234 protein-coding genes, 2 pseudogenes and 3 other annotated features are annotated in these 230,686 nt (G+C 35.0%); of the genes and pseudogenes, 49 read left to right on the forward strand and 187 right to left on the reverse strand.

Annotated features, from left to right (window positions below; translation table 11 throughout):
* Positions 1-75: 75 nt before the first annotated feature.
* The 21 genes from KDN24_RS13220 to ltaS form a co-directional block, all read right to left on the reverse strand.
* Positions 76-1,026, reverse strand: a complete 951-nt coding sequence (locus KDN24_RS13220; RefSeq protein ID WP_409973796.1) for an NAD(P)H-dependent flavin oxidoreductase — start codon at positions 1,024-1,026, stop codon at positions 76-78.
* Positions 1,027-1,043: 17 nt separating this feature from the next.
* Positions 1,044-1,919 (reverse strand): phenylacetic acid degradation operon negative regulatory protein PaaX, encoded by an 876-nt coding sequence (paaX, locus tag KDN24_RS13225; protein WP_409973795.1) that lies wholly within the window; start codon positions 1,917-1,919, stop codon positions 1,044-1,046.
* Between the two features lie 179 nt (positions 1,920-2,098).
* Positions 2,099-3,298 carry an acetyl-CoA C-acyltransferase gene (locus KDN24_RS13230; RefSeq protein ID WP_409973794.1) on the reverse strand — a complete coding sequence of 400 codons (1,200 nt, stop codon included), beginning with the start codon at positions 3,296-3,298 and terminating at the stop codon, positions 2,099-2,101.
* A 5-nt stretch (positions 3,299-3,303) separates the two neighbouring features.
* Positions 3,304-4,128, reverse strand: coding sequence for a 3-hydroxyacyl-CoA dehydrogenase (locus KDN24_RS13235; protein ID WP_491348484.1), 825 nt, complete (start codon positions 4,126-4,128; stop codon positions 3,304-3,306).
* Between the two features lie 133 nt (positions 4,129-4,261).
* Entirely contained in the window at positions 4,262-5,035 is a 774-nt protein-coding gene (locus KDN24_RS13240) for an enoyl-CoA hydratase-related protein (protein ID WP_409973793.1), read from the reverse strand.
* A gap of 18 nt (positions 5,036-5,053) precedes the next feature.
* Positions 5,054-5,833, reverse strand: a complete 780-nt coding sequence (locus tag KDN24_RS13245; protein WP_409973792.1) for an enoyl-CoA hydratase-related protein — start codon at positions 5,831-5,833, stop codon at positions 5,054-5,056.
* The gene (locus KDN24_RS13250) at positions 5,826-6,134 is read right to left on the reverse strand and encodes an EthD family reductase (RefSeq protein ID WP_409973791.1); all 309 of its coding nucleotides are present in this window, start codon (positions 6,132-6,134) and stop codon (positions 5,826-5,828) included. Before KDN24_RS13250 ends, KDN24_RS13245 begins: the two co-directional genes overlap by 8 nt.
* A 188-nt stretch (positions 6,135-6,322) precedes the next feature.
* Complete coding sequence (gene paaD, locus KDN24_RS13255) at positions 6,323-6,820, reverse strand: 1,2-phenylacetyl-CoA epoxidase subunit PaaD (RefSeq protein WP_409973790.1); 498 nt, start codon at positions 6,818-6,820, stop codon at positions 6,323-6,325.
* A gap of 73 nt (positions 6,821-6,893) precedes the next feature.
* A complete protein-coding gene (gene paaC, locus KDN24_RS13260) occupies positions 6,894-7,715 on the reverse strand; it encodes a 1,2-phenylacetyl-CoA epoxidase subunit PaaC (protein WP_409973789.1) in 822 nt (273 codons plus the stop codon).
* On the reverse strand, positions 7,696-8,052 hold the full coding sequence (paaB, locus tag KDN24_RS13265; RefSeq protein ID WP_409973788.1) for a 1,2-phenylacetyl-CoA epoxidase subunit PaaB: 357 nt from the start codon (positions 8,050-8,052) through the stop codon (positions 7,696-7,698). The genes paaC and paaB overlap by 20 nt, the downstream gene beginning before the upstream one ends.
* A 120-nt stretch (positions 8,053-8,172) precedes the next feature.
* Positions 8,173-9,132 carry a 1,2-phenylacetyl-CoA epoxidase subunit PaaA gene (gene paaA / locus KDN24_RS13270; RefSeq protein ID WP_409973787.1) on the reverse strand — a complete coding sequence of 320 codons (960 nt, stop codon included), beginning with the start codon at positions 9,130-9,132 and terminating at the stop codon, positions 8,173-8,175.
* A 262-nt stretch (positions 9,133-9,394) separates the two neighbouring features.
* Positions 9,395-10,639 carry an MFS transporter gene (locus tag KDN24_RS13275; protein ID WP_491348039.1) on the reverse strand — a complete coding sequence of 415 codons (1,245 nt, stop codon included), beginning with the start codon at positions 10,637-10,639 and terminating at the stop codon, positions 9,395-9,397.
* Between the two features lie 60 nt (positions 10,640-10,699).
* Positions 10,700-10,955: a binding site (T-box leader), on the reverse strand.
* Between the two features lie 69 nt (positions 10,956-11,024).
* Positions 11,025-14,453: an SCO7613 C-terminal domain-containing membrane protein gene (locus KDN24_RS13280; RefSeq protein WP_409973785.1), complete on the reverse strand. Its 3,429-nt coding sequence runs from the start codon at positions 14,451-14,453 to the stop codon at positions 11,025-11,027.
* Between the two features lie 251 nt (positions 14,454-14,704).
* Positions 14,705-15,046 carry a DUF378 domain-containing protein gene (locus KDN24_RS13285; RefSeq protein WP_409973784.1) on the reverse strand — a complete coding sequence of 114 codons (342 nt, stop codon included), beginning with the start codon at positions 15,044-15,046 and terminating at the stop codon, positions 14,705-14,707.
* A gap of 141 nt (positions 15,047-15,187) precedes the next feature.
* A complete protein-coding gene (locus KDN24_RS13290; RefSeq protein WP_409973783.1) occupies positions 15,188-16,423 on the reverse strand; it encodes an MFS transporter in 1,236 nt (411 codons plus the stop codon).
* A gap of 179 nt (positions 16,424-16,602) precedes the next feature.
* Entirely contained in the window at positions 16,603-16,971 is a 369-nt protein-coding gene (locus tag KDN24_RS13295; protein WP_409973782.1) for a hypothetical protein, read from the reverse strand.
* A 215-nt stretch (positions 16,972-17,186) separates the two neighbouring features.
* Entirely contained in the window at positions 17,187-18,074 is an 888-nt protein-coding gene (gene sdaAA / locus KDN24_RS13300) for an L-serine ammonia-lyase, iron-sulfur-dependent, subunit alpha (RefSeq protein ID WP_409973781.1), read from the reverse strand.
* Positions 18,075-18,103: 29 nt separating this feature from the next.
* Entirely contained in the window at positions 18,104-18,766 is a 663-nt protein-coding gene (gene sdaAB / locus KDN24_RS13305) for an L-serine ammonia-lyase, iron-sulfur-dependent subunit beta (RefSeq protein ID WP_409973780.1), read from the reverse strand.
* A 187-nt stretch (positions 18,767-18,953) separates the two neighbouring features.
* Positions 18,954-19,658, reverse strand: a complete 705-nt coding sequence (locus tag KDN24_RS13310) for a helix-turn-helix transcriptional regulator (RefSeq protein WP_409973779.1) — start codon at positions 19,656-19,658, stop codon at positions 18,954-18,956.
* A 177-nt stretch (positions 19,659-19,835) separates the two neighbouring features.
* Positions 19,836-20,069: a hypothetical protein gene (locus KDN24_RS13315; RefSeq protein WP_409973778.1), complete on the reverse strand. Its 234-nt coding sequence runs from the start codon at positions 20,067-20,069 to the stop codon at positions 19,836-19,838.
* A gap of 258 nt (positions 20,070-20,327) precedes the next feature.
* Positions 20,328-22,328, reverse strand: coding sequence for a lipoteichoic acid synthase (gene ltaS / locus KDN24_RS13320; RefSeq protein WP_491348040.1), 2,001 nt, complete (start codon positions 22,326-22,328; stop codon positions 20,328-20,330).
* Between the two features lie 370 nt (positions 22,329-22,698).
* Here ltaS and KDN24_RS13325 point away from each other — a divergent pair, with 370 nt between their 5' ends.
* Genes KDN24_RS13325 through KDN24_RS13335 form a run of 3 tightly spaced genes read left to right on the forward strand, consistent with a single transcriptional unit; the run spans position 22,699 to position 24,773 of the window.
* Complete coding sequence (locus KDN24_RS13325) at positions 22,699-23,319, forward strand: hypothetical protein (RefSeq protein WP_409973777.1); 621 nt, start codon at positions 22,699-22,701, stop codon at positions 23,317-23,319.
* 20 nt (positions 23,320-23,339) lie between these two features.
* A complete protein-coding gene (locus KDN24_RS13330) occupies positions 23,340-23,678 on the forward strand; it encodes a DnaJ family domain-containing protein (RefSeq protein WP_409973776.1) in 339 nt (112 codons plus the stop codon).
* 45 nt (positions 23,679-23,723) lie between these two features.
* Positions 23,724-24,773 (forward strand): M42 family metallopeptidase, encoded by a 1,050-nt coding sequence (locus KDN24_RS13335; protein ID WP_525931246.1) that lies wholly within the window; start codon positions 23,724-23,726, stop codon positions 24,771-24,773.
* 75 nt (positions 24,774-24,848) lie between these two features.
* Here KDN24_RS13335 and selB read toward each other — a convergent pair whose 3' ends face one another.
* The 9 genes from selB to KDN24_RS13380 all read right to left on the reverse strand — a co-directional run bounded on the left by selB (position 24,849) and on the right by KDN24_RS13380 (position 33,722).
* Positions 24,849-26,726, reverse strand: a complete 1,878-nt coding sequence (gene selB / locus KDN24_RS13340) for a selenocysteine-specific translation elongation factor (RefSeq protein WP_409973775.1) — start codon at positions 26,724-26,726, stop codon at positions 24,849-24,851.
* A gap of 12 nt (positions 26,727-26,738) precedes the next feature.
* Entirely contained in the window at positions 26,739-27,446 is a 708-nt protein-coding gene (locus tag KDN24_RS13345) for a YwaF family protein (RefSeq protein WP_409973774.1), read from the reverse strand.
* Positions 27,447-27,467: 21 nt separating this feature from the next.
* Positions 27,468-28,148, reverse strand: a complete 681-nt coding sequence (locus KDN24_RS13350) for a Dph6-related ATP pyrophosphatase (protein ID WP_409973773.1) — start codon at positions 28,146-28,148, stop codon at positions 27,468-27,470.
* A gap of 18 nt (positions 28,149-28,166) precedes the next feature.
* Complete coding sequence (locus KDN24_RS13355; protein ID WP_409973772.1) at positions 28,167-31,301, reverse strand: AAA family ATPase; 3,135 nt, start codon at positions 31,299-31,301, stop codon at positions 28,167-28,169.
* Positions 31,298-32,443, reverse strand: a complete 1,146-nt coding sequence (locus KDN24_RS13360; protein WP_409973771.1) for an exonuclease SbcCD subunit D — start codon at positions 32,441-32,443, stop codon at positions 31,298-31,300. Before KDN24_RS13360 ends, KDN24_RS13355 begins: the two co-directional genes overlap by 4 nt.
* Positions 32,444-32,632: 189 nt before the next feature.
* Entirely contained in the window at positions 32,633-32,833 is a 201-nt protein-coding gene (locus tag KDN24_RS13365; RefSeq protein WP_066288596.1) for a cold-shock protein, read from the reverse strand.
* 210 nt (positions 32,834-33,043) lie between these two features.
* Positions 33,044-33,181 carry a YvrJ family protein gene (locus KDN24_RS13370; RefSeq protein ID WP_409973770.1) on the reverse strand — a complete coding sequence of 46 codons (138 nt, stop codon included), beginning with the start codon at positions 33,179-33,181 and terminating at the stop codon, positions 33,044-33,046.
* Positions 33,182-33,250: 69 nt separating this feature from the next.
* On the reverse strand, positions 33,251-33,469 hold the full coding sequence (locus KDN24_RS13375) for a DUF2922 domain-containing protein (RefSeq protein WP_409973769.1): 219 nt from the start codon (positions 33,467-33,469) through the stop codon (positions 33,251-33,253).
* A 34-nt stretch (positions 33,470-33,503) separates the two neighbouring features.
* Positions 33,504-33,722, reverse strand: a complete 219-nt coding sequence (locus tag KDN24_RS13380; RefSeq protein ID WP_409973768.1) for a DUF1659 domain-containing protein — start codon at positions 33,720-33,722, stop codon at positions 33,504-33,506.
* 164 nt (positions 33,723-33,886) lie between these two features.
* Between KDN24_RS13380 and KDN24_RS13385 the strand changes: the two genes are divergently transcribed.
* The 4 genes from KDN24_RS13385 to KDN24_RS13400 all read left to right on the forward strand — a co-directional run bounded on the left by KDN24_RS13385 (position 33,887) and on the right by KDN24_RS13400 (position 38,043).
* Positions 33,887-34,165 (forward strand): phage holin family protein, encoded by a 279-nt coding sequence (locus tag KDN24_RS13385; protein ID WP_409973767.1) that lies wholly within the window; start codon positions 33,887-33,889, stop codon positions 34,163-34,165.
* Between the two features lie 350 nt (positions 34,166-34,515).
* A complete protein-coding gene (locus tag KDN24_RS13390; protein WP_491348485.1) occupies positions 34,516-36,195 on the forward strand; it encodes a SulP family inorganic anion transporter in 1,680 nt (559 codons plus the stop codon).
* Between the two features lie 52 nt (positions 36,196-36,247).
* On the forward strand, positions 36,248-36,592 hold the full coding sequence (locus KDN24_RS13395; protein WP_409973765.1) for an ArsR/SmtB family transcription factor: 345 nt from the start codon (positions 36,248-36,250) through the stop codon (positions 36,590-36,592).
* 251 nt (positions 36,593-36,843) lie between these two features.
* Positions 36,844-38,043: an MFS transporter gene (locus KDN24_RS13400; RefSeq protein WP_409973764.1), complete on the forward strand. Its 1,200-nt coding sequence runs from the start codon at positions 36,844-36,846 to the stop codon at positions 38,041-38,043.
* Positions 38,044-38,078: 35 nt separating this feature from the next.
* Here the strand turns inward: KDN24_RS13400 and KDN24_RS13405 are convergent, their stop codons facing one another.
* Entirely contained in the window at positions 38,079-38,462 is a 384-nt protein-coding gene (locus tag KDN24_RS13405) for a MerR family DNA-binding protein (protein ID WP_409973763.1), read from the reverse strand.
* Positions 38,463-38,554: 92 nt separating this feature from the next.
* On the opposite strand from KDN24_RS13405, the gene KDN24_RS13410 reads away from it, so the two are divergent.
* The gene (locus tag KDN24_RS13410) at positions 38,555-40,177 is read left to right on the forward strand and encodes an acyl-CoA dehydrogenase family protein (protein ID WP_491348041.1); all 1,623 of its coding nucleotides are present in this window, start codon (positions 38,555-38,557) and stop codon (positions 40,175-40,177) included.
* A 162-nt stretch (positions 40,178-40,339) separates the two neighbouring features.
* Here KDN24_RS13410 and KDN24_RS13415 read toward each other — a convergent pair whose 3' ends face one another.
* Positions 40,340-40,570 (reverse strand): hypothetical protein, encoded by a 231-nt coding sequence (locus tag KDN24_RS13415; protein WP_409973761.1) that lies wholly within the window; start codon positions 40,568-40,570, stop codon positions 40,340-40,342.
* Between the two features lie 210 nt (positions 40,571-40,780).
* Between KDN24_RS13415 and KDN24_RS13420 the strand changes: the two genes are divergently transcribed.
* Positions 40,781-41,758, forward strand: coding sequence for a ring-cleaving dioxygenase (locus tag KDN24_RS13420; RefSeq protein WP_409973760.1), 978 nt, complete (start codon positions 40,781-40,783; stop codon positions 41,756-41,758).
* 66 nt (positions 41,759-41,824) lie between these two features.
* Here the strand turns inward: KDN24_RS13420 and KDN24_RS13425 are convergent, their stop codons facing one another.
* From KDN24_RS13425 to KDN24_RS13470, 10 genes are all read right to left on the reverse strand, one after another.
* Positions 41,825-42,919, reverse strand: a complete 1,095-nt coding sequence (locus KDN24_RS13425; protein WP_409973759.1) for a CaiB/BaiF CoA transferase family protein — start codon at positions 42,917-42,919, stop codon at positions 41,825-41,827.
* Positions 42,920-42,934: 15 nt separating this feature from the next.
* Positions 42,935-44,524, reverse strand: a complete 1,590-nt coding sequence (locus tag KDN24_RS13430) for a fatty acid--CoA ligase (RefSeq protein WP_409973758.1) — start codon at positions 44,522-44,524, stop codon at positions 42,935-42,937.
* A gap of 22 nt (positions 44,525-44,546) precedes the next feature.
* Complete coding sequence (locus tag KDN24_RS13435) at positions 44,547-45,701, reverse strand: thiolase family protein (RefSeq protein ID WP_409973757.1); 1,155 nt, start codon at positions 45,699-45,701, stop codon at positions 44,547-44,549.
* Between the two features lie 20 nt (positions 45,702-45,721).
* Positions 45,722-46,867 (reverse strand): acyl-CoA dehydrogenase family protein, encoded by a 1,146-nt coding sequence (locus KDN24_RS13440; protein ID WP_409973756.1) that lies wholly within the window; start codon positions 46,865-46,867, stop codon positions 45,722-45,724.
* Positions 46,868-46,922: 55 nt separating this feature from the next.
* The gene (locus KDN24_RS13445) at positions 46,923-48,446 is read right to left on the reverse strand and encodes a long-chain-fatty-acid--CoA ligase (protein WP_409973755.1); all 1,524 of its coding nucleotides are present in this window, start codon (positions 48,444-48,446) and stop codon (positions 46,923-46,925) included.
* 187 nt (positions 48,447-48,633) lie between these two features.
* A complete protein-coding gene (locus KDN24_RS13450; protein WP_409973754.1) occupies positions 48,634-50,379 on the reverse strand; it encodes a sigma 54-interacting transcriptional regulator in 1,746 nt (581 codons plus the stop codon).
* Between the two features lie 128 nt (positions 50,380-50,507).
* The gene (locus KDN24_RS13455) at positions 50,508-51,275 is read right to left on the reverse strand and encodes a 3-hydroxyacyl-CoA dehydrogenase (protein WP_409973753.1); all 768 of its coding nucleotides are present in this window, start codon (positions 51,273-51,275) and stop codon (positions 50,508-50,510) included.
* A gap of 191 nt (positions 51,276-51,466) precedes the next feature.
* A complete protein-coding gene (locus tag KDN24_RS13460; RefSeq protein WP_409973752.1) occupies positions 51,467-52,186 on the reverse strand; it encodes a VOC family protein in 720 nt (239 codons plus the stop codon).
* Positions 52,187-52,329: 143 nt separating this feature from the next.
* On the reverse strand, positions 52,330-53,322 hold the full coding sequence (locus KDN24_RS13465; protein ID WP_409973751.1) for a P1 family peptidase: 993 nt from the start codon (positions 53,320-53,322) through the stop codon (positions 52,330-52,332).
* 60 nt (positions 53,323-53,382) lie between these two features.
* Positions 53,383-53,895 (reverse strand): DinB family protein, encoded by a 513-nt coding sequence (locus tag KDN24_RS13470; protein WP_409973903.1) that lies wholly within the window; start codon positions 53,893-53,895, stop codon positions 53,383-53,385.
* Between the two features lie 228 nt (positions 53,896-54,123).
* Here KDN24_RS13470 and KDN24_RS13475 point away from each other — a divergent pair, with 228 nt between their 5' ends.
* Positions 54,124-54,321: a hypothetical protein gene (locus tag KDN24_RS13475; RefSeq protein ID WP_409973750.1), complete on the forward strand. Its 198-nt coding sequence runs from the start codon at positions 54,124-54,126 to the stop codon at positions 54,319-54,321.
* Positions 54,322-54,378: 57 nt separating this feature from the next.
* Here the strand turns inward: KDN24_RS13475 and KDN24_RS13480 are convergent, their stop codons facing one another.
* From KDN24_RS13480 to KDN24_RS13515, 8 genes are all read right to left on the reverse strand, one after another.
* Entirely contained in the window at positions 54,379-55,380 is a 1,002-nt protein-coding gene (locus tag KDN24_RS13480) for an LLM class flavin-dependent oxidoreductase (protein ID WP_409973749.1), read from the reverse strand.
* A 192-nt stretch (positions 55,381-55,572) separates the two neighbouring features.
* Entirely contained in the window at positions 55,573-56,232 is a 660-nt protein-coding gene (locus tag KDN24_RS13485) for a DUF5613 domain-containing protein (RefSeq protein ID WP_409973748.1), read from the reverse strand.
* A gap of 193 nt (positions 56,233-56,425) precedes the next feature.
* Positions 56,426-56,935, reverse strand: a complete 510-nt coding sequence (locus KDN24_RS13490; protein WP_409973747.1) for a GrpB family protein — start codon at positions 56,933-56,935, stop codon at positions 56,426-56,428.
* A gap of 115 nt (positions 56,936-57,050) precedes the next feature.
* Entirely contained in the window at positions 57,051-57,365 is a 315-nt protein-coding gene (locus KDN24_RS13495) for a DUF4406 domain-containing protein (RefSeq protein WP_409973746.1), read from the reverse strand.
* A gap of 137 nt (positions 57,366-57,502) precedes the next feature.
* Positions 57,503-58,009: a GNAT family N-acetyltransferase gene (locus tag KDN24_RS13500; protein ID WP_409973745.1), complete on the reverse strand. Its 507-nt coding sequence runs from the start codon at positions 58,007-58,009 to the stop codon at positions 57,503-57,505.
* A gap of 62 nt (positions 58,010-58,071) precedes the next feature.
* Positions 58,072-58,953 carry a TIGR01777 family oxidoreductase gene (locus KDN24_RS13505; RefSeq protein WP_409973744.1) on the reverse strand — a complete coding sequence of 294 codons (882 nt, stop codon included), beginning with the start codon at positions 58,951-58,953 and terminating at the stop codon, positions 58,072-58,074.
* Between the two features lie 95 nt (positions 58,954-59,048).
* Positions 59,049-59,558, reverse strand: coding sequence for a DUF4275 family protein (locus KDN24_RS13510; protein ID WP_409973743.1), 510 nt, complete (start codon positions 59,556-59,558; stop codon positions 59,049-59,051).
* 1,005 nt (positions 59,559-60,563) lie between these two features.
* A complete protein-coding gene (locus KDN24_RS13515; protein WP_409973742.1) occupies positions 60,564-60,848 on the reverse strand; it encodes a hypothetical protein in 285 nt (94 codons plus the stop codon).
* A 684-nt stretch (positions 60,849-61,532) separates the two neighbouring features.
* Here KDN24_RS13515 and KDN24_RS13520 point away from each other — a divergent pair.
* Positions 61,533-62,789, forward strand: a complete 1,257-nt coding sequence (locus tag KDN24_RS13520; protein WP_409973741.1) for a CPBP family intramembrane glutamic endopeptidase — start codon at positions 61,533-61,535, stop codon at positions 62,787-62,789.
* 156 nt (positions 62,790-62,945) lie between these two features.
* Here the strand turns inward: KDN24_RS13520 and KDN24_RS13525 are convergent, their stop codons facing one another.
* A complete protein-coding gene (locus KDN24_RS13525) occupies positions 62,946-63,560 on the reverse strand; it encodes a netrin-like domain-containing protein (RefSeq protein WP_409973740.1) in 615 nt (204 codons plus the stop codon).
* Between the two features lie 309 nt (positions 63,561-63,869).
* Positions 63,870-64,403 carry a shikimate kinase gene (locus KDN24_RS13530; RefSeq protein ID WP_409973739.1) on the reverse strand — a complete coding sequence of 178 codons (534 nt, stop codon included), beginning with the start codon at positions 64,401-64,403 and terminating at the stop codon, positions 63,870-63,872.
* 272 nt (positions 64,404-64,675) lie between these two features.
* Between KDN24_RS13530 and KDN24_RS13535 the strand changes: the two genes are divergently transcribed.
* Genes KDN24_RS13535 through KDN24_RS13545 form a run of 3 tightly spaced genes read left to right on the forward strand, consistent with a single transcriptional unit; the run spans position 64,676 to position 65,740 of the window.
* Positions 64,676-65,236, forward strand: coding sequence for a TetR/AcrR family transcriptional regulator (locus tag KDN24_RS13535; protein WP_409973738.1), 561 nt, complete (start codon positions 64,676-64,678; stop codon positions 65,234-65,236).
* Between the two features lie 4 nt (positions 65,237-65,240).
* Positions 65,241-65,333 carry an SMR family transporter gene (locus tag KDN24_RS13540; protein ID WP_409973737.1) on the forward strand — a complete coding sequence of 31 codons (93 nt, stop codon included), beginning with the start codon at positions 65,241-65,243 and terminating at the stop codon, positions 65,331-65,333.
* Between the two features lie 23 nt (positions 65,334-65,356).
* The gene (locus KDN24_RS13545; protein ID WP_409973902.1) at positions 65,357-65,740 is read left to right on the forward strand and encodes a DUF5360 family protein; all 384 of its coding nucleotides are present in this window, start codon (positions 65,357-65,359) and stop codon (positions 65,738-65,740) included.
* 151 nt (positions 65,741-65,891) lie between these two features.
* Here KDN24_RS13545 and KDN24_RS13550 read toward each other — a convergent pair whose 3' ends face one another.
* The 14 genes from KDN24_RS13550 to KDN24_RS13615 all read right to left on the reverse strand — a co-directional run bounded on the left by KDN24_RS13550 (position 65,892) and on the right by KDN24_RS13615 (position 81,066).
* A complete protein-coding gene (locus tag KDN24_RS13550) occupies positions 65,892-66,137 on the reverse strand; it encodes a hypothetical protein (protein ID WP_409973736.1) in 246 nt (81 codons plus the stop codon).
* Between the two features lie 110 nt (positions 66,138-66,247).
* On the reverse strand, positions 66,248-66,778 hold the full coding sequence (locus KDN24_RS13555; protein ID WP_409973735.1) for a DUF5412 family protein: 531 nt from the start codon (positions 66,776-66,778) through the stop codon (positions 66,248-66,250).
* A gap of 39 nt (positions 66,779-66,817) precedes the next feature.
* Entirely contained in the window at positions 66,818-67,579 is a 762-nt protein-coding gene (locus KDN24_RS13560) for a GNAT family N-acetyltransferase (protein ID WP_409973901.1), read from the reverse strand.
* A gap of 103 nt (positions 67,580-67,682) precedes the next feature.
* On the reverse strand, positions 67,683-68,261 hold the full coding sequence (locus KDN24_RS13565) for a ribonuclease FAU-1 family protein (protein WP_409973734.1): 579 nt from the start codon (positions 68,259-68,261) through the stop codon (positions 67,683-67,685).
* A gap of 262 nt (positions 68,262-68,523) precedes the next feature.
* Positions 68,524-69,207 carry an AlkZ-related protein gene (locus KDN24_RS13570; RefSeq protein WP_409973733.1) on the reverse strand — a complete coding sequence of 228 codons (684 nt, stop codon included), beginning with the start codon at positions 69,205-69,207 and terminating at the stop codon, positions 68,524-68,526.
* A gap of 257 nt (positions 69,208-69,464) precedes the next feature.
* A complete protein-coding gene (locus KDN24_RS13575; protein WP_491348042.1) occupies positions 69,465-70,097 on the reverse strand; it encodes a hypothetical protein in 633 nt (210 codons plus the stop codon).
* A 40-nt stretch (positions 70,098-70,137) separates the two neighbouring features.
* On the reverse strand, positions 70,138-70,527 hold the full coding sequence (locus tag KDN24_RS13580) for an iron chaperone (protein ID WP_409973731.1): 390 nt from the start codon (positions 70,525-70,527) through the stop codon (positions 70,138-70,140).
* Between the two features lie 548 nt (positions 70,528-71,075).
* On the reverse strand, positions 71,076-71,894 hold the full coding sequence (gene rseP / locus KDN24_RS13585) for an RIP metalloprotease RseP (protein WP_409973730.1): 819 nt from the start codon (positions 71,892-71,894) through the stop codon (positions 71,076-71,078).
* Between the two features lie 299 nt (positions 71,895-72,193).
* Entirely contained in the window at positions 72,194-73,195 is a 1,002-nt protein-coding gene (locus tag KDN24_RS13590; RefSeq protein WP_491348043.1) for a type III PLP-dependent enzyme domain-containing protein, read from the reverse strand.
* A 192-nt stretch (positions 73,196-73,387) separates the two neighbouring features.
* Positions 73,388-74,125, reverse strand: a complete 738-nt coding sequence (locus KDN24_RS13595) for a hypothetical protein (protein WP_409973729.1) — start codon at positions 74,123-74,125, stop codon at positions 73,388-73,390.
* Positions 74,107-76,434, reverse strand: a complete 2,328-nt coding sequence (locus tag KDN24_RS13600) for a B12-binding domain-containing radical SAM protein (RefSeq protein WP_409973728.1) — start codon at positions 76,432-76,434, stop codon at positions 74,107-74,109. The genes KDN24_RS13595 and KDN24_RS13600 overlap by 19 nt, the downstream gene beginning before the upstream one ends.
* A gap of 144 nt (positions 76,435-76,578) precedes the next feature.
* Positions 76,579-77,898, reverse strand: coding sequence for a hypothetical protein (locus KDN24_RS13605; RefSeq protein ID WP_409973727.1), 1,320 nt, complete (start codon positions 77,896-77,898; stop codon positions 76,579-76,581).
* An 18-nt stretch (positions 77,899-77,916) separates the two neighbouring features.
* Positions 77,917-79,143 (reverse strand): aminotransferase class I/II-fold pyridoxal phosphate-dependent enzyme, encoded by a 1,227-nt coding sequence (locus KDN24_RS13610; RefSeq protein ID WP_409973726.1) that lies wholly within the window; start codon positions 79,141-79,143, stop codon positions 77,917-77,919.
* A 108-nt stretch (positions 79,144-79,251) separates the two neighbouring features.
* Positions 79,252-81,066 carry a MutS family DNA mismatch repair protein gene (locus KDN24_RS13615; protein WP_409973725.1) on the reverse strand — a complete coding sequence of 605 codons (1,815 nt, stop codon included), beginning with the start codon at positions 81,064-81,066 and terminating at the stop codon, positions 79,252-79,254.
* A gap of 331 nt (positions 81,067-81,397) precedes the next feature.
* Here KDN24_RS13615 and KDN24_RS13620 point away from each other — a divergent pair, with 331 nt between their 5' ends.
* The gene (locus KDN24_RS13620) at positions 81,398-81,838 is read left to right on the forward strand and encodes a hypothetical protein (RefSeq protein WP_409973724.1); all 441 of its coding nucleotides are present in this window, start codon (positions 81,398-81,400) and stop codon (positions 81,836-81,838) included.
* 117 nt (positions 81,839-81,955) lie between these two features.
* Here the strand turns inward: KDN24_RS13620 and KDN24_RS13625 are convergent, their stop codons facing one another.
* The 3 genes from KDN24_RS13625 to KDN24_RS13635 all read right to left on the reverse strand — a co-directional run bounded on the left by KDN24_RS13625 (position 81,956) and on the right by KDN24_RS13635 (position 84,210).
* A complete protein-coding gene (locus KDN24_RS13625; protein WP_409973723.1) occupies positions 81,956-82,333 on the reverse strand; it encodes a DUF4440 domain-containing protein in 378 nt (125 codons plus the stop codon).
* Between the two features lie 202 nt (positions 82,334-82,535).
* A complete protein-coding gene (locus KDN24_RS13630) occupies positions 82,536-83,006 on the reverse strand; it encodes a DinB family protein (protein WP_409973722.1) in 471 nt (156 codons plus the stop codon).
* Between the two features lie 37 nt (positions 83,007-83,043).
* Positions 83,044-84,210: a DUF4317 domain-containing protein gene (locus tag KDN24_RS13635; protein ID WP_409973721.1), complete on the reverse strand. Its 1,167-nt coding sequence runs from the start codon at positions 84,208-84,210 to the stop codon at positions 83,044-83,046.
* 175 nt (positions 84,211-84,385) lie between these two features.
* Here KDN24_RS13635 and KDN24_RS13640 point away from each other — a divergent pair, with 175 nt between their 5' ends.
* On the forward strand, positions 84,386-85,165 hold the full coding sequence (locus KDN24_RS13640; protein ID WP_409973720.1) for a S1C family serine protease: 780 nt from the start codon (positions 84,386-84,388) through the stop codon (positions 85,163-85,165).
* A 108-nt stretch (positions 85,166-85,273) separates the two neighbouring features.
* Here the strand turns inward: KDN24_RS13640 and KDN24_RS13645 are convergent, their stop codons facing one another.
* Complete coding sequence (locus KDN24_RS13645; protein WP_409973719.1) at positions 85,274-86,770, reverse strand: amidase; 1,497 nt, start codon at positions 86,768-86,770, stop codon at positions 85,274-85,276.
* A 193-nt stretch (positions 86,771-86,963) separates the two neighbouring features.
* On the opposite strand from KDN24_RS13645, the gene KDN24_RS13650 reads away from it, so the two are divergent.
* The gene (locus KDN24_RS13650; RefSeq protein ID WP_409973718.1) at positions 86,964-87,176 is read left to right on the forward strand and encodes a methionine aminopeptidase; all 213 of its coding nucleotides are present in this window, start codon (positions 86,964-86,966) and stop codon (positions 87,174-87,176) included.
* A 75-nt stretch (positions 87,177-87,251) separates the two neighbouring features.
* Here KDN24_RS13650 and KDN24_RS13655 read toward each other — a convergent pair whose 3' ends face one another.
* Positions 87,252-88,622 carry an MATE family efflux transporter gene (locus KDN24_RS13655; RefSeq protein WP_491348044.1) on the reverse strand — a complete coding sequence of 457 codons (1,371 nt, stop codon included), beginning with the start codon at positions 88,620-88,622 and terminating at the stop codon, positions 87,252-87,254.
* Positions 88,623-88,751: 129 nt separating this feature from the next.
* The gene (gene fakB / locus KDN24_RS13660) at positions 88,752-89,591 is read right to left on the reverse strand and encodes a fatty acid kinase binding subunit FakB (RefSeq protein WP_409973716.1); all 840 of its coding nucleotides are present in this window, start codon (positions 89,589-89,591) and stop codon (positions 88,752-88,754) included.
* A 303-nt stretch (positions 89,592-89,894) separates the two neighbouring features.
* Here fakB and KDN24_RS13665 point away from each other — a divergent pair, with 303 nt between their 5' ends.
* Positions 89,895-91,934, forward strand: coding sequence for a molybdopterin oxidoreductase family protein (locus tag KDN24_RS13665; RefSeq protein WP_409973715.1), 2,040 nt, complete (start codon positions 89,895-89,897; stop codon positions 91,932-91,934).
* A 95-nt stretch (positions 91,935-92,029) separates the two neighbouring features.
* Here KDN24_RS13665 and KDN24_RS13670 read toward each other — a convergent pair whose 3' ends face one another.
* The 12 genes from KDN24_RS13670 to KDN24_RS13725 all read right to left on the reverse strand — a co-directional run bounded on the left by KDN24_RS13670 (position 92,030) and on the right by KDN24_RS13725 (position 109,289).
* A complete protein-coding gene (locus KDN24_RS13670; RefSeq protein ID WP_409973714.1) occupies positions 92,030-92,803 on the reverse strand; it encodes a MeeY/MeeF family manganese export membrane protein in 774 nt (257 codons plus the stop codon).
* A 237-nt stretch (positions 92,804-93,040) separates the two neighbouring features.
* Positions 93,041-95,011 (reverse strand): methyl-accepting chemotaxis protein, encoded by a 1,971-nt coding sequence (locus KDN24_RS13675; RefSeq protein WP_409973713.1) that lies wholly within the window; start codon positions 95,009-95,011, stop codon positions 93,041-93,043.
* A gap of 126 nt (positions 95,012-95,137) precedes the next feature.
* Positions 95,138-97,312 carry a sensor domain-containing protein gene (locus tag KDN24_RS13680; protein ID WP_409973899.1) on the reverse strand — a complete coding sequence of 725 codons (2,175 nt, stop codon included), beginning with the start codon at positions 97,310-97,312 and terminating at the stop codon, positions 95,138-95,140.
* Positions 97,313-97,580: 268 nt separating this feature from the next.
* Complete coding sequence (gene pssA, locus KDN24_RS13685; protein ID WP_409973712.1) at positions 97,581-98,276, reverse strand: CDP-diacylglycerol--serine O-phosphatidyltransferase; 696 nt, start codon at positions 98,274-98,276, stop codon at positions 97,581-97,583.
* A 255-nt stretch (positions 98,277-98,531) separates the two neighbouring features.
* Complete coding sequence (locus KDN24_RS13690) at positions 98,532-99,059, reverse strand: RNA polymerase sigma factor (RefSeq protein WP_409973711.1); 528 nt, start codon at positions 99,057-99,059, stop codon at positions 98,532-98,534.
* A 39-nt stretch (positions 99,060-99,098) separates the two neighbouring features.
* Positions 99,099-101,039: a DUF6449 domain-containing protein gene (locus KDN24_RS13695; protein ID WP_491348045.1), complete on the reverse strand. Its 1,941-nt coding sequence runs from the start codon at positions 101,037-101,039 to the stop codon at positions 99,099-99,101.
* Complete coding sequence (locus KDN24_RS13700; RefSeq protein WP_409973708.1) at positions 101,014-101,919, reverse strand: ABC transporter ATP-binding protein; 906 nt, start codon at positions 101,917-101,919, stop codon at positions 101,014-101,016. The genes KDN24_RS13695 and KDN24_RS13700 overlap by 26 nt, the downstream gene beginning before the upstream one ends.
* Positions 101,912-102,301, reverse strand: coding sequence for a GntR family transcriptional regulator (locus KDN24_RS13705; protein ID WP_409973707.1), 390 nt, complete (start codon positions 102,299-102,301; stop codon positions 101,912-101,914). The genes KDN24_RS13700 and KDN24_RS13705 overlap by 8 nt, the downstream gene beginning before the upstream one ends.
* 212 nt (positions 102,302-102,513) lie before the next feature.
* Positions 102,514-104,586, reverse strand: a complete 2,073-nt coding sequence (gene fdhF / locus KDN24_RS13710; RefSeq protein ID WP_409973706.1) for a formate dehydrogenase subunit alpha — start codon at positions 104,584-104,586, stop codon at positions 102,514-102,516.
* 142 nt (positions 104,587-104,728) lie between these two features.
* Positions 104,729-105,505 carry an IclR family transcriptional regulator gene (locus tag KDN24_RS13715; RefSeq protein WP_409973705.1) on the reverse strand — a complete coding sequence of 259 codons (777 nt, stop codon included), beginning with the start codon at positions 105,503-105,505 and terminating at the stop codon, positions 104,729-104,731.
* 126 nt (positions 105,506-105,631) lie between these two features.
* The gene (locus KDN24_RS13720) at positions 105,632-107,809 is read right to left on the reverse strand and encodes a malate synthase G (protein ID WP_409973704.1); all 2,178 of its coding nucleotides are present in this window, start codon (positions 107,807-107,809) and stop codon (positions 105,632-105,634) included.
* Between the two features lie 205 nt (positions 107,810-108,014).
* The gene (locus KDN24_RS13725; RefSeq protein ID WP_409973703.1) at positions 108,015-109,289 is read right to left on the reverse strand and encodes a coiled-coil domain-containing protein; all 1,275 of its coding nucleotides are present in this window, start codon (positions 109,287-109,289) and stop codon (positions 108,015-108,017) included.
* A gap of 357 nt (positions 109,290-109,646) precedes the next feature.
* Here KDN24_RS13725 and KDN24_RS13730 point away from each other — a divergent pair, with 357 nt between their 5' ends.
* Positions 109,647-110,162: a hypothetical protein gene (locus KDN24_RS13730; protein ID WP_409973702.1), complete on the forward strand. Its 516-nt coding sequence runs from the start codon at positions 109,647-109,649 to the stop codon at positions 110,160-110,162.
* A 221-nt stretch (positions 110,163-110,383) separates the two neighbouring features.
* Here KDN24_RS13730 and KDN24_RS13735 read toward each other — a convergent pair whose 3' ends face one another.
* From KDN24_RS13735 to KDN24_RS13745, 3 genes are all read right to left on the reverse strand, one after another.
* Positions 110,384-111,244 carry a DUF421 domain-containing protein gene (locus tag KDN24_RS13735; RefSeq protein ID WP_491348046.1) on the reverse strand — a complete coding sequence of 287 codons (861 nt, stop codon included), beginning with the start codon at positions 111,242-111,244 and terminating at the stop codon, positions 110,384-110,386.
* Between the two features lie 9 nt (positions 111,245-111,253).
* Entirely contained in the window at positions 111,254-111,457 is a 204-nt protein-coding gene (locus tag KDN24_RS13740) for a DUF1657 domain-containing protein (RefSeq protein ID WP_491348047.1), read from the reverse strand.
* A 131-nt stretch (positions 111,458-111,588) separates the two neighbouring features.
* Positions 111,589-111,792 (reverse strand): DUF1657 domain-containing protein, encoded by a 204-nt coding sequence (locus tag KDN24_RS13745; protein WP_409973700.1) that lies wholly within the window; start codon positions 111,790-111,792, stop codon positions 111,589-111,591.
* A gap of 207 nt (positions 111,793-111,999) precedes the next feature.
* On the opposite strand from KDN24_RS13745, the gene KDN24_RS13750 reads away from it, so the two are divergent.
* Complete coding sequence (locus KDN24_RS13750) at positions 112,000-112,341, forward strand: cupin domain-containing protein (RefSeq protein ID WP_409973699.1); 342 nt, start codon at positions 112,000-112,002, stop codon at positions 112,339-112,341.
* Between the two features lie 46 nt (positions 112,342-112,387).
* Here KDN24_RS13750 and KDN24_RS13755 read toward each other — a convergent pair whose 3' ends face one another.
* The 4 genes from KDN24_RS13755 to KDN24_RS13770 all read right to left on the reverse strand — a co-directional run bounded on the left by KDN24_RS13755 (position 112,388) and on the right by KDN24_RS13770 (position 114,858).
* Complete coding sequence (locus KDN24_RS13755) at positions 112,388-112,816, reverse strand: threonine/serine exporter family protein (RefSeq protein WP_409973698.1); 429 nt, start codon at positions 112,814-112,816, stop codon at positions 112,388-112,390.
* A gap of 30 nt (positions 112,817-112,846) precedes the next feature.
* Positions 112,847-113,602 (reverse strand): threonine/serine exporter family protein, encoded by a 756-nt coding sequence (locus tag KDN24_RS13760; RefSeq protein WP_409973697.1) that lies wholly within the window; start codon positions 113,600-113,602, stop codon positions 112,847-112,849.
* Positions 113,603-113,920: 318 nt separating this feature from the next.
* A complete protein-coding gene (locus tag KDN24_RS13765) occupies positions 113,921-114,178 on the reverse strand; it encodes a hypothetical protein (RefSeq protein ID WP_409973696.1) in 258 nt (85 codons plus the stop codon).
* A 119-nt stretch (positions 114,179-114,297) separates the two neighbouring features.
* The gene (locus KDN24_RS13770) at positions 114,298-114,858 is read right to left on the reverse strand and encodes a hypothetical protein (protein WP_409973695.1); all 561 of its coding nucleotides are present in this window, start codon (positions 114,856-114,858) and stop codon (positions 114,298-114,300) included.
* Positions 114,859-115,295: 437 nt separating this feature from the next.
* Here KDN24_RS13770 and KDN24_RS13775 point away from each other — a divergent pair, with 437 nt between their 5' ends.
* Positions 115,296-115,472 carry a hypothetical protein gene (locus tag KDN24_RS13775; RefSeq protein WP_409973694.1) on the forward strand — a complete coding sequence of 59 codons (177 nt, stop codon included), beginning with the start codon at positions 115,296-115,298 and terminating at the stop codon, positions 115,470-115,472.
* 59 nt (positions 115,473-115,531) lie between these two features.
* Here the strand turns inward: KDN24_RS13775 and trpA are convergent, their stop codons facing one another.
* The 7 genes from trpA to KDN24_RS13810 form a co-directional block, all read right to left on the reverse strand.
* Complete coding sequence (gene trpA / locus KDN24_RS13780) at positions 115,532-116,320, reverse strand: tryptophan synthase subunit alpha (RefSeq protein WP_409973693.1); 789 nt, start codon at positions 116,318-116,320, stop codon at positions 115,532-115,534.
* Positions 116,317-117,519 carry a tryptophan synthase subunit beta gene (trpB, locus tag KDN24_RS13785; protein ID WP_409973692.1) on the reverse strand — a complete coding sequence of 401 codons (1,203 nt, stop codon included), beginning with the start codon at positions 117,517-117,519 and terminating at the stop codon, positions 116,317-116,319. The genes trpA and trpB overlap by 4 nt, the downstream gene beginning before the upstream one ends.
* Positions 117,513-118,139: a phosphoribosylanthranilate isomerase gene (locus KDN24_RS13790; RefSeq protein WP_409973691.1), complete on the reverse strand. Its 627-nt coding sequence runs from the start codon at positions 118,137-118,139 to the stop codon at positions 117,513-117,515. Before KDN24_RS13790 ends, trpB begins: the two co-directional genes overlap by 7 nt.
* Positions 118,136-118,927, reverse strand: coding sequence for an indole-3-glycerol phosphate synthase TrpC (gene trpC / locus KDN24_RS13795; RefSeq protein ID WP_409973690.1), 792 nt, complete (start codon positions 118,925-118,927; stop codon positions 118,136-118,138). The genes KDN24_RS13790 and trpC overlap by 4 nt, the downstream gene beginning before the upstream one ends.
* A complete protein-coding gene (gene trpD, locus KDN24_RS13800) occupies positions 118,928-119,953 on the reverse strand; it encodes an anthranilate phosphoribosyltransferase (RefSeq protein WP_409973689.1) in 1,026 nt (341 codons plus the stop codon).
* An 18-nt stretch (positions 119,954-119,971) separates the two neighbouring features.
* Entirely contained in the window at positions 119,972-121,375 is a 1,404-nt protein-coding gene (gene trpE / locus KDN24_RS13805; protein WP_409973688.1) for an anthranilate synthase component I, read from the reverse strand.
* A 67-nt stretch (positions 121,376-121,442) separates the two neighbouring features.
* Positions 121,443-121,721, reverse strand: a binding site (T-box leader).
* A 38-nt stretch (positions 121,722-121,759) separates the two neighbouring features.
* Positions 121,760-122,011: a binding site (T-box leader), on the reverse strand.
* A gap of 50 nt (positions 122,012-122,061) precedes the next feature.
* Positions 122,062-122,694, reverse strand: coding sequence for an MOSC domain-containing protein (locus KDN24_RS13810; RefSeq protein ID WP_409973687.1), 633 nt, complete (start codon positions 122,692-122,694; stop codon positions 122,062-122,064).
* 110 nt (positions 122,695-122,804) lie between these two features.
* On the opposite strand from KDN24_RS13810, the gene bcbE reads away from it, so the two are divergent.
* On the forward strand, positions 122,805-124,073 hold the full coding sequence (gene bcbE, locus KDN24_RS13815) for a bacillibactin exporter BcbE (RefSeq protein WP_409973686.1): 1,269 nt from the start codon (positions 122,805-122,807) through the stop codon (positions 124,071-124,073).
* 67 nt (positions 124,074-124,140) lie between these two features.
* On the opposite strand, the gene KDN24_RS13820 is transcribed toward bcbE, so the two are convergent.
* Positions 124,141-125,130 carry a polysaccharide deacetylase family protein gene (locus tag KDN24_RS13820; RefSeq protein ID WP_409973685.1) on the reverse strand — a complete coding sequence of 330 codons (990 nt, stop codon included), beginning with the start codon at positions 125,128-125,130 and terminating at the stop codon, positions 124,141-124,143.
* A 287-nt stretch (positions 125,131-125,417) separates the two neighbouring features.
* A pseudogene (locus KDN24_RS13825) lies at positions 125,418-127,529 on the reverse strand (thioredoxin domain-containing protein).
* 704 nt (positions 127,530-128,233) lie between these two features.
* On the opposite strand from KDN24_RS13825, the gene KDN24_RS13830 reads away from it, so the two are divergent.
* Positions 128,234-128,536: a hypothetical protein gene (locus tag KDN24_RS13830; RefSeq protein WP_491348048.1), complete on the forward strand. Its 303-nt coding sequence runs from the start codon at positions 128,234-128,236 to the stop codon at positions 128,534-128,536.
* Between the two features lie 1,115 nt (positions 128,537-129,651).
* Positions 129,652-129,783 (forward strand): hypothetical protein, encoded by a 132-nt coding sequence (locus KDN24_RS13835; RefSeq protein WP_409973684.1) that lies wholly within the window; start codon positions 129,652-129,654, stop codon positions 129,781-129,783.
* 209 nt (positions 129,784-129,992) lie between these two features.
* Here the strand turns inward: KDN24_RS13835 and KDN24_RS13840 are convergent, their stop codons facing one another.
* The 4 genes from KDN24_RS13840 to KDN24_RS13855 form a co-directional block, all read right to left on the reverse strand.
* Complete coding sequence (locus KDN24_RS13840) at positions 129,993-130,667, reverse strand: DUF421 domain-containing protein (RefSeq protein ID WP_409973898.1); 675 nt, start codon at positions 130,665-130,667, stop codon at positions 129,993-129,995.
* A 268-nt stretch (positions 130,668-130,935) separates the two neighbouring features.
* Positions 130,936-132,216: a S1 family peptidase gene (locus tag KDN24_RS13845; RefSeq protein ID WP_409973683.1), complete on the reverse strand. Its 1,281-nt coding sequence runs from the start codon at positions 132,214-132,216 to the stop codon at positions 130,936-130,938.
* A 138-nt stretch (positions 132,217-132,354) separates the two neighbouring features.
* Entirely contained in the window at positions 132,355-132,858 is a 504-nt protein-coding gene (locus KDN24_RS13850; protein ID WP_409973682.1) for a hypothetical protein, read from the reverse strand.
* A gap of 484 nt (positions 132,859-133,342) precedes the next feature.
* A complete protein-coding gene (locus KDN24_RS13855; protein ID WP_409973681.1) occupies positions 133,343-133,546 on the reverse strand; it encodes a hypothetical protein in 204 nt (67 codons plus the stop codon).
* Positions 133,547-133,756: 210 nt separating this feature from the next.
* Here KDN24_RS13855 and KDN24_RS13860 point away from each other — a divergent pair, with 210 nt between their 5' ends.
* Entirely contained in the window at positions 133,757-134,185 is a 429-nt protein-coding gene (locus KDN24_RS13860) for a YugN family protein (RefSeq protein WP_409973680.1), read from the forward strand.
* An 88-nt stretch (positions 134,186-134,273) separates the two neighbouring features.
* Here KDN24_RS13860 and KDN24_RS13865 read toward each other — a convergent pair whose 3' ends face one another.
* From KDN24_RS13865 to KDN24_RS13890, 6 genes are all read right to left on the reverse strand, one after another.
* Positions 134,274-134,696 (reverse strand): pyridoxamine 5'-phosphate oxidase family protein, encoded by a 423-nt coding sequence (locus KDN24_RS13865; protein ID WP_409973679.1) that lies wholly within the window; start codon positions 134,694-134,696, stop codon positions 134,274-134,276.
* A gap of 57 nt (positions 134,697-134,753) precedes the next feature.
* Positions 134,754-135,782, reverse strand: a complete 1,029-nt coding sequence (gene splB, locus KDN24_RS13870; RefSeq protein ID WP_409973678.1) for a spore photoproduct lyase — start codon at positions 135,780-135,782, stop codon at positions 134,754-134,756.
* A gap of 15 nt (positions 135,783-135,797) precedes the next feature.
* Positions 135,798-136,040, reverse strand: a complete 243-nt coding sequence (locus KDN24_RS13875) for a transcriptional regulator SplA domain-containing protein (RefSeq protein ID WP_409973677.1) — start codon at positions 136,038-136,040, stop codon at positions 135,798-135,800.
* 210 nt (positions 136,041-136,250) lie between these two features.
* The gene (locus KDN24_RS13880; protein WP_409973676.1) at positions 136,251-137,081 is read right to left on the reverse strand and encodes a phosphoenolpyruvate hydrolase family protein; all 831 of its coding nucleotides are present in this window, start codon (positions 137,079-137,081) and stop codon (positions 136,251-136,253) included.
* A 1-nt stretch (position 137,082) separates the two neighbouring features.
* Positions 137,083-138,306, reverse strand: a complete 1,224-nt coding sequence (locus KDN24_RS13885; protein WP_409973675.1) for a Tm-1-like ATP-binding domain-containing protein — start codon at positions 138,304-138,306, stop codon at positions 137,083-137,085.
* Positions 138,307-138,433: 127 nt separating this feature from the next.
* Positions 138,434-139,663 carry a phosphoenolpyruvate hydrolase family protein gene (locus tag KDN24_RS13890; protein WP_409973674.1) on the reverse strand — a complete coding sequence of 410 codons (1,230 nt, stop codon included), beginning with the start codon at positions 139,661-139,663 and terminating at the stop codon, positions 138,434-138,436.
* Between the two features lie 113 nt (positions 139,664-139,776).
* Between KDN24_RS13890 and KDN24_RS13895 the strand changes: the two genes are divergently transcribed.
* Positions 139,777-140,367 carry a VanZ family protein gene (locus KDN24_RS13895; protein ID WP_491348049.1) on the forward strand — a complete coding sequence of 197 codons (591 nt, stop codon included), beginning with the start codon at positions 139,777-139,779 and terminating at the stop codon, positions 140,365-140,367.
* Between the two features lie 68 nt (positions 140,368-140,435).
* On the opposite strand, the gene KDN24_RS13900 is transcribed toward KDN24_RS13895, so the two are convergent.
* Both KDN24_RS13900 and KDN24_RS13905 read right to left on the reverse strand, forming a co-directional pair.
* On the reverse strand, positions 140,436-141,776 hold the full coding sequence (locus KDN24_RS13900; protein ID WP_409973672.1) for a GntP family permease: 1,341 nt from the start codon (positions 141,774-141,776) through the stop codon (positions 140,436-140,438).
* Between the two features lie 58 nt (positions 141,777-141,834).
* Entirely contained in the window at positions 141,835-142,977 is a 1,143-nt protein-coding gene (locus tag KDN24_RS13905) for a glycerate kinase (protein ID WP_409973671.1), read from the reverse strand.
* Positions 142,978-143,230: 253 nt separating this feature from the next.
* Here KDN24_RS13905 and KDN24_RS13910 point away from each other — a divergent pair, with 253 nt between their 5' ends.
* Both KDN24_RS13910 and KDN24_RS13915 read left to right on the forward strand, forming a co-directional pair.
* Positions 143,231-144,322 carry a CdaR family transcriptional regulator gene (locus KDN24_RS13910; protein WP_409973670.1) on the forward strand — a complete coding sequence of 364 codons (1,092 nt, stop codon included), beginning with the start codon at positions 143,231-143,233 and terminating at the stop codon, positions 144,320-144,322.
* A 71-nt stretch (positions 144,323-144,393) separates the two neighbouring features.
* Positions 144,394-144,822 (forward strand): VOC family protein, encoded by a 429-nt coding sequence (locus KDN24_RS13915; RefSeq protein ID WP_409973669.1) that lies wholly within the window; start codon positions 144,394-144,396, stop codon positions 144,820-144,822.
* Between the two features lie 112 nt (positions 144,823-144,934).
* On the opposite strand, the gene KDN24_RS13920 is transcribed toward KDN24_RS13915, so the two are convergent.
* Positions 144,935-146,431 (reverse strand): nitrate/nitrite transporter, encoded by a 1,497-nt coding sequence (locus KDN24_RS13920; RefSeq protein WP_491348050.1) that lies wholly within the window; start codon positions 146,429-146,431, stop codon positions 144,935-144,937.
* Positions 146,432-146,663: 232 nt separating this feature from the next.
* On the opposite strand from KDN24_RS13920, the gene KDN24_RS13925 reads away from it, so the two are divergent.
* Positions 146,664-147,362 carry a Crp/Fnr family transcriptional regulator gene (locus KDN24_RS13925; RefSeq protein WP_409973668.1) on the forward strand — a complete coding sequence of 233 codons (699 nt, stop codon included), beginning with the start codon at positions 146,664-146,666 and terminating at the stop codon, positions 147,360-147,362.
* Positions 147,363-147,468: 106 nt separating this feature from the next.
* Here KDN24_RS13925 and KDN24_RS13930 read toward each other — a convergent pair.
* Together KDN24_RS13930 and KDN24_RS13935 are read right to left on the reverse strand one after the other, a co-directional pair.
* Positions 147,469-148,343, reverse strand: a pseudogene (locus KDN24_RS13930) (IS1182 family transposase); the annotation flags it as partial.
* Positions 148,344-148,529: 186 nt separating this feature from the next.
* Complete coding sequence (locus tag KDN24_RS13935; RefSeq protein WP_409973667.1) at positions 148,530-149,387, reverse strand: PhzF family protein; 858 nt, start codon at positions 149,385-149,387, stop codon at positions 148,530-148,532.
* Positions 149,388-149,743: 356 nt separating this feature from the next.
* Between KDN24_RS13935 and KDN24_RS13940 the strand changes: the two genes are divergently transcribed.
* Genes KDN24_RS13940 through narI form a run of 4 tightly spaced genes read left to right on the forward strand, consistent with a single transcriptional unit; the run spans position 149,744 to position 156,139 of the window.
* Positions 149,744-153,421 carry a nitrate reductase subunit alpha gene (locus KDN24_RS13940; RefSeq protein WP_525931247.1) on the forward strand — a complete coding sequence of 1,226 codons (3,678 nt, stop codon included), beginning with the start codon at positions 149,744-149,746 and terminating at the stop codon, positions 153,419-153,421.
* Positions 153,411-154,877, forward strand: coding sequence for a nitrate reductase subunit beta (gene narH, locus KDN24_RS13945; protein WP_409973666.1), 1,467 nt, complete (start codon positions 153,411-153,413; stop codon positions 154,875-154,877). Before KDN24_RS13940 ends, narH begins: the two co-directional genes overlap by 11 nt.
* A gap of 21 nt (positions 154,878-154,898) precedes the next feature.
* Positions 154,899-155,474 (forward strand): nitrate reductase molybdenum cofactor assembly chaperone, encoded by a 576-nt coding sequence (gene narJ / locus KDN24_RS13950; protein WP_409973665.1) that lies wholly within the window; start codon positions 154,899-154,901, stop codon positions 155,472-155,474.
* Positions 155,450-156,139 carry a respiratory nitrate reductase subunit gamma gene (gene narI, locus KDN24_RS13955; RefSeq protein WP_409973664.1) on the forward strand — a complete coding sequence of 230 codons (690 nt, stop codon included), beginning with the start codon at positions 155,450-155,452 and terminating at the stop codon, positions 156,137-156,139. Before narJ ends, narI begins: the two co-directional genes overlap by 25 nt.
* Before the next feature lie 83 nt (positions 156,140-156,222).
* Here narI and oppF read toward each other — a convergent pair whose 3' ends face one another.
* The 6 genes from oppF to KDN24_RS13985 form a co-directional block, all read right to left on the reverse strand.
* Positions 156,223-157,158 (reverse strand): oligopeptide ABC transporter ATP-binding protein OppF, encoded by a 936-nt coding sequence (gene oppF, locus KDN24_RS13960; RefSeq protein ID WP_409973663.1) that lies wholly within the window; start codon positions 157,156-157,158, stop codon positions 156,223-156,225.
* A gap of 1 nt (position 157,159) precedes the next feature.
* Positions 157,160-158,227 carry an ABC transporter ATP-binding protein gene (locus KDN24_RS13965; protein WP_409973662.1) on the reverse strand — a complete coding sequence of 356 codons (1,068 nt, stop codon included), beginning with the start codon at positions 158,225-158,227 and terminating at the stop codon, positions 157,160-157,162.
* 133 nt (positions 158,228-158,360) lie between these two features.
* Positions 158,361-159,275, reverse strand: coding sequence for an ABC transporter permease (locus KDN24_RS13970; RefSeq protein ID WP_409973661.1), 915 nt, complete (start codon positions 159,273-159,275; stop codon positions 158,361-158,363).
* A gap of 3 nt (positions 159,276-159,278) precedes the next feature.
* Positions 159,279-160,214 carry an ABC transporter permease gene (locus KDN24_RS13975; RefSeq protein ID WP_409973895.1) on the reverse strand — a complete coding sequence of 312 codons (936 nt, stop codon included), beginning with the start codon at positions 160,212-160,214 and terminating at the stop codon, positions 159,279-159,281.
* Between the two features lie 128 nt (positions 160,215-160,342).
* A complete protein-coding gene (locus KDN24_RS13980; protein ID WP_409973660.1) occupies positions 160,343-161,998 on the reverse strand; it encodes a peptide ABC transporter substrate-binding protein in 1,656 nt (551 codons plus the stop codon).
* 370 nt (positions 161,999-162,368) lie between these two features.
* The gene (locus KDN24_RS13985; RefSeq protein ID WP_409973659.1) at positions 162,369-162,593 is read right to left on the reverse strand and encodes a hypothetical protein; all 225 of its coding nucleotides are present in this window, start codon (positions 162,591-162,593) and stop codon (positions 162,369-162,371) included.
* A gap of 325 nt (positions 162,594-162,918) precedes the next feature.
* Between KDN24_RS13985 and KDN24_RS13990 the strand changes: the two genes are divergently transcribed.
* Complete coding sequence (locus KDN24_RS13990) at positions 162,919-163,410, forward strand: DoxX family membrane protein (RefSeq protein WP_409973658.1); 492 nt, start codon at positions 162,919-162,921, stop codon at positions 163,408-163,410.
* 52 nt (positions 163,411-163,462) lie between these two features.
* On the opposite strand, the gene KDN24_RS13995 is transcribed toward KDN24_RS13990, so the two are convergent.
* The 4 genes from KDN24_RS13995 to KDN24_RS14010 form a co-directional block, all read right to left on the reverse strand.
* Complete coding sequence (locus KDN24_RS13995) at positions 163,463-163,852, reverse strand: hypothetical protein (protein ID WP_409973657.1); 390 nt, start codon at positions 163,850-163,852, stop codon at positions 163,463-163,465.
* A 220-nt stretch (positions 163,853-164,072) separates the two neighbouring features.
* Positions 164,073-165,470 (reverse strand): sensor histidine kinase, encoded by a 1,398-nt coding sequence (locus KDN24_RS14000; RefSeq protein ID WP_409973656.1) that lies wholly within the window; start codon positions 165,468-165,470, stop codon positions 164,073-164,075.
* Positions 165,470-166,141 carry a response regulator transcription factor gene (locus tag KDN24_RS14005; RefSeq protein ID WP_409973655.1) on the reverse strand — a complete coding sequence of 224 codons (672 nt, stop codon included), beginning with the start codon at positions 166,139-166,141 and terminating at the stop codon, positions 165,470-165,472. Before KDN24_RS14005 ends, KDN24_RS14000 begins: the two co-directional genes overlap by 1 nt.
* A 195-nt stretch (positions 166,142-166,336) precedes the next feature.
* Positions 166,337-166,543: a cold-shock protein gene (locus KDN24_RS14010; RefSeq protein WP_409973894.1), complete on the reverse strand. Its 207-nt coding sequence runs from the start codon at positions 166,541-166,543 to the stop codon at positions 166,337-166,339.
* 310 nt (positions 166,544-166,853) lie between these two features.
* Between KDN24_RS14010 and KDN24_RS14015 the strand changes: the two genes are divergently transcribed.
* On the forward strand, positions 166,854-167,150 hold the full coding sequence (locus tag KDN24_RS14015; RefSeq protein WP_409973654.1) for a DUF6509 family protein: 297 nt from the start codon (positions 166,854-166,856) through the stop codon (positions 167,148-167,150).
* Between the two features lie 15 nt (positions 167,151-167,165).
* Here KDN24_RS14015 and KDN24_RS14020 read toward each other — a convergent pair whose 3' ends face one another.
* The 5 genes from KDN24_RS14020 to ku all read right to left on the reverse strand — a co-directional run bounded on the left by KDN24_RS14020 (position 167,166) and on the right by ku (position 170,892).
* Positions 167,166-167,570 carry a cytosolic protein gene (locus KDN24_RS14020; protein ID WP_409973653.1) on the reverse strand — a complete coding sequence of 135 codons (405 nt, stop codon included), beginning with the start codon at positions 167,568-167,570 and terminating at the stop codon, positions 167,166-167,168.
* 58 nt (positions 167,571-167,628) lie between these two features.
* Complete coding sequence (locus KDN24_RS14025; protein ID WP_409973652.1) at positions 167,629-167,829, reverse strand: cold-shock protein; 201 nt, start codon at positions 167,827-167,829, stop codon at positions 167,629-167,631.
* 104 nt (positions 167,830-167,933) lie between these two features.
* Positions 167,934-169,373 carry a degradosome RNA helicase CshA gene (gene cshA, locus KDN24_RS14030; protein WP_409973651.1) on the reverse strand — a complete coding sequence of 480 codons (1,440 nt, stop codon included), beginning with the start codon at positions 169,371-169,373 and terminating at the stop codon, positions 167,934-167,936.
* Positions 169,374-169,664: 291 nt separating this feature from the next.
* A complete protein-coding gene (locus KDN24_RS14035; protein WP_491348051.1) occupies positions 169,665-169,865 on the reverse strand; it encodes a cold-shock protein in 201 nt (66 codons plus the stop codon).
* Between the two features lie 187 nt (positions 169,866-170,052).
* Positions 170,053-170,892 (reverse strand): non-homologous end joining protein Ku, encoded by an 840-nt coding sequence (ku, locus tag KDN24_RS14040; protein ID WP_409973650.1) that lies wholly within the window; start codon positions 170,890-170,892, stop codon positions 170,053-170,055.
* Between the two features lie 114 nt (positions 170,893-171,006).
* Here ku and KDN24_RS14045 point away from each other — a divergent pair, with 114 nt between their 5' ends.
* Positions 171,007-172,845 (forward strand): DNA ligase D, encoded by a 1,839-nt coding sequence (locus KDN24_RS14045; RefSeq protein ID WP_491348486.1) that lies wholly within the window; start codon positions 171,007-171,009, stop codon positions 172,843-172,845.
* 85 nt (positions 172,846-172,930) lie between these two features.
* On the opposite strand, the gene KDN24_RS14050 is transcribed toward KDN24_RS14045, so the two are convergent.
* The 3 genes from KDN24_RS14050 to KDN24_RS14060 all read right to left on the reverse strand — a co-directional run bounded on the left by KDN24_RS14050 (position 172,931) and on the right by KDN24_RS14060 (position 175,777).
* The gene (locus KDN24_RS14050) at positions 172,931-174,178 is read right to left on the reverse strand and encodes an EAL and HDOD domain-containing protein (RefSeq protein WP_409973649.1); all 1,248 of its coding nucleotides are present in this window, start codon (positions 174,176-174,178) and stop codon (positions 172,931-172,933) included.
* A 139-nt stretch (positions 174,179-174,317) separates the two neighbouring features.
* Complete coding sequence (locus KDN24_RS14055) at positions 174,318-174,893, reverse strand: TlpA disulfide reductase family protein (protein WP_409973648.1); 576 nt, start codon at positions 174,891-174,893, stop codon at positions 174,318-174,320.
* 101 nt (positions 174,894-174,994) lie between these two features.
* A complete protein-coding gene (locus KDN24_RS14060) occupies positions 174,995-175,777 on the reverse strand; it encodes a hypothetical protein (protein WP_409973647.1) in 783 nt (260 codons plus the stop codon).
* Positions 175,778-175,870: 93 nt separating this feature from the next.
* On the opposite strand from KDN24_RS14060, the gene KDN24_RS14065 reads away from it, so the two are divergent.
* On the forward strand, positions 175,871-176,431 hold the full coding sequence (locus tag KDN24_RS14065) for a YdcF family protein (RefSeq protein ID WP_409973646.1): 561 nt from the start codon (positions 175,871-175,873) through the stop codon (positions 176,429-176,431).
* 71 nt (positions 176,432-176,502) lie between these two features.
* Here the strand turns inward: KDN24_RS14065 and KDN24_RS14070 are convergent, their stop codons facing one another.
* From KDN24_RS14070 to KDN24_RS14085, 4 genes are all read right to left on the reverse strand, one after another.
* Positions 176,503-177,279 carry an ABC transporter permease gene (locus tag KDN24_RS14070; RefSeq protein ID WP_409973645.1) on the reverse strand — a complete coding sequence of 259 codons (777 nt, stop codon included), beginning with the start codon at positions 177,277-177,279 and terminating at the stop codon, positions 176,503-176,505.
* Positions 177,276-178,184 (reverse strand): ABC transporter ATP-binding protein, encoded by a 909-nt coding sequence (locus KDN24_RS14075; RefSeq protein WP_409973644.1) that lies wholly within the window; start codon positions 178,182-178,184, stop codon positions 177,276-177,278. The genes KDN24_RS14070 and KDN24_RS14075 overlap by 4 nt, the downstream gene beginning before the upstream one ends.
* Positions 178,184-178,384 carry a PLD nuclease N-terminal domain-containing protein gene (locus KDN24_RS14080; RefSeq protein ID WP_409973643.1) on the reverse strand — a complete coding sequence of 67 codons (201 nt, stop codon included), beginning with the start codon at positions 178,382-178,384 and terminating at the stop codon, positions 178,184-178,186. The genes KDN24_RS14075 and KDN24_RS14080 overlap by 1 nt, the downstream gene beginning before the upstream one ends.
* A gap of 116 nt (positions 178,385-178,500) precedes the next feature.
* Complete coding sequence (locus KDN24_RS14085) at positions 178,501-178,824, reverse strand: DUF4870 domain-containing protein (RefSeq protein ID WP_409973893.1); 324 nt, start codon at positions 178,822-178,824, stop codon at positions 178,501-178,503.
* A gap of 287 nt (positions 178,825-179,111) precedes the next feature.
* Here KDN24_RS14085 and KDN24_RS14090 point away from each other — a divergent pair, with 287 nt between their 5' ends.
* From KDN24_RS14090 to KDN24_RS14100, 3 genes are all read left to right on the forward strand, one after another.
* The gene (locus KDN24_RS14090; protein ID WP_409973642.1) at positions 179,112-179,891 is read left to right on the forward strand and encodes an undecaprenyl-diphosphate phosphatase; all 780 of its coding nucleotides are present in this window, start codon (positions 179,112-179,114) and stop codon (positions 179,889-179,891) included.
* A 14-nt stretch (positions 179,892-179,905) separates the two neighbouring features.
* Entirely contained in the window at positions 179,906-180,499 is a 594-nt protein-coding gene (gene uptA / locus KDN24_RS14095) for an undecaprenyl phosphate transporter UptA (protein ID WP_409973641.1), read from the forward strand.
* A gap of 309 nt (positions 180,500-180,808) precedes the next feature.
* The gene (locus KDN24_RS14100) at positions 180,809-181,372 is read left to right on the forward strand and encodes a GNAT family N-acetyltransferase (RefSeq protein WP_409973640.1); all 564 of its coding nucleotides are present in this window, start codon (positions 180,809-180,811) and stop codon (positions 181,370-181,372) included.
* Between the two features lie 93 nt (positions 181,373-181,465).
* Here the strand turns inward: KDN24_RS14100 and KDN24_RS14105 are convergent, their stop codons facing one another.
* Both KDN24_RS14105 and KDN24_RS14110 read right to left on the reverse strand, forming a co-directional pair.
* Positions 181,466-181,624, reverse strand: coding sequence for a hypothetical protein (locus tag KDN24_RS14105; RefSeq protein ID WP_409973639.1), 159 nt, complete (start codon positions 181,622-181,624; stop codon positions 181,466-181,468).
* A 172-nt stretch (positions 181,625-181,796) separates the two neighbouring features.
* Positions 181,797-182,579 carry an SDR family oxidoreductase gene (locus tag KDN24_RS14110; protein ID WP_409973638.1) on the reverse strand — a complete coding sequence of 261 codons (783 nt, stop codon included), beginning with the start codon at positions 182,577-182,579 and terminating at the stop codon, positions 181,797-181,799.
* Positions 182,580-182,777: 198 nt separating this feature from the next.
* On the opposite strand from KDN24_RS14110, the gene KDN24_RS14115 reads away from it, so the two are divergent.
* Complete coding sequence (locus KDN24_RS14115; RefSeq protein ID WP_409973637.1) at positions 182,778-183,239, forward strand: Hsp20/alpha crystallin family protein; 462 nt, start codon at positions 182,778-182,780, stop codon at positions 183,237-183,239.
* 80 nt (positions 183,240-183,319) lie between these two features.
* On the opposite strand, the gene KDN24_RS14120 is transcribed toward KDN24_RS14115, so the two are convergent.
* From KDN24_RS14120 to KDN24_RS14140, 5 genes are all read right to left on the reverse strand, one after another.
* A complete protein-coding gene (locus KDN24_RS14120) occupies positions 183,320-184,066 on the reverse strand; it encodes a YkwD family sporulation-associated protein (RefSeq protein ID WP_409973636.1) in 747 nt (248 codons plus the stop codon).
* 391 nt (positions 184,067-184,457) lie between these two features.
* Complete coding sequence (locus KDN24_RS14125) at positions 184,458-184,916, reverse strand: FixH family protein (protein ID WP_409973635.1); 459 nt, start codon at positions 184,914-184,916, stop codon at positions 184,458-184,460.
* An 18-nt stretch (positions 184,917-184,934) separates the two neighbouring features.
* A complete protein-coding gene (locus KDN24_RS14130; RefSeq protein ID WP_409973634.1) occupies positions 184,935-186,338 on the reverse strand; it encodes a sensor histidine kinase in 1,404 nt (467 codons plus the stop codon).
* Positions 186,335-187,015 (reverse strand): response regulator transcription factor, encoded by a 681-nt coding sequence (locus KDN24_RS14135; RefSeq protein ID WP_409973633.1) that lies wholly within the window; start codon positions 187,013-187,015, stop codon positions 186,335-186,337. The genes KDN24_RS14130 and KDN24_RS14135 overlap by 4 nt, the downstream gene beginning before the upstream one ends.
* Positions 187,015-187,992, reverse strand: coding sequence for a YncE family protein (locus KDN24_RS14140; protein ID WP_409973632.1), 978 nt, complete (start codon positions 187,990-187,992; stop codon positions 187,015-187,017). Before KDN24_RS14140 ends, KDN24_RS14135 begins: the two co-directional genes overlap by 1 nt.
* A gap of 158 nt (positions 187,993-188,150) precedes the next feature.
* Here KDN24_RS14140 and KDN24_RS14145 point away from each other — a divergent pair, with 158 nt between their 5' ends.
* The gene (locus KDN24_RS14145; protein WP_409973631.1) at positions 188,151-188,396 is read left to right on the forward strand and encodes a DNA alkylation repair protein; all 246 of its coding nucleotides are present in this window, start codon (positions 188,151-188,153) and stop codon (positions 188,394-188,396) included.
* A gap of 25 nt (positions 188,397-188,421) precedes the next feature.
* Here KDN24_RS14145 and KDN24_RS14150 read toward each other — a convergent pair whose 3' ends face one another.
* The 5 genes from KDN24_RS14150 to KDN24_RS14170 form a co-directional block, all read right to left on the reverse strand.
* The gene (locus KDN24_RS14150) at positions 188,422-189,273 is read right to left on the reverse strand and encodes a hypothetical protein (RefSeq protein ID WP_409973630.1); all 852 of its coding nucleotides are present in this window, start codon (positions 189,271-189,273) and stop codon (positions 188,422-188,424) included.
* Positions 189,274-189,352: 79 nt separating this feature from the next.
* Positions 189,353-189,586 (reverse strand): CobW C-terminal domain-containing protein, encoded by a 234-nt coding sequence (locus KDN24_RS14155; protein ID WP_409973629.1) that lies wholly within the window; start codon positions 189,584-189,586, stop codon positions 189,353-189,355.
* 56 nt (positions 189,587-189,642) lie between these two features.
* Positions 189,643-190,275 carry a GTP-binding protein gene (locus tag KDN24_RS14160; RefSeq protein WP_409973628.1) on the reverse strand — a complete coding sequence of 211 codons (633 nt, stop codon included), beginning with the start codon at positions 190,273-190,275 and terminating at the stop codon, positions 189,643-189,645.
* A gap of 51 nt (positions 190,276-190,326) precedes the next feature.
* Entirely contained in the window at positions 190,327-191,790 is a 1,464-nt protein-coding gene (locus KDN24_RS14165) for a lmo1851 family serine protease (RefSeq protein WP_409973627.1), read from the reverse strand.
* Positions 191,791-191,995: 205 nt separating this feature from the next.
* Positions 191,996-192,853, reverse strand: coding sequence for a M15 family metallopeptidase (locus KDN24_RS14170; protein WP_409973626.1), 858 nt, complete (start codon positions 192,851-192,853; stop codon positions 191,996-191,998).
* Positions 192,854-193,216: 363 nt separating this feature from the next.
* Here KDN24_RS14170 and KDN24_RS14175 point away from each other — a divergent pair, with 363 nt between their 5' ends.
* Positions 193,217-193,507, forward strand: coding sequence for a hypothetical protein (locus KDN24_RS14175; RefSeq protein WP_409973625.1), 291 nt, complete (start codon positions 193,217-193,219; stop codon positions 193,505-193,507).
* A gap of 80 nt (positions 193,508-193,587) precedes the next feature.
* On the opposite strand, the gene deoD is transcribed toward KDN24_RS14175, so the two are convergent.
* A complete protein-coding gene (gene deoD / locus KDN24_RS14180; RefSeq protein ID WP_409973624.1) occupies positions 193,588-194,289 on the reverse strand; it encodes a purine-nucleoside phosphorylase in 702 nt (233 codons plus the stop codon).
* Between the two features lie 142 nt (positions 194,290-194,431).
* On the opposite strand from deoD, the gene KDN24_RS14185 reads away from it, so the two are divergent.
* Both KDN24_RS14185 and yoyE read left to right on the forward strand, forming a co-directional pair.
* Positions 194,432-194,560, forward strand: a complete 129-nt coding sequence (locus tag KDN24_RS14185; RefSeq protein ID WP_409973623.1) for a hypothetical protein — start codon at positions 194,432-194,434, stop codon at positions 194,558-194,560.
* 15 nt (positions 194,561-194,575) lie between these two features.
* Entirely contained in the window at positions 194,576-194,722 is a 147-nt protein-coding gene (gene yoyE, locus KDN24_RS14190; RefSeq protein WP_409973622.1) for a protein YoyE, read from the forward strand.
* A 150-nt stretch (positions 194,723-194,872) separates the two neighbouring features.
* Here yoyE and KDN24_RS14195 read toward each other — a convergent pair whose 3' ends face one another.
* On the reverse strand, positions 194,873-195,046 hold the full coding sequence (locus KDN24_RS14195) for a YozD family protein (protein ID WP_491348052.1): 174 nt from the start codon (positions 195,044-195,046) through the stop codon (positions 194,873-194,875).
* Between the two features lie 136 nt (positions 195,047-195,182).
* Between KDN24_RS14195 and KDN24_RS14200 the strand changes: the two genes are divergently transcribed.
* Positions 195,183-195,353, forward strand: coding sequence for a hypothetical protein (locus KDN24_RS14200; RefSeq protein ID WP_409973620.1), 171 nt, complete (start codon positions 195,183-195,185; stop codon positions 195,351-195,353).
* Here KDN24_RS14200 and yodN read toward each other — a convergent pair.
* The 16 genes from yodN to rsgA form a co-directional block, all read right to left on the reverse strand.
* Positions 195,350-196,048, reverse strand: a complete 699-nt coding sequence (gene yodN, locus KDN24_RS14205; RefSeq protein ID WP_491348053.1) for a germination protein YodN — start codon at positions 196,046-196,048, stop codon at positions 195,350-195,352. The two genes, KDN24_RS14200 and yodN, sit on opposite strands and share 4 nt — an antisense overlap.
* A gap of 131 nt (positions 196,049-196,179) precedes the next feature.
* Complete coding sequence (locus tag KDN24_RS14210) at positions 196,180-196,401, reverse strand: YozE family protein (RefSeq protein WP_409973618.1); 222 nt, start codon at positions 196,399-196,401, stop codon at positions 196,180-196,182.
* Positions 196,402-196,423: 22 nt separating this feature from the next.
* The gene (locus KDN24_RS14215) at positions 196,424-196,615 is read right to left on the reverse strand and encodes a hypothetical protein (RefSeq protein WP_409973617.1); all 192 of its coding nucleotides are present in this window, start codon (positions 196,613-196,615) and stop codon (positions 196,424-196,426) included.
* A 143-nt stretch (positions 196,616-196,758) separates the two neighbouring features.
* Entirely contained in the window at positions 196,759-197,058 is a 300-nt protein-coding gene (locus tag KDN24_RS14220; RefSeq protein WP_409973616.1) for a YokU family protein, read from the reverse strand.
* Entirely contained in the window at positions 197,051-198,481 is a 1,431-nt protein-coding gene (gene kamA, locus KDN24_RS14225) for a lysine 2,3-aminomutase (RefSeq protein ID WP_409973615.1), read from the reverse strand. Before kamA ends, KDN24_RS14220 begins: the two co-directional genes overlap by 8 nt.
* A gap of 309 nt (positions 198,482-198,790) precedes the next feature.
* Positions 198,791-200,200, reverse strand: a complete 1,410-nt coding sequence (locus KDN24_RS14230; RefSeq protein WP_409973892.1) for a sigma-54 interaction domain-containing protein — start codon at positions 200,198-200,200, stop codon at positions 198,791-198,793.
* 30 nt (positions 200,201-200,230) lie between these two features.
* Positions 200,231-201,088, reverse strand: coding sequence for a putative beta-lysine N-acetyltransferase (gene ablB / locus KDN24_RS14235; protein ID WP_409973614.1), 858 nt, complete (start codon positions 201,086-201,088; stop codon positions 200,231-200,233).
* Positions 201,085-202,362 carry a peptidase gene (locus KDN24_RS14240; protein ID WP_409973613.1) on the reverse strand — a complete coding sequence of 426 codons (1,278 nt, stop codon included), beginning with the start codon at positions 202,360-202,362 and terminating at the stop codon, positions 201,085-201,087. Before KDN24_RS14240 ends, ablB begins: the two co-directional genes overlap by 4 nt.
* 20 nt (positions 202,363-202,382) lie before the next feature.
* Positions 202,383-203,045, reverse strand: a complete 663-nt coding sequence (locus KDN24_RS14245; RefSeq protein ID WP_409973612.1) for a 3-oxoacid CoA-transferase subunit B — start codon at positions 203,043-203,045, stop codon at positions 202,383-202,385.
* Positions 203,030-203,722 carry a CoA transferase subunit A gene (locus tag KDN24_RS14250; protein ID WP_409973611.1) on the reverse strand — a complete coding sequence of 231 codons (693 nt, stop codon included), beginning with the start codon at positions 203,720-203,722 and terminating at the stop codon, positions 203,030-203,032. Before KDN24_RS14250 ends, KDN24_RS14245 begins: the two co-directional genes overlap by 16 nt.
* Positions 203,715-205,079, reverse strand: coding sequence for an aspartate aminotransferase family protein (locus KDN24_RS14255; protein WP_409973610.1), 1,365 nt, complete (start codon positions 205,077-205,079; stop codon positions 203,715-203,717). The genes KDN24_RS14250 and KDN24_RS14255 overlap by 8 nt, the downstream gene beginning before the upstream one ends.
* A gap of 202 nt (positions 205,080-205,281) precedes the next feature.
* On the reverse strand, positions 205,282-206,271 hold the full coding sequence (locus KDN24_RS14260; protein ID WP_409973609.1) for a S66 family peptidase: 990 nt from the start codon (positions 206,269-206,271) through the stop codon (positions 205,282-205,284).
* A gap of 169 nt (positions 206,272-206,440) precedes the next feature.
* The gene (locus KDN24_RS14265) at positions 206,441-206,662 is read right to left on the reverse strand and encodes a YjcZ family sporulation protein (protein WP_409973608.1); all 222 of its coding nucleotides are present in this window, start codon (positions 206,660-206,662) and stop codon (positions 206,441-206,443) included.
* 115 nt (positions 206,663-206,777) lie between these two features.
* Entirely contained in the window at positions 206,778-207,209 is a 432-nt protein-coding gene (gene msrB, locus KDN24_RS14270) for a peptide-methionine (R)-S-oxide reductase MsrB (protein ID WP_409973607.1), read from the reverse strand.
* On the reverse strand, positions 207,206-207,745 hold the full coding sequence (gene msrA, locus KDN24_RS14275; protein WP_409973606.1) for a peptide-methionine (S)-S-oxide reductase MsrA: 540 nt from the start codon (positions 207,743-207,745) through the stop codon (positions 207,206-207,208). Before msrA ends, msrB begins: the two co-directional genes overlap by 4 nt.
* A 129-nt stretch (positions 207,746-207,874) precedes the next feature.
* The gene (gene rsgA / locus KDN24_RS14280; RefSeq protein ID WP_409973605.1) at positions 207,875-208,936 is read right to left on the reverse strand and encodes a ribosome small subunit-dependent GTPase A; all 1,062 of its coding nucleotides are present in this window, start codon (positions 208,934-208,936) and stop codon (positions 207,875-207,877) included.
* Positions 208,937-209,520: 584 nt separating this feature from the next.
* On the opposite strand from rsgA, the gene KDN24_RS14285 reads away from it, so the two are divergent.
* Positions 209,521-210,276 (forward strand): DUF4397 domain-containing protein, encoded by a 756-nt coding sequence (locus tag KDN24_RS14285; RefSeq protein WP_409973604.1) that lies wholly within the window; start codon positions 209,521-209,523, stop codon positions 210,274-210,276.
* Positions 210,277-210,332: 56 nt separating this feature from the next.
* Here the strand turns inward: KDN24_RS14285 and KDN24_RS14290 are convergent, their stop codons facing one another.
* From KDN24_RS14290 to ilvA, 7 genes are all read right to left on the reverse strand, one after another.
* Complete coding sequence (locus KDN24_RS14290) at positions 210,333-210,914, reverse strand: YpmS family protein (RefSeq protein WP_491348054.1); 582 nt, start codon at positions 210,912-210,914, stop codon at positions 210,333-210,335.
* Positions 210,911-211,759: an SGNH/GDSL hydrolase family protein gene (locus KDN24_RS14295; protein WP_409973603.1), complete on the reverse strand. Its 849-nt coding sequence runs from the start codon at positions 211,757-211,759 to the stop codon at positions 210,911-210,913. The genes KDN24_RS14290 and KDN24_RS14295 overlap by 4 nt, the downstream gene beginning before the upstream one ends.
* A 166-nt stretch (positions 211,760-211,925) precedes the next feature.
* Positions 211,926-212,504, reverse strand: a complete 579-nt coding sequence (locus KDN24_RS14300) for an SCO family protein (RefSeq protein WP_409973602.1) — start codon at positions 212,502-212,504, stop codon at positions 211,926-211,928.
* Positions 212,505-212,613: 109 nt separating this feature from the next.
* Complete coding sequence (locus KDN24_RS14305; RefSeq protein ID WP_409973601.1) at positions 212,614-214,230, reverse strand: ATP-binding protein; 1,617 nt, start codon at positions 214,228-214,230, stop codon at positions 212,614-212,616.
* Positions 214,231-214,447: 217 nt separating this feature from the next.
* Positions 214,448-215,257 carry a twin-arginine translocase subunit TatC gene (gene tatC, locus KDN24_RS14310; RefSeq protein WP_491348055.1) on the reverse strand — a complete coding sequence of 270 codons (810 nt, stop codon included), beginning with the start codon at positions 215,255-215,257 and terminating at the stop codon, positions 214,448-214,450.
* Between the two features lie 120 nt (positions 215,258-215,377).
* Positions 215,378-215,578, reverse strand: a complete 201-nt coding sequence (locus KDN24_RS14315; protein ID WP_409973599.1) for a twin-arginine translocase TatA/TatE family subunit — start codon at positions 215,576-215,578, stop codon at positions 215,378-215,380.
* Positions 215,579-215,767: 189 nt separating this feature from the next.
* Positions 215,768-217,036 carry a threonine ammonia-lyase IlvA gene (gene ilvA / locus KDN24_RS14320; protein ID WP_409973598.1) on the reverse strand — a complete coding sequence of 423 codons (1,269 nt, stop codon included), beginning with the start codon at positions 217,034-217,036 and terminating at the stop codon, positions 215,768-215,770.
* A gap of 211 nt (positions 217,037-217,247) precedes the next feature.
* Here ilvA and KDN24_RS14325 point away from each other — a divergent pair, with 211 nt between their 5' ends.
* Positions 217,248-217,484: a hypothetical protein gene (locus tag KDN24_RS14325; protein WP_409973597.1), complete on the forward strand. Its 237-nt coding sequence runs from the start codon at positions 217,248-217,250 to the stop codon at positions 217,482-217,484.
* 52 nt (positions 217,485-217,536) lie between these two features.
* Here KDN24_RS14325 and KDN24_RS14330 read toward each other — a convergent pair whose 3' ends face one another.
* The 7 genes from KDN24_RS14330 to KDN24_RS14360 form a co-directional block, all read right to left on the reverse strand.
* Positions 217,537-218,247 carry a lysophospholipid acyltransferase family protein gene (locus tag KDN24_RS14330; RefSeq protein WP_409973596.1) on the reverse strand — a complete coding sequence of 237 codons (711 nt, stop codon included), beginning with the start codon at positions 218,245-218,247 and terminating at the stop codon, positions 217,537-217,539.
* A 69-nt stretch (positions 218,248-218,316) separates the two neighbouring features.
* Positions 218,317-218,802 (reverse strand): dihydrofolate reductase, encoded by a 486-nt coding sequence (locus tag KDN24_RS14335; RefSeq protein WP_409973595.1) that lies wholly within the window; start codon positions 218,800-218,802, stop codon positions 218,317-218,319.
* Positions 218,799-219,593: a thymidylate synthase gene (locus tag KDN24_RS14340; RefSeq protein WP_409973594.1), complete on the reverse strand. Its 795-nt coding sequence runs from the start codon at positions 219,591-219,593 to the stop codon at positions 218,799-218,801. The genes KDN24_RS14335 and KDN24_RS14340 overlap by 4 nt, the downstream gene beginning before the upstream one ends.
* A gap of 19 nt (positions 219,594-219,612) precedes the next feature.
* Entirely contained in the window at positions 219,613-220,314 is a 702-nt protein-coding gene (locus KDN24_RS14345) for an anthrax toxin lethal factor-related metalloendopeptidase (protein WP_409973593.1), read from the reverse strand.
* Between the two features lie 212 nt (positions 220,315-220,526).
* Positions 220,527-221,138, reverse strand: a complete 612-nt coding sequence (locus tag KDN24_RS14350) for a TerD family protein (RefSeq protein ID WP_409973592.1) — start codon at positions 221,136-221,138, stop codon at positions 220,527-220,529.
* Positions 221,139-221,186: 48 nt separating this feature from the next.
* Positions 221,187-222,293, reverse strand: coding sequence for a toxic anion resistance protein (locus tag KDN24_RS14355; protein ID WP_409973591.1), 1,107 nt, complete (start codon positions 222,291-222,293; stop codon positions 221,187-221,189).
* 4 nt (positions 222,294-222,297) lie between these two features.
* The gene (locus KDN24_RS14360) at positions 222,298-223,935 is read right to left on the reverse strand and encodes a YceG family protein (protein WP_409973590.1); all 1,638 of its coding nucleotides are present in this window, start codon (positions 223,933-223,935) and stop codon (positions 222,298-222,300) included.
* 422 nt (positions 223,936-224,357) lie between these two features.
* Between KDN24_RS14360 and KDN24_RS14365 the strand changes: the two genes are divergently transcribed.
* Complete coding sequence (locus KDN24_RS14365) at positions 224,358-224,597, forward strand: hypothetical protein (protein ID WP_409973589.1); 240 nt, start codon at positions 224,358-224,360, stop codon at positions 224,595-224,597.
* Here KDN24_RS14365 and KDN24_RS14370 read toward each other — a convergent pair.
* The 6 genes from KDN24_RS14370 to KDN24_RS14395 all read right to left on the reverse strand — a co-directional run bounded on the left by KDN24_RS14370 (position 224,594) and on the right by KDN24_RS14395 (position 230,635).
* Positions 224,594-225,397 carry an HAD family hydrolase gene (locus tag KDN24_RS14370; protein WP_409973891.1) on the reverse strand — a complete coding sequence of 268 codons (804 nt, stop codon included), beginning with the start codon at positions 225,395-225,397 and terminating at the stop codon, positions 224,594-224,596. The two genes, KDN24_RS14365 and KDN24_RS14370, sit on opposite strands and share 4 nt — an antisense overlap.
* Positions 225,398-225,399: 2 nt before the next feature.
* A complete protein-coding gene (locus KDN24_RS14375; RefSeq protein ID WP_409973588.1) occupies positions 225,400-226,518 on the reverse strand; it encodes a cysteine protease StiP family protein in 1,119 nt (372 codons plus the stop codon).
* Positions 226,519-226,522: 4 nt separating this feature from the next.
* Positions 226,523-227,893: a phosphoribosyltransferase family protein gene (locus KDN24_RS14380; RefSeq protein WP_409973587.1), complete on the reverse strand. Its 1,371-nt coding sequence runs from the start codon at positions 227,891-227,893 to the stop codon at positions 226,523-226,525.
* Positions 227,820-229,031 (reverse strand): HpcH/HpaI aldolase/citrate lyase family protein, encoded by a 1,212-nt coding sequence (locus KDN24_RS14385; RefSeq protein WP_409973586.1) that lies wholly within the window; start codon positions 229,029-229,031, stop codon positions 227,820-227,822. Before KDN24_RS14385 ends, KDN24_RS14380 begins: the two co-directional genes overlap by 74 nt.
* A 106-nt stretch (positions 229,032-229,137) precedes the next feature.
* A complete protein-coding gene (locus KDN24_RS14390; RefSeq protein WP_409973585.1) occupies positions 229,138-229,905 on the reverse strand; it encodes a MeeY/MeeF family manganese export membrane protein in 768 nt (255 codons plus the stop codon).
* A 133-nt stretch (positions 229,906-230,038) separates the two neighbouring features.
* Positions 230,039-230,635, reverse strand: coding sequence for a YpjP family protein (locus tag KDN24_RS14395; protein ID WP_409973584.1), 597 nt, complete (start codon positions 230,633-230,635; stop codon positions 230,039-230,041).
* Positions 230,636-230,686 lie beyond the last annotated feature (51 nt).

Here is a 230,686-nt window from a genome sequence, read left to right on the forward strand (position 1 = left end):
GGATCGCTTGCACCTGTTTTAAAATCAATGTTTACATTATTTTTGAATAGATGATTGCTCGCTCATATACTCTATCTATGAAAGAAGCTCATTAGCTTTGTTAAGTTGCACATGGGCTTCATTCATCATCCTATCTAATAACTGCTGAACAGAAGGTATATCGTGAACCAATCCTGCTATTTGGCCACTATTCATAAAGCCCTCTTCCCCTTTTCCTTGCAGTGCACCAATTAAATGGAAATCCTCAGATGTGAGCGCATTGAACTCCTCTAATGTGATGCCTCTTTTTTCAATGCTTAATAGTTTTTTCGTATACTCTGTTTCTAGTACTCTACGAATTCTTCCTACAGACCTTCCGATTATTACGGTATCAAGATCACTTGCTTCGAGCAGTTTATTCTTGTATTCCTCATGAAAAGGAGCTTCCTTCGTCGCAATTAGTCTCGTCCCCATTTGAACACCGCTGGCTCCGAGGGCAAGTGCGGCAGCAAGCCCGCTTCCATCACCAATTCCACCAGCTCCCACAACTGGTATGTTTACACGCTGTACAATTTGCGGAATAAGTGTGAGAGTGGTCGATTCATAAGAAGAATTTATCCCAGCAGCTTCATATCCTTCAGCGACAATAACATCTGCATGAGCGGCTTCTGCTTTTAATGCTTGTCTGACAGTGGCAACAACAGACATAATTTTAATATTATGTTCTTGAAGAGAGGGAATCAACGGTGCTGGGTTTCCAGCAGAGAGAGAAACTATCGGAATATTATACTTGATGACAAGTGCGAGAATCTCTTTCACGTATGGGGAAACACTTAGCGCAATATTAATGGCAAACGGATGTCTTGTTCTTTTCTTTGTGTCTATAATCATTTCTTCAATTTCTTCAGGAGTCATCGTACCGCACCCAATCGTTCCTAATCCGCCAGCTTCCGAAACAGCTGATGTTAATAATGCATTGCTAATATTCCCCATTCCACCTTGAATAATTGGATATTTTATTTTTAAAAGAAAAGTTAACGGATTCAATAGAACCTCCTTTAAAATTATTCTGTCATAAGCGGATGATCAAGTACGTTATAATCAACATCTTTAGCACTTAATTTATTTCCTTCTTGAAAGACACTTTCAAAAAAGCGGGACGATGGCTCAGCCAATTCTTTGTAATAATCACTAAATAAAACGGCGGCATGATTTCCAAGCCATTGGTCTGGAAGCAATTGTTCAGGCAGACCAGGATCAACGAACAGAAATTTTCGATATTCGTGAACAAGTTTTGTTCGTTCCACAAAACATTCTGCATCCGTTTTATTCCCTTTTTGAATTTTATTTTTATCAATTATATATTTTTGACTATATTCAGAAATAAATTGCTGATACTTTCCATTTATCTCCTCAAGATTCCAGCTTTTATTAACTAAACGTCCGTTTTCATGTGGGCCTGCATATTCTGCGATAAAAAAATCTACATAGTTTTCAATATCATATTTCTCGATTAAATCATACACTTGTTTTTCAAGATTATTTGCTGATATCCAACAGCTATTAGAAAGCATGCCAAATCCGCTCCAGACAAGCTCCTTTCTAAGCTCATCCCGAACGTTTCGTATTTCCTCAGGGATCGTATACATAAACATTCGCCATTGTCCATCCCATTTTTCTGGCGCCAGTTTAAAAATTCGCTTCGCTGCTTCATCAATTCGTTTTTGTCCGCGATCAGTAAGTGAATAGTAGCTTTTATTGCCTATTTTCTCAGACTGAACCCAACCCTGTTTATTCATTCTAGATATGGCAGCTCGAACAGATTGATCATTATGTCCAAATTCACTTAACAATCGAATTAGGCTCCCTATCCATATTTTACTACCATAATGGGAAATATAATCTCCATATAATGTAAAAATCATTGAGCGAGTATTCATATTTCTCATTCCCCATTTCATCATCTTCGTTGTTCGGTAATATTCCGTTATATCATGATTCTACTATATTTGGATAAGCTATCACAAATTCACAGTTGTACAACCCTCCAGTACGAAGAAATGGTAGAAAAATATCCTAAAGGGATTCAATGAAGCAACATGACGAATAGTTCATGTTTTTAAACCCTTTTAACGATCGTCGATATTCCCTGTCCCACTCCTACACACATTGTAGCCAGACCAAATGTTGCCTTCCTTCTTCTCATTTCATATAAAAGAGTCGTCAAAATTCGTGCGCCACTTGCTCCTAATGGGTGTCCAAAAGCTATAGCACCACCATTGACATTCACTTTTTTTTCATCCATTTTTAGTTGCTTTATACATGCTAGACTCTGTGCAGCAAATGCTTCATTTAGTTCAATTAAATCAATCTCTTCCATTAATAGGCCTGCCCGTTTTAATGCTTTTTCTGTAGAAAAAACAGGACCAACTCCCATTAAAGATGGATTTAATCCTGCTGTTGCGGAAACAACATATTTCGCTAATGGCTTTATTTGCAGCTGTCTTGCCTTTTCGGCCGACATTAATAACAGTGCAGACGCCCCATCATTAATCCCAGAAGCATTTCCAGCAGTTACAGTACCATTTGGGAATATTGGTTTAAGCTGAGATAGCTTTTCGAAAGTTGTTTCTGGCCGAGGATGTTCATCATGTGTCACGTAAATTTCTTCACCTTTTGGCCCCATATATGTTACGGGAATAATTTCTTCATTTAGCTTTCCTGATTTCATCGCCATTTCTGCTTTTAATTGACTTTCTAATGCAAAGCGATCTTGCTCTTCACGTGAAATATTGTACTTCTTCGCCACGTTTTCAGCGGTCTCAGGCATACTTTCCGTACCATACATCCTTTTTAATTTATCATTCGGAAAACGCCAGCCAATTGTCGTATCAACATACTCCATATTCCCTCTTGGAAAAGCAACCTCTGGTTTTGCCATGACAAATGGAGAACGAGTCATGCTCTCTACTCCTCCAGCAATAAATACCTCACCTTCATTCGCTAAAATCGCCCTCGCCGCATAATGTACCGCATCCAAACCTGATCCGCAAAGTCGATTAATGGTTGTACCTGTAACAAGTTCTGGCAATTCAGCTAATAAGGCAGACATGCGGGCAATATTTCGGTTATCCTCACCAGCTTGGTTCGCATTACCAAAAACAACTTCCTCAATTTCTAACGGGTCAACCTTTGGATTACGCTGTAGTAAAGCTTGAATGACAATTGCTCCTAAATCATCTGGTCGAACTTTTTTTAATGCTCCATTATAGCGACCAAATGGTGTTCGTACTCCATCTACAATAACTACCTCTCTCACCTTTATCACACCTCATTAATGGAATAATCATAAACACCTTTACCCGACTTTCTGCCAAGACGTCCAGCCCTTACATATTGTTCCAATAATGGAGCAGGTCGATATTTTTCCCCGAGCTTTTCATGTAAATACTTTAAATTATTTAAGCGCGTATCTAATCCTACAAGGTCCCCGAGCTCGAATGGTCCCATCGGAAAATTCAATCCGAGCTTTATCGCTTTATCAATTTCTTGCGCGGTTGCGACGCCCTCTTGGAGCATGAAAAATGCTTCATTACCAACAAGAGCACTAATTCGACTCGTCACAAATCCAGGGAATTCATTTATAACAACGGTCTCTTTTCCCATTATGCTTGCGACTGCTTTTACTGCTTCTATCGTTTCCTCGGACGTTTCAAGACCTTTAATAATTTCAACCAACGGCATTTTATGAACAGGGTTAAAAAAATGCATCGCAATGACTTTATCCGGTCTTTTCGTGAATGATCCAAGTTCAGTTGGACTCATTGTCGAAGTATTTGTAGAAAAAATACAATTGTGTGGTGCATGCTGGTCAATAATTTCAAATATATTTTTTTTGATATCTAATACTTCAGGCACGGCTTCTATTACGAAGTCAGCCTCCCTAACATGCTTTGAAAGGCTGATTGAGTATTCGAGTTTTCCCTTTGCTTTCTCCATTTCTCCTTGCGAAAGTTTTCCCCGAGATACTCCTTTAGCAAAAATCGATTCAATTTCTTGTCGTGCTTTCACTAATTGATTCTCATTAATATCAATTAAAGTTGTATGAAAACCACCTATAGCGCTGACGTAAGCAATTCCTCGCCCCATTACACCTGAACCAATCACCACAATATTTTTCAACAGTATCACCTCATTCCTAGCTATGTTTAGAAAAACCGCATCATTATAAGTTAGTTGGTTATTTGAAACGACTTTACTTGTTGACTAGCAACGATATTCATTATTTGCCTTGAAAAAATGGTTTTCTTTTTTCCAAAAATGCAGTTACTCCTTCAATATGATCACTTGTTAAACCAGCAACTCGCTGACTTTGTGCATCTCTTTCAAGACTTTCGGCAAGAGTTGAATTCCAGCTTTTTTTAATATTTTTCTTAATAAGCCCTATCGCTTTTGTTGGCATAGCTGCAAGCTTCTCTGCAAACATCGTAATCTCATCAGACCATTGCTCTTGCGGAATTACTTTTGTTGCTAGACCTATTTCCTTTGCCTCCTGTGCGGAAATTTTCTCACCTAAAATAGCAAGTTCAAGGGCTTTCGCTTGACCAATCAGTCTAGGCAAATAATAGAGATTCCCTGCATCTGGTACTAGGCCGACGTGAATAAAAGCTTGGATAAAGCTTGCTTTATCAGATAGCAAGCGAAAATCACATGCAAGTGCAAGACTTAATCCCGCACCTGCTGCGACTCCGTTAACCGCTGCGATTATCGGCTTTTCGCAATGATCAATAGCTTTTACCATCGGATTATAGTTTTTTCGTAAAACCTCGCCATGATCCATATTCTCTAGCACACCTTCCAAATCTTGACCAGAGGAGAATGCACGGCCTTTCCCAGTAATAACAAGACAACGGACATTTTCAGCTTTGCTTGCTTGTTTGACGGCTAGCTCCACATCTTTATTTAACTGTGCAGTAAAAGCATTCAATTTATCAGGGCGATTTAACGTGATCCAAGCAATATTATTGTGTGTTTCATACTCTACAAATTCAAACATTTTTTTATGTAGCCTCCTTTATTTTCCTTTAAAGTTCGGCTTTCGTTTCTCTTGAAATGCTTTCATCCCTTCCTTTTGATCCTCTGAAGCGAAAAGCAGGTAAAAGTTCTTACGCTCGAAATGCATCCCTTCATTTATAGGAGAGTCTATCGCTTTCAGGACAGATTCTTTAATAAGCCTAACTGCTAGTGGTGCCTTTTCGGCCATTTGCTTTGCTAGTTTTATTGTTTCTTCCATTAATACTTCTTGCTCGACTAAGCGATTAACAATTTCGAATTGATAAGCATCTTGAGCCGAGAATCGTTCCCCCGTAAGGAGCCATTCCATTGCTTTTGTTTTTCCAACTAACTTCGTTAATCGCTGCGTCCCCCCGGCACCAGGCATTACACCGAGATTTACTTCTGGGAAGCCAAACTCTGTATCTTCTGCAGCTAACAACAAGTCACAGCAAAGGGCGAGCTCGAACCCACCGCCAAGGACAAAGCCGTGTACAGCTGCAATTATCGGCTTTTTAATCATGGCAAGCCGATCCCAATCTTTAAATTGATTGCGAATCTCAAAATCTACAGCATGATCATTTGCCATTTCAGCAATATCGGCTCCTGCTGCGAAAGCTCTCCCTTTTCCACTTAAAATAATGACACGAATATGTTCGTCACGCTCAAAACATTCCATAGCAAATAGAATTTCAGAGACCATCTGACGATTAAGTGCGTTTAATACTTGTGGTCGGTTTAACGTGATGAATCCTAACTGCCCATCGATTGTAACTTCAATATGTTCATAGACTTTATCCATTCACTTCCTCACCAATCATTAATGTAATGAGATCGCCAGCGAACTTCATCGCATCTTTTCCAGACGCCTTTCCTTCATCCGTTCTCATGGCAGTCTGTAATGCTTCATGACTGTCATAAACCATTTCACACATTAAATAGTATTTTCCATCTCCTCCCATAGGACTGCCCACAATTTTCGTTACTTCCATTTTACGAAGGCCAGGAATTTTCGCAGTTAATGGACCGTGTACATTAAAATAATGCTCATCAAAAGCCTCTTTATTTTCTGGGTGTTTATATAAAGCAATTAACTTAACCATTCATCTCATCCTTTCTAATTTGGAAGATAGTTTTTTTAAATTTGATTTACGGAATATATGAGCGTTTTCCACATTTTATCAGCGACTTTCCGCATTTTATCAGCGACTTCCGCGATTTATCAGCGGCTTTCACGATTTTATCAGCGAATTCCGCAATTTATCAGCGACTCCCTGCTCCAATCGGCAGCTTACATCAATGTCGATACAGGTTTCATCGCTTCAAATGGATTTTTGCATGTTTTACAATAAAGAATACTGCGACAAGCAGTTGGACCAAAAATATTTTCAATTGTCGTGAAGGTTGACTCACAAAATGGACAATTCACATGCCATTCGCCTGTTTCACTTATGTGCTTTGGTGGTGGTGCAATTCCAAATTGCTTTAAAGCCTCTTTTCCTTTATCGGTAATTCGCTCTGAAGTCCATGGTGGGTCGTAAATAAACTGAACATCAATCTGAGCAAACGGATGCAATTTACTCACTTCTTGAATAACATTATTTCGAATAATCTCTAGTGCTGGGCAGCCCATGAAGGTTGGAAGAAGATCAATAATAACTGAAGACTCGCTCACCTTAATGTTTTCGACCATTCCTAGGTCAACGATAGAAATGGTTGCAATTTCAGGGTCTTTTACATGATGGAGCGAATGAAGAACCACATTTTTTAAATGCTTATTTGCTGACATGGTTTCAACTCCTTTATCAACATTAACGCCCCTCCCTAATACAAACTACTTCACTCACATTCTAGTTTTTTAACTACCAGTTTGCTGTAGGATTCATGTTATAAACTTCAGCAAGCACGGCTAATGCTGCTTCTAGATCTGCAGTGTGCTCTCCATTACGCCCATTTCCTTGCTTCATATAAAATAATTCAGGCATTGATAAATGAACCGAATCGAAAACTGGCTGCATCGTTTGCCTCCACCTTTTCTTTAAAAAGTCTTCACCATCGATCAGCTTCAGCTTTGTCATTTCACTACCTAATGGACCGAGTGTTAAAACTCCTTCGAAATCATCAAACACTTTCAATACTGCATCTTCCATCTTACGCCTTGCCTCACCCCCTGCACTCATTAATTGGATAAACCATGTTTTCCAATGGAGAAGGTGGTAATAAAGCTCCATATTTACGTTTATAGCTATATGTGCCAATGGTTTATAAGAAGAAGTTTTTAAGGAATCCATCCGGATTTTTTTTGTTTGTGTATAAAAATAATTTCTGACAACGGCAAATGCCCAGTCATATTTTGGCTTTAATAAATAGTGACCAGGACCATTAACTAATTCAAGCAAAACTGCATTTTTTCGTTCATTTACTGGTCTTGCATGTGCTAAATCATCGACATTCCCTTCGCCAAGCTCCTCTAATAGCTGGTAGAACATAGCTGCATGCCCCATTGTATCTTGACTTATTGACGAAAAGGCGACATCCTCCTCAATATGGGGGGCAAGGCCAAGCCATTCAGAACCTCTAAAGGCAAGAATGAAATCATCATCAGCAAGCTGATAAAGTAAGTCTGCTAATACGAGCTTTTCCTTTTCATCCCAACTCGTCTGTTCATTCATTTTCACGTACATTCATCCCTCCCCAAGAAAGAATTTCTTTTTCATCCAAAATATCTTGTTCATACTGACGCCACTTTTTTCTTAAATAACCGTATCCTTTCGTATTGCGGTAATCCTTATTATTTAATCGCACGAGAGATTGTTTTTCTGCAAGGGACATTTTTCGAATATGAGAGCGATTAACGACCCAAATATCTGCAACTGGTTCCCTTCTCATAAAGTTTTCTTGTGCCATGACAAGTGCAAGTTCTTCATTTGGAGCTAACAGCGAAAATTGATATTGCAATGGGGATGTATCCGTCCTTCTACTAAACACTTCAAATTCTTGATAAAAACCTCCATTTGACAATTATTTCCCTCCATTCTATTTGTGTTCTATTTTTTTAATTAAGTTTGTGATTGGAGAATGTAACTTTGTGTGATTCTGCTAAATGATTGGATGTTTTTTATTAAAAGGGGAAACAGTGCCTTAGTTTACGTAACTTAATGCTTCACGCACCCATTGATTTTCATAATAAGTGGTTTGACGAAGTTCTAATCGCTCCTTCGATTTCGGACCATTATTTTTAATAATTTCCTTGAAGCGATCCCAGTCTGGCTGTTTATAAATCCAAAGCTGTTGATCTTTATTAAAATGCAAGGTTTCGTCTGGAATCGTGAGCCCTAATGATAATACTCGTGGAATGTATTTTGAGAAAAAGATTTGTCTTAGCTCTTCATTTGTTTTTGAACGAATTTTGTATTTAATTGTCGTATCTTGCTTGGAAGTTCCTGTCGTTCTAGCATCAATCGGCCCAAAAAACATTAATAACGCTTCCCACCATCTATTTACTGCCTCCTGAACCATTTTCCTTTGCTCTGAAGTGCCTTCTGCCAATGCCATAATGATTGCCTCTCCATGTTGAGCATGAAAAACCTCCTCCGCACAAATTCTTTTCAATGCTCGCGCATATGGCCCATAAGAAGCATCAAGCATATTTGTTTGAGATATAATCGCTGCTCCATCAACTAGCCAACCGATAAGACCAGCATCTCCCCATGTCGGTGCCTCCATATGGAAAACATTATGAAACTTTAGCCTGCCACTAAATAAATCTTCCATTATCGTTTCTCTATTCTTGCCTATAGGCTTCATTAAATCCTCTACAACTCTTAGCAATAATTGTCCATGTCCCATCTCATCCTGTACCTTCGCCATGATTCCAAGCTTTCGCTTTAATGATGGTGCTTTTGGTACCCATTCCTTTTCAGGAAGTGCCCCCATAATTTCACTAATTCCATGCATGGAAATCAATTTAATTAACGCAACCCGGTAATCATCCGGCATCCAATCGTCTGCTTCAATTTTTTCACCAGCTTGAATCCGTATTAAAAATTGCTCATATTTCTCTTTCTCTGTTAAGGACTCATTAAAAATTGTTTCCGACAAAAGCTTCACCCCCAAAACGATTTAGTATCATAAATTTCAAACATTAAACTATACTTTATATGACGTTAAATTGTCGTTATGTTTTTTTAGTGTCATACATTTAACATAAAGATACAGTGTAAATATGGTAAAGTCAATAATATTCTGAAAATTGTATACATTTACTCATTTTCAAGTTCTGTACCAAATGAGTGATCAGCAAAAACACCTTTCATCTATTTAAAGATATCCAGGTGCTTCACATAAAGGTCTATTATTTTTTCTATCTTGTAATCTTCTCTGAAATATTGTCAAAATGATAATATTCCCTTTTAGAACGTTGAAACACAAACTTATTCAAAAATAATCCTAAAATGAATAAACCAAACGACCCTCCAATGATAACAAAACGAATCGATATTATTTCTGCGATAAAACCAAAAGCAATAGTAAAAATAATAATGAAAAGTGCCTCTATCATCCCAAACATGCTTGAAAAACGCCCCATAATCTCAACAGGTACATTGTTTTGATAAAAAGTTAAAAATCCCGTATTTGCAAAAGACAATGAAAACGTTAAGATAAAAAAACCAAGAGCAGCAGCAAAAAAACTATCTGAAAAAGCATATATTATATAGCCAATTGCTGTAAAAATCGTTCCAACACCAATTAACCTATTTAACATTAATTTCTTAGCAAACATTGTATTCAAAATCGATCCGACAATGATGCCCCCTCCTGCTATGCTGACAAGAAACCCATATGTGCTATCAGAAAGATAAAGAACCTCCTTTGCAAAAGCCGCTTCCAATGAATCTAGGGCGGTCATAAAAACGGTAACTCCACTAAAAAGTAAGTATACTGTTGCTACGTATATAGAACTCTTGCTAAAACTTATTACGTATTGCCAGTCTTTTTTTATCATCATCCAGGAAACTTTCGAGCTTTCAGCTTTTTTCTCTTTCTCCACATTTGGTAAAAGCATAATAATTAGTCCTGAGATAACTAATGCTATAGCATTTAGCTTAATGGCCAAAAATGGGGTACCAACTAGAAACAGTAGTCCAGCGATAGAAGGACCGAGGAGAAATCCACAGGAATTAATAAAATTTCTTAATGCATTAAAACGTTGACGGTCTTTTTTCGGAATAAGCTTTGTCATATAAACCATTGAGGTTGGAGCAAAAATCGAACCAGCTATATTAATAATAAATACTAAAACATAAATCAAAGTTAAAGATGTTATAGAAGGAAGCAAAAAAATACAACATGCTCTAAAAAAATCAAGAAAAATCATTAATGTACGTTTATTTATTCGATCAATAAAGCTTCCAGACCAAAAATTAGAACATAATGTTGCCATTGGAACTAAAACATACAGGGCTGCTACAGCAAGAGGAGAGTTTGTCTTTGCTAAAATAATTAAATTCAATGCAATTAAATAAATCCAAGCACCAATATTTGATATTCCAATTCCACATAATAGTAAAGCGGGATATTTCCACAATTTAAAGGGGATTTTATTCATTTCGATTCCACTCCATCTTCTAGTTAGAAAATAAAAAAATCTCACCTCCAAGACAGTTGTCTTGGGGACGAGATTTTGGAATCCATTCGCGGTGCCACCCCAGTTTGTCTCTATGTCACCACAGAAACCTTATTAAGTACTGCATCGATAAGAATGCACTACTCAATCTCAATAACGGGAGAATCCGGTACATAATCTACTAAGTTCCTATGTACAGCTCAGAGACTTGCTTCAATGAGTTAATTCACCCTCCTTCTCAGCTTCGGAGGTCTCTGTAGTGATTAAGTTCATTTACTCTTCTCATCATTGCTTATAAATTGCTAACTATATTACCAAAAATTTGCGCGATTTGTAAAGTCTTTTAGAGTAAAATCTATGTAATTGTTTACTTCCAATCTTTCATTCGCTTAATAAATTTATTTTTCCAGTTTGATAGTAATGTCTTCTCACCTTTAGCCACTTTTTGCTTATGCCACTCATTATAACTAGCTACCGCAATAAGAATGGAGCCCGCAAAAAGTAAATAAGCCCACCATGGTAAATGGCCCCAAAAAGGTTTTGTTTGCAGCAAAACATTTAATAATAAAACGCCAGAACCAACGAAGAAATACGATTTAACACGGAGAAACATACCTGCTAATAAAGAAATTAACGCTAAAATCCCTAAAATAATGGCATCAAATATCGTTGAACTTGCGTGAGCATCCACAATTAATACGAGGGATACAATAACTAAAATCCCCCACTGCAATGAACTAGTAAACTTTCTAAATTTATCCTTTAAGCTTAGACGAATAAAGATGATTAATGCAATGAAAGGAAGTACATTCATCTCCACTTCGATAAGCCTTGGTATGTGAAGCTTATTTATAACCGCATAATATGGCTGTAATAACTGAATTCCAGCTAATATGAACGGAAGCCACGAAAATCTAATTCCAACTCTGTCCCGCTGTAAAAAGAATAAAATACTGAGCAATAGTCCTGGAACTACTTGTGTCCATAACTCAGCCGTCTGCAAGACATACATCATACAGAAGAATGGAAATGCGAAAATGGAGTAACTATCAAATTTTACGTGCTTGTCTTCTTTGATAAATATTTTCTGATATAGTAATTGACCGCTAACCATTAAAGCAACTCCAAATAGCCCAGCAAGGATATATTTAGCTGAAATATCCAATCCTCCTACAAATAGAAACCAAACAGTCCCGATTAATATTTGAAATAATGGCAGCAAGACAAAAGTGTCTTTTTTTATGATATGCAAAAAGATCATAAGTCCAATAGCATATATGAGCATCGTGATAAATGAAAGCATGTCAAAAGGATAGCTTACAATAAACCTAAAAATCCCAATTAATGAAAAAGGAATAAAAAAATACATTAATCTTTGTTTATTCAGCTTATTGGTTGCAGCCCAATAGATGATCACCGCAATGCTCGTAAGTAAATAAGCATATTCCGTATATTTCCCTCCACCTAAATGCTCGATCCCTGTTGAAAACACGATAAACAATGATCCTAGAGCACAGTAAAGAAAGACCTTCATTTTCCATTCTTGAGTAGACACTCTAAAACTAAGCCAATAAGCAGCCATTGCTAAGATAAAAGTCCAAATTGAGTTTTCCCAATAGATGATAAGAGTTGTGAACAATGCAATTGGAAAGTAAACATGACCGATCCAAGCAAAACCCTTTGCAAGCTGAACATCCTTTTTATGAAGTAAATAACTAATTGCCAGTAGTAACATCCCACCGATGCCAAGTCGAGTCCAAATAAATAAGCTATTATCGAAACCTTTCAAATGGAGAGAAAACAAGATTGAAAAATAAGCTATTAATGATAAGCATGCAATTATAAATGGAACCCACTTATATTTTGTGAAAAAGTACAATGATAAATAAATTCCAACTCCTACTACTAAAATAAATGGACGCATCCAAACATCATTTACAGGTAAAAAGATAGCGTTTAAAATCGCCAAAGTATAAAACCCCTGCCCGATAAAATACACATTGCTCGTAAATGAAGCCATTTTTCTCATCTTCAAAAGATAGCTTAAGAGAAACAGGGAAACACTTCCTAGCACAGCATTCATGGCAAAACCAAAATGGATTTCATAATAATAAAATCTACTGCTCAATTCTTCGCCAAAAGCCATAAAAGCAAAGCCAATTGATAATGGAATCAGCCAAGGAAAAGCTAGCAAATAAACGCTGCGTTTTTCTACCCGATATGCAAAATATAAAGAAATGCCAGCAAGTAAAAACATAAACCCACTATGAAGCCAATATTGCAGCATTAAACTTAATAAAATCGAAAAAAACATAATAGCCAATCCAATATCTCGCGAACTTGCATGAATCATATTTATTAATGGGTGTTTTACAAAACATCCGACTACAATGAATAAGACAAAACCAATCATGAAAATAGGCAGCATGATATAAGAAATAACAAAAATTTTATGAATGATAAGGACAAGCTCAAATAAAGCTGTCGCAAGGAAGATCGGGCTTAAATAAACGAATAAACCATTTTTCATGACATTCGCTAAATAAGTATATTGGACAGCCATAATGAAATATGCAAGTACAAGGACAAAGGACGGCTCATTCATTTTCAATAGAATTCCTTCAATACTTATGAAAATAAAGGCAAGTGCTGACACAACCGCACTCGTAATCCGAAATATTTTTCCCCAATGATACTCACGATCTAACACCCTTGGAACAGCTAAAAAACCAACTCCAACTAACGCATAAATAACAGGAGCAAACCCATCTAGGATAGAGTGTTCTATGAGCTGATAAGCACCATAAACAACCATTACACTAAATACAAAATGGAATTCCTTCCTCCCAGCTACATACACCATCGATAAATAAACAGCAGCGGTTAAAAGAATGTTAACACTGTATAATATTGGACTATTAAAGAAGACAAGCATAAATAAAGTCGACAGAATTAAACTAATTTGAGCAAAATAGACGAGCTCCTTTGTAAAGAGCTTCATTTTCTCCCTCGTTTTTAGCCAATGAAAGCAAACAATAAGTAAGGCATTGTAAATCATCATTCCTAAGTAGAACCCGTCCTGTTCCAAATGTAATGCAGCGAGAAGAAATCCTACAAATGCGGTAAGTGCTATGTATGAAAACCAAACGAATAATCTCGATTTTAGTTGTTTTGCAAAAAGTGCATATACAGGGATAAGCATCAAGCTTCCCATTACACCAAGGATAAACCTCCCTTCTCCATAAAAAGAAAAGTAAGCTCCAAATAATTCAAACCAGCCGATCGAAAGAACAAAAATTGGAAGAAATAAACTGCCAAGAACGATAAAAGCAAATCCGGTTTTCTCAATTTTTATGAATTTTTTTGCAATAAAAGCCATCCCGTAAAATAGAACTGAAATGAATGCAATTGAACTAGTTTTCATGAAATTGGGCATAATTTCCCAATTGCTTGTTGCAACGTATAACCCACCAATAAGTAATAATATGACCCCTAAATTAAGCAGCCAAGAAATATTTCTTTCTCTCATCTGCTCTGGAGTTGCTTTATTTTTTATTACTTTTTTTACTGTTGGAGCAGTTTTGTTTAAAGCCTCGGGCTTTTTTATAAGTCTTTGCTCAACTGTTTCAGCCTTCTTAGGCACTTGAATTGCTTCTATTTCTACGTTTGCACAAAATTTTGTATAAGCTTTCATTGTCTTTACATAATCTTCCTCTGAAATATACTCTCCTTTTTTCATCTTAAATAATTCATTACGGAAAATTTCTCTCTTCATCTCATTCGAAGGGATGCTCACTGACAAACACCTACCATTTCACAGTAAAAACATGATCATGTTGGTGTAATTTTACACTATTTTCACTTAATATTTCAAGACTAATTTGCATTTTTCATATAGTCTAATTAATATTTCTTTTGAACTCATTTCAGCCATATACATTCATATCACTAAGTAATAATGTATAATTGACTTTTGCTTAAATAGTAAAAAGCTGTTCCATAATTTCGGCTTTCACCTATGAAACAGCTTGAATGATTAACGTTAAGTTATTCCTTATCTTCTGAAAAATCTTTGTTTTGATCATTAACTTGGCTTGATGATCTGTTTAAATCTGATAAGTCCGTTTCCTCTCCAAATTCAGTCCCATAGCTTGGTTTGTCAAACCTATGGTTTGATGTGACTTTATTGTCCTCCCTTATCGGCTCAAACAAGAGTGTTATACAGGCAAGTCCACTTAGACCTACTAAACCATAAATGACTCTCGATAAGAAGGAAGTTTGTCCACCAAATATGGCAGCCACTAAATCAAACTGAAAAAATCCAATGAGACCCCAATTTATTGCACCAATGATTGTAAGAGCTAGGACGATTCGACGTAATGTTGTCATTCCAATACACCTCCTTTCGCAAGCAAGAGTTGCCATCATTACTTTTTATCTTTTGGAGTAAACAATCTTTTCATACAAAAATAATGAAATATTTCTGAAGCGTTAGCTTACAGATAAAAAGACGAGAGGTTGACATAAAAGTCAACCTCTCGCCAAAAACCTTTTTTTCATAAACAAAAATAGGAAGAAAAAGAATATTGCACTAGAGCCTCGTATAAAGCTTGAAATGGTCATCGCAATATTCATACTAGTTTGCTCAAGAAGAAAGACACCAAATTGCGGAGCAATAAAGGCAATAAGGGCAAGCAATATATTATAATTCGAAATGCAGATAGTACGATTGTCTTCCTTCGTTACTTCTAAAAGTTGGTTAAATAGTAAAAGTACAGTTCCAGAAACGAACAGCCCTGATGAAAAATTCACAAAAACGAGATAAACCATATTTGTCGATAAAATCGTTAAAAACGGAGTACTTCCCATCCCAATAGAAACGAGAATTAACATTTTTGCATTACTATGTTTATCAGCCATTCTTCCCCACCAATTATAGCTTGCAATTTGAGCAAGCTGGTTAGCAACAGTAAATAAACTAATCCATAGAGCCGTAGCTCCTGCATATTTTATTTGATAAATATTGAATAATGACCAAGCCATTTGCCAGCCAAAATTAAAAAACAAACTACAAATTAAAAAGTAAACGAAAGGCTTATGCTTAAATACATGTAAGCCAAGGTCTAGCTTCTTACTCTGCTTCTTTTGTCTAACTGCTTTTTTCGGTTCCTTATGCTTCATTAAATAACGAAATTCAATAGTCCCAAAAATAAAAGCAACTAAAAATAAAAGTTGGAATGGCAATGCGTTATTTTGATTAAATAACTGAAGTAGAATCCCAACTGTGAAGGTAGAAATCATGCCAATGATGGTCATAATTTTATTTCTCTCACTAAAAAAGGCGCTTCTTCTTTCATCTGGAATAATATCACCAATAAAGGACTGCCAACTTAAGTTTGCAAAAGAACCTGGTAAATTCATAAGTCCAACTAGCAAAACAAATGCCCAGCTACGATAATCCGCAGGTATGTAGATAATCAAAAACATTATTAGTAAAAACATGCGGGTTGATAAGAAGGAAAACGCAGTAAATTTCTTTTTTTCTTCTAATCTATTAATAATGAGAGACCCAATAAGCATCGCAAACATCCCAATAAATTGTGGCAAGGAGCTAATTAATCCAACTTGATAATTGCTTGCGCCTAAAACGCTAATAGCAAAAAGGGGAAAATAATTATTACTAATATTTAAGATTATCGTTGTAGCAATTCCGTTCCGAATACTAAATTTTTCATTTAATTTTGTCAGGGTATGGGAATGATTCATTCGGTCAACTTCTTTCAGAAAGAAAATACATTATATATTTCGTGAACCTAAATAATTGATATCATAATCTGTCCCGACAAAAGATGCAATAGCTATTCGTCATTTATTTTCAAAAAACAAATAGGCTTTCCAAAAAGGAAAGCCATGACACTTATTCATACGATTTGATCATTTTATTTTCAGCTAACTTGATTATTTTTTCCTGTGATCATCATAAGTGCTTCTTCATTTCTTGCAATTTTTGTTAGATGGGCATCAAGACGCTGATTGATGACAAGCAACTCTTCACTAAAAACCTTGAGGGACGTTCCTTTTAAAAATTGAAAAAAATCATGGAATTCCTCTTTTTGATATATTTCCATGCGGTCCACAATTTCTTTAATATCTGATAAATCTATTTGATTTACTTCCACCCTATGCTCAATACTATCAAGCTTTTCAAGTTTTTCTAACCTATTTTCTATTCCTTTTATATTTTGGCCAATATCAACAAGATGGCTTTTTAAATCATTCATATCATCAAGTATTTTTTTTAATATCTCCTCCATTATTATCCGCTCCTTGTTTTTTTGTATCTCTATCATACAACGTTATGTAATTGGAATCTGTGGATATTTTTTTACAATTCACTATTTTCCCAAATACTTGTAAATTATTAAGTTGACTTTCAAAAAAACCTTGTTCTACTATATAGTTCTCCAAAAATGGAAATCATTCCTTGCCCACACAAAAAAACCTAGATGCGTTATCTAGGTTTTTTTAATCATTTATCATTCACTTTTTTTCCAAATATTTCAGCTTCTAATCTTCTTCCTGTCGGTGTTGCAGCAAGTCCACCTTCTGCTGTCTCCCTTAAAGCTGAAGGCATCGTTTGTCCAATTAAAAACATTGCATGAATGACCTCATCACATGGGATTCGACTTTTAATTCCAGCTAAAGCCATATCTGCAGCAGTCATGGCGTTTGACGCTCCCATAGCATTTCGTTTTACACATGGAACTTCAACTAATCCTGCTACAGGGTCACAAACTAAACCAAGCATGTTTTTTAGGGTAATGGCCATCGCTTCTGCCGCTTGAGCTGGAGTACCACCAGCCATTTCAACAATAGCTGCAGCAGCCATGCCACTAGCAGAACCAACCTCTGCTTGACATCCTCCGGCAGCACCTGAAATCGATGCATTATTCGCCACGACAAAACCAAATGCAGCTGATGTAAATAGGAACTCAATCATTTCAGTCCGTGAAGGCTTTAAAACTTCCTTTACTGCAAATAAAGTCCCAGGAACGACGCCAGCTGATCCAGCAGTCGGAGTTGCGCATATTGTACCCATTGCAGCATTGACTTCATTTGTCGCGACGGCTTTACTTACCGCATCTAGGAGGATATGACCTGATAAAGCTTTTCCACTTTTTATATAATTTTGTAGGAGAACGGCATCACCGCCTGTAAGTCCTGAAACAGACGTGACCCCATTAAGGCCTCGTTCAACAGCTTGTTCCATAACGGTTAAGTTAGTATCCATTTTTGCCATTATTTCTTCTCTGGATAACCCAGTGACTTCTATTTCCTGCTGAATCATAATTTCAGCCGTTTTTACTTGTTTGCTTTCAGCAAGCGCAACAAGCTCTGCTACATTACGAAATAACATTCTCTCACCCCTGATTCTCTGCTGTTTAATTAATCCACCATTCTAATAATTTGCGTGACATTAGGAATTTTTTCTATAACATTAAGAATTTGTCGATCAATTTTTTGATCTACCTCAATTATCATTAAAGCCATTTTTCCCTTTTCTTTTCGAGATACTTCCATATGTCCAATATTAATCTGATGAATGGCCAAGATTTGTGTAACGGCGGATATGACTCCGAATTGGTCATTATGAACAACTAAAATGGCCGGATGCTCCCCTGATAGCTTTAATTTGAATGAGTTGAGTTCAATAATTTCGATTGTTCCTCCACCAATGGAAATACCAACAACTTCTAAATCTCCATCATCATCATATAAATTAATGCGAACTGTATTAGGGTGCTCGGTTATTGTCTCTTCTATTGAGAAGACAACTTCTATCCCTGCTTCTTCAGCAAGCTTGAGTGAAGTTGGTATTCGTTCATCAAATGTATCAAAATCTAATAGCCCACCAACAATTGCCACATCAGTACCGTGACCTTTATATGTTTTGGCAAATGACCCATATAATGAAATCACAGCTTTTTTTGGCTGACGATTAAATAATGTTCTTGCAACTCTGCCAATACGGGCTGCGCCTGCTGTATGCGAGCTCGAAGGTCCAATCATCACTGGACCGATAATATCAAACGCGGATCTATATTTCATATTAATCGCCTCTCAATTGTCGTTATTTATAAATTTTCTGTCAGATGATAATGTAAAACCTTTATGGGCTAAAGCCGAAATAAAACACTTATGCACGTTTTACAACTAGATGTGGCAATTAGCCTGTGAACCCTGCCACTCGTCGTGCTCCCTAGCTTCAAGTGTCATCGGCTTAGGTCAGTCTAGTTTATACGTCGCTGACCAAGGTACTTGCGCTTTTCTTATGCTCCGCAAATTCCTCAGTCTGAAACTCGTTCATTGTTCGAATTTTTTGTAAGTAATTATAAATTGTAAACTTAGAAACACCAAGAACCGTTGCAACATAATCAGTCGCTCCTTTAATAAGGAATGTCCCCTTCACTTCTAATTGCCGAACACAATCAACTTTTTCATCCAAAGTCATTAAGGAAGGGGCTTTTTTAAATCCATGCAACACTTGTTCAACCATTTCATGTGTTACATCTTGAATAGATGTAAAAAAGCTTTCCGTTTTCTCCTGCTGATCCTCAAAATTAATAAATTGTTCAATTTCACCGCCAAACTGGATAAAAAGACTAATATCATAATTAATACATAAAGCTCCAATCACCTTATTTTCACGATCACGTAAAAAAATTGTCGCCGATTTTAATATATTTCCTTTTTTCGTTTGTGTTTTATAGCTTGGAATATCTTCAATTTCTTTATTATGTTTGGCAAGTTCATTGAGGACAAGATCTGTTATTGGAGAGCCTATTTCTCTACCGGTAACATCACCTGCAAGATGGATAAGAGATTTCTTTAAATCTTTGAAATCATGTACAGCTACTTCACATCTTGACCCAAACATTTTTACAAGCATATCGGCTGTTCGAATCGCTAAATCAAAAATCTGTTTATGCTCCTCCCTCACATTTGACACTTCCCTTCTAAAGAAAATAATATCACAACAAATAATTAATTAAAATAATATTTTAATAGCTACAAAAATATTGGAACACATTGTGCATATGCAATAGGGCAACGTCTCAAATAATTGTTTCTTAAATAACAAAAACCATAGCTTTAATGAACGGCTATGGTTTTTGTCTTATAGATTTTTTAATAATAAGTTTAGTTTATTTACTCTCTCTGCCTTTTCTTCTTCCGTTGATAAATCAAATTTTTTCAATAAATGAAATACCTCATTTAAAATAGACTGAGTATGCTCCTTTTGAAAAAAATCTTCAAATAAAGGAGCTAGGTCAGATGGAAGAAATTCTGCCTGCTGTTCAAACTTTAGCTTTACATCTTCGTATGAATGGTCTAGTTTACACTCACTCATTTGCTTCTCCCCCTTCTATTTATGATGTATATTATTTTACTATGAAGTTTGAAATTAATCTAATAAACATAAAAATCCTTAATCGATTACTGCAAAATGTCCTTTATAGGGACGATGAAAGACATTTTGCTGAAATTTCAGAACATGACTTATACTTTCAGTAAAAAATACAGTACAAGAAAAACAGGTGGAGACAAACGAATCGTTCGTCTCCACCTGTTTTATGATAACGACTTATTAAACAGTCTTTTCTACATATTATTGTGAAATAGGTTGGTTTTCTACTTCATTCAAAGGCGTTTCATCACTAGTTGCAGTGCTATTACTTGAATCAGTTTTCTTCACATATTGATAATCTTCACGATTAATTGGAACAAATCCTTCTGGCTTATAAAAACGGAGTAAATCTTTATAGACAATATTGTCAGACATTTGCAGCTCGAGCTTAGCTTTTTCAGCTAATGGTTCACAACCTGCTCCGTCAATAAGCTCACCTGTTTCAGTAGAATAGCATTTCTCATTAATTTGAGAAAATTCAGGTGCGATGAAATCACCATTTCGGAAAGGAATTACTTCCCGATGTTTTTTTGATAATAAATCAGAACCAATTTCTAAATAATCTTTCGTATCTATTCCTAATAAATGTAGTAAAGTTGGGCGAATATCTACTTGTCCACCAAGCTGATGTTGTACTCCACCTTCTACACCTGGTACGTGAATAAACACAGGAACTCTTTGTAGATTTCTCGCATATTCAAATGGTGTAATTTCTTTCCCGATAATATCTCCCATAGCTTCATTATGATTTTCAGAAATTCCATAATGATCCCCGTACATAACAATAACGGTATTATCGTACAGACCAGCTTTCTTAAGATCATTGAAAAATTGTTCTAAAGCTTGGTCCATATAATGGGCTGATTGGAAATATTGGTTTACAACTTTATCATCCGTTTCAGCTGCTGGGAAATCAGTATCTCCGTCATCCATTTTGAATGGGAAGTGATTAGACAATGTAATGAATTTTGTATAAAAAGGCTGTGGCAGGCTCTCTAACAATGGCATTGATTCAGTAAAGAATGGCTTATCCTTCATTCCATAGTTCTTCGTATTTTCTTCGGTCATATCATAATATTCTGCATCGAAAAACTTATCATACCCGATTGAGCGATACATCTCATTACGATTCCAGAATGTTTTATAATTCCCATGGAATGTCGCTGATGTATAGCCATGTGTTTTCAAAATAGCTGGAGCAGCCTGTAAAGTGTTCTGTGCCTTCGTTACAAAAACAGATCCTTGTGACATTGGATATAAAGAATTATCCATGATAAATTCTGCATCCGATGTTTTTCCTTGACCTGTTTGATTAATAATATTGTCAAAATAGAACGTTTTGCCGTCATGCGCTAATGAGTTAAGAAATGGAGTTACTTCCTGCCCATTTAATTGGTAATCAATCATAAACGTTTGCAATGACTCCAGCGAAATGTAGATGACATTCATCCCCTTCGCCTTTGCAAAATATTGCGGATTTGGATCAGCATAATTTGCCTTAATATAGTTTTCTACCTCTGTAATATCGTTTGAATCAGCCATTGCTCTTTGGCTTGCTGATTTCGCATTTTGAATTACATCATATACAGAGAAATTGTAAGTCCCTAAATATTTTACAAGGTAATTTCGATCAAATGAACGAGTTAATAATTCTGGTCTATCTGCTTCTGCTAACCCTAAGTTAAACAAGAAAGTTGCAACAGCAGCTAAAATAACATATTTTGCTGGCTTTCTACTCACAGTTTTTTCAACTTTAAACCATTTTTTCGCTACAAAAAGAATTAAAAGGATTGTGTCAGCAAAGTAAAAAATGTCAAATGGTGACATTAATGACAGTGCACTATCTCCCAACTGTCCTCCATTCGTTTTAGCCTGCATAACGACCGGTACGGTGATAAAGTCATTAAAGAATCGGTAATAAACAATATTCGCATATAAAACGAATGATAAAAGAAAATTCATTATGATGAGAACCGTTGATTGAACACGCCCTTTAAAAAACAACGCAATTCCAAAGAATAGCAATGCTGAACTTAACGGATTAATAAATAAGAGAAATTGTTGAAGTTTATTATCAATTCCAAGACTGAATTCAATTTGGTATGCAGCATACGTTTTTAACCAAAAAAGCAAGACAACTAAAAAGAAGATTCGAAGATTCCCCTTTGTGATTGCCTCTTTAAGATTAAGAAGTTTTTTCATAATTCACACCTCTCAAGTAAGATCAGAAAAACTTAGCATTCGCTAAGTTCACCATCTTTTTTATTTCTGCAAAATAATTATCTGCTCATTAATGTAAAATAATATAGCATAACTAAATACGAATGAAAACATAAATGATCCACAAAAATCTGCTGTATTTCGTGAAATTTCAACATTAATTTTTTCGACGTTGTAAATTATACAAGAAATTATTGTTTTAGTCTAGTCCTTTTCTTTTTAAAACGAAAGTTTAACTTTTCAGCTAATTAAACATTAAACTTTTTCTTTGAAGGATTTACCCAATTAGGTAGGAACGAAACTTTTTTATTTACTTTTCGTCTAAATATGATAAAGGAAGGCGTTGTGTTCTATGCAAAAAATAATCATTTTCCTACTTTGCTGCTTTTTTCTAGCAAGTTGTGCTGCGGGACAAAGTCAGCCTAAATCAAAGAAAAAAGCAGAAATACCTGCTGAATCAATAAGAATAAATGATTATTTTCCAATTGCTAATCGAATTAACTCCTATAAGGGAGAAGGAAATGAATTTGCTACATATGAAGAAGCTTTTTTTGAATATAAGGACAGTTATCTTTCATCTATAGTTGAAAATGGCGGGACACGCACTTTTAAAGTTTATCAAGTAACGAATGAAGGAATCTATCTTGTTTATGAGCAACATGAATATTATGAAGAAGCTCCTTTACCGATAGATGCGATAAAAAGTCAATTCAAGCCTGTTGCTCTTCTAACTGCGCCTCTAAAAGTCGGGAACAAATTTAACAATTGGGAAATTACTGATGTTCATGCGGAATTAAACCTCCCAATAGGCAAATTAAAAAATGTGATCATTACAGAGAAAAGAGACGAAAAATCTCAGACATGGACGAAAAATTATTGGGCACCTGAATATGGATTAGTCAAAACGGAATTTACATCAACAGCTGAGAAAGACCCATTTATCGTTACGTCTGAACTAGAAAAAATCAACTAATTATCTAAAAGGAGGTTCACATGGAGAGGAAATATAATGATTTAATTGGGGAAATTTTACAAGCAAGCGGTGAAAAAGATAATGTTAACTATAAGGGAAAAGGGAAACCGCTTTCTAAAGAATATTTAGAAATGGATACTCATCAACACTTTCAAAGAATTGCAAAGGAGGCGGGCTATCTTCCCCCTTGGCTCACATTACAAAAAGAAATTTCAAAGCTAGTTCATTCTTGTAAAACAGAAAAGGATATTGAAGTGATTAATGAAAAAATTCAAAAACATAATACTATTTGTCCTCCCTCAATGCAAAAATATAGGATAAGTTTAAATAATCTAGAAAACGCTAAAAAAATTTGGTAAAAGCAGTATAATGGGATTGACCAACTTTTAGAGGAGAGATTTTTTGTGAATTCTATTAATACAAAGGAAACGATTCAATTAATTGCAAAGCTCGTATCCATCCCAAGTCCCTCAGGAAATACATATGAGGTCATTTCTTATGTAGAAAATTATTTGAAAGAATTGAATGTAGAGACAATGAGGAATCGTAAAGGCGGATTAATTGCAACACTTCCTGGTAAAGATACGAACAAACATCGTATGCTAACAGCACATGTTGACACACTTGGAGCAATTGTAAAAGAAATTAAACCAAGTGGTAGACTAAAACTTGACTTAATCGGAGGGTTTAAATATAACTCGATCGAAGGCGAATACTGTGAAATTGAAACCTCATCAGGGAAAAAAATAACAGGTACGATTTTAATGCATCAAACTTCTGTTCACGTTTATAAAGATGCAGGTAAAGCCGAAAGAAATCAAGAAAATATGGAAGTACGGCTTGATGAAGTCGTCCATAATGCTGAGGAGGTACGTGCATTAGGAATTGAAGTAGGCGACTTTGTCTCTTTTGACCCACGAGTTCAAATCACTTCTTCAGGTTATATTAAATCACGACATCTTGATGATAAGGCAAGTGTTGCGATTCTCCTTCAATTGATTCAGCAACTGCGAGCAGAAAAAATCGAGCTACCTTATACAACCCATTTCCTTATTTCTAACAATGAAGAGATCGGCTACGGTGGAAATTCGAATATTACACCTGAAACTGTTGAGTATTTAGCAGTTGATATGGGAGCAATGGGTGATGGTCAAGCAACTGATGAATACACTGTATCCATTTGTGTCAAGGATGCGAGTGGACCATATCATTATGAATTAAGAAAAAAACTTGTTCAACTTGCAAAAGACAATGATATTCGTTATAAACTCGATATTTATCCTTTCTATGGTTCAGATGCTTCGGCAGCCATTCGGGCAGGACATGATATTGTTCACGGGCTGATTGGACCTGGTATCGATTCATCACATGCTTTTGAAAGAACACATGAATCATCAATCGAAAATACAGCAAAATTGCTATATCATTACGTTCAATCCAAAATGGTCCTTTAAGATTTCATCAATGTAAAAGGGGGTTCGCGAAGAGAAAAATGAAATTTTGACTCTTCAGAAGCCCCTTTGTCCAAGCTATTTCCACACTCGTTTATTCTCAATTCTAGTTGTAAAACCTTCCGCATCTAACCGTTCCAAAAATGGAATCATATATTTTCGTGAAAGATCAAGAATTTCTTTCGCAGCACCCACTTCAAACTCTGAACCAGTTCCAGATTTGAGATTTTTAACTGCCTCCTTGAAATGATCAGCATGCCAATAATATTGATCATCAAGTGGCATAATTTCACCTTGCTCTACTAAAAAACGTGTTAAATCAAACACTAAATCTTTCGGAATACCTGCAGTCGTTACATAATCATTGAAATAATTTACTTTATATCCATCCTTTCTCAAGCTATCTAGCATGCCTTCTGTCCTTTTTTGCCAGTTTTTTGGAATATGCGAATTGAATTCATACAGCCTCACAAATTGCTCCTTCATTTTAAATATCTTCGTCGCAATTCCTTCATCCAAAACATAATCAAGCAATCTTTTTGGATATATAAGTTGCATCGAGTGGAAAAGCTCTGCTTTATTCTTCCCTAGTTTCATTGGATTTGCATTGTGAAAGTCTTTCAAGCGGTCAAAGATCTCCTCTAATATCAATTCCTTCAAAGCAACAAGTGTATATTCTTTTCCATTGTATTGTAGAAATTCCACCTCTTTTAAACAGCTCAGCACTTCCTCTTCAATGAGAGATGTTCTCTTAATAAGTTCATTCAATGTTAAGCTTTTTGATTCAGATAAAGCTGCCATTATTCTTTCTTTTGGCGTCCCTTCTTTTTTCTTTTCAAGCTCCTCAACGGTTTTGTGGCCAAAACGATACTTTTCACCACGTGGATCAATTACCCAGCCTCCACCTATCGTTTCCTGTGGGCTCGGTCTACGCAAAATAAACTTATCACCACGCTTGACCACAACTTCAGATTCTAAACGGATCTGGCAAAGAATCTCTTCACTTTCTTCCTTTAATTCATTTCGGTCAAAAAATACAATTCGACCCATTACTTCTGACGTGCCAATATGACATTTAATTGGCATCCTTTGCTTCACAATATATTCTAAATCTGCAATAACTCGCAATGCGACATCAAGTGTACGAGTGACCGTAAAGTGCTCGGACGATACTAGAACATCTCCACGTTCTATTTCTTCCTTTGCTATTCCAGATAAATTAATGGCTGTTCGTTGTCCAGCAAATGCTATATGTGCCTGATTATGATGAACTTGTAATTGCCTTGCACGTGTTTCTAATCGTTTAGGCATAATCATCAACCCTTGACCTTCTTCAACAGATCCCTCATATACTGTTCCTCGAACGACCGTCCCTTGACCTTTTATTGTAAAGACTTGATCAATTGGAAGCCTAAACGCTCCACGTACATCTCTCGTCTTTTGATCTTTTAATGTGTGAGTAATTAATTCTTTCAGTTCATCTATTCCTTTTCGTGATAAGCTATCAACTAAAATGAACGGAGCTTGTTCAAAAACTGTGCCATTTAATTCTTCGAAAATATCATCTTTAACAAGATCGATAAACTCTTCATCAACGCGATCGATTTTTGTGATAGCGACAATACCGCTCTTAATACCTAACAGCCCTAATATATGTAAATGTTCTCTCGTCTGAGGCATAACCCCTTCATCTGCTGCAACGACGAGTACAACCAAATCTATACCAGCAACACCTGCGATCATCTGTCTAATAAAGCGTTCATGACCAGGAACGTCAATAACTGATATTTGCATTTCATCATCTTCATATAAAGGAGCAAAACCAAGTTCAATTGAAATTTGCCGTTCCTTTTCTTCTTTAAGTCTATCCGTATCAACATTTGTCAATGCTTTTGTTAAAGTTGTTTTTCCATGATCAATATGTCCAGCCATTCCAATTGTAAAAAATCTTTTCATCAATGCTGCCACCTACTTCTGGTTTTTAAATAAAAATGGAAGCAAAAGCAAACTGAACATAACAATCGCTGCCATTTCCAAAGTTAATATATAATAAGGATATGGTCCAAAATAATCTAATAATGAACCGTTTGTCGGTTTATATGCTAGAAACATATAATTTCCACCTAATAGGTTATTCATCAAAAATGCTACTCCTGCACAAACATTTAAAAACAAAAATGAAAAAAGTAAGCCTTTCCATGTTGGTTTATATTGATGAACAAATACAAAATATAAACAAATGAAAACGATAAGTATATGTGTAATAAAAAATTGAAAAAAGCGAAAATGTGGGAATCCTTCAAATAATTCCGGTGTAATGATAGCCATTGTTGCACCGATTACCCCAATAAAGTAGACAAGTTGAAAAATCATTCGTGACTTAGAAAGCAATAAAATTAGACATAAAATAAGACTAATGGAACAAAGCTGGAGTGGCAAAGTAAAGGATAGATCCCAATAACCATCCTTATATAACCATATATGATACATTCCTTCTAAACAAAATAAGAGAAGAAATAATATGATTCTTACTACTGTATCATGTTTACGAAAAAATGGTTGTTTATAATAAAGAATGAATAAAGCCACGATAAAAATGATGATCATAATCCAATGAGAATAGGAAAAAGGGACGAAAGAGAAATTATCATATTCATCGCCCCAAAATATGTTCATTCATCAACCACCCTTTTTTCATTAATCTTTCAACATGAGCTCATATTGATGAAACTCAAGTTTTTTTGTGGACTCAAGCTCAATAATTGTTGGTTGTTCAAGGACTATTTTACTTTTAAATAATGGTCCATCATATACGAATGTATGGTATTCTCCTGATTCCCCCATCGGACACATCTCTATCTTCCTGACATCATTCATGAAAGCCATATCGATAGTCTTCCCGAGCCATGTCTCGTCAAGAACATCTTCTCGAACTTTAATGACTTTTGCTTTATATCCAGAGTTTATAAAAACTTCTAATGCTTTCAAACTATTTTCTTGTTTTGTCCAAAGTGGATAAATTGCTTCAAGATCTACTTGTTTAGCAAGTTCCTCTCCCCATTTCCGATGCCCATCTAAATACAAATCACCAAAAGCGATGCCTTCTAACTTATAAATTTCTTTCAATTTAGTTAAAATGTTAATGAACATGCTCGTATAGCTTTCATATGTACATGAAATAAGCTCTATAGGGATGCCTAATGCGTCGCTTTGGAGTTTAACCATCTCGATTTTTTCGCTATGACCGAACGTTCTGCCTATTTCTTGTGGAACTGTTGTCACAAGACAAACGACATCTACCTCCTGATTCGTTAATACATCAAGAGCTAAGCAGCCATCCTTCCCACCGCTCCATGATAAGGCGACTCTTTTTCTCATCCTTTTCATCCTTCTTCATTATGATAAAAACAGAAATTCCGTTTTACTACCAGTCTGTGTTGCTGTGACTTCAAGTCTTGCCTCAATTCTCTCTTTAAGTTCAGGAACATGCGAAATAATTCCTACTAATCTGCCACTGCTTTGAATATCCATCAACGCCTCTATTGCTTGATCAAGTGATTCGGGATCTAATGTGCCAAATCCTTCATCAATGAACATTGTTTCTAATGAAACACCACCAGCATATTCTTGAACAACATCTGAAAGCCCTAGTGCAAGTGCCAATGCAGCTTTAAAGCTTTCACCACCGGATAGAGTTTTCACATGCCTCTCTTGTCCAGTATATTGATCATACACAAGCAGTTCTAGTCCACTTTGTACATTTCCTTTAGACCTTTCTGTCTTCCGTAATAATTCAAATCGACTACTCGTCATTTTTCGCAATCTAACATTGGCTTCTCTCAAAATATCATCAAGAAATGCAGCAAGAACAAATCGCTCATACGTAATTCTAAGTGGGTTTTGTCCCTTCGTAATATCATATAATTCACCAACAATTTTATAACGCTCTTCCATCACCTTTAACTTTTCATTTATCATCATTATTTTATTCTTAATTTCTTCGTTATCTCGCATTTTAATATATAGGTTTGTGTATTCATCCTGTAAACAATTAATATGATTGTCTATATCCTTAAACAAATTCATAAGTTTTTCAATATCAGGTTTTTCAACATTCATTAAAATCGTATTTAATTCTTCATAACGATCATTTACTGATCGGACTTCTTCTCGATAATTTCTTAATAATTTTTCCATTGAATGGATCTTTTCTTCTGTTCGCTTAGCCTCATTATATTGACTATATCCATCAAAACCTTGGTCATGCATTCTTTGTATAAAAGCTGATTTTTCTAACCGTAGCTTATCATTCAATTTTTCTACTTGCTTTTCAATTAGTTCACATTTTGCTGCTGAAGAAAGATAATTTCCTTTTGTGTCTTGGTAGTTTTTTTGGGCGATTTCTAATTTTTTTACTAATTGTTTATGATAGTTGATTGCTTGTTGCATTCGCGCCTCATAGGCAGATACCAATCGGAGCTCTTCTGGGATGTTTTCTATTATCCTCTTTAAATTCGTTTTCTTCTCAGTAAAAAGTATCGTCAACTCATTAATATCATCAACTATTTTCATGAGTAAATGTTCATTTTCAGTTTTCGCTTTTTCCGCCGCTTCTTGCTCCTGCATGAAAGTAAAGCGCTTTTCCTGTTTTATCACTAATTCTCTTTGTTTATCTGCAAGCTGAGTTCTTTCTAACATAATTGAATTTCTTATTAACGTTAAATTTTCATCATGAAAATGATCATATTCCTTTTGAAGCAATTGGAACTGTTCTTCTACTGCTTCATGAAGTGAACGAGCAGTTGACTGAGATTCGAAGTAAGCAGACTGTGCTGCAGTTTTGTCCTTTTCTATTTGAGCAAGTTGTTGTTTTGCTGCTCTTACATCTTCCTCATTAGGCATATGATCTATCGTAGAAGCCGGCATCGGGTGATGCTCTGAACCACAGACAGGGCAAGCCTCTCCATTACGAAGCTGATGAGCCAATATACTTGCCTGACCATGAAACCATTTTTGTTCTAGATGCTCGACTAAATTTTTTGTGTCTGCTAATCTTGCTGAAAACTGTTGTAGGATTTTTTGTCTTTCTTCCAGTTGAACCAATGCTTTTTCTTTACGGTCACGTTGATTAACATATTTATTTATTCGGTCAATATTTGTTTCTAGTTTCTCTAGTTTATGTGTATTCTCAATAATGTATAGCTGCTCTTCTTCTAATCTTTCCTTCTCTTTCATTAATTCCTTTAATTTAGCTTCTGTTCCTTGTATGAATTCCTCCAGCTGGCTTTTTTGCCTTTTTTTCATATGGATCCTTTTTTCAAGATCATCCACCTCATTCTGAACAATTGAAAGCGAGTGTATGTCTGTTTTCATATTTTGCAAACGACTTACTTCATCGCTGGCATTCCTTCTTTCATCTTCACAATTCATTTCATTTTCTAGGATAGCTTCATGTTCAGATAAAAGCTCAATAAGAGTTGACACCTTTATTCGTAATGAAACCAACTCTTCATTAGCTCCATCCAATTCTCGTTTTAAATGATGACAAAGCTCCTCTTGTTGTGCGAGCAAAGCTGCTTTTTGAGCAAGTTTTATTTGCTTTTCAGTTTGCAAAAAATCGTCTTTCTCTGTTTCAAGCTCTGTTTTTCGTTTTTCCAGCTCGTCCAAAAGCGTTAATTGCTTTACAATTGCCTCAGCTTCATATACCTTTTGCTGAAGTGTATCTCGCTCATCCTTTTTATCCTTCAATTTATTAGAAAGACTTGATAATTCCCCATTCATTGCAAGAACTTCTGCTTCTAAAAGCGATATAATAGTATTGTCATTTACATGACCAGCTTCCAAATTATTTTTTAACTCATCATTAAATAAAGCATGGATTCGTCTAATCTCATCATGACGTTTCTCTACCTGTTTTTCGACAGACTTCTTTAACTCACCTGAGTCTTCTTTAAGCTTTTCCTCAATTCGTTTAAAAATTTCAGTATGGAATAGACGTTGGAGAATAATTTCTTTGTCCTTGCTTTCTGATGTAAGTAGCTTCCTAAATTCACCTTGTGGAATCATTAAAATTTGTCTGAATTGATTGCTGTCAATGATCATAATCTCTTTAATTTTTTCATCAACATCTCGTACGTTTGCAGCAAGCAGCTGTTTATTTTCCATATCATCAATGATGTAAAGCTCCGCCTTCGCATGAATTGTACGAAAACCAGTTCCACGTTCCTTTCGCTTTTCCTGCTGCGGGGCTCTCGTAATAAAATATGTTTTATTTCTTATCGAGAATAGAAGAGATATTTCTGTAATCGTTTCATCTTTCGCAAACTGGCTTCTAAGATCAGAGCCCGTTCGGTCTTCACCGCTCGCTTTCCCATAAATGGCATAGCTGATTCCATCAAAGATTGTTGTTTTTCCTGAACCTGTTTTACCAGAAATGACAAACATAGTTCGATTCCCGAGTAAAGTAAAGTCGATTTCTTCTTTTTCAGCATATGGCCCGAATGCTTGCAGCGTTAATTTTAAAGGCCTCATTTCATTAGTTCCTCCTTCAGAGCTTTTTCGATCACCTCGGTCATCACCGTTTTTTTCTCAAACGTAAACTCTGACGATGTCATTTCCTCATAAAATTCTTTAAAAAGCTCAAGCTCAGACTTTTTATCAACTTTTGAAGATGAAAATGATTGCTTCTTTCTTGAATCAATCATTGTTTGCTTTCGTTCAAGATGCAGAACATTCGGATAGATTTGGCGAAGTTTATTAATAGGGTCAATTAATGCTCCCTCATCATGAAGAATAATTTTCAAATAATCATTTACAGCTTGTTTTTCATAAAAGCTTCTGTCCATTAGTTCATCCAGATAGCCTTCGATCTCTCGCATATCTTTTTTTGGCGTTATCATCCGATAGCGTAACTCAAATTGACCGTTATCCTTCATTTCAATTATCGAAATTGATTTTTTCTGTCTTGCTTCAGAGAATGAATATTTTAATAGAGAGCCTGAATAGCGCACTTTATTATGATTAATTGCGTCTGGACTATGCAAATGACCAAGAGCGGTATAAGAAAATGGTGCAAATAGTTCTGCATTTACACATTCTGAACCACCTACTGACAAAGTCCGCTCTGATTCACTCGTTTTTCCGCCAAGAACGAAGGCATGTCCAACAAGAACATTTGGCTCATTCGGATTTATATTTTGTTCAATTTTCCCAATAATTGCTTTCATTGCATCATTGTGAGTGATAATAGAGGCGTCATTTAATAATTGTCGAACAACTCCTGGCTCTGCATAGGGGACAAGGAAAAAATTCACGCCTTTTATATGTACAGGTTCACAGCTTGAACCCATTTTTCCTGATAAAAAAAATTGGCTATGCTTGTACCATGAGCTACCAAAGGACAAACGTTCCGCACTGTCATGATTGCCGCCAATGGCTATAATCGGTGTTTTTAACCCAATATTAATTTTGTAGAAAACTTCATTCAATAATTCAATGGCATCAGTTGGAGGGACTGAACGATCATATAAATCACCAGCAATCACTACTGCATCAGGCTTTTCCTCCGCAACAAGCTCAACAAATTCGTTTAAGAAATGACGTTGATCATCGGTCATATATATACCATGAACGAGTTTGCCTAAATGCCAGTCCGCCGTATGGATAAATTTCATCTAATTCTCCCTCTTTTCTTCTTACTCAATGATTTTTCGATATTATTATTATAGCAAATCTGAATCGTACAAGAGGTAAATAAGAAATAACTTCGTATTCGCAATCATCTTTCAATCGATTAGACTTCAAAATAGCAAAAAAACAGCCCGCCATTTGGCTGAGCTGTTTGAAGTTATATCTTATTCAAATTATAGTTTGTTTACGTTAGCTGCTTGAGGTCCACGAGCTCCTTCAACAACTTCGAAAGAAACTTCTTGACCTTCTTCTAAAGTTTTGAAACCTTCAGTTTGAATTGCGGAGTAATGTACGAATACATCGTTTCCGTCTTCTCCTTCAATAAATCCGAAGCCTTTTTCTGCGTTAAACCATTTAACTTTACCGTTTTTCATGAAAAAAAATCCTCCTATTGGCTAAAAATAAGCCCGTGTTAATTCACCATCAACATCGTTTATAACTTTACTTAACATTACTCATCCAAACAAAATATTCTTTGGAGAAAACAGCTTGCAAAAATATAATACGGTGCATAACGGCTTTATTAAATTTAGCATTTATAGGGATAAAAGTCAACAAATACAGCATTTAATGAGCATTTCGGGCTAGCGCTTTAAATGGTCAGGTAAGCTTTGAATAGAATTAACAACAACATCGAGCTTAGCCTCAATTCTGTGTAATAGAAACAGTGTAACAATAACAGGAAATCCGACTTCACTCATTAATGTCATGAATTCTTCCATTACAAAAACTCCTTCCATCATTATTTGTGAAAAGGGACGAGTCACGATTGTGAAACGTCCCTTCCTTTATTATAAAATTTCGTACTCTGTTACATTGCGTTCAATTGCTCTCACGCCTTTAACAGCAACAAGTGTACCATTGCTGCTTTGGAAAATATTCGCTGCAATGATTTGTTCCATAGCAAGCTTAACATCATTTGGTTCAATTGGTTCCTTTGGATTGTCAATAGAAATACGTGATTGCTTTCCTAAATCTGTTAAAAACGTCAATTCTAATAATTTCTCCATTTCATTCACCTCCTATCTGTTTGAATTGCTCCCATTAGCCGACAATATCAGAGCTGTCATTTCTTACGATAGCTGATAGAGGATCATGACAAAGACTCGCAACCGCTTGTGCAAACTGAAGAAGCTGTTCAGCTGTAGCTTCCTTCTTTATATTTCCGTAAGTTTTCGTTTTGTAAATTGGCTCGCCTTTTTCATTCATCCCCGTTTCAAAACGAAGGCGCAATTTCGTATCTAACAAAAGAACTTCTGCCATTTGTCCCACCTCCTCTCACCTTTTATATAGAAATGAATCGTGAATAAGGACATGGTTAAATAAACAAATTTTATTGCTAGAAAATTTTTTTTATTTTTTAGTTAATGAGAACAAGCATTTTTCCTTTAAAGCAAATAAACTATTAAAAATTGGAGGTGAATGATATGGATTTCATTGAATATTTAAACCAAAACTATTTGCTGCTCGTACCAGCGCTTTGGATACTTGGCTTTGCTATAAAACAAACACCTTTTATTCCTGACTGGCTTATTATTTGGATCATCTTACTTGTTTCCATCGTTTTTGGGACGATTGCATTCGGCTTTTCCTTTGAGGGACTCATTAACGGGGTTGTAGCAGCAGGTGTAGCCGTATTAGGTCATCAAATGCTTAAACAAACATTAAATGGAAACGACACAAAAAGTAAGATAAATAATCCTTAAAAGTACTAGCTCCTTGCTAGTACTTTTATTCATGTATAAAAAAATCGCTCATCGTATCATCACGATGAGCGACGCTGTGTAGTATACAAGACCTTAGGAGGAGATCTTCAATAATATCATATGTATCTATTTGAAATTCGACTGGACAACCTTCTCCGCCATTTCATTATTTTTATAAAAAACTTTGACTTGTTAATAAAAATAGAGTAAATTCATAATATGGTATATTCAAATAATCAAATATACAATTATACTAAATTAAAGAAGGGTTCAGTGTGCTGCAACATAATAAATGGTTTTTTACAGGAAGATATAAAGGCTATTCACTCCATCATTTTCACAAAGATCTTATGTCAGGAATTATTGTCGGAATTATCGCCATTCCATTAGGAATGGCATTTGCCATTGCCTCTGGCGTAAAACCAGAATATGGAATTTACACAACCATCATTGCCGGTATATTAATAGCTCTATTTGGAGGTTCAAAATACCAAATTGGCGGTCCAACTGGCGCATTTATCCCAATATTATTCGGGATTGTTATGACATACGGGTATGATAACCTCCTCATTGCAGGATTTTTGGCAGGATTCATACTATTATTGATGGGTGTATTCCGACTCGGCTTCCTCATTAAATTTATTCCAAGACCTGTTACAATTGGCTTCACATCTGGAATTGCCATCATTATCTTTACCGGTCAAATTGCGAATTTCTTTGGTTTACAAAATGTGAAAAACCAAGAATATTTTCATGAAAACATCATTGAAATTATTACTTATTTTCATACGATTAATTTGTACAGTGTTTTGACAGCTGTAATATGTTTAATCACAATTATTTTTACCCCTCGGCTTTTTCCAAAAATACCTGGTCCATTAATTGGGTTGCTCTTATCAACTTTAGTTGCGAGCTTTTTATATCCTAATCAAGTTGCGACAATCAGTTCCACATTCGGTGAAATTCCAAGCTCCTTGCCAAAGTTTGAAATTCCGCATATTACTTTTGAAAAAATCACTCAGCTTATTCATCCTGCATTTGTTATTGCCATTCTTGGGGCAATCGAATCTCTATTATCAGCTGTTGTTGCAGATGGAATGACAAATAAGCAACACCACAGTAATCGGGAGCTTGTCGGACAAGGGGTAGCCAACATGATCACACCGCTATTTGGCGGAATTCCAGCAACTGGTGCCATTGCAAGAACAGCTACAAATATTAAAAATGGGGCTGTTTCTCCACTCTCAGGTGTAATTCATGGTATCATTGTTTTATTAATACTCGTTTTGTTTGCACCCTTCGCTTCTAGTATTCCTTTAGCCAGCATGGCGCCAATCCTAATGATCGTAGCTTGGAATATGAGTGAACGACATGTTTTTTATCATGTATTAAAAACAAAAACAGGGGATTCTTTCGTTCTTATCATTACTTTTCTACTAACTGTATTTGTAAACTTAACTGTAGCTGTCGAAGTTGGGCTACTTTTGGCTGTTGCGTTATTTACGAAACGAATGAGCGATCAGATGGTGATTGAAAAAGCATTACCTATTCTGCAAGATAAACATGAAAAGATACAGTCACATATTGTTTCTGATACCCATGATTGTCCACAAATCAGCATATACAATGTTGAGGGGCCATTATTTTTTGGGGCGGCTCAAACGTTTGCTCAATCAGTCATGAATACGATTGAATATAAACCAAAGGTTTTAATCTTAAGAATGGGAAAAGTACCTTATATAGATACAACAGGTGAAGCCTCTTTATCAAGTATCATAAAAGATTTTCAAAAGCATGGAATTGTTCTAATATCAGGAATTAGACCACAACCTAGAATCATTTTACATAAAACTGGTTTATATGATCTGATTAAGAAAGAACACTTCTTTGAGCATACTGAGGAAGCAATCATATATGCACTTCCCTATCTAAACAGGGAAAAATGTATTCGGTGTAAGCATAATGCATTTAAAGAATGTTTAAATTTGTCACAGGCTAAGAACCCTCTCGAAGAAAAGCATTATATTTAAATATGAATGTTTATGAACAGCGTTAATTTGTAAGAAAAGAGGTTAGAAAAAAATGAACCTTGAAATGCAAAAATTTAAAGCAGATTTTTTTAAAGCACTTGCCCATCCTTTAAGAATAAAAATATTAGAATTACTTGCAGACGGTGAGAAAAATGTGAACGAGATTCAAAGTCTTGTCGGCAGTGAAGGTTCTGCTGTTTCCCAACAGTTAACGGTTTTACGGGCAAAAAATATAGTAACTGGCACTAAAGATGGGAATAGAGTTATCTATTCATTGAGGGATCCACTAATTATTGAATTACTCCAAGTTGCAAAACAGATCTTTAATAATCATCTTGTTGATACAATTACCATTCTCGATCGATTTAGTGAAAATGAAAATAGTGATAATGAATGAGGAAGCAATATAGCATAGCATTACACAATATGGTTATTGATAATCTCAAAATAGTGCTGGCATCTGATACGTAAGTATACGGTGCTAGCACTTTTTTTGCTTATTTACTTATTAGCAAGAATAATTCGACTTTGATTGCTTAACACTATCTACGAATCTTCCCGATAGAATTTTCCCCCAATTTCTTGTACAATAGAATTTATGTTTAGTGGCTCGAAATAAATATGCCATTTATGTGGGAGGAATTATGAATGAGTCAGCAATTAGCAAAGGAATCTATCCAGCAGAGCATTGGTGCTGAAAAAATTTGGACGAGAGATTTTATCTTAATTGTCATGTCCAATTTTTTTGTGTTTCTTGGATTTCAAATGACTTTACCGACAATTCCGCTATTTGTTGAAGAACTTGGTGGGAATGATCAATTAATTGGTATGGTTGTTGGGATATTTACATTTTCTGCCCTGCTTCTTCGTCCGTTTGCTGGTCATGCTCTAGAGTCAAAAGGCAGAGGATTTGTTTACTTAATTGGACTAGCCATATTTGTTGTATCAGTTGGTTCTTTCGGTTTTGTAAAAAGTTTAGCCATCCTTTTTTTAATTAGAATTATTCAAGGAGTTGGCTGGGGCTTTTCGACAACAGCTTCAGGAACTATTGCCACTGACCTAATCCCTGCAAAAAAGCGTGGAGAAGGAATGGGTTATTACGGTCTTTCAGGAAACTTAGCATTGGCATTAGGCCCTACATTAGGACTAGCTTTAGCTGGAGTCATCTCTTTTCATTATTTATTTCTAATATGTGGAGTACTCGGGTTAGTAGCCTTTTTATTATCTTCAAAAATTCGTTATAAAAAAGTGGAACCAAAAGCTGTGCCAGTTAAAAAATGGGATGTTTATGAAAAAAGTGCTTTGCCACCTTCGATGCTATTATTCTTTCTTACTGTTACGTTCGGTGGAATTGCATCCTTTCTACCACTTTATTCAGCTCAAAAAGGGATAACTGGCATACAATGGTATTTTCTGCTTTATGCACTTGCATTATTGCTATCACGCACCTTTGCAGGAAAAATTTATGACAGAAAAGGACATCAAGCAGTCTTTATTCCAGGCGCTTTGTTAATTTTGATCGCGATGGTCTTACTTGCTTGGTTACCAAATACACTCGTTTTGTTGGCAGCAGCCATTCTTTATGGACTTGGTTTCGGTACTGTTCAGCCTGCACTACAGGCATGGTCTGTTAAGGATTGTCCTCCACATAGACGTGGAATGGCCAATGCAACCTTTTTTTCCTTCTTTGACCTTGGTGTAGGAATTGGTGCTATGGCATTTGGGCAAATAGCCCATTTACTTGGCTATAGCAGCATATATTTCTGTTCTGCCATCTCAGTTCTTATCTCAATCATTCTCTATTTAGGAATTTTAACTAAAAACAGAGCAAAAAATAGCTTAACTTAAAAGGAATCTTTTATTGGTTCCTTTTTTTTGTTCGGTTAATCATTTTGATCAATAAATTTCTTCTTATGTGCTAAGATTTCTTCCTTTAGCAAATGTAGCTGTAATATTTGCTCTTCTATTTCCTCAAGTTTTCGATCAGCAAATTCGATAATTCGGATTTTTTCTACTTCTCCTTCTGGATTAGCTTCATATAAATCGACCATTTCTTTAATTTCTTGTAGACTAAAGCCTAATTTTTTTCCTCGAAGAATTAATTTTAATCTTCTACGCTCATGGTTCGTATAACAACGCTGCTTTGTTAGACTATCTCGATTCTCTGAAGCAAGCAAACCAACCTCTTCATAATAGCGAATTGTTCTTGAGCTAATATCAAACATTGAAGCTAATTCACTTATTGTAAACAGACGCTCTATAAACATAAAAATGCCCCCTAGTTGACGTTAACGTACACTTACAGTTATAATAATTCTGAATATTTGTATTTGTCAATTAAAAATAAAGGGGTGTAAAAATGGTACACGTTTCGCAAAACAATCTTAACATAGGAACAAATCATTATACTTTCAATGATTTTGTAGCAAAACGTGAAAGTTTAGACTGGTATAAGGACGATCCTTTTTTACAAAAAGTTGTGAAGCATTATACTGGGAGTGATTTTCCCAAAATACATGAAAATTTACTTGTTTTCTCCCCCACTGTTTCAACGAAATGGAATCGATTAGTTCAGAAAATTGCACGTCCTGAAGTTCAGCCATCCATGCTTCATTTCGATGCATTCAACAATCGGATTGATCGAATTGTTAGGCCGTATGAGGTGCATATGCTTGAGGAAGAAGTTTTTGGACTTGGGCTGTTTTCTAACAAAGTAAACTCGTGGGAAAGCTTTATTAAACGAATGCTCATACATCAATTAGGTGAAGCTGGTGTCACCTGCCCTCTTACTTGTACACATGGACTTATCGCGCTGCTAGAGCAATATCCTGACTCTTCAATTCCAGAACTTGAGGAAATATTAATACACACGAAGGAAGGATTAGGGGGCCAATTCGCTATTGGAGCCCAGTTTATGTCTGAGATTCAAGGAGGCTCTGATTTACCTGCGAATGTTTTAGAAGCCATTCCAGATGGTAAATATTTTCGGTTGTATGGGAATAAGTTCTTCTGTTCGGCTGCTCATGCAGATTACGCTGTCGTCACGGCCAAAATAGTTGGTTCAAATAAGGTCTCAACCTTTATCGTTCCAGCTTGGCTTCCAGGAAATAAAGAAAAAGAAATTCGTAATCAATATGAAATTAATCGAATCAAATGGAAAATGGGTACATCCGAGCTACCAACTGCAGAAATTAAATATGATGGAGCTGTTGCATATCCAATCGCACCTGCTAATAAAGGAGTAGCAGTCGCTGTCGGGATTGTCCTTACATTATCAAGATTAGAAATCGGTATCGCTTGTGCTGGGTTTATGCTTCGTGCTTCAAGAGAAGCGAATCTTTATGCAAATTTCCGGTCTGTTTTTGGAAAAAAAGTAAATGAATACCCTCTTTCAGCCTATAAACTAAAACAAATTGAGCATGCTTCACAGCGCACAACCGCTGCTGCATTTAAAATTTATCAATTATTTTTAAAGCTTGATCAACCATTAAATCCTGGCATACCATCTGAGCAGCCAATCGCAATGAGAAAACAATTATTCAATTTAAGGGAATTAATTTTATTGCAAAAAATTTGTACGACGAATGAAGGAGCCATCATACTTCGTGAAGCAATTTCCATATTTGGTGGTCATGGCGTGATGGAAGAGTTTTCATCCTTGCCACGAATTTTTCGAGATGTTGTCGTCAATGAACAATGGGAAGGACCACGAAACCTTCTTTTAACTCAGATCTATCGAGATCTTCAAAGAGTAACAGAATGGTATTCACCAGCTGAGTTTGTTGCAAATATTCTTGATCATTGTTCTGCAGACAAAATTAAACAATTTTCGTTACAGCTTGAAGAATTATTACAAAAACCCTTACTCGGAGAAGTAAATGACGCTTCCATGGATGCAGCACTTGAATGGGATACATTTTGCAGCGAGCTCTTTAAGGCATACCAAGATGTTGCGTTAGCAGAAATCAATAGGCAAATTTAACAAAGCCTTACTTTCAGAAAACTAGGCGTTCACCAAGTCCTTTCGGCGAACGCCCATTTATTTGAAATTAATTTTACTTATGTTAATATCCTTAAACTTTCCTTCAAACTAAAAAACCCTTTCACAAATGAAAGGATTCTCGTTTTGTTATTCATAAAAAAATTACATAATATTTTTCTTATCATTCGGATCCTCAAGCTGTAATTGCTGTTCAAGCTCAAGCCTTAATTTTTGAGTTTCGAGTAAATAGTTTTCATGTTTTAACTTTTCAAGCTCTAATTCTCCCTGAATCATTTTATGCTTCAGCTTTGTTTGCTTCTGAAAATGGTCTGTAATGATGGCAATGATTGGAATGGCAAAAACCAAAACTACAGCAATTGTGCCAGTTGACATAGCACCAACCTCCATTGTTTTATTGTAGCATATCCCTTTATAGTTAAATAATAACAAAATCGTTCATCATAAGTACAACATTTTGAGTAATAATCTAATTTTTATGACAAAGACTCTTATTTGACAAGATAAAATATTCATGGTATTTTTATCTCGAATTAAAGATATTTTTATTAAAGATAATTATCACAAATAACTGGAGGAATGAAAATGAACCATTTAAAAGGAATTCACCATGTAACAGCTATTACGAGCAGCGCCGAAAAAAATTATGATTTTTTCACTTATGTTTTAGGAATGCGGCTCGTTAAGAAAACCGTTAATCAAGATGACATTCGAACCTATCATTTATTTTTTGCAGATGATAAAGGAAATCCAGGAACAGATATGACTTTCTTCGACTTTCCTGGTATTCCGAAGGGGGTACATGGGACAAACGAAATTTCAAAAACATCTTTCCGCGTACCAACTGATGCTGCATTAAATTATTGGCTAAAACGTTTTGAACGATTAAATGTAAAACATACAGGAATTAAAGAGCAATTTGGCAAAGAGACACTATCATTCGTCGATTTCGATGACCAACAATACCAATTAATTTCTGACGAGAATAATCACGGTGTTGCTTCTGGTACCCCATGGCAAAAGGGGCCCATTCCTCTCGAATATGCCATTACTGGGTTAGGTCCTGTCTTCGTTCGTATTGCTAATTTTATTTCTTTCAAAGAAGTTATGGAAAAAGTATTGCTTTTTAAGGAAATTGAAACTGAAGGTGCTTTTCACTTATTCGAGGTTGGAGAAGGGGGAAATGGAGCACAAGTCATTGTTGAAGATAACCCAACCCTTCCACTAGCACAACAAGGTTATGGCACTGTACATCATGCGGCTTTCCGTGTAGAGGACCGCTCTGTTTTAGAAGAGTGGGATGAAAGAATTCGGGGCTTTAACATCCCGACTTCAGGATTTGTTGATCGTTTCTTTTTCGGTTCATTGTATTCACGAGTTGCTCCACAAATATTATTTGAATATGCTACAGATGGCCCTGGATTTATGGGAGATGAGCCATACGAAACACTCGGAGAAAAACTATCTCTTCCACCATTTTTAGAAGGTAAACGTGAACAAATAGAAAAGTTAGTAAGACCAATTGATACAGTGAGAAGCACGAAGGAATTAATAAAAGAATAGTAAATAACATATTGCCTGATCCCCACTTTTTCATTGATTACGAAGTTGGGCTCAGGCAGATGTTATTCAAGGATTTATCTCATTCACTATTGCTTTTGTATGCTCACCTATATTAGGAGGTGGTGTCATTTTGGATAAGTGAAGATCACTGTGCATTTTAACTTGATAGTCTCCCCAAGGTGAAAAAAATATTAACTCCTTCTCTTTAAAATAATGGTTTTCGCTAAGTTCCCCAACTTCCAGCACTGGTGTCAAACAACAATCAACATTTTGGGAAAATCTGATCCATTCATAAAAGTCTTTACTTTTAAAAAGTTGAGTTACCTCTTGAAAAACGATGTTCGTGATATCCGTTTTGGAAAAATGTGCTTCAAGCCAGTCTAAACGTCCATGAGCTCGACAAAAATTCTGCCAAAATTTTGGCTCCAACGCGCCTAAGCTCATATAACGCTGATCCTTTGTTTCATATAGGGCATATGAGATTATACTTCCATTTAATAACGAAATGCCGTTTCCATCACCCGTTTCTTTTTCAACCATAATATGATTTCCTAATAATGAAACCATTTGGTCTGTAATTGAAATCGAATGATAACTGCCCTTTCCAGTCAAAAGCTTACATACGAGTCCTGCTAGAATTCGCTCATTTGCTGCAAATCCACCTAAATAATCTGCTAATGTTATGGAAGGATGAGCAGGTTTCCCTTGATTGTCTTTAAATTGAGCGAGAACGCCACTTAAAGCCAAATAATTAATATCATGGCTTCCCAGCTTACTTAATGCCCCATATTGCCCATAGCCCGAAATTGAACAATATACGATTTCAGGCTTTACCTTCTTTACCGCACTATAATTTAAACCTAGTTTCTCCATAACGCCTGGTCGAAAGCTCTCAATGACAATATCAGCTTTTGAAATTAGTTTTACAGCCACTTTATGATCATTTTCGTCTTTTAAATTCAGAGACACACTTTTTTTCGTCCTATTATTAGCTAGAAACACGAGTCCTGAAGTACCATTTTGCTTATCCGCACGTCTTGAAGGGTCTCCTTCAGGAGGTTCAATTTTAATAATTTCTGCTCCCATTTCCGCTAAACGTAAAGTTGCAAATGGACCGGGAAGATAGTTTGTAAAATCAATAACTTTTACACCAGTTAGCATGTATTTATCCCTTTCTTACGAATGATCCCTTTTTGATGAAGATGTTTGCGCAAATATATCTTCTAATTGCTGACGAAGAACAAATTTCTGAATTTTTCCGCTTGCATTGCGTGGCAATGCTTCAAGGAATACATACTTTCGTGGTCGTTTGTAATTAGCGAGCTTTTTACTATTTTTACAATACTCGTCTAGCTCTTGTTCTGTTACTTTTGCATCCTTTTTTACGACAAATGCAGTGACCATTTCACCCCAATGATTATCAGGCTCACCAACAATTGCTACATCTAAGACATGTGGATGACCATGCAAAACATCTTCAATTTCCCTTGGATAAATGTTTTCTCCCCCACTAATGATCATGTCATCAACTCGATCATTTACCCATAGATAGCCATCCACATCTAAATAGCCAATATCTCCTGAATGATACCATCCTTTATACATGGCATTTTCTGTCGCAGCTTGACGTCCATAATACCCTTTCATCATACATGGTCCTTGAACAATAATTTCCCCTGTTTCACCTGCAGATACAACATCATCCGGATCAGATGGTCCATCCTCCCTTGTACGGACAATCCTAATATCATGGTTTAAACAAGGCTGTCCTACTGATCCAGCTTTTGTTAATTGATCCTCCTCATTTAAAAAGGTGATAGCTGGACCCATTTCCGTCATTCCATACGCTTGAACTAAGGAAATACCAAGGCGATCATGGCAAGTAATCACAAGTGATGGAGCCATTGGAGCCGCCCCATATAAACCAAGTTTTAAACTTGATAGATTGTACTTACTTAAATCTTCCTGAAGAAGCATATTCCACATCGTCGGGGCTGCGAAAAATTTTGTTATTTTTTCTTTTTCGATTAGTTCAAGCACCTTTTTTGGATTAAATTGATGAAGGATAATATTCGTGCCACCAATATGAACACGAGGAAGAAATGCACAATGAAGCTCAGCACAATGGAACATAGGTGCTGTGACGAGACCAATATCTGAAAACTCCAGCTTCGTAGCACTAATTACGATTAAGCTTTGCTCTATAATATTACGGTGTGTATGAAGCACCCCTTTAGGTCTTCCAGTTGTGCCACTCGTATACATGATTGCATAGAAATCATTTTCATTTAATTCAATCGCAATCTCTTTATTGCTCGCTCCTTCGACTAACAGCTTATAGCTTTTTGCATATGCTGGGGTTTCTGCATCAATAAACAGGAAAGTAATATGGTCAAAACGATTTTCAACAGCGGTTATGACTGGTTCTAATGCTTTTTCAAAAAGTACGACTTTCGGATTTGCATCTTGAAATATATAACTGACCTCTTCAGACATTAAGCGATAATTAATTGGATTAAAAACAGCTCCGATCTTTGCACAAGCAAAAAAAGCAGTTGCCAATTCTTCCGTATTATAAAGAAAAGTCGAAACACGATCTCCCTTTTTAACTCCTTCATTTAATAAGACATTTGCCAATCGATTTACTTGTAAGCTCCATTCTTTATAAGTAAATCGCATATCTTTCCTTGCATCATAAATGGCTGCTTTATTTGGATACTTATTCACTGTAAGATCGAAGATTTTTCCGATAGTCATACTGCTCATATTATCGCCCCCAATAGATAAGTTAATCTAACCGCTCAATGATTGTTGCATTTGCCATCCCATGTCCTTCGCACATCGTTTGCAGTCCGTAGCGCCCACCTGTCCGTTCTAACTCATGCATCATTGTCACCATTAAACGTGCACCACTACCACCTAATGGATGACCTATCGCAATTGCACCCCCGCTCGGATTTAGCTTCTTTGGGTCCGCTCCTGTTTCCTTCAGCCAGGCTAATGCTACTGGAGCAAACGCCTCATTCACTTCAAAAACATCTATCTCGTCAATTTTTAAATTTGCTTTTTCCAAAGCTTTTACTGTTGCAGGAATCGGTCCAGTTAACATTAATGTTGGATCAGAGCCAACAACAACCCTCGTATGGACGATGAAGCGCGGCTTTAAACCAAGCTCAATTGCTCTATTAGAAGACATTAGTAATAATGCTGCTGCACCATCACTAATTTGGCTTGAATTTCCAGCATGAATCATGCCATTCTCCTTAAAAACCGTTTTTAAACTCGCCAATGCCTCTAAAGAAGTTCCTTCACGTGGGCCAGAATCTTTATTGATAACACCCGATGTTCCGTCTGCTAATGTCACATGAATAGGAAAGATTTCTTTGTCAAAATATCCTTCTTTTTGTGCTTTCAAAGCTTTTACATGACTTTCTAATGAAAATTGATCAAGCTCTTCACGTGTGAATCCATATTTTTCAGCAATTCGCTCCGCTGATAGGCCTTGATGAATCATTTCATATTTATTTAATAAATTCGAGCTGTATGGCTGTGCATGATTATAATTTGAGCCCATTGGTACTCTAGACATGCTTTCGACACCACCGGCAATAACAACATCCATATCACCTGCTAGTATTGCCTGGGCAGCAAAATGAACAGCTTGTTGACTTGAGCCACATTGACGGTCTATCGTTACCCCTGGCACTTCAATGGGAAATCCAGCTGTTAGTGCTGCGACTCGTGCAACATCACCTGCCTGCTCCCCAGATTGAGTAACACATCCGAAAATCACATCCTCTATGATCGCCGCATTGATTCCCGCTCTTTTTACAAGCTCCTTAAGAGTTAATGCTGCTAGTTCATCAGGCCTTATATCTTTCAAGACACCATTTCTTCTTCCCACTGGTGTACGGACACCCTCAACAATGACCACTTTACGCATAGTAAACCTTCTTTCTAGCTTTATAGCTCTAAATTTTTTGCAATAATCGTTTTCATAATTTCATTTGTTCCGGCATAAATGCTAGCAACTGGAATATCCCGATAGCGTCTAGCAATCTCATATTCTTCCATATAGCCGTATCCACCATGAAGCTGCATGCACTCTGTCGCTATCTTTCGTGCATTTTCAGTGAGCTTCCACTTTGCCATCGAAACTTTCGTAACGATATTTTTACCACCTATATGTTCCGCAATTAGCTGGTCCAAAAACGCCCGGCCCATTTCAATATCGGTTGCCATCTCAGCGATTTTGAATTGAGTATTTTGAAAAGAGCTAATTTGTTTACCAAATGCTTTACGGCTTTTCACATAATCGATCGTCAGTTTAACCATAACCTCTGCTGCTGTTTGTGCTGCTATCGCAACAACAAGTCGCTCCTGCTGGAGCTTATCCATCATATAAAGGAAGCCTTTTCCTTCCTCTCCTAGAAGGTTAGATTTCGGGACACGACAATCTTCAAAAATTAATTCAGCCGTATCTTGAGAGTGTAGCCCGACTTTATTCAATTTTCTTCCTCTAGAAAATCCAGGCGTATCCCTTTCTATAACAAGAAGGCTGACACCTCTATGCTTCGGTATAGCCAATAAATCCGTTTTAACTGCCACTACAATTAGGTCTGCATGGATTCCATTCGTAATAAACGTTTTTTCGCCATTAACAATATAGGAGTCTCCATCAAGCCTGGCAGTCGTTTTTATGTTTGAAAGATCTGAACCAGCCCCAGGCTCGGTCATCGCAATAGCAGTTATTTTTTCACCGCGTACACAGCTAGGCAGCCACCGCTGTTTTTGCTCGTCTGTGCCAAATGCAGTCATGTAAGGAATGACAATATCATTATGCAGCCCAATTCCAACTAAACCTGAGCCCACTCGTTCCAGTTCTTCATTAATGACAACGGAATATCCCCAGTCTGCCCCACTCCCACCATATTTCTCTTCAACATCTGGACATAAGAAGCCCTGCTCTCCCATTTTCAACCACAAAGATCGAGGAATTATACGATCTTCTTCCCATTTGTTATAAAATGGATAGGCTTCTTTTTCGAGAAACTTTCTAATCGCCTGTCGGAAAATCTCATGTTCTTCATTTAAATATGGGTGCTTCATCCTTTAAACCTCTTTTCTTAAATGACATAATAACGAAATTTACGATTTGACAACTTTATGCTTTCATTTGATTCATTTTTTGTCGAAGTTGGTATTTTAATATTTTTCCAGACGCATTTCTTGGCAGCTGCTCCTCCATAAATATTCGTCTTGGAATTTTATAACCAGCTAGTTTTTCTCTGCAAAAGCTTTTCAGTTCTTGTTCATCAATGGATAATCCTTCTTTTGGAACAATTACTGCACATACCGCTTCTCCCCAAACCTCATCTGGTAAACCGATAATCGCAGCTTCAAGAACTGCAGGATGCTCATATAAAACGGATTCAACTTCGACCGAATACACATTTTCTCCACCTGAAATAATCATGTCTTTTTTACGATCCACGAGCGTAATATACCCTTCTTCATCAATCGTTGCTAAATCACCTGTATAAAGCCATCCATCCTTTAAAGTGTTCTTCGTTTCTTCTGGCTTCTTGTAATATTCCTTCATCACCATCGGACTGCTAATAATAAATTCTCCTACAACCCCTGGTAAAACATCTTTTCCTTCCTCATTCACAACTCTTGTTTCAGTTAGAAAAATAGGTTTTCCCCCTTTGCCTAAATGAAGCTTATGTCCCTCTGGATCAAGAAGAATTCCTCCAGGCCCACCTTCCGTTAATCCACAAAGATTATAGAATTGATCTGTTTTAAATAGCTGCATACTTTTTTTGACAAGCTCTGGAGCCATTGGGGCAGCACCATAGCCAATACGCCTAATGGATGATAAGTCGTAATCTTGAGCATTTGGAACTTGCAAAAGAAAATTATACATGGCTGGTACAGCAAATAAATGCGAAATTTTATGTTCTTGGATTGCTTGAAGTGTTTTAACTGGATGAAAATCGCGATGGATGATATGTGTAGCTCCTAACGCTACACCAGAAATAAGAAAAAGATTTAATTGTGCAGAGTGGAAAAGTGGAGCGAGATGAAGAATTCGTTCATGTTGTCTAATACCCATATTGATGACGACAGAAATTCCAACATTAAATATTTGGCGATGATCAAAAAGAGCACCTTTAGGACGTCCTGTCGTCCCAGATGTATACAAAATTTCTAAATCATCCTGCTCGTTTACTTCAACAAGCGGTTCTGTATAGTTATGCGATAACACGCTTTCATAGGAAACAAACTCAGTTATATCAGGAGTTCCAATTGTAATAACGCTACGTACGTCCGTTCCTTCCTTTGCCCTATACAGTAAGGCTTCAAATTCTTTGTCGCAAACAACATACATGGCATCCGATTGTTTCAAAATATAATGTACTTCTTGTGCTTGAAGTCTAAAGTTAACTGGCACATTAACAACACCGATTTTTGCGGCTGCAAAAAAGGTAAATACAAAGTAGTCTGTGTTTTTCATCATTAAAGCAAGTTTTTCTCCTTTTTTAACCCCTAGTTTTAATAGACCATGAGCTAGCCTGTTTACTTCCTCGTTAAATTGACGATATGTGTAGCCTCTTCCTTCACATTCGATTGCTAGCAGCTCAGGAAACTTTCGTGCATTTTGAGTTAATAAATTGCCAATAATCATAAAATGAGCCCCCCTAAAATAATTGAATTCTCTTTCTGTTAGCATGCAATTTGTATGCCAATTCTTATAGATTGTAGTTAGGTTACGCTCTTAATAAGCACATAGTGGGATTCTTTATCCTCATCTCCTTGCTTATCGCTTTTTTATACATACGAAACAAAAAGTGTCCAAAAAATGGACACCTTATTCACATTGTAAGCTTATATTTTTTAATCTTTTCATATAATCCTGAACGACTAATTCCTAATAGCTTTGCTGCTTTCACTTTGTTTCCTTTGACTTGTAGAAGAGCTCGTTTAATCGCTTCTAGCTCAGCATTCTCTACTAATGATACTGATAAATGAGGTTCTTTAGCCGCAACATTCTTTACTAAATAATCAGGAAGATCCTCATATTTAATTACTCCATTTTCAGCAAATGTCATCGCCCGTTCCATCACATTTCTTAGTTCTCGAATATTTCCTGGCCATTCGTATTTTGGAAGCACCTCCTTTGCTCGCTTATCTATTCCATTGATACTTGTACCTAAAATTTGATTAAATTCCACCATAAATCGATCGATTAATAACTGAATATCTAAAGGCCTCTCCCTTAGTGGAGGAACATGAAGAGAAATGACATTTAATCTATAATATAAATCCTCTCTAAATAGACCTTCTTTAACCATCCTTTCAAGATTTCGATTTGTCGCTGCAATTATTCGAACGTCAACATGAATTCTAATTGTCCCACCAACTCGGTAAAATTCCCTTTCTTGCAACACTCTTAAAAGCTTAGCTTGCAAAGGAAGCGACATATCACCTATCTCGTCTAAAAACAATGTTCCTCCATTAGCCAGATCAAACTTTCCAGGCTTTCCTTTCTTTCTTGCTCCAGTGAATGCTCCTTCCTCATACCCAAAAAACTCCGATTCTAATAAATCCTCTGGAATTGCAGCACAATTAACCACTACGAATCTTTCTTTGCTTCTTGCACTGCTATTATGAATCGAATGGGCAAATAGTTCTTTCCCAGTTCCACTTTCTCCTCGAATTAAGACGGTTGATCTTCCCTTCGCTGCTTTCATCCCGCTTTTCTTCAGTTTCTCCATAATCGGATCTATACTCAAAAGATGGTCCCAATTAAATTTTGCTATTTCTGATTTCTCATATTGTTGATGATAATAGCTTGCTTTACTTTCAGCGGTTTGCAGTTTTTTGAACAATTCACTCACTTCATTCAACTGGCGGAAAACGACTTTACCTATCGCCCCTATTATTTTTCCATTTTCCATTATCGGGATTTGGTGAACAATATACTTAATGCCGTTAATTTCTAGGAAGCCACTTACCTCTGCTGTTTCAGTCTTATATACATTTTCTAAACGAAGCTGTGGGAGAACTTTCTCAACTGGCTTATTCAATACATCTTCAAACTCCAAATTAAATAATTGCAAAAATGGTGGGCTAACCATTTGTATAATTTTCATTTCATCCGTCATGACAATTCCATCAAAAGCATGATCTATTGCTGTTTCTAACGTTCTTTTTAAGGTTTTTATCGTATGTAGTTCTTGAGAAGTGTGAAGCAGTGACATCACCATATCTGTTTTCGTAAGAATTCCGACTACTATATTGTTTTCATCGACAACAACACCTGTACCAACCTTGCTTTTTTTTACTATTTCCTCGATTTTTACATATGGAGTATCAATTCGGATTGTTTTGACTTGCTTATGTAAATAATTTTTAATCGGGGTAGTTAGGGGACATTCCTCCATAACCATTTTGTATAGGCTACTTCTTGTGAAAACACCAATCGGGTTTCTTTGTTTATTAATGACGGGCAGTAGGTTCCACTTTTGGCTATACATGAGTTCAATTGCCTCTTGCAATGTAAGATCCTCGGTTATGTGACAATCAATTTTCGTTATAATGTCTTCAAATTGGAGCATTTCATCACTCCTTATATATTTCATAGCAAACACAATCACTCACATTATATCAGATTAAAAGATTATTTAGAATTTTTAAATTTTAATAGAGTAAAAAAAGAGAAGGCTTAAAGCCTTCCTACTAAAACTCATTTCGGTTGCATTCGAATGGCTCCATCTAATCTAATTGTTTCTCCGTTCAGCATTGGATTTTCTAGTATACTTTGCACGAGTTTAGCATACTCATCTGGGAATCCTAGCCTTGATGGAAATGGAACCATTTTTCCTAGTGACTCCCTTGCTTCTTCAGGTAAGGAATCAAACATCGGTGTGTGGAAAAGACCGGGAGCAATTGTCATCACTCGAATCCCGTAGCGAGCAAGCTCTCGAGCAATTGGTAAAGTCATTCCGACTACTCCACTTTTGGAAGCACTGTAAGCCGCTTGCCCAATTTGTCCTTCAAAAGCAGCTACTGAGGCAGTATTAATGATTATTCCTTTTTCATTTTGCTCATTTGCTTCATTGTTTCTCATTTTCTCTGAAGCAAGTCGAATGACATTAAACGTTCCTACTAAATTAACATGAATGACTTTAGAAAATAATGAAAGATCATGAACTCCATTACGTCCAATCACTTTCTCAGCTATCGCAATTCCTGCACAATTAACTACTGTATTAATATGGCTCATAAAATCCACTGCTTGATTTAATGATGATTGTATCTCTTCTTCCTTCGTCACATCAGCCTGCACAAATAAAGCATTCTTTCCTAACTCTTCTTGCAATTGCTGACCTTTTTGAATTGATTGATCAATGATTACAGCTTTTCCTCCACCTGCAAGGATGTTCCTTACTGTTGCCTCACCTAATCCAGAAGCACCGCCCGTTACAATTGCTAAGCATTCATGTCTTTTCATTGCTCATTCCTCCTGTAATAATGATTCATTCATTATTTGCAAGAATTATGCCAATGAAAGAAGATGTAAAATGAATAAATAAAGCGTCAAAAAGTTGCCAGCTTTATCATAAAGTGGTGTTTATGATCTTATGTATAACTAATGGACAGTACAAACACATATATGACTAGTATTTGTACATCTGTAATAGCTTAACGACCTGATGAAATTCCAAAAATATTGCCATCAAGATCCTTGAATAGCGCAAATGTACCACCATTACGAATTTTCGTTTCCGGGATAAGAATTGTTCCACCTAATTCTTTTATTTTTTCTAAGTAATGTTGAATATTGTCTACTCTCACATAAATCGTTAAATAAGGTGGATCTTCTTTTGTCCAATTAAGAATATGCCCCTTTATCCCAGCATCTTCTTTCGAAATATTTATTTCCGCTCCAACATCTGTTAATTGCCAATTAAAAATTGTTTCATAGAATTGTTTAGCACGAGCTCCTTCTCTCGAAGCAATTTCAAAAAAGCCAATCTGTGTATCCTTAATATCATTACTCAAATAATGACTTTTTTGTTCGTTGTTTTGAAAAATTGCAACAATATTGCCATCAAGATCTGTAAATTGTGCGATGGAACCCCCACTCGGAACCTTCATTTCTTGTAGAATTACTTTTCCCCCCAGTTTTTCAACTTTAAATAAACATTCTGAAATATTTTCCACTCTTATATAAATAGTAAGATGAGTAGGTCCTTTATGAGGCCATTTGAGAATATGCCCTTTCAATCCTGCATCTGAACGATCAATCTTCATCATTGGGCCAATATCTGTAATTTTCCAATTAAATAATGACTCATAGAAATGTTTCGCCTTTTCTCCATCTCTTGCAGCAATTTCAAATAATTCAATTGTCTGTTTCATCATAACAGCTCCTTTTCCAATCACTTTTTATTTTCTTCCATTAACTTAAGTTTTCATCTTACAGTGATCTGATTCTGTTAAAAGCTATACTTTGAATAATCCTAGTTAACATAATAAATTTATGGTAAATATAATCGAATCGTTCATCTAGATTCTTTCGTTTCAAAGTTGAGATCATGAAATGCGGGAATTCCGTGAATACTTTCAGCAGAATAAACGGCATTTAAGATTGCTTCTTCCATTACTTTCGCAGCAATTGTTCCAAGAATGTCAACTGGCACCTTTAAGCCGCCAGTTGCTAGGGTAAAAATGGTATCACCATCATACATCGTATGAGCAGGATAAATCGTTCTTGCAAAACCATCGTGAGCCATTTGCGCTACTTTCTTTGCCTCAGCTTTTGTTAACTCTGCATTGACGGCAATGACACCAATTGTCGTATTTGTACCTTCTTTAATAACTGGTGAATAGTTGTTCCGTAAAATTTCAAGACTATCAAATATTTGTCGCTTATCACGATCAAAAGGTCCAAGGATAACTTTTCCACTTTGAGGGTCACGAACTTCACCCACTGCATTAACCGCGACTAAAGCACCAACGACGGTACCATCCTGCAAAGTATAAGAAGCACTTCCAAGACCTCCTTTCATACAAAAATCATTTCCCGCTAATTTTCCGATTGTGGCCCCACAGCCTGCACCAACATTGCCAACTTTAAATGGATGGCGAGCTGCCGTTTGTGCTGCCTCATACCCCATACGACGATCAGGTCTTACTTTCGATTTACCAACGGCAAGATCAAATAAAACAGCTGCTGGGACAATGGGAACAATCGCAACTCCAACATCCAGACCGATTTCATGTTCTTCTAGATAGTTCACAACGCCAGTTGCCGCATCTAGTCCAAAAACACTGCCCCCACTTAAACAAATTCCATGTACCTTTTCGACGAGATTAATCGGATCAAGTAAATCAGTCTCTCTTGTTCCTGGGGCAGAACCACGAACATCAACCCCTCCAATGGCCCCATCCTCCGCTAATATTACCGTACAACCCGTTAATGCGTTTAAATCTTCCTTATTGCCAACCTTTATTCCTGGAACATCTATTATCTGACCTTTTACTTGTTCAAGCATTTTATATCACCTCTATCCTTTATTATTCCCGAACAATAACAATTTAAATTTAAAGTGTTTTCACTTCCTCCTCACCATCTTCTTAATTAATCTTATTTGACCTCTATGATTTAGTTCATCTTCAAACACATGGAACCATTTAAATAAATTATTTGCTGGCTTTCCTTGTACAAATGGCGTTTGTTCAAACAACCATTCATCTGGAAGTGTTTTGAACATCTCGATTGTCCTGCTTCTCACATCAGAAAGTTCTTTCAAATAATAATCAATCGAATTTTCACGTATTTGTTCTTGACCTTGCTTCCCTAAAAGTAACCCAGGATTTAAACTTTGAATTACTTCATCAGTTAGTTTGCGATTTTCAAAGGTTACAAGCTGATATGCCTTTTCTCCTGCAGCAATATGTGCTAACAGCATTCCGATGGAATTAGCATTTTCATCATAAAGAAAATCCAACTCTTCAACCGACAGATCTTTCACTTCTTCAATGGTTGTGTACCTTGTATATTCCATCATAGATATTAATTTACTAAACTCAAAACTACAGCCTTCCTTCTGGTCGATTAAAAACATGGTTTGTTGATCGAAAGTCAATATCCTTCCCTCCAGTTATTGATCATTTTCATGGACTTTAATGGCTAATAATGAGAGTTATCATTCACATTCATTTGCAGTTCGTGTCGAATTTCGTTACACTACAAATATCTGGATAAATTATATCATATGTGGAAAAGGTAAAAGTAAATATTCAAATGTAAGGAAGTGATGAAAATTAACTCGTATATCAACATGGAATTTGCAATGGAAAGTAATTTTTCGCCTAATATTAACAAATCAGAGCGTCTAAAAGTCATCAATGTGACACCATCAAGTGTCATTATAGAAATGTACAATCCTAATTGCAAAGGTGTTTTTCCAACAGATAGCTTTGAATATTGGATTAAAAAAGGAGCCCTAATCCCTATTCAGGAAAATCTGAAAGAGCTAGTTAATGAATAATCATGTAAATATAAATGGAGTGAGGATATTAATTCCTCACTCCATTTATTTCAACTCTTATTGCCCATCTACAATTTCTTTAAAAATTTCATACGAGCGTTTTTGTTTTTCTTGGTCAAAAATATATGATACAACCATGATTTCATCTACATTATATTTTTCTTGGAACATGGCAAACTCTTGTCTGACCGAATTCTTACTTCCCATAAAAGTAAGACGACTCATCGATTCAGCTATTTCTTTCTCCACACGGTTCCATTGAGAATCTAAAGCTTTAGCAGGTGGCTGTAATGGGGATTGCGTCCTTCTGACAATATTTAGGAATAACTGTTGCATGCTGGATGCCAAAAATTCAGCTTCCTCATCTGTTTCGGCTGCTATAACATTTAAACAAACGATCATATAAGGCTTACCTAAATACTTAGAAGGTTTAAATCGAGCACGATAAATAGAGATCGCTTCTTCCATGTGCTGCGGAGCAAAATGAGAAGCAAAGACATATGGAAGACCTAAGTTTGCAGCTAAATATGCTGAATCTGTTGATGAACCAAGAATATATATCGGAATATGTGTGTCCATTCCTGGAAAAGCTTTCACAGATTCTTGTTCGTTTTCTGAACCAAAATACGTAAGTAAGCTTTGAACATCTTCTGGAAAGGAGAAAACAGAATCATGATTTGACCTTCTCAACGCACTTGCTGTTATCATATCAGTACCTGGTGCTCTCCCAAGACCTAAATCCACACGATCTGGATAAATTGTCGCCATTGTCCCAAATTGTTCTGCTACAACTAATGGAGCATGATTAGGCAGCATGATCCCACCAGCTCCCACACGGATATGCTCTGTATGTTCCAAAGTATGCTTTATCAAAATCGCAGTCGCAGAACTAACTAGTGAAGTAGTATTATGATGCTCAGCTATCCAATATCGTTTATATCCCATTTTCTCAGTAGCCTGGGCAAGTGCAACCATTGAATCTATCGCTTGTTTTGCATCCTGTCCCTTACGGATAGGGGCAAGATTTAATACAGAAACAGGAATTTGAAGGTTAGACATTCGAACGTCCCTTTCTTTACGAATTTTTATTATTTTATCAATTTAACGAAAGAAAAAAAACTATAATGCTTAAACAAACCCTTTTATTATTATCCTAATCTTCAAAGACTTTCTGAGCTTCATATGTAAATCCACGATATTGGTAGTTTTGTTTTTTATACATTTCTCTTGGCGTATCTTCGCCATCTGCAACTAAAATAACGAGCTTATCAGTGAAATGATCCATAATATACTTTTGTAGTCTTGTCCCAATCCCCTTTTTTGGAAAGAGTCGAGAACAGATAAACTATCAATTTCAACAGTTTCGTCCATTAAAATAACATCAACAGAACCTGCTGGTATGTCGTTATAGTAAGCTATGAGCTGACAAAAATTCTCATTTTTGAAATGATCTTCGTGCAGCTTTCTTTTTTGTTCTGCAAACTCAACCCCAAATTCTAAATCAAACTCATATTGAAGTTTCATAAATGCTTCCAGATTTTCAGATGACAACGATTGTATCGTAATATGAGAATTTTCATCTACCTTCGGAAATTGCTCTGGTTTGATGACATATAATTCTAGAAAACCTACCGCATAACAAGCATCATCCAAATTATTGAGCAAGTCCAAAGGAAGCTTCTCATTTTCAGGAAAAGTAAACTTCACATGTTTTTGGCCATTTTTTACATGATAGACTCTTAAATATTCAGCAGCTTTCATAAATTCTTTAACTGTTGGCATCCTTTTAAACTTAATGAGGTTATTGTCATACATGAGCAGCATTTTTGGAAAATGAATGTGTTCATATAAGTCAGTCTCATATACAACATGACCTGCTTGATAAATATGTTCAAAATTGATCTCTTTCATATGTACTCCTTATTATTTTTAGAAATAATACTTCAAAATTAATGAAAATGCTGTGCTAAATGTTAATAGTTTTTCGAAATAAAAAATGAATGTCGATACATCATCCATTAAATTTTTAAAATTTAATTTCCTTTGTTTCTTTCGTTTCTGAAAACCATTTTAAAACTGAATTAGGTTATTCTTTACTTCCTTATTATCTCTTCTCAAACCAAAGAAGTGCTTTTTGTTCCATGTCTTTCATGAAGCTTCTTTTCGCAGGACTATAATCTTTTGTATACTCGAATCGCTTGGCTAACTCGTCTTTGAATCTACTGTAATTTGCTACTTGTTGTGGATGGCAACGTAAATAATCTCGTAAGATTAAATGCCGCTCAATTTGAGGATTATCATGTTGGTAGAAATGAATATGGTGAGTACGGTTTTCTCCACCTTTTCGAAATAACCTTCTGCCAGCAATTCCCCATTCTCCTGCAACATCATAACCAAGAGACTCCATTTGAGCGTTAAATAAATCGATTTTCTCAATATCCTTTACGATACACATCATATCAATTACTGGCTTAGCCTTCATTCCATACACAGCCGTACTCCCAAAATGTTCAAACTTAATTACTTCTTCCCTAAAAACCGATTTCAGAAATTCAACTTCTTTTCGGTACACTTTAGACCAGTCTTCATTAAATTCGGTAAGTCGAACTTTCATGAATACACCTCAGCTTTGAGAGCACTTTTTTTATAAAATCAATCAGACTATAGCTTAATCTCAGTAAACAAGTGAAAGCCATTTACCCGTTCTTAAAAAGAATACATTGGCTTCTCTACTTATCATTTAAAGTACTTTGAGAATAATAACGAATTACCTTCCCATTTTGGTTTGCATAATCAATTTCTTTTCTTGTGCTTTTTCCTATATAGCCATTTACATCTATAACAAAGATCTCATCACACATATTAATTTTTTCAATATGTATTCTCTCGAATAGTTCTGCTTGTTCTTGAGTTATTTCAAAACCATCACTTTGTTCAAAAAAGCCAAGACTTATAACAATATTTCCTTGCAAGGTAAGGTGAGCATTTGCTTTCTCGAATTGTTCTTTAAACTTCGTAGACCCACATAAAGTAATAACCTTCATTGAAAGAACCTACTTTCCTTTATCTATCTACATAGTCTATTTTAATCGTTTTTGTCATTTCAAGAGCTATTGCAGCTTCTTGAAGAGCCATCTCTAAGAAATCTCTATCCTTCCTATTCCATTATTTCCTCCCCCATTTACTTTCTCCATCTATAGTTTACAAATTTCAAACTTTGACCATTCAGTTGAACCGTTTCATCTCTCGTATCCATTTCTTCGAATCCATTTTTCTCTAATACTTTTTGAGAGGCGATATTATTACTGGTTGTTTTCGCATTTAATTGTTGTATTTGCCCCTCTTCTACTATTGTGCCTATTAATAGCTTTAATGCTTTACTTGCAATCCCTTTTCCAGTATGTAATTGCCCCACTCTATAACCAAGCTCGCCTTGAGCTTCCTTTATATCAACTATATTCATTCTTCCTAAGATTGTATCATTATGGTCCTTTATTAAATAAAAATAAGATTTTCCTTGAGTTTGCTCATCTAATAATGCCTCAAGTCGACTTAGAAAAACTTCATATTGATAGTAATCTTCCCCCCGTGTTGGAACCATTTCTTCAAAAAAAGTTTTGTTATTAAGTTCAAAAGCAAACAATGCTTCAGCATCTTCCATACATAATTTCTTTAATGATAATCCCATATTTTCAACCGCCATTCATCATTTTTTAGAAAAACCTTGAAAAAATAGTTTGTTTTTCTTATTTATAGAATATCACGCAAAGCCTCATTAAGTGTGTTAAAAGTGAATGTATAACCTTCATGCTCCAAACGTTCTGGAATAACCCAACGACTTTTCAGCACTAACTCTGTTTCTGTTTTAACGATCATGGCTCCTAATTCAAGTAGCCATTTTGGCGTTGGTAAACCAAATGGCACATTCAATTCTGTGCGGATTAATTTCATAAACTCTTGATTATTAACAGGATTCGGCGCCGAACAATTGAAAACACCGCTAAGTTCTTCCCTTTGGTTCAGAAAAAGGACGATTTGAAATAAATCTTCAATATGAATCCAACTAAATTTTTGGTTTCCACTTCCTTGCACACCGCCAAGTCCAAACTTGGCTAAATTCAGATAAGGTTTCATTACTCCACCATCTTTACCTAAAACAATCGCTATACGTAGTGCAATTTGTCTTGTATTTGGCAAGTCAAAGCTAAAAAAAGTTTCCTCCCAATTTGTGGCAACATCTACTGAAAATCCTGAACCGATTTCCCCCTTTGCCTCTGTCATCGGGCGATCTTCTGCATGTCGATAAATCGTTGCAGTACTGGAATTCACCCATACCTTTGGAGGGTTTTTACATGCCAATATTGATCTTCCAAGGATTTCTGTCGTGCTTATTCTTGAAACCATAATTTCTCTTTTATTTTTTTCATTGTATCGACAATTGACTGATTTCCCAGCAAGATTGATTAGAAGCTCTGCATCTTCCAAGGCTTCACCAATTCCTTCAGAGCTATCCCAAGAAATATTATGTGACTGTCTTGAAATATTTTTCACCTCATAACCAAGGTCTTGAAATTTAGTCTCGAAATATTTACCGATAAACCCTGTACCTCCAGCTAAAACTACTTTATTCATCTTTATCCCCCATTTCAATGCTAGAATCTTTTTGGTAACTTGTATTTCGCGCATTCTCTAAACATTTAAAGATATTAAAGTAAGGATTTATTAACTCATTTCACAGAATAAAAATAAGGTCCACACATAGATTCATGAGTATGTACATATGTCCAAGTAAAATCTTTGTTGAATATGTAAATATCTTGCTCAGAATCAAAATCAGCTGCAACGACTTTTCTTGCTTTGCTATACTGCGTTATGTAAGGTAAATGTTGATACATGACAAAAAGCTCATCATCCTTAATCACTTCATCAAAAGCTTTTCTAGCCGCATCTTTCTGTAAACATTCTTGTTTTTCATAGCTGAAAATATGCCATTTAAATTGATTAAAATAAATCGTTTCCTTCATCTCTTCATCTATGTTTTTTGCAAATTTATAATCCCGTAAACGTTTAATCTCTTCCGCTTCTTCACCGAAAATTTCAGTAATAATAACACCTTTATCCAGTAAATTCTTCTTAAACAAGTAACTCTTTTGAATTAATTTAATTTGCCAATAAACATTTTCCAGCTCTTCATCTGGTAAATTATCTAAAAGTACATTAATTTTGTCTCTAATCATAGAAACCTCCAAAACTCTCCTAATTTGCATTCTGTATCAAGAAAAAAAACCATCTTACGTTTTATTTCTTTTAAGAATGGAGCACTCATTGCTTTTGCTTTATCTGTTCCTTCATTTAGATTATTATCTATTGTTTCTGATGAAGACATTCGATCAGTTGAACGGATCGTTTCCCGATCTTTTGGATGGTCCCACTTTTCGGGAATCTGTTGACCGCCACCTTTCCCGATCTACTGGGTGATCCTACTTTTCGGGAATCTGTTGACCGCCACGTTTCCCGATCTTTTGGATGGTCCCACTTTTCAGAAATCTGTTGACCGGAACCTTTCCCGATTTTTTGGGTGATCTCACTTTTCGGGAATCTGTTGACCAAACCCTTTCCCGATCTACCGGGTGATCCTACTTTTCGGGAATTTGTTGAACGAATCATTTCCCGATCTTTTGGGTGGTCTCACTTTTCGGGAATCTGTTGACCAGAACCTTTCCCGTTCTTTTGGATGATCCCACTTTTCGGGAATCTGTTGACCGAAACCTTTCCCGATCTTTTGGATGATCTCACTTTTCGGGAATCTGTTGACCGCCACCTTTCCCGTTCTTTTGGATGGTCCCACTTTTCGAGAATCTGTTGACCGAAACCTTTCCCGTTCTTTTGGATGATCCCACTTTTCGGGAATCTGTTGACCGGATCGTTTCCCGATCTTTTGGATGGTCTCACTTTTCGGGATCAGTTGACCAAACCCTTTCCCGTTCTTTTGGATGGTCTCACTTTTCGGGAATCTGTTGACCGGAACCTTTCCCGATCTACTGGGTTATCCTACTTTTCGGGAATCTGTTGACCGGTCCGTTTCCCGATCTTTTGGTTGGCCTCACTTCGGGTATATTTATTTATTATTCTGAAATTTCATTGTGGTATTTCCCAAATTCTAACTGATATGAATAAATTTATCGTCCCTTTCAAATTCGATATGGTCCGATTGAACTCATCAGTATGCCAACAAAACTTCGCTAATTAAAAACCATTGCACCTAGCCAACAAATGAGAAAAAAATTGGGGATAACAAACAAAATGGATAACCAAAGATTTTTCTTTACCAAAGACAGTGCTGCCCCTACATAAAATAACGGAAAAACAAACCCAAAATACTCGAAACGAGGGGTAGCTGCTAAATACATTGACATCGGCAATATTAATATTGCTGATATGATGAGTAGTTTGGGTCTTCTTAAACGAATCGATAAAATTGAGAGTATAACTGATACTATCATAAATGGCCAAAATAGTAACTGCATATCAAAAACCTCCATTTCTAAAAAAATTAAGATAAATCATACACACTTTACCAAATTCTATTAAATCTTTGCCTTATATTTTTATTTACACAGAACTGTAAGATAAGTATATATGCTTACATTAACAGATATTGGTATTACCTAAAATACTAAGCACTTTACATAGGAATTTAGTTTCTAGATTTATATCCTTAAATCCAGTATTGCATAAAATAAGACATTATGTTTAGTTACTTAATTCGCAGTATAATGAGTCAAATAAAAAATACACGATTAAGGTTGTTTTTGACGGGATCAGATGTATCACACGAATATGTTAATGTTCTCGTAAGAAACTGGTTAACTAGTTTTAATCCTCATTCTCTAGACTAAGGGGGAGTACGAAAGGAGCTAGTAAAGAAACACTGTAGTTGAGAGAGAACACTAAAGTTCCAAAAAAATTTAGGAGGATATATGTTTAAAAGAAATCAGAGATTATGTATTATCGCAGCTTTTTCATTGGTCGTATACATTCTAATGATGTTTTTAGGACCTTCTGAAATTGAATAACCATTACCAGATTATACAAAAACAGATATTTATCATCATATAGACACCGAAAGTGAAAAGTTAGGTCTTTCCCCTTTCTCTACTGCCGAAGTTTTATTTAGTGATGCGAAGGCAAATAATAGTCTTGGTCGATATATGGAAAAAAATAAATTTGATGAGGAGAAAATAGCTAAACTACAACAGGAGGTGCCGATTTATACGATTGAAGTTGATACAAGTAAGCAATCTTATCAAATTGATCCAAAAAATGGACAAATAACAAAAGCAACCGGAATTTCACTGCCGTACAACGAACAATATGACGTGGATCACTTCATTCTTACATATTTTGGTGAAGGCTATACATTGCAAGCGAAAGAAGATTCAGAAAGTAATATATTTGTTGATTGGGAATTGAAATATGTTTTTTCTGCACCAACTACATTTAATGACATTTCTAAGGTTGTTGAGATTTATACGAATGCTAATAAGATTGTCGAATTTCAACATTTTGGTGTGGCTAAAGGATTTTCATTAACAAATGCTGATGAATCAGTTGGACAAATAATCATTTCATTGTTCTCACTTCTGTTTCTTTTCGTGCTTTTTATTATTGTAACTGTACAACTTATTAAACGGTTAATCAAAAAACAAATTGAAGGTTTTATCGGGCCTTTTCTGCTATCACTAATTGCAGGTTTTGGTTGGTTTTTCTTAACAAGCTCAATGGGAGCAACCATTTCTGGTTTTGGAGCATTCGAGCCTGGTGTTATGACTTATCTTACCTTTGCGACATTGTTAATTCGTTGGAAAAAAACTTCTGAGAGTACTGAAAATAGACTTTTAAATTCGAAAAACTCAATATTTCAAGGCTTATTATTGACAATTGTCGGTTTAGCTTTGACAAATCTTTTCTTTTATATCGCCAGCTTCTTTGGAAGTTGGATTTCTCCAGTTCTGAATCATGGGCTTTTAATTAATGTTAATCCATGGATTTTACCAATATTCACCCTATTTGTCGGTATAAGTGCGGCGATTACGGAGGAAGCGATTTTTCGTCAATATATGATTCCATTTTTTGATCGTTTTAGCGTGATTATTTCAGTTATCTTAACATCGTTTTTATGGGGGATTCTTCACTTAGGCTATGATGTATACCCATGGTATTTACGGGTGATTGAATTTATGATTATAGGCGGGCCATTTTACTATATTGTTTATAAAAAATTTGGCTTTAAGACAGCTATTTTCTGTCACTATTTCAATAATAGTTTTATCACTATACTCTTTTTATGGAGGGTTGATTTAATGGTGGCAATTGTAGCTCTTTTCCTAAGCCTCAGTCCATTGCTGGTTCTGTTGTTAAAAACAAAATCCCATGAAGCTACTGTTGATCAGTATCAGGTACTATGATGTTAAATTTAATAGAAGAGAGAAAGTTTTCAAACCAATGCCTATAAGAAAAAACGGGAAACCTTTATAATTAAGGTTTCCCTAAATTTACCTAATAACACAACAAAAAATAGACTGAAAAGGATGAAAGTAAATTTAAATAACGCTTTTCTAAATCTATTTCTTAACTCTTCTAAATACATAGACGCCCAACAGAATTCCACCCAATATTAGTACAGTTATATAAATTGTATTTTTACTTGTTAAAGTTTTAAATGTATTACTAGCTTCTCCATTATTCTCATTCAATTCAATGGAACCATCCTTAATCGGCTTTTCTCCTTTCCCTAATTCTTGAAAATCTGAAGCTGCTGCGGACAGTAACTTTGTTCTTGAACAAAGGCTCACTTTTAATTGTCCGTCAACTTCCATTGCAAAAACTAAATACTCATTGTTTAAATCAAATTCATAACCACAGCTTGCCGAACTTCTTTCTGTGTAAACTAAAATTTGCTTTTGATTTAATCCCTTCCAAGTTTCCTTCACTTCAAATTGCACAGCAATCGGGTCTGCAGAAGACTGGAATAACTTATTCTTATTCTCATCTTCTATTTTCACCACTTTTCCTGAGAAAACCGCTGAACTACGATTCAATTCATCTTTCACAGGATAGGGTTCTACACAATCGCAAGCAAAACTAGTATTAGGTAAATAATTAAAGAGCGGGATAAATATGACGAAAACTAAAATGAACCTAATAAATTTTTGATCATTCCCCAATATTTTTTGCAAATAATCGTCCCCTTTTTTACTTTTAGACGATCGCAATAGATTACAAGTTACAATGTCAATTCACTTTTTCCAAAAGATTACAAAAACGGAAAATTCAGCAGTTACTTCTGAAAAAAAATCTACTTAGACGGTTTTCCGATGAAAACAACTTCACCCTTAATTTTACTTGCTATTTGTTCTTCATCATTATTTTGTAACATAAATAGAATGCCGATGATTACGATTACCAAAACAATTATTAGTCTAGCTTTTTTAGATTGTAAAATACTCAATTTTTTCCTCTTTCCGGTAAGAGTTGATACCGCATCATCATAGTGAACGGACCCTTTGATTTAAGTAATTCTCAATACATTTTTTATTTGTAACTACTAGTAACTTGTCACGATATACCCCAAACTTATTAAAAAAATTCGGTTTCCCAACATCTTCAAAATGTCTATTCCATTTAAACATCTTAAAAAAAATGTCTAATGTTGGGTTGTAATTTGACTTTTCTAATCTTAGTTTTTGTAAAAGGAACCGCTTTATTATTCGATATGTTCTTATTGAATAATTCGTATCTAAGAAAATAATCAATTCTGCCTCGCGAAAACTATTAGCAACCCAATCCTCATTATGAACTCCCTCAATTATCCATGTTTCAGTATGAGTAATTTCATTTAAATACTTTTCTCTTTCTTCCACTGTTCTTCTTATATCTCCATCTTTATGTCTTTTCCAAACGACATTATCAAGTTCGTAAAATGGCATACTAAACTTTACTGATAATTCTTTTGCTAATGTTGTCTTTCCACTACCAACAGAACCAATAATATGTATTCTTTTCGGAATCATCTTTTTCAAATCGACCACCTTCTTCCATAAGTACGTACTGAAATCTTTATTGAATTGCAAAAATTTCAGATTCATTTATCCGCTATAAAATTCTTCATCTCACTACTATTTCTTCTACACTTTACAAAAATTACCCTTCTTTATTGGACTTTACTAACATAAAGGTTTCAAACCATTTGTACATCATTCGACTTGACAATCTCATATTCAAACAATAGAATTCAATTAATGGTACCAAAAATATAAAAACGGTACCAAAACTTGTGTAAGGAGGTTGCTTCTTGAAGAAACGATTACAAGAAACAGTACTTGAATTAATTGTCCAAAAAGGATTGAAATTTACAATAAATGATATCGCTGCAAAACAAGGAATAAGTAAAAGAACATTTTACGAACATTTTAACTCGAAACAACATATCATCGAGAGAATAGTTGACGAAGCAATTGATGAAGTAAAACAACGTGAACAATTGATTTTTCAAGAGAAAGATTTGAGCTGCGAACAAAAGTTGACAGCTATCTTATTGATTGTTCCAAGTGGATTGCGCTTTGGAGATGCAAAGTTATTAGAGCAAATGAAACGTTTCGCCCCTAATGAATGGGTAAAAATTGATCACCTTCTACGTGATGAGTGGAAAACCGTCCAACAAATTATTGAACTTGGTATTCAAAATGGGGAGTTTCTCGCGCTTCATGTTCCAAGCATTATTCAACTATTGCGTGGAGCATCTAGGGCCATTTTTGATCCTGACTTTCTCACTCAATCAGCAAAGCCCTTACCAGAAGTCGTAGCAACGATGGTAGACGTCGTCATGCACGGAATGATAAATAAGAGGAGGTAAAGCTATGTCTTGGCTTTATTTAGCTGTAGCTATTTTATTTGAAATTGCAGGAACCGTTTCAATTAAACTATCAAGAAAAACTGGAGGTGTAATATGAAAGTCATTCATAAAGAGCCACCAATGCGGGTGTTGAAATGGTTTTTTCTCGTTATAGATTTTTCTTTTATTTTGTATTTCGGTGCAACAGCAATGGGATTAATTCCCGTTGAATACGTCTATTCAGATTATACAAATCCAATTTTAATTGCTTGGAACTGGTCTTTTTTTCCTCTTGATATGACAATCTCAATTACAGGTTTGAGTGCCATTTATTTACACAATAAGGGATACTTGCAATGGAAACCCATCGCATTTACTTCACTTGTTCTTACATTTTGTTCAGGATTAATGGCGATCTCATACTGGGCGATTCGCTTAGAGTTTGATCTCACTTGGTGGATTCCAAATTTAGCCTTGATGCTTTATCCTTTGTTTTTCATTCCACGATTTCTAAAAATGCGTTAAAGGATACTTAAAAGCAATGAATTTTGCAGTGGCTTGTAAAGGATTTTATTTTCCGGGGGCCACCTTTTTATTATCCTGAGCGAAATCCTCCATTTACTAAAATAGATAAGCTTCTATTAAACAGTGGCCCGAACGATATAACGAGAAAATGTTATAGGTAAGCCATTAATTGAAGAGTTTTCCGCGAAAATTCATGTCCACACCCAACATCTAATACTTTTTTATTCGTTATTATTTGATTTACTTCTTTATCAAAAATCAGCTCTCCATTACAATCTGTGATGGTGGAATTCCATGTATATTTGTATTTACCGTGAAAATTACTAAGTTGTTTGTACCATGCAATTGAATGTGGCCGTAACCAGTCCGAAAGGCTCGTCGGGTCAATTAAACTCATTTTTTCACTGCTCCCTAGAGCATACTAAAATCACAATAGACTTCCATGTATAAATTTCATTCAATTCTTTATTCTTCTTCAATTTATTCATGTGTTTTTTTTGCCATTAACTAATATCCGAATGTATCTCCTTTGTCTAAATTCAATTTATGGTTATTAATCATAACGGTATGATTGTTCTCCCAATTAATTTTAACTTGCTCTATTCTTTGCTCATAAAAAATTCGTTTTTTAAACCATAACGGGCCGTTTAATTCTCCTATTACGCCAAATGTACCAGCAGCTCCGGCATCCCAACGATAAAAATCAATCGAGTATTTATTATTAGGGGAATGAGTTGTTTTATAATATTCTTTCGCCCCCATGACAGATAAAAGCAACGATAAGGTAAAGGCTAAAAATAATACTATACATAATAATAAAGACAAAATTACCGTGAACCAACTTCTTAGTGTAATCCACCATTTCGCTTTATTATTAAAATCCTTTATTCCGAAGATTAATGCTATTAAACTTAACAGAAAAAGAATGTAATTTGGCGGTGCTATGATCCAAGAATTGCTCAAATGACTAATCAATGAATAAAAAGAAACGCATAAGCAAAACAATGTAAGATAAAAAGACCATTTATGAGCAGTCACTTTTTATAATGTCCCCCTACTAAAGTTCATTTCGAATATCTAAGAATTACTACATAAATTCAGTTCCTTTAACTTTTTTATCACAGTATGAACAGTTAATCTGTGAAATGTAATAAGTTTGCCTTTATAAATAACTGAATAAATACCATAAGGAGTTGGAGATAATTTCATCAATTCTTCTCTATTTTTCAAATCAATAATATTCGCTTCAATACCTAGTTTATTTGCGCCTTCAATTATATTTTCGGTAGCGATTTCTACATATGGACATTGGAAAGAACGTAAAATAGTTAAGTTATTAAATCTCTTTACTCTCTCATTCCAGTTAGTAGGGAAGTAGGGTAAAACACTGTTTTGATCAAATCGATAAGCGAGTAATTCAAAGTGATAAGGTGCTTGATCAACTAGTGAAAAATTATTTTTCAGAAAAATATCCTTACTTGGTGTCCAAGAAGTTTCAGAATTTGTTACAACTGCGACCCCTTGCTTTGATAACTCTTTTGCATCCTGCAAACAAGTGTTAATAAGCTTTGTCCCATATCCTTTTCCATTTTCACTCACCCATAGACAATGAATGACTAAGTAATTGTCAGCATGAACTACTCTTGAGGAATATTCAGCTTCTGTATATTCAATAAACCCCACTTGTCTGTCATGTTCAATTAATTGAATGTATTTCAATCCCTCTTCAAATCTATCGTTAAGCCACTTATTTTTGTTTATGTATCCTTCCGACTTCTTTTTACTTCTCAGGCAATAACTCCCCATTCCTTCCATGATTTTATGATTTAGCTCTACCATTTGAATAGTAGTCAATCCGTTTTCCTCCAATTCATTCTATTTATGTTAATTAATGATCAATCATACTAAAACATTTCTGATCTAAAAAGCATTCATCAAAGCACTATGATCTTGTAGGATCTTCGATAATTGATTCATTATTTTTCAATTTCTCTACTAAAATTTCTTTATGGAAATCTGCTAAGTTGATTAAATTGAAATCTTTACTTTTGACTAAAGATACAATTTTATTCGCTTCATCCCATGCTAACGTATATTGAGACTCATTTACGATTCCATTTAATAAAGCTTCGTCAAGCTCTTCTACATCTTTTAGAAATATTTCTCCTGAAGGCAGCAAAATAATATCTAAATATAAATCATCGAGCCAAGGAATATTATTAGTTATTCCATTCCGTAAACAGATATCCACATACCATTGTATAATTTCCCCATTCGGATTAAACATTGTAGTCATCGAATGGTTTGTGTTTTTGGGAAACTGTTGCAGCCACATATAACCATTATCAACTATACTTATTCTATTTTCCCCATAATGAACAATTAAAGGTTCTGTTACTTTATCTACCTTTATTAAAGTTATATATCCAATAAATTCATTTGTTTCGAGGAAGGTTTGTGCATACTTACTTTTTAATACACGCCCCCAACTTGAACGATCTGCGTGTTTTCTTTTTAACATTCACAACCTCCAAATTTGAGATTTACCTAATTATACCATGTAATTGTCATTATATGTCTGATTCCATATTTTTGGAGGATGGTTCCCTCATATTACTATATTAGCAATTTTCTAAATAGGTATTTTTGTTTATTGTCTTCATCACCCATGAAACCCTTCACATCATTGTAATAAACAAAAAAGGTGACAACGATATTTATTTACATACAAAAAGAGCGTTTCTGTTGAAATTACAAAAACGCTCTTTTATCATAAGTTAACTTTATCCTTTATAATTGAAAATTTTTTCAAGTTTTTTCATCGAATCAGAAGTACAGATACGTTGAAAATGATTGATAAGATATGTACTAGCTTCTTCCTTGTCCATATCAATAATTGCTATTTTATTTCTACTTGCCCAAGAATCATACGTCTCAAAAGCGGTACTACTCCAACCGTTCTTCTCCCCATCAATATTCTTTTTTTCATGAATTCCTGAAATCACTATATCCATGGACCCTTGTAATTCTAATAAAGCATTTTCGAACAACTTCTTTTTTTCTTTTTCCCTTAGTTCAGCTTTTGTTCTTAGTTCTCTAGTGTCTATTCCTTCCTCCTGCCTTATAATTCTGAATAAGTTTAATGCTTCCTTTGAAACTTTTCCATTAAAATATCGTTCCTCCATGGAACCTTCATGCCCTAAAACTTTTTTTACATATGGGAGAAGATAACGTGATACCAATATTGATTTTTTCTTAATAAACTTTCCATATCCGGCAATTCCATCAACTGAAAACTTTGTACGCCAAATCCAAGGATCAAATTCGGTATCAGAATGCCAATTTTCTTGTAAGGTCATGCTATTTAGAGAAGGAAACTCAGGTATTAATGGAGCAAGTGGAAGGATTCCAATTTCTTCAATAACTAAAACCGCATCTTCATATGTTTTTACATGATATTCTTTCAAATCTCATCACTCCTTTATAGAAAACGTAACAGAACTTATTATGTTTTCTATAAACATTCTACATTTCCTTCATAAAAACAAAGTGAATATCAACAAATTTCAAACCATTTACTAGATCATGTCATAGGAATTTATTTTATTTTTCTGTCGAGGGATAAGAGGTTACAATGAGATTTTCTCTTAAATACTAGAAAGGTTAAAACAATCAATTGTCTTAAATAATTGAATTCTTAATGGAGTAATCTTGATGGAGAAAATCAATGATTTTTCAACTTGTAAATTTGTCTGGAGTGCTCAGAGATCATTTGGTCATAATATTCAAGATCCTTTTTTGTTGCCATTCCATTTTTGATTTCTTTCAATTGTTCTGTAATAGCGTCTACTTTTGTTTCGACCGCAATTAATTGTTCATTTGTTTCAGTTATTTTTACATTTGTAGCTGCAACGGTTTGTATTAATTGGTGTACTAAATCGCCTTGTCTATTTAGTTCGGCCGTTAATCTCTCGTCAACAGTTGTTAACCTTTCATCTAATACTGTAATTCCTTGCTCTACTGATGTTAATCTTCCATCTAACGCTGTGATTCCTCGTTCGACTGATGTTAACCTTCCATCTAACGCTGTGATTCCTTGTTCGACTGATGTTAATCTTCCATCTAACGCTGTAATTCCTCGTTCGACTGATGTTAACCTTCCATCTAATGCTGTGATTCCTCGTTCGACTGATGTTAACCTTCCATCTAATGCTGTGATTCCTCGTTCGACTGATGTTAACCTTCCATCTAATGCTGTGATTCCTCGTTCGACTGATGTTAATCTTTGATCCATTCTATCAACCTTTTGATCCAATGAATTAAGCTTGTCCAAAATCAACTTAAGCATTGTTTCCATCCTACTCACCTCCTCGCTTACTTCTTAATTATATCAGAAACTATTTTTTCTTCTTCCCTTTTTCTTCAACTTTCTTTACATTCTCAGCTACTCTAAATTCAACAATTTTACTTATTAATTCATAAGGAAGCGGTTTGTCTAATGGAAATTGTACTGCCCCTTTCGAATTTTTATAATTTGATATTTCCTGTTTAAAAGCAGCAATTCCACTGGAAGTAGGATAAAATCCAATATGGTTTTTATAAGCGGCAAAATAGACTAAATTTCCATGCAAATAAAAGCTTGGCATTTGATAACTAATCTTTTCTTTTGCATCTGGGGCAGTCTCTTTTATAACTTTTCTTAAGGATTCTAAAATTTTCTGAATATCAGCTGGAAATTGTGCAATATAATCATCGACAGTATTAAACGTAATTTTATCTTCTTTCATAATATCTCCTATAAATAAATGTAAATTTCTCCTTTATTGAGCAGTAAATTTAATAATCAAAATCATTATTACTTATTCAGAACCATAAATAAAGCTTATCTTTCTTTTAATAATATCCGCTTCATTAATCTAATTTGACCGCAATGGTTTATTTCGTCTTCCATAACGTGAAACCAAAGATAATAATGATTGTAGGGTATTCCATTACCCCATTTGTTTTTTTTCAGTATTGTTTTACTTGTTCTTATTATTATAAATGGTAAAATTTTAATATTAAGGCTGCCAACAAAATCATTTTCCAGTGCTTTGGGCAGCCCTATAAAATCAACTATAATTTCATTTAGATTCCTCTTAATATCTTATCACAAACACTAGTTGTACTTTTCGGTATACGAACCTTTCTTAATTCTATGCTTTTAGAGATTCCTTTCTTTCAATTCTTTGCTACAGGTATATTATTTAACGTTGATAACATCATGCTTGAGCTAGACAATTAAAAAAGAACAATCGCAACTTTTATTGTTATTGTTCTTTTAAAGTTTACTATCTTATAGATAGAATATCTTAATATCGTTCCAAGTAACAACTAACATTAGTAGCATTAATAGTGGAAGCCCTATAAAATGAATGATGCTTTCTCTTTGTTGATCAAATGGCTTTCCTCTTAATGCTTCAACTGCAAAGAAAAATAATCTTCCACCATCTAATGCAGGAAGTGGAAGCAAGTTCATAATACCTAAGTTGATACTTAATATAGCTGCCCAATTCATTAAAGACAATATTCCTGACTTCGCTACTTCATCTGTTACTGTATAAATTCCAACTGGACCAGCCAAACTGTCAATTGATAATTTTCCAGTAATCAATTGGCCAACTCCAACTAATATTTGCTTTGTAAATTGATATGTTTGTGTAAAACCTGATGATACTGCACCTAATATGGCTTTTTCGGTAGGTTGAGATACACCAATTTTCCCAATATCTCCAGCTGCTGTTTTTTGCAAGTCTGGTATTACAGTTACCCTTTTCTTCTTACCATCACGCATAATTTCCAGTGAAAGCTCCCGTTCAGGATTTTTTTTAACGATTCCAACAACATCTTCCCAAGTACTTACAGATTGTTTTTCAATTGAAACAATTTTGTCTCCTTGTCTCAAACCTGCTTCATATGCAGCACCATTTGATATCAGTTTCCCAGCCTCAGCTTTATTAACAGGTATTCCTAGAATCATTCCAATACAAATCAGTAAAACAGCCGCTAGAATAAAGTTCATTAACGGTCCAGCCAAAATTGTTATTGTACGTTTTCCAAGTGATTTAGAACCGAACTGACGATCAAAAGGAGCAATTTTGAAAGTTTTGTCCATCTTCTACATACATTGCTTTCTCATACACTGAGAAAGTTCGAATTTCTTCACTATTCTCTTCATAACCTTGAATAATTAGTTGGTGATTTGGGTCGGCATTTTCGATTTCAATTACTTTTAAATCTTGATATCTTTCCAAATGATTTGTAATAATTTATATGCATTATGTACCTAATGTACATCCATTTGTTTGTACACAGTGTTTAAAGTAAATTCGAGACAGAGCTAGGTTCTAATTTAGAAAGCTGAATAGTTTCAAGGATTTTTGCACCATAGTCCGAAGTTTTTTAGATTTACATTTAAGATAATCTATTTTTATAATCTTTATATCCGAATTTTCTTACAAGCCTATATCCCTCCTTATTATTCCATATACCAATCGATGGCTGGGTAACACCATTGAACATGTTGTCCTTAACCATCGTATAGTGTGCGATATTTTTGAATACTACCACATCTCCAACTTTCAGAAAATCGTCAAATGACCACTCACCTATATAATCACCTGATAAACAGCTGTTTCCTCCAAGACGATATGTTGGTTTGCCCTTTTGAGGCTCAGTTGCTCCTAAAACAGACGGTTTTATATTCATTAAATGAAAGTCAAGCAAATGTGCGGAAAAAGAAATATCAAGAATCGCGGTATTAATATTATCTGTGGACACAATATCCAGTATACGTGTTACCAAATAACCCGTGTTCCATACAAAAGCAGTGCATGGTTCCATGATAATATCTAACCCCGTTTTCTTCTTAAACCTAGTTATAACTTTCACTAGGTGGTCAACATCATACTCAGGGGAGGTCAATAAATGACCACCTCCTATATTAATCCACTTTATATTTTTGAATACACCAGCAAATTTATTCTGAATTAATTCCAAAACTTTTTCTAAATCATAGGACATTGATTCACAAAGTGAGTGAAAATGCAAACCATCAATCCCCTCAACGTTAATTCCATTTAGATGACCAATTGTGACCCCAAATCTCGACCCTTGTATACAAGGATTATAAATATCATATTGAAGAGGTGAGCTTTCAGGATTAATTCGAATCGCTACTTGAACGTGAGGAGCGTTTTCTCTTATTCTAGGAAGAAATTTATTCAACTGCGCGAGGCTATTGAAAGAAATATGACTGCTCAAGCTTAGAACTTCATCGAATTCTTCTGTTGAATAGGCAGGTATATAAGTAAAAGCATTTGAACTCAGTTGTTCCACAATCAATGTTGCTTCGTTTAATGAACTAGCTGCTGCTTTAAATCCGTATTCTCGTAAGATATGAAAAACTCCCCACATGGCAAAACCTTTGAGAGAAATAATTATTTCACCTTCAATTTTTTTTTTATTTTATCAATAATCTCCAGATTTCTTCTAAAAGCATCTTCATCAAAAACATAGCTTGGTGTTGGTACAGATTCAAATTTTATTGACATAAACCTCACCTTTCCTCTATTAAAAATAGAATGAACTGAGTAATTTTTTTATTTTTTAGATTCTCGATGAAGTGAAATCATTAACAAATTTTACAGCATCCTCCTTTGTCCTCAAAATCAATTGATAGGTTGACATCATGGATTTACTTGCTCCCTTGTCCCTAACCTTAACAAATCCTGCTTTTTTCAATAGGTGTTCCCCCGGATCAGAATAAGCCATAGAACAGATTTTCAGCGGTAAAACCACCTTATTTGATGCAAACCATTTTTTTATCGTTCTGCTGAATAGATCGTATACAATACCACTATGACGATAGGAGTTTATAATTTGAATATTTGAAACATACCATGTTGAACAACGTCCCTGATTCTTGATGTTGGGGATGTCACTTAAACACACTTCCTCTTCAGCAATACTACCCTCTACAAGTTTTTTAAATATCCTTCCTTTTACTGGCCATATACTAAAGATACCGATAATTTCATTTTGATAGATTAGTATATTGATGCCTTTAGGATATCTCTTCCATAATGCCAGATATTTTTCAAACCCCATAGTGAGATCCTGATAAGATTCACTGTCCATTTCTACAATTTTTCTTAACTCCTTCTGATTTTCAACAACCTTTAAAATATATTCTGGATTATGAACTGGAATTTCATTAGATACTTCCAAGAGCATATTAATTGAGCGTCCGCTTCTCCTAAAACTCAAGAAAAAATAAACAGAAAGTAATGATAAAAACATTAAAATTAATAGGACTAGAATCCATTTTATAGCATTTTCATCCATCTATTTGTTTTCCCTTCCACAGGTTCATGTACATAATTAAATCTTCTAGCCATATATTCCGCACCACCTTGGGTTCCCATTTCGGTAATCACATGTGTAAAGCCCATACCTTTCAGACATTCATGTACAAGCTCCATAATTTTGTCACCAATCTTTATCCGATTTATGGGGGAGATGTGAGGGGAGGTAAAAAACCAACCCAAATCACAAATGAATTCTCCTTGTTTTCTGTTCTTCGGTATACAGAAAAGACCACCCAATATTTTACCATCCTCAGATTTTGCTAAAATATGATCATAGACCCGTCCGAATTTTCCAGTAGCCCCCAACAAGGAGTGTTCAGCCGGACGTGAAACTGTAAAACAATCTGTAAACTCACAATTTTCAAAAGCGGTCTGAAATGCCATTTCAATTTCTGGCCAATGATTTACAACGTATTCGTTATCCACAAATGTAATATTGAATTGCTTATACGGTTCAGCAATTTTTTCTTTTTCATTATCAAATTCATAATCAATAAAAGGATTGTATGTTTGAAAATGTTCTTTGAATAAAAGCTCCAGACAACTATCGGTAATAGCATTCCAAAGATTTAAGTATTTCTTATTCGGTGACAAGATTTTTGATATTTCTAGGATAGTATCGTTAATGCTTTCAAAATATTTTTTTCTTTCCGAATCGGTTTGATAATTTACCGAAAATTCAATATCCTCCATACAACACCTATCCTCAGAAGCATCATTTATCTTAATATTATACAATTCCGGTTTCTTCCAAACTTTCGAAAACGGAGTTAGTAGAAATACATTGAAGGAAATAAAACACGGAATTCTTTTTAATGATTCATATTCATCTTTAAAGAAATTCAGCGTAATTGCATGATCCTCTAGAGTTTCTCCTGGGAAGCCGAATAATAGACAAAAATGAAGACCAATACCTATTTCTGATGCCATTTGAATAATTCTTCTTAATTGATTAATATAGTCCACAGGATCTTTAGTTTTATTCATTAATGTCAATACTGCTGGACTTGGGCTTTCCAAACCCATCCACAATTCTCGGCATCCAGTGTCGTACATGAACTGCAGAGTTTTCCTATCCAACCCCTTGTCAATGCGCGTACGAAGTGACCAAGTAAAATCATAAGTACTTTTTCCGAAACATTCTGCAATTTCACTAGCCTGCTCAGGAGTAGCTGCTTCATCCAATAAGAATAGATGCTTAACTTCATATTTTTCATAATAAGTATTTATTCTTTGTAAAAATTCATCTTTTGTGAGAGATACATTACGACCTTTAAACGCATTGATTGAGCAATAAGCACACTGATACCAATAACATCTATTAGAATATCTCTCAATGATAACTCGGTGTGGAGAAAAATAACGATTAAATTCTATGTCCTCATAATCTGGAACAACCTTCTGTTTTGTATATTGTTCAAATAATGGTTTTTCGTTTATAATATTGTCCGTTGATTTGCAATTTACAGCTAGACTTGGGATAGTGTTAATTTCAATACCACTTAATATATTATTTACTAATGTCAAGAGGGCATGGTCATTTCTAACCATGAAAATACTGTCAAAACCTAAGAATGCAAGGGGATTGCTTTTTAAACTATGCTTGATCCGGGCAAAAACCAATTGGTCAAATCCAAATCCAGAAAAACAAATATGGCTATTTGGATATAGTTTTTTTAGCACTTTAGTTAAAGTAGCCAAATGTGGAAACTGCACTGCATACAATGCTTCAATCAAAATTACCGGTGGTACAGAATCTTTCAATTTAGCAGAAAGTATATCTTCAAAAATCCCAATAAAAGGATTCTTCTGATTATCGCACGAAAAATTATTCATCCCACTGAATGAAAAATGTAGTTCATCATAGAAAGAATAAGTGGTATATAGATTGTCCAGAAGAATTCCATTAGAATAATAGAAAAGATATTGAAATTCTCTAATACGTTCATTCGCCCATGCCAATGCGTAGGTATCGTAAAATATCTTCTTGTCTTGATAATAACTTTTGATAGTATCGATAGAACTCAATAAATATTTTTTTTTATCAGTGAATTCTTCGTAATTCATATTGGGTACATGTACCTTTTCACAGTATTTTGCGTACTCGGAATTATAAGTAAGCTCCTTAATCAGACTAGGACTCAATAAATAATCCCATACTTCAATATTCAGATCTAACTGTGTACATTTAATCCCATTTTTTTTCAGGAATGCTGTTATAAAAGGTGTATTTATAGGTGGTTGCGTGGGAAAATATTCAAACGAGTTTAATATTAAACACTCCATGTTCTACCTCCTGATCTATTAATGTTAAGAACTTAAGGGAACTTTCTCTTAAGCAAAAACATAATTTCCAGTATCTTTATTTTTTTTACTTGGCGTATTACTAATATGCTTAGATAAGCTTCTAACTTAAAGTAATTACTAATTTCAATATGACCGATTAATATTTACAAACGCAACACCCATATTTCCATCAGTCAATCTGCCTAAAAGCGGTGATCCAGTATCTTTTTCTACTCGTATTAGAAAATTAATAATATTAGAGTCGAAAAAATACGGACTAACGACGAAACGCCTAGCTAATTTATATAAATCATTTTGTACTGGGTTGTAATATTGGAAGTCATAATAGTCAGAATTAATAAATTGCTGTGCCACCCACATTTCAGTGTTAGAACTTACAATATGTTCTAGATAATTAATCCAGTCACGTTTACTTGTCCCAAAGCCAGGAATAACATCCTTTGCATAAAACGAATTGCTTTTTTTCAAAACAAACTGTTCCTGTTGCAAAGTTAACAATTCAATAAGATCATAGGCCTTATTTTTGAATATAACTTTTTTGTCTTCCCTTATAACAAAAGTCCAAGGTACATATTCATAGATTAATTTTTTTTCAACATCTGAAAAAACGGAATTAGCCGAATTTGCTACTTCATATAAATATGCTAGGGCAACTTTACAATCGACTATAATATCTTTAATATCAGAAAGAACGATAGTTTTTGAATTGCGTATATTTATCAAAAGTTCCTCGAGATGTTTGGTTTTACTTGGCGTGTCTTTCAATGTGGAATACATGTACAAAAGCTGAAACTCATTTTTTCCATCAGTAACAACACCGTTATTGTCCCAAAGGGTTTCATGAAGCCGTATAAAGCATTGAATGTCAGAATTTTGATTAATCCAGTTTGCTGTTTCCTGCGCAATGTCTTTATCATATCGATTCATATCAGCATATATCATAATTGCCATTTTTTTAGATACAGCACTAACTGGTACATATTTTTCAAAAATTTCTTTTACAAAATCCACAAAACCATTTTTCCCATCCATTAACTTATTGTCTGCATGTTTTTTTTCCTGCATTTGCAATATTAGTGTCTGTAAATAGTCTATTTCATAAAATCCTTCGATTGCGGAGGAGTCATAATTTAGTTCAATGATCTTAGGTTGACCGTTCACAATAATCATATCGGGTCTTGCAATAACAGGTAAACTAAGCGATTCCTTATATAACTTAAAAATTTCTTGGTGTGAATGTGGAATGTCTTTTCGTTCTCCTAAATTGGCAATGGACATTCTTCTGGCCATTTTCAATATCTGAGCAATATCCTTTTGCCATTTTTGAAAATCGGTAGTCTGCATATCAAAAAAATTAAGTGCAATATCGTCATCCAAGAAATATGATCCTAGACAATCCAGGCCATCCCTAAATTTCTTATATCTTGTTATCATATTGTTCATTGGTTTCCTCCCTCAATGCTACTTGCATATATTTAAAACGCTTGCAACTTTTTCGAATTTTTCCAATGAAAATTGAATTTGCTCTTCACTTAATGCAGAAGAAGCATTTATCCGCAACCGAGCTTTAGCCAGAGGAACTGCTGGGAAAATGATTGGATTTACATAAATACCTTCTTTATGAAGTAATTCTGCAAATTGAAAGGTCAAAGAACGGTCGCCAATCAATACTGGTATGATGGGAGAATTTGATCTCATTGTATTTAAACCAATTTTTCTCAAGCCTTCACGAAGCAAATGCTCATTTCTATGCAACTTTTCCATAATACCAGGTGAATTCTCAAGAATTTCAACCGCTTTCAAAAGACCTGCCACAATGGATGCAGGCAGAGATGCCGAAAAAATATAAGGATTGGATCCATATCGGAATAAATTCATCAGTTCTTTTGAGCCAGCTATATAACCACCTAAACCTGGAAGACCCTTACTTAAACTTCCTGTAATAACATCAGGCATTTTAGATAATTTAAAATGTGAGGCTGTCCCTCTTCCACATTTCCCAATTGCAGCAATGGAGTGTGCATCATCTACAATCACAATAGCATTGTATTTTTCAGCTAATGACATAATTTGATCTAGATAACAGATATCGCCGTCCATGCTGAAGACCCCATCAGTGATAATGAATTTTCTTTTATAGATGGGCTCCTTCTTCAACAGACTTTCCAATTGCTCCATATTGGAATGCATAAATTTTATCATCTTTGCCTGTGCCAGTTTAATCCCGTCCACAATCGACTGATGATTCAATTCGTCCGAAAAAATGATGTCCTCCTCATTGCATAATGCTGTTATGGCTGCAATATTAGCAACCAATCCACTACTGAAAGTTACAGCATCTTCAGTTCCGAGAAAAGAAGCAAGTTTTTTTTCAAACAGGCAATGTATGTTTAATGTGCCATTGAGTAATCGAACTCCGCTGGTAGATGTCCCATATGTATTTAAAGCTTTCTCTGCTTCTAGAATTATATCGGGATGACCATTCAGACCTGAGTAATTGTAAGAACCTAAATGAATCAGCTGATCATAATTTTCTTCCGTACCAAGTGAAGCTTTCACGGAATCTTTGGGTAGTCCAGTTGTTTTTCTCGGCAGCAATTTAACATTGCCAGTGGATGATAACCAATGATACATCATCCTTAATCTGGCTCTTGTGTGAGTGGAACTGTCAATAATTGAATTCTTCATAAATATTACTCCTTTCAAAAAATAAATTATTAGAATATTACCAAGAAACTTTTTTCAAGATTCATAGCAAATTGCCAGTTTTCTATCTTAGCATATTGGTTCCCACTACTAAAATTCATCAATACCAATCATCTTAATTAAGTAAATAGCATTAGTAGTTTTAGACACTCCAGGGTTCAATTTATAATCAAATATTATCTGGTTATTTAAATAACTCTCTGAAAAATGGTAATTATTCACATCTATATCCTTATCAAACTCTAACTCACCTAATTCAAGATCGTGTGTCGAGACAAGTCCCACCGCACTCATTTTACTAAGTTTTTTTATCACCGCCGTTGCCCCAATATGTCGGTCTTTAGAGTTTGTCCCTTTAAAAATTTCGTCTAATAAGAACAATATGGAGTTGCTCCTACGTGCTGCTTGAATAATGATTTTTATTCTTAATAGTTCAGCATAGAAGGATGAAATCTTTTTTTCTAAATTATCACTTACTCTCATAGATGTATAAATGTCCATTATGGAGCACTTAAAATCGCTTGCACAAACGGGGGCCCCTGTATATGCCAAAATCAAATTTAAGCCAACAGTCCTTAATAAAGTACTTTTTCCAGACATATTGGACCCTGTAATTAACAAAACATTGCCACTACCTTTTATGTTTAGATCATTACTGACACGGGCATTTGAAAACAAAAGTGGATGTCCCATATTTTTTGCAGAAAAATATTGCTTTAAATTTGTTAACTGTGGATTGCACCAATTAGGATTATCGTACCGTATTGTCGATAAACTAGATATTTCCTCTAACTTACCTATTACTGTGAGCCAAGTTCGTACGCTATAGCCTGATTTCTTCTTCCACTTTTCCAGTGCAATCATACAGTGGTAATCTAATAAGAAAATCACATTTAATAAAAAATAAATCAGTGGACTATATTTGAAACTCATCATATCAACAATAAAGGATAATTCATTAATTTGTTTAGAAGCATAATTACCATTTGAGTCAATTAGACTTGACTTAAGCTCAGATAGATACTCGGATTCGAAACTCTCTCTTTCAATTTTTGTCAATAATTTTTGGTAAGTGAGAATTGCATCATTATGCAAGTCTATCACCTTATTGATATTCAAATAGAATCGTATTCCAATAATAAATAAAATTAACTGAGTAAGTAAAAATATCACTGTTATAATAAGATAACCCTTATCAATTAGAAATGGTAAGAAGAGCGATACCACTGTTGCTAACGAAATGAAGCGTATACCCCATATCAACCATGGATTTCTGAACACATGGTTTTCATTTTCTGTCCATTTAAATAACGACTCAGGATTGTTCATTCCATTTTTAATGGAACTGCCTTCTGCCAGAAAACCTTGTCTCCAATCAAGTTTACCTGCAAGTTCGTTAATGGCAGCCTGTCTTTCCCTTATTTTTAAAATATCCTTCTCTGGCTCGATCAAAGAATTTCTTAAGAACTTTCTTCCCAGGAATGTAAAGGTATTATTAATCCACTGAAATACCGAAGCCTGTCCAAAAATATCTAAATCAACACTATACTGATGCTTTTGATCAATGTATTCCTCTCCTTTATCAGTAAACTCAACCCATTTCCCATTAATTCTGTCAATCGACTGCCGGTTAATGCTTGCAAGGGAAAAAGCTAGTTCTTTTTGTTTTCTCATTTTTTCATGTTGAATAATGAAAATGATAAATGCAACTAATGTGAATATTGAAAACAAACTTCCGAAAATACGATACTCAAAGTAAAAAAATATTACACCAAAAATAATGCCTAAAGCTGCAACTAGTCGCAAATTACTTAAGATATTGCACTTCAGACTTGCTTTTTTAAATTGTGCGAAGTATTCCTTTTCACGTATTTGATATTCATGTTCCGCATTATATCTATTCAAAAGATATCTCTTCCTCTCAAGAATTAGTTGTAAAAAATAATATCTTACATAAGCCAATGATAAATGTTTCAGTGCCTGACATAGCTGATCCTATATACCAAAATATTCTCTATTATTAACTGCAGTTTTTTTATATGACACTAGAGGCAAGTGTTTCTACACAAATTTCTGCTGTAAATTATTTGCGTAACATTTCATACGCAAATAAACAAAATGATAATACTTGCATTTTAAAATAATCCCACTTTTAACATTAGTCAGAAAAATGATAACATAAAACAAACACAACAAAATAGGGATAATATGACAATTATGTGAAATGTTCCTAATTATGTATTCTTTTAATGAAATCCTTAATGTATTAACTGCTTCAGTTGAAATTCCAGCACCTCAATCTAAAAAAGATGATTTTTCTTCTAGATTTGGCAAAGAAGGAAAGTTCATGCTTAGCCTTAATGAAACTGATAAGAAAAAAGTGGAAGGAAATAAAGGTTTCTATCAGGATAAGGCAACAGTAGATGATATGGGCGAGAAAAAAATGTTTGAAGAAAAAAGCGAAATTGGTAAGAGTGAGGTATTGGGGGAAGCTACCGTTAATTTGGAAGGTTATCTATTCACTGAATTTATACCAAACTCAGTTTATCTTTTAGATAAAGAGCATTCTGGGAAAATTTGGAGAACAAAACCATTTGAAGTTGAAATCGGACCAATGAGAGACCAAGAAGCAAAAGATCTATCAAAAGAGAAGAAGGTTACTTTTACTCTAAAATAATAGTGTACATTAAAAAAGCCTGTTTTGTCCTTGAACTTGACAAAGCAGGTGTTATTTTTTCCAAAACTCTTACATCTTTATGACCCATTTATTTGGACATGTTTGTTTAATAAGAAATTATCTCTCTAGTTCAATATACTCCCTTAAAAGTTTCCACTCATTTTCTTCTTTTCTCCATACAAACATACATTGTGCCCTATATGGATTCCCATCGATTAAATTCGTTTCTCTACCTAGTACTAAACATTCTTCTCCATTTTTTCGTAGAGTAATAGAAACAGCATCAAAACTTTTTTTCGCATTATCCATTTGTTTTAAGACACTATCAAGATCATAATCATAGTAATATGGATCAATTTTTTCAATGGTTGAATGTGCCCAATAACCGACAAATTGCTTTGACATATAATTCCTAATTCCATCACCATCTTTGCTAATAAAGCATTCATTCCACGTCTCAAAATAAGAATTCAAAACTTTTTGTATCGTATCCATCTTCATCCCCCAGTTTATTTAGTAGCTTCATTCTCAAGCAAATAAGCAATAAATTCACCTTACTATTTGTCATTGAGCCGATCGTAATCATTGCTTACACTCCTTTCTACTTTGATTAATTGCAAATTTCGCTTCATCATTCTCCATCCCCGTTTGTTTTACAAAAAAGCATTACCGTTTTCCAGTAATGCCAGGCATTATCTCAATAATAATGGACAGGTGTTAATTTTCTTCCAATAAAATTAGCTTGTATTGGGGCTAACTCTAGTTCTCTTGCCCAAATAGAAAGTTGACCAATATGGTGTATTTCATGAGCGATTACATGGTGGATGATTTCATTTCGACTATATTTTTCAACTTCCCAATGTACACTTACAAGCTCGTCATTAAATTCAGCTAGCTTAAGAAAGTTAGCGTTCTCTTTTTGATATGTATCTGAAAGAGCCTTAACCTTCTGTACAGTGTTATAATCAGCAAACTTAACAATAACATCTTCTTTACCTTGAATACTACGAAGCCAGCTATATTCCACATCAACAATATGGAATAACGTATATACTATACTTCCAACTCCACCAGTACGATCTTTATTTAACTCTTCCGCTGAAAGTTGATGACACCAGCTAAACCATTCGTCTCGAATTTGCCAATTATATTCAAAGAAATTAAGCACATTATCCACCTCCAACAACTAGTAAATGGGTATTCTCTCAGTTCAACAATGTTTCTGGAATTAATTTAAACCCATCAATTACAGTATCCTCGTCAACCTCGATTAATAAGCAACGCTTCCCATTAAAGTTAACTTGTCTAACATATTGTAAATCTTGTGGGCTAATCGAAATATTTGCTACTTTCGTATTTATTTTGATTGATTTCGTATTATAGTTTGGAATAATACTGCTGGCTTTCAGCTCATACTTCTCGTCATCTATAACCTTTTGAAAGGCCATCTCTACCTTATCGACATCAACATCTTCGACCCCACTCACTTTTAAAACTCGCTCTACATCTTTATAATCAAGTTTAGGGGTATCTTCCTCTTCTTCTACGATTATTCGATTAATTTCTTCATATACATTAGCCAAAGTGGAAGAATCCACTTGATCTCCAACCACTTCTTTAACGATTTCTTCAAAGACAGCTTTATCTTCTTGAGCAGTCATAACACCAGACCCATTCAAAACATTCTCGATAAAATGGAGATCAGGTTGATTTGCTTTCCCCGCTGAGTATAAAATATGATTTACATCTGCTGCATAATCTGTGAAACTTGGGAACAGAAATCCTCCTATTGGAGATGTAAGATTAATAATGGAATCTACCACAATATTTGATTTAAATTCTCTTTCAACGAAATCGAATAATAACGTTTTTTGAGGCTGTTCCGTTTTATTAATGCTACAAAGAATGAAGGAGTGTGCATACACTTCATCACGATTACTTTCCTCCGATTCCATATTGCTTCTTTTCGTCGGTTTAAAATATTGCCCACGTATAAAGGTGACCACTATATCCATCTCATATTGAATATCTTTAAACATTTTTTCAACGATTAACAGCATTTGTTCTTTCCATTCTTCGACATCATCTGTTTGCAATCCTTTATGAAGAATTAGCTGACTACTTTCTTCCGCTTCTTGTTGAAACTTTACTTCAAAGAGTTTAATATCGAGCTGACCTGTTAATACCTTTTTGAAGTTACTCATGAATAGCTCTTGCTGTTCCTGATCTAACATTGGGAAGGGTTGACATTCCTCATGATATATTTCACTGCTTTCCTTCCTTATATAAACATTAAAGATTTCATTGATTTTCATTAAATCATTATTAAGTTTGAATTGATTACGAATGCTTGATACGTCTTTTTTGTTCATTTAAAGTCCAACTCCTAAGATGTTTTCATATTCTATTAATTATAAGCAATCTTTTCATTTTAAGGAATATGAGAAAAAGTAATTCATCTATCGTTATCATCTGATCTGGTACATTTTTCTTAACAATAGTATAGTAAGTTTATAAAGTGAAGCTTTTTGAAGTGGAGGTTTTCATTTGTATCAGCATGAAGATAAGGAAAATGAAGATCATTTTGATGAACCATCTTTAGAAGATTTTTTGCCTAATGAAGATGATCGGATTTTACAAGAAAAACAAAGTGAGCGCAGAGCTTTTATAAGAAAAGTTATAGCGATTTGGCTTGTTTTTGCAATGTTTATTAGTATAATTCAAATTTGGCCGCAAATTTTCAATCTTTCTTCTATCAAATTTTTACAAAAGTCAGCTGAGCTTTCAGAGCAAGAGAATATCCTAAAATATAAAGAGGCAGTCGTTACCATTCAAGATCAATATTCGAAGGGAACTGGCTTCAATATATCAGAAAATGGTGTCATTATTACGAATAAGCATGTTGTCGAAAACATGCACCCGATTACAATTACCTTCCCTAATGGGAAAATCTATAAAGCTTCAATCATTCAGATGGATCCCGAAATTGATTTAGCGTTTTTAAAAATTCAAGGAGAAAAATTGCCATTTCTCCCTTTAAGCGCTCCAGATATTTGGCAGGTGGGAGATCATATAGTTGTCATTGGCAATCCGTTGTTACATAATCAAATTGCTAATGAAGGTGAGATTTTGGAAGGCTCTAAGAAAAATGGAGTTATTCGACTATCATCACCAATCTATAAAGGAAACAGCGGAAGTCCTATTATTAATCAAGCTGGGCAAGTAATAGGGGTTGTTTATGCCATTTCAACGAATGATCAGGCAGGAATAGCAATCCCGATTGAACAAGTCTTAGAAAAATTAGCGCAATATGAAAATAAACAATAGACTCAAAGGGAGCTGTTTTGTTCAGCTTTTTTTGTACAATGTACTAAGTCCTCACTGAATAAATTAGTTTTCAAATTCATTCAGTGGGGACTTATGTGTCAAAAATAATTAACTAAAAAAGAGTGGATTTCTTTTAATATTTAACCAATGATCTGTCTGTTCGAGCGATCCAGCTAACTGCAATAGGAGGTCTTCTCTTCCTTTTGCTGCATGAACTTGGACACCAATTGGCAGGCCATCATCCGTTTCGTGAAGTGGGAGTGTCATTGCTGGCTGGCCTGTTAAATTGGCAAGCTGAGTAAATGGCGTTCTCATTAAGTTTTTCTGCGCAATCTGGTCAACAATTCCTACTTTTTTTAACAATCCTCCAAGTCCTAGGCTCCCAACTAAACTGATTAGCCTTTTTTCAGAGGATGAAGGCTCAAGTTCCCCAATTTTTGCTGGTGGAAATGCGGTTGTTGGCGTTATATAGAAATCATAGCTTTCATGGAAAACTTCCATTTGATAGGCTGCTATATCCCATTCCCTTAAGCTGAGGACAAATTCTTCCGCAGACGTAGCTTTTCCTAGCAACCCCAACAGCCAAGTTGTTGCTTCAACATCATTCATCTTTGCTTTTCTACCAAGCACTTCTTCTAAAGAGGAGATGGCAGCAGCTGTCTCACCAAAATACATCGTTAAATAGCTTTTCGCTAATTTATATCCATTTACTGCAGGTTCTTTTTCTTCTACAATGTGCCCCATTGACTCGAGCAGGCTTGCAGTTTTCAACACTGCTGCCTTACATTGTTCATGAACTTCTGTCCCGATCGGTGATTGAAACGAAAAGGCAATTCGCTTTTTGTCAATTGGGCTATTGACTGCTTTCAAGTAACTACCATTAAACGAAGGAGTATGAAATGCAGCAGCTTTTTCATAACTAGAAAGAACATCTAACATTGCAGCACTATCCCTAACTGACCTGGTGATTACATGCTCCACAGAGGCTCCCTGCCAGCTTCTCCCATATTTTGGCCCAATTGAAGTTCTCCCTCTTGTTGGCTTTAAACCGAATAACCCACAATATGCGGCAGGAATTCTTATCGATCCTCCACCATCATTTGCTCCTGCAATCGGTACCATTCCTGAAGCAACTGCTGCCCCTGCTCCTCCACTTGAACCGCCGGGTGTATATTCTAAATTCCATGGATTTCGTGTTGCACCAAAATGGGCAGGCTCCGTTACTGCTAATAAGGCGAATTCTGGTACATTCGTCTGTCCAAGAAAAACAGCTCCAGCATTTCTTAACCTACTAACATATTCAGAATCTTTTTCTGCCCGATACTTTTTCAATGCATTTGATCCAGATGTAATGGGTTCTCCTTTAATTTCCTGTGACATATCCTTCAAAAGTATTGGTACTCCTGCAAATAAACCCGTTAGATCTCCCTCTGCCGCTTTTTTCGCTTTTTCATACATTTTATGTATCACAGCATTTATATTTGGGTTATGTAATTCGATTATTTTAATTGCCGCTTCTACTAATTCAAGTGGATGAACCTCTTTCGATTTCACCAATTGGGCAAGTCCTAGCCCATCAAAATCTTGATAATTGTAACCCGACAATACTCTCCCCCCCTACAAAGAATCGTCATTTGGCAATAATTTTTGCTTCATATACTTATATTCTGCCTATTCATGGATTCTTCCTTTATAAAAGTCAACTCAGAAAACTAAAGACCTTTTGATTTTTGAAAAATAGATGTATAAAAATTCATTATTTTTCAAATGATAAAGAAAAAAGCTAGAGGTGTACATTATGGGCTTATTAAACGCATTTAATGAATGGAGAACAACTCGTTATGAAAGCAAAGTTGCCAAAATGAGAGAAGAAAATAAGTGTCCTGATTGCTATGGACGGGGATTTTTAACTTATCCTGCAACTGAATATGCCTTTTACGGGAACCTCGATTGTCCCGGCTGTAATGGTAGCGGCCTTTTCACTGATTGGGATAACGAACAAGTAGAGTAATTAAAAATGACTGTCCACATGAAATAGACAGTTATTTTTAATCAAATTTAACTAAAATTTTTCATTTTTACTTTATCAAGCACTTTCCTCACTAACTAGATGAACGAACTTTTTCTTTTGAATATATAAAAGACGACCTGATAAACAAATCCCTGCCGCAAGTAATCCGATTGTTAAGCCAATCCAATAGCCTGTTGCACCCATCTTTGTAAAGTTCGCTAACCCATAACCGACTGGCAAACAAATAAGCCAATATGCTATAAGCGTCATGACAAATGAAATATTTACATCCTTATATCCTCTTAATGCCGCTTGTGCAGTTGCTTGTAGTGCATCAGCTAATTGGAAGAACAATGCATAAATTAAGAAATGAGCCGTTAAGTTAATAACCTCTACCTCATTAGAGTATATGCCAGCAACTTCATATCGGAATAATACAACTAATAGCCCCGTAATTAAGGCAATGAAAATGGACAAATAAATACCTAACCAACTGTAATCTCTCGCATCCCTGTAACGTTTCGCACCTACCTCATAGCCGACTAAAACCGTTTGAGCCATTGATATACTAATGGGGATCATATAAAGGAATGAAACGATATTTAATGCAGATTGATAGGAAGCTATCGTTGTTACATTAAACTTGCTGAGTAAAATAGTGACAACTGCAAACATACTCGTTTCAAAAAAGGTAGATAGTCCCATGGGAACACCAATTTTCAATATTTCTTTACACTTTTCAACTGAAAAATCAATAAAATTTTTAAATACTTCAAATTGGGCATATGGTTCTTGTTTTTTTACGATGAATGCCGTCATTCCAACAATTAACCAATAAGTGAGCGAGGTCGCGAACCCTGCACCTGCACCACCAAGCTCAGGAAAACCAAAATTCCCAAAAATAAGGACATAATTCAAAAAGAAGTTAAATGGCAAAGATGATAACAATATAACCATCACGACACGTGTTTTACCTAATGCATAAATAAAAGATCGGAGCACATTAAAAATGAATAATGGAATAATTCCAAGGCTAAGCCCTACTAAATAATCATGGGCTGTTTGCTGAACACTCGCTGGTAAATTCATCTTCTCTAATAATGGGTTTAAAAAGAAAAACCCTAATAGAATAACAATTAATCCAATTAATATGGCGAGTAGAATACCGTTTTTAACAATAGACGCAACTTCTTTATCCTTCTTTTCTCCAAATCTTTGTGCAGCAATCGGTGAAACGGCTAGGAGGATGCCGCTTAAGCCAGTAAAGATCGGACTCCAAACGGACGAACCTATCGCTACACCCGCTAGATCAGATGAATGATATTTACCTGACATAACCGTATTAAAAAATACCATTGAAAACATTCCAAGCTGGGTAATTAATATTGGAATTAATAATATGAAGGTTTGCTTTGTTTTCTCCTTTAGTGTAAAAGTTTGATACATAATGATAACTCCTTGTTGTAATATCCTACTATCATATCAAATATGTATTCATTATTGTAAAAAACATGGATGTTATCCGCAATTTTTACATATAAAAAAGAAGCCTGAAAACGATAAAAAGTTCCCAGACTAATCCTCTGTATAATACGTAAAACCAATAGCTCCAACACCAGTATGTGTACTGACGATTGGGGTCGTATACTCAATTTCAAAATCATGGTAAATATCGCTGATAGCAGCTTTTAATTGTGTAGCAAGTCCCATTCCACCTGCATGTGTCAAACCGACAGCTTTAATCGTTTTTCCCATTGTGTCTTCAGCAAACTGTTTTGCAAGAAATTTAACAGCTTGTGCATGACTCCTAACTTTAGCTACTGGTGTGTAAATTCCATCATCAAGTGATGCGATTGGCTTTATTTTTAATAATGAGCCAATTAATCCTGTCCCTCTTCCAATTCTGCCGCCTTTAATTAAGTTTTCTAGTGTATCCACTACAATGAATAATTTTGTCTGATTTCGAATTCCGTCCAACCTTGTTAAGATTTCCTGCATCGAATTGCCTTCTTGCGCCATTTTTGCGGCTTCTAAAACTTGAAAAGCGAGACCTTTTGAAATAAAACCCGAATCAACAACGGTAACATTCGAATTGGACATTTTCGCAGCGGATGTAGCAGTTTGGACAGTTCCACTCAATTCCTTTGTAAGATGAATCGACAATATTTCTGAGCCATCCTCACCTAGACGGTTAAATACTTCCAAAAAAACGCCTGCTGAAGGCTGCGAGCTCTTAGGCAATTCTTCTGACAAATTCATCATCTTGATAAATTCACTCGGTGTAATATCTACTCCATCCACATAAGATTTGCCACTAATTTGAATGGTTAACGGAACAATCTCGATATTATACTTCTCTAGCTCTTGTTTTGAAAGGTCAACGGTTGAATCGGTAACTATTTTTATTTTTTTCAAAATGTCACGTCCTTTTATGGCTTTACAAACTAATATTGTTCATATCATTAAAAACAGGGAAAGAGGTCCAATCGTAATAAAAAAAAGTTAATCATCATTTCCCCACATCCCCTATACACTTATTCTACAATAAACACTGAAAAATCGACATGATCTTCATAATTTTAACATATATTATCGAAAAGAGCTCCCCTTATTGCGCACCCACTCAAACTATCTTATTATAGTAATATCTTTCATTACGTTATTATCTTCGACTTATAACTTTACTGTTAATGTAAAGACAGCGAAAGGAGACTTTTTATGCACTCATATTTAAAAGAAAGAAATGGGATCTTCCCATCTGTATGCTCTCTTGATTGCCCTGATCAATGTGGTCTCCTTCTTCATAAAGAAAACGGAAAGATCGTTAAAGTTGAAGGTGATCCGAATCATCCTGTCACTCAAGGACATATTTGTAATAAAGTGAGAAATATGACAGAGCGTCTTTATGACCAAAATCGGCTTCAATATCCGATGAGAAGAATTGGACAAAAGGGTGAAGGAAAATTTGAACGTATTAGCTGGGAAGAAGCGATAAAAACCATTACTGACAATTGGAAAAAACTTATTGAGAGTGATGGACCTGAAAGTATTCTCCCATACCATTTTTATGGGAATATGGGCAATTTGAATGCAGCCGGCATGAATCAGCGCTTCTTTCATCGTCTGGGAGCCTCAAAGCTTGATGAAACAATCTGTCAGGCCGCTGGAACGACTGGATATAAATTTACAATGGGAGGCAATTTAGGAACCGATCCAGAAGATACAGTTCATGCAAAACTCATTATTCTATGGGGCATTAATGCCGCAAGTACAAATATGCATCAAATCGCATTCGCACAAAAGGCTAGAAAAAACGGGGCAAAAATTATTGTCATTGATGTTCATAAAAATCAAACTGGAAAACTAGCAGATTGGTTTATTCCCATTTTACCAGGAACTGATGGAGCGCTTGCTCTTGGATTGATGCATATATTATTTGCTGAAAATATGATTAACTCACAATTTTTACAACAATACACTGTAGGACATGAGGAATTACGTAAGCATGTCGTCCAATATGATCCAACCACCGTTTCTGAAATTACAGGAGTGCCAGTCGAACATATTTATAAACTTGCTCGTATGTATGGGGAAATAAGTCCTGCCTTTATTCGGATAGGAAATGGACTGCAGCACCACGACAATGGTGGCATGAATACTCGAGCTATTTCTTGTCTCCCTGCGCTAACTGGCCAATGGTTAATTAAAGGCGGCGGTGCCAATAAAGCAAATTCTAGCTTTCTCTCATTTAATGAAGAGAAACTTCAAAGACCAGATATATTAAATAACAAGGAAACACGCGTCATTAATATGAATTTGCTTGGTCAAGCATTACTTAATCTAGATGTTCCAGTGAAATCTTTATTTGTATTTAACAGCAATCCTGCTATCAGTGCGCCTGATGGGAATAAAGTTAGAGAAGGGCTTTTGAAAGAGGATTTATTTCTTGTCGTCCATGATTTATTTTTTACAGAAACGGCGAAATATGCTGATATTATTCTACCTGCCACTTCTTCTTATGAAAATACAGATTTTTATACATCTTACTGGCATCACTATATCCAAATTCAGCAGCCAGTTATTGAACCTTACGGTGAGTCGAAATCAAATGTTGATGTATTTCGTTTATTAGCTAAGGAGATGGGCTTTCATGAAGCTATCTTCGATGATTCTGAAGCTGAAATGATAGCTCAATGTCTTGATAACCCGTCTAACCCTTATATTGAAGGCATAACTTATGAAAAATTAGTGGAAAAACAGTTTATGAAAGCGAAATTGAAGCCGTTACTCCCTGGGAAACTACCAACTCCAAGCGGAAAAATCGAACTGTATTCTAAAAAAATGGAAGCGAATGGATATCCACCATTACCAACCTATCTTCCACTAAAGTCTGAAAGTGATTTACCTTTCATATTTATACCTGGACCAAATCATAACTTTTTAAACTCAACTTTTGCCAATATTGAAAAACATATGATGCTTGAAAAAGAGCCAAAATTATTTATGAATGAACAAGATGCAGCAAATCTTCAAATCGAAAATGGAGATAAAGTTAGAGTTTGGAATGAACGAGGGGAATGTGAGCTTACTGCTGTTATTGGGAATACAGTCTTACCAAGTGTTGTCGTTAGTCAAGGACTATGGTCAAATACGAAGCAAACGAAACAACTAGTAAATTCTCTAACACCAGACCGCCTCTCTGATATGGGGGGAGGAGCAACCTTCTTTTCGGGCCGTGTTCATGTAGAAAAAAGATAATTACACATTAAAAAGAGGTTGTTCATATTAAAATGGCCTTACAAAAGAATACTTTAATATGAATGAACCTCTTTTCTTCGTTTTTTAAATTCTTTTTATTTTCCTCGCTCTGGTGAAATATCATCTTGCTTATTTTTTCGCTTGTTCATAAAATGGATAATAAATGTACTAGCGAAAGCTAAAATAAGAATGGCAAAGAAAATCATATGATCTAATTCAAATCCAAACACACTGGCAAACATTTTTGCCGCAATAATGGCAATTAATATAAAGGCAGTATTTTCGAGCTCTGGTACTTTATCAATTAACACGAGGAATAATTTTGCAACGGTACGCATCATTAAAATTCCGAGCATACCACCAATTAATAATATCCACACTTTCTCAGATACCGCAAAAGCCGCTAATATACTATCAACTGAAAATGCCAAGTCCATTAACTCAACTGAAATGACCGTCCCCCAGAATACACCAAAAGTACGAATTAACCAGCCTTCTTTTTTTACACCTTCTGAATCATTTTCATCCTCACCAAGCCAAAAGTGTTTAATGACAATCCAGGCTAGATAAGCAGCACCTAAAACTTTAATCCACCAAAACTTTATTAAAATCATTCCAAGGCCGATAAAAACAAACCTAAAGAAATATGCACCGAACAAACCGTAGGTTAACGCCTTTTTCCTTTTGTCTTCTGGAAGATGTTTAACCATTACTGCCAATACGAGAGCATTATCAGCAGATAATAGTCCTTCCAATATAACTAATGTTCCTATAAATCCCCATGAGACAGGATCTGATAAAACCTCTACCCACATTTGCCAATCAAAAAACGAGGCATATGTGTCTAACAAATGATTAAGTAATTCCACAAAGAAGACTCCTTTTGCTATCGCACTTAATTGTATTTTTCATAAAAATAATTATACTGCGATATTTTCTATCTGGCTACTTAGAAAGTAGATGAAAGATAACCTTTTTATCATAATATTTATAACTTACCCTAGTTTAGAGGTGAATATACCTTGCTAAAAAAATAGCTTTCTTATAAAAAACCTCATCCTCTTATAATAATGAGGATGAGGCTACTACATTCACTTCATAGTCTATTAAATTTTAAATTTCATCATCATTTCTTGTAAGTTCTCACTTAACTTCGAAAGCTCAACAGCATCATTAGAGATTTGGACAGCACTAGCAGCTTGCTGTTCTGAAGCAGCACTTACTTCTTCTGCACTTGCTGAAGATTGTTCAGTGACCGCCGAAATACTCTCCATATTCTCTGATATACTTACGCTTATTTCTTCTAGATTTTGTATTAAGCTATTCGTTTTCTCAACTTGTTGCGAGGTTGTATTGACATTTTTTGAAATGTCTGTAAATGCTTCACCTGATTGAATCACTGCAGCCATACTATTTTCAGCTACATGTAAACCTTGTTCAATAGATTTCACGGCTCGATGACTTTCATCTTGAGTTTCAGAGATCATTTTCGAAATTTGTTCCGCTGATTTGCCAGTCTCATGAGCAAGTTTACGAACCTCCTCAGCAACAATAGCAAAACCTCTACCTGCATCACCTGCTCTTGCTGCTTCAATAGAAGCATTTAAGGCAAGTAAATTTGTCTGTTCCGTAATTCTACTAATCATTTCAACAACATTTCCAATATCAGTCGACCTTTTATCGACTAGCTTTATGATCTCAGCTGTTTCTTGAATTTGATTATTCGTCTCACGAATGGACGCAATCGCTTCATTAACGTAAATTTCGCCCTGCTCTGATAGTTCTTTGCTTTGCAATGAGCTATTATTCACTTCGTTAGCAAATTTACTTAATTCGCCAAGTGTTTGGCTCATATACTGGACTTTATCGGTTACACTTGAGACTGAGTTAACAATATCAGATGTCCCAGTTGCTAATTCGTTAATTGCTATTGCGACTTGTTCTGCTGATTGCTTTGTTTCCTCACTAGAATTCACAAGGGTCTCAGATGAATGTTTCACATGTTCTGAAACCGAATTAATTTGGGTTAAAATGCTCTGCATGCCCGAGATCATCGTATTGAAATTAAGTCCGAGAATACCGATTTCATCTTTTCCTTTATGAGAAACTGATAATGTTAAATCCCCTTTGGCCACTTCAGAAGTTAAACTGCTCATTCGTTGGAGCGGTTTAACAAGTCTTGAAGAAAAAATAATAATAATAATAATCGCAAATATTAAAACAATACCAGCTGTGACAAAGGAAAGCTTAGCCAAATAGGATAGCTCACTCGTCGCTTCAGCAATAGGAACAATAATAAACAAGTTCCAACCATTTGACTTCAACTGTTTATAAAACGTAAATCTTTCTTCGTTTTGATATTCATAACGAATCATGCCAACTTTTCCAGATTGCGCGTCTTCATGCGCCTTATTCAATTCCGGTATATTGACATCTTTAATAGTTGATTGTAATACTAGTTCATCATTCGGATGTTCGATAATCAAACCATCTTTTGCTGTCAAAATTGCATACCCTGTCTCTCCGACTTTCACTCCCGATACGAGCTGCTGTAAACTATCAATTGGGAATGTTCCCCCAAAAACACCTAACATCTCACCATTGGCGTTTTTTATTGGTACAGCAAAAACAACTGTTGTCGAATTATCGACTTTACTTACGACTGGATCTGAAATAGCAAAATCATTCCCAGCCTTAATCGATTGAAAATACTCTCGATCAGAAATATTTGTTTCTTTATTCACAGAAGTAATGGTTTTTCCATTAACATCAGAAATTAACAAAACGGAATATTCTGTAAACTGTTTCGAAATTCGATTTAAATATGCCTGCTGTTCATTTTCGTCCCCACTTATTACGTCTGAGCTTTGTGCAAACCCTTTTAATCTTTCAATATGAATTGAAAAAGAATCATCTAGCTTCTCTTGCGTTTTCTCTAAATTAGCTAAAGAATATCTTTCAAAGTTTGCCTCCAAAAACTCTTTCGCTTTACTTTGATTAATATACGCAACTAAAATTAAAGCAATACAAATGATCGGAACGATGACAACTAATAGTTTTGTTTTGAGACTATTCATTTTGCTTTTCCCCTTTTAAATAATTTCTATTTTAAAATAACACACACCATACCTATATCAAATAAAGAGAAGGGGATCATTAAGGAAACCAAATTCCCGGATTGGTTTCCTTTCATACGTTGAAATTTAATTACTGCCTAGTAAACGATGATAAACTAATTCAAATTCTTTTTTTGGCAAAGGTTTGCTCACATAATAACCTTGAATCTCATCACAACCAATGTCCTCTAATAATTGAATGACTTCCTTTGTTTCTATCCCTTCTGCAACTACCTTTAGATTAAGCTCATGTGCTAGAAAAGTAATCGCTTTTACAATTGCGATATCATCATTGTTTTTTGATACTTCATGAATAAAGCTGCGATCGATTTTCAATGCATTGATCGGAAATTTCCTTAAATAGTTTAAGGAGGAATAGCCTTTGCCAAAATCATCGATGGCCACAGAAACACCAATTTCTTGTAGTCGATTTAAACAATGAATGCATTCATCAGTTTGGTCAATAAAACTGTTTTCCGTAATTTCTATTTCCAATAATTCTGGCTTCAACCCAGTCTTCATCAATACTTGTTCTACTACATTTTCAAAATTAGGAAGACGAAAATGCAATGGAGAAATATTAACAGCTACCCTTAATGGTAAAACAAACGTAGTGTCATTCCATTCTTTATTTTGTCTACAAGCTTGTTCTAATACCCATCGATCAATTTTGATGATCAGTCCCGTTTCCTCAGCAATTGGTATAAATTTATCAGGAGGGACTTGTCCAAATACCGGGCTATTCCACCGGAGCAACGCTTCCATTCCATTTATTTCTTTCGACATTAAATTCAATTTAGGTTGAAAATATAATTCTAATTCATTATTTTCAATTGCATTGCGTAAGTGATGTTCAATCAGCATAATTTCTTCTTTCGAATCATTCATCTCATGCTGATAAATGCGATAATTATTACGACCGCATGTTTTGGCAACATACATGGCTGCGTCTGCATTTTTCAATAATGTTTCATAGTCCTTTCCATGATCTGGATACATACTAATTCCTATGCTACACGTCGAATAGATTTGTAGATTGGAAGGAAGTGCGATCGATTGGTCAAAAACTGCTAAAATTTGTTTCGCATATTTTATGACTATTTTTTCATTAATGTTTGGATATATTAGTACAAATTCATCTCCGGCAAATCGGTAAATTTGTGCTTTATCCCCAATAATTCTCTTAAGAATGATAGACACTTCTTTAATTAAATCATCTCCGATAGTATGTCCTAAAGAATCATTAATTTGCTTGAATCGATCTAAGTCAAGGAAAAAAACCGCAATATTTTGTTTTTTTGACGCGGAAATTTCAATAATGTGATTTAAATCGTAGCTAAACTGTCTTCTATTCGGTAAACTTGTTAATAAATCGTGAAAAGCCATAAATTCTATTTCATCTTGAGCTTTTTGTAATTCGGTAACGTCATTTGAATTTCCAATTACTTCAATTACCTTTCCATCACGATATATTGGAGATAAAAAGGTTAATAACTGAAATCCTTTATACGTATAATGATAGGAAACAGGCTCTCCACGAAAAGCTTCTTTAAAATTTTTTTCGATAATTGCAGCCATCTCAGGCGGGAATATCTCTTCAGGACTTTTATCATACATTTTTTCGTTATTTAAGCCTAGTTGATGAGCTAGTTTTCCGTCACTTAGTTTATAAATAAACTTTCCATCTTCATTTTTGATTATTTTAAAAATAAAATTATGCATGGAATTAACGACATGATGAAAGTCATTCTGGATTGCTGTTAGTAATTGTTCTTGAGCAAATTTTCCTTCCGAAATGTCTGTTCGAATAGCAAAATGCATAAGTGGCTTCCCTAATTGATCCTTTAGTGGAACAATCGTTGTCTTGACCCAATAGTATGATCCGTCCTTTGCTCTATTTTTCACCTCCCCATCCCATACCTCACCATTATTAATCGTTTCCCACATTTTTCTAAAAAACTGTTTATTATGAAAACCCGAATTGAGGATTCTATGATCCTTTCCTAATAGTTCCTTTCGACTAAATTTGGATAACTCACAAAACTTATCATTAGCATAAATAATTTTGCCTTTTACATCTGTTACAGCTACGATGGCTGATACATCTAACGCATATCTTAGATTAGAGAAGTCTTGTAAAAAGGTACTAATTTGCTGGATATCTTTTTCAAGCTTCAAGAAATTATTATATGTAGCACGCCCATCTCTAAATAATTCTTCTAATGAATCAATCCATGGCTGAACACGACTCTGTTCAAACATACCATCCAATTGTCATCACCCTTTTACTAGCTTCTAATTTCAAAAAAATGGACACTCAAGGATCTTTTAATTCAAAATAATAGATTTACAGTGACTTAGTATATTTTTATCATAATTTGTCATTTGATACAATAATTTGTCGATTTTTCCTTAATAACATACTGCTAAAGGGATTTACATTAAAAATAGATCAAAAAAAAGAAGAGGTGTTACCCTCCTTCACGAAAAGACTTTAGTTCTTTTTTACTATTAATCACCTGTCCAAATTTTACTCAGATTTTTTACTTTTCCCTTTTACAAATCGATAAGCTAAATAAGCTATATAAAGTGGTGTCGCAATATAAATCAAGTACGGAAATTGTCCACTTGTACCCTTTTGGTAAATAATGAAAAGCAGGCTTCCAAGAAAGATAGTCACAATTGTCCCGTATTTCGGGAGAGGGACTTTCTTTAAGCTCGGAATCCGAACTTTACTTACCATAAGAAAGCACATTCCTGTGAATACAACAGTCGTAACGATATGAGGAATTTTATCGCCAAATAAAGTGAGAATAGCTAAGATCCCCCCAGCCGCTGTAATGGGAACACCAACAAAATAATCTAATGAGGTTTTTGTAGAGCTAATATTAAATCTTGCTAAACGATAAGCTCCAAACAAAGGAAATAGTCCGGCAACAATTAAACCTAATAAGCCAAATTGAAAGAAATAAGTATAATAAACCAAAAATGAAGGCGCAACTCCAAATGTTACAATATCTGCCAAAGAATCAAGTTCTTTCCCTAATGTACTATCTACATTTAGCATTCTTGCCATTCTTCCGTCCATACTATCGAGCATCATTCCGATTAATATTAAAATAGCAGCATTTTTGAATTGTCCGTTTGCTGCAAATCCAATCGATAAAAAGCCACAATATAAATTACCTAAAGTTAATGCATTGGGAATCATTTTTTTAACTCGCATTCGATATCTGTCCACTCCTCTCATGTAATCATAGCATATGTAAATAAGATTATTTCACACAAATTTCAGCAAGTAAAAATGCGAAACAATAAGATTATATCATTTTATTACATTGCTTGGATAAAATTCACAAAAAAAATAATAAAAAGGCATCGGATTGTATTCCGATGCACAATCTTTTTTATTCTATATAAACGCCTTTAATTCTTTCATGAAGGTATTAGCTCTTTTTTGATTGCTTTGCCTTCTCCATCATCATGCTAATTCCTTATTTAACAACATTTCCCTTAGTTGCTTGCGAATTCGATATAATCTCGTTTTTACTGTATTCTGATTGATCATCAGAATATCAGCAATTTCTCTCTCCTTTAATCCGAAGTCATTCTTCAATTCGTATACTCTCTTTTGGTCAGAAGGAAGATCGTTAATATAATTCGTTATTTCATTTTGCACAAAATTCATTTCAACTTCTAGCTCAACGTTTTGACTCATTTTCACATTTGTCTTTTCTATGTCAATATAATTATCTAGCCGCTCATTAACTCTGCTTTCTTTCCGAATAAAATCAATCGCAGTTCTCGTTGCTATCGTTGATAACCATGCACCTAATTTTTCTTCGTCTTCAACCATTTCCAGCTTCTGATATGCCTTAATAAACGTTTCCTGGACGATGTCCTGAGCTAAATAATAATCTCTAGTAATACCGTATGCAACATGAAAAAGACGCTTCTGGTATTGTTCACAAATTTCCTTCATTCTTATATCTAATGAACTAGTCATCATTGTAACCCCTCCCTCCTCATTACCACTCAATATTTATGTTTATAAGCCTTGTTCAACGAACACAGGAACATGATTGCTGTTAAAACTTTTAATATCAACTGAGCCATCTACTTTATAATAAAAACCAATGATATATGGTCCATCTAAATGGCTTGTTGCATTCTCGAGACACATTTTTAACTTCGCTTTATCGGTAATTTTAATTGATGTTCCGTTTGTTTCCATTTGTTCGAATACATTTTCATTCCCTTTTGAGTAATCAAGATCTAAATCCTCTCTTTTAGCGATATAGGCATAAGTAATATCTTCGGCATTTATTCTTGCATCATCCAGTAAACCTTTTTTCGTAAGCCAGCTTTCAAATTTTTTGTAAGATACTCGCCAATCTAATGAGAAATTTTTTTTATTCTTCTGGACTATCACTATATTAGAATAGGAATCTCTTTCATCTTGTGTATCTTCGTAAGTGGCTGAATAAACTTCATCTTGTAAAATAGAAACGGCTTCTTGTAAATCATTCGGATCGATGATGACTGTTCTTTTATAGATCGGACCGTTTGGATGAATCGTCATTTTTTCAATCTGATCTGCTTTTACTTGTAGAACAGGGTTTGTTGTTTGTTTGAATTCATCTGATTCATGGATGAATTTATAAAAATGAGCATAATCCTTTTTATCAATTAAGTAATTGCGCACAATCTTCTTCCCATTTTTCAATTCATAAACGAAAAATGCATTTTCATTATTAGGGCTCCGTTTATTACTATTTTTATTCGCAATAATTTCCTTCTGAAGCCGTGAAATTAATTCGATATTTTCCACTTCTTTTAAGAAAAATGAATTTTCATTATCATTATAAAAATAGTAATTGCTACTAAGATGTACACGTTCAATTTCATTTAAAGGTGGTACTGTTTTTTCGTAATATGTAAAATCAACCTGAAAGAGAAATGCTAAAACAGCGATGATTCCTGAATAAACGAGTAAGCCTTTAATATGAATAATAATTCGCCATGATTTTTGCAAAACCATTTCTGCAATAAAATATCCAATTACGGCTCCAAATAGATAACCAACAATAACCCAAGCTGTATTACGTTCCATCTGGCCAAAATACATGCCACCTAATAGCATTGTACAGAACGTCGTCCCGTATTTAAAAAATGGCTTTAATACTGGAAATACAAGCGCCTGCGACACAGCTTCAAGCTTTCTATTTTTGTAAAGAAATAATGATAACCCATATAATGCTATCAACAAGAGGACATAAACGATTATTTCAACTAATTCTAAAGGCCGTTCTGCAATAAAATAAAATCTGACTAAAGGTGAAAATACTTCTACCTTTCGCTGCATGAAATATTGTTCTGGGAAGCCATATAAATAGTACGGGAGATTATAGATCAACAATACTAGCATGCCGCTCGGTAATAGCAAAGCTATATACGTCAACACACCTTGAGCAGCTGATATCCCACACAACATGCCAACAAATACTCCAGCAAAGAAAATCAGGATGTTAAACAAAATAGTAGTCATTAACCATTGGAAAATATCGCCAACTGTAAAAAAATCAGCTAAGTTTAACGGTTTATATAAAGCAATGATAATTAAAGCATTCGCGAGTATCGGAGTAATAAGCAACACAAGACCGATAAGTGTATATTGATGGAAAACACTTTCTCTTTTGACTGGAAGACTATGAATTAAATCACTGTAAGATTTCACATGTAAGAATCGAAATAGAAAGATTGCCATTAATACTGGAATACTAATCGATAAAATAAATTGAAAGTCAAAATTAAATTGAAATAAATTTTCTCTCCACATATATTCACGATGCTCTTCCGAAGTGGACCTGAGTATTTCTAACGGAAATACCAGAAACAAGCCAAGAAAATAAATGATCGAAATCCAACCAACTGATCGAAAAATTATTTTCCCTATTTCTTTATTAACCAAGGATATTTTCGAGTGCATAACCAACATCCCCCATTTCGTAAATAAAGATTTCTTCTAATGTAAGCGGTAGGATATCGAATATGACAGGATTATGTTCTTCTATATTTGCACATATGTCTGCTTCTTTTCCTCTAACAATTAGGATAGAAACACTCCCACGTTTTTCTTCGTGCAAAATTTTCGTATTCTCAAAAAGAGCCTTTGGAAGTGATGCCCCGTTTTTAAAGGCTACTTGAACTTTACGCGTGTCTGATTTAAGGTCATCTAAATCTTTCTCGATGACCATTCGTCCTTTATGCATGATTCCTACATAATCACAAATATCTTCAACCTCTTTAAGATTATGTGAAGCGATCAATACGGTCATTTCCCTTTCAGCAACATCTTCTATTAATAAGCTTTTGATTTTTTTTCTCATCACCGGATCCAGCCCATCCATTGGTTCATCAAGGATAAGCACTTCTGGCTTCGTTGAAAATGCCAATATAAACGCTGCTTGTCTTTGGATTCCCTTTGAAAATCGGTGTATCTTTTTATGTACATCCATGTCAAATATCGCAACTAATTCCAAATATCTTTCTTCATCCCAGCTTGGATATAAGCTTTCGTAAAATGCAGCCATTTGTTTAACCGTATATTGAGGGAGAAAATAGGGAGTATCTTGAATGAAAATAAGCTTTTTTTTCATAGCCATATTTTCATATATTGGCTGTTCATCAATCGTCACCATGCCTTCATCTTGAACATAGATGCCGGACAAAAGCTTCAATAAGGTTGTTTTTCCTGCACCATTCGAGCCGAGTAATCCGTAGATCGAGCCTTTATTAATTTGAATATTAATGTTTTCAATGGCTTCAAACTCTTCAAATGTTTTCCGGAGATTTCTAACTTTAATCACTATTCACCCCTCCTCCGACCTCTATTTCTATTTCTTTTACTAATGAATATAGCTCGTCAGCCGTCATCCCTAAATACAGTGCTTCAGATAGCAACTTTCTTAGATCGGTTTTTACTTTTGTTATTTTTTCAGTATTTTCTTCAATTATGACAGGGCTAACAAAACTTCCCTTCCCTTTGACAGAATATATGTATCCTTGTATTTCAAGTTCCCGATAGGCCTTTTGAATTGTATTCGGATTGATTGTCAGTTGTTGTGCAAGTGTTCGTACGGAAGGCAACTGTTCATCAGTTTTCAATATTTCTGCAATAATGAGTTCTTTTAACCGTTCAACTAATTGCTCATAAATCGGTTTTCGACTCCTAATATCGAGTTCAAACATATTTTGCCTCCCTTCAAACTGTATATAGTGTACTATGATACGTAATACAGTTAATACAGTTTGATTATAATACAATTATTTCAAATAGAGAATAGCAATTCGAGAAATTTATTATTTTTTTTTGTAATAAGCCCATATAAACATAAAAAAAGGAAAATGCCTTCGCAATTTCCTTTTTTATGTTTGCATATTAGTTGATAATACCCACTAGACTAGCTAGCTGAGTGCAATGCTTTAATGTTGACCGCACATGCTTTAAATTCTGCAGTCCCTGAAATCGGATCAAATTCATTTATTGTTAACACATTTGTAGGGACATCACTAAAATGGAAGCTCATAAAGACAAGCCCTGGGGCAACTTGCTCTGTTACCTTGGCCTTTACAGTTACACTCCCACGCCTAGAACTTACTTCAACCAAATCGCCTGACTCAATGCCTAACTGCTCAGCGTCTACTGGATGGATATCAGCCGTTTCTTCCGTTTGTTTTATTTTTACACCGTCAGCATAATATTTTGTTTGAGTATGTGTATTATAAGATTCGTATCGTCTTCCAGTCGTTAATGTAAATGGGTATTCCTTATCAGGCATCTCAACAGGCTCAGTATAGGTGACTGGGACAAATGATGATTTTTTACCAGTTAATTCACTTTCAGCATGATAGCGTTCGTGAAGAACAAAGGTTCCTGGGTGTGATTCATCAGGACATGGATAATGAAGACTATATTCTTTCTCAAGTCTTGAATATGGCATGCCACCATACATTTCCCAAGCAAGCTCTCTTACTTCTTCCCATATTTCTTCACTATTATGATAGTTCATCTCATAGCCAAGCATTATAGATAAATCACAAAGAATTTGCCAATCCTCTTTCGTATTTGGATGTGGTTCAACCGCTTTACGAACACGCTGAATTCTTCTATCCGTATTCGTATATGTCCCTTCTACTTCTCCCCATGACCGTGCAGGTAGGACAACATCTGCTAGTTTCGCTGTTTCCGTTAGGAAAATATCTTGTACGATTAATAAGTCGAGATTTTTTAGGAGCTCCCTTGTATGATTCATGTGAACATCTGCCACAAGAGGATTTTCGCCTATACAATAAAGCGCTTTCACAGCACCAACTTCCATTTTCTCAAATGCTCTCGTCTGCGTATCTCCAGCAACTGGATTGATTTTACACTCCCATGCTTTTTCGAAGCGAGCACGGTAATCATCATTTGTGATGCTAACCGCACCAGGCATCATATTTGGAAGGCAGCCCATATCTCCTGCTCCCTGAACATTATTTTGTCCTCTTAATGGCATAATGCCACTGCCAGCTTTTCCAATTTGCCCTGTCAGCAGAGCAAGATTCGCAACATCAAATACATTGTTCACTCCACAATGATGCTCAGTAATCCCTAGTGTATAAGCAATCATTGCTTTGTCTGCTTGCGCATATTCTCTTGCCGTAGCAATAATGTCTTCAGGCGCTAATCCTGTAATCTTAGCAGCGTATTCTGGTGTGTACATTTCTACTTGTTCTTTTAATGTGTCAAAATCAACGGTGAATGTCTGAATAAAGTTAGGATCGTATAACTCTTCTTTAATAATGACATGAATCATTGCATTCATAAGCGCAATATCTGAACCAACATTAATTTGTAAATGGCGATGGGAGAATTTAACCATGTCAATCTTTCTTGGATCGACAACAATAATTTTCAACCCTGACTTTACAGCTTTTTTCATTCGATTCGCAATAATGGGATGTGCTTCTGTCGTATTGGACCCCATTAGTAACAACACTTCAGCCTCATCAAAATCTTCTAATCGATTTGTTGGAAATCCACTTCCAAATACAGTTGCCAGACCGGCAACACTAGGTGCGTGTCAAGTTCGGTTACATCCGTCAATATTATTACTACCAATTACTGTCCGCATGAATTTTTGCGTTACATAGTTTACTTCATTCGTACTTCTTGCTGTTGCGAACATCGTGATCGCTTCAGGGCCAAATTGCTCTTTTACCCCTTTAAGCTTTTCAGCAATAAATTTATATGCTTCATCCCAAGTAGTTTCAACAAGTTCCCCTGCTTTGCGAATTAATGGGGATGTTAAGCGACTAGTTGCATGAACATATTCATATGCAAATGATCCTTTTACACAGGTTTGCCCTTTATTAACAGGCGCATCTTTATCTCCGCGAATTTTGACAATCTTATTATCCTCTACCTCAAGTACGAGTCCACACCCTGTTCCACAATAACCACAAACGGTTTTAACCTTTGCAGCCTCACTCATACCACAACCTCCTATTATGCTGTTACCAATATTATTGTAATCTTACTATTTATTATTATACAACATTATGATGAGTGAGATAATAGTTATTGTCCGAAAAATCTAATATTAACTATTATTATCGTTTTTATGTTCACTACTTTTAATCTTTTTTATGTGCATAGCCTAATCTCGCTGATAAACCTTTGCCGATTTTGATTATACTTGGTTGTAGTTTTATTAATCGCTCATTATTCATACGAATGGACGGTCCTGATACGCTAACAGCGGCAATGACCTTGCCAACATGATCAAAAATAGGTGCAGCTATACAAGTAATGCCATATTCATTTTCTTCTAAATCTAATGCGAAGCCTTTTTTTCTTATCTCAACAAGTTCTTGCAAAATCACATTTTTATCTGTAATTGTATTTGATGTATGGACCTGCATCCCTTTTCGTTCTAGAATCTCGAGTACTGTAGATGTTTGAAGATGAGCTAAAATGGCCTTGCCAACTGAAGTGCAGTGCATCGGTGCCCTCTTCCCTACTTTTGAATGCATTCTAAGAATTTCGTTTCCTTCTAATTTTTCAATATAAACAACTTCGCCCTCATCATATACAACAAGATGAATAACCTCATTCGTTTCATTTTCTAATTCCTTTAAAAATGGCCTTGCCTCTTCTCTTAAGTCAATAGACTCTAATAGTCTTGAGCTAATCTCTAAAAATGTGTAGCCTAACTTATATTTTCCTGAAAGCTTATCTTGCTCAACATAACCGTATTGAACTAAGGTAGACAAAATTCGAAAAACGGAGCTCTTATTTATATCCATCTGATTTGCAATTTCAGTAACACCAAGCCCCCCTTTTTTTAAGCTTATCAACATAATAATATCTAATGCCCTACTTACTGATTTCACCATATTCTCTCTTAACATTTTAACTTCACCTCAAACTCAAGCTTTCTTTTAAATAAGAAAATGAAATAGGGCTGTTTTATAGAAAAACGGTCTGATCTCAACTAATGTGAGTCAAACTTCTAAAAAACAGCCCCACAAAAAATATTATTGATTGATAGCAAATTTTTCTTTTGCTTCTAAACGGCGCTTATGAAGAATCGGTTCTGTATAACCGTTAGGCTGGTCAAACCCTTTAAAAATAAGATCACATGCAGCTTGAAAAGCAACCGAGTGTTCAAAGTTAGGCGCCATCGGTCGATATTTAGGATCATCTACATTTTGTTGATCCACGATTATCGCCATCCGCTTTAATGTTTCTTCTACCTGCTCTTTTTTGCAAATACCATGATGGATCCAGTTGGCAACATGCTGACTTGATATCCGTAATGTTGCGCGATCTTCCATCAAACCGACATGATGAATGTCAGGAACTTTTGAACAGCCAATTCCTTGCTCAACCCAACGAACGACATAGCCTAGAATTCCTTGTGCATTATTATCAAGCTCCTGCTGAATTTCTTCTTTCGTCCATGCTCTATTTTTTGCCAATGGTACTTGTAATATGTCATTTCGAAGATCTTGATATTCATTTAATAACCTCGTTTGGACATCTTTAACATTTACTTCATGATAATGAAGAGCATGCAATGTTGCTGCTGTCGGAGAAGGAACCCATGCAGTGTTTGCCCCGGCTTTTAGATGACCTATTTTGTTCTTCATCATATCGGCCATCATATCTGGCATTGCCCACATTCCTTTCCCAATTTGTGCTTTACCTTGAAATCCAGCCGATAAGCCATTATTCACATTTGACTTCTCATAGGCATGAAGCCAACATGCAGCCTTCATTTCATTTTTGCGTATCATGGGGCCAGCTTCCATAGATGTATGAATTTCATCACCTGTTCGATCAAGAAATCCAGTATTGATAAATGCAACCCTCTCCTTAACCTCGCGAATACAAGCCTTTAAATTTAATGAAGTCCTTCGCTCTTCGTCCATCACACCGATTTTTAACGTATTTCGATTCAAGCCTAACATGTCTTCTACACGATTAAATAATTCATTTGCGAAGGCAACTTCTTTAGAACCATGCATTTTTGGCTTAACAATATAAGCCGAACCTTTAGCAGAATTTTGATGTAAGCAGTTACCTATTAATGAATGTTTAGCAATTAAACTAGTGACAACAGCATCGATTATGCCTTCGAATACTTCCTCACCATCTTCAGTCAGAATCGCATTAATCTTCATTAAATGACCAACATTTCGAACGAGCATTAATGATCGACCTGAAAGAGAAAGTGACTTTCCATTAGGCGCAGTATAAGTACGATCAGAACTTAACGTTCGAATATGTTCTTTTCCTTCTTTTAAAAACGAAGCAGATAAATTTCCTTTCATTAAGCCTAGCCAATTGCGATATACTAGCACTTTATCTTCTGCATCAACAGCTGCTACCGAATCCTCACAATCCATAATCGTTGACAAAGCCGCTTCAAGAAGAATATCTTTCACTCCGGCTGCATCTCTTTTCCCAATTGGATGATTTCGGTCGATTTGGATTTCGAAATGAATCGCATTATTTTTTAGCAATACTGTGTTCAGACTAGTAGGTTCTCCCTGATAACCTGCAAACTTCTCTTCCTCTGCTAAAGTACTTTCTTCACCATTTATAAGTTCTACGATTAATTTATGATCACGAATACGATATTGAACGACATCCTTATGAGATCCAGACTTTAAAGGAACAATCTTATCAAGAAATTCCTTTGCAAATGATATGACATTTTCACCACGAATCGGATTATACTCTCGATTACGATGTGCATCATTTTCCTCACTTATTACATCAGTTCCATAAAGTGCATCATAAAGACTTCCCCAGCGTGCATTTGCTGCATTTAGAGCATAACGGCCATTATTTACTGGAACAACAAGCTGTGGACCTGCTTGATTTGCTATTTCTTCATCCACATTTGCTGTTGTAATCTTAAAATCTTCCCCTTCATCTTCAAGATAACCGATCTCTTCTAAAAATGCTCTATATGCTTTAAACTCGAATTGTTCATTGTTCCGGTGCCATGAATGAATTTTGTTTTGGATTTCATTTCTTTCGAGCAGTAACTGTTTATTTCTTGGAGTTAAGTCATAAATGAGTTTTTCAAACTCATTCCAAAACGATTCTTGCTGAACTCCGCTTTCAGGTAACACTTCATAATTAATGAACTCAAACAATTCCTTCGCGACTTGCAGTCTTCCAACATTCATATAATTGGTCATTTCTTAACCTCCTTCTTTTTCACAAAAATAATTGTGTTTCATTATCTGTTTGTTATGACGAAACACCGTTCCATTCTATCGATAAAAAAAGAATAGCACTTAACTTACATTATTTCAATAATATTCAAACTATTTCCTTCGACAAAAAAAACTAACCTCTTTCGTTAAAGTTGAGGTTAGTTTTTTTGCTTTCTAAACTATATGATTACATACGACGAACATGTCCTTTAAAATGGCTTTTCCAATAACCGCCGCTCATATCAGCAATTGCTACTCCAGTTGAACTTTGAGAGCCAATGAACTTGCCTCCACCGAGATAAATTCCAACATGGCCATCTTTCTTATATGTATCAAAGAATACTAAATCTCCAGGTCTAGCTTCACTATATGAAACTTTACTTCCTGTCGTTCTTAATCCTGAAGTACTCGTTGGAATATGCATTCCTCCTTGAGAGAATGCCCAAGAAACGAAACCTGAACAATCGAATCTACCATTAGCAATATCAGATTGTGTTCTACCAGCACCGAAAACATAAACAGAATTACCAAAGTATTTATAGCCTGCAGAAATAATCGTATTCATATTTCCACTTGGAGTAGAAACATGATTATTATGAGTCGGAGCTTTTTCGCTACTTACATTATTTGATGTGTTTGATGGTTTAGAGTCATTTGTTGTACTAGATACAGGTACAGAAGCATGTACTTCTGGTGCCCTTAAACTTATTTCAATTTTACTTTGAATTTCTCTTTCTTTTGCAGCAAGCGTACTATCCTTCATTTGAAGCTCTTCTTTTAAAGATGATGTTTCTTGTTGCTTCAATTGAAGTTGCTTCTTCAATTCATCATTATGCTGCTTTTGATCTTCCATCGTAGCCCGTATTCCTTCAAGCTCTTGTTGCATTTCTTGTAAATCCGCCAGTTTCTTTTCAACAGATGCTTTCTTCTCTTCCAACTCTTTTTTATCTGCATCATGTTGCTTAAGAATTTCACTATCCGCATTTACAATAGTTGAAACTGCACCCACTCTTTCAATAAAATCACTGAAGCTCGTTGCACCAAGTAAAACTTCTATGTATCCAATCGTGCTACTGCCATTCTCTTGATATGCTAAGGCACGTTGTTTTAAAATATCATTTCGTTTTTCAATTCTGTCTTGAATGACAACAATTTCTTCTTTTAATTGCGTAATCTCAGTATTTACAATTTTAATGTCTGCTTCGGTTTTAATAATTTGATTATTATTATCAATCATTGCTTGATCGACTTTTTTAATTTGTGCATTCAGTTTAGCAAGCTCTTCTAATACTGAATTTAACTGTTGTTCTGCTTTTGAGATATTTGATTGTAACGCTGACCGTTGATTTTGAATATCTATTTTCTGATTATGTAAGGATTTTGCATCTACTGATGGGATTGCGAATGCACTCCCTAGTCCAAGCATGAGTGTCGTATTAAAAATAACTAACTTTTTCTTCATTCAATTTACCTGCCTTCCAATCCGTTTAAACTCTAGCTGTCATCATCAAAAACAAAAGAACATGAAGACCTTTCATGACATTCATTTAAAATTTTGAGTTTTTCATTGTATATTCGACAAAATTCATTCTATCTTTCACTTATATTCTGGATTATAGCATCACATTTTAACAGGTTGATGTTAGTTATATTACAAAAAGATTTCAATCGCTTCCATCTGATCCCATAATTAAAAATGATTAGAAAATAAATAGGTTATTATATGTAGCCTAGATTGTAAGTTTCAAATTTTTATAGTAAAATATTGGATACAAATTCTAATTATTATTGCTTCAACTATTCGAAAAGGAGTTTTTAGATGACGAAAATTTCACTTGCTGATGCAGTCAAATTAAAAAGTGTATTGTCGAAAAGAATTTTTGAATTAGAAAACGAAATGGATAGAGTTGCTTATATCGATATTGAAAAAGGTAGTCAGCTTCCAATCCAAACGAGAACCTTAGAAACGGTTGAACAAGAAATCGATGAAATCCGAAAAGACTTTCGACTACTTGATCGATTAATGTATAAAGCGAATATTGAAAATGAAATTACGTTTCATAATGAAGAGTTAACTATTGTAGAAGCTATCGAGCTTGCGACACAGCTGCGTGCAAAGGCAAGAAAATATAAAGAATTCGGCTCTTCTTCTAAAGAAGATTTTCTTTATTCTCTCGGAGATGCAGGCTCCATGATTAGAATAGCACTGTTCGAACCTGAGCATTATCGCCTTCAAGCACTAGAAATCGAGCGCCAAGCAAATCGATTATCTAATTTAATCAATGCAAAAAATTATGCCGTCGAATTAGACTTCGACAGCGAGAAATATTTCTAATCCCTTGGAGTGGTGAGAGTCCGCTTCAAGGCGTAGAAGGAGAACACCAAAAGTACCTGTTAGTACTGTTATCATGGCTATTGGCAAACTAATTATCAATAACTAATGACACTGTTACAATTAACTAATGACTTACTTTGGCAATGGATGGTTGAAGACCAAACTTAGTAATTCCGAATTTTCTCCTTCTATGAACCCCTACCATTTTTGGTGGGGGTTTTTCAATGATTTAAATAAGGACTAAGCTTATTTATTGCCTCAGTAAGTTTATTAGCATTTTTCCGATACATTTTCTTTGCTTCCTCACATTCTGTTTGCAGTTCAAACATCTCCAAATCTGCCTGACATTTTTTTAGCATGCTCATTAATAACGGTCTTGTTTGTGGGGTCGGAACATTAATTTGGTCATCATACAAGTCAACAACTATCTCTCCATATGAATCAACTTGAGCATAAAAAACATTATCCAGCGTTACATTTAACTTATCCAATTCAATATCAAGCCATTTCCGTGTTTTGCCAGTTGCAGTTAGACCATCATAGACAATTTGACCGTCACGTATGATTGTTTGCGGAACAGTATCTTTGCCAACTTTAATATTAATGTCTTTCGGTGTAAGAGGCCGAAGCTCTTTTTTCAATAAAACACTTAAATCACCCGTTTGTTCTAAAACCGCAAATTCTACATCTGCAATACTAAATACATCCTTTTTGCGAAGCAAACTCCAAAGTTCATCGGTCGAATATTTTTCCTTTTTTAAATTATCCTCTAATATTTTTCCATCTTTAATAAAAATCGTTGCTTTCCCTTCGACAAAATCACGAAAACTATTGCTTTTCAAGGAGATATAACCAACGATAAATGTAATCAAACCAAATATAAGGATCGCAAGAATTCCATGACCAATATTATTATCTAAGCCCATAATCACTTCTCCAGCGATGCTTCCTATCGTTATTCCCGATACATATTCGAAAAAGGTAAATTCCATAATTTGCTTTTTCCCTAAAACCTTTGTCAAAATAAACAATACGAGAAGAAATATTAATGAACGAATAATGATAAGGCTCCATTCCGACATGCTATCACCTCACGGCTTATATTGGGGCTCTTCCAGAAGCATTTCGTTTACACGAACCTGTAGGTCTTTTTTTACTTCATTTATTAAAGTCATCATTTCATGAAAGGTTCGTTGTGCACCTTGATCTTCTGAATTCAATGCTAAGGTAGATAATTGAGCTTCAATGCCTTTAATCGTAGACAAACATTGTTTAACACTTGAAATGACTGTCACATAAACCAAACCTTTCATTTTTTTATTTAAGTTTTAAATTATGTGTTTAGACATTTTTATAAATAATGGAAAAGGTTGGCTTAAAGCCAACCATATAAAGTGAAACTCAATAAGTAATCTGCAATAAATTTTTACTGCTTATATTGAGGCTCTTCTTGCTGAATTTGATCCAAGCGAGGTTGAACCGTGTCAATAATCATTTGTGTTTGTTGTGCAGCATTTTGATATAGTTGCTTCGCTTGTTTATTATCAGTTGCTAAAGCAAATGTTTCAAAGCTCGCCTGTGCACTTTTTAAACCTGCTAATGTTTGCTTAATATCTGAACCTACAGTCATGTCAATTCCTTCTTTCCTATTTAATGTGTTACATGTGATATTATTGCTCTTTTCAAAACTTTTATGAGTGAAAAATTATCCGAATGAAACAGAAACTCGTAAAACAGATAATAATTCTAATAAACGTGATTCAGAACACTTCATCTGTAATTGATATTGATTATCATTAATATACAAATAAAATTATTTAAATGGAGGTTTATGTAAATGTTAAGAAAATCATTTATAGAAGCTCAAGAGTTCAGTGAAAAACAATTTACAAAAAGAATTCTTTTTCGCGAAGGTAAAAGTACTGTTTTCGTATTGAATTTCATGCCTGGACAGGAGCTTCCTGCTCATAAACACCCTGGTTCAGAAGTATATCTTATGGTAATCCAAGGTAATGGCACATTAATGATTGACGGCTGCGCATATGAAGTAAATGAAAAAGATGTCATTCATTCTGGTGGAGATGAAGAATTTGCTTTCATAAATAGCGGTTCTGAGCCTGTTAGTTTATATGTCATGTTAAATAAAATTCCAGACGAAAGATACGTGCAGAATATTTAATCGCAAAAAAAGAGAGGATTCTTGATTAACCTCTCTTTTTGGCGATTTATTTTAATTTCACTTTTACAATCAATTGATAAAAAACTTCAGAGATAACTAATCCCACCGCAATCGCTCCTGAAATCATAAAGGCTTTTGCAGCAAGCTGTATTGCAGTATTATAATCATTTTCTACGAAATGGCGCATCGCGTCATAAGCAAGACCTCCAGGAACGAGAGGTATGATGCCTGCAATACTAAAAATAATAACGGGTGTTTTATAAATTTTTGAAAAAAACAAGCTAATAACAGCGATTATAGATGAGGCAATGAGCGAAGCAACAACAGCATCAAATTGATGATTGACAAACGATATATAAACGAACCAACCTGCCATACCAACAAATCCACATTTGATAATCGATTTTTTGGGAGCATTAAATAATATCCCAAAACATGCTGTTGCGACAAAACTTGTCATTAAATGAATGAACATAGTACCCTTTACCTCCGATGATCCTTTTCCTTAAAAAAATGCTACAACGACAGCAATACCTGCCCCTATAGCAGAAGCAGTTAATAATGCTTCTGCCCCTTTAGATAAGCCAGAAACTAAATGCCCCGCCATTAAATCGCGCACTGCATTTGTAATCAATACCCCTGGTACAAGTGGCATAACCGAACCGATTATAATCTTGTTAAACTGAACGCCAAACCCTGTATAAACAAATAAAAAAGCGATAAGTCCGATTACAAGTGAAGCCAAAAATTCCGAGAAAAACTTTACTTTCACTAATCGATGAATGTAAATAAAACAAGTATAACCTAGACCACCAGCAATTAATGCCGGAATAAAATCCTTCATTTGCCCGAGAAACATAAGTAAGAAACATCCACTCGCAACAGAAGCAGCTAAAATTTGCTGATAAATTGGGAAAGTATAATTTGCCTTCTCAATTTCTAATAACTGTGTCATTGCCAATTCAAAATTTAATTCTCCTTCACTAATCTTACGAGATACACCATTCACCAATGTTACTTTATATAAGTCAGTTGTCCGATCGACGATGCGGATGAACTTTGAAGGCTCAGTTCCATCAATTGAAAAAAAGATTCCCGTTGGTGTAACATAACTATGTGTTTGTGGATAATGAAATGATGCCGCAATTCTAGACATCGTATCTTCCACACGATACGTTTCTGCACCACATTGGAGCATAATTTTTCCTGCAAGCAAGCATATTTCAATTACTTCAAAGTTTTTAGGATTTTTCTTTTCCACACTTTCCCCTCCTGCAATGAGAAATGCGCAGACGTTTTGTGCGTCTATCTTCTTCTAATGCATTCTTCATAATAAAGGATATTCACACTTTTTTAAAGAACAACCTTATGATTTTGATAAATTTCGTTAAAATATTTGTAATAAGCGCTATTTGTTAAATAATAGTTCCATTTCTAAAAATATGCTTTTTTTGAAACTTCTGCTTTTGCCATTCGTACTATCAATAAAATGCTTTTTAAAAAAGACAAAGGCGGTGTTCAATCTGAAAAAAAACATAATTGTTTTTGCCCTTACCATTATAGTTGAAGCTGGACTTACTTATCTCCTCTCTTCTTTCTTAAACATTCGCTTTATAGAAATAATGTTTTTTGCAGGTGTAGCATTTTCCGTTATCACTTTTTGGTTTTCAAGCAGTGGAGGATCTTTGACAAGATACCATGAAGCAAAGACAAGTGGGATTACAGGTATTGTAATGAAACCAGAACAGTTTACCTTTCGGCCAAATTCTATCTTGCTTGCCTCTAGCGTTTTTCTCATTATTGGACTTCTTCTTTTTATTTTATTACTAACAGGCATTATTCCTCCTATTTAACAAAATATAGCCTTTGACCTATCGTTTTCGTATGTATAACATGTTAAAATGCAAAAATAAAAGAACCATACTTCGAATAAGTGAAGTGATGGTTCTAGTTTTTTTATGAACCTGTCATCTGAGAATACAGTGTTTCTTGATATGAAAAATATGATTGCAAACTTCCTTGGTAAATTAAACGATTAGAAGAGGCTTCCTTTAAATCTTGAGGTGTGATCATGCTAAGATGCTTATTTGTTTCAAGTAGCCTTCCCTCTTGCAAAACGGTCGCGACAAAATGGGAACAAAAAAATGCATGTTTTCGATTAATTTGTTTGTTTAAGGCAAGAGCAAATAATCCTAACAAATTATAACGATACTTTTTCTGATTTTCATCAATCTCTCTTATAAGTTTCAGCATATTATTATATTGTGTTTCGGTTACAGTAAAAACATAAACCGCACAGTTTGCATTTTTAAATAGTTCTGATCGCACATCTTCTTTTACAAACCCACCGATAAAAGGATTTCTCGGCTTTTTTCTACCGAAACTATAAACCTCGTTTAAATGACAGTCAAAACTAATAGATGCGTGATTATGGCATTCTTTCGTGTATAATTTTATCATTCTCGTAAATAATGTGCCCGTATCGGTAAGCAGAAGATAAACTTCTCTGTTTCTCATAAAACACCTCCTGCAATAAACTTCTGTTTCAAATTAATAATCTAGTAGTGCCTCACTACATCCATTTAATCAAAATCTAATATTTATCATAACGCTCTCGAGAATTATCTTTTTCTAAGACTTGAGATGTAGCTAACTGCTTTAAGTGTTTATCAGTAGCATCCAAATAAATACTCGATCAGAATACGTATGTGAATCCTGTTATCACTTCAGACATACAAGCTTATTCAATTAACTGAAATGACTACATGGCCAAGCAAATTTATTCATATGATTCATTATACAAAATCTCATTCATTTTGGAAATAATTGATTCGCCTAGGAAAACATGGTCTATCTCCTGCTTTTTACCTTTGTCCAAATAGGAGCATGACATTATTTTTTTATCGAACAAAACATATAATGAAAAGAAAGCTACGAGTGAGAGGAGGCTTTATATGTGGTATTGGATAGTACTGATTCTCATCCCGATCATGGTTTTAGCCTTTCTTGAAGAAATGATTTATTTCTTTGTGAATCGAAGCATTTTCGGTCGTTCGAAGCTTGAACAAAAATGTAGAAATGGACTTAAATATATCTTTCATAAACGTGTACCGAATAACCAAAATAAATAAAAGAACTGACTAGTCACTTAATTGGAGTCAGTTCTTTATTGCTTTTTCTTGCTCTTTCATTAATTAATGATTCTTACATCATTTTTCGAAGCATTGATTAGCTCTTCTATTGCAGCATAATTCTTATCATTAAAAAGCTCAATGATTTTACTGCCTACAATGACTCCATCACAATACTTAGTTATTTCCTGTACTTGTGATGGAGTCGATATCCCAAAACCAGCCATTATAGGCAATTTACTCACAGTTTTAATAAGACTAAAATAATCAGCAAGCTTCTCGTTAAACTCATTTCTTACACCTGTAACACCTGTAACTGTTACGGCATAAAGAAAGCCATTCCCTCTCTTAGCAATTTGTTCAATACGTTTTAATGGGCTTGTTAACGTGACAAGTCTAATTATTTCAATTCCCTTTTGAGTAGCATGTGGTGCGATTATTTCTTCTTCTTCAATTGGCAAATCAGGGATTATTATTCCGTCTATACCAGCATGAACGCAATCATCAATGAATTTTTGGATTCCATAAGAGATGATTGGATTCATATAAGTCATCAAGATTAGTGGAATTTTCACGATTAGTCTAATTTTCTCAACTGTTTTTATTATTGCTTTTAATGAAGTTCTTTTTTCAAGCGCTCTTTTCCCTGCCTCCTGAATGACAGGGCCATCAGCGACTGGGTCGGAAAAAGGAATTCCGATCTCTATCGCAGTTGCTCCTGCCTTTTCTAAAAATAGGATCCGTTCAGGTAAAACTTCTAAGCCACCGTCTCCTGCCATAATATATGGAATAAATGCTTTCTCTCCTCTCTCTTGGAGACTCTCCATCGTCCTCTCAATTCGCTTCATGATACCTTACCTCCAATCCTTGCTTTTACTGTTTCAACATCTTTATCTCCTCTACCAGATAAACAAATGATAAGTCCCATATTACTTCCCATTGTCACAGCAAGCTTTTTGGCATATGCAACGGCATGTGCGCTTTCTATTGCTGGAATAATCCCCTCTAACTGACAAAGAAGCTGAAAGGCTTCAAGTGCTTCTTCATCTGTTATTGATTCGTATTGCACTCTCCCAAGATCCTTTAGATGGCTATGCTCAGGACCTATTCCAGGATAATCAAGGCCAGCTGAAATGGAATGTGCTTCCAGTACTTGACCATCCTCATCCTGAAGCAAATACATGAGTGCGCCATGAAGAATTCCCCTTTTCCCTGCAGATATAGAAGCAGCATGCTTTCCACTCTCAATGCCGAAACCAGCAGCTTCTACTCCATATAAATGAACCTTCTCATCCTTAATAAATGGGTAAAACATTCCCATCGCATTACTTCCCCCACCAACACATGCGACTATCGCATCAGGAAGTTTTCCATGCTTTTCAAAATATTGCTCTTTCGTCTCCTTTCCAATCACACTTTGGAAATCACGTACCATCATTGGAAAAGGGTGTGGTCCCATAACAGATCCTAAAATATAATGAGTATCCTCCACATTTGTAACCCAATAGCGAAGTGCTTCATTCACGGCATCCTTTAATGTTTTACTTCCTGATTCAACACTTATTACCTTTGCTCCTAATAGCTCCATCCGAAACACATTTAACGCTTGACGGCGAATATCTTCCGCACCCATGAAGATCATACATTCTAAGTTTAAGAGAGCACATGCTGTTGCAGTTGCAACGCCATGCTGACCAGCACCCGTCTCTGCGACAATCTTTCTTTTCCCTATTCTTTTGGCGAGAAGTGCTTGGCCCAATGAATTATTAATTTTATGTGCACCAGTATGATTTAAGTCTTCACGTTTTAAATATATCTTTGCCCCTTGCAAATACTTTGTTAAATTTTTTGCAAAGTATAATGGTGTTTCTCGACCGACATATTCCTTTAATAAAGTTTGAAACTCATTTTGAAATGATGGATCTAAAGAGGCTTTTACATATTCCTTTTCAAGCTCTAAAACCGCCTGCATTAATGTTTCGGGAACATATCTCCCCCCATAAACTCCAAAGTGTCCACGTTTATCTGGTAATGTATAAGTCAGCATTTGATATCCTCCCTCTTGTATTCCTTTACAGCCTTTATAAAGTTGTTTATTTTCTCCGGATCTTTTTTTCCGTCTGTTTCAACTCCGCTGCTAACATCAACCATGTAAGGATTAACCAATTTTATTCCGCTTACGACATTTTCTGAAGTTAACCCGCCTGCAAGAATAATGTTTCTCCCTCTTAGCTGACACTTTTTAAGAAGATCCCAATTAAAAACAATTCCATTCCCTCCGCGATATTTCCCTTTCGGACTATCAAGGAGAATATAATCACATTTGTACTCTTCTATTTCCGCAATATCCTTCTCCGTTTCTATACTGATTGCTTTAATGACAGGAACTGTAAAATAGCTGCAAAATTGTGGAGTTTCGTCACCATGAAGTTGAACAACATTAATTCCAGACTGCTCTATTATTTTCTCGATTTGTTCTTTCTCTTCATTAACAAACACGCCAACCTTTAAAATCCCTGCTGGTAATTGTTGTATAATCTCTTTCGCCTTCTTTACTGTAATTCTTCTTTTACTTTCCGCAAAAACAAAACCTATGGCATCAGCACCATATTGGATGGCAGTTAAAACTGTATGCAAGTCGGTCATCCCACAAACTTTTACTTTCATCTTGATAACTCTCCTTTTAAAGGCAATTTCATTTTTTGTATGAATGGTTGAAGATTATCTGCCTTCATAAAAGCCTCACCGACTAAAATACCATTTGCACCTACATTTTTAACTTTTTCAACATCAGCCTCTGTCTTTATTCCACTTTCACTTATAAGGAAGGCACCTGCATTTTTGATTATGGGTGCAAGTTTTTCAGTTATAGAAAGATCAACTTGAAATGTTTTTAAATCGCGATTATTAACACCAATTAGCTTTGTTCCAGTTTTTAATGCTTTTTGAATCTCGGCTTCATCGTGAACTTCAATTAACACTTCTAAATCGTTTTGACGTGCTTTCGTATAAAGCTCTAACAGATTCTTTTCCTCCAAAGCAGCTGCAATTAATAAAATTAAATTAGCTCCTGCCATTTTTGCTCTTATAATTTGTCTTTCATCAATTATAAAATCTTTGCAAAGGACAGGAACCTCAACACAATTACTTATCGTTTCCAGATCTGAATAACTGCCTTTAAAAAAAGTTGAATCTGTTAAGACAGATATGGCATCTGCCCCAAATTGCTGATATTTTAATCCTTGAGACTTTGGGTCTAATTCAATATTAATGTCTCCCTTTGATGGTGAGGCCCTTTTAAATTCAGCAATAACGACAAGCTGCTCACTGTTTTCAAGTTTTTCAAGGAAAGAATTTTTTTTTCTTTTCTGCACCATTCGTTGCGAATTCTCTTCTGCTTTAAGTATGGCAACCTCTTTTCGCTTTTCCGCTATGATTTTTTCTAGTATTGTCATTTAAATCACCAGCTTTCCGAGCGCTTTACTTTCTGAAATTAAGGTCTCTAATTTATTTAGGGCTGCACCTGAATCAATACTTTCTTTTGCAAAAGAAATTCCTTCTCGAATTGAATTTCCCTTACCTGCTGTAAAAATGCCAATACCGGCATTTAACAGGACAATGTCACGGAATGCCCCTTTTTTGCCCCTTAATACATCAAGCAAAATAGCCGCATTTTCTCTTGCATCACCGCCACAGATAGTTTCATTCGGATAAATCGGCAAATCAACTTCAGTTGGATGTAATTTTTGCTCCGTTAATTCACCATTTTCAAGGAGGATTAAGTGGTTCACTCCTTCGAGCGAAGCTTCATCCATGTAGCCAGCACCGTTAAGTACAATCGCCCGCTTTCTCCCTAATGCTTTCATGACTTCAGCAAAAAGCGGTAGTAAGTCACGTCGATAAATGCCCAAAACTTGATTCTCAAGTTCAATTGGGTTGATTAATGGTCCAATTAAATTGAAAATCGTCGGGATTCTTAATTCATTACGTATTTTCATCACTCTTTTCATTTGCGGATGTACATGTGGAGCAAATAAAAAGGCAATTCCAACCTTTTCAATCATTTCTTCAATCATTTCAGGCGAATGATGCAAATGTATCCCTAAATGCTCTAACACGTCAGCACTGCCTGTTTTACTTGAAATACTGCGATTTCCATGCTTCGCAACGGGAATATTTGCTCCAGCAATCACAAACGCAGAAGTCGTACTAATATTAAAACTTTTTGAACGATCACCACCTGTGCCACAATTATCAATTACGTTTGGAAACCTACGCCGAAATGACAAAGACTTAGTCTTTAATGCCGTAGCTAAACTTGCAATCTCACTAGCAGTCTCACCTTTTGTTTTTAGCCCGATTAAAAACGCCGCAATTTCACTATCTGTTATGTGATCCATAAACAACCGCTCAGCTGCAGCACTCATTTCTAAGTTAGTTAAAGATTTTCCTTCACAAATTTGCTCAAGAAATTCTCTCATTTTTTCCCCTCCCCTTCATCATAAAAATGACATTTCCTTCTGCGCAATTAGAAAAGCTCTTAATTTATGAAGTGTTTCCTCATATTCCTTTTCTGGTACTGAAGCTTTCACAATTCCAGCACCCGCTTGAATATATGCTTTATGCGCTTTAATGAGCATCGTTCGAATAGCAATGGCAATATCCATATTTCCATTTATTGAAAAATACCCAATGGCTCCTGCATAAACCCCTCTTTTCATCTCCTCAAGCTCATTAATTATTTCCATTGCTCGAACTTTAGGTGCGCCTGAAACAGTACCAGCTGGTAAACAAGAGATTAAGGCATCAACTGCCGTTAAATCGTCTTTCAGTTCTCCACCCACTTGTGAAACGAGATGAATCACATATTTATATATTTCAATTTGCATTTCTTTTTCAATTTTGATCGTTCCTTGTTTACAAATACGATTTAAATCTTCTTTCCCTAAATTCAATAGCATCACATGCTCACTTATTTCCTTCTCATCATTTATCAAATCTTGAGCAAGCTGTCTGTCATCCTCTTCTGTTAACCCTCTCGGTCTCGTCCCAGCAATCGGGTTTGTCGTCACTTTTCCACCATTTACTTTGATTAAGCTTTCTGGTGATGAACCAACAATTTGATAATCAGCAAAATCGATATAATACATATAAGGTGAAGGATTTTGTACTCTGAGTTTTCGATAAAAGATAAATGGGTCACCAGTAAAGCTTGCTTGAAGTCGTTGAGAGAGAACAACTTGCGAAGCTTCATTCTGATTAATAAATTCCTTCGCTGCCACAACCTTCTTTATAAAATCTTCTTTTTTGAGAGATGTCTTAAAGGTTTTTAATTGAGCTTCGGATGCTGCAGAATCTCCATAATTTTGTTTAATTTCAACATATCTTTTTTCCATTCGTTCTTTTAAAATTTCCATATCCGAATTCTCTGAAAAAGGAACAACAATTAAATAAACCTTTTGTTCGAGATGATCAAAAATGATAACCTCCTCGAAAAAAAGTAAGTGGACGTCTGGAAGCTTTAATTCATCTGGCTTGTCTCGACCAATCTCTTCATACTGTCTTATCGCATCATAGCCAATATACCCAATCGCACCACCCACAAAAGAAAATTGCTCGAGCTGCAGCATTCGTTTTTTGGGAAGTATTGTTTTTAAAACGTCTAGTGGTTTTTCATTCACTTGCCTTCTACGTTCAGGCATGACAATAATACTTTTATCTCCTTCTCCGATTAATTCCATCACAGGGTCTGCTCCAATAAATGAATATCGCCCAGACTTTTCATGCTTTAATGAGCTTTCTAATAGAAACTTCTTTTTTCCACTTATTCGTTGATAAATGAGAATGGGTGTTAATGTATCTCCTTCGAGCTCCTTTACTAAATAATCGTCAAAATCACTCATCAAACTTCCTCCTTTTGTTTTGCTTTAAAAAATAAAAAAATCCTCTATACACACAATAATTGTGTGTATAGAGGACGATTAACAGAACGTGGTGCCACCTCAGATTTAGAGCAAAGCTTGCTCCCTTTTTCAAGTACGGAAATGAAGACAGATCTCTTGAATTGAGATTTTGCCACAAATCGATACTCTATCCTTTTAACGGCGGAATCCCGTGCTTCCCTACTAATTTCATTCAAGAAGCCTCTCGTAAGTCCATTCCAATTGCTCTCTTCGTACCGGCTCTCACCTCCCCCCGGCTCTCTGCAACGATTCGAATCAATGTACTCTTCTTACTCAATGATTTTTATATGAGATTTTTAAAACACAAAAAGGGCTCCCCGTCATAAAAAGGACGAGAAACCCGTGGTGCCACCTTCATTAGCTAATAAATTAGCTCACTTAACAGATATCGAAATGTTTACATTTTAATATCGGTCTCTTGTAACGATGAGACTATTCGCCAAAGCCTACTTTCTGAAAAAATTTCGGTTTGGAAGCTCGGAAGTCCATTCACAAATACAAAAACACTGATTTTCACCAACCATCAGCTCTCTATAGGTTTCTGTATATGTTACTACTCTTCGTCAACACTATTGTATATTGTGTTTCATGATATTCTGAATTCCAAGAAAAGTCAAGTAAAATTTTTAAACGAGCTGATTCAATTTTATTTTCCATACGTCAGCAAGTTCTTTAATTTGTATAAACTCCTCAATTTCTTGTTTGTTTTTACGATCATGAAACAACAGTTTATTTCCTTTTAAAACCGAATACTTATTTTGCCGCCTCTCGACTAAGGTAATGCTAGAATTTTCAGGAACCATTCCCTCTTGGAGAACCCTAAACAAATAACCTGTGAAACCAGTTTCGACTACTCGATGAAGCAGTCGCGCCTCACGATTAAAATTTGAAATGGTTGCACACGGGATTCTCCCTTGCGATACTTGAATAATAGCATCTCCTAATGAGAAAATATCACCAATATAAATATCTTGCTCAAGCATATGTTCTACTGAAATATTCTCCCCGAATGCAGGTATTTGAAAAGCTTTATTAAATTCATTTTCCCATTGCTTATAATGTTCTAATGGGTATAAACAAACAGCTCGATCAGGTCCGCCATGAACAGCACGATTAGCAACCTTATCCCCTTGAAAACCATCCTTTGTTAACATCGCCTCCGTCACTTTTTTCTTCTGAATAGCAGAATTGTATGTCAGCCCATTCCATAAAAATAAATTCGATCGGCCAATCATTAAGCTTCTCATTTTCCCTTCCAACTTTGTCCAACCCCTTTTTATTTATTTTACCAAAAAAAGCACCTTCTACATTTAGGGTGAATGGTGAATATTAATAGTAGTTTGAATAAACATAAGGCAGGTAAGAATAAATGGAACATATTGACAAGCTACCGGTAAGTCGAAAAGCTGATATACAGAGATCAGGTGATAAAGACAAAAAACAAACATGGGCAATTTTTTCGTTAGCATCCATTCCGTTGGTCATGACACTTGGGAATTCAATGCTAATCCCTGTCCTTCCTACAATGGAAAAAAAACTAAACATTACCTCATTTCAAACGAGTATGATTTTAACTGTCTATTCAGTTGTAGCGATTATCTTAATTCCAATAGCAGGTGCTATATCAGATCATATCGGACGCAAAAAAGTGATCATTCCGAGTCTTATTATTGCAGGTATCGGTGGGATCGTTTCTGGTTGGGCTGCATGGAAAATGGATGATGCCTATTGGCTTATCTTATGTGGTAGAGCGCTGCAAGGAGTTGGTGCTGCAGGAGCCTCCCCGATCGTAATGCCTTTAATTGGCGATATGTTCCAAAATGATGATGATGTCAGTAGCTCACTCGGAACGATTGAAACAGCTAATACATTCGGGAAAGTTTTAAGTCCTATACTTGGTGCCTTTCTGGCAGGTTTTTTTTGGTTTCTGCCCTTTTTTGCTTTCCCAGCTTTTTGTATCGTTTCGATCATTCTTGTTTTTTTCTTCATAAAAGTACCAAAAGAACGAGATAAACCACTTCCAATGAAACAGTTTTTACAAAATATTAAAGAAACCTTTGCTCATAATGGGAAATGGTTATATGCCATTTTTATTATTGGTGTTATTTTGATGTTTGTTTTATTTGGAGTCCTTTTTTATTTATCAGACGTGCTAGAAAAAACGTATGAATTTAAAAATGTGAAAAAAGGTTTTATGCTCGCTGTTCCACTTGGCGCCCTATGTATCGCCTCATTTATTACAGGAAAAATAATTAAAGAAAATAAAATTTTGATGAAATGGATTATTTTTTCAGGCACAATATTAACGACCATTTCAGTAGCCATTCTTAGTTTTTCAGATGGCATTTGGTTCATGCTTATATTATTTGTTTTTGGCGGAATTGGGATTGGAGTCGCGTTGCCATGTTTAGATGCATTAATTACTTCTGGAATCGAAAAGGAAGAAAGAGGAACGATTACGTCCATTTATAGCTCGATGAGATTTATTGGTGTTGCAGCAGGTCCACCCATTATGGCTATTCTAATGAAACATGCCGAAAAATCATTATTTTACGTTTTAAGCGGAGTCACTGTGATTGCGATAATCGCAACATTTATGGCAATTAAACCAGATGGAGCAAAAACTAAACCAACATGACAAATAGTAAGAAGAAAAACTTGGCATGCAATTTCTGCAACAAAAAATGCCAAGTTTTTCTTTAGCTCTAAAAATGATAAGCAGCTAATTTTTCAGTAAGAATTTCTGTATGATACCCATTGGTTTGTAAATAGTCTAGAAGTGCAGGCAAATGTTCAGCAGTCGTTTTTCGATCATGAAGCAAAATGACAATTGGACTTTCTGGATATCGGTAATTCTCAAGCTGGTTGATTACATGAGTTACATATTCAGCATTTTGATATTTCCAGTCCTGACTATCGATTGTCCAGTCCCATAATTGAAATCCCGCAGCTTTTACAGCCTCTTTATACTCTGGCTTCATATAGGGGGCAGAGCCATAAGGAGTTCTAATTAAATGTGTTATTGTACCGGTAAGATTGAGCAGTGTTTGCTGACCCGTATACATTTCATCCACGACTGTTTTTTCGGAACGATAAATTTTTGAAATATTATGAGTAACACCATGTAATGCTGGTATATGTCCTTGATCAATAATTTGCTTTAATTGATCGGGATATGTTCTCATATTCGGTTCAAGCATGAAAAAAGTCGCTTTCATTTGATAGGATCTTAACGTATCTAATATGTTTGAAGTAAAAGCTGAGGGGCCATCATCAAATGTTAAATAAACTGTTTTCATATTATCCGTTTCAGTGACTGGCTCTTGCTCTATCGTTCCTTCTTTCACAGACTCGGAATCATCTTTTTGAGAAGAACTATCTTGATCCGACACTTGAGATTCCGGTGTTTCCCGCTCTGGTACTTTCTTTTCGTTTTTTTCGTCAACCTTTTCAGCAATTATTGAATGAAGATAATGATTAATTGGAGTATCCCTCATAAATAATTGTTCACCATGTGGAATCATCAAGAGTGAGTACATGATTTCAATCGGCTGATCTCTGTAAAAGATCGATAATGCTTCAGACTTCTGTCCAGGATAAAAATTGATCAATATTAATACCATACATACTGAAATAGCAATGAAAACTTTGTTGTTCCTTCTAAATGCCTTTCTTTTTAATCTTCTTCTTCTCACACGGGTTCACCTAACCATTCATTGTCATTCTTGTTGTTTTATTAATCTTTTAGTTCTCATTTATTAGACGATTTAGTAGGATAAAAAGTTGTCATGTTTTTACTTTTTTCTACAAATCTAGTATTTTTCCGCCATTAAACTACCTCTCTCCTAATGTTATCGAATTATTACAATTGTTTCAATTAGTTTTCGAAAATTTTACTTTTCCATAAACTATATGTCTGATTATGTTATTTATTTCAACAAAAAAAGTTCCTGCTCTTTTGGCAAGAACTTTTCATATATACTTAATGATAATCTTCAATAAACCTTAGAAATTCTTCTTCTGTCGTTACTGGCCTTTGACAGGTAAAATTTTCACATATATAAATCGTTAATTCATCATTTAATTTCTTATAGCCTCGATCCATTATTTTACACTCATCTTTAAAATCAATTGCAGCTATTTTTACAATGTTTGGAGCAAATTCAGTTTGAAGTTTTTTTAGTAGCGGTTTCACTTTTTCGCCAAGAAAGACGCATTCCTTCAGTGCCATTTCCTTCATGAGCAAACTTTGTAAAAGAAAAGTATATCCCGCTCCATACGCTTCTATATCGCTTTTATATAGCTGCAAAATCGCAATCGACACGTCCAACCATTTTGTCTCTCCTGTTATATGTCCAAGTTTCAACATCTGCACAGCCGCAACACTATTCCCAGATGGAATCGCATCATCATATATTTGTTTTTCCCTAACAAGAAGTGTCTCACCTTCTTTATTAGTAAAGAAAAAAGCCCCTTCTTCCTCATCCCAAAATAAATTCATCATTTTCTGTGCTATAGTGGAAGCTCTTTCTAAGTAAGAAAAGGAAAAAGTTGCTTCATACAACTCAAGATTTGCCCATTGCAAAAAAGCCCAATCATCAAAATAAGCATGATACTTCGCTTCGCCATCACGATATCTTGCCATTAATTTCTTATCAACTGTAAGCTTATCTTCAATAAATTTAATCGCTTTTTCCGCTTTATTGATGAAATCACAATTTTGGAAAGCTTGCCCAGCTTTAGCAAGCCCTGCAATCATTAAGGCGTTCCAGGAAGTTAGTATTTTATCATCTAAATGTGGGTAAACTCGATTACCTCTTGCTTCAAATAACTTTAGTCTACATATTTCCAGCTTCGCCTTTCCTTCTTCAATCCCCAGTTTAAATTCACGAAAGACTTCAACTAAGTTCGTATGAATTAAATTCAGAATGTTCCTTCCTTCGAAGTTGCCATCTGAAGAGATGTCGAATACTTTACAAAAAAACTCCCCATCATCTGCCCCTAATAGTTGAATCACTTCATTCCTCGTCCATACATAATACTTTCCCTCTTCTCCCTCACTGTCTGCATCGATAGCTGAATAAAACGCGCCATCATCATTCATCATTTCCCGCTCAACGAATGAAATGATTTGTTCCGCTATTCTTTTAAATTTCTCATTTTTCGTCAGCTGGTATGCTTCCGCATACACATATAGAAGTAATGCGTTGTCATAGAGCATTTTTTCAAAGTGAGGAACGAGCCAACTATTATCTGTAGAATAACGAGAAAATCCAAATCCAACTTGGTCATAAATTCCACCGTTTGCCATGCACTCAAGCGTTTTTTCAACCATATTCAATGCTGCTTCATTCCCACTCCATTTATAGTACCTCATTAAAAACATTAAATGATGAGGCAACGGGAATTTTGGTGCATCTGTAAAGCCTCCATAACTAGAATTAAATCCACTGGCAAGCTGATGGAAGGTCATATTCAATACTTTAGTCGATGGTAGTTCATTTTCTCTTCGTTTCACTAACTGATTTAATGCATTCTTAACATCATCTGCGATAATATCAATTTCCTTACGATTTTGTATATATTGATTATAAAGCTGGACAATCACCTCTTTAAAACTAGGTCTCCCATAAAGACTTTCCTTAGGAAAATATGTTCCAGCATAAAAAGGCTTTTGTTCAGATGTTAAAAATACATTTAACGGCCATCCACCATGCCCCATCATCATCTGACAAACATTCATATAAATAGAGTCAATATCTGGCCGTTCATCTCTATCAACCTTAATGGAAATAAATCTTTCGTTCAGTAACTTTGCTGTTTCTTCATCCTCAAACGACTCACGTCCCATGACATGACACCAATGGCAAGTAAATTTCTATCTTCTCATTTCATTTTATTAGCCCGAAGGCTAGGAATAACCAATGGACACAAACACTGGCTTACCTTCACGTTTTGCTTTTTGAAATGCCTCTGGACTCCATTCAAGCCAGTTTACAGGATTTGTTTCATGCTGTTTTAAATAAGGGCTTTTTGATTGGTATAACCAATTATACTTTGGGGAATAACGGTCTTCTGATAACCAAGATTGCATTGGATACACTCCTTTAACAATTTACTTCTACGATGATATCGTCTCCATTTCTTGTCCAATATATGTCATATATCATGTCTTGCAAATGTTCATTTACTACTTTGTTTAGATTATCATCCTCTATATTCCCAATTGTTTTTAGAAACTAGATTAGCCAATTCAACTGAATCTTTTTGCTGAATCTTCTTTAACCTTATTATTTGAATTCTCAATTAGTATGTTAAAAGATTTTATTTCACCTTGAAGTTTTATAATTTCTATCTTAAAATCTCTGAACAATACTTATATTTTGATAGTCCCCTGTGATTTTATAATAAAGTTGAAAGTTCACAATGTCATCTTCATTTAATTGTATATCTTCAATCCTCAAGAATTCTAATTCCTTATCTCCTTTTGTTAGAAAGTAAATAAAATCTTTAATATCACTTTCATATGCCTCTTTAGTTTTTTCACTACCACTTCTAATTAATTTCTTTTTCTAAAAACAACTGAATTTGATTAAAGATTTCATATTGGTTAATTCTAATAACCTTCTCAGCAACCCTCTCTAAATAAAAGAGATGTTTTACAGCAATTAGCACTCCTTTTTCGTTAATAAGTTTAAATTCGGTCTTTAAAAAGGCGAATGCACTCGGTGTAATGTCTATACTTATGACTTTGAAACTGAATAGATTAAAATTAAGTTACGTTAAGGAGGGAAATAGATGAGTGGTTCAAGCTTTAATAAACGCAGAAATCAAAGAAATAGGAATAGAAACACAGATGTAAATATTGATTTTGATACTGATTTTGAAACTGATATTCGAAACATAACAGATGTTGACTCTGAGGCCGAAGCGAACATCCGTAATACAGATAAAAATACAAATGTAGCGCGATCTACTATTTCAAATTCTGGTAACTCTAAAGTGGATATACGTTTAAACAGTAAAAGCAATGCACGTGTAAGAGCGGATCAAGATCAAGATAGTGATCAAGAGCAAAATAGTGATATAGATATTTTTTAAATGGTAAAGGTGGGGTCTTCATATCCCACCTTTATAAAAAGGATGAGTTTATGACAAAATGAATGAGATCTATGAGGAATGAAGCAAGGAATGAAACAGAGATAAGTTCAAATGTAAATGCTATGCCTGATGGAACTGTTTTAGATGGGGGTGTTATCGTGTCTGACAATGAAGGTTTGGAGAGATTTAAATCTAAGAGATCGCAACATGAGATAACTTTTTGTATAAAAGACTGGCTAAAAAATATTCATTATAAATCTTGAGCCTAAGATTAAAATGAATGTCAAATATAGAAATTTAACAAGTAAAGGATTGCTTCGAATACCATCTTTTGTGGAGTGGGTTTCATAAGCTACATATGTTGTCATTCTCTAATCACTTCACCCACACATTTATCTATAAAATCACTAAATTTATGATTTTTACCTACAACTTTTTTTAGATCTGTAAGTGCATATGCTCTTAAGGACTCAATAGACAATCTCCTTATTGACCATAATGCTATAGAGATTAAATCATGCACCCTTTCAGCTTATTCAACAAGCCAATCCATTTCCTCTATGGATACATTCATATAATTACTAATTCCTTTTGAATCCTTTCTGACACGACTTTTAATATCCGCAATTTTATTATCATAGTGATGATAGCAACGCTGGCAGTGAACAGTTTTAAGTGTTTCTTCTTCATTTAAAATATATATTTTTAATTGAACAATTGACTAAACACTTGAGCAAATAATCCTGCTGTTAAGAATATAAGCCAATATGTGTTTGTTGTTACTTGTTTATTAAATATCTCATCGATTCCATGTATTACAACTTCATCAAAATCTATGAGTCTGAGGATCCACATTGTAAATAAAAAGGTTATAAGTATCAATTTATTTCTCTTTTCTTACTAATGAATTATCTTTAATTTGATCTTATTTATCCTAGCTCAAGCTCTTCTTTTGCTTTCTTCTCAGATAATATAAGCTCAAACCATCTAGATTTATTTAAACAAAAGCAATGTATTTACATTTATAGGTAATAAAAACTGTTTTTTGAATCTCTTCAAAATATTATGTTAATTCACTTGTTTATATTATATAATTTTTCTGGGAGGTGATAATATTGAAAAAGAAAATAGCAATGCTATTATTTGTATTTTCAGTAATCACAGTATCATCTGTATCAGCAGCTCCTCCAGATAGAGAGCCTATTTGTATTAAAGTGCCTGGTGGACTACCTATGTGTGAGTGGTAAAATAGACAAAAATATAATATTTTAGACTATTAACCACTATTTTGTGGTTATTTTTTTGCACATCAAAGATATTTTAAATCCTCCTATCTTTATAAAAGATTCATTTTTTGTCATATGTATCTATCAATCTATTTTTATTATTCATCTTATTTACATTAGAAGAAGTGGTAATAAATCACCTCTTCAATAAATTAAATTGTAATATTCGCTTACTTAGGAGATATATGTAATCCATCATTTTCTTTCCATTCAGCATAAAAGATACTCTTAGGGTTATCAAATCCTTTAGTGTATAATTCATCCATCAACCATTTTTCATCCTTCCCACACTCTTTTAAATTATCCCATAGTATGTTTCCATCTAAAATTAGTGTTAATGGCAAATTCACTTTTCTTTCTTGAAGATTTAAATCTTCAATGTTTGGGGACTTGTATTTAGATTTCATCACAATGCTAATTTGTCCATTAGGCTCAAGTAACGCATATTCAACTTCTCTTACTGAAAACACACTCTTTTGTCTCAATAAACTTAATATTTGATTCAAGTCTAGTTTTGATTTTTTAACAACGGTTCGATTTATTATTCCGTTTCTGATAATAATTACAGGCTCTCCGTGCAATAATTTTCTAATTTTTTTGCTTTTTAACGTAATAAAATCAAGAATCAAAATTAATAAAGTCCAAAAGCCAATCCCATACAAAAATTTAACAATACCTATGTCATTTTCATATATGATATGTCCTAAAAAATCATCAAGTAGCAGTATAAAAATAAAATGAACTGGTGTTAATTGAGAAAACGATTTTCTTCCAGTCACAATTAGAACAAAATACAAACAAAAAAATCCAATCGTCAATTTCGTAATCATAAAACCAAAGCTCATTCCATCCAAAGTAGCTTCCTCCAGAATCTTTCCTGCTTCAGTATTATTATTCTAAAAATGAACAATTAATATACAAGGTGTTAGTCCATAATATTCCTTCTGTAATCAAATTAAATAAATGTTTTATCTACTTCTTATTCTCCAGTTCATCCCCAAGAACTCATCTAATAATTAACTAACTGTTCCTCTTAAGCTAAGAGGTTTAAAGAGCTTGTACTAATGTGAATATAAACAAGCTCTCCCTTACTAATGCAATAATCTATTTTTACTAATTTACAACTTTATAATTTGTATCCGAAGTATAGAGTGTAATTGAGTATAGAGCTTGAACATCTCTATATTGTGTAACATAGCCACCAACAATACTACCATTTGTTTCTCTCAGTCCAGAAACAATACCACTTAGATATAGATCACTACCTGATTGGAAGAATGCAGCTCCACCACTATCACCTTTTTTAATGTAGTCAGCCCCTTTAATCTCTGCAACATTAAATGTTGGATAGCCAGTATATTTAACAGTTGTATTTGCATTTATAACTGTACCACAAGTTGTGTTAGTGGTCTTTCCAGTTTTACATATTTGTATGCCATCGTACATTGTTGTCCAATTCTTAAAAGATCCATCGAATACATCAGTAGATGACCAACGCTTGATTTTATTAGTAGCATATCTACCACCTGTTAGATAAGACCCAGTAATTCTCACTAGTCCAACATCTAATGAACTTCCACTACCAATAGCATGTTGGCGTCCAACGTTAGTATTATATTGTCTAATTAAGTCTCCACCTGTTGAAGAAGTTACACCAGCAAAGCAGTGAGCAGCAGTCAGAATAAAGTAGTTACCATTTTTACTTGCAATACCTGCAGTTGAACAAGTGCCACCATTAATATTTTTTATTCCTAATCCAGCACCTAATTGATTCCAATCTTCTTCTCGACCTTTTGCCACTTCTGATGTTGTATTAGAAAGTTTTTCTTCAAAGACATTACCATATGTGCTTTTTAATTCATTTACTAGTTCTTTATCTAAGCTGTTATGCTCTAAAATAACTTTTTGGTTAGGAAAAGATGCAGCAAGGGTAAAAGAAAGTTCATTATATTCTTCAGGTTTATAAGAATTCTTAATATCACTTAATACTTTTTCTTTGATGTTATCCAATTCCCATGTTGAGTAATCAACAGTATTGTCTGTAATAACACTATCATTTACTAACTCTGTAATATTTTGAATAGCTTTTGAGTTTGTATCAGTTGTAAGTTTTGCAGAAGATTTAGAGAATCCTAAATGTACAAATCCATCTTCGTCAAAATAAAGACCGCCTATCTTTTCGAAATTTTCCAGAGACCCATAAACTTTTTCAATTTCACTAGTTATCTCTAAAACATAATCCGAAGCATCCACTTCAGCAGATACCGAGTCTTTCTCTTGAATCAAAGCATTTGAGTTGTTTTTACTATTATTCTCACTATCAGCAAAAACATTCAGTCCACTCAATCCTAAAATCAAAGTACTTACGAGTGACAAAACCCATAATTTCCTCAAATCGTTACCTCCTAATATAGTATTTTACAAGGTAACAATAACATGATGACCTAAAATTTTACATTATATTCTATTTATTTAACATAAATGTAATATTATGTATTTAATATTTATGTCAAACTTACCTTTGCTATTTGATTATTTTTCTATTATAGGCAACGCAATCTCTTGCTTACCTTGTACAAGTAATACCTCTTGTATATTATTAGAAGACGTTTTGTCTATAACCATTACAAAGCTACGAGGACTTTCGTCTGCAGTACATTTTCCTTCGATATCCGAAAAAATTATTTTCATTTTTGATTTTTCTACAGTATTTATTTCTTTAATTGAATAAGGACAACTACTTGATTCATATAGACCTAAAAAAATTACGTCCTTTTTTCCCAGATCAACTTCTTTTAAATCTTGTTCGAATTGAAATGTATCCCAAATTTCTTGGTAGTCTTCATTATCCTTAACTCTTATTACTATAAACTTACTATTGGACTTTTTATCAATTGTTGATATTTGATCAAACGAGATAGGGAGACTTTTTTCTGAAGCAATTAAACTAGAATTAATATCTAACCCCTCCTTACTTTCACAGCCAGAAACAAATAATAACCATGATGAAAAAACTATTAACATTAATTTATTCACAAATTCCTCCTCCTTACATATATTCAATGTGTAAAGTTTCGGTTTAGTGTTAAATTCGAACAGTTTTTTAATAAATCCTTTAATCTCAAATATTTTCAGACTATTATCCTATTACATAATTTTTTTAGAGTGCAATCAAACGGATATTTTATAAAGTCTTTATGAAGTCTGAGTTATTCTTTACATATTCGATAATTGCATTTTTATTTGTGTAACTTGTAGGAAATAGTGTTACCAAACTTATAAATATCATGTATTGGAGATGATAAAATGAAATATAAAATAACGAAAAGGAAGGCAATGAGGAAATTGTAGACTTTGATTACACTCTTAAAGACGAAGATAAACTGATGCGCATTTTATTGAAAAGAAGTATATGGATAATAACGGAGTCCCCTTTGAAATTATTCAGGAAATGTCTATAACAGATGTATCTTCTAATTAGAAATGCTTCGTGATTTAGCAAGAAGTATGAAAAAAAAAGTTAATTTTTATTATGAGTCTTAATAGGAAGTTTATAAATAATGTCACATGATAATCTTTGACCTCCCTTCTTTCGTCGCATTAAAAATCCTCCCTCAAGCAAATTTACAGGATTCGTTTCATGCTGCTTCAAATAAGGGCTTTTTGATTGATATAACCAATTGTACTTTGGTGAATAACGGTCTTCTGATAACCAAGATTGCATTGGATACACTCCTTTAACAAAAATTTTCTTTTGCAGTTATATCATCCCCATCAAGTGTCCAATAAATGTCATTCATTTATTTTTCAATACTTCATTTACAATCTATTTGAAAATTATAGATATATTGAATACAATCTAACATCCTTATTCGTATTTTTCTCGATTTAATGTAAATAATAGGAATAAAAAATGAATTAAGGATGTGTAAGAGTGATTAAACTACAGTCTCGGATTGAAGGTAAGAAAGGCCATTTTGGTACAGTTCGAAAAATGTTTCATACTTATGGATGTAGTTTCTGTAGTAATTTTGAATATGATCAAGGGAAATTTGATCGAATTTTATGGAGGGAAGATGGAGAAACGATTTATTTAAGAATCCCTTTTAATGTGTTGGCCGGAGAGTTAGATCATTCAAATGCTTATATTGAGTTTGGAACACCTTATGTTATTAAACATGTCGTAAATATTGGGCTAGACTATGATGAGCATTCATTAACCACAGCAACAACAGGACTTACACAATTTCAAGAACCTATCGATAAAGATGGTTATATTAGAGATAAAAGCCGTTGGCAGACTGTAGGCGAGGAAACAATCGATCAAGTATTAGCTTCAATGAATGGTTTATTAAGTTCATAACTAAACTTAAAACGCTTGAAAGGATTGCTATTCAAGCGTTTTTTATATAGCTTACTCATCTATTCTAATTATTCGGATACTCCTTACATTACATTTGCAGCTCCTGAGATGGTTCACCATCATTGTTTAAAATCCGGATTGTCTCAGGATCTATTTGTAAAAATACAAAGTTTGGATCTTCTGGGCCCTCAAACCATTTGTTGAAAGATTCATCCCAATATTTATCTCTTAACTGTTGTGAGTGATTAATTGTAGAAGTTCCTGTTATTTGTACATATGCATCATTTAATCCTTTTTCTTCATAGCCAATTAAAACAGAAACATTTGGATTGTTCTCTATCTCACTGATCTTCTCCGTATCTGCTTTTGTTGGTGTAAATAAGGTAAAATCGTTATGATAAAATGTCATATAACGTGAATGAGGCTTATTATTCTCTACAGATGAAAGAACACCTGTTTTATGTTTGGAGAGAATTTCATCCACTTGTTTCTTTAACTCGTTTTCGCTCATCATTGTTCATTCCTTTTCTCATAAACATTTTTTAATTTTTGGATTACTAATGAAAAGTTAAGTGAAATATTCTAATTTTGCATCGGGAAAAAACTTTTCCATATATGTGTATAGATGTTTCTTCATTTCTTCTTCTTCCTCTTTTTGATAAATATACTTTCCTATTCCGTATTTACCCCATTTATATCTTCTAGCTGTTTCATCTAATTCTAATTTTGTCATCGGATAGTTTTTTTCAATTATCCGCTTTGCTGGCTTTGTAAAACGGTGCTGAATAAATTCAAAGGTAATATCTTTTCTTGCCTCTGTTGGCAGCTCATCATTGAGTCTTTCAAATAGATGAAGATAGCCTTCCTTCCACCCTTCATGAAGGTAGATTGGCGCAACAATAAAACCAAGAGGATAGCCAGCTCTAGCTACTTTTCCAGCCGCTTCTATTCTTTTTGTTAATGGCGAAGTGCCTGGCTCGAAATTTTTTATGACATAATCAGCATTCACACTAAATCGAAATCTCGTTTTCCCGTTATGTTTTGCATCAAGTAAATGATCAACATGGTGAAATTTCGTAACAAAGCGTAACTTCCCTAATTCAGACTTGCCAAAATGTTCAATTGCTTTTTTTAATGTATGTGTCAAATGATCGATCCCAACAATATCTGAAGTACAGGAAGCCTCAAATCTTGTTATTTCTGGTGCGCGTTCTTCCATATATTCATCAGCGGCATGGAGAATTTCATCCACATTGACATAAGTACGAATGTATGGTTTGTTTCCCATCGTCGTTTGCAAATAACAATAATGACAATGTCCCATACAACCTGTTGCAAATGGAATTGCATATTCAGCAGAGGGCTTTGACGTATCGAATTTTAACGTTTTTCTTATCCCGACAACAAGCGTTGATTTAGCAATCCTGTATCTTTGGAAATCATTGTCACCTGGTAAATTTCTTACTTGATTATGTGAAGTCGTATATCTGATTTCAACATCCATCTTCTCAAATTTTTCCATTAGTTTTTTTCCTAACGGGTAGTCTAATGATTTTGGTTCGAAGTAAACGAGCTGAGGGGTAAACGGTTTATTCATTGCATGAGCCCCTTTTTATATAAAGCCAAAATATTGTTCATATGCACTATTTGCCTCTTCCTCTGTTAAGTAAATGGCCATATCATTTGTTAATGGGTAGTATGTTTCATATAAAAAGATTGCTAATTCATTATGATTATCAGGGTTATTCACAACTGCTGCTGCTTGAATATTTGCAACATCTTGCGTGTGTGGGTTTCTATAAAACACATAAACAATATCTCCTGCTTTGTACGGGCTATTTAAATCGTTCCACACGAAATCATCACCATCCTATAGGAATTATTATCATTTTTCCTATAAACGATAAAAATATGACTACTTGTTTTTGGAAACTAAGATTGGTGAAGGAACTGGCGAAGTTTGAGACAGATATACACGAATTGCAGATAAAATTGTAAGCTTTATAGCTATGCACGAGTAAGGGCGTCTGTCCTTTGAATTCTCATGAACAGACGCCCTTCCTTATTATTTCCCTATCTTTTTGAAAGCCGCTGATTGTTCTTTAATTCCTTTTTCAGCAGCAAATCTTTCAATACTCGATGCACCGAAGAAGCCGACAATGCCATCTACTTTTTCAATGACATATGCAGCATCTGCTGGTTCGGCGATAGGACCGCCATGGCAAATGACTAGAATATCTGGATTTACCGATTTCCCTGCTTTAATAATTCCTTGAATTTTATGAACACAGTCGTCTAATGTTAGGGCAGTTTGTGCACCAATTGTCCCTTTTGTTGTTAAACCCATATGGGCAACTAATATATCTGCTCCTGCTTCAGCCATTTTCTTTGCTTGTTCTTCATCAAAGACATATGGAGTTGTAAGCATATCTAATTCATGTGCTTTTCTTATCATGTCCACTTCTAAATCATAGCCCATTCCTGTTTCTTCTAAGTTTTGTCGAAACACTCCATCAATTAAACCGACAGTAGGAAAATTTTGCACTCCACTAAAGCCTTGAGCCTTTAATTGCTTTAAAAATACTTCCATTACTCTGAACGGATCAGTACCATTTACCCCTGCTAATACTGGCGTGTCTTTCACAACGGGCAATACTTCACTTCCCATTTCGACAACAATTTCGTTTGCGTCCCCATAGGACAGCAAGCCCGCCAATGAACCACGGCCTGCCATTCGATATCGGCCGGAATTATAAACAATAAGCATATCTGCTCCGCCAGCCTCACTGCTTTTCGCGGTTATACCCGTTCCCGCACCTACTCCTAATAAAATATTGCCTTTCGCAATTTCTTCTTTAAAACGATTTAAAATTTCCTGTCTAGATAAAGTTAACATGTTAATTTTCTCCTTTCTTATTGTTAATAAATTGCACTAACTTTTCTGCTGCTGCTTCTGCAAATGCTTTATTGTTAATATCTGTATTCATTTCTATAACCTCTACCTTTGCCTTATCAACATTTTCCTTCAATGTGTTAAATAACTTTTTGTCCTCTTCTGGACCATAAAATGGTTGCCCTTCAACATCAATGCCAGATAAGCCTTTTAGTGGTAAAAACAAGGCTGTATTTCCTTTAGCCATATTTAATTTTTCAGCAATGACTTTGCCTAATTGTTCATTCTCTTCCATTGTTGTCCGCATTAATGTGACAGTTGGATTATGTTTATAGAAATTACGGCCTTCATATCGTTGTGGAACGGAGTCAAATGGACCAAAGTTAACCATATCTAAAGCACCGACTGAAACAACCTGAGGCACTTTATTTTTTGCAGCGGCTTCTAAGCGATTTGGACCAGCATTTAACACCCCGCCCATCAATTCATCTGCCCATTCCGTCGTTGTTATATCAAGCACCCCATCAAAAAAACCATTTGAAATAAGGCTCTCCATTGTTTTTCCACCTACACCAGTCGCATGGAAAATTAACACTTCAAATCCTCGTTCCTCTAAATAATCCTTCGCATAATTAATGCATGGTGTTGTCAAACCAAACATAGTCGCAGCGATTAACGGCTTTTTCTCTATATTTGCCTTATGCTCAAATTTAACCATTCCTACGATGGCATTGACCGCATTTGTAAAAATTTTCGTTGATATGACATTCAACCCTGCAACATCGACTACAGACGGCATCATAATAATATCGCTTGTCCCGATATATGGCTCTGTATTGCCTGAAGCCACAGTTGAAACCATGATTTTTGGCACTCCAATCGGCAGAGATCTCATTCCAGACGTTACAATTGATGAGCCACCAGTTCCACCGAATGATAGGATCCCATCAAACTTTCCTTCATCAAATAATTTAGGCAATAATATTTCCATCCCTTTTGATAGAATGGCTGTCGCGTTTGCTCGATCTTTTTTTGCAGCAATTTCTTGAATATTTGCACCAGCCGCTGCGACAATTTCAGCATTGGAAATATCAGGTTCAAACAATGGCTCAAACACACCAGTATGAATCGTATACGTGTTTACACCTAAAGATTCAATTAGCTCCTTAACAAATAAGAATTCCTTACCTTTCGTATCAAAAGTACCAGCTAATGCGATTGTTTTCACAACATTTCCTCCTTTTTATCATTTACCTAATAACAAAAGAAAGCGATATCATTTCTTTTCTAATTAAATGATATCGCTTTCTTTATTAAATGTTAATGTGTTTATGTTCTTTCAATTTGTCTTTTTGTTATTTTTTGTTTCTATCCACTTCTTGAAGTGGGGTCTTACTGCCCGCTAATCTGCAATAATAGGTAGGTGAAAGCCCTTTATGCTTCTTAAACATCTTACTAAACTGTGAATAGTTTGGGTATCCAACCATTTCAGCAACAATTGTAAGGGGCAAACTTTCTTTTTGGATGATTTCAATAGCACGATTAAGCCTGAAATCTATGAGATATTGGGTAAATGAAAGCCCAACTTCTTTTTTAAATAATGTACTTAAATAGGAACGTGAAAGCCGTAGGATCTCAGCTATTTCATTTAGAGAAATCTCATTCATGTAATGCATCCAAACATACTTTTTTACAAACTCGATATAATCAGCTTGACTTCCAATCCCATCAATAATTTTCTCGATTAATTCATCATAATGAAAATCATTTGTTTTTTTAAATGATTTCGTCACTTCTAATATCGTTTGTTCTGTAGGGATTCTCTCAAATACTGAACCACCTATATATCCCATAATTTCTGTATCATCATACATAAATTGCACATCTTTCGGTTTATTGACAGGGCCACCATAAATCATTTTTATGATGTTTGGATTTATTTGATTGCATTGTTTGAAAATATTGATCGCCTTTTTTTTGGCTGACTGCAAGGATTGGATTTTTTTTGCACCTAATTTACCCCCCTCTGTCAAACCTAAATGAACACAAATAACATCAGCTCCAGCTTCAATCATTTCTAATGCTTGACTAACATTAAATACAAACGCAACCGTGAATAGACCTTTTTCATTAGCGATACGTATCGCTTCTACCTCTTTTTCAAATGTTAGTCCTTGCTCTTCAAGCGCCTCACGAAAGCGACCATCTATTAATCCAACACTTGGAAAATTATTAATTCCAGCAAAGCCTTTAGCTTTAATTAGATCAATAAATTGTGCTAAATGTATCGTAGGATCTGTTGCACAAATACCGAAAAAAACAGGAATCTTATGAATAGCTGGTACAAGCTCTTTAGAAGCAAATTCGAGAACTAATTTATTGCTATTCCCGAATGCTAGGAACCCCGCTAATGAACTGACACCCATTTGCCGATATCGACCTGAGCTTAAAGCTAATATAAAATCCGCTCCACCTTGTTCAGCATATTTTCCCGTCATCCCAGATCCAGCAGCTACACCAATTAAATGTTTATGTACTTTTAATTGATTCAATAAAAACGTTCTAATTTCATTTTTTTTCCACATATCTCCTTGCTCCTCATGGCAATAACAATTTCTACAAAATGATTGAACCTATTATATACTACTATTGAAACAAATTCCCTTTATAGTCGTCTATTTATTTTGAGGTGTATAGATTGAAAAAAACATTGCTATGGTCTATGATAATCGCTTTATTCTTATGTTTGTTGTCATTTCCGATTTTTTATAAATTAACTTCTTATCTTCATCCTATTGCGTTAGTTGTCGTATTTTTATGTATTTTTATACTTGTTTTTTTTATTATCCTTTTCATTCGAAAAGAAACAATCGAACTTCCATATTCATTCTTTCTAATCCTATATATCATTTACTCTATTTTTCTCTTTGTTCTATTATTTTTTCGACCTACAAATCAAACATATGAATCAATAAATCTTATTCCCTTTCTAACAATTCGTTTATTTCTTTCAGGGAAAGTAGATTGGCTCATTTCATTTTATAATCTTGCTGCGAACATCGTCTTATTTATTCCGTATGGCATTTTTTTCATGACTAGAAAATTCTCATTTGTAAAGCTTTTAATATTTCCTGTATTATGCATTTCTACAATTGAAATTGCACAATTTATTACACATCGAGGCAGCTTGGATATTGATGATCTTATTTTGAACTGCTTTGGATTTTTGCTAGGCTATTTCCTTTATCCTATTTTTGATCGAGTAATAAAAGTGTCGAAAGCAAAATAAATAAGAGGATGCCCTCATAAGTCTTAAACAATGACTTTTTGAGGACTGCCTCCTTTCATCTTAATCTATTAAACTAAAATTACCCAGAGAATCATCGTTACGATAATCGTTACAATCCCTTGCAAAAGGGTAGCCATCGTTTGTGCCTTATAAGCATCTTGTACTTTCATCCCACTGAATTCCGTAATAACCCAGAAGAAGCTATCATTTACATGACTTACTGTCATAGCACCGGCTCCGACTGCCATAACGACTAAAGCTAAAGGTACAGCACCTTCTATCCCAACTGTTGGGAGCAATGGAGCAATTAAAGAGGATGTAATGACGAGTGCTGCGGTGGAAGAACCTTGTGCTGACTTAAGCGCCGTAGCAATAAGGAAAGGAATAAGCAGAAATAACGCTCCTGAGAATGTATTCGCTAGATTCCATCCTTGAATGATGTCAGCTATGCCTGTATTTTTGATCACAGTGCCAAATGCTCCACCAGCACCTGTAATAAGCAGGATTGGTGCAGCATCTAATAAAGCTTGACCGATCCATTTTGATAAAGTTTCTTCATTATATTTAGGCAATAAAGTAAATACAGCAAGCATACCTGCCATAAGGGCAATGACTGGTTGACCTAGAAAGGACAAGAAAGCTGCTAGATTACCTTCCATCTTGAAAAATGAAACGACAGACCCAACTCCGATTAATACAATTGGTAAGACAATCGGTAAAAAGGATTTAAAAGTAGAAGGCATTTTCCCAAATGAGCGAATAATTTCATCATAATCTAATTCTTCTCCCGTTTCCTCTACTTCTATTTTTGTAACGACCTTGGTTGCCCAAAAATAACCAACAATGGTTGCTGGAATGGCGACAATTAAACCGATTAAAATGATTGTGCCTAAATAGCCTTCTGCCCCTATATTTCCAGCTGCAGCTATTGGTCCAGGAGTTGGTGGAACTAAAGTATGGGTTGCAAATAATCCAGTTGCTAGCGCTATAGACATTGATGCTGCCGCAACCTTTGCTCTTTTAGCTAACGCCTTTCTTAAACTATTCAAAATAACAAAACCAGAATCGCAAAACACAGGGATTGAAACAATATATCCAATAATACTCATCGCAAGCTGCGGTCTTTTTGGACCTACTACGCGAAGGACAACTTCTGCCATTCGTAAAGCTGCACCTGTTTTTTCTAATATTGTACCAATAATGGTCCCGAATACAATGACGAGACCTATTCCTCCCATTAAACTACCAAAACCTGTATTAATATTCTCAACTAAACTCGTAAGTGGCATCCCGGAAGCAAACCCAACAAATAAAGTTCCTAATAAAAGCGATAGGAATGGATGTAGTTTAAATTTTGAAGTAGCAACAATAATCAATAAAACTCCAATGATTAATACAGCAAATAACACGATATTTTCCTCCTGTTAACTAGTTTTCTTATTCAGCAGAGATGTCATGTGAGAATGATTATTTACTTATAAATGAAGCGATATATGTTCGCATAACCTGTTCAGCTGTTCGTTCAAGCAATTCTTCTGCTCTTGTTATCGCTTCCTGGAGAGACATTGGAGTATTGATAATACTATGAACACTCGTAATCCCATGCTCGTATAAAATATCGATTCCTTGGCCAATCGATCCAGTGAGGGCAAAAACAGGAATTCCCTTTTTCATAGCAGCTTCAGCTACTCCCATCGGTGTTTTTCCAGAAGCTGTTTGAAAGTCAATTTGTCCTTCACCAGTTATAACGATATTTGCATTTTCTAATTGTTCCACGAGCTTTGAATATGTAATAACGATGTCAACTCCTCTATTTGTTTTAGAAGGAAAAAAAGCTTGAAAAGCTCCACCAATGCCACCCGCTGCACCTGCACCTGGCCGATCATGCAAATGAATACCTATTTGTTTCTCTACCAAATCAGCCCAATGAGATAAATTTTTATCAAGTACTTTAACCATTTCAGGTGTTGCTCCTTTTTGGGGTCCAAATATATATGTTGCTCCGTTCTCACCGATTAATGGATTTTGGACGTCAGAGGCTATAATAAATTCACTGTTTGCTATTCGCCCATCAAAATCACAAGTATCGATCGAAGCAATTCGGGCAAGCTTGGCACCACCATAACGTACAGATAATCCGTCACTATCTAACAGCCTCATTCCTAACGCTTGGAGCATTCCAATTCCACCATCATTAGTAGCACTCCCACCAATTGCAAGAATGAATTTTCTGAAACCATCATCTAGTGCTTTTTTAATTAATTGACCTGTACCGAATGTCGTAGCTTTCATTGGATTAAGATTTTCCGAATTAACGAGACATATTCCTGACGCCATCGCCATTTCAATTACACATGTTTCGCTGTCTCCTAGAACTCCATAAGCTGCTTGAACAGGATTTTGCATTGGCCCTTTTACGGTCCATTCAACTTTATGACCATTCGTTGCTTTTACTAAGCTTTCCATCGTTCCTTCCCCACCATCTGCAACAGGAACAATGACTGTTTCTCCACTAGGTAATGCTTTTTTCACCCCTCTTTCAATTGCTTGTGCAGCTTCAATAGCCGTTAAACTACCTTTGAATGAATCTGGTGCAATAACAATTTTCATATCATGTTCCACCTTAAAAAAATAATCGAAAACTTTGAAAGTCCTTCATTTTTCAAGTAAGCTGGCTAGAATTGTATACTTATGTATAACTGTTATTTCAAAAAAACATTGTTGTATAACACAAACTAGCTTAATATTTATTATAAAGTCACACACAAAGTTATTCATCGTTTCCAATAAACAAAAAACGAGCTGTTTTTATACTTATTTTTATCTATCCTATACAAAAATAAATGTTATGAGGTTGCATATTATGCTAACGAAAAAGGTTGCAAAAGAAATTGTAGAACAAACAATGAATCGGCTAAATCGAAATATTAATATTATGGATGAAAATGGAACGATCATTGCTTCAGGCGATTTACAACGTGTGAACAAAGCACATTACGGTGCGATCGAAGTACTACGTTCAGGAATGCCGCTTATTATTCGGGAAAATGAGCAAAAACATTGGGAAGGAGCTCGTCCTGGAATTAACCTTCCAATCCAATTTCAAAACGATATGATCGGGGTAATGGGAATTACTGGAAATTCTGATGAAATTATGGAATTCGGAGAGCTTGTAAAAATGATCACAGAAATGATCATTCAACAATCGTTTCTGATGAAACAATTGGAATGGAAACAGCATATGAAAGAGCTCATTTTTGAGGAAGTCATAAGCTTTCCGCTAAATATGGACTCTATTATGAATCGTCTTCAATTAATTGAAGTCCAATTATGTCCACCTTATCAAGTAGCGATGATTAATTTGGAGCTATTTCACGTAAAAAAAAGTGAGCTATTCCAGCTTTTAGAGCATTTTTTTAATCCGAAACATACTTTAATTGGTTTTTTAAATGCGAACCTATTATTTATAGTAAATTCGAAAATGAAAGAAGCAGATTTTATAGCAAAATTATGTAAAAGTTTAAAAATAATAAATGCGAAAGGGATAGAAGCAAAGATTGGAATGGGTTTACAAGTGATGGAGCTAGCACATATTAAACATTACGAGGAAGCTTTAAGTTCTTTAAAAGCGAGCACATTAGAAATGCCTATTATCGCATATGCTGATATTGAAATACAGGCTCTTTTAGAGCAAATTAATAAGCGGTCTAGGCAACAATTTTCCACTAGAATATTAAATAATTTATCTGAAAAACTAATCCAAACGGTAGAACAATTTATTGCTCACAACTTAAATATTAGTGATTGTGCTAAAAGTATGTTTATTCATCGTAATTCACTTATTTATCGAATTAAGCAAATTAAAGAAAAAACGGGCTATGATCCACAGCATTTTCAAGACGCACTTACACTTCAGCTAGCAATCTGGATATGGAAGATGAAAGAAAAGAAATAAAATTTTGAAATTAAAAAAGTAGAATGGTACAATAAGTTTCGAAAGTATTTCAAATGAAGGAGTGATTGCAAATGGCTGTTAATGTTTATTTAAATTTTAATGGTAATTGTCGTGAAGCTGTTGAATTTTATGCAGAAGTTTTTGGAACAGACAAGCCCCATATTATGACTTTTGGAGATACACCACCAAACCCTGAGTATCCCTTACCAGAAGAAGCAAAAAATCTAGTCATGCATGCACGCCTTACTATTAATGGAAGCATGGTTATGTTCTCCGATACGTTTCCTGGTTCTCCTTTCGTCCTAGGAAACAATATTAGTTTATCTGTAGTCAGTCATAATGAAGATGAAATAAAGTCAATCTTCCATAAACTAAAAGAAGATGGTACCGTAAATATGGAGCTTCAAGAAACTTTCTGGAGCAAATGCTATGGCCAAATCACCGACAAATTCGGAATAGAATGGCAGTTAAATTATGAAAATGAAGAAATAAAAAACTAATTAAATAATAGCAAAGGTGTTTCCTAATGAAAGCTCCTTTGCTTTTTTTATGTCTAATTGAGCCACAAAAAAGGCTGTTCGTTCATTTATTGAACTAACAGCCTAATAGGTATTATGATATTTGTTTGATTTCACTAAACATTGCAACGTAATTTTTGATTTCTTCAGTGTCATTCTTAATCGCACTAATTGAGAGCCATTCTAAATATACTTGTCCATTTTTCTTTCTATTCCATATTTCCCCTTGCCAATGGCCATCTTCTTTAATCGTTTGCCACATTTCTTCATAAAAAGCTGTTCCATGTTTTCCTGAGTTCAAAATACGGGGATTCTTCCCGATTACTTCGTCTTCATCATATCCAGTTACAATTGTAAAGGCTGGATTTACTTGTTCGATATTCCCATTTACATCTGTCACCATTACTCCTTCAACAGTGTGATTAAGAATAAGCGAAGCCATATTTAATTTATCTTGATAATACATCCAGATAACAATGATTAAGCTTGCCATGGCAACTTGAGATAATGCCATAAATCCGATGGCATAATGACCTGTTAAGTTAAATAAGAATGAAAGAATTAATGGTGGAAAGAAACCTCCCAACCCTCCCATAGCTGAAACGATTCCATTAACAATTCCACCTTGCTTTGAAAAGTACATTGGTACAAGTTTAAAAATCGTGCCATTTCCAAGTCCTGCACAAATGGCGATGGTTATACAACCGATTGAATAAACTAGCAATGATGGAGTAAATGCGAGAATTATTCCTGATAAGGTTAATCCTCCAAAAACAATCATTAATATTTTAAAGGAATTAAATTTATCACCAAGCCAACCGCCAACAGGACGCAAGAAAGTCGCTATTGCAATAAACCCTGCTGTTCTTAAACCTGCATCAACTTTTTCAAGTTCAAAATGTGAGACTAGAAAGTTAGGTAAATAAATCGTAAATGCTACAAATGCTCCAAATGTTAAAAAGTAAAATAAGCTTAAAAACCATAGCTTCTCATTTTTATAAACACCTTTTATTTGCACACTTAACGGTGTCATTACTTTTGCTTCGTTTTTATCACCTAAGAAAAAGTTCAAAACAGCAATTACAAGTACTAAAATTAAATATAGTTTAATCGTAGCTTGCCATCCAATTGAAATGGCGATCACAGGTGCAGCAAACGTTGTAATGGCAGTACCAATATTACCAGCACCATAAATTCCGTTAACAAATCCATGCTTTTCTTTCGGGTAGTATTTTGGCAATGAAGTAACACCAACTGAAAAAACAGCCCCACTTATCCCAAGAAAAAGCCCACCTATTAGCAAATCATTGAAGGTATTTGCATTGCTAATATAAAATATCGGGAACAATAAAAGCAAAAAGCTAATTGAAAATAACTTCCGTGCCCCAAAGCGATTTGTCCAATAGCCTATTGGAATTCTTAATATGGATCCTAACACGACAGGGATTGCCGTAATTAATGATAATTGAGTTGCAGATAATTGAATATCCTCTTTAATAAACGGCATAAGAGCAGATAGAATGACCCATACCATGAATCCAGCAATTAAACTTATTGTTTGAAGAGGTAATTGTAATGCCTTTGGTTTCATAATGACATTCCCCTTTCATCCTTTAACTAAATTAATTCAGGTTAACAATACATGTATTTTCCCCTTGCTTATTTACAGCGTAAAAAAATCTTTAACTTTAAGATGTGAAGATGTTCACACATTTTTCGAGTTCATAAAATCTTCACAGGTTATTTTTAAAGAATGATGAGTTAAATTATGTTAAAATGAGAGTAACAGCGTTCGTCGGATTAATATACAAGGGGGTAATTATATGCCTCATCAAATGAGACCAACTCAATCAATTGAAATCAAGGAACTACTTCGATTAGCCGATCGAACAATAAGCACTGAAAAAGGTCAATATTTATTTCGAGAAGGAACAGATGCAGAACAACTATACATCATTGTTTCAGGAAAAGTGCAAATAAGTAAAGTGACTGCTGACGGACGTGAACTAACATTACGAATTGCTGGAGAAAATGATATTTGTGGTGAATTAACTTTGTTCACTAATTCCCCTAAGTATCTCCTAAGTGCATTAGTAGTTGAAGAAGGCGAAGTCGCTGTCCTCAAAAAAGCTGTGATTGAGAAAGAAATATTTAATAATAGTGCATTAGCTTTTGAATTTATGAAATGGATGAGTGATCATTTTCGAAAAACACAAACGAAATTTCGTGATCTCGTTCTTCATGGAAAAAAAGGTGCATTGTATTCCACTCTCATTCGAATGACAAATAGTTATGGTGTTATGAAAAAAAATGGAGTATTGATTGATCTTCCTTTAACAAACCAAGAGCTAGGAAACTTTTGCGGAACATCGAGAGAAAGTACGAACAAGTTTCTTAATGAGTTAAAACGTGAAGGTGTTATTTCAATAAATAAGGGTAAAATCACCATTCATAATCTTCAATATTTAAGAGATGAAATTGCTTGTGAAAATTGTCCTATCACATATTGTAGCATTGAATAAGGAGAATTTCTTTACAGACTGACTAATGTCAGTCTCAGATTGAAGACAAACACATTGTTCAATTAAATAATGTGTTTGTTTTTTTATCTATTTCTCTATTTTTGAATTAAAACATAGAAATAGGAAAAAAAATAGAGTCCTTTTGGTCTCTTAATTTCAGGATTTTTGCTATTTTTTTTATATTTAGACAAGCAAAAGTAAGCCCCATTTTCATGTGCATTTTTTCTTTACCAATCATATTCGTATAGCGAAGACCATGAAATTCTTTAGCTGTTCCAAATAATCGTTCTATTGTTTGCTTTCTAATTCCATAAAGTTGTTTCATTCCAAGGGAATGACGGATATCCTCACATCGTTCCATTTCATCTTCCCATAAATGTCTCATAATTAACTTAGTTTTATTCTTTGATTCTGTACATGAGGTAATGAATGGACAAGACGAACAATCATTGGGATTACTTTTATATTCTTTATAACCTTCTCTATTAGTTGTTGTATAATTTAAAGTTTTCATATAGGACAAATGTAACGATCAAAATATTCATCATAAACATAATCATATTTTTTGAAAAATCCTTTTTTAGTCATAGGTCGTTTGTAGGGGAAAACAGGAATTAAATCATCTTCAAATAATTTATGTGCTATTCCAGGCGTTTTATATTCAGCATCCATTATTAGTTTATCTAAAGTAAAATGGCTTTTTAATTTATTATAAAGAAAAATAAAAGTTCTACTGTCATGTTGATTTCCAGGATGTGTTGTATAGCCTAATACCCATCCATTTTTATCACATGCCACTTGTGTGGCATAGGCAAATACTTGTTTATGTTCTCCCTTATGAAACCAACCACTTTCATTATCTGTCGTACTTACTTTTTTCTTTTTTACTTTTAAATCACTTCCTATTTTTCTTTTTAAGGGCTTTTTTAATCGTTTTTCTCTATCCTTCTCAACTTCTTCTTGTAAGCTTTTAATATAAAATCATCTAAAGAATAAAAACCAATTTGATCTCGTTTACTCATATCTTGTTTTTTCAACATCTAAATCAGCTCCTTTTCTCCATTTTACCAAGAAAAAAAGACAAAGTATCGAATAATCAGATACTTTGTCTACAGTCTGAGGTTGAGAAATTATTTTCTCAACCTTTTTTTCGGTGTTTTTTTATTTTCACTCAATATTTTCTACATTTAAACACTTAGTTTCACAGTAATAGCCTTTGCCGCCAACATAAACTTTTTCTATTTCATTCTTGCTATTGGTTGCTAATTTAACTAATATTTCGGAAGGCGAGTGTAAAGAATAACCTTGTTCAAATACATAGACTTCTTTTTGCAAGTAGTGCTGTTCATAAAGGTAGCAAGCTAATGCACCGTTTGAAGTTCCAGTCGCTGCTTCTTCATTGATGTCGTATAGTGGAGCAAAATTTCTGCATATAATTCGATTGTCATTAAAAGTATATAGATGCATCCCGACAACATTATAATACTTGCTGATTTCTTTAATTTTTTCAAAATTAGGTTGCAGTGCATGTAATCGTGTTTCGCTTTTTATAGGAATTAAAATATCTTTTAAGCCCGTGGAGACAATTTGAATTGGGTATTTATTGTCTATAGCTTTAATGTCAAAACAGTCGATGAACTCGTTTGGAGATACAACATCATAGAATATCGGTTTGTTTTGTTCCATGAATATGATGTCATCTTTTATGGTAATAGTAAGAACACCGCTGTTCGTTTCAATCGTATAGCGATTCCTGAAAAGTTTATTTAAATGCATCAGTATCGCGAAAGAGCCAATTGTGGCATGACCACATAAATCAACTTCTTCTTTTGGTGTAAAATACTCAAATTTATAATCAGCAATTTCAGATTCTGATATAAATGCGGTTTCCGCATAGCCCAGTTGTTTGGCTATTGCCATTTTTTGAGTAGTGGACAATGTATTCTCAATAAATACCACTCCTGCTTTATTTCCGCCTTTATGATCCTTGCTAAATGCACTTGCAACATAAACGGATATTTTCATAAGACACCTTCCTTCCTCACTTATAGTAAATTGTAGCATAGAAAACACTAGTTAAATGTTGTTGGATAAATTTGCTATAAAGAAAGAGACAAACTATTTTTTAGCATCTGAACTCTCCAAAAATAGTTTGTCTACAGTCTGAGACTGACTAATGTCAGTCTTTTTTTATGTCCAAACTTTCAATGCACACGAAGCTAATTCCTATTAAAAAAGCAACAAACCATTTATTTTGTCTAAAATATGACAAAAGTGTACGGTGTGAAGTACTTCACAGTTTCCACTATCTCGATATTGTTACAGTGAAGCTAAGCTAATAATTCAAATAAATTATTAAGATTTGAAAGGGAGAGATTTTTATGAAGAAGCGTTCACCTTTACAAAATCGTCTCAAATATTTAAAACCAATAGAAAAACAAGCCAATAATCATAGCCAAACAACTTATGAAAATCGAAATTGGGAACAAGCATATCGCCAAAGATGGCAGCATGATAAAGTTATTCGTTCCACACATGGAGTAAACTGTACCGGATCATGCAGCTGGGATGTTTATGTAAAGGATGGCATTGTCACATGGGAGGGTCAAGCATTAGATTATCCTTCAACTGGACCTGATATGCCTGACTTTGAGCCGCGCGGTTGCCCTCGTGGAGCAAGCTTTTCGTGGTATATTTACAGTCCATTACGTGTGAAATATCCATATGTTCGTGGTGCTCTTTTAAATATGTGGCGTGAAGCCTTAAAAGTGAATGAAAGTCCGTTAGAAGCTTGGAAGAGCATTGTCGAAAACCCTGAAAAAGCTAAGGCATACAAGCAAACACGGGGAAAAGGTGGACTAGTTCGGGCTGAATGGGATGAAGTATTGAAGCTAATCTCAGCATCTATGCTTTATACAATCATTAAATACGGTCCAGATCGAAACGTCGGCTTTACACCGATTCCGGCAATGTCGATGGTAAGCTATGCTTCTGGTTCACGGTTTATGCAATTAATGGGTGGTCCAATGCTTAGTTTCTATGATTGGTATGCTGACCTCCCTCCTGCTTCACCACAAATTTGGGGAGATCAGACAGATGTACCTGAGAGCAGTGACTGGTACAATTCTGGTTATATTATGACTTGGGGCTCAAACGTTCCGCAAACAAGAACACCTGATGCTCATTTCCTTGCAGAAGTACGATATCGTGGAACTAAAGTTGTCTCTGTTAGCCCAGACTATGCTGAATCGACCAAATTTTCTGATGACTGGATGAAAGTAAAGCAAGGTACTGATGGTGCGTTAGCAATGGCAATGGGACATGTTATTTTAAAAGAGTTTTATGTCGAAAACCAGCATGACTATTTTATTAATTATTCAAAACAATATACTGATTTCCCTTTCGTCGTCACATTGAAAAAAGACGGAGACCATTTCATCCCTGACCGTTTCCTCAATGCTGTTGATCTTGGGAAAAATACTGGAAATGGAGAGTTTAAACCTGTCCTTTTTAACGAATTAAATGGAAAATTTGTCATCCCACATGGAACAATGGGGGCAAGATGGGAAGATAAAGCAAAATGGAATTTAAAAATGCTGGATGAAGAAACTGGAGAGAACATTGATCCAAGACTATCCTTCCAAGGTATTGAAGAAGAAATTGCAACCGTTAAAATTCCATATTTTTCACATGATGGAAATCGAGTGCTCTATCGCAATGTGCCAGTGAGAAAAGTAGAAAGCAATGGAAATATTTTTTATACAACGACCGTTTATGATTTAACGTTAGCTAACTATGCGGTTGATAGAGGTCTTGGTGGTGAGACTGCCAAATCACTTGACGATGATATTCCCTTTACTCCAGCATGGCAAGAAAAGATTACAGGAGTGAAAAAGGAACTTGTTGTAAAAATTGCTCGTGAATTTGCGCAAAACTCCCTTGATACAGATGGGCGCTCCATGATTATCGTTGGCGCTGGAATTAACCATTGGTTCAACTCAGATACCATTTATCGGGCAGTATTAAACCTTGTCCTTTTTGTTGGTGCTGAAGGTGTTAATGGCGGCGGCTGGGCTCACTATGTTGGTCAAGAGAAGCTAAGACCTGTTGAGGGCTGGCAAACGATTGCGACTGCAAAAGACTGGTCAGGTCCGCCAAAACTACAAAATGGAACATCATTTTTCTATTTTTCAACAGATCAATGGCGTTATGAAGAACAGCCGGTTAGCGAACATATTTCACCTATTTATGATAAAGCACGCTATGACCATTATGCTGATTACAACGTGATGGCTGCTAGACTTGGCTGGCTTCCTTCTTATCCAACATTTAATCAAAATGGGATTGATATTTATAATGAAGCCGTTAAAACAGGCGCCCAAACACCTGAAGAAATTGGTCGTTTCGTAGCTAACCAACTGAAAGAACGCAAATTACAGTTTGCTATTGAGGATCCGGACAATCCTGTTAACTTCCCAAGAAACTTATTTGTTTGGCGATCAAACTTAATTTCAAGCTCAGGTAAAGGCCATGAATATTTTCTAAAGCATTTACTAGGAACAACGAGTGGAGTATTGAATGATGATGAAGACAGCTTAAAACCAGAAGAAGTGAAATGGCATGACGAAGCAGCTGAAGGAAAACTTGATTTATTAATCAATTTAGATTTCCGTATGGCTGGAACTGCCCTTTATTCTGATATCATCCTTCCTGCTGCAACATGGTATGAGAAGCATGATTTAAGCAGCACAGATATGCACCCGTTCATTCATCCGTTTAACCCTGCAATATCAGCACCTTGGGAAGCACGCTCAGACTGGGAAATCTTTAAATCGATTGCAAAATCAGTTTCCAATTTGGCTGCCGAGCTCGATTTGGAGCCAATTAAAGAAGTTGTTGCTACTCCACTTCTACATGATACTCCACAAGAAATGGCTCAGCCATTCGGAGTAATTAAAGATTGGAGCAAAGGCGAATGTGAGCCGATTCCTGGTAAAACCATGCCACAAATTCATGTAGTCGAGCGAGATTTCAAGCTTATATATGAGAAAATGACTTCCTTAGGACCTGGCGTTAAAAATACCCCATATGGAATTAAGGGAATCAATTGGTCTGCTGAAGAGGAATACAACAAGCTGAAAAACGTCCTAGGAACTGTTCGTAGCGGCATTGGTGAAGGTTGTCCAAGTCTTGACACAGCGAAAAATGCTTGTGAGGCTGTATTAACATTATCCTCCACTTCAAATGGCAGAATGGCGGTTAAAGCTTGGGAAGCTCTTGAAAAGAAAACAGATCTAAAGCTTACAGATTTAGCAGCAGAACGCGAGGAAGAATGCTTTACTTTTGCCCAAATCACATCACAACCAAAAACAGTTATTACCTCTCCTGCCTTCAGTGGTTCTGAAAAAGGTGGGCGCCGTTACTCACCTTTCACAACAAATGTCGAGCGGCTTATACCTTGGCGAACAATTACGGGCAGACAATCATTTTATATTGACCATGAAATGATGCAGGAATTTGGTGAAGCAATGGCAACATTTAAACCTATTTTGCAGCAACAGCCATTTAAGAAAAATCGACCAAATGCAGAAGGAAAAGAAATTGTCTTAAACTATTTAACTCCACATAATAAATGGTCTATTCATAGTATGTATTTCGATTCCCAGCCGATGCTAACACTGTTTCGCGGAGGACCAACTGTTTGGATGAATAAAGAAGATGCCAATGAAGTTGGTGTGGAAGATAACGATTGGATCGAATGTTTTAATCGCAATGGTGTAGTCGTGGCAAGAGCCGTTGTATCTCACAGAATTCCTAGAGGAATGGCTTTTATGCACCATGCTCAAGACCGACATATTAATGTTCCTGGAACGAAATTAACGAGCAATCGTGGAGGCACCCATAACAGTCCTACACGAATCTTTGTAAAACCAACTCATATGATTGGCGGATATGCTCAATTAAGCTATGGCTTTAACTATTACGGACCAACCGGAAATCAGCGTGACGTAAATGTCATTATCCGCAAACTTAAGGAGGTTGATTGGCTTGAAGATTAAAGCGCAAATTGGAATGGTCATGAATTTAGATAAATGTATTGGCTGTCATACTTGCAGTGTTACATGCAAAAACACCTGGACAAATCGTCCAGGTGCAGAATATATGTACTTTAACAACGTTGAAACGAAGCCTGGCATTGGCTATCCTAAACGATGGGAAGATCAAGACTTATACCGTGGAGGCTGGGAAGTAAAAAACGGAAAACTACAATTAAAGTCTGGTTCAAAAACGAATCGTTTACTTAATTTATTTTATAACCCTAATCTTCCGACAATCGATGATTATTATGAGCCTTGGAACTATGATTACGAAACATTAACAAATAGCCCAGAGCGGAAAACTCAACCTGTGGCCCGTCCGAAATCTGCCTTAACTGGTGAATTTATGGAGGTTCTTTGGGGACCAAACTGGGAAGATGATTTAGCTGGCGGTCATATAACTGGTCTACAAGATCCGAATGTCGAAAAAATGGAAAATCAAATTCGGACTGAATTTGAAGAAGTATTTATGATGTATTTACCAAGAATATGCGAACATTGTATTAACCCATCATGTGTGAGTGCTTGTCCATCAGGAGCAATGTATAAACGTGATGAGGATGGAATCGTTTTAGTTGACCAAAATGCATGCCGTGCATGGAGACACTGTGTCTCTTCATGTCCATACAAAAAAGTTTATTTTAACTGGCAAACAAATAAAGCCGAAAAATGCACATTATGTTTTCCAAGAATTGAAGCTGGACTACCAACGATTTGTTCAGAAACTTGTGTTGGTCGGATTCGTTATCTCGGTGTCATGCTTTATGATGCAGATAAAGTTGAACAAGCAGCTTTGGCAAATGAAAAAGATTTGTATCATGCTCAATTAGACATTTTTCTAGATCCAAATGATCCCGAAGTCGTAGCAGCTGCAAAGAAAGAAGGCATTCCAATGGCATTTATCGAAGCAGCACAAAAATCACCCATTTATAAAATGATTATTGATTGGAAAATTGCCCTCCCACTCCATCCAGAGTATCGGACAATGCCAATGGTATGGTATATCCCGCCATTAAGTCCAATCATGAATATGTTCGAGGGAGTAGGAAGCCATTCAAGCGAAGATGACATTTTCCCTGCTATCGATCAAATGCGAATTCCAATTGAGTACTTAGCTAATTTTCTCACAGCAGGTGATGAAACACATATTCGTAACGTTTTAAAGAAAATGGCAGTGATGAGAACATTTATGAGAAGCGTCCAAACGAAAAAACAACCTAATCTTTCAGTCGTTGAACAATTAGGATTAACCGAACAAGATATGCATGATATGTACCGTCTGCTTGCCATCGCTAAATTTGAGGACCGTTTTGTTATTCCTCCTTCACATCGTGAGGAAGTCGCTAACCTTTATGAAGAACAAGGAAGCTGTGGCCTAGCATTTGCTGGTGGTCCAGGTGCTTGTGGGACACTTTAAAATGAAAGTGGGTGTTTGTAAATGAATTATCAGCAACTCCAAGAAACTTTTCAGCTTTGCTCCTATTTATTAAGCTATCCTGATCAGGAGTATATCGATTCAGTTGAGGAAATGGAATCTGAACTTGAATCGATGACAATTCCGCATATTAAAGAGGAAATCGGCTATTTTTTTCAGAAGGCTAAAAATATGGCACAAGCTGAATTAGTTTCAATATATGTGAACACATTCGATTTCGGGAAAAAATCGAATCTCTATGTGACATATATGTCAAACGGTGAACAGCGTGAACGTGGGATGGATCTCCTTTTTTTGAAGAATTATTATAAGCTACACGGATTTTCGGTAACTGACAAAGAATTACCAGATTACTTACCAATTATGCTCGAATTTGCTAGCCTTGTTGATGAAGAGATAATGAAGCCTGTTTTTGAACGATATCTCGTGAACATGAAAGAAATTGCAGGAAATGTTAACCCAAATGATAATTTATATGGCCATCTGTTGAGAGCCATTATGTTAGCTCTTCAAGAAGCAGGCATAACAAAGTCTGTAAGAAGGAGTGAAGAATTATGTTTGAACAATTTTTATGGGTAGTTCTCCCATATATTGTGTTAACCATCTTTATCGGAGGACATATATATCGTTATCAGCATGATCAATTTGGCTGGACTTCTAAATCAAGTGAATTATTAGAAAAAAAATTATTAAGAATTGGCAGCAATTTATTCCACTGGGGTATCATCTTTGTTTTCGGAGGTCACGTAATGGGCTTATTAATCCCAATAGGTGTATATGAAGCAATGGGAGTATCTGAGCATCAATACCATACTATAGCATTAATAGGCGGTATACCAGCTGGGATTGCGGCAACAGTCGGGATATTGATTCTTCTTTATCGCCGCATGACTGTTCGCAGACTCATTGCGACAAGTACGAAAGGTGATTGGGTTTCACTTATATTTCTTTTAATTGTTATCCTATCTGGAATGTCTGCAACATTTTTGAATATTGATTCTAATGGATTTGACTACCGGGCAACGATTGGTCCTTGGCTCAGAGGTGTACTGCTCTTCCATCCAGATGTCAGCTATTTAGAAACCGTCCCAACTTGGTTCAAAATCCATATGCTAGCTGCATTCGGGCTTTTTGCTTCATGGCCGTTTACTCGTCTGGTTCATGTGTTTAGTGTGCCATTCCGTTACTTATCTCGAAGCCACGTTATATACCGTAAACGTGGACCAAAGCAAGAAAGTGTTTAAGCAAATATTAAAGTAAAATTCATTAAATAATTAAAGCCACGTGTAAAGACGATAATTGTCTTTTCGCGTGGCTTTTTAACTCCCTATTTCTTATATTGAGCCTTATATTGTTCTTCTTCCTTCTTTGAACAATAAACAAAATGTCCAGGAGTAATTTCTCTCATCTCTAGTTCATCATTGTCACTATAATTATGAACTTTAAGATCATACGTTTTTCGAATGCGAATCCGTTCAATTTCAGGATCAGGACGCGGAATCGCCGATAGAAGTGATTGAGTATAAGGATGCATTGGGTTTTTATATAATTCTTCGGAACTTGCAAGCTCTACTAGCTTGCCGAAATACATGACCCCTATTCGATCACTAATATATTTAACCATTGAAAGATCATGAGCAATAAATAAATAGGTTAACCCTTTTTCTCGTTGAAGCTTTCTCATTAAATTAACAACTTGCGCTTGAATCGAAACGTCCAAAGCAGAGATCGGTTCGTCAGCAATAATGAAATCGGGATCAACAGCAAGTGCACGGGCGATGCCTATTCGTTGTCTTTGACCGCCGGAAAATTCATGTGGATAACGATTCGCATGCTCCTTATTCAATCCTACTGTTTCAAGAAGTTCATAAACTTTTTCCATTCGCTCTTTCTTAGTTTTTGCCAGTCCGTGAATATCAATCCCTTCTGCGATAATATCAGCCACTGTCATACGTGGATTAAGAGAAGCATACGGATCTTGGAAAATCATTTGCATTTTCCTATTAAATTTCTTAAGTTCTCTTGCTGATTTTTTACTATGGACATCTTCACCATTAAATAGAACTTGGCCACTAGTAGCTTCATAGAGTCTAATAATCGTTCTACCTGTTGTCGATTTCCCACATCCCGACTCCCCAACTAATCCAAGTGTTTCCCCTTTATAAATATCGAACGTAATTCCATCAACAGCCTTAACCATATTTGATTTACTACTATTAAAATATTGCTTCAAATTTTTTATTTCAACTAATTTCTCAGCCACTTTATTTGCCCTCCTCCACTAAAATTGGCTTAACAAATTGGGAGGTTAATTTACGCTGCCTTTTTAAAACAGCTTCTGGCGGTACTACTTTAGGTGCATCAGGATGAAGGAGCCAAGTTTTGGCAAAATGCGTTTCTGAAATTTGATAAAATGGAGGCTCTTCCTCAAAATCAATCGCTAAAGCGTAATTGTTCCTTGGTGCAAATGCACAGCCTTTCGGTGGGTTCGTTAAATCCGGCGGTGTACCCGGAATTGCAGCAAGTTCTGCTTTATCATCATTATCTAAACTCGGCATTGATGCTAACAATCCCCATGTGTATGGATGTCTTGGATCGTAGAAAATTTCATCAACCGTTCCCATTTCAACAATTTGTCCAGCATACATAACTGCTACACGATCTGCCACATTTGCGACAACACCAAGATCATGTGTAATAAAAATAATGGATGTATCCATTTTACTTTGCAAATTTTTCATTAATTCGAGAATTTGTGCTTGAATCGTTACATCTAAAGCTGTTGTAGGTTCATCCGCTATTAACAGCTTCGGATTTGCGGCTAAAGCAATTGCAATCATTGCACGTTGCCTCATCCCACCTGAAAACTCATGTGGATATTGATTTACTCGTTTTTCAGCCATAGGAATTCCAACTAGCCTAAGCAACTCAATTGCCCGAGCTTTCGCAGTACTTTTTGTCATTTTTTGGTGCTTAATTAATACTTCCATAATTTGATAGCCAATTCTCAATGTAGGATTTAAAGAAGTCATCGGATCTTGGAAAATCATACTTATTTCCTTGCCGCGAATTTTCTCCATTTGCTTTTCTGTTTTCGGAACGATATCTTCTCCATTGAAAAGAATTTCACCACCTGTAATTTTTCCGGGAGGCATCGGAATTAGTTTCATAATTGTCTGTGAAGTAACACTTTTACCTGAGCCTGATTCACCTACAATAGCAAGAGTCTCCCCTTTATGAAGGTCAAAGCTAACTCCTCGAACTGCTTGAACTTGTCCTCCATAAGTCTGGAATGAGACAGCTAAATCTTTCACTTCTAATATTTTTTCCATATTCTCACTCCCTGTCTAGCTCCGGCGTCTAGGGTCTCGAGGTCTTAAGTCAATCTGCCAAGAAGACTAAAGGACAGTCTTCATGCCAGCTCGCCTTAAGCTTGTCGCCCCTGGCAAGCCGCCTCGGCTTTTCCTATTTACGAAGTCTTGGATCAAGAGCATCACGCAAACCGTCACCAACAACATTAAAGGCAAAAATGGTTAAACAAATAAAAGTCGCCGGGAAAAATAACCGCCACGGATAATACTTTAATGCTGGTAACCCATCATTTGCCATCGTTCCCCAGCTAGCTAGAGGCGGAGTCAATCCCAGTCCTAAATAACTTAAAAAGGCCTCTGTAAAAATAGCATTTGGAATTGTTAATGTCATTGTGACTAGAATTGGCCCCATTGAATTAGGAATTAAATGACGGAACATGATTCGATTCGTATTGGCCCCAAGTGTTTTCGCAGCAAGTATATATTCTTGTGTTTTTAAAGAAAGAACTTGCCCGCGGACAATTCTTGCCATATTAATCCAACCAATGATGGACATTGCGATAATCATCGTCCAAAGATCTTGTCCAAGAACGACCATTAATAAAATGACGAGCAATAAATATGGAATTCCGTAAAGTACATCAGCAATCCGCATCATTATTTCATCTGTTCGTCCGCCTTTATAGCCCGAAAGTCCACCCCATATAACTCCGATAAAGAGATCGATCAATGCAGCAGCTACACCAATAAAGATGGAAATTCTTGCCCCTTCCCATGTACGTGTGAAAACATCCCGTCCGAGATCATCTGTACCAAACCAATGCTCTGCTGATGGGGGTTTATTTTTATTCGTTAAATTATTTGTTGCATAATCATAGTCTGTTAAATGCGGTCCGATAATAGCCATGAGAATAAGGAGAAATAACAAAAACAATCCAAATAACGCTAGTTTGTTTTTTCTAAAGCGAATGAAAACATCTTTCCAAAACGATAGACTTGGTTTTGAGATTTTTTCAGCTTCTGAAATCCTTGTTCCAACAAGTTGAAATTTATCCTTTGAATGCTGCATCAGTTACTCCCCCTTCTTCCCACCGGCAAGTTTAATTCGTGGGTCGATGATTCCATATGCAATATCAACAAGGAGAATGGATAAGAGTAATAGAATACTATAGAATACCGTAACCCCCATAATGACAGTATAATCGCGGTTCCCAATACTTGTAACAAAGTGAGCTCCTAGTCCTGGTATTCCGAAAATCCGCTCAATTATAAAGCTTCCAGTTAAAATTCCCGCAGTCAATGGTCCCATATAGGTTACCACTGGAAGCAATGCGTTGCGGATCGCATGCCTTACTGTTATTACCCCTTGGCTTAATCCCTTTGCCTTTGCCGTTCGAATATAATCATTGTTTAAAACTTCAAGCATGCTTGAACGAGTCAATCTTGCAATGAATGCCATTGGTGTAGAAGCTAGGGCAACAGCTGGAAGAACAGTATGCATAAAAGATTCCCAGCGGGCAACGGGAAAAATTCCTAGTTTTATTGCAAAGATATATTGCAAAACAGAAGCCATGATAAAGGACGGAACTGAAATTCCTAAAACTGCAAAAATCATAGCTGAGTAATCTTGCCATTTATTATGCTTTAATGCAGCAATAATACCTAAAAGCACTCCAATTGAAACAGCTAAAAAGATCGCTTCCATCCCAAGAACGAATGATACTGGAAAACCCTCATTAATCAAATCATTGACAGTTTGGGCTTTATATTTAAATGACGGTCCAAAATCCCAATTTACGATCCTTACTAAATATTCCCCATATTGGACATACCAAGGCTGATCGAGCCCAAAATGAGCATTTAGGTTCGCCTCAATTTCTGGCGGCATTTTCTTTTCAGAGGTAAATGGGTTTCCGGGAGCAATGCGCATAAAGAAAAATGTCGCTGTAATAATTAGCCATAATGTTATTAACATAAAAAGTAAGCGCTTACCAATATATTTAGCCATCATTTAACACCTCCAATTCTTTTCATGAACATGAATAAATTTGGCCTTTATAGTAATTAGGCAAAAAAAGGTATACGAGGGGGAAATCTTCCCTGCCCCATATACCTTCAGGTCAAGTTAACTGTTATTTATTCAAAGTAAGCCCACTTGTACTGGACATCTCCAAGTCCAGATACAGCAACATCTTTTAAATTATCAACTTGCACCCATGTATTTGTATAGAAATAAATTGGTGCAGCCGGCATATCCTCCATAAAGACCGCTTCTGCATCCTTCAGCATTTGCTGACGCTTATCAGCATCCCCTTCATTAGCAGAGTTATTAAGTAACTCTTTAAATTTAGGATTTTCCCAACCAGTATTATTGTTACCACCATCAGCATCACGGTACATTTCTAGGAAGTTAATCGCATCGTTAAAGTCTCCTAGCCATCCCATTCGACCAACTTGGTAATCTAGCGCCGTCATCTTATCAAGGAAAACAGCCCATTCCTGATTATCAAGCTCTACCTCAACTCCAAGATTATTTTTCCACATATCTTGAATCGCTTGAGCAATCTTTTGATGATTTTCACTTGTATTATAAGAAAGTGTAACAGCAGGAAACTCTGAAACATCCTTATATCCTAGCTCTTCCAATCCCTTTTGCAAAAATTCTTTTGCTTTTTCTACATCATTATCTGCGAAATAGCCTTTTTCATTTTCAGGGAACATTGATGGCGGTACGATTGCCATTGCTGGAAGTTGTTCACCTTGTGTAACATTCTCAATTAATTCTTGACGGTTAATTGCATAAGTAAATGCTTTACGAATGTTCACATTATTAAATGGCTCTTTCGTTACGTTAAACTTATAATTATAAACCCCAGCAATTGCTTCAACATTGAGACGTCCTTCATCTCTCAAGTGCTGCATCGCATCTGTTGGAAGATTTCCTGTTGGCATCCCAGCCCAATCAAGCTCGCCATTATCAAACATTGACAGCTCTGTGTTTGGATCATTAATCATAATCATCTCAATTGAGTTAAGCTTTACAGAATCTGCATCCCAATACTGTTCGTTTTTCTTTAAAAGAATTTTGTCGCTATGAGACCATTGTGTCATAACGAAAGGTCCGTTCGTTGTGTAATTGTCGCCAGCATCATTTGCCCAATTTGGATTTGCTTCAGCAATTTTACTGTTGATAGGTAAGTAAGTATAGAAAGCTGTTAACTCCAAGAAATAAGGAGTTGGGTTCTCGAGTGTAACTTCAAGTGTTTTCTCGTCTAATGCTTTAACACCAACATCATCTAAAGAGCCGCCAGCTGTATTTGCTGCCTCACCACCCTTAACATAATACAATTGGTAAGCATATTCAGATTGATTTTTTGGGTCTAAGGCCCATTTCCAAGCATATTCAAAGTCTTTTGCAGTAACAGGATCACCGTTTGACCAGACCATATCACGTAATTTAAATGTATAAACTGTTTGGTCATCTGAAACTTTAATATCTTCTGCAGCCGCATTCTCTGCAACACCGTCTTGATTAATTCGTGTTAATCCTTCAAAAGTTTGGCGCAATACAGTTCCTGAAGTCGTATCCTTTGCTAAACCTGGGTGCAAGGAAGGTGGTTCTGTATTAATATTAATTCGTAAATCTTGTGCAACCTCCTCGGCAGCCGGCTCTTTATTTCCTTCATCTTTTGGCTTTTCTTCACCTGTACTTGCTTTATTCCCATTACAAGCAGCAAGGAACATGCTAAGAACAAGCAACAAGCTAAATAAGATTGATAATCTCTTTTTCAAAGTATTTCCCCCTTCTCTATTTTCCAAACGATCTTTACTATTTTAATATTTTAAAATGTTATAAAAGCTTCTGGATATATTATGTAATTTAAATAGTTTGCCAAATAAAGGAAGATTACAAACTATAAAAGAATTCTAGTTGTAAAATTAAAAATTATTTTAAAGTAGCAAAGTTTTCGTTTGTTATGATAATTATAAATAGTTAGATAACTTTATGCAAGCAACTTTTTCTACTTTCATCCTCATTTGGAATATGATCACGTAATTTCTTGAAACTACCTAAAAATGGTATATACTTGGGAGTAATTATTTCCCTTAAAACAAAAAAAAGTGCTTAAAAAGCACCTGACAAGCCACATTATTCTTCCTATTATTCTGGAGAAGCTCCTTCTCTAGCAGCCTCACGTTCATCATGCCAAAACTTAATATGTGTTAAGATCGTGAGCAAGAGAAAAAAGTTCATCGCCCATACATTAACAAACGGCCTTATTCCTCCAAATTCAATCGTATGATAGCCTTTGAAGTAGAGGACAATATAAGACTCAATAAATACTAATATAAAGCCACCAATTCCGGCCGCTAAAATTCGAATCATCCCTTACCCCTCCATTACATAGCGTCTTAAAAAAAGTATAATTCATTTCCAATATTTTAACAAGGAATAGTTCATAAAATTGACAAATTTAACGCACATTTTTTATTGACAAATTCATTTTATGTTTTTTCAATTGATTTCCACACTTTATTTTTCATACAATTGAGTATATTCGATAAGATCCTGCAAACTGGAAATATTTCATGATATTGTCAAATTACTTTTACTAATTTGTGACTTAGATCACAATTCGCAGTTTTGTTTTTATTTCCATGATATTCTATAAATGTAATAATAATTATATTTTTGAAAGGAAGAGATGGGGATGTTTGTAAAATGGTTGAGAGAAAGCCAAATTGCTGCTGGCTTGTTAACTATTATTAGACTGTATCTTGGTTATTCTTGGCTTACTGCCGGGTATAAAAAAGTTTTTGGTGAATTTGATGCCGCAGGTTTTCTTCAAGGGGCGGTAGCTAAAGCATCTGGTGACCATCCAGCAGTTCAAGCTTGGTGGGCAAGCTTCTTAGATAGTGTGGCTGTTCCAAATGCTGGATTATTTACTTTTCTTGTTGCATGGGGAGAGCTTTTAGTAGGGCTTGGTTTAATTCTCGGATGTCTAACAACTGCAGCTGCTTTTTTCGGTATTGTCATGAACTTTGCATTTCTTTTCTCTGGAACAGTAAGTACAAATGCACAGATGGTCGTATTAACAATATTTATTTTAGTTGCTGGTTATAATGCTGGAAAATTTGGTTTAGACCGTTTTGTCATTCCACTCATTCGAAAGCCATTCAATAAGAATACTGTGCAAGCTTAAGTCGAATTGTTAGAATGAAAAAGCACTTGGAATTCCAAGTGCTTTTTCATTGTTATTTTTCTTCTTTTGCAAATGTTAAAAAAAGGAAAAACAGAAAGCTTAGTAATAAAATGGAGCCACCGACAATATATAAAACCGTATTTACCACACTTGGGAGAAATGCTGGTTTAAAGATAAACAGTGCCATTCCACCTGTTAAACCAATCGACCCGATAATCGCAGTATTAACATGGAGTTTTGCTAATAGACCGATTTTCGGAGTAAAAACTTTATAAAAGATAGCCCAAGCGAACAATGTTAACCAACCAACAACTAGTAGGTGTGCATGAATGGGTCGAAATGCATAATCCCCTGCTCCTGCCATATGAGATCCTAAGAATGCCCCAATAAAGGCAAAGATGGCAGATAATCTAAGCAATCGTTTACTGTAAGTTTGATTCATTATTTCTAGCCTCCATTAAAAGTAAAAAATACCAGTACTATCATTGTAAACATGAATATGGTGTTAAAGATATTAATATGCTTTAAGACTTATCTTTAAAATATTGATGTTGGAACTTAGCAGCCTCAGCCTTCCTACTTTAATTTAGCCTACGAATATGAACGGAATATGAACAACACTTTACAAACTAAAAAAGTGCAGAACATAAGAGTAGCTACTCTTATTCAGCACTTTTTTCATTTCTTTTTTTTGGTAATCTTACCGTAAAGATCGTTCCTGCTCCTTTATTACTTGTAGCTTCAATTCTACCGTTATGAATGGCAATAATCGATTCGACTATGGACAAGCCAAGTCCGGTTCCTTCGATAATGCGTGTTCTTGAAGTATCTTCTCGATAAAAACGGTCATAAATTCGTTCAAGTACATCTTTATCCATCCCTATCCCTGTATCTTTAAAAGTGATGATAAATTCAAGTTCTGTTTCATTTATCGTTATTTCAATTTCCCCATTTTCAATATTATATTTAATCGCATTCGTCAAAAGATTGTCCCAAACCGAATGAAGTAAAGATGGGTCTCCTTCGATAAAAGCTTCAGGCAGTGAGTAGCTCATCATAATTCCTTTCTCACTTAGGCTCCATTGATATTGCCTTACTAAGCTTTTGATTTGTTCACTAATATTAAAGCTTTTTGTTTCCATCATGCCTTTCTTACTATCAATTGAAGACAAGAGCAATAACTGCTTCGTCAAATTCGACAAACGATTTACTTCTGCATCTACAACTCCAATGTATTGTCTATCTTCATCTGTTAAATGACTGTTTTTTAACAGTCTCATATACCCTTTAATATTAGACAGTGGGGACTGAATATCATGAGAAATATTTGAGATAAACTCTTTTCTCATATCATCTACATTTTCTAATTTTCGAGCCATCGTATTAAAGCTTGACGTTAACTCACCTATTTCATCATGTCGATTTGTTTTAAGTTTGATCCCAAAATCTCCGTCTGCAATCAGTGCTGTCGCTTTCTTTAAACGACTGATTGGTTGAACAAGATACTTCGTGCTAATGAGGACAAATACAATACTAAAAGCAATAATCCCAACGACTAACCAACCAAATAAAACATGCATTTCACTAAACAGCAGTTTAATATCTGGCCGAATAAATAGCGCATAGGGCTCTCCTTGAATCTTGAAAGGAACCCCAACTGTATTACGTAGCTCATTAGCAAAAAAACCGGTCACAAAAGTTTTGTGTGGAAATTCACCAATTCCATGATAAATTTCCCCTTTGAGTACTTTATGAACAGATTCTTTCGGAAGATTATGTTTGCGATATTCTGCTCCATAATATTGTTTAAATCCATATTCATTTTCAACATAAATTTGATAACCAATGGAACCTATATGTTCAAAGTATTCATTAAAGTTTATCTCATCATGTGCATGAATAAAATCTGCGACTTCTAAAGCCATGTTAACAATCTTCTTATCATTTTCTTTTTTTAATGTGTTCTGGTAGTAATAATTTGAAAGCAGAAAGGAAATAAGTCCACTCACTAACATAATGAGTATGGTTGAAACAGCAAACTTAGCGTATAGAGATCGCATTATTGAACCTCCATGGAATACCCAACACCTCTAATTGTTTTAATAGAAAAATCATGAGCAGTATTTGAAAAACGTTCCCTTAATCGTTTAATATGGACATCAACTGTTCTTTCGTCTCCATCATAATCCATCCCCCAAACATGCTCAATTAATTGACTTCGACTAAAAACTCGATTTGGGTGGGAGGCTAAATAAGATATTAGTTCAAATTCTTTGAGCGGCAAAATATATGTTTTTCCACTTAATTCGACTTCATAGCTTTTTTTATTAATATACATAGAACCGATTCGAATATTCGACTCCAATGCTCTCCCATATCTTCTTAATAATGCATTTACTCGAAATAGCAATTCTTTCGGTTCAAACGGCTTTACAACATAATCATCTGTTCCTGAAAGATAGCCTTTTTCCTTATCTCCAATTTCACTTTTGGCAGTTAATAATAGCACTGGAATATCATAATTTTTGCGAATTTCTTCTGTTAATTCATAACCATTCATATATGGCATCATAATATCTACTATGGCAAGTATACATGTATCTTTTTCGAGCAATTTCAATGCCTCTGTTCCATTTGAAGCCTCAATCACTCGGAAGCCTTCTTTCATTAATAAGTTCTTTACGATATATCTAACATGTTTATCATCGTCTGTAACTAGTACTGTTTTCATCATCTCACCTTTTCTTTTCTGCCCCTTCATTCAATTGTATAAGACTCAAATGATTAATACCAAGTATAATTCGAAAAGAACCACGCAAGATAGCGTGGTCCTCTACATCTATATGATTAAAGTTCATCAAACCAAATATTAATTATTTTTCTTTTAAAAAATAAAAAGGACGAATATATCGCCCTTACATGTATGTTAACTTTTAGAAAAAATGCTATTATTATTGACAACTTGTAGTTCTCTTGTAGTAGATGACATTTCACTTTTACAAATTGGACAGGTTGGCTTTTCACTGCTTTTAAAATTATCTCTTACCCAGCAGTTACATGTTTCCGATGTACACTCCCAGATCTTTACTTCTTCTGTTTTGATTTCTTCTGTATTTTTCCTTCCGAATCCCATTGCCATAAGAAGGCACCTCCTACAAAGTAGACCCCATAAAAAAAATAAAAATCACTTGTTAAATAAAGGGAAAAAAATTACCGACTCTAAATAACAAGTGATATATGGGCAACTTATTTAACAACTTAATTGTTAGTATAACATAAATTTCCTTCCACGTCAAAAATGAAATGGAGAGGCTATATCATAAGCCATCCCTCACTATTTAAAGAAAACTTACATTTTTTATTTTGAAATGATCATACGATCCTATCTTGAAAGGTGTATAATATTTTAAGTTAAGATGTTAAAGTTGAAAGGATGAAAAATAATGAAGGTCATTAGTTACACTGTTGAGCATATACAAGATCCGACTGGCATTTTATCAGGGGAACGCTATGAATTTTATTTAGATCTTGAAGTGGATGAGGAAGATGAGCTATCTTCAGAAGACGGTTTACAATTACGAGTTCTCTTTTATAAAAATGATGATGATAAGAAAATATTGAATTATCATTTTTTAAATAGTGATGGTCTTCTGGAATTTGCATTGGATGAGGAAGAAGAAAAAATGATGACACAATTTTGTATCGACCATTATTTAGAAGTTGACAGTGAAAAGGAGTAGGTTTGCCCTACTCCTTTACAATTCAATCTTTTTCCCTTCTTCAACGATATGGAACATTAAATGTGCCAAATGATGGATTGGGCTATATTCTTCCTCTTCCCCGTCTTCTTCCATTTGTTCATCTTGAAACTCAAGATCATTCAAATGAAGTGCAGCAAACTGATAAAAGTCCTTCAATTCAAAAGCATAGCATGCGCTCGGATCTTCATTTTCCTCTTCATATTGCAGAACTAAATATGTTTCTTTTCCATTACTATCTTCTGCATCGAAATAAATAAAGAAGCCAATATTTGTATCTAATTCGAATAAATGTCTTGTGCCACCTTCTGTAACACGTTCAAAGTCCTCTTCACTCAATTTTTGAACCTTCATTTCATCCACTTGATCTTCCTTATGGAAACTAACTGTAAATTCTTTCATATTACTCTCCCTTCTCTTTTTCATAATAAAAGAGCCAATTTTGGCTCTTTTATTTCACTTATATTTTTGTAACATTAACCGCTTGAGGCCCGCGCTGGCCCTCCTCTATGTCAAAGTTAACTTCTTGACCTTCTTCTAACGTTTTAAAGCCCTCGCCTTGAATTGCAGAGAAGTGTACGAAAACATCATCGCCACCTTCAACCTCGATAAATCCAAAGCCTTTTTCTGCATTAAACCATTTCACTTTTCCTGTTGCCATTCTAAATCCTCCTAAATATCAAAAACTCATAAAATTTTTACCTTGCAGTTATTATTATAGGTAACTATTTAGGATTTTATCCATAATTTTGGCAACTATACATATTATTTATTTCTTGTTCTATTTCTTCTTCTATCTCTACCATCTCTTCCAGACTGATTCGTACTTCTTCCACGATCATTATATCTTTTTCGATCTCCAGAACGATCTGTTCTTGGCTTTCTAACTCTAATTGGCTCGACAGCCGTTAATTTAACAGGCGTAACGTCTGGATCTTTCGTTAATAATTTTAAGGCAGCGGCTAATAACGTAACAGAGTCTGTATCCTCTAATAATGATTCAGCAGCTCTTTTATAATCATTGTGCTCATTTTTTTCGATAATTCCCATTAAACGAGTAATGGTTGCTTGCTGATTTCCAATAAGCACATCATTAAAAGTCGGTACAGGTTTTTTTGTAATTTTACTTTTTGTCACATTTTCAATAATTTTCAAATGATCAATTTCCCTTGGAGAAACAAACGTTACTGCTAATCCTTTATTACCTGCACGCCCTGTTCTTCCGATACGGTGAACATAGCTTTCAGGATCCTGTGGGATATCGAAATTATAAACATGTGATACACCACTAATATCAAGACCTCGAGCTGCGACATCCGTTGCGACCATAATATCAATCGTTTGTTCTTTAAAACGACGAATTACTTGATCACGTTTCGTCTGAGGGATATCACCGTGAATCCCTTCTGCTGAATAGCCACGTTTAATTAAACCTTCAACTACTTCATCTACTCGTTTTTTCGTACGTCCGAAAACAATTGCAAGCTCAGGGGATTGAATATCTAATAAACTGCACAATACGTCGAATTTTTGTTTCTCATGAACTTCCATATAGTGCTGCTCTATATTTTTGACTGTCATTTCTTTTGCTTTAATTTTTACAAGCTCAGGATCTTTCATAAACTTTTCTGCTAAAGATTGAATTCTCTTCGGCATAGTTGCGGAGAAGAGCATCGTTTGACGCTCACCTTTAATTTCACTAAGGATTCTTTCGATATCCTCAATGAAACCCATATTTAACATTTCATCCGCTTCATCTAAAACGACCATTTTGATGTTGCCTAAACGTATTGTTCTTCTTTCAATATGATCAATAAGTCGACCAGGTGTTGCCGCAATAATTTGCGGTCTATTCTTTAACCCACGAATTTGGCGATTAATATCTTGACCACCGTAGATCGGCAATGTCTTAATTCCTTTCACCTGTCCGATACGATTTAATTCCTCTGCTACTTGAACAGCCAACTCTCTAGTTGGGGCAAGGACAAGTCCTTGAACACCTTCATTAATATTAATTTGTTCTAATAAAGGAACACCAAAGGCTGTTGTCTTTCCTGTTCCTGTCTGTGCCTGTCCGATCATATCTTTTCCCTTTAATCCAATTGGGATTGATTGTGCCTGGATAGGTGTCGGTTCTTCAAACCCCATATTTGATAATGCTTTTACAAGTTCATTACTAAGACCAAAATCCGAAAAAGTTGTCAAAGTAGTTGTTCCTCCTTAAATAAAACCTTGATTTCAAAATATTTTCCAATTATCACATTCATCTAAAATCAGTCAATACGTTAATAGGATTTCCAGTTTGTATCTCTTTTCTACATTTCACTTCAGGTAATTTTAACCTTAATTGAGAAGAAAAAACGAATAAATAATTCAAACAAAATAGGTAACAATAGATGGATTCTCTATTGAGGAATGAATGAAGAATACAAAGTGGAGAAAATAACGTAAAAAAGTGATGCATGAATGACATGCATCACCACTTTTTAGCAAAAATTATGCTTTGTTAACGTTAGCAGCTTGAGGTCCACGGTTACCTTCAACGATTTCGAAAGTTACTTCTTGACCTTCTTCTAAAGTTTTGAAACCTTCAGATTGGATAGCTGAAAAGTGTACGAATACATCTTGGCCTTCTGAAGACTCGATGAATCCGAATCCTTTTTCTGCGTTAAACCATTTAACTTTACCTGAGTTCATGTTTGTTACCTCCAAAAATATGTTCACCATAAGTCTTTCATATATAAACTTAAACAAAAAAGGTCGTTAATATCGCCTACATCTCATTGCAGCTACGACCACTTATCCTAAAAATATATATAACGAACATTACAGCGTTATTTAAATAATATCTGATCGTATTGGATAAGTCAAATCTTTCTTGTGATTACAATGCTTCCTTTTTTCCCTTCGTTTTTGCTGAAGTACGCTTCTTTTTTGCAGCTTGTTTTGGTTGTTTTGTTTGATCAATTGAAGCTTGGAGTGCAGCCATTAAATCGGTTACATTTGTGGCTGCTTCTTTCTTGGCAGAAGTAACATACTCTTTCCCGTCACGTTTTAATTCGATAAGCTCTAACAATGCACTTCGATATTCGTCCGTATATTTTTCTGGTTCAAAATTAGCAGTCAATTGGTCAATTAACAGAATGGCCGTATCGATTTCTTTTTTTGTCACCTTGTCCTCTGATGGAATATTCGGCACATCAAGGGCATTTCTAACCTCATCTGGGTAATGTATGGTTTCCATTACAAGCGTATTTTCAAACACTCGGAGAACGGCCATCTGTTCTTTTGAACGGATAATGAGCTTCGCTATTCCAACTTTTTCGGATTCAACTAATGCTTTTCGCAATAATGAATAAGCTTTGCTTCCTCCATCACCAGGTGACATATAGTAACTGCGGTCGAAATAGATCGGGTCTATTTGCTCCATTTTTACAAAATCGACGATTTCAACCGCTTTATCTTCATTTTCTTTTTTCAATTTTTCTAAGTCTTCCTCTTCAAGAACAACAAACTTCCCCTTCACATATTCATAAGCTTTTACGATCTCCTCTTGGTTTACTTCAACATCACAGACTGGGCATTTTTTTTCATATTTAATTGGGGAATGACATTCTTTATGAAGCTGTCTTAATTTTATATCCTTATCTTCTGTAGCAGCATGAAGTTTAATTGGAATATTAACAAGTCCGAAACTAATGCTTCCTTTCCACATTGTGTGCATAATCTATCTCCAATCTTTTTTCTTAATTTATGTGAAAGAGTCGGAATCATACATGTAAATTTGGTAAATCTAATTCGTAAATACAATTAATTAAGTAAGAGTGGTGAATATATGATGAAACCGATGCTCCCTAGTCTTTCCTTCGAAATACCTGAGGGTAAAGATTGGTTGTATGAGGTTAAATATGACGGTTATAGAGCAATCCTTCATTGGGATAAAGAGATTTCATTAATAAGTCGGAATGGCAAACATTTATTAAAGCTATTTCCAGAAATTCAAGCTTTTCTTGAAAAAAACAAGGAAAAGTTCACCCCATTTTTACCATTAGTGCTTGATGGAGAATTAGTCTCACTTGAAAACCAATTCAAAGCGAACTTTAAGTCGATTCAAGTAAGAGGGAGAATGAGGTCTGACAATAGGATTGCTGAACAAGCTCAGTTATCCCCGTGCCATCTTCTCCTATTTGATTGTTTAATGATTAACGGAAACTCGCTTCTCAACAAAACATACGAATTAAGAAAGGAAGAATTAACAGAGTTATGTTCAAAATGTACTCTCCCACTTCAACCAAATGAGCAAAACAAAAAATTACTTCAACTTATCCCTTCTTATCATGATTTTCAGAAATTATGGGAGAATATAGTGCTCTATAATGGTGAGGGAATAGTGGCGAAGCAAATAAAAAGTAAGTGGGAAGAAGGAAAAAGAACGAATTTATGGGTTAAATACAAAAATTGGAAATACGTTTCGTGTTTCATCACAGCTTATGAAAAATCAAACGGTTACTTCCATGCAGGTGTATTTGAACATAAGAAAATCTATTCTATTGGCCAATTTCTATTTGGACTTAAACCAGACGAGAAAAAGGCCCTTTTACAAATTATTAAAAACAATAAAATGAAAGAAGATAAAAACTTCATCTATGTAGAGCCGGCTATTTGTATAGAGTTAAAATATTTAGAAATGTATCAAGAGCAAATGCGAGAGCCACATTTTCATCAATTTCTATTAAATATAAAACCTGAACAATGCACGCTTGATCATTTCATTACACAACAGAATAATATTACTAATCAAATTGAAATCACACATCCTGACAAACAGTTATGGGAGCGTCCAGCTGTTCGGAAAATTGATTATATTCATTACCTACAAGAAATCTCTCCTTACATGCTTCCTTTTTTGAAGGAGCGATTATTAACTGTTATTCGTTACCCACATGGAATATTTGGTGAACCATTTTATCAAAAAAACTGTCCAGATTATGCACCAAAATTTGTTGAAACTTATGTCAAAGATGGCATTAATTATATCGTTTGCAATCATTTAAATACGCTATTATGGCTTGGTAATCAGTTAGCTTTCGAATATCATATTCCTTTTCAAACGATAACGAGTACTAGACCGAGTGAAATTGTATTTGATTTAGATCCACCCTCAAGAGATGAATTTCAACTAGCAATTAAAGCTGCCCTTCTCATTAAAGAAGTAATTGATGACCTAAATTTAATAAGCTTTATAAAAACTTCTGGCAATAAAGGATTGCAAATTTATTTACCTTTACAGGAAAATGAATATACGTATGAGGAAACAAGATTATTTACAACTTTTATAGCTGAATATTTAATATCAAAAGAACCAAGATTTTTTACAATTGAAAGAATGAAAAAAAATCGCAAAGGCCGTCTTTATGTCGATTATTTACAGCATGCTGAAGGAAAAACAATCATAGCCCCCTATTCAGCTCGAGGTACGAAAGAGGCTACCATTGCAACACCTTTATATTGGGATGAAGTAAATGAAAGATTAAAAATAGAGGATTTTCATATTCAAAGTGTATTAAAAAGGATAAATAATAATGGAGATCCATTTCACCATTATGAAGAGGCTAAAAAAAAGCAACATTTCTCACCTGTTATATCGTTTTTACAAAATGATTATCATAAAAACTAACATAATCTCCTGTGGGGCGTAATTCTTGACAGAACTTTAAAAGTTGCCCTACAGGGAGATTTGTTTAATATCGATATTTTTGTTATTAATAAACTTCTTTTTCATTTAATACATGGTCAGTCGCCCAATTCAGACATTCAGCATACACTTTAAATAAGTCTTTTTCTTCAATACATAAATCTCTGCATTTCTCACTTATAACCACCCACTCTGCTTTTTCGACAGCGAGCGCTAAATCAAGAACATCTTTTATTTGATTTTGACCACCTAATAACGCTTCACATATATCATCAGCAAGAGGTAAATCTTTCAGAATCGTTTTCATCGGCAAACTTAAGATCGTATCCATCATTGAAAACATACCGGTCATAAAGAAACTTGAAGAAGGCGCAGTTTTACATCTAAGCCGCTCAAGTTCTTCACACATTTTTGCCCTTGTTAAGCTTAATGAGATTATTTCTTGTGAGATATTTCGTTTTTCAATTGTTGACTCACGGACAGCAAGTACATAAATCCACTTTTGCAATTCAATAAGTCCGAGTAAGATAACTGCCTGTCTGATCGAGTTAATTTTTTGTTTTGGTCGGTAAGCTGGAGAATTTATGAGCTTAAGCAATTTATAAGATAAGGAAATATCCTTCTCAATCAATTCCGTAATTCGTTCAATACAAGGATCATCCATTGATAAATTTTGAATCATTTCATAATATGAATGGAAATAGGTTGGCACATCACGAGTTGAAAGGATCGTTGGCTTCGAAAAAAAGTATCCTTGAAAAAAATGATAACCCCGTTTTTTCGCCTCTTCAAATACCTCTCTCGTCTCGACCTTTTCAGCAACCATTTTTATATTTAGTAATTTTGCTAGCTTTTCAATTTTCTCTCGCATCTTCTTCGGAGTATGAATAAAATCAATTTTAACAAAGTCAATATATTTTAATAACTCATTCGAATGTGGATTCTTTTCATCAATGACAAAGTCATCTAGTGCTATTGAATACCCCTGTCCTTTTAACTCTTTACAGATTTCAATCATCTCTTCACTCGGTTCAACTGACTCAAGAATTTCAACAACAATTTCTAGAGGCCTAAAATAGGTTGGAAGCCTAAGTTTTAGCAAATTCTCTGTGAAATTAATAAAGCAAGGTTTACCATTTGAGAGTCTATCTATCCCAATATTTAAAAAACTGTTGATAATTAATTCAGCAGTTGCCTGATCTCCATCAATATTTGGAAATGCATTTACTTTTTGGCTGCTTCGATAAAGAAGCTCATAACCAAAAACATCTTCATTAACATTAAAGATTGGCTGCCTTGCAACAAAAACCTCCATTTTTCTACCCTCCGAAAGATTTCTTCCAACTTTCACACAACTCTTATTATAAACAATAGATTTTTGACAATGTTGTCGAAATGTGTAGTTAAGCGAAAATAAAAAGCCGCAACACTATTCACTAATGTTGCAGCTTTCACTATGGCAATCGCTTTATCCGCTGTTTCATTTCTTCTTCATTTAACGGACCTAGTGCTTTACTCCTAATTACTCCATCAGAATCAATAAAAAAACTTGTTGGATAGCCAATAATTTCATATTGATGTGCTACACTCCCTTTTTCATCGAGTGGGATTGGAAATGTTAATCCGTAATCTGCAACGAATTTTTCGACATGGCTAATATTTTTTTCCGATGTTGTAACATTTACAGCAAGAATCTCAAAGTCACCGTCCTTTTTCTCCGCATATAGTTTTTCCATATGAGGCATTTCTGCCTTACATGGGCCACACCAGCTTGCCCAAAAATTTAGAAAGACAGGCGTTCCTTTAAAATCGCTAAGCTTGATTGGATTTCCATCTAAATCAATCAGTTCAAAATCAGGAGACCGATCCCCTTCCTTTAAACCGATTGGCAGCTCATTCGGATTTTGAATTTTTTCAAACTTCTCTGCCTGCTCAAGCTGTTTAACTATCCCTTTGTCTTTTAGAATTACTTTATCAATCATAAATAATACAAGAACAATAACTGCTGCTATCAATAAAAATTTCTTCACTTTTACACCTCTTAAAAAGACTTATATAAAATTATCATACAATATTCATTTTACTGATTCTATAAATCTGCATAAAACCATTCGAACCTAATAAATACAAGTTAATGATTTGAATAACGAAATCGTTCTGAAATAATTGCTAGTAGAACTAATCTTTCCTCATCAGTAAGCTCTTTCTCAAATGAAAGTATTGGCGTATTAGGATCTTTAAATCTCTTCCCCCACTCTACAGGCAGCCACCCTTTTCTAACGCGGCTAATCATCTGCAACTCACGAAAAATTTGATAGTCCATAAATAGAGCTGATTGTTTAACCGTCAATATACTCTGGTCATACGTAAAAACCGTTTCAGCATGATGATTGCGATAAATATCAATATTTATAATCTGTTTACAATCTAGCCTCATGACTTCAATCCGATTTTTTTTAAATGTATAAATAGCAATTAAACGATTTGTTTCATCATAAACGCCATAATTTCTCTTTAATAAATTGTCTAAAAAATATGGAAGGTACCACCGGATCGTCCAATTTTTTAAATCTTTCACTTCTCCAACCTGCTTGCCGTCCTTTTCAAAAATAATCATTCTTAATGATGGGGCTGGTAGAAATGCAATCATTACATCATCTATTTGTAGTAGCTTTCTTGTCTGCTCGCCATTTCTAATTTGCTCTGTAATTTCTTTCGAACGACTTTCATTTATTAAATAACAGTGATAGCAAACAATACTATAAGCGAGAAAAGGAATGATAGTTAAGATTAACAAACGATTATGCATGATAATGATTCCGTAAATGGCGAGAATAAATGGGGGAATAAGAGCAATAAGGCTTGCATTTAATGCAATGACTGCCGATTTTTGATAATATTGCTGAATGTTCATTTTCAAATCTCCCTATTGATATGATATAACTTAATAGAGTCTCTTCTATTCTATTAAGCTACATAAACAAAGATGATTTATAGGGGGAAAAATATGAAAAAATGGTTTCTTTTCGTTATGATTATTGTCCCAATCATAGTTATTTCTATCTTACATATACAAATATTAAAAACAGCACAACAATCTCCTCCTCAAGGAATTCCATACTTGATCGTCCTCGGGGCTAAAGTAAATGGTGAAGAAATGTCACTGAGCTTTTTATATCGTGCACAAAAGGCACTACAGTATTTAAATGACAATCCTGAGACGATAGTAATCGCGACGGGAGGACAAGGGGATGGAGAAAATATAACAGAAGCGGAAGCACTTGCACGCTATTTTCTTGAAAATGGAATAGACGAAGAGCGAATTTTAAAAGAAGAGCGTTCAACATCGACATATGAAAATGTAAAATTCACGAAAGAACTTTTTCAAATTGAGCAAGCTGTTATTGTCAGCAATGATTTTCACCTCTATCGCGCCATTTCTCTTGCAAACAAAGTAGACATTCATGGATATCCTTTGGCTGCTGAAACACCTTCCGTTGTAAAAACCCAACTTTTTATTCGAGAATATGCAGCTATTATGAAAATGAAGCTATTTGGACCAAAATGATGAACAGACCTAAAAATATGCCAACCTAGTTAAACCCCTCAAATAATGAGGGGTTCCCGGAAATCTTTTTATTAAACAAGCTCCCTTTTGCGAAGAATGGAGATACTTCCTACAAGCAAAATCAAGATTGCTGCTAACGAAACAATAACAGCAGGGAATGTCTCAGTTGGCAGCTGCTTGTTCATGAGAAATAGACTTGTATAGGATGACATCAAAGATGGGCTCCATTTTAGCCACTGGGAAAACGTGCTACTAATAAGACTTAAAATAATCACAACAGCAATTGAAATAAAACCAACAGCACCTGGTGATTTAAAGATTGAATTAAAAAATATTGAAATCGTCAAGACGAATGAAAGCCATAGGCCATTTAAAATAAATGACTGGAAAAAATCCGCAAATGGGACCATCTCAAAAAGAATGACAACATAATACCAGGAAGCAATATAGCCAATAAAATAAGAAACCCATAACAAAACCATTGCCCCTGCCCATTTTGAAGTAACGTAAGAGGTATAAGAAATAGGTTTAACCAAAATAAGGCCAGCTACACCACTCTTCCGTTCAGCTGCAATTAATCCCATCGAACCAAGCACAATAACTAAAATACCTAAAGTGTTAAATTGTCCTAATATCGCTACTAACACTTCACTAGCTGCTGGGACTGGCATTTCAATGACAGCACCTTCAGGCAATCCGCCAAAAGACTCGATGATTTGAGGCAAATAATACAGAGTTAACGGCTCTTGTATAGCAATTAAAATAAATACGATTGGCACCCAAATCCATTTAAAGTTTCTTGACATTTCAAGCATTTCCTTATTGAACAGTGTAATCCATTGATTCATTTTTGCACCACCTTCATAAAAACATCTTCTAAACTTGTACTACTAATCTCAAATTTAATGATCGGCCAATTCTTTTCAGCTAGCTCTTGAAGACATATTTTTCTCGCATGCTCAATATTGTCTACGAAAATACTTGCTTTATTGCCATCATAAGTGACGGACTGAATGTTAAAAAGTGAAGACATTTGCTCTACATAGCCTTCTGTTTTTCCCCGAAAGATAAGATCGATCTTTGCTTGTTGATGTTTATCTCGTAGTTCATCCATCGTACCTGATTCAACTATTTTGCCTTTATGAAGAAAAAGAATTTCATCACAGACTTCTTCTGCATCATTTAATATATGAGTAGAAAAGAGAATCGTTGTTTCTTTCTTAAGTTGTTCCAAAAGCTCAAGCACTTCTCTTCTTCCAAAAGGATCAAGTGCGGAAACTGGCTCGTCAAGCATGACTAATAATGGCCGATGAATAATTCCTTGTGCAATTCCTAGCCGCTGCTTCATCCCTCCAGAATATTTACCAATACGACGATTTTTTGCTTCTGAAAGGCCAACAAGTTCAAGCAGTTCAGTCGTCCGTTCCTTTGCCTCTTTTTTTTGTAAACCTGCCAGCTTTCCTGCATATTCGAGAAATTCACGACCTGTCATCCAATCGTAAAAAACAGGATGCTGTGGTAAATAACCAATCAATTTTCGAAAATCCTCCCCTGATTTCATGCTTGAAAACTCAATGCTTCCTGATGTTGGTTTCATCATTCCAGATAACATTTGCAGTGTTGTCGTTTTACCAGCACCATTCGCTCCTAGTAAAGCAACACATCTTCCTTTCTTCAATATAAAGTCTAAACCCTTTATTACTTCAAGATCAGAAAATTGCTTTTTAAGATTTTTTACCTTTACTACCTCCATTAATGACTTCTCCTTCCAACAATAAAATACAAAACTGGACCAATAATGCTAATAAATAAAATAGCAAATACCCATAATAATTTTGGACCGTTTGTTTTTTCATTACGAATTAAATCAATGAGAGCAACAACCATAAGAATAAACTGGATAACGATGAATGGTGCAAAAAGCAGCCAATTGATTTCTTGTAAAATCTCCATTTTCATGTTCCTTTCTATTGTTTAATGATGATTCCTTCTATAAGACGACTAAGAAAGGAAATCGTTCATTTTTTCATAGAAAAAAGCTTAGGAGCGTTCTCCTAAGCTTTTGAACCTTAACGAATTATTCTAAAAACGAATGGAATTCTGTATTCTTGTCCATCGAAGGCTTTGATTGCTGCAATAATGGTAAAAACAAATGCAAACACGCCTAAAAGCCATAATAGGACAAATCCGATTAGAACAAATGCTAATATAAAGCCAATAATGCCATAAACAAAATAAGAAATAAGAAAATTAAAATACTCCCTCCCATGATAGTCAACGAGCGGAGATTCGTCCTTCTTAATTAACCAAATGACTAGTGGGCCAATAAATATTGTAAAAAAGCTTGAAACGTAAATAGCTGCTGCTAAAAGTCTATCATCCCTTGAAGCCATTTTATCATATTCCTCCAATCTTCATTACCTCCTTCATTTGTGAATAATGAAAATAAAAATAATTTCTCATTACGATATTATGTACGCTTGAAGAGGCATAATGTTTCATATTATTATTGTAATCTTAAAAAAATATTATACAAGCTGATATATTTAATAAATATTTTAAACTTATCCCTAGATTCTCATGATTTAAGTTCTTGTTTGTAGCCAATTGAATACACTTTTTATAGACAAGCTTCCTTTTAAGGTTATTAGATTACATAATGAAAGGTTGATGCTATTTGATGTCTAAATTTGAAGCTTTCATCCTTGGAATTATTCAAGGATTAACTGAATTTCTTCCAATCTCAAGTACTGGACATTTATATTTAGGCCGGCATTTATTTGGACTTGATGAGGCTGGGCTTTTTTTAGATACAATGCTGCACATTGGGACTTTACTTGCTGTTCTTGTCGTTTATAAAAATGAACTGGTACAAATAATAAAAAATCCGTTTGGAAAGCTTTCCATCCTACTCATTGTAGGTACAATTCCAGCAGTACTTGTCGGATTTTTGTTCAGCAATCTTTTTGAATCGATCTCTAAAACAGGCGTTACGATAGGATGGGAATTTATCTTTACTGGCTTCATACTTTGGATGGCTGATCATTTTAAGCATGGAGCCAAAAAAATGGACAATCTTACGTATAAAGATGCCTTATTTATTGGAAGTTTTCAAGCTGCCGCCATTTTCCCAGCCGTTTCTCGCTCTGGGCTTACCATTGCAGCTGGATTATTTAGAAAGCTTGATCGAGAAACAGCTGCTTATTTTTCATTTCTGCTATCAATTCCAGTCATTGCAGGAGGCATAATTCTTCAGTTCAAAGAAATGGCTGTTGGTCAAATTGAATTCATATCATTTACAAGCCTTTTTGTCGCGACACTATCCTCCGCAATATTCGGCTATATCGCTGTAGTATGGATGATTAATTTTCTAAAAAGAAAATCTCTAAAAATATTTGCTATTTATGTTTGGACTGTAGGAATATTAGTCCTCATTTTGCAAATGACTCATGTTTTTTGAAAAGGGGTTTCATCATGCAGGATTTCATTCAAACCATTTTTGAATTTTTAGCTGAATTGGGCTATATCGGGATTGCATTTGGATTAATGATTGAAGTTATCCCGAGTGAGATTGTCTTAAGCTATGGAGGCTATTTAGTAAGCATCGGCAAAATAAATTTTTGGGGTGCCTTTTTAGCTGGCGTCATTGGTGGAACCTTCGCACAAATTTTCCTTTATTGGCTTGGACTTTATGGTGGCAGGCCAGTACTAGATAAATACGGAAAATTCCTTTTAATCAAGAAATCTCATATAGATGCGTCTGAGCAATGGTTTAAAAAATACGGTACAGGTGTTATTTTTACAGCTAGGTTTATTCCAGTCATTCGACATGCCATTTCAATCCCTGCTGGCATAGCGAAAATGTCTCTTTCTACGTTTATCTATTACACAATTGCGGCCATGGTTCCTTGGACCGTTTTGTTTTTGCTGCTTGGCATTCAGCTTGGCAATCATTGGGGTGAAATTAAAGAATATGCAAGACCGGTTTTAATGCCCATTATTTTATTAGCTTTCCTCTCAATTCTCATCTACTTTTTCTATAAAAAACGGAAAGAAAAGCAAGGATAGCTCAACTTTATCAAAAATGACATGTGTGTAAATTTATTGTTGAAAATTGACACAAAAACGCAAAAAATATTTATAAAAAAGCTATTTCATTTTCTCTTATTTTTTAGTATTATACTTTCAGTAAAATATTTTTTATTTACATCGACGATAAATATAGGGAAGGCAAATGGTGCGCCACCAGTATTATACTGGTTCTAGTGGGTTCGATTCCCACCCCGAAATTTTTTAGGCATTTTCAAAAAATTTCGAGGGTGGACCGAATACTCTAATGGCATAGAGTAGGACTGTCCTCATTTGGAGGGATAACCTATGCTCAAGAAACGTGACTTTTTCGAATGCCATGCTTTATATGATTTAATGGTACATCCAGATGTCTTTCCTTTCGTGCGCCAAAAAGCATATTCCTATGATGAGTTTGTCTTTACAACAAAACAAACGATCGAGGCAGAGGAACGTGGTGAAATCATTTCACGTACAATTCTTGATGAATGGGGCACTCCGGTTGGAACAATTAATTTATATGATATTCAAGATCATGCTGGTTTTTTAGGCACATGGCTTGGAAAACCTTACCACGGAAAAGGATATAATAAATTAGCGAAAGATGCGTTTTTTAATGAACTTTTTTATGAGGCTGGGATCGAAACGATTTTTATGCGGATTAGAAAAGAGAATATTCGCTCATATAAAGCCGCAATCAAGCTTCCATATGTTATTTTAGCTAATGAAACAAGAAAATCCATTTACGAACAATTAAATGCCAACGGACCCATTTACAATCTATTTGAAATTCCGAAAGACTTATATTCACTTTATGTTATGCGTGAAGGTGCTGCCATTACTCAAGAGTCTACTCAATTAATGGAAGCGTAATGTTGAGCCTAAAAAGGATATTTTAGACCACTCTTGCGGTCTAAAGTTATACGTTCAAATAAAGAAATCGGCATTTTTGCCGGTTTCTTTTTTCTAATTCGTCATATGATAATCTTGTTCATCAATAATTGGATTCATTCCCATCTGAACCATTAGCTCATCTAGTTCCTCATTCGTGAGTGTTTCAAAACGTCCATCATGAAAATGCACTTGAGTTTGATTCGGATTAATTCTATTTAATTGAAAGCTCATTTTCCTCACTCCTTATACAAATACATAGGTATAGAGCCAATTGTCGTTATATTTATAGTGAACAAAATTATTTATTTTCATTCGTTCATTTTCAAAGTTCACAAGATCACCATAATATCCAAAACAATATAATAAAAAAAGGGAAAGAATATGACTCTTTCCCTCCTTACTTTTAATGTTCTTCATTTCTAAAGACTTTTCCTAATACATCCTTGCTACCGGTTACTGGAATCACACTACCTGTAATAAAACTAGACTTTTCGTCAATTAGAAAAGAAATAACTCTTGCGATATCTTCACCAGTCCCTGGTCGTCCAACTGGAGAATTTTTGTCTCTTGCATAGATGGCATCTGCAATATTCCTTTCTTTCCAATCCCCTGTAATATCACCTGGACATACCATATTTGCCGTAATTCCATGTTTTGCTTCTTCAATAGCGATTGTTTTTGTTAATGAGGCCACTCCACTTTTTGCGGCAGCAAAAGCAGAACGATAAATCCAGCCAGGAGCTGTCTCTACTCGGTCAAATCCAACTGTCACGATTCGCCCCCATTTATTTTTACGCATTTCTGGAATGATTAATTTCGATAAATAAAAGACAGCATTTAAATTTCCATTTATTACATAATTCCATTCTTCCGTTGAATAATCTGTCATTGCCTTCCTTTCATGTATATAAGGGCCGGCATTATGAATGAATATGTCAATCGAAGAAAAAGCTGACATTGCTTTAGAAACGATTATCTTACAGTCAGTTGATTTTGTTATATCCCCTTCTACAACCATATTTTCCGTACCAAATGTATTTGATAATTCGTGTGCAAGAGACTCTGCTCGTTCTTTGCTCTTGCGATAATTCATAATTACATTAATGCCACTAGCAGCTAGTTGAAAAGCAGTTCTTCTTCCTATCCCTGTTGCTCCCCCCGTTATTAAAGCCGTTTTTTCTCTCACATACATACCCCTCATTGTAAAATGTAATATTAACAATATACTATTAATTACAGCTAATATATGCAAATGAAAAGAATCATCATGAGTTTTTTTTGGAAATTTCCTTTAACAGATAGGCAAAAATTCGCATAGGATACAAATAAATGAAGCTTTACTTTCCATTTGTTTAGCTTTCATTTTTCGAAAGGATGATTGCTAATGTTTCCTTGGAGCCGATTCCCTTTTAATAAAGATATGAAAAAAATGATGGAGCAAATAAAACCTGAAGAAATTAATCACTATATCCAAAATATGATGGGCCAAATGTTACCTGAGCAAATGCAAAAGATCATGAACAATCAAAACTTTAACGGAAAAGCTGAACAATTTTCACCTCCACCTTCTGCTTTCCCGGCATCTGTGTTTGAGACGCATGAAAATGTGTATGTAAGATTAGAAATTAAGGACGAAGAGTGGTTAAAAAACATGAGACTATTTCACACTTCAAATCAGATGATTATTGAACATATTCCTAAATTTGAAGACAAACATACGATTACGCTCCCAGCACTAGTGAAAAGGAAAGGAACAACTGCCCATGTTAAAGATGGAATACTCGAAATTAGAATTCCTAAAAATATTGATATGCAATACTCTGAAATTGATATCACTGAAACATAATGAAGAGCAGCCCCAATAATTGGAACTGCTCTTCACGCTAGAATAACTTCATTTAACAACCTATTGAAATTAGATTCTATTTATTTTCCGATAAACATTTGAGTCCAGTAGTTTCCATCCGCTACATAGCCAACACCAATATGTGTAAAGCTAGCATTTAAAATATTCTTACGGTGGCCTTCACTGTTCATCCAAGCATTTACAACTTCTTCTGGAGAACGTTGACCCATTGCAATGTTTTCACCGGCACTACTATATGAAATACCAAATTGCTTCATCATGTCGAATGGTGAACCATAAGTTGGGCTTGTATGGTCAAAATAACCTTTCGCTTTCATATCACTAGATTTTGTACGAGCAACTTTACTTAAATTCTCATCAAGCTTTAAAGCTGGTACACCATATTTTGCACGCTCAGCATTTGTTAATTCAACTACCTTTTGTTCATATGCACTAACTGATGAAGAAACAGGTGTTGATGGTTTTTGAGTATTTTGAGTTGGCTGCTGTTGGACAGGCTTTTGTTGAACTGGCTTTTGAGCTGGTTGTTGTTGTACAGGCTTTTGCTGAATTGGCTTTTGAGTTGGCTGCTGTTGGACAGGCTGCTTATTATTTTGATTAAAGTTCCATTGAATATTATAGTTTTTTAAATATTTTTGAAGCATATTATTTATTTGGTCATAATTAATATTTGAATATTGAGAATAATTCACTTTAACCGGTTGAGGTGTTGGACAATTTGAAGCTGCGTCCGCTTTATTTACCCCTGGATTTGAAACTAGTAATGCTGCTGCAGCTGCTACTGTAAATAACATTTTTTTGTTCATATAATAACATCCTCCCTGTTGTTTTAATAGTTTAGTTGATGTTGTTTAACTTGCATAATCATCATAACATAGGATTTTTGTAATATTTATGGAGGAAAATAACATTTTACTAGAATACTGACTATCATATATAAAAATACATTTATATAAAAATAGATAAATCCTTCTCACATAAGAGTTTGATAAAAATTATAGTTCTTAGAATGGCTACAGATATAATTTCCATCCATGGAAGATTCATATGGAAGGTTCCATTTTAATACTAATAAATCAATATTGACAGGATTTTTTAAAGCCATCAAATTTTACTTTTATTACGGTCATATTACATTATTAATGTTTCTTTTCACTAAAAAAACAGCCAATTGGCTGCTTTTTTTACTTGCCTCACTTATTCATTATGATCATCATGCTCATTATTTTCGTTCATTTCTGCAGAGGAGGTATCACCTTCAGGCTCACTTGGCTGTCCGATTACGAATTCCTTCTTCGGCATATTATGCATATTGCGTGCAGTTACATGGGAGTATACATAATATGTTCCTTCCTCCGTAAAAGTTTTCTCTAATCGATAAATTCCATTTTCAGTATGTTCGACAACAATTTTCTCATGTTCTTCATCATTCGCACGCCAAATTTCAAACTTCACTTCATCCGCATCTGTCACTTTTTCTTCCCCATATGTAACTTTTGCCTCAAATAAAACAGGCTCGTTCACTTCAGCTTTCTCAGGATTAATCGTCAAGTTAACATCAAGAAATTGCGGCTCCTCATCAATGCTTCCTTGTGAACAAGCAACTGTAAGTAATGACATTAATAAAAATACAAACACCAATAGTAGTTTCTTCATAACGAAAGACATACTCCTTTAATCAATATTAATGGTAGGAAGTTTAATTTGTACAGTTGTGCCTTTTCCAACTTTACTTGTAATTGATATGGTGCCACTATGAAGATTAATAAGCTGGTCAGCAATCGCAAGTCCTAAACCACTTCCCCCATCATTCCTAGTTCTTCCTTTATTTACACGGTAAAATCGCTGTTTTATTTTCTGCAAATCATCCTCAGGAATACCTCTTCCAGTATCTGTAATTGTGATGCAGCACCCTTCATCCACTTTATAAAGTAAAATGTTGATTTCTCCTTTTTCTGTATATCGCAGTGAATTATCTACAATATTTTGGAGTACCTGTTCAATTCTCCCTTCATCCCCATCAATTATTATATCAGGATCAAGATCACAATGCAGTTTCAAGTTCTTCTCTTGAAATGTTTCGATGTATTTTTGAAGGGAATCTTCAATTAGTTGTGCAAGCGGGAGAGGCATTTTCTCCAGGCGATATTCATCTGTATCAAGTTTCGAAAGATCGAGTAGATCTCCAACTAGCCTTTCCATTCTTCCTGCTTCACGATGAATTAAGTTTAAATATTTTTTACTATCCTCCTCCGTTTTTACTAAACCTGACACTAATGCCTCACTGTATCCTTTCACATAACTAATAGGGGTTCTTAATTCATGCGAAACATTCGCAAGAAATTCCTTTTTTCGTTCATCTTCTTTACGAATCGAATCAGACATTTGATTGAAAGCATTAGCAAGCTGTCCAATTTCATCTTTTGAATTATTTTCAATGGTGACAGAATAATCCCCTTTCGAAACTTGACCGGCAGCATGTTTCATCGCTACTAATGGCTTTGTCAACCTACGTACAATAATTGTTCCTAAAAAAATCGCAACAACTGAGAATAATAGTGCTGCAATCAGCCATAAATAAGAAAAATCGGTGGTTACCTCTGATATTTTTGCTAGTGGGATATACAAATAAATAATACCTTCAAGCCGATTCTCATCTAGTAATGGAACAATAACAGCCATAATTTTTCGATCAAATCTTTCCTCATACCCTGTTTTCTTAATCGAATTGCCTTTTAGAAGCTCTTCTCTTTCAGTTCCACTAATCAATGTTTCATAATCTATTTCAAAAGGAAGACAGGCGCTTAATTCACGTGGATTGTTAACGACAAATATTTCTGAATTTGTTTTTGTGCTATACCACTCTATTTTATCTTTTAATTCATCTGTTAACGGACCACCCGCATATTCAGCGGCTAATCGATTTCCCTCTTCGAGCAAGGATACTTCTACATTATTCACATATAATTTTTCGTAAAAGAGATATGATAACAAATAGGAATAAAGAATGGTGACGACGATCGTTAAAGTAATGATTAACCAGAGTTTTTTAGCGAGACTATCCGTAATCAACCTCATTCTGCAGGAGCCTCGAATTTATAGCCGATTCCCCATACAGTTTGTATATAATCTCCTACACCAAGCTTCATTCTTAATGTTTTAATATGAGTATCGACTGTCCTCAAACTTCCATAGTAATCCATCCCCCATATATGCTCAAGCAGCTGCTCGCGGCTTAAAGCTTGGGAATAATGGTCGGCTAAAAAAATCAATAATTCAAATTCCTTTAAAGTTAATGAAATCGTGTCATGATCGACGAACACACTTCTAGCCATGCGATCAATCACAATTTTCCCAATTTTAATCATTTGAGCGTCATTTTTTGTGTTTTTCGTTCTTCTTAAGACTGCGTGAATTCTGGCAATCATTTCCCCTGGACTGAATGGCTTAACAATATAATCATCCCCGCCAAGCTGAAGTGCTTTTACTTTATCCCATTCTTCACCTTTAGCTGATAAAAAAATGATGGGAATTTCATGTTTCGTTCTTATTTTTGAACAAACTCGATATCCATCCTCACCAGGCATCATAATATCAAGAAGAATTAAATCTATTGACTCGTTTTCCAAAATGGCTAATGCTTCCGGCCCACCACTAGCCAGTTGGCAACAAAAACCTGAATTTTCAAGATACATCTCAACGAGATGCCTCATATCGGCTTCATCATCTATGATTAAAATGTTTGTCTTTCCCATCACTTTCTCTCCCTTAACACGATTTGAAAAGGTCCTTTGCCAACTGGAATAGTTTTAATAATTTTTAAACTGTCAGGATTAACAATATGTAGATCATTACTATCATAGCCAGCAATCACGACATATTCACCGAAAAAAACGATTTCAAACGGATTTGAACCAATAATGACAGAATCAATAATATTTCCTTCATAGTCCAGTTTATATAATTTGCTGGAACCATGACTTAGTACAAATACTTGATTATTTTTTCCGAGAAAATTAATCGGCATAAATGGCGCAGGAATTTTTAATTTTAAAGTGCCTGTATCTAAATCATATACATGAATATTTTGTTCGATTTCTGCACCTTGACCATGTCCACCAATCCAAATTTCATTTGCATTCTCATTAATCCATGCTCCAGCGGCAGAAGGGTGAATTTGAAAACCTGTCAATTTTTCTTTATTTTTTAAATCAATAACTGTTAACTGTGCTTTATTAAAACTAAGAACATAAAGCTTCTGACTTTTTTTGGCTTCTAATATTGTAAGTGGATTTTGCTCAGTGCTGACATTTCCTGTTTCTTCTCCATGAAGATTAAAAAAGCGAATTTTATTTAGTTTTTGGTCAACTAAGGCAATTTCCTCATCCGATCGGAGTAATTTTCCGTTCACAATTCCTTTTCCTGTTTTCCAACTACCAATTGATTTTCCTTCTTTAAGGGAGTAGAGATCAACCGTATCAACTTGTTTGCCGAACATGATGATTGTATTCCCATCAGGAAGAATAAGAGCACCTGTATAAGGTTTATCCATTTTCCAATCAGCAATCTTTTCTTCTTTATCTAGATCTATAAATGAAATAGTCATTTCTTTAATATTAATAGTCGCTGCAATAGAAATTTCCTCTGAAATAGTAGGAAATTTTTTATCCGAACATGATGTAAGTAATAGAGCAGCGAGTATAAACAATAAAATTCGAACAAATACCCGCATATTTTTCTCCTTCAATTACCATTTACTTTACTATATCTTATCTTTACAATGTGTTAAAACTGTGAAGTAAGATTAATTTATGTATAAACTCATTTTCACATAAATTACACCCGTCATGCAAAATATATTTGTAATCATATAAAAGGTGGGATTTGTTTTTGAGTATGCCATACTGTTGTCCAAATTGTAAAACGAATAGAAGTCGATTCAATATCATTATGCAAGTACCAAAGTCGATAAAAATGGATCCATTTTCAGGAGCCATTCTTGAGGAATTTAGTAATGAAAGCTTAAGTCCATTTCATATCTCTTACAAAGGTCCTGAATATAAAGTTCAATGTGGGGCATGTGGATTAATTGAAGATGAGCGAAGCTTTATAAAATTTGGAGAGCAAAAAAGGTAACAAACTTGAAAAGACCAACAAAGAATTATTTTTTGTTGGTCTTGATTTTTTTATTTAATGAAAGTTTATTGAAACCTTGCAAAAAATGAAAGCTATCTATTTTCCATCCATCCAGATGAGAAAAACGTACTAAATGAAGGTTCCCTTTATATAATTGCTTTCCTGAATTCTTATTAATGAATTCAATTTCAACAGGGATATTGACACTTAACTCCTGAATGAAATCTTCGGCTGGAAAGACCGGCATCCTCACTAAATTCATATTCTCTACTTTAGCAAAGTGTTTTCTCCAGTTCATCGATTGTAAAGAGACAGAAGATATAATAAATCCATCTTGCTGCTTAATTCCAGCTACATAAATCCGAATTATCTCATAAGGGTCTGCATTTGCAATATACTCATGAAGCTTTCCAGCCGACTTTAATATCATAAGCTTATGAGATAAATCCATGAAATTAGTCCGATGTGTAGTACTTCCATAAAAATGAATACAAAAATGTCCGGGAAAGTTGTTTTTTATAGCCCCTGCTCCATGAGGCATTCCATGCATTGATGCTGCTATCCATCTTCCCCGATGGATAACAATGATAGCTCTCCTTTTCCAGCTCCATTTTCCATTATATATTTCTTTCATTATTTTTGTTTCTTTTGAAGTTAGCGGTTGAACATCTGCATGATGACTTCCTGCACGCCTTTGAACTTTAAACTTTTTTCCTGTTTCAATATCTAAAACAGTAAATTTACTATATTTCGGAATAAATTCGTTCACTTTCTCCCACGGGAGCATTTCAATTGTTAATTCCCCCATACTTTCACTAACAATTTGACTATTTAGAACGAAAGAAATCGCTATAATACATACACTTAAAAACTTCATAAGCTCACTCAATTTCGTGTTAGTTTAATCAACCTTCACAAAAAGTTTGTGTAAAAGTGAATAATTGTATTCACTATACTTACTCATTATCCTTTTTCTCCAGCTTCCGCAAGTCCCTTTCTACTTCTACCCAATCGATATTTTCACCAATAAAAACGAGATTTAACGGTAAATTCATGTTCTCTTTCAAATATAATGGCATTCCATAAGAAAATTGAAAAAGAATGGCGTGCTTATAGGATGGAAACTTTACGTATCCTTTAATTCGATATATAGTGTCAGGGAGCTTTCTAAGAAAATCTTCAAATTCCATCTGCTCAATCGCATGTTCAAAAGTATAAACATATGTACTTAACTTTAAATCTGCAGTTACAGCAACTGAATATGTTTATTTTTTTTACTTGACGTTAATTGCTTTATTTTCCCCATAGGGACTTTTGCAAACGTCGTCAATAGTGCAAATGCATGAGAATTTAAAGATTGAATCTCCATTAGTAACTTTGACTGCTCTTCTTCTGTCAACTCATCCGTTTTATTTATAACGAGAAAATCAGCATGCCTTACTTGTTCTAAAATGAGCTGTTGTACTTGAGGAGTTAATGAAGAACGATGTAACCAACGTTTTCCATCAACAATTGTGATAATCCCTTTTACGACCATTTTATCAGCGAATAATGGTGATAATATCGCATCCAACACCTCTACGGGATGAGCAGCTCCTGTCGTTTCAATATAAATAACTTCTGGCTTGTCTACTAATAACAGCTCTTGTAGCTGTGATTCTAGTTTATCTTGAATCGTGCAACAAATACAGCCATCAAGCAGCTCCTTCAGCGAAACCTCATCTCCAACTGCATCAGAATCAATTGAAACTTTGCCAAGCTCATTCATCATGACTGCTACTTTTCGATCTTGCTTTTTCTCTTCAGCAAGCAATTGTTTTAATAAAGTTGTCTTACCACTTCCAAGAAAACCGGATAATATAAAAATTTCTGTTTGCATATATATCACCTTTAAAATAAGGCACTCCCAATTTGGAAAGTGCCTCATCGATTATTTTTCAATTTCCTTTTTTAAAATCTCGATTGCTTTTTGAAGCTGGGGATCATTCTCTCTTAGCTTATCTCTTAATTTTTCCATTAAAGCAATTGTTGATTGACCAGTTAATGTCCCATTCACTTTAAGCTTTTCATCTCTTTGGAAAGACTCAACAGCATTTTTTGTTTTTTCGTCAAAGAAACCGTCTTCTCTACCTGGATCATAACCGACTGCCTTCAACATTTGCTGTGCAGCCTTCACTTGACTAGATGAAGAAGAAAGTGATAGTTCCTCATCTGGATTAATAAATGGCAAAGAAGCATATTCAGGAAGTTTAACTTCGTAATCTGGTTTAATCCCCTTTTGATGAATCCAATTTCCATCAGGTGTAAGCCATTTTTCAGTTGTAAACTTCATGTTTGATCCATCAGTAAATTCTTCGGCGCGCTGAACAGTCCCTTTTCCAAATGATTTTTCACCAATGAGCGGAACATTCGCTGATTCCTTTACAGCGCCAGCAAGAATTTCCGAAGCACTTGCACTTCCTTTGTCGATCACGACAACGAGTGCAACATCTGGATTATTTTTGCCTTTTGATGGCACTTTTTTCCGATTTCCATTTCGATCTTCAATTTGGAAAATCGTTTTCCCACCTGGGACGAACATGCTAGAAATATCAATCGCTTGATTTAATAAACCACCTGGATTTTGTCTTAAATCAAGGATTAAGCCTTTCATCCCTTTTGCTTTTAACTCTGTTAGTGTCTCAATTAATTCATTTGAAGTATTTTCAGAAAAAGAGGTAATTTGTACTTTTGCAATGTGATCATCTACCATTTCACCATAGACAGTTTCAATTGGAATCGTATCACGTATAATTGGCACACTCATTGCTTCTTCTACTCCAGGTCGTTGAATAGAAAGTGTTACTTTCGTCCCTTTTTCTCCTCTAATCATAGTAACAGCTTCAGATGAACTTATCCCTTGTAAGCTTTTGCCGTCTACAGCCAATACTTTGTCATTTGGCTTTAAGCCAGCCTCTTCAGCAGGTGAGCCTTTTATTGGTGTAACAATAACGATAAATCCATCCTTTTCCTGAATTTCAGCCCCAATTCCTTCAAAAGATGAAGAAATACTTTGATGGAAACTTTTCGCTTCTTCAACACTCATGTAGTCAGAGTAGGGATCATTTAAAGAATCCACCATCCCATTAATGGCTCCATTAATTAATTTTTCATCATCAATATCTTGGAAATAGGAGTTCTTCAACGTATCGTAAGCTGCATAAAGCTTAGAAAATTGTTGGCGCTCATCACTGACAGAAATAGCCTTTCCGTCCCCAAAAGTTAGTGCAAAGCTTGTTACTCCAATAGATAGGATAATAGCAAAGGCTAAAAGCAAAATGAAATTCATTTTTCTCATACGAATAAAACCTGATTTAGTTTCAGATGATTCTTGTTTTACATTCTCTTCTTCCAAACTGCTCACCAACTTTCATAAAGTGACACTTAATGGGATTTCCAACGTACAAGACGTAAAAATGCATTAAATATACGATGTGAAATGTAATTTGATGTCATTTTCGATTAACCGACATACTCTAGAAAAATCCTTAAGGTTTAGAATACCATTTTTATCATATTAATGACAATCATGAACATCTGCAAACTTTTAGAGATACGATCTATATTTTTTGAACGATATTAAAATATTCCTCAAGTGTGAGTTTTTTTTCAAAAATCACTTCGGCGGCTTTTTTGCCAACATAACGAAAATGCCATGGCTCATACTTATAGCCAGTAATATTTTCTTTCCCTTTTGGATAGCGGAGAATAAAGCCAAAACGATGGGCATTATCAGCAATCCATTTTCCTTCTGCTGTTTCACCAAATTGTTCTGAGAGCTCAAAACTGGCACTTTGACTCGATAAATCCATCGCTAAGCCTGTCTGATGTTCACTACTGCCTGGAAATGCAACTGCTTGGATTGCTTTTTCTTCTCCATATTTACTAACTTCTGCGTTAAATACAGCAACTTGTCTTTCGTAGGAACGATAACCAGAAACAGCAAATAAGTTGATCCCTACCTTTTTTCCTTCCGCAAACAATAACTCTAAGCTGTCCGCAGCCTCTTTACGCATATAGCTTTTTTCGATATCTTGGTCACCGAATGAGAAAGGTACATTAGGACGGACTAAATCTTCTGGGGCATACCCATCTGGTAAGCTATACTGTTTATTCACTAAAACCATAATATTCGTCGGATTTTGAATATAATTTTTACCGTCAACTATTTTTAAATCATTGAAAAATGCAGCATCAAGTGTCAAATCATTCTGATTTTGTTCAGACATTTCTGTTTTCTGCTCTTCGTCTTGATGATCTCCTTCATCACTATGTGGTGATTTCTCAATAGCATTCGGGTCAACTTGTGATTCCTCTTCTTTCTGCAGAAAAGGAATTTTTTTAAAATAAGGGTCAAGCTTACTACAACCTATTAATAAGAGGCTCGTTAATGCACAGACGATCATAACTTTTTTCATTTCTTCCACCTATCTTAACCAAACTTTTAGCATTTTCATTTTACCATAAACAGTCAAATGTTTCAGAAACAAAGAAAATGAAGAACTAGTCCTTTTTTGAACCAGTTCTTCTTTCATTCATTTATTCATCCTTTATAACCGTTTCCAAAGCCCAAAGCCACTATCAGTTCAATGCTGTTTCAACGAATGTTATTTATGGTAAAAACATTGATTTAATAATCTTTATTATCCAGCAATGTAACATCGTTGTCAAAAATATTTATCATTATAGTTTTAAAAAAGTGACATATGCTAATGTATATATAATCGAATCGATCTAAAAACATATTTATTACATGTTAATAATAAGGAGTTAACGAAAACATGGATTTTCCAACTATACATACAAACTTTTGGGATGCAGTCATTGCGATTCCAGTAATAATCGTCATAACACAATTCATAAAAGTTTTTCTTAAAGTTCCTAAACTTTATATTCCCATGATTGCCCTAACCATTGGTTTGATTATCTCTATATTTATAAGTCACCGTCATCATCTAGTTGCCGGACTTTTTATGGGATGGTTTTATGGTTATGCGGCCATCGGTTCCTATGCTTCATTAAAGACAACAATTATCACATTTAGGGAAAGTAAAAAGCGAGAGACAGATTGAGCACCATTATGGTCACTTTTTAGTCACTCGCTCTCATATTAGAAATATTATCGCTCCTATAGAGCTCGATATATCAATACTTACTTTATTGCTGTTTCCAAAGCCACTTCAATCATCTCATTAAATGTTGTTTGTCTTTCTTCTGACGTTGTTTCTTCACCAGTTAAAATATGATCACTTACAGTGAGAATTGATAAAGCTTTTCTACCAAATTTCGCTGCTAAAGTGTATAGCGCTGCCGTTTCCATTTCAATTGCTAAAATTTGATATTTTGCCCATTTTTCTAATTCAGCATTATCATTATAAAACATATCTGCTGTTAGGACATTTCCAACTTTTAAATTCAATCCTTTTTCTGTTCCGAGATCATACGCATTTTTTAATAAATCAAAATTAGCTGCTGGAGCATAATCAAGTCCACCAAATGTTAAACGGTTCATTTGCGAATCCGTTGAAGCAGTCATTGCAAGAATAACATCACGAACTTTAACATCTTTTTGAATCGCACCACATGTTCCTACGCGTATCAAGTTTTGGACATTATAGCTGCTCATTAATTCGTTAATATATATTGATATTGATGGAACGCCCATTCCAGTCCCTTGAACAGAAACCGAATGCCCTTTGTATGTACCAGTAAACCCGAACATATTTCGCACTTCATTATAACATTTTACATTTTCTAAAAAAGTTTCCGCAATATATTTTGCTCTTAGTGGATCACCTGGAAGAAGAACTGTTTCTGCAATTTCGTTTTCTTTAGCACCAATATGGATACTCATCAATTAAAACCTCCATTATGTGTTAACTTCTACCTTACATTACTATACCACATTAATCGAAAGTAGATGGAACATCAAGTACAAGTATGGAATAAATTCTGCAGGGTAAGCTATCATTAGATTGCCATAAGGGGGTATTCTCTTGTCACATGAAAAGATGAGCAAAAAATTAAAGCAAGCCGTCCAGCATGCCAATGAAACCAATCCATCGTCTAGATCCGGAACTGCGCCAAACACTACAAAAACAGTTAAAACAAAAAGCAATCGTTAACAAGGAGGAAGTCTAATGGGTAAAAAACATCGAAATAGAATTAATTCACCGAAAAAAAATAATCATATTCCTCCAGAAGCTATTATTGCGGAAGAAGAAGCACATGGAAAAGACTTCACCGCACAAAAAAGAAAAAACAGTCCCGGGTCAAACAAAGATTAAAGGGAGTTGTTTTTTTCGACTAGCGTATGTATGATGTCGTCTGCTTCAATTTACAAAGCTGGTAACACCTTTGAAGATCAACAATTGTTCATTGAAGCCGACGACAGTTAAATTTATAAAAATCACCTTGATTTTCACTTTTTTTCTCTATTATTCTTCATTGATTTCTTCATCAATAATACACTTATTTAATAAATACTCGAACATAATATCAGCAAGATCTCCTAACTCTTCCTCACCAGGAACATATCCTCTCCTCATAAGTTCATGAAAGAAAAATTCTGCTATTTCTTCAGTATCAATATAGACTTCAATTTCTCTCACAGCAATGCCCCCTTTGTAGAGAATGTATGTTGATGATCATCATTTCATTCAAATAGAAATTGATTGTCATTTTTAATTTGGACAAGCATATATTTAATTAAAACTACTCAACACTATTTTCATTTGGAGGTACAAAATGAACTCTATTTCAAGATTAGCTGCAGCTTTTAAAGAGGATGTAAATAATGAAGAGAGTATGTTCGTTCAATATATTTACAAAATGTTAAATAATATGTTTAAGTTGATCATCTTATTTGGGATTCCTTTTGTCATTTATCTCCTTTTTCAACTCAGTAAAAGCATTTAATCTTTGCTTCCTTCATCATTATTCGTGATGTGTATTAAGTTACGAATAACGACTCTCATAATTTGTTTATATTCATCATCATGAAACATCATATAAAGCGTATGGTAGTCATTATAAATATCTAATAAACCATCAATTAACTGCTTTTTTTTCTTTATGTTCATTAATATTTCCTTTTCTGCCTTGCGGAACAAATGCCCTTTCTCTTTTAATGAATGATGAATGATTTCTTTTTTGTTAATTAAATAGAGCATTCCAAGTTTTTGGATAAAAGCTTCAGCGCTTTCCGCATCGGCTACAAGTGTGATTTCCTCTTCCCCTGCTTCTAGCCATTCTCCATCATTCACTCTTGCAAGTTCATAAATGACATCCTCCCAAGCATTTTCCTTATAACGCCAAATCTCTGTACGAAAACCAACAACTTTAAAAAGATCTGAACCAAATCCCTTCACCTTCACTAAATCTCCGAAAAAATATTTATATTCAATATTAATATGTTCACTTTCTATTATTTCCCTATCGAAATCGGATAACATTTGGAGGCTGGATTCCATATATAGACCTTCACTTTTATTGACCTCGTAAACATACATATTATCTAACCACTTTACATTTGTAACTTTTCCAACGGTTCCATAAATTGTGATCACGACTGTATCACCAATATTGTATTTTGGTTTTTTGCGCTCGTTCATTTCTTCCATCCTCTCAATGAATGAGTCGTGAGTAAGTTATTAATACGATAGTATATGCATGAGTCGGAAAAACCGCTCACAAAAAAAGACACTCCTAGTGGTTCGAGTGTCTTTAAGAATATACCCATTTTTTAGCTTTCTGAAAGTAAATATAATTCCCATGCTTCATCAAATATGACCATATTTTCTAAATAAAAGCCGTTTAACTCTAAATATGAGCTTATTTCATGATAATTAGCTGAATGCTTTGGAAAATTATGATCAAGATAAGCATGATTTGCAAATTGACTTATGAAATCATTTGGTGCAGGATGTCGATATTTCATAAGAAAATGGTAAAAAGATTTTGCCATAATCGTAACCTTTCTGTCTCATCTACTGAAAACGATCTGATTTAATAAGTTGAGTAAGTATCCAAATAATATTGAACATCAAGACTGCCACAGTAATTGGAACAGCCTGCAGCCAATTTTTCCCATATTTTTCTTTAATCACCCCTGAATAAAATCCACAAAAGTATAGCATAAACATTGCTACAGAAATCATAATCATCAATGCTATTTCCATATTTCTTTTCCTCCCAATATAAAGAAAGGTAAAACCACTTTCTTTCAATAGAATATCTCCCTGAAATCTATTATAGAGATAGTGGAAAAGAAATTTGTGAAAAATCCGTGAATAAAATGTGAATAATATCCTTGTTTTCTAAATCAGCTTGTGAAATCAAAATAATTTCGTTTCAACAGTTTTGGCTGTTTCATTAAGCTAGTATAGCTTATTTCACTGTCAATTATGTTTGTGTTAATGATAAATAATTGATTTTCAATTTCTTTTACTAATTCTTCTGATTGATAGGTCATGTTACAGTCTTTACATGTGACAGATGGAACATCACTGATTTTGATCGCTTTCGTTCCATCAGGAAGCTCCCAAAATACATCCTCAGTCACATGGATAATATTTCTGCTTTCACACCAAATGCATTGAATATTCATTGTACTCTTATTCATTAGCCACCGCTTTTTCTTTTTCTTCTCGTTCAGGGCTGTTTTGCTTCAATTGTTGAGCTTTGAATTTTTTCTCCTTTAATTCATCTCGTTTTTCACGTTTATCTTTTAATGAAGCATGGCCAGGATCAAGATTATATTGTTCTCGGCGACTTAACCTAGCAAGCCCATCTGGTACAAGATTAAACTTCTCATCGTTCATCAGTCCAGCAATTCCTATATTTGATTTCTTCTCATCCATATTTGGGAAGACTTCTTTAAAATATCCTTCCGCTCTTCCAGGAATATAGTTTTCTGGTTCAGGATATGTCGTAATGACCCCTTCAAAGTTACGAAGCACTACTTTATTAGCACTTTGGGAAATTAAATAATTTGGCTGTAAGGCAATTTTTCCACCACCACCAGGTGCATCAACAACAAAGGTTGGGACAGCATATCCAGACGTGTGTCCTCGCAATCCTTCAATAATTTCAAGCCCTTTTGAAACAGGTGCACGAAAATGCCCAATTCCCTCTGATAAATCACATTGGTAAATATAATAAGGACGCACTCTTATTTTTACTAGATCATGCATAAGCCTTTTCATTACTGGTACACTATCATTTATTCCCGCAAGAATGACAGACTGATTCCCTACCGGCACTCCAGCATTTGCAAGCATTTCACAAGCTCTTTTTGATTCTTCCGTAATTTCGATAGAAGTATTAAAATGTGTGTTCAACCAGATTGGATGGTATTTTTTTAAGATATTGCAAAGATTTTCAGTAATTCTTTGTGGGAAAACAACTGGGGCTCTCGTTCCAATTCTAATAATTTCTACGTGGTCAATTTCACGAAGTTTTTTTAAGATATATTCCAATATATTATCATTAATTAAGAGACCATCTCCTCCAGAAATAAGCACATCTCTTACCATTGGTGTATTTCTAATATAATCAATTGCAGCATCAAGTTGTTTTTTCGGGACTCCCATCCCGATTTGTCCAGAGAATCTTCTCCTTGTGCAATAGCGGCAATACATTGAGCATTGATTTGTAACTAGGAAAAGAACTCGATCAGGGTAGCGATGAGTAAGTCCTGGTACTGGTGAATCCTCATCTTCATAAAGAGGGTCCTCAAGATCGTATTTCGTTTTATAAATTTCCTGTGAAATCGGCACTGACTGCATCCGAATTGGACAACGTGGGTCATCTTGGTTCATAAGCGAAGCATAGTAGGGAGTTATATTTAAAGGAATTGTCTTCGTAGAAATGCGCACACCCTCTTCCTCTTCAGGGGTTAGGTTGATCACTTTTTTCAAATCATCCAATGTTCGAATTGTATTTGTGAGCTGCCAGAGCCAATCATTCCACTGTTCTTCTGACACATCTTTCCATAGCTCAATCTCTTTCCAATGCCGGCTTGGTTTATACAAAAATGACTTCATCCAAATTCCTCCTTATTATTCTCTATGAAATATACATGCAAATTTTGTGCCAAAATCTAAGTTTTCTGTATTTTATGCGTATGTATGGTTCAATGTCTTGATTTACTTGCCTTTTCAGACATATTTTTTTGAAAAGAGGCGAAGGAATATGGAATTGAACAATAATATATAAACCATTATGCTGATTTTTGGGCACCTGAATTCAACTCATATTATAGTTTGCCTGTTTTAATGATTAAAATAGTGCCAAAAAATAAGCAATTTTGTGCCAAGTAATTGGCATTATACGCTTTGTCAGGTAATCCAGTATTATTTTTGCTCCGCAACTTCTAGCTTCTGGAGTTTATATTGTAATGTTTGTCGTGGAATGTCGAGCAATTTAGCTGCTTGCATAATATTTCCATCCGTTTGCTGCATAGCATCCTCAATAAGCTCAGTCTCAAGCTGCTGCAGTCTCCATCTAAGAGAGAAACCTTTCCCATGATTTTTTCCTAATGGTCGCTGAAAGTGCTGCTTTAGCATGACAGGAAGTACCTTTGCTGTGAGAAGCTCGCCCTCGCAAACATTCATCATATACTCAATCGTATGTTTTAATTCCCTAACATTTCCTGGCCATTTATAGTCATTAAAGAATGCCCTTACATCATCTGTCACACCCTGTACATTCATATTAAAGGCTTTGTTAAAAGTTTCAATATAATACTTAGTCAAAAAGTGAATATCTTCTTTTCTTTCTCTTAACGGTAAAAGTCGAACGGCTAAGACATTTAAACGATAAAATAAATCTGTTCTTATCTGTTGCTTCTCCAACGCTTTTTGAGGATGAATGTTCATCGCTGCAATAATCCGCACATTTACAAATATACTCTCTGTGCTCCCAACTCTCCTTACATGGCCATCTTCTAGCACCCGAAGCAGCTTAGCTTGAAGCTCGATCGGCATCGTATGAATTTCATCTAGGAAGAGCGTTCCTCCATCAGCAAGCTCAAATAAACCAGCCCTGTCAACGGCTCCTGTATAGCTTCCCTTCGAAGTTCCAAACAAAATGCTCTCTAATAGGGACTCCGGAATTGCAGCACAGTTTTGAGCAATGAAAGGACCATTTGTTCTTGAAGATGCTTTGTGAATGCCTTGAACAAATAACTCTTTTCCACAGCCACTCTCACCAAAAACGATTATTGGTGAATCAGATGTTGCAAGTTTTCGCGCTTCTTTTTTAATTGCAATCATTTCTGGATTAATCGTTTTTAAACTGTCAAGTGTATATTGAATTGTACTTCTAGGTTTCAATTGGCCCTTCGTTTGCTTTTTCATTTTTCCTTGTAAATCTAGTAATCTTTCTGATAATAGTTTTAGCCTTGTATAATCTTTAGCAATCTCAACAGCGCCGACAATGTTACCATTGACTATAATTGGCAATGTTGTATTTATCGTTTCAATTCGATCTCCATGCATATTTACATATGATTGTGTGCGATTATAAATCGCTTTATTCGTTTTCATGACTTTAAATAATGTACTTGTTTGTGCATTTAGAGATGGGAAAACCGTTAATAACGGTTTTCCCAAAACTTCTTCCATGCTCATGCCATCATGCTTTGCTGCAATTTCATTGTAATAAATCGTTTTTCCATAAATATCAACTACATGGATTCCTTCGTCGATCCCTTGTAAAATAGCTGAAAGAACTTCACTTGAATTTTGATGTACTTCTGTGATTGTTTTCACCCCATTTTAGTTAAATTATCATTACCTATTAACTGAAAGATCCTTTACCCACACATTCATATTCTCTAGCTTATCAAAAATATAGCAGTTATTCATAAGCCTTCCACGATATTTATAGTCTAGCTGATGTAGAGCAGCATTCATTCCGAATGACAGAGCTCTCGCAATCGAGTATACACAAAAAATCCCGTTAGCCTTTAGCTCATTTTCAAGCTCTTTCAATAATATTTTCATTAATCCGTGCTTTCTATGCTCTTGTAATGTAGCACAGTCTGTTAATTCAGCATTTTTGTAAAAAGAATTCACTTCAGCTGAAGCCGCACTTACGATTTCACCATCAAAATAGAATCCATAATAAATTGTTCCTTCAGTCATCGTCTTTACGATATAATTCATGTCATTTAACGGAGTTGGATAAATTTGAAACACTTTCTCATAAAGAGATGCTAATTTTTTTGCATCTTTAGGTTGAAGTTGTTTTAATTTATATTCAGTTGGTGGATGTATCATTTTAAGATTTTGCTCGAGAAGGCAAACATTTTTGACGATTTCATCTTCTTTCATCCATTGATTACTATTCTTTCTATTTATATTGTAATATTTACTAAAAAAATATAAATTTGAGCCTAAAAAATACCGATCTATCATTGCTTCACATTGATAGCCTTTTTCCATAAATAATGCATAGTTTTCTTTTCTTGTTTTAAAAATTAATTTCTCTACACCTTTTTCCTTCGCGGTATTTTCAGCTTTTACAATCGCTTTTACAATATCTCCGGTCACATCATCTACTCGAATCCGATTATTGAATAGATCCATACACATGATTAAAGAGAAGTTATGGTGTCTTATCGTTTCAGTATTAGCGATTACATTCATTTCAGGTCCTCCTCATGAATTCCGCACCACTCCATTATCGTAAGTGCAATAATTTCAGCTGCTGCAAACACCTCGTTTATTGAAATAAACTCATTCGCATCATGAGCAACCTCTGTTACACCTGGACCAAAAACAACGACTGGAATATTTCCTACTGTCGAGAGAATTCCGCCATCTGTCCCCCATGGAGAAGCTTCAATTACAGGTTTTGAGCCTTGAACCTCTTCAAAGCTTTGTATTAGCGTTTTTATCAATGGATGATCGACCATTAAATTCCCTGGAAGCCATCTTCCACCAAACCATTCTACCTTTGGAGGATGTTGCCTTAACCATTCATCATGTATCCTTAGTTCATGGAGACATGCTTCCAATTCCTTTCTGGCCTCCTCCATTTTTTCATCAGGTGCCACACCGATCCTTCCTTCTATAACTGCAACATCTGGTACAGAGGAGGGCCATTCCCCACTATGTAGTTTTCCGATATTAATTGGAATTGGGATCGGGATATGTTCATATAGTGGATCGCTAATCTTTTTATTTCTTTCATTTTCCAAATCTTGTAGTTTTCGAATGACTTGCATCGCCTTTTCAATTGCATTTACCCCTTCATATCTTGTTCCACCATGTGCAGATTTTCCTTTAACGGTAATTCGAAACCACATCGACCCTTGTTGCTTCGGAAACAGCTTCATATTTGTCGGTTCTGGGATAAGCGCCGCGTCGGCTTTATATCCTCTAATCACAGCAGCGAGTGTTCCAGCACCACCACTTTCTTCTTCGATCACACTTTGAAAGATAACATCACCTTTTAATATTACTTCTGATTTCATAATTGCTTCAATTGCAAGGATTAAGGATACTGAGCCTCCTTTCATATCTGTCGTTCCACGTCCATACATTTTTCCGTCCTTAATGAAACCACTGAATGGATCATTCTCCCAATCACTTCGGTCACCTTCTGGGACAACGTCAATATGACCATTTAATATAATTGACCGTCCTCCACCTCGCCCTTTCAGTACAGCAACGACATTTGGATTACCAGTAAAATCTTTTCGATCAGAATTAAAAACTGGATGTTTTAACAACTTCTCTTCACCAATTTCCCAAATATCCATATGTAATCCAAGATCTCGGCATTTATCGATCACAATTTCTTGTGCTCCACTTTCGTTTCCTCTTACACTTCCCTCTTGGACAAGCTGTTGAAGAAAATGAACCCCACTCATTCGATTTGCATGTAACCATTGTTTGATCCTTTTTTCAGCCTGCATGTTTTCACCCCTTTTCGGAATTAATCGATGACGTAGAGATCATCGCTAATTAAAACTTCACAGCCAGTATTTAATAACACATCATTTAATTCGTAAGGTAAGAACAATTCAGTCAGCAATAAACCAGCCTCAGTTACTTGAAATACTGCCATTTCTGTTATAATAAGGTTAACACATTTTGCTGATGTTAGCGGGAGAGTGCATTTTTTGACAATCTTCGGATTTCCTCGCTTATCCACATGATTCATAAGCACAATTACATTATTTGCTTTTTGGGCAAGTTCCATTGCTCCCCCCATACCAGGAATTTTTTTACCTGGCACAATCCAATTAGCAAGATCACCTAGTTCACTAACTTGCAATGAACCAAGAATAGTCATATCTACTTTTCCCCGTCTAATCATGCCAAATGAAATCGCACTATCACAATAAGAAGCTCCATCAACAACTGTCACTGGAAACCCACCTGCATTACAAAGGTTCTCATCCTCTTCTCCTAATTTAGGGCTCGGCCCCATCCCGGTAATCCCATTTTCAGCATGAAAGAATACATTTATATCGTTAGGCAGATGATTTGGTACGAGAGATGGAATGCCAATCCCGAGATTTACAACCATCCCATTTTTTATTTCTTTTGCTGCCCGTTTTGCAATTCGATTTCGACTTTCTATTCCCAAGCCCATTTCCAATTCACTCCCTTCGATGGAACGATGTAATCTACAAACACGCCAGGTGTGATGATTTCAGCGGGATTTAAAGAGCTGAGAGGGACAATTTCTTCGACCTCTGCTATTGTAATATCCCCTGCCATTGCCACAAGCGGATTCGTATTGCGTGCACTTTTGTCATAAATTAAATTCCCATATGGATCTGCTTTTTTAGCAAACACGATCGCAATATCTCCAGTAAGTGCTGTCTCTACTAAATATTCCTTGCTTAGAACAGATACTTTCTGCTTATTGCTTGAAACAATTTCATTGTCAATGCCAATATCGGACAAAATCCCTGGGAGGCCAACTCCCCCTGCTCGAATCCTTTCAGCAAGAATTCCTTGTGGAGAAAACTCTACTTCGAGCAGCCCATCCGTCATTAACTGACCAGCGACAGGGTTTGATCCTATATGAGAAGCAATAACTTTTCTAGCTCTCCCCATGCTTACAAGCTTACCAATGCCAATATGTGGGAAAGCTGTATCATTACCAATTAATGTTAGTCCTTTTATCTCTTTTTCAATTATTCCATCAATAAGTGTTGGAGGTGAACCAATTCCGCCAAATCCACCAAATAAAATGGTCATTCCATCATCGAAATATTCCATCGCTTTATTAATCGAAATAATTTTTCGGAAGGAATTATCCAATTTCGGTCACCTCATTATTTTCAAAAAAGTATTTTGAAATAAACAATTCCAATGTTCTTTCAAATCGAGTAATTAATTCATCTAATTCTTCAAATGTGATTGTAAGAGGTGGGGCAATTAAGATCGCATCTCCATTGACACCATCGATTCCGGCGCCAGCTGGGTAAATAATGAGACCATTTTCCTGTGCGAGCTGAATTAACTTTTGTGTAAAAAGAAGAGTCCGTGGAAAAGGGGTTTTATTTGCTTTGTTCTCAACAAATTCAATCCCTACCATAAGACCTTTACCTCTGATGTCACCAATCATCGGAAATTTCTCTTGGAGCTTTGACAAATGTTGAAATAGATACGTACTTTTTTCTTGTACTTCTGTAATAATTTTATTTTTATCTAAATATTCAACTACGGCTAGCGAAACAGCACATGATTGTGGATTGGCGCTTAACGTATGTCCACTCATCACAATTTTCGAACCCGATAAAATAGGCTCCATAACTTTTTCACTGACGAGAGCTGCAGCAATTGATGCATACCCTGCACCCATTCCTTTTCCTAGTGCAACAATATCTGGTTCAATTTCCCAGTGCTCACAGGCTAGCATTGTTCCTGTTCGTCCAAATCCTGTCATCACCTCATCGGCAATAAACAAAATTTGATTTCGCTCGCATATTTCTTTAATTACTTTGTAATAGTCTTTCGGTGGGGTGATAGCTCCCCCCGCTGCACCAATTACTGGTTCCGCAATAAAAGCAGCAATTTGTTCAGCACCGATTCTTTTTATGACTGTATCAAGCTCATGTGCACATACATAATCACAATTAGGAACTTCCCTGTTATATGGACAGCGGTAGCAATATGGAGGATGTATTACAGGAAAATCTTCTAGAAGAGGAATAAATCGTGCTCTTCTTCCAATATGACCAGACATCGATAGAGCACCTAAAGTTATTCCATGATAGCTCATCCAACGGGATAAAACTTTTGATTTTGTATAAATTCCTTTTTCTTGCCAATATTGAATCGCAATTTTCATTGCTGTTTCAGTTGCTTCTGACCCACTATTGACGAAAAAACACCAATTTAAATCTCCAATTGTTAAATCAGCAATTTTTTTTGCTAGCTTTTCCGCAGCGTCACTCGTAAATTGAGAGCGATAAACAAAAGAGACTCTTTTTGCCTGCTCATGCATAGCATCGATAATCTCTTTTACTCCATGACCGATATTTGCAGTTATTGCACCTGATGAAGCATCTAAATATTCCTTTCCATCTTTATCATACAAATAAACCCCCTTTCCGTAGTCAATGACTGGGTAATGCGAGTCTAAAATCGGTTTTATTAAATTAGTCTGAACCATATTCTCCCTCCATCCAAATTAAGGATAATCTTCAAAAAATAAAAAAAACTCTATTTTACAAAAATTATATGAAATGGTTTTTTCTAGATGACAAGAAAATTATAACATTTTTCAGATAATTTAGATAGTATACAAATCTTCTTTAATTTACTAGGCGATCAAAAAAAACAGCCACGAACGACTGTTTTTGACGAAAGAACGATTAATAGGAAACCCTATTTTGTTCAATTGAAATTTCAATTTTATGATCTTTTGCCATCACAAACGCATGAGCACCAAGAGGGATTGTTGCAAACGGATGAACATGACCAAAATTGACATTTACTATAATTGGAATACCTCTTAATTCTCTCTTACTGGCAATTATTTTTTTTAAAGCTTCTTCCGTCATATGTGAATTTTTTTGAAATCTTCCTATTAATATTGCTTTCACATCAACAGCATCAGGAAGATGTAGGAGCGATTGCAAATCACGATCAAAAGTAAGGGGATGTGATTCCTCATCATCTTCAATAAAAAGAATGGCATCTTTTAATGAAGGCATGAATTCGGTTCCTTGGAGTAAATTTAATGTACATAAATTTCCACCTATTAATACTCCCTCAGCTTCTCCTTCCTGCACCACTAAATATCCAGCTTGTTCAATATATGTCCGTTCTTCTTGATCAAGATACCAGGCATCATCACTCCAAAAGGTCGATGGTTCAATGTCGTATGGCGCATCATTTGTAACTGCAGCAATAAACGAGTTTAATGTGTATTCAAAACCGTATTTTACGCCAAAACTAGAAAAATGTGGACCCGAGTAAGTGATCAAACCTGTCTTTTGATAAATTGCAGCACTTAATGCTGTAATATCACTATATCCGCAAAAAATCTTTGGATTTGCCTTGATTAAGTCAAAATCTATGTATTTTAATAATTGATTTGCATTATATCCCCCAAGAACTGTTAAAACGCATTTTACATTAGGATCTCGAAAAGCTTCATGCAAATCTTCGATTCTATCTTCTATAGAAGAACTAAAAAATTCATCGTGAGCTGAAGTATTTTTTCCGAACGTCACTGTAAAACCTAACTGATTCAAACGTTCAATCGCTATATCAATTTGCTTTTCTTTTACAATTTGCAAACTTCTTGATGGTGCAATAACCCTAATTTGATCACCTGGCTTCAATCGCTCTGCAAGCATACATACTCTCTCCTTTTCAAATCCATTTGGCTAGACCATTATAACTTATTTCTTACAATTATGAAGTTAAATAACATTATTTTACCAAATATTTTGACTAAGTGGCAGAAATAGCAATAAAAATAGACTGCCTTAACTTAAAAGACAGTCCAATTTTTATCTCGTCATCTTAACAAAATCCGATACAGCTAGCTCCGATAATGACTAACAAGATAAACAGCACAACGATTAACGCAAACCCTCCTGAAAATCCGCAGCCGCCACCAAAAGCACCTGCTACAGGATAGCCAAATCCTGGACCAACTCCTGCGCCAAACCCTGGGCCAAACCCTGCGCCGACTCCTGGATAGCCAACTCCTGGATAACACGGGTCACATCCGTATCCATACATATTCATTCACTCCTCATTATTTTTGGGGCGTTTTCGTTATTAATTTATGTTATAGGTGCTTGGCCTGTACGGGTATTTGCCTATTTTTCTGTAAAACGTCTTTTCATTGGCGAAATTAGTTGTCAAACAACGGAAGTAATTCCTCATAGCCTTCTTCGATTAACTTATCTTTTGGTATGAATCGGAGTGCAGCTGAATTAATACAATATCGTAACCCTGCTGGGTCAGGACCATCATTAAAAACATGACCTAAATGAGAATCTGCTGTTTTGCTCCTAACTTCTGTTCGAATCATAAAATGGCTAGTGTCTTTTTTCTCAATTATTTCACTTTCGATAATTGGTTTCGTGAAACTTGGCCAACCACAACCTGCATCAAATTTATCTTTTGAGCTAAATAATGGCTTTCCCGATATAATATCTACATAAATACCTGGATTAAATTTATCCCAATATTCATTTTGGAAAGGCGGTTCGGTTCCATTATTTTGTGTCACATGATATTGCATGTCGTTAAGACGCTGTTTCAAATTTTCATTATTATTCATTTACGATCACCCCAATGTTTTTTGATAAAAGCTGCTCTCCCTGAGCCCTTCTGGTAAGCTTCATACCTAACTGGATTCTTTTTATAATATTGTTGGTGATATTCTTCAGCTGGATAAAAAGGCGCTGCAGGCAATATTTTTGTTGCTATCACTATATTAAATGGACCATTCTCTTGCAATTCATTTTTTGATTGTAAAGCAAGCTGTTTTTGTTCTTCATTATGATAAAAAATTGCTGTTTCATAAGATTGACCACGATCGTAAAACTGTCCACCAGCATCAGTAGGATCGATTTGTTGCCAATATATAGATAAGATCTTTTCATATGGGAAAATTTTTGGATCAAATGTAATTTGGACAGCTTCATAATGTCCTGTGGCTTCCGTACAAACCTCTTCATAAGTTGGATTTTCTTTCGTACCACCCGTATATCCTGAAATAACACTTTTAATTCCTGGCAGTTCATCAAAGGGCTTCACCATACACCAGAAGCAACCTCCTGCGAAAGTAGCTAAATCATATTTCGTCTCTTCCATACATTTCACCTCACAAGTATATTTCGTGTTACCACCTTATTTATAAGAATAATGTTAAACTTCGATACATGCAAAAATAACCTCTTCGAAAAACATACAAAAAGGTCATTTATTGTTAAGACTCAGTTCTTACATTTTCTTTGCTTTTTTCACACTAGCCGTTATATTTTTCCAACGCTTTTTCTCCTCAGTTTGTGCTCGTTTATCTTGTTTTCTATCTAAATAGGCTAATTCTCGAAGAAGTTTTTTGTAACTTATTAAACGATTTATATCAAGGAGGCCACTTTCAACACCTGCAATTACTGCACAACCAGGCTCATTTTCATGGCTGCAATCCCTAAATTTACAATCATTTGCCAATGTTTCGATATCAGTAAAGCTTCCAGCTAAGCCATTTTCACTTTCCCATAGCTGAAGCTCTCTCATTCCAGGTGTATCAATGAGCGCAGCTCCTCCTGAGAGTAGAACAAGTTCACGATGTGTAGTCGTGTGTCTTCCTTTATCATCATTTTGCCGAATATCTTGCACCTTTTGTTTTTCCTCGCCTAAAAGATAATTAGTTAAGGTAGATTTCCCAACACCTGAAGATCCTAGAAGGGCAACCGTTTTACCTGGCAAGAGATAAGGCTGGATAGCTTCAAGTCCTTTTTCTTCAATCACGCTAATTGTCACAATCGGCACTCCCATTGCGACTCCATCGACTTCTGCTAATTTCTCTGACAAATTATTGCATAAATCTGCTTTTGTTAAAACAATTACTGGATTTGCTCCACTTTCCCACGATAAAAGTAAATATCTTTCAATTCTCCGTAAATTTAAATCTTCGTTTAATGAATTGACAAGAAAAATTGTATCTACATTTGCAGCAACAATTTGTTCTTCCGTGCTTGTTCCAGCAACCTTTCGAGAAAATTTACTTTTCCTAGGAAGAACGGCATGAATTGTACCACGATTTTCTTCTTTTCTTGTTTTTAAGACAACCCAATCTCCAACAGCAGGATAATCCTCTCTTGCAAGGGCAATAAAGGCAAACTTTCCTGAAACCTCGCACAAAAGCTCTCCATCTTCTGTCCAAACTCGATACATTCTTTTATGCTCAAGCAAAACTCGACCAACAGAATAACCTTCTGCTTTATATAATTCAAACTTATCTGCAAAATATTCATTAAAACCAAGTGTTTGTAAATTCAATATAAAATCCTCCATGCTTATTAGAATTGTAATAACACATTAGCGCTAGATTCATATCTAACATCTAAAGTATCTTTTTTTACAAAAGACTTTGTTAAAGGATAATGTTGATTTTTGCACCTGTTGATTTGAGCGGAAGATGGCGAGACTCCTGCGGGAGGAAAGGACAAGGGAGACCCCACAGGTGCGGTAGCACCGAGGAGGCTCCCAGACCGCCCGCGGAAAGCGAGCTACCTGGAGCGGAAATCAACAGCCATGTTTAACAAAGTCTTAAAAAAATAGTAAAAAAACCACAGGCACACAGCCCGTGGTTTAATAAGCATAGAAAATAGATCGTTTTCTACATAATTAAACAGATTTCAATTGGGCTGTGTAATAAATGTCTACAATTAATGAACGAGAAATTAATAATTTTGTCATTACACTTCACCCACTTTCAGATTATTATTTATTTATTATATGAAAAGGTGAGCCAAAAGTAAAGCATCTTTCTTAAATTATCTTTTATTAAAAATACCCGTGACACCAACCTATACAAATGCGCATAGTTTATTAGCATATACCATCTAGAAGGAGCGAGAGGTATGTCCCATAATCAACAGGACTTTTTTCGAATAGCTGAAATGTACGACCTTTTAGCAAATTACAATAAATATGTAAATCCTACTAAATATATCGCCTATTACCAACAGCATTTACATTACATGAATTTGGCCTCACAAGCAATGCGTTCATTAGAAATATTTGAACAACAAAGATTTGCCGCTCAGCAAGCGAGAGTTCGTTTTGTACATGGATCATTCAATACTTCAAACGTCGATATTTATATTAATGGAATTAGAGTATTAAAAGACTTTTCAATTAAAGATCATAGCAGCTATTTAGCACTTTCTGCTGGAAAACACCAAGTAGATATTTATCCTGCTGGGAATATGGTTTCAACAATACTTAGCAGAAAAATAATAATTGAACAAGGGAAAGGGTATACATTTATTTTTAGTGGAGATACCAAAAAGTTAAAATGGTTGGCGGTAGAAGATGATTTATTTGTATCTAATGTGGAAACAAAGGTAAGAGTTATTCATCTCGCCCATGACACTCCTACATTAGACATCGCTGTAAAAGACAGAGATATTCTTTTCCCTCACCTTTCATACCGTCAACATACAAGCTATTTAAGACTTTCTCCCATGACCGTTAATTTAGAAGCAAGAATAGCTGGTTCGAATGAGATTGTTTTATTATTGCCACAAACTCAGCTTAATCCAAACAAAAATTATTCTATCATAATAATTGGTTCTATTAAAGACGAACCAAAACTTGAAGCACTAATTATATGAATATAAAAAAGCATGACATTTATATGTTCGTCATGCTTTTTTCATTAGTTTTTGATTTATCGAACAGGAACCATTAGTGTAAAACGAATGTCATCTTCTTTTAAATTCATTTCATCAACTTTTACTTTAAAATTACTTTTTAATTTCATATTTTGCAATGACACATAAATTTTTTCTTCATTTGGTTGGATATGCACCCATTTTGGAAGCTTTGAGTATTCACTAATAAATTTAAGTACGTATGATACAGGCAATTGCAGCTGACCAACAGAGACCGATTTTTGTTGTAGGACGATATCTCCGTTTTCTAATGCTTTTGGTTCAAAAGTAAGTTTTATTTGGATATTTTGGCTAAACACAGGAACTGAACCTGATAGAATAACCGCATCATTTAAAATTACTTTATAATCATTAGCCAATGCCAAACCTTCTTCATTTAAGTAATGATTGATTAGATCGTTTAAATCCTGCTTATTTGTTTGAACAGTAAAGGGAACATATCCATCTGTTTTCAGCTTAGCTGATAAATATTGTTCGTCTTTTGCTGGAATACTAATAAACACTAACAATGTAATAAAAATAATTAAGTTTATTCCTAACAAAAGCAAAAACAATAATTTCCATCTTTTTCCGTTCAATTCACATTCTCCTCATTTTCCTCATTTTCTACTTTCAATGATTGCTCAAAAGGCTGATTTAACACGTCCGTACTGATAGTGGCATGAACTCGCTCAGCCATCAATTCATATCCTTTATCATTTGGATGAAAATAATCAGTATAAAGAAGGGCAACTCCCCCTCTTTGGAAAATATCATCGACCTTGACAAAATACGCATCAGAATATTCAGCTAAAATTTTCTCGCTTGATTGATTCCAATCATTAATAATTTCGTTTAATTCATGTACATTGGCAAACCAAGTAGTGAATGGATTGTATAGTCCTACTAAAACAATACTACAATTTTCATTTTCTTGCCTAATTCGTTGGATAACATCTGCTAAATTGCGTTTATAAATCGTATTTTGTTTTTCGAAAGCCTTTAAGTTTAAATTTGAAAAATTTTCCCGAACTACTTTCATTACATCATTGCCACCAATTGTTACAATCACTATATCAGCTTCGTTTACAGCTTTTTTTACCTTTTTAGTTCCTAGTTTATTTAGAAGTTGATCAGAACGATTACCCTTCACTCCGAAATTATAAAAAGTAGCTGCTGATATTCCTTTATCCATTTCAAGCATTTCCTTAAGATAAGGAACATACCCGCCTCGTTTTGTACTATCCCCAACGCCTTCAGTAAGTGAATCCCCTACTGAAACAATTGTCATTTCTTTTGGGATAAAATTAACAGGCAAATGCTCAATTTCCATTAGAACTGATTTCTTATACTGATTCAGTTTTATTGAATGAGAGGAAGAGTTCGGAGTACATGAAGATAAGATAATCGTACAAATCAAAAGGAGCGCTACAGTCAGTCTCATTTTATCACCCGCCTTTTTGTATAAAATCTAGAAGTAGGGCAGCTTTACTTATTAATATTATAACGAAAAAAAAACTTGGTGTCCTCCAAGTCCTCTCGGCAAATTTGCGAGTTTTTGTTATTTAACCAATACATCTCTATTTAACCAAAATAGACCCATTAAGGGCCTATTGCAATGTTTTTATGTCTTTCATAATTTCATCAAAAGGGATATCAGCAAGACCTGGATAAAATTTCATAATTTTACCCTCTTGGTTCACTAAATAAAAATATGTTTGATGAATTACTTGGTCACCAGTCTTTGGTTTTTTTACAAGTGTTTTGAAATTTTTCATCGCGAAGTTTTCAATTTCTTCTTGTTTGTAACCTGTTAGAAAACGCCAATTGCTCATATCTGCATGATATTGATTTCCATAATCGGTTAAAACTTCAGGTGTATCCACTGTCGGATCAACACTAAATGATACAAACTCAATGTTTTTAATCTTCTCTTTTTTCACCATTTCTTGCAGTTTTACCATATTTGCCGTCATCGGCATACAAACATCTTCACAATTTGTAAAAATAAAATCTGCTACCCAAACCTTTCCTTTTAAATCAGATAATCCAAATGATTTATTTTCCTGATTCATAAAAGTAAAATCTTGAATTGGCCAATTTTTTGCATCTTTTATTTCGCCTTTGCCACAGGCTGATAACAATAACATTGTAAAAATAGTAATAATTGCAAACATACGAAGTTTCATTAATCCATCCGCCCCTCTACTTGTTCGAACATAATTTTAGCAGACAGATATGAAAGTTTAAAGAAAAATGTTTTACAAAGTAGTGAACGGAATTACTAATGACAATTTGCTACTCATCTAATAATGGGAAAAAAATTTTAAAAACAGTCCCCTCACCATAGATACTTTTCACTTCAATTTTTCCTTTCATTCTTTCAACGATTTGATAGCAGACCATGAGCCCGATGCCTGTTCCCTTTTCTTTTAAGGAATAAAATGCAGTACCAAGCCTTTCTAATTCTTCTTCGCTCATCCCAATCCCAGTATCACCTATTTCAAATACAGCAAAATTTTTTTCCTTATAGACGTGCAGACTTAATACTCCCCCATCTTTCATTGCCTCAATGCCATTCTTAAAAATATTCACAAGAACTTGTGTCAATTCTCCTTTGTTTCCTTTAATAAATATATTGTGCTGTAAATCGGAATGGATTTGGATATTTTTTGACATCATTGCATATGAATTCATTAAGTCAATGACTTTCGCAGCTAACTCACCCGCATCCACAATTTCTGTCATTTCAATATCAGGCTTTGCTAAAGAAAGATAATCATTAATAATCGTTTCAGCTCGGTTCATTTCTTCAAGCATAAGCCGAACATACATCCGCTCCTCATCACTCATTTCCTCTTTTGCTAAAAAAATTTGTAAAAACCCTTTAACAACCGTCATCGGATTACGAATCTCATGTGCGACAGAAGCTGCTAATTGACCTATTGCATTCATTTTTTCAGCTTTTTGTAATTCACGTTGAATTTTTGTTTTATGTAAAATTTGGTCCATTTCATCAATGGCATCTTCAAATCGGTGTAAAGGTTCAAACGTACGATTCATTGAACCCAGCTGCTCTGAAGTAGCAGACAATCTTTCGAAAAGCTCTGATAGCTGACTTGTCATATTATTAAATTGGTCAATCATAAGATTAAATTCAGGGTGATCATTTGATTCCAATTTGAACGAAAAATTGCCTTTACTAAGTTCATTAAAACCAATAATGATATCTTTAATTGGCTTCATGACAATCTTCAAGCCTCTTCGTAAAATAAAATACATCGTAACCATAATTATTAATATACTAACAATCAAATAGACGGCAATATCATTGATGTAATTATAAAGAACAGAAGCATCAATGCTAATGCTTAAAACGGCAATAATTTCACCATTTTGATTGAAAATAGGTGCAAATGAATAAATACGAAACCCATATTCAGCTATCTTTAGCTGACTTGCAATCACTCGCTTCGAATAAATAGCTTCATTATATGCTCTTCTAAATACGTCATGTGCTCTTAAATACATTAATGATTTTAAACCAACATCCTCAAAGGCGTCAGCACTTGCTATGATGAATATTTCATTATTATTCGAAACTTCTGGACTGAGGAGAATGGCTTTTGAATATTGAGCTTTTTCACTCATCGTTGTTAAGTTTTGTTGCAATCTTTGAAAGGAAGGATGATCCCGATCCTTATCATTTTTGACGTTCTCAATATCTTTAATATCGATTGTTTCGCTCCATAGACTAGCCATTTCAACAACTCTAAATTTAAGCTGTTTTTCCATTTGCTTTACCTGCAATAAAAGACTAATGCCTACAGTCGCTATCACAACTATAAAACATATAAAAAATGAAAATAAAAATAATTTCTTAAAAAGTGGTAATCCCTTTATTTTCTCCTTCATTCTTTAATCCCCGATTCAACAGTACTTACAAATCACCCATATTCTCAATCTTTCGACAAGCTATAACTATATTCCTCTAAAAAAGAGAAAATATTACAAAAACATAAAAATTATTGAAACAATAGCTAAATTATGATAAAATAATATTTTTGCTATAATATTTTAATGTTCAGAATATTAAAATGGATTGAATATAAAAAGAAAAACCTGAGTATTATTACTCAGGTTTTTCAGTATTAGAAGCATTGTCTTCATTTTCTAAATTATATTCTTCTTCGTTTTCTTCTTCATCTTCATAAAGCTCTTCATATTCTTTTTCCTTTTTCAGCTTCCGTTTATAAACAACCTTCGATAAATTTATACTGATTTCATATAAAATTAACAGTGGGATTGCCACAAGGAAATCAGACATAATGTCTGGCGGAGAAATAACGACTCCGATAATAATTAACACAAAATAGGCGTATTTTCTAATTCTTTGAAGAGCATATGGATTAATTATTCCTAAAGATGTTAAAAACATTGTTACAACTGGCAGCTCAAAAAGAACACCGAAAGGAATCGTCATATGTAGAATAAATCGAAAATACTTATCGGCAGTAAAATTCGTCTCAAGCATTTGCCCGCCTAATTCAACAAGGAAACCAAGAACTGTTGGGAAAATGACAAAATAGCCGAAGCAAAGACCGACAATAAACAAAATAAATAAGGCCGGTATATAGGATAAAGAAATCTTTTGTTCTATTGGCTTTAAAGCAGGTTTTACAAATAACCAAATTTGCCATGCTAATACAGGAATGGTTCCGGCAATGGCAATAACAGAGGCTATCGTAAAATAAACCCAAATAATATCACTCGGTCCAAGAACAATTAGTTTAACATCAAGGTCACGAACGATCCAAAGATAAATCTCTTTAACGTAAATGAAGCCAATAATGAAAAAAATAAAAAACGCAACTACTGATATGATCAGTCTTTTTCTTAACTCATCTAAATGCTCTATTAAATTTAACTCTTTATCTGCCATACTTTTCTCCTGCCAACTTCAAATGATAATGAACAAAATGAAAGAGCGCTGATGTTCTGCTTGTAAAATACTTGCATAGCGAAATTTAGAATAAAAAAGGGCAAGACTAAATCTTGCGCCTTATTTAACCGTTTTTTTCTTCTTATCTTCTTCTTCAAACTCTTCCATAACATCACTTGTTAATTCTCGAGTAGACTTTTTGAATTCTCTAAGCGTTTGCCCAAACGCACGACCAATTTCAGGTAATTTTTTCGGACCAAAAATAATTAATGCCAAAACAAGAATTAATATTAATCCAGGAACTCCGATGTTTGATAGCATAAAACATCCTCCTTACAAATATCTTATTAGTAATTCTAGTATCATTATAGTACTTTACATACATCTTGTGGGTAAAAGTGGAGTAAAATTCATATTTAGTTCACAAAAAAAACAATTTCAGCTTAATGTGATATAATTCATATCGTCATAAAAGATGATATGTATAAGTCCATCTTAACTTAATTGAAACTAAACAAGCAAATGAAAAAGGTTACTATCATTATTAATTTCCATATAAGAAAATCCTTTTTTATCCATTCTGTGGATGAGACCTTCGTAATCTTCTTTATGTTTCATCTCAATACCTACTAAAGCTGGACCGTTATCTTTATTATTCTTCTTCGTATATTCAAATCTTGTAATATCATCTGTTTTCCCAAGCACTTCATCTAGAAACTCTCTTAAAGCCCCTGCTCTCTGTGGAAACTTTACTATGAAATAACGAAGCAATCCTTCATATAATAATGAACGTTCCTTCATTTCTTGCATTCGTCCAATATCATTATTTCCTCCACTAATGACACATACTATATTCTTGCCCTTTATTTCTTCTTTATATAAGTCCAAGGCTGAGATGGGCAATGCTCCTGCTGGTTCTACCACTATTGCATGTTCATTATATAATTCAAGGATAGTTGTACATACTTTCCCTTCTGGCACGAGTAAAACATCATCTAAATATTCCTGACATATATCGAATGTTTTTTCCCCGACACATTTTACAGCAGCCCCATCAACAAACTTATCTATTTTACTTAAATTAGTAACTGACAAATTACGAAGTGATTCATGCATGGAGGCAGCCCCAGCTGGTTCGACTCCAATCATCTTTGTGGACGGAGAAATGCTTTTTACATAAGTGCTAATTCCTGAAACTAAGCCGCCGCCGCCAATGCTAGCAAAGACATAATCAATAGACTCTTCACAATCATTTAACATTTCCACTGCAACTGTCCCTTGACCAGCAATTACTTTTTCATCATCAAAGGGATGAATAAATGTACACTCCTCTAATTCTGCACATTTAATTGCCTCTGCATACGAATCATCGAAGGTATCCCCTACTAAAATAATGTCTACATAATCCCGCCCAAACATTTCAACTTGGCTTATCTTTTGTCTTGGCGTTGTGGCAGGCATGAAAATTTTCCCACGAACGCCAAGATGTCTACAAGCATATGCTACTCCTTGAGCATGATTACCTGCACTTGCACATACGACACCATTCCTTGTTTCTTCCTCACTTAATGATTTGACAGAATAATATGCCCCCCTGAGCTTAAACGAACGAACATGCTGTAAATCTTCTCTTTTCAAAAAAACATTACACCCATATTTTTCTGACAGCCGCTCATTTTTTTGTAAAGGAGTATGGGCAACAATATCTTTTAGCTGCTGGTATGCAATCATAATATCCTCCACATGCACCCATTTTTTTTTCATAACCTTCTGTTCCATTCGTTACCCTCCTCAATTCTTCCCAATATTAATTGTACAATTATACCATGAGTCATCTTGTTTTCAACATTTAACCGAAAAGATTTTTATATTTTCAATTTTTTTGAATAATAAAGAAGGAGTTTTGCATATAATAAGCGAAAGTTATTAGAAAATTTAGTTTTCTAAATGAATGTAATTGAAAATTGATTAAAAAAATGGAGGTGGGGAAATGGAGTTTTCATTATGCAGTCTTGACTGTGCATTACCGGTTGAAGTAATTTTAGATGAAGACAATGGTAGATATATGATTCGCAAAAGTGATTCTAGTGGTGAATTTTTTAATACTCCATTTGAATTAATTCAATGGGTAAAAAATAATTTTTCTGCTGAAGAATTCTGTGACCCTGCAGAATTTCAAGGAATGGTCAAGGAGCTAACAAATTATTTAGGTAACCCGAATTACTAAGTTTTGATGGTTTAAAAAAGACTCCATTAGCAAAAGGAGTCTTTTCTTTTTATCATGCGGAAGCGATAATTATTTGTCTTATTTCCTCTGCCAACTCTTTCATGTCCTTATTACGAATGATTTCCGGTAAAATTGGTTGACAAATATGTATTGAAACATTAGCTGGCTTTACAAGTCGATTATTCTTCTCGAATATGTCAGATGTGCCCTTAATTCCAATTGGAACAATTGGTACACCTGAATCCTTTGCCAATCGTAAGCCTCCAGATTTAAACTCTGCGATGGGACCACCCTTGCTTCTCGTTCCTTCTGGAAAAATAACAAGTGAATGTCCATTTTTCAATTTTTCAACACCATCACGAATTGATTTGATCGCGCTTCTTCGATCTTTTCGATCGATGTATACACAATTCATCGCCTCCATCCATGAGGAAATGATCGGTGCTTTTTTCACTTCTACCTTCGAAATAAATCCAAACGGTTTATCGACAAATGCTAGTAAAACAGGAATATCGAAATCTCCCTCATGATTACAAACGAATACAACTGGCCCATCTGGAATTAGCTCTTGACCTGTAACATGAACTTTAGAGCCTGTAATTTTCATGATTGTACGAGACCATTTTGTAGGTAATTGATGAATTATTTTGTCCTTTTCCGCAACAGCTAGATTTTGATCTAATTTTTTTACTTTTGCTAAAGTAGGGAGACTATAGATTAAATATCCAACCATATAGCCTACAAATGCGATTAAACGAAACATGCTGCTTCCCCTATCTCATCATATTATTTATAAAAAAATGCAGCTCATAAATGAGCTGCTAAAAATCATTTATTTTCGTTCATATGTTTCAAAATAAAAATCATATGGGTTTTTCTCATCTTTAATGCCCTTTTCTTTAGAAATTAGTTTCCATTCACTCATTGTTAGTGCTGGAAAATAAGTATCACCCTCAAATTCGGCATCAATCCGTGTTAAATAAAGCCGAGTAGCAAATGGCAAACATAGATGATAAATTTCCGCACCACCGATTACAAATATTTCTTCATCCTTGCTATTACAGTATTCAGCGAATGCTTCAATAGAGTTTAGTACTGTACAGTCTGCACTTGAGAAGGAGTGATTTCGTGTAATCACAATATTTTCTCTTCCAGGCAGTGGTTGTCCTAATGAATCCCATGTTTTACGGCCCATTGCAATGGGAGAGCCCATCGTCGTTCTTTTGAAAAACTTTAAATCTTCAGGAAGATGCCATGGGAGAGCATTGTTTTTCCCAATTAAATTATTATTGTCCATTGCCCAAATAAGTGAAATCATACACTTACCACCCCTTTAATATGTGGATGTGGATCATAATTTTCAAGAGCAAAGTCTTCAAATTTAAATCCAAAAATATCTTTAACTTCTGGATTTATTTTCAACTGTGGCAATGTACGTGGCGAACGGTTCAGTTGAAGATGAATTTGCTCCAGATGATTTAAGTAAATATGAGCGTCCCCTAATGTATGAACGAAATCCCCAAGTTCTAAATCACAAACTTGCGCAATCATATGTGTAAGCATTGCATATGAAGCAATATTAAAAGGCACACCGAGAAAGACGTCAGCCGATCTTTGATATAGTTGACATGAAAGTTTACCTTCGGAAACATAAAATTGAAACAGACAATGACATGGAGCTAATGCCATTTTATCAAGGTCTCCTACATTCCACGCATTCACAATCATTCTTCTAGAGTCAGGGTTTGTTTTGATTTGTTGGATAAGATCACTAATTTGGTCAATTGTATTCCCATCCGCCCCTGTCCACGATCTCCACTGTTGCCCATAAACAGGGCCTAAATTTCCATTTTCGTCAGCCCACTCATTCCAAATTCTCACGCCATTGTCTTGCAAATACAAAACATTCGTATCTCCTTGCAGAAACCAAAGCAATTCATGAATGATAGAGCGTAAATGTAGTTTTTTCGTCGTTAAAAGAGGAAATCCATCTTGTAAATTGAAGCGCATTTGATAACCGAACGTACTGAGTGTCCCTGTTCCTGTTCGATCCTCTTTTTTCACACCATTTTCTAGTATGTGTTTGCAAAGATCTAAATATTGTTTCATCCACAACCAACCTCTAATCTTATTTTAGCTCTTTTATTAGTTGATAAGTACTCGGAGCCCTTTCTTTTAATAGATTTCGAGAATCATTATTTAAATAATACATCGCTAATGATTCTGCAAAATACTCTTCCGGATATGTTAAGAAATAGTCTTGATCGGGAAAAAGTTTTGCTTTTTCCGAATTCCAAATCGCATGAAATTGTTTAGTACTGCTTATATTAATATATAGAATACTGTCAATTGAATGAGCAAGCTCATGAAGTTCTAAATTTATCGAACTATGCCCTTTTCCTTTCTCACTATAACCGATTTTGGCAAGAACGGTTTTACTCCCTCCAATACCTGGTACATCATCCCAAGTTGTTTCATTCTTATAGCCTCTCGGAATAACTCCTTCCAGATAATGTGCAGTAGGATTATCTGTTAATTTACCTGTAAATAATTTGAGCTTAATATTTTTATTATTAAGTTTTTCTAGTAATGAAGATGGTAAATGATCGATTCGCGAAATCATTCTCTCTGCTTCATTCTCATTAAAATGTTCTGTTGGAAGAACGATGAGATGTTCTAATAATAAAGGTGATTGCAGTTCCAAAGACTGTTTTATATAAACAAAGCGAGGATAATCTCCAAGACTCATGCCATTATTTTCAGCATGTGTACTGCCAATTAAAAAAAACGATAAGAACAATACCCATCCTATTAGACTGCTTTTTCGCATAAGCTGTACCCCTTTTTGCCATTCTTCGAAGTAAATATCATTCTATATAACTCATATTATACCATATTGAATTATTGCAAAAATAAGATAGCTATTTGAAAAAACAGCAAAATATAAGGATATAGCACCTATTTATGGATATTTACATACAAAAGAGCTCTAACATTTCATCAGAGCTCACTTGTGTTCATCCCGTGAAAAAGCTAATCTGATTAAGAATATGAACGGACCAACTCACCTAAACCAGGAACATTCAGGCCATTCCCAACTGCCGCAAATTTCCAATCGCTTCCATGACGATAGATTTCACCAACAACTAAGCAAGTTTTTCCGCTGTAATTATCTGTTAAGTTAAAATGAATTAACTCTTGATTACTAGCTGAATTCACAATGCGAATAAATGCATTTTGAATCATTCCAAAATGCTGATTTCTTTTCACACAGTCATAAATATTTACGACAAAGACAAGCTTATCAATTTGGGATGGAACACGGCTTAAGTCAACAAGTATTTGTTCATCATCCCCGTCTCCATCTCCTGTAAGGTTGTCTCCAGTATGTTGTACACTTCCATCATTGCTTTTTAAATTTCCAAAATAAATGACATCACTATTACTTCTAATTCTACCATCCGCACCAAGCATAATCACTGATGCATCACAATCAATGTTTTGGCCACCGCCGCCACCGAAAAGCGAACCTAAAAAGCCACCGCCTCCTCGGTTTTGCACAGGATCCCAACCTAATCCCACCAAGATTTTTGATAATCCAGGATTTCCTTTCGTTAAATCTACACGTTGACCTTTTTGTAAATTGATTGCCATATTTGTCACCTCATAAAATTTTATTGGTTATTTAAGTTATTTTTGAACTTAATTCTCATACTTTATTTTTTTGAAATTATCTTGCAGCTGCTCTAATCTTCTTGTTCCTTCTTCACGCATGCGCTTATTCTCTTCTTCAATTGCCTTCGTTTCTTGCATCCCTTTAATGATGATGTTCCAAGATTCTTCTATTGTTTCAATTTTTATACTTGGACTTCCTGCAAGTCTCGCAATCTCAACGCTTTGATTTGAAATATTTTGAGCGTTACGAAGTAACATTTCGTTCGTTCTTCGATCTAACTCATTCATTGAATCTGCAACAAGCTTTTGTCTTTTTGCTGCCACAGCTTGAATGAGTCCATTTTTAAATATCGGGATAGTCGTAACAAACGCGGAATTTATTTTTCCGATTAACTTCGTATTTCCTCTTTGTAAAAGGCGAATTTGTGGTGCTGTTTGCAGTGAAACCATCTTCGCCATTTCAAGGTCATATACTCTTTGTTCTAATAATTCTACTGCATTTCTCAATGTATCTAATTGCATAGAGGCCATTTGATCACCTGCAGCAGCACGAGATTCGAGCTGAGGTAATTGATTCGTTTTCAAATCATCCACCTTCAATTGTCCTGCTACTGCGTATTTTTCTAGGGTTATATAATATTGGTAATTTTGGTCATACATTTGGTCAAGCATAGTTGTTGAATCAACCATTTCAGTTTGATACTTCGAAATTTCAACATACACTTTATCAATTTCCTGGCCCATCGTTTGGTATTTTCCAAATAGCTTTTCAATTAGCTTTTCGCTTTTTTTAAATAGCTTCCCAAAAAAGCCGCCTGATGTTTGTTCGAAATCTTTTTTATCGAACTTATCCATAATTTTACCAAGCTGTTTTAATAATTCCCCAGAATCCTCCACTTTCGTTGTTCTCATATTATTTAATATTTGGTCAGAGAAGCGTGAAATTTGTGTTGCTGGTTCTTTCCCAAATTCTAGAATTTGAATTTGATCTCTTTCATCTATTGACCGAGCAAGATTTTGTACTTCTGGATCTTGACGAAGCGCTAATTTTAATTCTGAAGCACTTGCTTCGGTAAGTTTATCTTCATGCTTTTGCAAAGTTAAATCTGAATTTGTTGGCTGCAACTGATTCATCTGTTCAAACTCCTCTCATATTTTTAAAAATTCCTTGTACCTTTTTGAAAAAGGAAGGCTCTTTAAATTCTTGTTCAAAAACAACATCTTCAAGCCAATGAACATCATAAACCCCGTCATTAATAAAGTTTTCTAAATCGTTTTGGCAAGAAGGATTATATAAAACGATGTCTAAACCGAATTGGTTTAATAATAGAAGAAGGGCTGCATCAGTTCTTGTCATCGTTCCGTTTAGCTCATTATTATATAAAATAAACTTTGGAACTTCTTGTGAATAATCAAATTTTTGCAGTAACTTTAATACACTTGCTGGGATTTGCATACCTTGTGTAAAAAGATAGGTCTTCAAATCCTCAGCTTCTTCATGATAAATAGGCTTTAGTTGTGGTCTTGCACATATATTCCGAATGGCGGTGGCAATCCCATTTTGCAATCCAGTTGGCAAATGTTTATATTTCCAATAATGTGCCGTTATCATTTTTTGCGTATCAAGTAAACCATCTTTATCAAGTGCGTTTCGATAGTGAAACCGGAAATCATTATTAATATTATTAGTAAAAGGAAAACGCCTAATTAATAGGCTATGATCAAATTCACTGATTGCCTGTAGCCGATCCCAATACTCTTTCCTGTTTCTGCTGACCCCTTGTATCTTTGCGAAAATGGCGGGGATTTTTACCTGCCCATTTTTCACTTCAAAGTTCGGTCGAATCATCGCTATTTCTTTTATTAAAATAAACAATTCATCATACGTTGTTTTTAATGTAACAGATAGAGGAGTATAATCCCGGAGCTGCCATGCTTTATATAATCCAGAACCTTCATGATTTAGAATAGATTCTATTTCTCTTGATGCTCGATAAGCAACAGTCGCACTTCTCCTCCGTTTTTCGGTTGGAAACGGCTCTGGTTGTTTCATCCCTGGATACTTATAATGAAAAATCTTTTCTTTTATCTGCTCAAACTCATTAAAAACATCATCACAAGAAGGCGAGAATACAACAACATCGCAGCCTAATTGCAATAAATAATAGAGAAAATACTGATGGCTCCGATTCGAATTTCCGTACCATAAAAATTTAGGCATTGACTGTTCAGGATTTACATGATCCCATTCATTCCCTAAATGATTGATCGTCCATTTTATGATATCAACTAACACCCTACGTAATTCTTGACTTTTTAAGCCTTCTAACTCTTTTGTGGAAAACACTCTCAAAACTTCAATCATTGCTTCCCTAATTTTTCGATGTAAAGCATGGTTTTTTGATTTTAATAAGAGCTGTTCCCCGTCTAGAAATGCAACAAACCGATTAATCGATAAGTTTTGTTCCAGATTAATATTCAAAACCTTTTGTATTGATTGGAACTGATGATTATCAATCGTCTTATCCAATAGATCCTCGCTTATTAACGTCAGTCCAGACTGTTCGGTATGAATATAGTCATATAAATGATTGTAATACTCATCCTCATCAAGCGTAATGCCCAAAAATTGAGCAGCCACTTGTCCGATCTGAATTGTTCCCTGATCGATAGAAAATAGTTGTCTTTCATTTAGCGGCTTCTTAATGGTAGATAACCAATTTTCTGAAGACACAGGCAATATGTGAGTTTTCAGTTGACTGTATAAATTGTTCATTTATCTATCCCTTCCCTCTATAAGCGAAAGATCATAAGAAAAACTTGACGTTTACCTAGCCCTTTCGGTGAATGCTCCAGTTATCCCTACGTGATTGTTACTATTTTTATCAAAAATTTCATTTTCACTTTAGCACATTAATAAGCTTGAACTTTCCTATGAGCTTGTTATGTAAAGATATTACAATCATATCATACGTACGAACGATTTCCGAAATATTTCATTGATTAATTTACGAAATAATCGTGAAGAAAGATTCATAAAAAACTTGGCATTCGCCAAGTTTTTCTTATGCGATATTCTGTGCAGTCATATTATTCAATTTTTCCTTGTCTCTTCATTGAACTCGAAATTATGACAGAGCCTTCACCATTGATTTTGTCCTTGAATAAGCTAAAGTATGAAGATTAGAAGGTGATGTTATGAGACATTTTGTCAGAAGAGCACAATTTCGAATATCAAATTCAGAGTTGGAAATCGTTGAAAATGTATTATTTTCAGCGTATTTTATCATACTCGATTTAGTTTGTTTATCTTTGCTTGTATCCATTATAACCTTTCCGCTTCATTCAACATTGACAGGGGCAGTAATTATTTTCTTAACCATTATTGCTTTAGGAACTTCCCTTTATTATTTTTTGAGAAAATGGCTGGGAGATTAGCAAATACTTGCCGCTAGCTTCAAAGTATTTGCAATATTCCTCAATACTTCTTCCCCAGCCTTAACTCCCTTTTGCTCAGTTACAATAAATGGGGCATTTAATATGTTCTCTTTAACTAGCTCACCGTGTATTGGAATATATGCCACATCACATAATTGCAGAAAATCATAATCCAAAATCGAATCCCCTGCACCATAAACGGTCTTGATTCCATGCTTTTCCTTAATATAACGAATGGCCGCACCTTTACTAATAGGCTTTGGCATTACATACAGTTTCCTTCCTTGTATCGATACTCTCCAGCCATTATGAATAGCAATCGCCTTAATTCGATTTATGACAGGAATGGTGATTGGCTCATTAAGGATATAGTAGAAAAAAAGATCTTCCGCTATTTTTAATGTTCCATTCAGTTTAAGTTCTTCTAAGTTCTTCACCATTTCTACAAGACATGCACAATCATCTCGCAGCTGTTTTTGGACAAAATCATTCCATTCTATAAGTGGTTTTCCATCATGAATAATATTCGCTCCATTGGAAGTAACAGCATATGGTAACACAATATCCTCAGATAATGGAAAAATACGATTGAATTGCTCATAAGTTCTTGTTGTTACTGGGACAAATAAAAGATTTGCAGCTATTTCTTTTAACAACTTAAATGCTTTTTTCTTCATAAAAGCTACGTCTTGATCATCTTTCCGCTCAACACAAAGTAATTCACATTCTTCCGCTTGCCCAAATTCGGCCAATGCTCGCCTCGAAAATATCAGTGTCCGATCTAAATCAGAAGCAAACATCTTCACGTATCATTTCCTACCTTCTTTATGAGACCACAGCATGTATAACTCATATTTGGATAATGTACAACTTCTACATTTCTTTCTCTTGCTAACATGATAATATGTTCAACATATCGACTTTTCGGATCCTTCATTAAAATTTTCCATGGGACTCTTCTTAATAGTACCCGAGTTGTCTCCCCAACTCCTGGTTTCACATAGTGTGTACAATCAATATCAAATTCTGCTGCGATTTTTTGTACTTCCTTCATTCCTTGAAATGAGGCAATTTTATGGTTTTTCAATAAGTATTCAGCTTCTTTACAAGCTTCATCCCTTATCGCGAAAAATTCACCTGTAATTACATCTAAGTATTCATTCGAGACGTCAGCTTCGATCAATTCTTTATAATATTTTGCTCCGTGAAAATCATGTGGTCCAATCAATTCTGCATTTAACACTGTCCTGCTCACAAGCCCAGAAACAGTAGAATTTAAACAAGCACTTGGAATGAGAAAATCTTCTCTCGTACCGTATAGGCTTGTACAGTGACCCGGATCTGCTAAAACAGCAAGAGTATCATCAAGAACAATTCCATATTTTTCATAAAAAGCTTTACAAGCCTTCGTTAATTCTAATGAAATCGCCCCTTTGCCTGTCCAGCCATCAATGAATTGAATTTCTTTTCCTGGATGGGTCTTTAATATATGATGAATCGCATTTTCATCTATTCCACGATCGCGAATGATCGAAATACTGTAATGCGGGAGATCAATATGATAACAATTCGAAAGATATCTTTTAATAAGTATACCAATTGGTGTTCCAGCCCGAGCCAACGAAACAAGGACGAGATTATTTCCTTTCGATTGATAAATTTGTTCTGCTACCGTGCCAATGCTTAATGCCACTTTTTGTTTGAATTCCTTGAGCGAATCTTTAAAAAGCTGCAAATAATTAGTTGGAGGCTGATATTCAATTGGCAATGTTTCACTATAATGCTGACCTAATTGAATTTTCCTCTCCCTGTTTTCAATTGAACCTTCTAGTGCACATCCACTTAAATCCTTTAACAAAAAAATGACATCGCTTTCATCATATGAACCAAATCGAATCTTGTTATTTACTATTTTATTCATCTGTCTATCCTCCATTAAAGAAGACTACTTTTACATCTTTTATCGTTGTTTTTTTCAATTCGCCCAAGAACGGCAATAACTTCTCTGTTGGAACAGCTCTTTCAATGAAAAGAAATAACTCATCATATTCAAATGGTGGTATGTTGTAAACGAAATGTTCCATTCCCGAATCTTCTGGATTTGGAAATGCCAATCCGAAACGGGCACCATAGTCTTCATTTTCCCGGACGTAAATTGGGCTTCTCGTTGTAGACTGATAAGAAACTCCATAACCCATAAATGAGGCTAACTTCATTGGCAAATACATAAACTCTCCTGTACCTAGACAAAGTGTTTTATCGCCATTCCTCTTCTTTGCCAAATAGGTCCCGATTTCACTCAAATCTCGATTCAACTGAACATTCATTTTTGAATTTATCCCAAATCTTCCTGTTTCATTTAGATACGGAATGCTGCTCATATCTCCACTCATAGCTTTTGATATAAAGGGGACTGAATTAAACATACCAGGAAAAGATGTTTCAATTGAAATATTCGTTATTTCGGGTAGTTCCGAGAAGTCATCTGCTTTTTTTCCAATGTTCTCTGCAATATTTATTTTTCCAATAGGCTGAATGCTTCCTTTAAGAAGACTGACAGAATGGATGACGATATTTAATTCTTCCTCTAGCTCACTATAAGAATGTAGATTTTCTTCCGAACGCCAATCTAAAATCGACACAACTGTATATGTTTTACGAGGAAATCTTTCTTGAATTTGACGGATAATATTAATATTCGTTTTTCCGGTTGTCATTTCATCATCAACAAGAATAATCTCTCTTTCATTATTGAGCATACTTCCATCAACATAACAGCGATGAGAGGTCGCATGTGAGTGTTCTTCCTCAAACACAATTGCTGGTTCCACTCCAATTATTTGCTCTCTTGTCGTATGAAAAAAATCTGCTTGACGAAAATTCTCAAAAAAAGCATGACCAAGTGCGGTGGCTGTTTCAGCAAAAGCGATTATAATCGGATTTTCGTTTTCACTTATAAAAGGTTGCATCTGAAACTCTTCGATAGTTTGATTAAAAGCTGCGAGCAGCATTTCTTTTTTTTCAGTGTTTTTTCCTTTTACAGTTTCTATATAACGGTTAGCAAGCAAAGCCCCAACCAACAAACTTTTGTTAGGATTTACAGGAATATGCTTTCCTAACACTTTGCTTACAAATAAAAACGCTCTCTTTTTATTAATTCGTGCAGCCATCGTAAATAATTCATCAAATGGCAACCCATACGGATTTTCTGTTATTTTAATATTAACGCTTAACTGTTTGAGGACCGGAAGCGTAAATTTCATTTGTGAGCAAGTCGACATATGTGTAATCTTCATTCAGCACCCCGTAAATTTCTGACTTTAAAAGAATTTTTTGTGCCCAATAATAATGAGGTTTAATTTCATTCATTTTATTGTGAAAAGCACTTTTCATTACACCGATTCTTCCATCAGCTTTATCGATAATACTTCTCGCATCTAAATATTCCTCGTAGGATATTGTATTTAAAGCTTGTACAGGTTTAATATGGCTTGGATGGATGATTGTTTTCCCTGTAAGTCCGTTCGTAATATCCATAATAATTTCTTTCATTAAACCATCCATATGCTTATCTATCAATTCTTCCCTTAATTCTATCCCCTCTTGTCCGAAGCTTTTCCGAAATGGGGTCTGACGTAATTGAGGCTTCAACATTCTGTCTTTTGAGGAGAAATATTCCCAAACCGGACCAGAAATGACATAGGGCTGTTCAGATCGCAAAAAGACATTTACAATATCAGAAATACAATCTCTTATAACAGCAATATCATATACAGTCGTATCCGAGTTTCTTCGAATCCCGTATAAACCACAAAAATCAGTTGCCCCTATTCGAATATTTAAAATTAAGTCCTCGAACTTATCTACAATGCTTTTTATTGCAATAAGCTCTTCAAGTCGCGTTTCTTTTTCAATGATTCGTTTTGTTTCGAGAATAGGCAGTGCATAGAGGCAAATACCTTCATTATTTAAAGCTCTTATTTCTTGTAAAATGAGTGTACCTGTTTCAGAAGTGAACTTTGGAATGACAATACCCGTTAATAAATCAAATCCTTTTTGAAGCATGTCTTTTAAACGAAGGAGCTGTTCATAATTTCTTATTCGAATAAAAATTAATGGCAAATCATCTTCAACTAATAATCCCTTTTCAATTTCTTTACTTAAGCTTTCCAGCTCTTTAACAAGTAGTTTTTCAGCTGTGCCAACCTCTTCATCACCAATCGCATCCTCTAAACAAATAACCATTGACGTCAAACCAGAATGCTTCTTAGAAAGTAAATCTTGATGAATATTTGGCCTCGTTGCCGGCATATAAAGTGTAGCCCCTAAAGCATATGCCAATAGCTCCTTCCGCGTATGTTTTGTAAATTCACTCGGCCTTTTGAAGAAAATCTGCTCATTTACTATAGTGGGGATATTTGAAAATAATCTCATCTTGTATACTCCGTTCCTATTCTATCGACTTCTGCTGATTACAATGAAGAAGGTAAAAAGAAAGGGAAACGGACAATTGTCAGTTCCCTTTTTAACTTCAAATTATTTATTCACCAGCTGCTTCTTTCCTTTTATTCATAAAGTGGACAATAAATGTAGCCGCAAAAGTAATGAGTAAAATGATAAAGAAGTAAATGTGATCAATGTTAATACCAACTACACCTAATAGCATTTTTACAGCAATAATCAAGATTAAAATATATGCGGATGTTTCTAGCTCAGGTACGCGGTCAATCAGCTTTAGAAATACACCAGCAATCCCCCGCATCATAAGAACACCAAGCATTCCCCCGAGAAGAAGTACCCAAACTTGCTGACTGACACCAAATGCTGCCAACACACTATCTACTGAAAAAGCAATATCCATTAGCTCGACAGCGATAACGGTTCCCCAGAATACACCGAAAAGACGAATAAGTATCCCTTTTTGGTTCATTCCTTTCACTTCATCTTCATCTGCGTCAGCTTCTTTTTTCTTATCGATAAAGTATTTGATAGCTAGCCATGCAAGATAGGCGGCTCCTAATACCTTTACCCACCATAGTTCAATTAAGAATACGCCAATTCCAATTGCAATAAATCGGAATACGTATGCCCCAAGCAAACCATAGAAAAGAGCTTTTCGACGCTGTTTTTCAGGTAAGTGTTTTACCATTACAGCGAGAACGAGAGCATTATCCGCAGAAAGTAGCCCTTCTAAAATTACAAGAGTTCCTATATACCCCCAGCTTACAGGGTCAGATAGAACTTGTACCCACATCTCCCAGTTAAAAAACTGGGCATAGGTATGTAAAATACCTTCCATAATCGTCATTCGTGCCAATTCCTCCTGGAAAATCAATTGTTGTTTTTGTAAAGTAAAAACTTATAAGTTTACTAGATTACATTGATATTTACGAAAGATTCAAGAAAAGGTTTCAAAAATCTAAAAAACATTTTTTTAACAATTAACTCATCCATTTTGGAGGAGTATTTTTATTCCAATAAATAGACCCTAAATCATGGTGTGATTGAAATTTGTCATGATGTGTATGGTAGTGAAAGTTAAACCAATATCCTTGTTTTGGAGGATGATCTCTTCGAACATGGAAACGAATTATATCCTCGTTTGTATTTGTATTTGTAATATGGAAAATCTTTTCTGAGTGACCTCTACCAGGAGTTTCTGAAACTATTAAATTACTAAGCTCTTCTTCTGGAAATTGATCTGCAACATTTGAAATCGCTCTCTCAATATTAGGTAGAATAAGATCAGTGAATTCATTTTCAATCACTGGTTTAATCTTTGTTCCAAATTTTGTGAAGGATTGAGCTTCGGCCTCGTCTAAAACTCTTTTCATAAAATCCTCTCGCTTAAGAAAACCGGTCTCATCATTTATCGCAGCAGCTGAATTAATTTCACACTTCTCATCTTCTACAATATCCTTCTTCGGTGGTTTAACGGCACTAGAGTGATCATATAGAAATGCCTGTGAAGGTGTAACTAAGCCAAAGGTTAAAATGGTTACGATAATGACAAACGATTTTCGAAGCCATTTTGGCATGCCTTTGCCCTCCCTTCTTCTTTAATTTTCTTTCAGAATTCCACATTTATT

This window comes from Cytobacillus sp. Bva_UNVM-123 (genome assembly GCF_046351715.2).
In the GTDB taxonomy this organism is placed as follows: domain Bacteria; phylum Bacillota; class Bacilli; order Bacillales; family Cytobacillaceae; genus Cytobacillus.

What these genes read in the sequence shown, in the direction of transcription:
- paaX (WP_409973795.1), bottom strand. Translation starts at nt 1,919, where the DNA reads ATGAATACTCGCTCAATGATTTTTACATTATATGGAGATTATATTTCC.
- KDN24_RS13235 (WP_491348484.1), bottom strand. Translation starts at nt 4,128, where the DNA reads ATGGGGCGAGGAATTGCTTACGTCAGCGCTATAGGTGGTTTTCATACA.
- KDN24_RS13240 (WP_409973793.1), bottom strand. Translation starts at nt 5,035, where the DNA reads ATGTTTGAATTTGTAGAGTATGAAACACACAATAATATTGCTTGGATC.
- KDN24_RS13245 (WP_409973792.1), bottom strand. Translation starts at nt 5,833, where the DNA reads ATGGATAAAGTCTATGAACATATTGAAGTTACAATCGATGGGCAGTTA.
- KDN24_RS13250 (WP_409973791.1), bottom strand. Translation starts at nt 6,134, where the DNA reads ATGGTTAAGTTAATTGCTTTATATAAACACCCAGAAAATAAAGAGGCT.
- paaD (WP_409973790.1), bottom strand. Translation starts at nt 6,820, where the DNA reads ATGTCAGCAAATAAGCATTTAAAAAATGTGGTTCTTCATTCGCTCCAT.
- paaC (WP_409973789.1), bottom strand. Translation starts at nt 7,715, where the DNA reads ATGTACGTGAAAATGAATGAACAGACGAGTTGGGATGAAAAGGAAAAG.
- KDN24_RS13275 (WP_491348039.1), bottom strand. Translation starts at nt 10,639, where the DNA reads ATGAATAAAATCCCCTTTAAATTGTGGAAATATCCCGCTTTACTATTA.
- KDN24_RS13285 (WP_409973784.1), bottom strand. Translation starts at nt 15,046, where the DNA reads ATGACAACATTACGTCGAATCGTCCTAGCTCTTACAATCATTGGTGCA.
- KDN24_RS13290 (WP_409973783.1), bottom strand. Translation starts at nt 16,423, where the DNA reads ATGAATCATTCCCATACCCTGACAAAATTAAATGAAAAATTTAGTATT.
- KDN24_RS13295 (WP_409973782.1), bottom strand. Translation starts at nt 16,971, where the DNA reads ATGGAGGAGATATTAAAAAAAATACTTGATGATATGAATGATTTAAAA.
- sdaAA (WP_409973781.1), bottom strand. Translation starts at nt 18,074, where the DNA reads ATGTTATTTCGTAATGTAGCAGAGCTTGTTGCGCTTGCTGAAAGCAAA.
- sdaAB (WP_409973780.1), bottom strand. Translation starts at nt 18,766, where the DNA reads ATGAAATATAGATCCGCGTTTGATATTATCGGTCCAGTGATGATTGGA.
- KDN24_RS13315 (WP_409973778.1), bottom strand. Translation starts at nt 20,069, where the DNA reads ATGAGTGAGTGTAAACTAGACCATTCATACGAAGATGTAAAGCTAAAG.
- ltaS (WP_491348040.1), bottom strand. Translation starts at nt 22,328, where the DNA reads ATGAAAAAACTTCTTAATCTTAAAGAGGCAATCACAAAGGGGAATCTT.
- KDN24_RS13325 (WP_409973777.1), top strand. Translation starts at nt 22,699, where the DNA reads ATGCAAAAAATAATCATTTTCCTACTTTGCTGCTTTTTTCTAGCAAGT.
- KDN24_RS13330 (WP_409973776.1), top strand. Translation starts at nt 23,340, where the DNA reads ATGGAGAGGAAATATAATGATTTAATTGGGGAAATTTTACAAGCAAGC.
- selB (WP_409973775.1), bottom strand. Translation starts at nt 26,726, where the DNA reads ATGAAAAGATTTTTTACAATTGGAATGGCTGGACATATTGATCATGGA.
- KDN24_RS13345 (WP_409973774.1), bottom strand. Translation starts at nt 27,446, where the DNA reads ATGAACATATTTTGGGGCGATGAATATGATAATTTCTCTTTCGTCCCT.
- KDN24_RS13350 (WP_409973773.1), bottom strand. Translation starts at nt 28,148, where the DNA reads ATGAGAAAAAGAGTCGCCTTATCATGGAGCGGTGGGAAGGATGGCTGC.
- KDN24_RS13355 (WP_409973772.1), bottom strand. Translation starts at nt 31,301, where the DNA reads ATGAGGCCTTTAAAATTAACGCTGCAAGCATTCGGGCCATATGCTGAA.
- KDN24_RS13360 (WP_409973771.1), bottom strand. Translation starts at nt 32,443, where the DNA reads ATGAAATTTATCCATACGGCGGACTGGCATTTAGGCAAACTCGTTCAT.
- KDN24_RS13365 (WP_066288596.1), bottom strand. Translation starts at nt 32,833, where the DNA reads ATGAAAAACGGTAAAGTTAAATGGTTTAACGCAGAAAAAGGCTTCGGA.
- KDN24_RS13370 (WP_409973770.1), bottom strand. Translation starts at nt 33,181, where the DNA reads ATGGAAGAATTCATGACATTAATGAGTGAAGTCGGATTTCCTGTTATT.
- KDN24_RS13375 (WP_409973769.1), bottom strand. Translation starts at nt 33,469, where the DNA reads ATGGAGAAATTATTAGAATTGACGTTTTTAACAGATTTAGGAAAGCAA.
- KDN24_RS13380 (WP_409973768.1), bottom strand. Translation starts at nt 33,722, where the DNA reads ATGGCAGAAGTTCTTTTGTTAGATACGAAATTGCGCCTTCGTTTTGAA.
- KDN24_RS13385 (WP_409973767.1), top strand. Translation starts at nt 33,887, where the DNA reads ATGGATTTCATTGAATATTTAAACCAAAACTATTTGCTGCTCGTACCA.
- KDN24_RS13390 (WP_491348485.1), top strand. Translation starts at nt 34,516, where the DNA reads ATGTCAGGAATTATTGTCGGAATTATCGCCATTCCATTAGGAATGGCA.
- KDN24_RS13395 (WP_409973765.1), top strand. Translation starts at nt 36,248, where the DNA reads ATGAACCTTGAAATGCAAAAATTTAAAGCAGATTTTTTTAAAGCACTT.
- KDN24_RS13400 (WP_409973764.1), top strand. Translation starts at nt 36,844, where the DNA reads ATGAGTCAGCAATTAGCAAAGGAATCTATCCAGCAGAGCATTGGTGCT.
- KDN24_RS13405 (WP_409973763.1), bottom strand. Translation starts at nt 38,462, where the DNA reads ATGTTTATAGAGCGTCTGTTTACAATAAGTGAATTAGCTTCAATGTTT.
- KDN24_RS13410 (WP_491348041.1), top strand. Translation starts at nt 38,555, where the DNA reads ATGGTACACGTTTCGCAAAACAATCTTAACATAGGAACAAATCATTAT.
- KDN24_RS13415 (WP_409973761.1), bottom strand. Translation starts at nt 40,570, where the DNA reads ATGTCAACTGGCACAATTGCTGTAGTTTTGGTTTTTGCCATTCCAATC.
- KDN24_RS13420 (WP_409973760.1), top strand. Translation starts at nt 40,781, where the DNA reads ATGAACCATTTAAAAGGAATTCACCATGTAACAGCTATTACGAGCAGC.
- KDN24_RS13425 (WP_409973759.1), bottom strand. Translation starts at nt 42,919, where the DNA reads ATGCTAACTGGTGTAAAAGTTATTGATTTTACAAACTATCTTCCCGGT.
- KDN24_RS13430 (WP_409973758.1), bottom strand. Translation starts at nt 44,524, where the DNA reads ATGAGCAGTATGACTATCGGAAAAATCTTCGATCTTACAGTGAATAAG.
- KDN24_RS13435 (WP_409973757.1), bottom strand. Translation starts at nt 45,701, where the DNA reads ATGCGTAAAGTGGTCATTGTTGAGGGTGTCCGTACACCAGTGGGAAGA.
- KDN24_RS13440 (WP_409973756.1), bottom strand. Translation starts at nt 46,867, where the DNA reads ATGAAGCACCCATATTTAAATGAAGAACATGAGATTTTCCGACAGGCG.
- KDN24_RS13445 (WP_409973755.1), bottom strand. Translation starts at nt 48,446, where the DNA reads ATGATTATTGGCAATTTATTAACTCAAAATGCACGAAAGTTTCCTGAG.
- KDN24_RS13450 (WP_409973754.1), bottom strand. Translation starts at nt 50,379, where the DNA reads ATGCTCCAATTTGAAGACATTATAACGAAAATTGATTGTCACATAACC.
- KDN24_RS13455 (WP_409973753.1), bottom strand. Translation starts at nt 51,275, where the DNA reads ATGAAAAGACATGAATGCTTAGCAATTGTAACGGGCGGTGCTTCTGGA.
- KDN24_RS13460 (WP_409973752.1), bottom strand. Translation starts at nt 52,186, where the DNA reads ATGAAACAGACAATTGAATTATTTGAAATTGCTGCAAGAGATGGAGAA.
- KDN24_RS13465 (WP_409973751.1), bottom strand. Translation starts at nt 53,322, where the DNA reads ATGCTTGAACAAGTAAAAGGTCAGATAATAGATGTTCCAGGAATAAAG.
- KDN24_RS13470 (WP_409973903.1), bottom strand. Translation starts at nt 53,895, where the DNA reads ATGTTTTTAATCGACCAGAAGGAAGGCTGTAGTTTTGAGTTTAGTAAA.
- KDN24_RS13475 (WP_409973750.1), top strand. Translation starts at nt 54,124, where the DNA reads ATGGAAAGTAATTTTTCGCCTAATATTAACAAATCAGAGCGTCTAAAA.
- KDN24_RS13480 (WP_409973749.1), bottom strand. Translation starts at nt 55,380, where the DNA reads ATGTCTAACCTTCAAATTCCTGTTTCTGTATTAAATCTTGCCCCTATC.
- KDN24_RS13485 (WP_409973748.1), bottom strand. Translation starts at nt 56,232, where the DNA reads ATGAAAGAGATCAATTTTGAACATATTTATCAAGCAGGTCATGTTGTA.
- KDN24_RS13490 (WP_409973747.1), bottom strand. Translation starts at nt 56,935, where the DNA reads ATGAAAGTTCGACTTACCGAATTTAATGAAGACTGGTCTAAAGTGTAC.
- KDN24_RS13495 (WP_409973746.1), bottom strand. Translation starts at nt 57,365, where the DNA reads ATGAAGGTTATTACTTTATGTGGGTCTACGAAGTTTAAAGAACAATTC.
- KDN24_RS13500 (WP_409973745.1), bottom strand. Translation starts at nt 58,009, where the DNA reads ATGGGATTATCATTAAAGAAATTATGTATGGAAGATGCTGAAGCATTG.
- KDN24_RS13505 (WP_409973744.1), bottom strand. Translation starts at nt 58,953, where the DNA reads ATGAATAAAGTAGTTTTAGCTGGAGGTACAGGGTTTATCGGTAAATAT.
- KDN24_RS13510 (WP_409973743.1), bottom strand. Translation starts at nt 59,558, where the DNA reads ATGATTAGAGACAAAATTAATGTACTTTTAGATAATTTACCAGATGAA.
- KDN24_RS13515 (WP_409973742.1), bottom strand. Translation starts at nt 60,848, where the DNA reads ATGCAGTTACTATTTTGGCCATTTATGATAGTATCAGTTATACTCTCA.
- KDN24_RS13520 (WP_409973741.1), top strand. Translation starts at nt 61,533, where the DNA reads ATGGAAAAAAATAAATTTGATGAGGAGAAAATAGCTAAACTACAACAG.
- KDN24_RS13540 (WP_409973737.1), top strand. Translation starts at nt 65,241, where the DNA reads ATGTCTTGGCTTTATTTAGCTGTAGCTATTTTATTTGAAATTGCAGGA.
- KDN24_RS13545 (WP_409973902.1), top strand. Translation starts at nt 65,357, where the DNA reads ATGCGGGTGTTGAAATGGTTTTTTCTCGTTATAGATTTTTCTTTTATT.
- KDN24_RS13550 (WP_409973736.1), bottom strand. Translation starts at nt 66,137, where the DNA reads ATGAGTTTAATTGACCCGACGAGCCTTTCGGACTGGTTACGGCCACAT.
- KDN24_RS13560 (WP_409973901.1), bottom strand. Translation starts at nt 67,579, where the DNA reads ATGGTAGAGCTAAATCATAAAATCATGGAAGGAATGGGGAGTTATTGC.
- KDN24_RS13565 (WP_409973734.1), bottom strand. Translation starts at nt 68,261, where the DNA reads ATGTTAAAAAGAAAACACGCAGATCGTTCAAGTTGGGGGCGTGTATTA.
- KDN24_RS13575 (WP_491348042.1), bottom strand. Translation starts at nt 70,097, where the DNA reads ATGGAAACAATGCTTAAGTTGATTTTGGACAAGCTTAATTCATTGGAT.
- KDN24_RS13580 (WP_409973731.1), bottom strand. Translation starts at nt 70,527, where the DNA reads ATGAAAGAAGATAAAATTACGTTTAATACTGTCGATGATTATATTGCA.
- rseP (WP_409973730.1), bottom strand. Translation starts at nt 71,894, where the DNA reads ATGGACAAAACTTTCAAAATTGCTCCTTTTGATCGTCAGTTCGGTTCT.
- KDN24_RS13590 (WP_491348043.1), bottom strand. Translation starts at nt 73,195, where the DNA reads ATGTGGGGAGTTTTTCATATCTTACGAGAATACGGATTTAAAGCAGCA.
- KDN24_RS13595 (WP_409973729.1), bottom strand. Translation starts at nt 74,125, where the DNA reads ATGGATGAAAATGCTATAAAATGGATTCTAGTCCTATTAATTTTAATG.
- KDN24_RS13600 (WP_409973728.1), bottom strand. Translation starts at nt 76,434, where the DNA reads ATGGAGTGTTTAATATTAAACTCGTTTGAATATTTTCCCACGCAACCA.
- KDN24_RS13605 (WP_409973727.1), bottom strand. Translation starts at nt 77,898, where the DNA reads ATGAACAATATGATAACAAGATATAAGAAATTTAGGGATGGCCTGGAT.
- KDN24_RS13610 (WP_409973726.1), bottom strand. Translation starts at nt 79,143, where the DNA reads ATGAAGAATTCAATTATTGACAGTTCCACTCACACAAGAGCCAGATTA.
- KDN24_RS13620 (WP_409973724.1), top strand. Translation starts at nt 81,398, where the DNA reads ATGTATTCTTTTAATGAAATCCTTAATGTATTAACTGCTTCAGTTGAA.
- KDN24_RS13625 (WP_409973723.1), bottom strand. Translation starts at nt 82,333, where the DNA reads ATGGATACGATACAAAAAGTTTTGAATTCTTATTTTGAGACGTGGAAT.
- KDN24_RS13635 (WP_409973721.1), bottom strand. Translation starts at nt 84,210, where the DNA reads ATGAACAAAAAAGACGTATCAAGCATTCGTAATCAATTCAAACTTAAT.
- KDN24_RS13650 (WP_409973718.1), top strand. Translation starts at nt 86,964, where the DNA reads ATGGGCTTATTAAACGCATTTAATGAATGGAGAACAACTCGTTATGAA.
- KDN24_RS13655 (WP_491348044.1), bottom strand. Translation starts at nt 88,622, where the DNA reads ATGTATCAAACTTTTACACTAAAGGAGAAAACAAAGCAAACCTTCATA.
- KDN24_RS13665 (WP_409973715.1), top strand. Translation starts at nt 89,895, where the DNA reads ATGCACTCATATTTAAAAGAAAGAAATGGGATCTTCCCATCTGTATGC.
- KDN24_RS13675 (WP_409973713.1), bottom strand. Translation starts at nt 95,011, where the DNA reads ATGAATAGTCTCAAAACAAAACTATTAGTTGTCATCGTTCCGATCATT.
- KDN24_RS13680 (WP_409973899.1), bottom strand. Translation starts at nt 97,312, where the DNA reads ATGTTTGAACAGAGTCGTGTTCAGCCATGGATTGATTCATTAGAAGAA.
- pssA (WP_409973712.1), bottom strand. Translation starts at nt 98,276, where the DNA reads ATGCGAGTTAAAAAAATGATTCCCAATGCATTAACTTTAGGTAATTTA.
- KDN24_RS13690 (WP_409973711.1), bottom strand. Translation starts at nt 99,059, where the DNA reads ATGATGACTAGTTCATTAGATATAAGAATGAAGGAAATTTGTGAACAA.
- KDN24_RS13695 (WP_491348045.1), bottom strand. Translation starts at nt 101,039, where the DNA reads ATGCACTCGAAAATATCCTTGGTTAATAAAGAAATAGGGAAAATAATT.
- KDN24_RS13705 (WP_409973707.1), bottom strand. Translation starts at nt 102,301, where the DNA reads ATGTTTGAACTCGATATTAGGAGTCGAAAACCGATTTATGAGCAATTA.
- KDN24_RS13715 (WP_409973705.1), bottom strand. Translation starts at nt 105,505, where the DNA reads ATGTTAAGAGAGAATATGGTGAAATCAGTAAGTAGGGCATTAGATATT.
- KDN24_RS13720 (WP_409973704.1), bottom strand. Translation starts at nt 107,809, where the DNA reads ATGACCAATTATATGAATGTTGGAAGACTGCAAGTCGCGAAGGAATTG.
- KDN24_RS13725 (WP_409973703.1), bottom strand. Translation starts at nt 109,289, where the DNA reads ATGAAGAAAAAGTTAGTTATTTTTAATACGACACTCATGCTTGGACTA.
- KDN24_RS13730 (WP_409973702.1), top strand. Translation starts at nt 109,647, where the DNA reads ATGACGAAAATTTCACTTGCTGATGCAGTCAAATTAAAAAGTGTATTG.
- KDN24_RS13735 (WP_491348046.1), bottom strand. Translation starts at nt 111,244, where the DNA reads ATGTCGGAATGGAGCCTTATCATTATTCGTTCATTAATATTTCTTCTC.
- KDN24_RS13745 (WP_409973700.1), bottom strand. Translation starts at nt 111,792, where the DNA reads ATGACTGTAGGTTCAGATATTAAGCAAACATTAGCAGGTTTAAAAAGT.
- KDN24_RS13750 (WP_409973699.1), top strand. Translation starts at nt 112,000, where the DNA reads ATGTTAAGAAAATCATTTATAGAAGCTCAAGAGTTCAGTGAAAAACAA.
- KDN24_RS13755 (WP_409973698.1), bottom strand. Translation starts at nt 112,816, where the DNA reads ATGTTCATTCATTTAATGACAAGTTTTGTCGCAACAGCATGTTTTGGG.
- KDN24_RS13765 (WP_409973696.1), bottom strand. Translation starts at nt 114,178, where the DNA reads ATGCCTGTTAGTAATAAAATAAAAAGAAGAAGTCCAATAATGAGAAAA.
- KDN24_RS13770 (WP_409973695.1), bottom strand. Translation starts at nt 114,858, where the DNA reads ATGAGAAACAGAGAAGTTTATCTTCTGCTTACCGATACGGGCACATTA.
- KDN24_RS13775 (WP_409973694.1), top strand. Translation starts at nt 115,296, where the DNA reads ATGTGGTATTGGATAGTACTGATTCTCATCCCGATCATGGTTTTAGCC.
- trpA (WP_409973693.1), bottom strand. Translation starts at nt 116,320, where the DNA reads ATGAAGCGAATTGAGAGGACGATGGAGAGTCTCCAAGAGAGAGGAGAG.
- trpB (WP_409973692.1), bottom strand. Translation starts at nt 117,519, where the DNA reads ATGCTGACTTATACATTACCAGATAAACGTGGACACTTTGGAGTTTAT.
- KDN24_RS13790 (WP_409973691.1), bottom strand. Translation starts at nt 118,139, where the DNA reads ATGAAAGTAAAAGTTTGTGGGATGACCGACTTGCATACAGTTTTAACT.
- trpC (WP_409973690.1), bottom strand. Translation starts at nt 118,927, where the DNA reads ATGACAATACTAGAAAAAATCATAGCGGAAAAGCGAAAAGAGGTTGCC.
- trpD (WP_409973689.1), bottom strand. Translation starts at nt 119,953, where the DNA reads ATGAGAGAATTTCTTGAGCAAATTTGTGAAGGAAAATCTTTAACTAAC.
- trpE (WP_409973688.1), bottom strand. Translation starts at nt 121,375, where the DNA reads ATGAGTGATTTTGACGATTATTTAGTAAAGGAGCTCGAAGGAGATACA.
- bcbE (WP_409973686.1), top strand. Translation starts at nt 122,805, where the DNA reads ATGGAACATATTGACAAGCTACCGGTAAGTCGAAAAGCTGATATACAG.
- KDN24_RS13830 (WP_491348048.1), top strand. Translation starts at nt 128,234, where the DNA reads ATGAGTGGTTCAAGCTTTAATAAACGCAGAAATCAAAGAAATAGGAAT.
- KDN24_RS13840 (WP_409973898.1), bottom strand. Translation starts at nt 130,667, where the DNA reads ATGAGCTTTGGTTTTATGATTACGAAATTGACGATTGGATTTTTTTGT.
- KDN24_RS13855 (WP_409973681.1), bottom strand. Translation starts at nt 133,546, where the DNA reads ATGCAATCTTGGTTATCAGAAGACCGTTATTCACCAAAGTACAATTGG.
- KDN24_RS13865 (WP_409973679.1), bottom strand. Translation starts at nt 134,696, where the DNA reads ATGAGCGAAAACGAGTTAAAGAAACAAGTGGATGAAATTCTCTCCAAA.
- splB (WP_409973678.1), bottom strand. Translation starts at nt 135,782, where the DNA reads ATGAATAAACCGTTTACCCCTCAGCTCGTTTACTTCGAACCAAAATCA.
- KDN24_RS13880 (WP_409973676.1), bottom strand. Translation starts at nt 137,081, where the DNA reads ATGTTAACTTTATCTAGACAGGAAATTTTAAATCGTTTTAAAGAAGAA.
- KDN24_RS13890 (WP_409973674.1), bottom strand. Translation starts at nt 139,663, where the DNA reads ATGTGGAAAAAAAATGAAATTAGAACGTTTTTATTGAATCAATTAAAA.
- KDN24_RS13905 (WP_409973671.1), bottom strand. Translation starts at nt 142,977, where the DNA reads ATGAAAATTGTTATTGCACCAGATTCATTCAAAGGTAGTTTAACGGCT.
- KDN24_RS13910 (WP_409973670.1), top strand. Translation starts at nt 143,231, where the DNA reads ATGCTAACGAAAAAGGTTGCAAAAGAAATTGTAGAACAAACAATGAAT.
- KDN24_RS13915 (WP_409973669.1), top strand. Translation starts at nt 144,394, where the DNA reads ATGGCTGTTAATGTTTATTTAAATTTTAATGGTAATTGTCGTGAAGCT.
- KDN24_RS13920 (WP_491348050.1), bottom strand. Translation starts at nt 146,431, where the DNA reads ATGAAACCAAAGGCATTACAATTACCTCTTCAAACAATAAGTTTAATT.
- KDN24_RS13925 (WP_409973668.1), top strand. Translation starts at nt 146,664, where the DNA reads ATGCCTCATCAAATGAGACCAACTCAATCAATTGAAATCAAGGAACTA.
- KDN24_RS13935 (WP_409973667.1), bottom strand. Translation starts at nt 149,387, where the DNA reads ATGAAAATATCCGTTTATGTTGCAAGTGCATTTAGCAAGGATCATAAA.
- KDN24_RS13940 (WP_525931247.1), top strand. Translation starts at nt 149,744, where the DNA reads ATGAAGAAGCGTTCACCTTTACAAAATCGTCTCAAATATTTAAAACCA.
- narJ (WP_409973665.1), top strand. Translation starts at nt 154,899, where the DNA reads ATGAATTATCAGCAACTCCAAGAAACTTTTCAGCTTTGCTCCTATTTA.
- narI (WP_409973664.1), top strand. Translation starts at nt 155,450, where the DNA reads ATGTTTGAACAATTTTTATGGGTAGTTCTCCCATATATTGTGTTAACC.
- KDN24_RS13965 (WP_409973662.1), bottom strand. Translation starts at nt 158,227, where the DNA reads ATGGAAAAAATATTAGAAGTGAAAGATTTAGCTGTCTCATTCCAGACT.
- KDN24_RS13970 (WP_409973661.1), bottom strand. Translation starts at nt 159,275, where the DNA reads ATGCAGCATTCAAAGGATAAATTTCAACTTGTTGGAACAAGGATTTCA.
- KDN24_RS13975 (WP_409973895.1), bottom strand. Translation starts at nt 160,214, where the DNA reads ATGGCTAAATATATTGGTAAGCGCTTACTTTTTATGTTAATAACATTA.
- KDN24_RS13985 (WP_409973659.1), bottom strand. Translation starts at nt 162,593, where the DNA reads ATGATTCGAATTTTAGCGGCCGGAATTGGTGGCTTTATATTAGTATTT.
- KDN24_RS13990 (WP_409973658.1), top strand. Translation starts at nt 162,919, where the DNA reads ATGTTTGTAAAATGGTTGAGAGAAAGCCAAATTGCTGCTGGCTTGTTA.
- KDN24_RS13995 (WP_409973657.1), bottom strand. Translation starts at nt 163,852, where the DNA reads ATGAATCAAACTTACAGTAAACGATTGCTTAGATTATCTGCCATCTTT.
- KDN24_RS14000 (WP_409973656.1), bottom strand. Translation starts at nt 165,470, where the DNA reads ATGCGATCTCTATACGCTAAGTTTGCTGTTTCAACCATACTCATTATG.
- KDN24_RS14005 (WP_409973655.1), bottom strand. Translation starts at nt 166,141, where the DNA reads ATGAAAACAGTACTAGTTACAGACGATGATAAACATGTTAGATATATC.
- KDN24_RS14010 (WP_409973894.1), bottom strand. Translation starts at nt 166,543, where the DNA reads ATGGGATTCGGAAGGAAAAATACAGAAGAAATCAAAACAGAAGAAGTA.
- KDN24_RS14015 (WP_409973654.1), top strand. Translation starts at nt 166,854, where the DNA reads ATGAAGGTCATTAGTTACACTGTTGAGCATATACAAGATCCGACTGGC.
- KDN24_RS14020 (WP_409973653.1), bottom strand. Translation starts at nt 167,570, where the DNA reads ATGAAAGAATTTACAGTTAGTTTCCATAAGGAAGATCAAGTGGATGAA.
- KDN24_RS14025 (WP_409973652.1), bottom strand. Translation starts at nt 167,829, where the DNA reads ATGGCAACAGGAAAAGTGAAATGGTTTAATGCAGAAAAAGGCTTTGGA.
- KDN24_RS14035 (WP_491348051.1), bottom strand. Translation starts at nt 169,865, where the DNA reads ATGAACTCAGGTAAAGTTAAATGGTTTAACGCAGAAAAAGGATTCGGA.
- ku (WP_409973650.1), bottom strand. Translation starts at nt 170,892, where the DNA reads ATGCACACAATGTGGAAAGGAAGCATTAGTTTCGGACTTGTTAATATT.
- KDN24_RS14045 (WP_491348486.1), top strand. Translation starts at nt 171,007, where the DNA reads ATGAAACCGATGCTCCCTAGTCTTTCCTTCGAAATACCTGAGGGTAAA.
- KDN24_RS14050 (WP_409973649.1), bottom strand. Translation starts at nt 174,178, where the DNA reads ATGGAGGTTTTTGTTGCAAGGCAGCCAATCTTTAATGTTAATGAAGAT.
- KDN24_RS14060 (WP_409973647.1), bottom strand. Translation starts at nt 175,777, where the DNA reads ATGAACATTCAGCAATATTATCAAAAATCGGCAGTCATTGCATTAAAT.
- KDN24_RS14065 (WP_409973646.1), top strand. Translation starts at nt 175,871, where the DNA reads ATGAAAAAATGGTTTCTTTTCGTTATGATTATTGTCCCAATCATAGTT.
- KDN24_RS14070 (WP_409973645.1), bottom strand. Translation starts at nt 177,279, where the DNA reads ATGAATCAATGGATTACACTGTTCAATAAGGAAATGCTTGAAATGTCA.
- KDN24_RS14075 (WP_409973644.1), bottom strand. Translation starts at nt 178,184, where the DNA reads ATGGAGGTAGTAAAGGTAAAAAATCTTAAAAAGCAATTTTCTGATCTT.
- KDN24_RS14080 (WP_409973643.1), bottom strand. Translation starts at nt 178,384, where the DNA reads ATGGAGATTTTACAAGAAATCAATTGGCTGCTTTTTGCACCATTCATC.
- KDN24_RS14085 (WP_409973893.1), bottom strand. Translation starts at nt 178,824, where the DNA reads ATGGCTTCAAGGGATGATAGACTTTTAGCAGCAGCTATTTACGTTTCA.
- KDN24_RS14090 (WP_409973642.1), top strand. Translation starts at nt 179,112, where the DNA reads ATGTCTAAATTTGAAGCTTTCATCCTTGGAATTATTCAAGGATTAACT.
- uptA (WP_409973641.1), top strand. Translation starts at nt 179,906, where the DNA reads ATGCAGGATTTCATTCAAACCATTTTTGAATTTTTAGCTGAATTGGGC.
- KDN24_RS14100 (WP_409973640.1), top strand. Translation starts at nt 180,809, where the DNA reads ATGCTCAAGAAACGTGACTTTTTCGAATGCCATGCTTTATATGATTTA.
- KDN24_RS14105 (WP_409973639.1), bottom strand. Translation starts at nt 181,624, where the DNA reads ATGAGCTTTCAATTAAATAGAATTAATCCGAATCAAACTCAAGTGCAT.
- KDN24_RS14115 (WP_409973637.1), top strand. Translation starts at nt 182,778, where the DNA reads ATGTTTCCTTGGAGCCGATTCCCTTTTAATAAAGATATGAAAAAAATG.
- KDN24_RS14120 (WP_409973636.1), bottom strand. Translation starts at nt 184,066, where the DNA reads ATGAACAAAAAAATGTTATTTACAGTAGCAGCTGCAGCAGCATTACTA.
- KDN24_RS14125 (WP_409973635.1), bottom strand. Translation starts at nt 184,916, where the DNA reads ATGAAGAAACTACTATTGGTGTTTGTATTTTTATTAATGTCATTACTT.
- KDN24_RS14130 (WP_409973634.1), bottom strand. Translation starts at nt 186,338, where the DNA reads ATGAGGTTGATTACGGATAGTCTCGCTAAAAAACTCTGGTTAATCATT.
- KDN24_RS14135 (WP_409973633.1), bottom strand. Translation starts at nt 187,015, where the DNA reads ATGGGAAAGACAAACATTTTAATCATAGATGATGAAGCCGATATGAGG.
- KDN24_RS14140 (WP_409973632.1), bottom strand. Translation starts at nt 187,992, where the DNA reads ATGCGGGTATTTGTTCGAATTTTATTGTTTATACTCGCTGCTCTATTA.
- KDN24_RS14150 (WP_409973630.1), bottom strand. Translation starts at nt 189,273, where the DNA reads ATGAAGTTTTTAAGTGTATGTATTATAGCGATTTCTTTCGTTCTAAAT.
- KDN24_RS14155 (WP_409973629.1), bottom strand. Translation starts at nt 189,586, where the DNA reads ATGGAATTTGAAGATTTTCTTAGAAAGCTCCCTGACACTATATATCGA.
- KDN24_RS14160 (WP_409973628.1), bottom strand. Translation starts at nt 190,275, where the DNA reads ATGCAAACAGAAATTTTTATATTATCCGGTTTTCTTGGAAGTGGTAAG.
- KDN24_RS14170 (WP_409973626.1), bottom strand. Translation starts at nt 192,853, where the DNA reads ATGAAAAAAGTTATGATCGTCTGTGCATTAACGAGCCTCTTATTAATA.
- KDN24_RS14175 (WP_409973625.1), top strand. Translation starts at nt 193,217, where the DNA reads ATGGATTTTCCAACTATACATACAAACTTTTGGGATGCAGTCATTGCG.
- deoD (WP_409973624.1), bottom strand. Translation starts at nt 194,289, where the DNA reads ATGAGTATCCATATTGGTGCTAAAGAAAACGAAATTGCAGAAACAGTT.
- yoyE (WP_409973622.1), top strand. Translation starts at nt 194,576, where the DNA reads ATGGGTAAAAAACATCGAAATAGAATTAATTCACCGAAAAAAAATAAT.
- KDN24_RS14200 (WP_409973620.1), top strand. Translation starts at nt 195,183, where the DNA reads ATGAACTCTATTTCAAGATTAGCTGCAGCTTTTAAAGAGGATGTAAAT.
- yodN (WP_491348053.1), bottom strand. Translation starts at nt 196,048, where the DNA reads ATGAACGAGCGCAAAAAACCAAAATACAATATTGGTGATACAGTCGTG.
- KDN24_RS14210 (WP_409973618.1), bottom strand. Translation starts at nt 196,401, where the DNA reads ATGGCAAAATCTTTTTACCATTTTCTTATGAAATATCGACATCCTGCA.
- KDN24_RS14215 (WP_409973617.1), bottom strand. Translation starts at nt 196,615, where the DNA reads ATGGAAATAGCATTGATGATTATGATTTCTGTAGCAATGTTTATGCTA.
- KDN24_RS14220 (WP_409973616.1), bottom strand. Translation starts at nt 197,058, where the DNA reads ATGAATAAGAGTACAATGAATATTCAATGCATTTGGTGTGAAAGCAGA.
- kamA (WP_409973615.1), bottom strand. Translation starts at nt 198,481, where the DNA reads ATGAAGTCATTTTTGTATAAACCAAGCCGGCATTGGAAAGAGATTGAG.
- ablB (WP_409973614.1), bottom strand. Translation starts at nt 201,088, where the DNA reads ATGAATGTAATCGCTAATACTGAAACGATAAGACACCATAACTTCTCT.
- KDN24_RS14240 (WP_409973613.1), bottom strand. Translation starts at nt 202,362, where the DNA reads ATGCAGGCTGAAAAAAGGATCAAACAATGGTTACATGCAAATCGAATG.
- KDN24_RS14245 (WP_409973612.1), bottom strand. Translation starts at nt 203,045, where the DNA reads ATGGGCTTGGGAATAGAAAGTCGAAATCGAATTGCAAAACGGGCAGCA.
- KDN24_RS14255 (WP_409973610.1), bottom strand. Translation starts at nt 205,079, where the DNA reads ATGGTTCAGACTAATTTAATAAAACCGATTTTAGACTCGCATTACCCA.
- KDN24_RS14260 (WP_409973609.1), bottom strand. Translation starts at nt 206,271, where the DNA reads ATGCTTGCAGAGCGATTGAAGCCAGGTGATCAAATTAGGGTTATTGCA.
- KDN24_RS14265 (WP_409973608.1), bottom strand. Translation starts at nt 206,662, where the DNA reads ATGTATGGATACGGATGTGACCCGTGTTATCCAGGAGTTGGCTATCCA.
- msrB (WP_409973607.1), bottom strand. Translation starts at nt 207,209, where the DNA reads ATGAATAATAATGAAAATTTGAAACAGCGTCTTAACGACATGCAATAT.
- msrA (WP_409973606.1), bottom strand. Translation starts at nt 207,745, where the DNA reads ATGGAAGAGACGAAATATGATTTAGCTACTTTCGCAGGAGGTTGCTTC.
- KDN24_RS14285 (WP_409973604.1), top strand. Translation starts at nt 209,521, where the DNA reads ATGTCCCATAATCAACAGGACTTTTTTCGAATAGCTGAAATGTACGAC.
- KDN24_RS14295 (WP_409973603.1), bottom strand. Translation starts at nt 211,759, where the DNA reads ATGAGACTGACTGTAGCGCTCCTTTTGATTTGTACGATTATCTTATCT.
- KDN24_RS14300 (WP_409973602.1), bottom strand. Translation starts at nt 212,504, where the DNA reads ATGAAACTTCGTATGTTTGCAATTATTACTATTTTTACAATGTTATTG.
- KDN24_RS14305 (WP_409973601.1), bottom strand. Translation starts at nt 214,230, where the DNA reads ATGAAGGAGAAAATAAAGGGATTACCACTTTTTAAGAAATTATTTTTA.
- tatC (WP_491348055.1), bottom strand. Translation starts at nt 215,257, where the DNA reads ATGGCAGATAAAGAGTTAAATTTAATAGAGCATTTAGATGAGTTAAGA.
- KDN24_RS14315 (WP_409973599.1), bottom strand. Translation starts at nt 215,578, where the DNA reads ATGCTATCAAACATCGGAGTTCCTGGATTAATATTAATTCTTGTTTTG.
- ilvA (WP_409973598.1), bottom strand. Translation starts at nt 217,036, where the DNA reads ATGGAACAGAAGGTTATGAAAAAAAAATGGGTGCATGTGGAGGATATT.
- KDN24_RS14325 (WP_409973597.1), top strand. Translation starts at nt 217,248, where the DNA reads ATGGAGTTTTCATTATGCAGTCTTGACTGTGCATTACCGGTTGAAGTA.
- KDN24_RS14330 (WP_409973596.1), bottom strand. Translation starts at nt 218,247, where the DNA reads ATGTTTCGTTTAATCGCATTTGTAGGCTATATGGTTGGATATTTAATC.
- KDN24_RS14335 (WP_409973595.1), bottom strand. Translation starts at nt 218,802, where the DNA reads ATGATTTCACTTATTTGGGCAATGGACAATAATAATTTAATTGGGAAA.
- KDN24_RS14340 (WP_409973594.1), bottom strand. Translation starts at nt 219,593, where the DNA reads ATGAAACAATATTTAGATCTTTGCAAACACATACTAGAAAATGGTGTG.
- KDN24_RS14345 (WP_409973593.1), bottom strand. Translation starts at nt 220,314, where the DNA reads ATGCGAAAAAGCAGTCTAATAGGATGGGTATTGTTCTTATCGTTTTTT.
- KDN24_RS14350 (WP_409973592.1), bottom strand. Translation starts at nt 221,138, where the DNA reads ATGGCAATCAATTTACAAAAAGGTCAACGTGTAGATTTAACGAAAGGA.
- KDN24_RS14355 (WP_409973591.1), bottom strand. Translation starts at nt 222,293, where the DNA reads ATGAATCAGTTGCAGCCAACAAATTCAGATTTAACTTTGCAAAAGCAT.
- KDN24_RS14360 (WP_409973590.1), bottom strand. Translation starts at nt 223,935, where the DNA reads ATGAACAATTTATACAGTCAACTGAAAACTCACATATTGCCTGTGTCT.
- KDN24_RS14365 (WP_409973589.1), top strand. Translation starts at nt 224,358, where the DNA reads ATGAGACATTTTGTCAGAAGAGCACAATTTCGAATATCAAATTCAGAG.
- KDN24_RS14370 (WP_409973891.1), bottom strand. Translation starts at nt 225,397, where the DNA reads ATGTTTGCTTCTGATTTAGATCGGACACTGATATTTTCGAGGCGAGCA.
- KDN24_RS14375 (WP_409973588.1), bottom strand. Translation starts at nt 226,518, where the DNA reads ATGAATAAAATAGTAAATAACAAGATTCGATTTGGTTCATATGATGAA.
- KDN24_RS14380 (WP_409973587.1), bottom strand. Translation starts at nt 227,893, where the DNA reads ATGAAGATTACACATATGTCGACTTGCTCACAAATGAAATTTACGCTT.
- KDN24_RS14385 (WP_409973586.1), bottom strand. Translation starts at nt 229,031, where the DNA reads ATGAGATTATTTTCAAATATCCCCACTATAGTAAATGAGCAGATTTTC.
- KDN24_RS14390 (WP_409973585.1), bottom strand. Translation starts at nt 229,905, where the DNA reads ATGACGATTATGGAAGGTATTTTACATACCTATGCCCAGTTTTTTAAC.
- KDN24_RS14395 (WP_409973584.1), bottom strand. Translation starts at nt 230,635, where the DNA reads ATGCCAAAATGGCTTCGAAAATCGTTTGTCATTATCGTAACCATTTTA.